Below are 217,378 nucleotides of genomic sequence, written 5' to 3'. Positions count from 1 at the left end.
ATCCAGCCGTGAAGGGTCATGGGCGATGCGCCGATGGCGTCCCACGCCCACCCCATGGCCGCCACCGACACAGCGGCCAGAACCGCCGCGCCGAGCAGCGTCAGGGAAACACGGGCGCGCGTGCCCGGCCCCTTGCGACGAGGGGAAGGGGCGGGGTCAGGGGCGGGACCGGGGGCCGACAGGAGTCAGATCCGATCGATCAGTTCTGGACCCACTGGCCCTGGGCGTTGCGGTACCACTCGCCCCGCGAGAGGCGGGCCCGCAGCAGGGCCTCGAACATGCGCGCGGCGGCCACGTCGGTGGACACGCCGGTTTCGGCGGCGCGGGCGGCGTAGGCCTGACGGCGCGCGTCATTGGTCACGCGCACGGCTTCCTGCAGAGCGGAGTCCGACGAGCCCGAGCGGAAGCCCAGGTAACCATCGGCCTGCTCGCCCACCACGCCCTCGACCTTGGCCTGGTCGATCAGGGATTTCTGGGCGTTGGTCTGGGCCAGGGAGGCGCCGGCCACGCCGAGGGCGGCGACAGCGGCGCCGATCACGAACAGCTTGCGAAAATTCATTTCCGATCTCCGATCAGAACAGGTTGGGATTCTCTTCCAGAAGCTGGCGCAGCTCCTGGTCGAGACGGATACGCACGTCGGCGTCCAGCTTGGCGTAGATCTGAATGGGATCCACCTGAAGCCGGATCGTCGGGGCGCAGGCGGCCACGCCGCCCACAAGGGCCATGGCGCAGACAGCGGCGATTTCGCGTTTCGAGATCATGGGCGGCAGGCTCCACGGTTTGCACGGATGATGTCCATTAGCGCCATCTAGCCTGAACCCGCGCTGAACGGCGAAGTTTCATTCCGCTTCATCGGAATTCTCTTCGGACTCGCCCCGCCGGGCCCGGTTCAGGGACATGAGGTCCGACACCAGCTCGTTCAGGTTCAGGGTGGTGTCCAGGGTCAGGTCGATCTCGGTGCCGGACGGCAGGGGCAGCTCCCGGTTCAGGAAGTCCCGGCTGATCAGCTCGGACAGGGTCAGGCGCAGTTCCTGCCGCTGGGGCGGGTCATGCCGCCCGCGGATGCGGAACAGCACCCCCAGCCGGCCCTCGTCCAGGCTGTTGACCTCGGCGGTGAGGATGTCGAAGGCCAGCTCCTCCATGGCCTGATAGGCCAGGTCCTGGACCACATTCGGCGGCACGTCCTCGCCGCCGCCGCCTGCCTCCAGCCCGCTCAGGGCCTCGCGGGCGACCTCCAGCCGGCCGGGCTGGACTGCATAGAGCGATCCGCCGATCACCCTGAATCCTCTGGCGGCGTCCCAGGTGAAAGGCACCCGCCCGGACACCACGGCGTCAAGCCCGACCTGCTCGCCGAACCCGGCGCCGCTGATCAACTCGCCGATCTGCACGTTCTCGAACACCAGCGTCCCGGCAAAGGGCTGGGTTCGGTCCAGCGGCACGTCGAATGGTTCGATGATCACACGCCCGCCCGCCACGTCCAGATCCGCCCCGGACACCTGGAACGACCCGGCGCCCAGTTCGAACAGCAGGTTCAGGTCCGTGACCGCAGCCAGGGCCTGGAGGCCCTCGGCGGTCAGGCGCTGACCCGGCGCCGTGACCAGCGGCGTCAGGCTGGTGAAGGCCACTTCGCCGTTGAGCCCCGTGACGGGACCGGCCGGGCTGACGAAGTCCAGATCCTGCACCGTCAGCACGCCGCTGCTGGTCGCGCCCTCGGGGGTCCAGTCGAAGCGGCCGACGAAGCCCGCGCCGCCCGTCACCGGCGGATCGATCAGGCCTTCGGTCAGGGGGGTCAAGTCGGCCGGCTGCAGCCCGTTCTCGGCGAACACCAGACCCGATGCGTCGAAGGCCACGCCGCCGGCTTCGGCGCGCCCGTCATGTTTCAGATCCACGCTGCCCAGCCTTTGCGGCCCGGACGACACGTCGAACCGGCCCTGCCAGACATCGGCCGCCAGCGAGGCGCTGCCCGTGGCGTTCAGCGGATAGAAGCGCTGGGGCCGGGTGGTGTCTGCAACCCTTGCGGCTTCCACATCAGCGTCCATCTCGAGCCCCGCAGAGGTCCCGCGCACGGTCAGGGGCCCGGCCATGTCGCTGAATTGCATGGCCAGGAAGGGGACCTCGGCGGCCGCGTCCTGCATCCGGCCCCGCGCCGTCCAGCCGCCGTCCGCCACGGTGACCAGCGGGCCGTCGCCGGCGCACAGGTCGCCGGACAGGCCGCGCGCGTCGTTCTCGCCGAAGGCCAGTTGCGCCGCCGTGATCGACACGCAGCCGTCCGGCCGGAACGTCAGCCGGCCGCCGCCGGACGTCAGCGTGCCCGCCGCCGCTACATCGATGTCGCGGGCGAAGCCGAAATTGAAGCCCGCGGCGCCGTCCAGCCTCGCGGCGAAACCGCCGGGCGTCAGACGCCAGTCGGGGACGGCGACCCGGACGGAGGTCTCCGGCGCCGTTCCGGTCAGGATCAGGGCCCCGCCGCCGGTCTGACCCGGCCGTGCAGCGTAGAGCGGGGTGTCGGGGTGGGCCCCCAGGGTGATCAGGCCGCCGTTCAGGGGGGTGATCCGCGCCGCCTGGCCCAGCACCAGCTCGGTTCCTGTGCTGCCGGTCCTCAGCCGGAACGAGGCCGCCTCCAGACCGAAGCCGCCCAGCGCTCGCTTCAGGGCGGCCAGCTCCGGCGGGTCGTCGGGGCCCGGCGCGCCCAGCAGCGGCCAGCGGCCCCGTTCGGCCCGCAGCCGCCCGGCCGCCTGCACCAGAACGATCCCCTGGCCGGTGACGTCGGCGTCCATGCGCCCGTCGATGCCGGTCAGATTCAGCTCGCCGAACTGCAGGCTGCGCGCCTGGACCGAGGCCGGCGCGGTGATCTCGAAGGCGCTGGCCTGACCGGCCCCGCTGCGACCGCCTGCGGAAACGTCGCCGGACCGGACATCGAGGCCCGCCAGGATCAGGTCGCCCGACTGCATCCGGCCCGCCAGCAGGGTCATGGGGCCGTCCAGCCGCCACCGCAGGGCGCCGTCGCGCCGGCTCACGTCCAGCGCCGTTTCGCTGAACGACACCCGCGCAGTCGTCGCGCTGCCCTGGCCCAGGGTCAGCGCGTCGGCGCCGACCATGCCTTGGCTTTCGCCCGTCAGCTGGAAGGTCTCAAGCCAGCCGTTCACCCGGCCGTTCAGGGCGATGCGCGCGCCGACCGCTGCACCGTTGAAGTCCCCCGACGCCAACCGCCCGGCCGCGAGGCTCGCGGTCAGGTTCAGGGCGCCCTCGCTGCGCCTCGCGTCCAGATCCGGGTAGGGCGCCTCGCCGGTCAGCTCCACGTGGACGGCCTCGCCGGACAGGCCCGGCGCGGTGATGCCTGCGAAGATCGCTGCGACGTCCAGCCGGGTCCGCTCCCCCGTGGTGGTGAGGTCCAGCCGGGCGCCGGACAGATCGATCCGCGTCTCGCCGCTGACCAGCGCCGCGCCGCCCGCTCGCGCGGTCAGGCGCATCAGCCGGCCGTCCTCGATCCGGGCGTCCGCCTGCACGTCCAGCGGCCCATAGTCCGTGCCAAGACGAAGCCGGCCCTGCTCCACCAGAACCAGCGGCCCGCGGGCCTCCGGGCCGGGAGGGCGGCCTCGAAATTCCTCGACCAGCGGATCCAGCGATCCCATGCTGAACACGCCGTCGCGCCAGCTGGCCCTCAGGACCGGCCGGATGAGGCGGATGCGGCTGGGGGTGACGCCCAGCCCTGTGTCGGACCAGGGCATGCCGAGGGCGTAATCCATCTCGACCCGCTCGACGGAGAAATCGGGGTCGGTCGGATCGCCGACGCGGATGCGCGCCGTCAGGGTGTTCAGCTCGAGCCGCTCGATCTCGACCTCGGCCTCGATGCCCCGCTGCTCCAGCCAGCCCACCAACACCTGCCGCGCCGCCTCGCGCCGGGCGGCGTAGAGGGTCAGGACCGCAGCCGCCAGCAAGCCGAGGATCACCAGCAGCACGATCAACAGACGCGCGGGGCCGCGACCGGGTCGGCGACGACGGCGGGCGCCGTCGGGAATGACGGGGGCGGCCGGCTGGCTGTCCTGGGTATCGCTCACGCGCGCTCCATCGTCCTGCATGGCCGCCCCTGAGATAGCCGGAACGCGCGCCCGCGCAAACCGCCCAGCTTGCAAACCGGCGTGTGCCCGCTCTTGCCCCGGGCCTGTGACGGCATTCGGGCGGATCCGCCCCGCTGTACCAGCGACCACAGAAATAACGCGGTTAAAACGCCCCCTGGATGGAGAAACCGTTGGCGGTTAACGATTTGTAACGGGATGCTTCCCATTAAGGGACAGGCGAGCTATAGGGTTCGCCTCGTGCGTTCCGGGTTGACCTATCCCGGTGAGACAGTTTTCAGTGAACAGGCGCCGCAGTAGGGCGCTGCCGAGTGACGGGGACCGATGGCTCAGTTCGATCCACGCCGACAGCCCAGGCGCTTCACGCCGCACCTCTTCACGGCGTCCGCCGCGGTCGCGGTGGCGCTGCTGGCCGGCAAGCTCTATCAACCGGTCACGGCGGCGGAAGTTCCGCCCCTGACGGCCGAGCAGATCGCCGCCCTCGAAATTCAGGCCTTCGCCTCCGCCGGGGCCCCGGCGGGCATGAGCCAGCCCGAAGCCGTCCAGGTCCAGATCCAGCGCGGTGAGACTCTCGAACAGGCCATGCTGCGCACCGGCATCGGCGCTGACGAGGCCCGCGCCATCGTCCGCACCCTCGGCAACGCCTATGACGTGGTGAACATTCGCGCCGGCCAGCGCTTCGAAACCGCCATCTCGCGTCCTCGCGCCGGTCGTGGCGACGCCCGCCTGATCGGCCTGACCGTGCGCACCGGCCCGGCGACCCAGCTGACCGTGTCGCGCAGCTTCGACGGCGCGCTTCGCCTGCGCGAGCTTGAAGAGCAGGTTTCCAACGAAACCACCGTCGCCACCGGCGAGATCCACGGCTCCCTGTCCGCCTCTGCGGGCCGTCTGGGGGCCAACTCGCGCATCGTGGCCCAGGCCGTGCGCCTGTTCTCTCACAAGATCGACTTTTCGCGCGACATCAAGGCGGGCGACAGCTTCACCCTCGTGTTTGACCGCACCGTGACCGAAAGCGGCCGCACCGTGGACACCGGCGAGCTGCTCTTCGCCGAGATCAAGGGCCAGGTGTTCTACCGCTTCCAGCCCCAGGGATCGAACGAGGCCAAATATTTCGACGCCGACGGCAAGAACATCCGCGGCTTCCTGCTGCGCACTCCGGTGGACGGCGCGCGTATCTCGTCCAACTACGGCGTCCGTCGCCACCCCATCTCCGGCTACCAGCGCATGCACCAGGGCATGGATTTCGCGGCCCCCACGGGCACCCCCGTTTTCGCCGCCTCCGACGGCGTGGTGGTCGAGGCCCGTCGCTGGGGCGGCTATGGCAACTGGGTCCGCATCCGCCACAGCAACGGCTGGGAGACCGGCTACGCGCACCTGTCGCGCTTCGGTCGCGGCCTGCGCCCCGGACAGCGGGTCAGCCAGGGCGACGTGATCGCCTACGTGGGATCCACCGGCGCCTCCACGGGCCCGCACCTGCACTATGAAGTCTGGCGCAACGGCGCCCGGGTCAATCCGACCGGCGCACAGATCCCGTCAGGGTCCGAACTGGCCGGCGCCGAACTGGCGGCCTTCCACGCGGAACGTCGTCGCATCGACGCCCTGATCGCCGCCCGCCGCAGCGGCGGCGCCGCGCCGACCCAGCAGGCCGCCGTCGAAGGCCTCCGCCCCGCCCAGGGCTGATCCGCTTCAGCGTTTCCGAAGACTGTCCCGGTCCGGCGCCACGCGCTGCGCGCTTGCGCGGGGCAAGGGCGAGGGTGAGCCGGTGATCAGGCTGGCCACATGGTCCGCCAGCAGCGGCGCCGCCGCAAAGCCGCGTGACCCCAGCCCGCCGAGGATGAACAGGCCATCCTCCAGACGCCCCGCGATCGGCAGACGGTCCCGGGTGGTCGCCCGGATCGCCGCATGGCGCCGTACCCGGGCGGCCGCAACGCGCTGCGCCAGTTCGGGCAGCATCGCCTTGAGGACTTCCAGATTGCGTTGATCGTCTGCATCGCGCAGGGCCTCGTCCGTGTCGTCCCGATCATGGGTGGCGCCGAACAGCACCCCCTGGTCGATGGGCGCCGCATAGCCGCCCCACGCTGCGCCCACGGTCAGACCCGCGACCACTTCCGCCCAGCTGGCCTGTCCCCGGACGGCCTGAAGGCCCGGCGCCCCCAGCGCTGCGGCACCCCAGCCCGCCGTCAGGATGACGGTCTCGGCCTCGGTCAGCGCCCGGCCTGCGTCGTCCAGCACCCGCCAGAGGCCGCGCTCGCGCTCCAGTTTCGCCGCCCGGCTCTCGAACCTGCACGCGCCAGCCAGCCAGGCCGCCAGGATCGCCGGGGGTCGAACCGTCATGGCGCCCTGCATCATCAGTCCGTCCGCCGCCACGGGTTCGCCCACCACTGCGGACGCGTTCTCGGCGTTCACTCGCGTCATGGTCCCCGGCGCCCAGATCGGCTGGTTCGCCACCTTGTCGAACCGTCCGGCGTCGCGCGGTCCGTGCTCCAGTCTCACCACCCCGCGCGAGACGATCGCGTCCTCTATCCGGCCATACAGATGGTCAGCCCGCTCCAGCGCCTGGGCGAAAAGACCGGCCAGATGCTCGTCGCCCGCGTCAAGGCGGGGGGTCGACAGGGCGGCGGGAAAGCCGGACGCCATCGCTCTCCCGTCCGCGATGATCACGGGATCCACGCCCTGGGCGCGCAGGGCGCGCGTCAGACTGGCGCCTGCGATCCCCGCACCGATGATCGCCACCCGTCCACCGCCGTGAGCGAGCGCCGCGCCGGGCAGGACTCCCTCCAGCCGCTCGCGCTTGCGCCCATGGCCGGGCCGCTTGTCCACCTGAAAGCCCCGCTCGGCCAGACCCCGGCGCACCGCCCCGGCCACGGTGAAGGTGCCGAGCCGCGCGCCCGGCGCCGAGCGCGCCGCAACGCCGTCCAGCACGGCGTCTGACCACATGTCCGGGTTCAGGGCGGGGGAGAAGCCGTCGAGAAACCAGGCGTCGGCGGCGCCGCTCCACTGTTCCAGAGCCCAGGCGGCGTCGCCCACGGCCAGATCCAGGGTCGCGCTCCACGCCGGCAGATCGACGCGGTGAAAGCCCGGCGTGGCGGCGGGCCAGCGCTCCAGCAGGGCCCGGGACGCCTCGGCGATCTCCGGCCAGGCGGACAGGGCGCGGGCCGCGTCGTCGCGCGCCACCGGAAAGCCCTCGACGGAAAAGACGTGCAGCCGCCCCGTTGCGCCGCTGTCGCGCCAGAGGTGCAGCAGGGCGGCGATGTTGAGACCGGTGCCGAAGCCCAGTTCCGCCACAGTGAAACGCGCCCGGCCATGCCAGGCGTCCGGCAGGCCGCAGCCGGCCAGGAACACCGCGCGGCTCTCGGCCAGGCCATCTTCAAGGGAGTAGTAGACGTCGCCGAACCGCCGCGACCGGGGCGCGCCGGGCTCGGACCAGTCCATCAAATCAGGGGGATCGTCGACCATGTCCGGCTAGAGCATCGGCAGGGCGCCGCGATCAAGACCGGGCATGGAAAAAGGGGCCGCCCGACGGGCGACCCCTTTCCAATCGCTTTGCTCTTGCGAGCGAAGGATTACTGAGCGGCCGGAGCGGGCTCAGCGGCAGCTTCGGTCGCTTCGCCAGCGGCGGCGGCGGCGTCACCAGCGGCGACGGCGGCGTCTTCAGCAGCGCCTTCGGCGGTGGCGGCGGCGTCGGCGGCGGTGTCGGCGGCGGCGTCGGCTTCCATGGCGGCTTCTTCAGCGGCGGGGGCTTCGGCGGCCGGCTGGCAGGCGGCGACGGACAGGGCGGCGACGCCGGCGGCGGCGACGAGCAGTTGACGGATGGTCATTTGGGATATCCTTCAGAAGGGTGGTGCGGGGTCATGATTCCCGCGCCCTCAGATAACGCGATCGTGAGGTGGCCCGTCAAGCGGATTCTCACAGGTTCGTGATTACCGTCAAGCTTCTGGCGGTCAGACGGCGGTTCCGGCCTCGGACAGGGCTTCTTCCAGCTCGGTGAAAGACGGCTGCGCGTTGGACGGCACGTCGCCGCGACCGATTTCGACCGAGATCTGCGCTGCGTTGCCGTGCAGGTGCGCCACCAGCACCGACTGGATGATCTTGTAGAAGGCGGCGTCGCCGTCGATGATTTCCTTGAGGCGTGTGGCCAGGGGCCCGACCAGGCCATAGGCCAGGAACACGCCCAGGAAGGTGCCCACCAGCGCCCCGCCGATCATGCCGCCCAGAACCTCGGGCGGCTCGGTGATGGAGGCCATGGTCTTGATCACGCCCAGCACGGCCGCGACGATGCCGAGCGCCGGCAGGGCGTCGGCGGTATTCTGCAGGGCGTGGGCGGGCGCGAGGGCCTCGTGGTGGTGCTTCTCCAGCTGCTTGTCCATGGCGTCCTCGACCTGGTGCGGGTCCTCGAGGTTCATGGTCATCATGCGCAGGGTGTCGCAGATGAAGTCGGTGGCGAAATGGTCCTTCAGGATCTTCGGATACTTCTGGAAGATCGTGGACTCGCCCGGCTTCTCGATGTGGCTTTCAAGGGCGATCACGCCCTTGGATTTCATGGTCTTGGTCAGCAGGAACAGCAGGCTCAGAAGGTCGCGATAGTCGCCCTTCTTCCACTTGGGCCCGGCGAACACCTTGCCCAGGCCACCCAGAACACCCTTCAGGGTGGTGGTGGAGTTGGCGATCACCAGGGCGGCCACGGCCGCTCCCCCGATCATCATCATCTCATAGGGCAGCGACTTGAGGATGACGTACATCTTGCCGCCGGCGATGGTGTATCCGCCGAACACCATGGCGAACAGCAGAATGATGCCGATGATCTGAAACATGGAAAGCCAGCCCTTTTCACGCCGTTCTGGCGCGGATTTCAGCGGCACCATGCCGGTTAATGCTTAAGGCCGGGTTTTCATAAAAGTGCGCTATCGCTCGCCGCGCGGCGGCTCGCTGCTTGAGCGCGGGCGCGAGAGCGCCTCGCGCCATTCACGGCGTTTCAGGATAAAGCACCCACGCGCCCTCAAGCCGCGAGCATGGGGCCCCTATCGCCCTCAAGCAGCGAGCGCCCGCGGGGCGAGCGTTAGGGCCCTTAAATATGTATGGCGTGGCCCAGGGCGCGCAGGCTGGCTTCGTGGAAGGCCTCGCCCAGGGTCGGGTGCACGTGGATGACGCCGGCCACGTCCTCCAGCACCGCGCCCATCTCCATCATCTGGGCGAAGCTGTTGGACAGCTCCGACACATGCTGGCCAACCGCCTGGATGCCGAGGATGCGGTGATCGGCCTTCGACGCGATCACCCGCACGAAGCCGCCGTCGTCGCCGGCCTCCAGCGCCAAAGCCCGGCCGATGGCGGAGAAGGGAAAAACCGACTGGATCACGTCGTCGCGGCCCTTCACGTCGTCCGGGCCCAGCCCGGCCGAGACGATCTCCGGCTCGGTGAAGCAGACCGCCGCGATGGTGACCGGATCAAAAACCCGATCATGCCCGGCGATGATCTCTGCCACCACCTCGCCCTGGGCAGAGCCCTTGTGGGCCAGCATGGGTTCGCCGGTCAGGTCGCCCACGGCCCAGACGTTCTTCATGGCGGTGGCGCAGCGCTCATCCGTCTTCACGAACGGCCCGTCCATGGCCAGGCCCATGGTCTCCAGACCCCAGCCCCTGGTGCGCGGGCGGCGGCCCACGGTCACCAGCACCTTGTCCGCCGCGATCTGGATCGGCTTGCCGTCCTTCGTCGTCACCGACAGCTTGCCCTTTTCGAAGCCCCCGGCGCGGGCGCCCAGATGCAGGGTCACGCCGTGGCGCTCCATCCACTTCATCACCGGGTCGGTCAGGGCCTTGTCGTAGAGCGGCAGGATGCGCTCGGCCATCTCCACCACCGTCACCTCGGCGCCGAGCTTGCGGTAGGCGATGCCCAGCTCCAGCCCGATATAGCCCCCGCCGACCACCACCAGCTTTTTCGGCACTTCTGACAGCGACAGCGCCCCGGTGGACGAGATCACGTCGCCGCCGAACGGCAGGAACGGCAGCTCCACCGGCTCGGACCCCGTGGCCAGGATCACATGCTCGGCGGTGATGCGGATCTCGCCGTCATCGGTGGCGACGGTGCAGGTCTTGGCGTCCGAGAACGTGGCCCAGCCGGATATGACCTTGACCTTGGCCTTCTTCAGCAGGGCCGCGACCCCGCCGTTCAGTTTTTTGACGATGCCGTCCTTCCACGCCACCGTCGCCTTCAGGTCGATGGCAGGCTTCGCCGCCGTGATCCCCAGTGTCCCGCCGTCGGCGGCTTTCGCGACCGTCTCGAACTTGCCCGCCGCATGGATGATCGCCTTGGACGGAATGCAGCCCACGTTCAGGCAGGTGCCTCCCAGGCCGTCGCCCCCGTCCACCAGCACGGTGTCCAGCCCCAGCTGCCCGCAGCGAATGCCGGCCACATAGCCGCCGGTCCCGGCGCCGATGATGAGGACTTTGGTTTTGATGTTCTGGGTCATGGGCCGCCTTCTAGCCGGGGCCGCGCGCGGGCGAAACCCGGCCAATTCCCTTGGGATGCCGCTTGGTGTATTTTGAGGGGATGGAAGGCCTTCTGAATCGCATCACGGTCGAAAACGGCACGCGCAGCGGTCGACCCTGCGTGCGCGGCACCCGCATCACGGTGGCCGACGTTCTGGGATGGCTGGCTGCGGGCATGAGCGAGGCTGAAATCCTGTCGGACTACAAGGCGCTGGCGGAAGACGACATCCGCGCCTGCCTGGCCTACGCCGCAGCCGAGGTGGACCACGCCTCCGTCACCGTCGCGGCTTGAGGTTCCTGCTCGACCAGAACCTGCCCATAGGTCTGTGTGCGCTGCTGACCCGTCTGGGACACGAAGCCCTGCACGTGGAGCCGCTGGGCCTCGGCGCCGCGACCGATGCGGCGGTCTGGGCTGAGGCGCGCCGTCGAGAGGCCGTTGTGGTGAGCAAGGACAGCGACTTTCTGGCCTTCGCCGGTTCGGACGGGGGCCTCGTTCGCCTGCGCGTCGGCAACTGCTCGAACCGGGTCCTGTTCGGGATCATCGACCGGGCCTGGCCGGACGTGGTCGAAAAACTGGAGCGCGGCGAACGGATCGTCGAGGTGCGCGCCTAGAGGCCGTCGCCACCGTCCACCAGAACGGTGTCCAGCCCCAGCTGCCCGCAGCGAATGCCTGCGACGTAGCCGCCGGTCCCGGCGCCGATGATGAGGACTTTGGTTTTGATGTTCTGGGTCATTTTTTTCCGCTCATCCCCGCGAACGCGGGGACCCAGTTCTGTCCAGCTTGACGCCGGGGTTTCAGTCTTCTTCAACGGGCGGCGCCCAGTCCTTCGCATCCAACAGATCGCCGAGGCGCAGCCGATCGGTCAGATCATCCCAGGCGGGATTGGCCTTCTCGATCAAGTCCAGCTTCCAGACCCGATTCCATTTCTTGATCCGGCGCTCGCGCCTGAACGCGGCTTCGCGGCTGTCAAACGCCTCGTACCAGACCAGCCGATCCACGCCGTATTTCGCGGTGAAGCCACCGAAGGTCTTGTTCTTGTGCTGGTTCACACGCGTGACCAGGTCGTCGGTCGAGCCGACATAGATCGTCCCGTTTCGCCCACTCGCCACGATGTAGGTGAAGAAGGCCATTCTAGCGCCGCTCATCCCCGCGAACGCGGGAACCCGGTCCTGCCCAGCCTGGCGCTGGAGCTTGAGGAGATCGGTCCAGCAAGACTCTCACGGTTTCATCACCCAAAGCACTGGGTCCCCGCGTTCGCGGGGATGAGCGGAAAGAAAGGAAGTCTACCCCATCCACAGCGTCGCCGGGTGCTCCAGCAGGCCCTTGATGCGCTGGACGAACACGGCCGCGTCGTGGCCGTCGACGATGCGGTGGTCGAAGCTGGAGGATAAATTCATCATCTTGCGCACCACCATCTGGCCGTCGATCACCACCACGCGCTCGGCGATCTTGTTGGGGCCGACGATGGCCACCTCGGGGTGGTTGATGATGGGGGTGTGCACCACCCCGCCCAGGGTCCCCAGCGAGGTGATGGTGATGGTGGAGCCGCTCAGCTCATCCCGTTTGGCCGAGCCGTCCTTGGCCGCGCCCGCCACCCGGGCGATCTCGGTCGCGGTATCCCACGGATCACGCGCCTCGGCGTTGCGGACCACCGGCACCATCAGGCCGTTGGGCGTCTGGGCCGCGATGCCCAGATGGACGGCGGCGTGGCTGGTCAGGATTCCGCCCTCGTCGTCATAGTGGCTGTTGATGGTCGGCTGGTCGCGCAGGGCCACCACGATGGCGCGGGCGATGAAGGGCAGGACGTTCAGCTTGGGCTGATCCTTCCCCTTCGTCGCATTCATGTGCGCCCGCAGCGCCTCCAGCGCCGTGACGTCGATCTCCTCGACGTAGGTGATGTGCGGAATGCGCCGCACGCTGTCGGCCATCTTCTCCGCGATCTTTCGGCGCAGGCCGATGATGCGGGTCTCGGTGGTCCCCTCCGCCGCCGCATAGAGCGAGCCGCCCGAAGACCTCGCCGCCGGGGCCGATCCGCCCGACAGGAAGGCGTCCAGATCGCCATGCTCGATCCGGCCGCCGGCGCCGGAGCCGGGCACGAATTGCAGCTCCACGCCCATGTCGCGGGCGCGCTGACGCACCGCCGGCGAGGCCAGCGGGCGCACGCCCGGGGTCTGGGCCTGACGGGAGACGGCGTCGCGCGCGGGGGCGGGCTGGGGCGCACGCGGTTTGGAGGCGGCCTTCTCCGGCGCGGGCGCCGATTTCGCCGCGCTCGGGGCGGGGGCAGCGACCGGGGCGGCGGGCTCGGACGATCCGCCCTCCCCCGCGAAACTCACCAGCGGCCCGCCGACGGCCAGGGCCTGACCCGGCTCGCCGTGCAGGATCGCGACGGTCCCGGCGACGGGGCTGGTGATCTCGACCGTGGCCTTGTCGGTCATGACCTCGGCCAGGATCTGGTCTTCCTCGACCGCGTCCCCGACCTTCACATGCCAGCCGACCAGCTCGGCCTCGGCGGTGCCTTCGCCCACGTCGGGCAGCTTGAACACGCGGCCGACATTGGCGGGCGGCGCTTCATCCTTCGCAGGCGGCGGAGCGGCGGGTTCCGGCGCCGGGGCTTCCGCCGGCTTCGCGGCGGGCGCAGCGGTGGCGGCCCCGGCGTTGCCCGCGCCCTCCACCTCGAACTCCACCAGCGGCGCCCCCACGGCCAGTTGCTGGCCCGGTTCGCCGTGGGCGGCGGTGACCTTGCCCGCCACCGGGCTGGTCAGCTCCACCGTGGCCTTGTCGGTCATGACGTCGGCGATGACCTGGTCTTCCTCGACCACGTCGCCCACCTTCACGTGCCAGGCCACCAGCTCGGCCTCGGCGGTGCCTTCGCCCACGTCGGGCAGCTTGAAGACATAGCGTCCCATATCAGCGTCCCCCGCTCATGACGGCTTTCAGGGCGTCGGCCACGCGTTGCGGGCCGGGGAAATACTCCCACTCGAAGGCGTGGGGATAGGGCGTGTCCCACCCGGTCACGCGCGCGATGGGGGCCTCCAGATGATAGAAGCACCGCTCCTGCACCAGCGCGCTCAATTCGCCGCCATACCCGCTCGTGCGCGGCGCCTCGTGCACGATGACGCAGCGGCCGGTCTTCTTCACGCTGGCCTCGATGGCCTCGATGTCCAGCGGCACCAGGGTGCGCAGGTCGATCACCTCGGCGTCCACCCCCGCATGCTCGGCGCCCGCCAGCGCCACCCAGACCATGGTGCCATAGGCCAGGATGGTGACGTCCGCGCCTTCGCGCATCACCCGCGCCTTGCCGATAGGCTCCACATATTTGCCCGTGGGGACCTGGGCCAGGTCCTGCGCCTTCCACGGCGACACCGGCTTCTCGTGCCAGCCGTCGAAGGGCCCGTTGTACAGCCGCTTGGGCTCCAGGAAGATTACCGGATCATCGTCCTCGATGGCGGCGATCAGCAGGCCCTTGGCGTCATGGGGATTCGATGGAATCACCACCTTCAGCCCGGCGATGTGGGTGAACAGGCTTTCCGGGCTCTGGCTGTGGGTCTGGCCGCCGAAGATGCCGCCCCCATAGGGCGAACGCACCACGATGGGGGCGGTGAACATGCCCGCCGAGCGGTAGCGCAGCTTGGCCGCTTCCGACACGATCTGGTCGTAGGCCGGATAGATGTAGTCGGCGAACTGGATCTCGACGACCGGGCGCAGGCCGTAGGCGCCCATGCCGATGGCCGCGGCCACGATGCCGCATTCGCTGATGGGGGCGTCGAAACTGCGGGTCATGCCGTGTTTGGACTGTAGCTTGTCGGTGACCCGGAAGACGCCGCCGAAATAGCCGGTGTCCTCGCCGAAGCTGAGCACATTGCCGTCCTCGGCCATCTTCACGTCCAGGGCCGAGTTCAGCGCCTGGATCATGTTCATGGGGACCACGTCGCCTTTCGGGGCGACGGACTTCGGGGCCGCGTCCTGATCGACCATGTCCGGCTCGATGCCGTCGGTGCGGTCAGAGTCGGTGAAGGTGGTGTTGCTCATTAAAATTCACCGCTCATCCCGGCGAAAGCCGGGACCCAGTTCTGTCCAGCTTGACGCCGGTGTTTCAGGACTGCCGAAAGATGATCGATCTGGCCCGCTGCAACACCCAAAGCACGGAATGACGGGGACATGCTCATACGCCAACCTCGCGCCGCTGTTCTGTCAGGCGCCAGTCCTCGGTCGCATAGACCTCCTCGAACATGGTCTTCACGCTGGGCCGCGACTGGCCCAGGGTGCCGATGGCCTCGGCCTCGCGTCCCGCCGCGCGGACCTTTTCGACCGCATCGCGCTCGGCCTCGGCCTGCTGGTCGTCGGACCATTCGCCCAGCTTGATCAGGTGCTGCTTCAGCCGCATCACCGGATCGCCCAGCGGCCATTTCTCATGCTCGTCGCCGGGGCGATAGCGGCCGGGGTCGTCGGAGGTGGAGTGCGGGGCGCCGCGATAGGTGAACAGCTCGATCACCGTGGCGCCCAGATTGGCCCGCGCCCGCTCCTCGGCCCACTGGGTCGCCGCCCACACGGCCAGGAAGTCGTTGCCGTCCACCCGAAGGGCGGGCAGGCCGTAGCCCACGGCCTTGGAGGCGAAGGTGGTCTCCAGCCCGCCGGCGATGCCCTGGAAGGACGAGATGGCCCACTGGTTGTTGACGATGTTCAGGATCACCGGCGCCCGGTAGACGGACGCGAACGTCAGGGCGTTGTGAAAGTCGCCTTCCGCCGTGGCGCCGTCGCCGATCCAGGCGATGGCCAGCCGGTCGTCGCCCTTGTAGGCGCTGGCCATGGCCCAGCCCACCGCCTGCGGATACTGGGTGCCCAGATTGCCCGAGATGGTGAAGAAGCCGTAGTCGCGGCTGGAGTACATGATCGGCAGCTGCCGGCCCTTGATGGGGTCCGAGGCGTTCGAATAAATCTGGTTCATCATGTCGACCAGCGGATAGCCCCGCGCGATCAACAGGCCCTGCTGGCGATAGGTGGGAAAGCCCATGTCCTCGCGCGGCAGCACCATGCCCTGGGCCACCGCGATGGCCTCCTCGCCGGTGCACTTCATGTAGAAGCTGGTCTTGCCCTGACGGTGGGCGCGGTGCATCCGGTCGTCGAAGGCCCGGGTCAGGATCATGGCCCTGAGGCCGTTGCGCAGCGTCTCGGCGTCCAGCTTCGGATCCCACGGCCCCACCGCCTCGCCGTCGTCGTTCAGCACCCGCACCAGCCGGAAGGCGTGGTCGCGCATGTCCAGCGGCGGGGTATCGGTCCCGGGCCGGTCCACCGCGCCGGGCTCGTCCAGCCTCAGATGGCTGAAGTCCGGCGTGTCGCCGGGCCGGCCCGAGGGCTCGGGAATTCGCAGCGACAGCGGTCGTGCGTTCGGCCGCTTGGCCGGGGGCGTCTTGCTCATGGTCCGTCTCAGCGTCTGCGGCCGTTGGCGGGCGGGGCTTCCTCCAGACCGAAATCGGTCAGGTCGGACGATGTCCGACCGGGCTCAGATTTCGGTCCAGCATTATTAGTGGAGCCGCTATGGCTCCACCAAACGCATAGCACGAGGCATCGCTGCACGTCCGCCCAATTTTACCCTTGCACAAGGACGAATTGGGGTAGATTATTGCGTCAAATTGCAATTTGGAGAAACGGCTTGGCCGAAGAACTGGATCCCATCGACGCCCGCATCCTGGATATCCTGCAACAGGATGCCGGATTGCCGGTGGCCGAGGTGGCCGAACGCGTGGGCCTTTCGGCCTCGCCCTGCTGGCGCCGCATCAAGAGACTGGAGGATAGCGGCCTGATCCGCAAGCGTGTCACGCTTCTGGACGCCGATCTGCTGGGCCTGGACTTCGAGGTCTACGCCATCGTCAAGCTCAGCCTGCCCTCGAAAGAAAACCTGCAGATCTTCGAGGAGGCCGTCGCCCACTGGCCCGAGGTGATCCAGTGCGCCACCATCACCGGGCGCGAGGACTATGTGCTGCGCATCATCACCTGCGACATGCACGCCTTTGACCTGTTCCTGCGCGAGAAGCTGCTCAGCCTGGGTCTCGTCTCGGACTGCGAGAGCCATATCGTCACCCGCGGCGTGAAGAACGTCACCGCCCTGCCGCTGGCGCTGGTCACCCCGCACGTATAACGTGAAGCTGTGCCGAACCCGACCGACCTGATCAGCCTCAGCCCAGCCCAGTTCGCGGCTGTGATCGCGCTCTTCTTGCCGGGTTTTGTATCACTTCGCGTTGATCGCTTGCTTCACCCTCGACGTGGAAACGGCGCAGCTGATGATGTGCTCGACATCTTTGGCTATTCCCTGCTTAACGCAGGACTGCTGTCCTGGGCAGGCCTGCTAGCAGCTCAGCGTCTAACAGCGGTTGAGCCCGACTATGTCAGCCTCGGACTCTTGGCGGTTTTGATCTGTGTGGTTGGGCCGGCTCTTTGACCCATTCTGTTTCGCCTCTGCCAAAAATGGGCTGCCAAACGGGGATGGGTCATGAGCCCTCACCGTACAGCATGGGATGATTTCTTCAGTCGCAAGCAGCCGTGCTGGGTTGTGGTTCATCTCAGTGATGGTTCTCTGGTGGGGGGCTACTTCGGCGACCTGTCTGTAGCGTCCGTCGGCGCGGAAGCCGGGCACATCTATCTTGAGGAGCTTTGGCAGTTGGACGCCCAAGGCGTCTTCAAGAATGCCGTGCCAGAATCCAAGGGTGCAATATTCCGGCCCAGCGACTATCTTTGGCTGGAAGTTAGGAAGGACGACTGATGGCTAGAAGCCCCTCTCCCACAGCGCCTAGATCGCTGGAGAAAGGCGGGTGGTCGCCGGTAGCAAGCGGTCCGCGAAACCCACCTGTTGGGCCGTCGGCGATTCCGGTTCGCGTGGTGCCGCCCCCTCCGCCCTCGCCGCCCCCTGCGCGGAACCGCTAAGATGAACGGGATACGGCCATGATCGAGATGGTCATCGACGCACGCAAGAAGGACCTGGGCGGGTTCGAGGTGGGGCGGGTGCTGCCCTTCCACGCGCGGCGCATGGTGGGGCCCTTCGTCTTTCTGGACCAGATGGGGCCGGCCGAGTTCGCGCCGGGCTCGGACGCCATCAATGTGCGCCCGCACCCGCACATCGGCCTGTCGACCCTGACCTATCTGTTCGAGGGCGAGATCATGCACCGGGACAGCCTGGGCTACACCCAGGCCATCCGTCCCGGCGAGGTCAACTGGATGACGGCGGGCAAGGGCATCGTCCATTCCGAGCGCACCGACCCCCTGAAGAAGAGCCAGGGCGGCGCCATGCACGGGATGCAGGCCTGGATCGCCCTGCCCGAAGAGGCGGAGGAGGCCGATCCCGCCTTCTTCCACCACGGCGAGGCCGACCTGCCGGCCTATGAGAACGACGGCCTGTTCGCGCGGCTGGTGGCGGGCGAGGCCTACGGCGCGGCCGCCTCGGTCAAGACCTCCTCGCCCCTCTTCTATGTGCACTGGGAGATGGAGCGGGGCGTGCGCTCCGCCCCGCCGCCGGGCCGCGGCGCGGGCGGCATGAGCGAGCGGGCCGTGTTCGTGGCCCGGGGCTCGATCGAGATCGGCGACCGGGTGCTGCAGGCGGGCCAGATGGCGGTGCTGGAGCCCCACGCCGAGCCCACCATCAAGGCGCTGGAGAAGGCCTCGGTCATGCTGCTGGGCGGCGAGCCGGTGGGCCCGCGCATCATCTGGTGGAACTTCGTCTCCTCCAGCCAGGCCCGCATCGATCAGGCCAAGGCCGACTGGAAGGCCGGACGCATGGCCCTGCCGTCCGAGGACTCGCTGGAGTTCATCCCCCTGCCCGAAGAGCCCGCCGCCCCGAAACCGGAACCGACCCATCCGGTGTGAGCTCTTCCTTCTCCCGATGGGAGAAGGGGGAACCCGCGCACGAAGGCGCATCGCGGCTTCGTTCTGGCGCGGGGGATGAGGGTCGGATGGTCGAAGCAGTGAGACCCAACCCTCACCCTGCGCGCGAAGGACGGATGCTGGCGCATCCGTGCGCGCAGCCCTCTCCCACCGGGAGAGGGAAAATGCGGGACGAACTCTGCCCGTATCCCCGCATTTTTCGAGGCCAATGCATTGGCGGACAAGGCTTCGCGAAAAATCTTCGTCCATTTTTCCGACCGCGTTCGCGGGGGCCGTATGCTTCTCCCATCCCGTCGCACGGGAAGGGCGCTCGGCCGGCGACCTTGCGGCGACGGGCTGTGATCGAGCGGGACTGAGCGGCGGGGCGGATTACTCGCCGGGTCCAGGATGCGGAGCGCTGTCCGCACCTGCCCGTCCGGGGCCAAAACACCGGCTAGCGCCTAAGACGCGTGCCCACCGGGGGCTCTGGAACAACGATCACGCGGGGCGTCAGCCTTCGTCGAAACGGTATTTGTCTATCCTTACACCGGGCGATGGCCCGGCGCCCCGCTCCCTTCCCGCTAACCCGCAACGACGGGCGCTTCAGCCTGCGCGGCGTTCAGGGCCCAACACGCGCTCAGGCAGAGAGCGTCCGCGTCCCGAGCGGTAGCGCCTAAAGAATGCCCCGCGTCCCGAACGATAGCGCACAAAAACGCGCTCAAGCAGCGAGCGTCCGCGACGCGAGCGGTAGCGCACAAATATCCGCTCAAGCAGCGAGCCGCCGCGCGGCGAGCGGTAGCGCACAAAAGTAGCGCGCCACCCCCTAATCCTCTAGGTCCGACCCATGTCCCTTCGTGTCGTCACCTGGAACGTCAACTCCGTGCGTCTGCGGGCCGAACAGGTCGCCCGCTTCGTGGCCGAACAGGCGCCGGACGTGCTGTGCCTGCAGGAGATCAAATGCCTGCCGGACCAGTTTCCGGAGGCCGCCTTCAGGGACATGGGCCTGCCCCACCTGAAGGTCTCGGGCCAGAAGGGCTGGCACGGCGTGGCCATCGCCTCGCGCCATCCGATCGCCGACGCCCCCGACCTGTCCGCCTGCCGCGAAGGCCACGCCCGCTGCGTCTCCGGCGTCATTGAGGGCGTGGAGATCCAGAATTTCTACATCCCGGCGGGCGGCGACATCCCCGACCGGACCCTGAACCCCAAGTTCGATCACAAGCTGGACTTCTACGCCCGTCTGACCCGCCAGTTCGCCGCCCGGGACCCGAAGGCGCCCCTGCTGGTGGCCGGAGACCTGAACATCGCGCCCGGCGAGAACGACGTGTGGAACCACCGCTACATGTCGAGGATCGTCAGCCACACCCCGGTGGAGGTGGAGGCCATGCGGGCGCTTCAGGCCTCCCTGGGCTTCACCGACGTGATCCGCGACGCCCATCCCGAGGACCAGAAATTGGCCAGCTGGTGGAGCTACCGCGCCGCCGACTTCCGCCAGTCCAATCGCGGCCTGCGGCTGGATCACCTGTGGACCTCGCCGGGCCTGACCCCGGCCGTCATTCCCGGTTCCGCCCGCATCCACGAGGATGTCCGCGCCTGGGAACGGCCCAGCGATCACGCCCCTGTATCCCTCGACCTGGCGGTCTGACCACAGAGCGCCAGACATTAACGCGCCCGCAACTCCCGGTGGCGTTCAATGTATCTGAACAAGATCAGGCTGGTCCGGGGAGGGCTGATGCCGGGGCACCGAGCAACGCGCGCACTGACAGCCGCCCTGAGCCGGGGCCTGGGCCTGTGGCACCTGCGCACGCCCCTGAAGATGGTCGTGGCCTTCTCGGTGGTTCTGACCGCCATCGCCGTGATGGGCGTGGTCCTTTTCGCCCACATGCAGTCGGTCAAGCGGTCCGAGGCTGCCGTCGCCGTCGCCCTCGAAACCCTCGCCGCCTCTGCAGCCGCGAGGTTCGACCTGGCGCGACAGGAAAACTCGCTGCGCGGCTACATGCTGACAGGCGAGCCCTACTACCTGCGCCGCATCGAAACCGTGCACCGCCCCAACTATGTGGAGCACGCCGCCGCACTGGCCCGGCTGGCGACCAATGACCCTCCCATGGAGGCGCAGGTCGCAACCCTGAACGCCGCCTACGCGCGCTGGGAGGCCGAGGCCATGACGCCGGCCATGGCGCTGGCGGCGGATCCGGCGCGACGGGCCGAGGCCGTGACCCTCGTGGGCGAGGCTGGCTTGGCGGACAGCCTGATCGCTCCGGCCGAGGATGTTCTCGACGTCATTCGCGATGACGCGCGGCTCGCCCTCCAGACCCACAACGGGGCCAGCAACCGGGCGCTCATCGTGATGGAGATCGCGCTCGTCGCGGGCATCCTGATCGCCGCCCTGATCGCTGCTGGCATGGGCGCCGTTCTGGTGCGGGACATGGGGACGCCCATCTCCGCCCTGACCCGAATCATGCGACGCCTCGCGAACGGGGAGACCGATTTCGTCGCGCCCGGCGTCGGCCGCCGCGACGAAATCGGCGACATGGCCCGGGCGGTGGACACCTTCCGTCGCGCCGCCGTGGTCAAGGCCCGCCTCGAGGCGGAGGCCGAGGAGCATCGCCGCCATACCGAGGCCCTGATGATCGAGGCCCAGGCCGCCAACCGCGCCAAGTCCGAGTTCCTGGCCACCATGACCCATGAGCTGCGCACGCCGCTGAACGGGGTGCTGGGCATGGCCCAGATCATGGCCCACGACGAGCTGTCGCCCGCCCAGCGGCAAAGGCTCGGCACCATCCATGAGTCCGGCGGCGCCCTGCTGCGCATCATCAACGACATCCTCGACATCTCCCGCATCGAAGCCGGGCGCCTGTCGCTGGAGCCTGCGCCCTTCCACATGCAGGAGCTGGCCGACGACCTTGCGGCGCTCTACGCGCCCCTTGCTGCGGACAAGGGACTGGCCTTCGCCATGACGGTCGCTCCAGACGCCGGCGGATGGTTCATGGGCGACGCCGTGCGGCTTCGCCAGGTCATGGGGAACCTGTTCTCCAACGCCCTGAAGTTCACGGAAACGGGTCAGGTCGAGGGCCGCATCGACCGCGAGGACGGCGTCCTGCGCCTCAGCGTCACCGACACCGGTCCGGGCATAGCCGCCAAGGACCGCGGCCGCCTGTTCGACCGCTTCGTGCAGGCAGACGGCTCCAGCACCCGGCGGTACGGCGGGGCCGGATTGGGTCTGGCCATCTGCCGGGACCTGGCCGCGCTCATGGGCGGAACGATGACGGTCGAGAGCGCCCCGGGCGAGGGCTCCACTTTCGCCCTGGAGATCGCTTTGCCCCCCAGCGAGCCCGCGCCACGCGAAGAGGCCGCCAGCCCGTCGCCAGACCGGCCGGTACGCGTCCTGATCGCCGAGGACAATCCCGCCAATCGCCTCGTTCTCTCGACCCTGCTCAGCCAGTTCGCCATCCAGAGCGAGGCGGTGGAAGACGGCGAGGCGGCGGTCGAGGCCTGGGCGTCGGGCGACTGGGACGCCATCCTCATGGACATCCACATGCCGAAAATGGACGGTCTGGCCGCCACCGTCGGCATACGTAAACGGGAACAGGCCGAGGATCGCCCGCGCACTCCGATCATCGCCGTGACGGCCAGCACCCTGGCTCACGAGACCGACGGCTATCTGGCGGCCGGCATGGACGGCTGGGTGCCCAAGCCCGTGGACGCCCGGCGCATGCTGGACACGCTGAAGAACGCGCTGGGAGTCTAGCCCTTAGGGCTGCAGCCGATAGCCGCCGGCGTCGGTGACCAGCAGGCGCGCCTGGCCGGGCTCGGGCTCGATCTTTTGACGCAGGCGGTAGATGTGCGTCTCCAACGTATGGGTGGTGACGCCTGCGTTGTAACCCCACACCTCGGTCAGCAGTTCCTCGCGCGACACCGGCTTGGCCCCGGCGCGGTAGAGGTACTTCAGGATGTTGGTTTCCTTCTCCGTCAGCCGGATCTTCTTGTCCTTGTCGCCCATCAGCATCTTGTTGGCGGGCCGGAACTCGTAGGGGCCGATGGCGAAAACCGCGTCCTCGGACTGTTCGTGGCTGCGCAGATGGGCGCGGATGCGCGCCAGCAGCACCCCGAAGCGGAAGGGCTTGGTGACATAGTCATTGGCCCCGGAGTCCAGACCCAGAATGGCGTCTGAATCGGCGACCGCTCCGGTCAGCATGATGATCGGCGCCTTGACCCCGGCCTTGCGCATCTGACGGCACGCCTCGCGGCCGTCCATGTCGGGCAGGTCCACATCCAGCAGGATCAGGTCCGCGCGGATCTCCTTGCCCATGCGCACGCCGTCCGTCGCCGTGGCGGCCTGGACGGTCTTGAACTCGTCATGCATGTCCAGCTGCTCGGCCAGGGCCTCGCGCAGTTCATTGTCGTCGTCGATGATCAGCAGGGTCTTGGATTGCGCCATACAACAAGAATGGCGAGCGCCGGGCCGATCGCCAAGGCTTGAACGCCGAAATTCGCTCTTCCGGCGGGACTTTGCGACCGATCAGGGGGCGGAGCGGGCGCCGAACAGGCCCGAACCCACGCGAACATGGGTCGCGCCGAAGCGCACGGCCGTCTCATAGTCCCCGCTCATGCCCATGGACAGCACCCCGAGGCCGTTGCGGGTGGCGATTCGCGACAGCAAGGCGAAATGCAGGGCCGGCTCCTCCTCCAGCGGCGGAATGCACATCAGGCCCTGAAGGTCGAAATCGTAGTCGGCGCGGACCTCCTTGATGAAGGCGTCGGCGTCGGGGGGGATGATCCCCGCCTTCTGCGGCTCCTCGCCGGTGTTGATCTGGATCAGGACCTGCGGCCGGATTCCAGCCTTCATGCCGGCTTCAGCCAGCGCCCGCGCCAGCTTTTCCCGGTCCAGGGTCTCGATCACGTCGAACAGGGCAAGGGCCTGGTCCGCCTTGTTGGATTGCAGCGGCCCGATCAGCCGCAGGTGGAGATCGGGCGTAACCGCGCGGCGCTCGGTCCAGCGGCCCTGCGCCTCCTGAACCCGGTTCTCGCCGAAGACGCGCTGGCCGGCGTCAAGTGCGGCCTGGATGGCGGCCTCGGGCTGCTGCTTGGAAACGGCGGTCAGCGTGATATCCGAAGGATCCCGCCCCGCCGCCCGCGCCGCCTTGGCGATGCGGCGGCGCACCGTGTCCAGGGCTGAGGCGACGAGAGAATCCATGGTCCTGTCCGACGAAGCGACCCGGTTGTGGGAGACGGCCAAGGCCTTAAACCGCGGCGCCGCCCGTGTCAGCCCGTCGGCGGCGCGCCTGCCGCCCCTGATCTTCGTCACCGACCCCGACCGCACACCCGGTCCATGGGAGACCGCCGCCCGCCTGGCCGCCGGCTCGGCGGTGATCTATCGCGGCTTCGGCAGGCCGCAGGCGGAGTCGGACGCGCGACGGCTGAGGGGTGTCACCCTGGAGGCGCAAGTGCGTCTGCTGATCGGGCTGGATATCGCGCTGGCCATCGCCGTCGGCGCGGACGGGGTGCACCTGCCCGAGCGCGCCCTTCACCGGGCGGGGGAGGCGCGGGCGGCGGGACTGATGCTGGTCACCGGCGCAGCCCATTCGCCAGAGGCGCTGGACCGGGCTGCGGACATGGGGCTCGACGCCGCCGTGCTGTCGCCGGTGTTTGCGACCGCCAGCCCGTCCGGCGGCGAGGCGCTGGGCGTGGAAGGCTTCGGCGCGTTGGTTTCAGCGGCGCGTTTGCCTGTTCTGGGGCTGGGCGGGATTGATGCGGCAAGCGCGCCAGCGCTCGCCTCCAGCGGGGCGGCCGGGATATGCGCGGTCGACGGGATCGTCAGGGCCTTTGGCCCGTCGTCCGTCTAGAATTTGAAGATGGTCTCCAGCCGCACGCGGGGCTGGGAGCGGCGGTCCGATTCAACTGGTCGCGCCGGATCGGTCTGCGGCTCGGACAGGGAGGCGGCGGCGCCGACGCGAAGGCGCGGGTTGAGGCGGTAGTAGGCGCCGGCCTGAACGTCGCTCCAGTCCGCTTCACGACCGACCGGCTGGCTGAGGTTCAGGTCGAGGCCCCAGCGGCCGTCCTCGTTCCACTGCAGGCCGCGGCGCGGCGTGTCGCGCTCGGACACCAGATCATTGCGGACCGTAGGGGAAGTCTGGACAGCGGCGCGGGCGGAGTCGCGAGTCTGCGCCGAGGCGTCCTGCGCCGTCGCCGTCAGGGCCGCCGCAGCGGCCATCGCAACAATGAGTCCCTGGACCCGCATCACCCGTTTCCGCCCCTTTAGCGGCCTGGACCGTTGTTCGTCCCTCGCCGACCGGTCGGTGTGACCGGTACCGGCATCGTCGATTAGACATGGTCTCACAGCCCGGTCAACGCAATGCGATGGCCCTGACAAGGTTCCGTGACAGGTTCATGCAGGTCTGTGGCTCGCGCAACACGGGAGTTCCCCGACGAGAATGCGAAGGACCGCTTGTCAGCGCGGCGGTTCGCCATGCTATAGACCCTGAGGGCGGTCCGTGGGGGCGCGGCGCCGGTCGTCCGGTCGCATGCGCCCGGCGGTGCGGCAATACATTTGACGGAGTTTCCCATGGCCATCACCCGCGGCGTGTCGATCGCCCTGATCGCCTCCAGCGTCGCCCTGGCGAGCTGCAGCAGCCTGAACCCCCTTTCGCGCGGCGACAGAACGGCCTCGGCCGGGACCGAGCAAGGCATCGGGGTCAACAGTTTCCTGTGGCGCGCCTCGCTCGACACCCTGTCCTTCATGCCGCTGATCACTGCGGACCCGTGGGGCGGCGTGATCAACTATGACTGGCACACCCCGGCCGCGTCGCCGAACGAGCGTTTCAAGGCCACGGTCTTCATCCTCGACACGCGGCTCCGCGCCGACGCCCTGAATGTCACCGTGACCCGCGAGGTCCGCAACGAAGCGGGTCAGTGGATCGCCCAGGCGGTGAATCCCCAGACCGAAACGGATCTGGAGAACGCCATCCTGACGCGGGCGCGCCAGCTGAACCTCGCCCACGCCGGCTGATCGCCGGAGCCAGACTGACCGCATGACGCGATACGATCCCCGGACGGCCGAGCCTCGCCAGCGTGAACGCTGGGAGGCGGCGAAAGCCTTCGTGACCCCGACCGGCGACACCGGGCGGCCGAAATACTATGTGCTGGAGATGTTCCCCTACCCCAGCGGGAACATCCACATGGGCCACGCCCGCAACTATGTGATGGGCGACGTGGTGGCTCGGCACAAGCGGGCCCAGGGCTTCGATGTGCTGCACCCCATGGGCTGGGACGCGTTCGGCATGCCGGCCGAGAACGCGGCCATGGAGCGGGGCGTGCACCCCGGCGACTGGACCTGGTCCAACATCGCCGCCATGCGCGACCAGCTGAAACTTCTGGGCCTGTCGCTGGACTGGAGCCGCGAGTTCGCCACCTGCGATCCGGCCTATTACGGCAAGCAGCAGGCCTGGTTCATCGAACTGCTGAAGCGCGGCCTGGTCTATCGCAAGGAAGGCGTCGTCAACTGGGATCCGGTGGACAACACCGTCCTGGCCAACGAGCAGGTGATCGACGGCCGCGGCTGGCGCTCCGGCGCCGAGGTCGAGAAGAAGAAGCTGACCCAGTGGTTCCTGCGGATCACCGACTACGCCGATGATCTGGTCGAGGGGCTGTCCACCCTCGACCGCTGGCCCGAGAAGGTCCGGCTGATGCAGGCCAACTGGATCGGCCGCTCCACCGGCGCCCGGGTGACCTGGCCCCTGAAGGGCGAGGTTCCCGAAGGCTTCGACAGCGTCGAGGTGTTCACCACCCGGCCCGACACCCTGTATGGCGCGTCCTTCGTGGGTCTGGCGCCCGATCATCCGCTGTCGGCCGCCATCGCCGCACGCAGCCCCGAGGCCTTGGCCTTCATCGCCGACTGCAAGAAGGGCGGCGCCAGCCAGGCCGAGATCGACCAGGCCGAGAAGATCGGCTTCGACACCGGCCTGACCGCCGTCCATCCGCTGGACCCGACACGCACGGTCCCGGTGTGGATCGCCAACTTCATCCTGTCGGAATACGGCACCGGCGCCATCTTCGCCTGCCCGGCCCACGACCAGCGCGATCTGGATTTCGCCCGCAAATACGACCTGCCGGTCATCCCGGTGGTGCGCCCTGACAGCGCCGGCGAGGACTTCCACGTGGCCGACGAGGCCTATGTGGGTCCCGGCCGCATCTTCAACTCGGCCGATCTGGACGGGCTGGACGTGGAATCCGCCAGGACGGCGGCGGTGGCCCGCATCGAGGCGGCCGGCCTCGGCGAAGGCGCCACGGTCTATCGCCTCCGGGACTGGGGCGTGTCGCGCCAGCGCTACTGGGGCTGCCCCATCCCCATCATCCATTGCGAGGCGTGTGGACCGGTCCCGGTCCCGGCTGACCAGCTGCCGGTGGAACTGCCCAGGGACGTGACCTTCGACGTGCCCGGCAACCCGCTGGACCGGCACCCCACCTGGAAGCATGTGGCATGCCCCTCGTGCGGTGCGGACGCTCGCCGCGAGACGGACACCCTGGACACCTTCGTGGACAGCTCGTGGTATTTCGCGCGCTTCACCGATCCCACCGCCGACGCGCCCATCGACAAGGCGGCGGCGGACCGCTGGCTGCCGGTGGACCAGTACATCGGCGGGGTCGAGCACGCGATCCTGCACCTGCTCTACGCCCGCTTCATCACGCGGGCCCTGTCCGATGCGGGCCTGATGAACGTGAAAGAGCCGTTCGCCGGCCTGTTCACCCAAGGGATGGTGGTCCACGAGACCTACAAGGCGGCCGACGGCAAGTGGATCGAGCCGACAGACGTGGAAATCGTCACCGGGGGCGACCGGCGCACAGCCATGCGCCGCTCCACTGGCGAGGCCCTGACCATCGGCGACATCGAGAAGATGTCGAAGTCCAAAAAGAACGTGGTCGCCCCTGAAGAGATTCTGGAGGCCTACGGCGTGGACGCCGGGCGCCTGTTCGTGCTGTCCGACAGCCCGCCCGAGCGTGACGTGCAGTGGACCACCGGTGGTGTCGAGGGCGCCAGCCGCTTCGTGCAGCGGGTCTGGACCGAATTCGACGGCTTCGATCCCGCCAGGGCTGGCGACGCCAGGCTGGACGAGGCCCTGCGCCGCGAGACCCACAAGGCCATCAAGGCGGTCAGCGAGGGGGTCGAGGGCTTCCGCTTCAACGCCGCCATCGCCAAGCTGTACGCCTTCGTGGCCGTCATCCGCGCCCATGCGGAGGCGGGCGGCGAGGCCCGGCGCGAGGCCCTGTCGGCCTTGGCCCGTCTGATCGCGCCCTTCACCCCGCACCTGGCCGAGGAATGCTGGAGCCGCCTGGGCGAGGAGGGCATGGTTCTGGACGCGCCCTGGCCGGCATACGACCCGGCGCTGGCCACGGACGACGAATTGACCCTGCCCATCCAGATCAACGGCAAGCGGCGCGGCGAGGTGGTGATGCCCCGCGGCGCGCCTGAGGATCAGGTGCGCGAGGCGGCTCTGGCGAACCCGGCGGTTCAGGCCTACCTTGCCTCGGTCAGCCAGTCGGTCCGAAAGGTCATCGTGGTGCCCGACCGCATCATCAATCTGGTGGCCGGATGATCCGTCTGGCCCGCATCGGCGCCGCTGTCAGCGCCCTGCTGATGCTGGCCGCCTGCGGTTTCACGCCCCTGTACGCGGAGCCCGGCGTCTCGCCGACCCTGTCGCGCATCTCGGTTTCGGTCCCGGACACCCGGACGGGCTACGAGCTGCGCCAGGCGCTGGAGGATGAGCTGGCGTGGGACCGCGGCCAGACGCCCCTGTGGCGGCTGCAGACCGACGTGGAGCAGCGCCGGGTTGCCCTGGGTCGCCGGGTGGACGACACGGTGTCGCGCTATGAACTGGTGATGATCGTGCGTTACCAGCTGGCGCCCGTCTCCGGCGGGGAAACCATCACCGACGCGGTGACTGCGACGGTCACCTACGCCGCCGCCGACCAGGCCTATGCCGCCATCGCCGCCCAGCGCGACGGCGAACAGCGCGCCGTGGCCGAAGCGGCGCGCCTGATCCGCCTGGACCTGTCACGCGCCCTGGCCGACCTGAACCGGCCATAGGGATCGGCCCCTCCGTCTGAAGAGGACGAGCTCATGTCTCTGAACCGACGCACCCTGCTGACGGCGGCGGCTCTGCTGGCGCCCGGCGCCGCCCTGGCCCGAACCCGGGCCATCACCGTCTACAAGACACCGACGTGCGGTTGTTGCGACGGCTGGGTGGAACACCTCCAGCGCGCGGGCTTTGCAACCACGGTCGAGATTCTTGACGATCTGTCGCCCATTCGCCGTCGCCACGGCCTGCCCGACCGACTGATGTCGTGTCATTCGGGTGTGGCGGACGGCTACATCTTTGAGGGTCACATCCCGGCGGCCGACGTCATCCGCATGCTGAACGAGCGTCCCCGCGCGGTGGGACTGGCCGTGCCCGGCATGCCCCTTGGCTCGCCGGGGATGGAGGTTTCCGGACGGGCGGGGCAACCCTATGAAACCCTGCTGGTGCTCAACGGTGGCGCCACCCGGGTCTTCGCCCGGCACAACCAGGGCTGAGGCGAATGGGCCCGGGCGAGGCGGGGCTGATGCTGGTTCTGCCGCTCGCAGGGGCCGGAGCGGCAGCGGGTTTCGGCGCAGCCATGCTGACGGCGCGCCTGGACGAAAACGGACCGAGGCGCGCCTCGCCCATCCTCATGACCGGACTCGCGGCGCTCGGCGCGGCGGCCGGTGCGTGGTCCCTCTTCGGTCCAGCCCCTATCGTTGTCACCGCCCTGCTGGGCTGGGGCCTACTGCTGATCGCGGCCGTCGACGCCCGGCACTTCTGGCTGCCGGACTGGCTGACCCTGCCGCTGCTGGCGGGCGGGCTGGCGGCGACGGCGCTGTTCGACCGGGCCGCCCTGATCGACCATCTGATCGGCGCAGCGGTCGGGTTTGCCGTGTTGTGGGGGATCGCCGCGCTCTATCGCCGGACGCGCGGACGCGAGGGGCTGGGCGGCGGCGACTTCCGCCTGCTGGCCGCGGCGGGCGCTTGGGTCGGCTGGATGGGCCTGCCCAGCGTGCTGCTGTGGGCCTCGGTGGCTGGATTGAGCCTCGTTCTGGCGCGTCTGGTCCTGCAGCAGCCGGTTTCGGGGGAGGACCGCCTGCCCTTCGGCGTGTTCCTGGCGCTGGGGATCTGGATGACCTGGCTTTACGGGCCGCTGGGCCTGTAGACGGCGAAGCCTTCCAGCGGGATGGGCTCGCCCGAGGCGTCACGCACCGTCACCGCGCTCAGGCGCTCTGCGGCGTCGCCCGCCAGCATCAGGGCGAACGGATTGACCGAAACCCTCAGGTCGCCCAGCGGCATGACGCCCGCCCGCGCCCCGACGACCCGCCCGCCCCAGAACGGTCCCTCCACCCGGTCGGCGGACAGGCCCAGATCGTCGGCGCCCGCCATGCCCAGAACCAGACGCAGCGGCGTCAGCACCGCCAGCATGAGCACCAGCGACGCGGCGAAAACGAGAATCAACGTCAGCCGGCTCACGGGGCCACGGTCCCCTGCGCCTGCAGGGTGGCGTCGGCATTCTCCAGCACGCTGAGGCTGGCGATGGTCAGCCCGGCCCGCTCCAGAGCAGCGATCCAGCCGAACAGCCGGGCGGTTTCAGCCGACTCCACCGCGAAGCTGACGCCCCCGCCCTCAGCGGTCACCTGAACTGCGACGCCCGCGTCGGCCGCGCTATTGGTCAGCAGGCCTTCTATGTCGGCAGGAGTGCGGGCGACGCCGCGGGATGGGTCGATCCCGGCCGCCGCCGAGGCCAGGGCATGGGTCTGGACCGCGGCGTGCAGCCGGTCGGCGGCGCCCGCCTTCCACGCCAGCAGGGGCGCGAGGATCAGGAACCACGCCAGCACCAGCGCCAGCACCCCGCCGAGTACGCCCAGCATCACGTGCTCGCGGGCTGTGCGGCCGTCCCACCAGACCCGGGCGGTCTTCATCTGTTCATTGAAGGCGTTCATGCGGCGGCTCCGATGATCACGTCGCTGACCATGCGGCCGCCCTCCTCAAGGGTGGTCTCGTCGGTCAGGCCGAGGCCCGAGGCGGCGAGGGCGGCGTCCAGCGCCTCCAGATCGCCATAGGCGCCATAGGATACCGTGGCCCTCACCTGGCCGTCGGCATAGACCGACAGGGCGTCCAGCTCGGTCCCCTCCACCTGCTCCACGGCGGCGAACAGGGCGGCGGTGACGCCGGACACCCCGCCGGATGCGGCCGTGGCGTTCAACCGGCGCAGGGCCTCCGCCTCCGGGTCTGCGTCCGGCGCCATATCGGGGAACGCCTGACGCAGCATGGCCGTGCTCTGGCTGTTCAGATCCCGCGCCGCCAGATCGTCCCGCGCCGCCGCCACCCCGAGCAGAAGCAGGGGCGACAGGACCAGCAGGCCGGCCATCACCGCCGCGCGGCGCCAGACCCCCAGACCGTCGTCGGCGGCGCGGGTGCGGCCGATCAGATTGACCGGCGGGTTCAGGGCGGCCTGAACCAGCATGGCCTCGACGTCTTCGGCCCGTTCCACCGGGGTCACGGGCCGTTCGCCCGCGATCAGCGGCGCCAGATCCGGCTCCACCGTCACCGACAGGTCGATGCCCCGCAGGGCGGTCATCGGCCCGAAGCCCACCGAGGTCAGGCCCTCGCCCTGCTGGGGAGGCGCCACGGTCAGATGATCCGGCACGATCACGTCCGGCGTCACGCCGAGGGACTCGGCATAGGCGATCCAGGCGTCCACCAGCGCCGCATTGGCCACGGCCACCAGGCGCCGGCCGTCGGTCTCGCGGCGCGGGCCCAGCGACACGCGCAGACGGTCGGGCGGGGCGGCCAGATCGTCACGCAGGGCCCACAGGGCGGCGGCCCGCCCCTGCGCCTCATTGCGTCCGGGCAGATCCAGCCAGCGGACCATGACGTCGGCCCCGGGCGCCACGGCCACGGTGCGCATGGGGGTCGGCGGGGCGCCGGCGCGGTCGAGCGTCAGCAGGCCGCGCTGCAGCACGTGGCCGTCGCGGTCCACCGCCAGCCAGGGGGAGGGCTGGTCCGCCGACGGCGCCAGCAGGAGAAGTCGGGTCAGGGTCATTCGTCGGTTGTCCATCGGCGCGCCACGGTGCGGACCGCCCCGCCGGGGGCGGCCTCGATCAGGGCGCTCATGACCGCCTCGGCGCCGCCGTGGGCGACCCGGGCGTCGAGGGCGAAGAAGCGGGTGAAGACGCCGGCCTGGTCATAGGCGGCGTTGGAGGGGGTGATGCCCGCCAGGGCCGGCTGGCCCCAGAAGGCGGCGGTGTTGGTCCAGCCGCCGGGCGGCCGCGCCCCGATCACCCGGCGGGCGGCGGTTTCCGAGAGCCGACCATCGGTCATCATGACCAGCAGCACCGCCTGATCCGGCGTCAGGGTGTTCACATTGATGGCGGTGACGCCGGTTACCGGCAGGGCGCAAAGATGGGGCCGCAGGCGGCCGTAGTCCTCGGCCGATACCCCGCGCACGGCGCGCAGTTCGCTGACTTCGGCCAGCAGGGTCCCGCCGGTGCGGTAAGGCGTCGCCTGACCGGCGTAGGCGCCGTCCTCTCCGCCGAGGGGCTCGGACCGGCTGTCGGTATCGATCCAGTCCACCAGCCCGTCGGCCACGGCCCGCGCCCGCGCCTCGGCCACGCCCACCGCGCGGGACAGGGCCAGGAACTGGCGCACCCCGTCGTCGTTGCGGGCCAGCGCCTCACCCTCGCCGGACACGACGCTGTTCAAGTTGAAGCACGCCTGACCATCGCGCACGGTCACGCGGATCGCGCCGCCCTCATCGACCGGAAAGTCGAAGGTGCGGCCGTTCCATTCGGGCTCCAGCGGCGTGCGGCTGCTGTTCTGGTCCATCAACCGCCGCACCTGACTCCGCGCCAGGGTTTCGGCGCCCAGGCCGTACCATTGGGCCTGATCCATGGCCGATGCGTTGGTGGCCCGCCGCACGGAGAAGCGGATGTCGTCCAGCATGACCACGGACAGCGCCGCCATTACCGCCACCAGCAGCAGGACGGTCAGAAGGGCCATGCCCTCACGTTCGCGTCGGGAGGGCTTCATGCGTCGGCCCCCGCCACCATGAACAACTGGCTGACCGGGCCGTAGCCGTCCAGTGTGAGGTCGATGCGCACCGCGTCGGGCAGGGGGCGGTTCCGGGTCGGGCGCCAGCCGGCGATGGGATCGCCGTCGAGGATGGCTGTGACCTGTGCGCTCTCCACATTCTCCAGCAACACCTGCGGCTCGGCCGGGCGGGCCCCGTCCAGGCGCTCGCGCACCCGCCGCTCGAGCCGGCCATCGATCAAGCGGTAGTCGACCCGCTGCATGGAGGCGCGCTGGGCTTCCCCGGGATTGATCCAGCCGCGGCGGGTGACGGCGAACAGGGCCTCGCCGCCCAGCTCGAACGCCGGCTGGGGCGCGCCGTCCGCGCCGCGCACCCGCCGGGGCGCCGCCTGTCCCAGATCGGCCCGCATCAGGGCGCGGGTGCGCTGAAAGGCGGCGGTGCGTTCGCTGGCGTCACGCACGGCCAGGCGGTTGTCGATAGCGAAGGACAGCAGGCCCACCCCCGCCGAGGCGATCATGGCGAAGATGGCCAGGGCGACCAGAACCTCGACCAGGGTGAAGCCCGCGCGCCGGGTCATTGGACGCTCCGGAACACGGCCAGATCGGCGGCGTGCTCGCCGTCGTCGCTGACGGAAACGTCGATGCGCAGGATGCCGGGGTCTTCGGTTGCGGTCACGGTGCGGGTCCAGCGCCAGTCGCGCCCGGCCAGTTGCACCTGCCCGTCCTGGGTTCCCTGTGAGGGCGGATCGCGGGCGATCACGGCCTCCACCGCCACGTTCTCGGCCACCACGGTGCCGAAGGTGCGGGTCTCGGCGCGCACGGCCGAGCGCACCCCTTCGCCCATGAGGTTCAGCAGGGCCAGGGCCGCCAGGCTGAAGACGCCCAGGGCCACCACCATCTCGATCAGGCTGAACCCCGGCCGCTCAGTCATCCACGCGCACCTCGCCGGAGCCGTCCACGGTCACGCTCACCGTCCCATCTCCGCGCGACAGGGCCACGGTGAGTGGCTCGGCCATGCCGGTGGGGTCGAAGGCGGTGCGGGCCGTCTCGCGCGGCAGGGTGACGCGCACGTCCTCGCCCCAGTCGGCGCGGCGGAACATACCGTCTTCCAGCGGCCCCCATTCTCCGCCCGTGAACACCTCGAAGGCGTAGCCGCGTGCATCAGCCGTCACCGCCACCGGACGGCCGGTCAGGATGGCCTCTTCCCTTGCGCGCACCAGCCGTGCGGCGAAGACCTCGGCCTGCTGGCCCACCGGCGGGCGCGGATCGGGCAGGGTCATGACCACGGCCCCCGCGGCCAGACCGATCAGGGCCGTGACCACCATCACCTCGACCAGGGTGAAGCCGGCGCGGCGGAGCCGGTCAGCGCCAGTTGGAGATGTCGGCGTCATTGCCCTCGCCCCCTTCCTGGCCGTCGGCGCCCAGGGAGATGATCTCGAAAGGGCGGTTGTCCCGGCCCGGTTGCCGGTACTGATAGGGGTTGCCCCACGGATCGTCGGGCAGGCGGCGCACATAGCCGCCCTGGCGGTAGCGTTCCGGCCGGGTCAGGCTCGCGGGCGGGCTGACCAGCGCCTGAAGGCCGTCCTCGGTGCGGGGGAAGGTCAGGTTGTCGAGGCGATAGGTCTCAACCGCCTGCTCCAGTACGGCGATGTCGGCCGTGGCCTTCTCGACCATGGCGCGATCCTGGGCGGGCAGGACGTTGATGACCACCACCGTGGCCAGCAACCCGATGATGACCACCACCACCATGACCTCGACCAGGGTGAAGCCCGCGCGTTTGCGGCGGTTGGCGCGGACGCGCGGCGCCCTCAAGCAGCGAGCCGCCGCGCGGCGAGTGATAGGGCCAAGATGCATCATGATACGCTCGCTTATCCGAGGGCCAGGGTGTTGATCTGAAGAATGGGCAGCAGGATGGACAGCACGATCACGGCGACGATCCCGCCCATGACCACGATGATGGCCGGCTCCAGCAGGCTCAGCATCACGGCGGTGAAGGTGGCGAACTCGCGCTCCAGATAGTCGGCGGCGCGTTCCAGCATGGGCTCAAGACGGCCGCTGCTTTCGCCCGAGGCGGTCATGTAGACGAGGATGGGCGGAAACACCTCGGCCCTGCGCATGGCGGCCGACAGCCCGCCGCCCTCGCGCACGGACTCGGCCATGGATTCGGTGGCGGCGCGCAGCACCCGGTTGGAGACGGTCCGGGCGGTGATGGTCAGGCCTTCCAGCACCGGCAGCCCTGCGGCGATCATGGTGGACAGGGTCCGGGCCATGCGCGCGCCGTGCAGGTCGCGCATCAGCCGCCCGATAACCGGCAGCTTCAGCATCAGCCCGTCCACCTTGAGGCGGAAGGCGGGCTGGCGCAGGCCTGCCGCGAACAGCACGCCCCCCACGACCAGAACGATCAGCACCAGCCAGCCCCAGTCGGTGATCAGGCTCGAGATCGCGATCACCACCCGGGTCAGCAGGGGCAGGGTCTGGTTCATGCTGGTGAACTGCTCCACCACGCGCGGCACCACAAAGGCCATCAGGGCGGCGATGACGCCGATGGCCACCACCGCCAGGACGATGGGATAGACCAGCGCCGTGATGACCTTGCCGCGCACCTGTTGTTCGCGCTCCAGCAGATCGGCCATGCGCTCCAGAATCGGACCCAGCGCCCCCGAGCTTTCGCCCGCCGACACCATGGCCCGGTACAGGGGCGGAAAGGCCGGGCCCTGACGGCGCATGGCCTCGGACAGGCGGAAGCCTTCCAGCACCCCGGTGTGAACCCCCATCAGCACCCGGCGCACGGCGGGCCGCTCGCTCTGCAGGGCGATGGTGCGCACCGCCTCCTCAACCGGAGAAACGGCCACCAGGGTGGCCAGCTGGCGCGTGGTCAGGGCCAGGGTCTTGGAGCCCAGCCGTCCACCGCCGGACGTCGTTTCCCGGTTCGGACGGGCGGACGAGACGGACACCTCCAGCGGCATCAGGCGGCGACGATCCAGCACATTGCGCGCGGCGGCCTCATCGGGGGCGCTGACCACCCCTTTCAGGGTCCGGCCCTTCGGGTCCACGGCCACATAGTCGAAGGCGGCCATCAGTCCGGATCCTCGACCGACTGTCGGGTGACGCGGATGGATTCCTCCACCGTGGTCACGCCCTCCAGCACCAGCGTCCGGGCGCGGCCCGACAGGCTGGCCTTCCGGCCCAGAGCCTCGACGGTGATGGCCTCCTCGCCCGCTTCCTCGGCGATCAGGCGGCGCACGGCGTCGGTGACGCGGATGGTCTCATAGATGCCGACCCGGCCCTGATAACCGGTCTGGTTGCAGTGGGCGCAGCCGGCGGCGCGCCAGATGGTCTTGCCTTCCTTGATCCCGGCCAGTTTGGCGGTCGCCTTGTCGGCCGGCTCGGGGCGGCGGCAGTCGGGGCACAGGCGCCGCACCAGCCGCTGGGCCACGATCAGGCGCAGGGTCGAGGCCAGCAGGAACGGCTCGATACCCATGTCGCGCAGGCGCGTCACGGCTCCCGCCGCGTCGTTGGTGTGGACCGTGGACAGCACCAGGTGGCCGGTCAGGGCGGCCTGCACCGCGATCTGGGCGGTCTCCACGTCGCGGATCTCGCCCACCATGACCACGTCCGGGTCCTGACGCAGGATGGCGCGCAGGCCCGCCGCAAAGGTCATGCCGACCTTGGTGTTGACCTGGGTCTGTCCGACCCCGTCGATGGCGTACTCCACCGGGTCCTCGACGGTGAGGATGTTGCGGCTGGCGTCGTTCAGAACGGACAGACCGGCGTACAGGCTGGTGGTCTTGCCCGAGCCGGTTGGGCCGGTGACCAGAATGACGCCGTTGGGCTCGGCCAGCGCCTGGCTGAAGGCTTCCAGCGTAGGCTCGTCCATGCCCAGTTCGGCCAGGCTGAGGCCCGCCTGATCCTTGTCCAGGATGCGCAGCACCACCCGCTCGCCGGCCCGCGACGGTAGGGTCGAGACGCGCACGTCCAGGGTCTTGCCGCCCAGGGCCAGGGGGATACGCCCGTCCTGGGGCACGCGCTTCTCGGCGATGTCCAGCCGCGCCATGACCTTGATGCGCGACACCAGCAGCGGGGTGATGCGGCTGTTCAGGCGCAAAGCCTCGTGCAGCACCCCGTCCACCCGCATGCGGATCAGCAGGGCCTGCTCATAGGGCTCGATGTGGATGTCCGAGGCTCCGGAGCGGACGGCCTCGGCGATCACCCCGTTGATCAGGCGGATCACCGGGGCGTCGTCGGTGACGTCCAGCAGGTCGGCCGCGGCGGGCATGTCGTCGATCAGCCCGTCCAGCCCCGAGGGCATGTCGAACTCGCCCGGCTCTCCGCCCGAGAAGGGATCGTCGGCGTAGATTTCCGACAGGCGCCGGTCAAAGCCCGAGGCGGTCAGCCGCTCGATGCGCAGGGGCCGGCCCAGCGCGCGGCGCGCCTCCACCAGCGCCAGGGGATCCGCGCCGTCCCGCACCCCCACCAGCGCCGTCTCGCCCGCGTCCAGCAGAACCACGCCGTGCCGCTTGGCGAAGGCGTAAGGCAGGGTCGGATTGACCAGGGTGATCATGGATCAGCGCCCGGGCGGCGGCAGCGGCGCGCCTTCCACAGGGCCGGGGATCATGCCGGCGGGCGAGATCACGTCGCCCCCCGACACCGGCGCGGCGGGTCGGTAGCCGCCCATGTAGTCGCGGATCAACATGTCCAGAGACGGCTCCACCGTCGGGTCGCGATCGATCTGGCGGTTGCGCATGTAGTCCCAGCGCTCGGCGCCCACGCGGGCGGCGTCGCCGGGGCTGCGGATGATGGTGGGGCGAATGAAGACCATCAGGTTGGTCTGGCCCCGTTCGCGCCGGGTGGACCGGAACAGGCCGCCGATTACGGGAATATCGCCCAGACCCGGCACGCTCTCGACGGAGAGCAGTTCGTTCTGGTCGAGCAGGCCTCCCAGCACCGCGATCTGGCCGTCGTCCACCAGCACGGTGGTCTCGATCTCGCGCTTGTTCAGGACCAGATCGCTGGCGCCGGCGGTCAGCACGCCGTTGATGCTGGAGACCTCCTGGCGCAGAAACAGGGTGATGGCGCCGCCGGCATTGATCTGGGGTCTCACCTCCAGCTTCACACCGATGTCCTGGCGCTGGGTCGTGCGGAAGGGGTTGGTGTTGTTGGAGCCCAGCACCTCGCCGACCACGACCGGCACTTCCTGCCCCACCAGTATGGTGGCTTCCTCGTTGTCCAGGGTCATCAGCGACGGGGTGGACAGCAGGTTCGAACCCTCGTCGCTGCGCACGGCGTTGATGATGGCGCCGAACAGGCCGTCCGAACCGATGCGGCCGCCGCCCATGCCCAGCACGCCGTTGGCGCCCAGCAGGGAGTTCAGCGCCGCCCCGCGCAGATCCTCCAGCAGCGGGTCGTCCTCATCCAGTTCCCGCTCTCCCGCGATGGCGCCGAGGATGGGAAGAATGTTGGGCGAGGTGTTGGAATAGTTGGTGGCGAGCAGGGGGTTGCCGTCCCGGCCCGCCAGCGCCCATTGCACGCCGAGGGCGCGGGCGGCGTCGTCAGAGACCTCTACGACGATGGCCTCCACCAGCACCTGCTGACGGCGGGTGTCCAGCTGGCGGATGACTTCGGACAGCATGCGCTGGGTTTCAGGGGCGGCGGCAATGACGAGGGCGTTGGCGCCTGGGAAGCGGGCGATGTTGGCGCGGGCGCCGGGGGCGGCGGCGGCGGCTGACGGTTCGCCCTCCGCTGAAGCGGTCTGAACGCCCTCCAGCGGCCGCGAGATCTGGCCGGTCATCTGCTGAAGGACGGGCAACAGCTGGGCGGCGTCGGCATGCTCAAGGAACACCACGCGCACGTCGTCGGCGGACTCTGCGCGGCGGTCCAGGTCGTCCACCAGCGGGCGGATGCGGGCCACGGCGGCCGGGTCGCCGCGCAGGACGATGGAGTTGGAGCTCTCCACCGGCACCACGCTGACGAGGCCGGGCGAGCCGCCGCCGGGGGGCGCCAGAACCTCGTTCACCACCCGGGCGATCTCGCGCGCCGAGGAGTTCCGCAGGGTGATCACTTCATAGGCCGAGCGATCCACGTCGATCTGGCTGATCAGGCCGCGGATGCGGCGCAGGTTGTCGGCAAAGTCGGCCACCACCAGGGTGTTGCCGCGCGGATTGGCCAGCACCTGCCCTTGGGCTCCCACCAGCGGGCGCACCACCTCAGCGGCGGAGGCCGCGTCGATGTTGGCGATCTGGAAGACCTCTGTGGCGAACCGTTCGGCGCCTACGGTGGCGGGACCCTGCGCCGCGCCTTCGGCCGGGGACACGCGATAGGCGCCCGATGCGGTGGGCGACACCACCAGGCCGTTGGCGCGCAGGGTGGACAGGAACACCTCGAACAGTTCGGAACGGCTCAGGGCCCGGTCGCTGGTGACGGTCACCGTGCCGGTGACGCGCGGGTCGACGATGAAGGTGTGGCCGGTCGTGCGGGCGATATCCTGGATGAAGGCGCGGATGTCGGCGCCCTGCACGTTCAGGGTCTGGCGCGGGCTGGATTGCGCAAGGGCCGGCGCAGCGGCGCCCAGCGGGCCCGAGGCGCCGATGACGACGGCGGCCACCATGGCCAGGATGCGGTTGGGGCCAGCGGTCATTGGGCGATCCTCAGGGTGGCGGCGCGGACTTCGCCGTCGCGCTCGTAGCGGATGTGGAGAGACTCGGCGCCCGCCAGTCCGGCGGCGACGCGCGGCAGGCTGGAGACGCTGTCCAGCGCCTGGCCGTTGACGGCCTGAATGACATCGCCGGGTAGCAGGCCCGCCTGCGCGGCCGGCCCAGCGCCGGCCGGAGTGATGATGAACCCGGTGATGCGCTCGTTCACCACGTGGGGCGTCAGGGCGCCGGAGCTCAGCAGTTGCATGGGATCGCCGGCGGCCCGGGCGGCCTGGGTCGGCGGCGCGATGACCTGCTGCCCGGAGGGGGGAGGCGGCGCCGGGGCCGCGCCCGCCGGAGCCTCGCTGAACGCCAGGCGGGTGCGCGAGGCGCCGCGCGCCACCACGGCATGGTCGGTTGTGACGCTTTCCAACCTCAGGCCCGACTCGATCTCCTCCCCGACGGCGACGGAGATCTGACGGCCGTCAGCCAGACCAATGATGGCCGACCCGCCGCCAGCGCCGCCGGCGCGCGTTCCGAACAGACGCAGGGCGCCGTTGTTGGCGGCTGTGGCCTCGGCCAGGCTGGACGGCGCGCCGGTGCGGAAAAAGCCGTCGATGCGGCTCAGGACAGAGGTGTCCGATGCGGCGGATGTTCGGGCCGGCGGGACGCCGAAAGGGCCCGCCGGCGTGACGACCATCCACAGGACGGCGGCGGCGGGAATGGCCAGCAGCCCGGACATAACGACCTCGGTCAGGCCCCGGGCGCCCCCCGGAACGGCGAACGCGGCCCCCATGGGGAGCCGCGCCGCGTTGAGCCTGTCGATCAGTTTGAACACGGACGTTCGCCCCCGGGTCTCTTCAACCGCCTGATTAGCGCGGCGAAGGGGCGCAAAGCCCGCTCGGGTCGATGACGCAATGGCGACAATCGTGTGACGATCACCGGGTTCACGGACGATCCGGCGAGGCAGCGAACCGCCCCGCCGGTCGGGTCAGAAGCTGGTGCTCAGGCTGATCGAGCCGGACGTTCCCAGGTCGTACCGGTTGATGTCCACCCGCTCACCCAGTTCCTGGTACTCCTGGTACTCGGTGCCCAGAAGATTGCGCAGTTCCAGTCCGAAGCGGAAGTCGCGTCCGAAGGCTCCGAAGTCGCGGCGATAGACGAAGTCCAGCATGACGCCCGGCTCCTGGATCAGGTCCGGCTCGCCCGGACGGCCGCGGGCCGACGAGCGTTCCGAGGCGTAGTTGACCAGGATGGTCGCCTGGGAGCCGACGATGTCGTCTTCCCAGCCGAACTGCAGGTTGGCCAGATGCTCGGACTGACCCGTCATCCGCACGCCGTCGACGAAGAAGTTCGTCGCCAGCTGCGGCGTGCCGTTGCCGGACAGGGGGAACACCTCGTCGTCCGCTCCGACCCGCAGCTCGGACTGGACATGGGTGTAGTTCGCCTGGACCAGCCAGCGCTTGCCGTCCCAGAAGGCCCCGGTCATGGGGCTGTCGAAATACTTCTTCACGTCCAGTTCAATGCCCCAGAGCTCGGCGCCGGGAGCGTTGAGATAGGTCTGCTGGGTCACGGAGCCGGTGTCGTTGATGACCGATTCCACCGGACGGTCGATGTCCTTGTAGAACAGGCCGACGGTCACATACTGGTCGCGCTGGAAATACCACTCATAGCGTACATCCAGGTTCAGCAGCTCGCTGTCCGTCAGGAACGGATTGCCGATGAACAGGCGGTCGCTGTCCGGATCCAGATACTGCTGGGGCGCCAGTTCGCGGAACTGGGGACGGCCGATGGTCTGCGAGGCGCCGAAGCGGAACTGCATGTCGTCGGCGAAGTTCCAGGTGAGGGTCGCCGCCGGCAGCCAGTAGTCGTTCTCGAGCTGGGTGGGCTGGAACGGAGACGCGCCGCCGAACAGGTCGCGCGAGACGACAGTCTGTTCGGCTTCCTCGTAGCGCACGCCCACCGAGCCGCTGACCAGCGGCAGGATGTCCGCCTCGACCTGGGCATAGGCCGCGTTGACGGTCAGCTCGGCGTCATAGGCCGCCGCGCCGCCGCCGCCGGTGGTTTCCACCAGACGGATCAGGCCGGGACCCTGGTTGAAGTCGGCGAAGAAGAAGTCGACCCGCTGGCGCTGGAACTCGGGCGTCAGGCCCGAGCCCTGGAACGAGAAGATGCGCTGTTCCGCGTCGCGGGTGTTCTCGTAGGTTTCCGCACCGACCGTGAAGGTCATGTCGCGCAGGTTGGACAGGGCCACGGCGTAGCTCAGATCGATGCCGCCGCTGATCACATCGTCGGTCAGTTCGCTGAAGGACGTGGAGTTGCGCTGCCCTTCATGGAAGGCCACGCCGTCATCGTCGATGGAGTAGCGGATGGTTTTCTCGTAGGGCGCATCCCGGGTCGAGCGGGCCCAGGCGCCGCGCCAGTTCACGCCCAGATCGCCGAAGGTGTGTTCACCGGCCAGCTGGGTGTTCAACAGGGTGCGCACATACCAGGCGGTATAGTCGTCACGAACGAGGTTGTTGCCCGGCGCGTCGAAGTCGAAGCCCTGGCGCGAGCGGGTTTCCTTGGTGGTGCGACGGACATAAAGGTTGGTCCACTGGATCAGGTGATCCCCGGTCTCGAAGCTCAGCCCCAGCAGACCGTCCCAGCCGATGTTGTTGTCGGTGGACATGAAGTCGTACTGGCGGGTGGCCGACAGGGTGTCGACGTCGACGCGGCCTTCGCCCTGCACGCCGCTCTGGGTCCGCCACTCGTTGCTGTAGCCCAGCACGCCGATGATGCCGAAGCGGGCGCCGGAGTCCATGTCGAAGGACCGGCCGGCCGAGATGTCGAAGCCAAAGTCGGGCTGGATGGTGTCTTCCATCTGCAGCAGGTTCAGCGGCGCGTTGACGAAGTCCCAGCCGATGCGCTGGATGTCTTCAGCCGTGAAGTTGGCGCCCTGGACCACGCGGTTGCCCGTGGCGAGGGCCGCGCGCAGTTGGCCGGGCAGGTCGCGGGTGCCGTCGTCGAAGCCGGTGAAGTCCGTGCGCGAGCCGTAATAGATCAGGCCGTCCTGAAGGGTCGTCTCGGTGTTGCCGCCCATGCTGACGCCGAAGTTGAAGAACGGCTGGTCAGGGGTGGCGACGGTGTAAAGATCGATGATGCCGCCGCCGAATTCGCCCGGATAGTTGGGCGAATAGGTCTTCTGCACGGCGACGCTGCGCAGGATGGAGGCCGGGAACAGGTCCAGCGGCACGACCCGCTGCAGCGGCTCGGGGCTGGGCAGGGGCGAGCCGTTGAGGCGAGCGGCGGAATAGCGCTCGCCCAGACCGCGGACGTAGACGAAGCGGTTTTCGGCAACGGTCAGGCCCGCGACACGAACCAGGGCGTCGGCGGCGGTGGAGTCGCCGGTGCGCTGCAGGTCCTCGGCCGTGACGAAGGCCGAGATCTCGGAGGTGGCCCTCATGGGCTCGGGGATGTAGCGGCCCAGCACGACGATCTCTTCGACCGAGGTGACGTCGGGCTGTTCGGTTTCGACGGACTGGGACAGCGCGACGTGCGGCGCGGCCAGGGCCGTTGTGGCGAGCAGAAGCCCGCTCAGGGTGTGGATGATGCGGGTCATGGTCTTCTTGCGCCTTTGAGATGTCGACGAAACGGGAATGAGCGGCGGCCTGTGAAAGGCCGCCGCTCGTCTCCTTGTGCTCGGATCAGCAGACCGAGCCGGTCTCCAGGCCGCAGGTCCAGCCCCGCCACCAGTTGTCGTTGCTGTCGCGGACAGCGCCGATGTAGTCGACGTTCTGCAGGAAGGCGCTGACCGAGTTGACCGGCGTGGCGGTCACACCGTTCTCGTTCGCGCCGTTGACGAAACCGTTCAGCGTCGAGGTTCCGTTGGCCGTGTTGTTCGACCCCGCGTTGAAGATGGCGGCGGCTTCGGCGGCCGTGACGTTGGTGTCGTCGCGGAAGGCGATCGGGCAGCTGAAGTGGACCGAGTTGAAGGTCGGCCCGTTGGCCACCGTGGCGGCGTCGTCGATGTCCAGGCAGGCGGCCGACCCGGTGATGACCGAGTTGTACATCCGCATGGAATGGCCGGTGTTCAGGATGATCGCGTCGCCGCCATTGGGGCGGCCGATGGCGGTCACGTTCGAGATGTACGGGCGGGTGAACAGGGCCTGGTTGCCGGCCGAGGAGGATTCGAACATACGGTCGCCGCCCGCGGACCGTTGACGGATGATCATGAACTGGGCCGAGCCGCGATAGCCGGTGTCGGTGTCGAAGCTGTCGTCATCGTTGCCGGTCAGCACGATGTAACGCAGGTTCACCGTGCCGCCGAACGGCTCGATGCCGTCGTCGGAGGAGTTGTGGACCTGGATGTACTCCATGGTGGTGCCGCTGCCGACGCCGGCCAGGGTGATGCCGTTCAGCTCGTTGCCGGGCAGGATTTCGAAGCCCGGGAACTGAACGCGCACATAACGCAGGCGGCCCGAGTTGTCGGCTACGGTGTTGCCGCCGTAGAAGGCGCTGGTGCCTTCCACCTGGGCCTCACAGGCCAGGTTCGGCGGGGTCACGCCGCCGGGGCAGGCGGCGATGGGCGCGCGGCCCAGGATGACCAGGCCGCCCCACTGTCCGATGGAGTCCGGACCGGACGTGCCTTCGACGTTCTGGCGGCTGGTGAAGATGATCGGCGCCGTGGCGGTGCCCTCGGCGAAGATCTGCGAGCCGCGGTTGACGACGATGAAGTCAGCGCCGCTGGAGCCGAAGATGGTCACGCCCGCCTCGATGGTCAGGGTGCCGTCCTGGGCGCCGGCGATCGGCGCGGCCGGGTTGGCGCCCTGGTCGTCGCCCACGTCCGTACGGCCGCCCAGCGAGTAGATGGTGCCCGTGCGCAGCGGCACCACCAGGTTGCCGACGACCTTCGCGGGGAGCTGGCAGTTGCGCAGGTTATTGATGATGCCGACGTTGTCGAAGCCGGCCGGGCAGTCCGCAGCGGCTCCACCGCCGCCGCCGCCGCCGCCACCGCCGCCGCCACCGCCGCTTCCGCCGCCGCCGAAGCCGCCTTCACCGGGCGAGGCCACTTCGGCCGAGCCGCAGGAGGCCAGGGCGAGCGCAGCAGCGCCGGCCATCAGGATCTTGTAGGTACGTGACATGGGAGTCCCCTCGTTGCGCGAAAAGCAGGACCCGCCGCGCACCATGCCGACGCCCCCGCAACTCGGGAGACGGGATTAGACGCTCTTTGCAATGATCGGATGACAGTAATTTCGCCGTATTTGCTAAACATCCGACGACGGAGCAATATTTATGTTTGTGATATACTTATTGCGGGGTGTATCGACTTGAAAACACCGCGCCATTTCGCCTGTATTCGAGGTCGACTGCGTGACCCGCGGCGATATCGGCGGCCAGTTCCTCCATTCGCTCGGCGCGATCAAAGGGCGTGCCGTTGATGCGCACGATCACATCGCCCGGCCTCAGTCCCGCAGCCGCCAGAACGCCGCCGTCCGTTCCCGGCCTCCACACATAGCCGTCGGCGCCGTTGTCAGAGACCGGCCGCAGAGCCGTGGCGTAGGTGGCGGTCTCGGCCCCGCCCGATCCCGCACCGCTCTGGCCGGCTGCGACCTGTCCCGTTGCGGCCATGGCGGCCGGCGCCGGCCCGGGGCCAGGCGCGGGCGGCGCCGCCGGGAAGTCGAGTCGTGTCCGGGCCCGGCCGTGGGCCAGCACCACATGGTCGGACGCCACCGCAGCCAGGACGACGCCCTCGCTGACGATCTCGCCGACGCGGACGGCCTTGTGAACGCCGTCCGGCCCGGCCACGATCGCACCGGCCTGTGCGCCTGAACGCACGGCGTAGAGGGTGTGCGGCGTCAGGACCGGGCCATCGCCCGAACTCTTGAAAAAGGGATCGTCGCCGGGAGGGGCGTTCACTCCTCGATGCGCGTTGACCGTCAGGGCCGCCGCCTCCGTCCGCCCTTGCGCCGGTCCGTCGAGCGCCCAGACCCAGAGCACGGGCTGCAACGCCAGAAGCGCGGCCAGCACGACCTCGGTCATGGCCTGCGCCCGGCTGGCGGGCCGACGAAACAGGGACGCGGCGAACATGTCCGTCAGCCTAGTCCGGGATCATGACAGTCATGCGTACACGGACGGCCACAGCCCCGGATCGGTGGTCATCATATCAAAAGCTTTGCCCCCGATGCTGCCGCAAGAGTCTTGCCGGTCCTTCATGTCGCTGAACATCCGCCCCTTCATGCCCGCCGACGCCCCCGTCGTCGACGCCCTGCACAGCGCGGTGGACTGGCCCGCGCGCTCTGCTGAGGGCTGGCGCTGGCTAGCCGCCAATCCGGCGCGGCCGGACGACTTTCCCATCGGCTGGCTGGCGGAGGATGAAGCGGGGCGCGCCGCCTTCGTGGGCCAGTTTCCGCAGCGTTTCTGGATCGGGGCTCAGCCCGTCCTGGGTGTCACCGGCTATTCCATCATCGTGCCGCCCGACCTCAGAGGCGCTGCGGGGCCCCTCATCCGCAGGATCATGAACCGGGAGGACGCCGCCCTGTTCTATACCCTCAACGCCAACGCCCTGTCGGCCCCGCTCTACCGGCGGCATGGCCTTGAGCCTTACCCGCAGGCCACCCATGGGCTGAAACTGGCATGGATGATCGACCCGGTCGCCGCGGGCGTGGCTGGCGTCGTGCGGCGCCTGACGCCGCATCTCAGCGGCAGGCCCGGTCCCGAACGTCTGATGAACCGTCGCCTCGGCCGAAGCCCGGCGCTGCGCTTGCCGCCGCAGGTGACGCCGCTCGACCGGTTCGATGAAGACTGGGATCTGTTCTGGTCCCGGCTCAGGTCCGAAGGCCGCGTGCTTGCCGACCGGAGCGCCGAAACCCTGCGCTGGCGGCTGAGCGAGCCGGACGGAACGCTGCCGCCCATCCGGCTGGTCTACCGCCGGGACGGCGCGGTTACGGGTTGGCTGTTAGCCCAGATGGCGAAGATGAGCCGCCTTGAGCCGCCGCTGCTCGACATCATCGACCTGGTCGCCCTGCGGGATGAGCCCGACGCGGCGGCTGTACTGACCAGCGCCCTGATCGCCAATGCGGGGCGACTGGGCGCAGCCAAGGTGCGGCTTCAGGTGGTCTCGCCGGACCTGCTCGAGGCGCTCGGGCCGCTGGTGCGTCGGGCCCGCCGCGAGGGCGGCTGGGGACATGCTCACGCGCGCTTCGACGCCCAACATGCCGCGCGGTTGCGGGCGGGCTGGTCGCCAACGCCGTTCGACGGCGACTACAGCTTCTGCCTGCGACCGGTCCCGAAAGCCTGAACCGGGTCCGGGTCAGGCGCCGGGTCGGGCTTTCAGTTCGTCGCGGATCTCGGCCAGCAGCGCCTCGGTGGGGGTGGGCGCCGGCGGCGTCGCGGGCGTCGGCTCGGCCGCCTGCTTGCGCCGCATGGCGTTGATCCCTTTCACCAGCATGAAGACCGCGAAGGCCACGATCACGAACTGCACGATGGTGTTGATGAAGGCCCCGTACAGGATGGATACTTCCTCGATCGCCTCGGTGGCCGGGTTCTCCGGGACCAGAACCCACTTCAGCTCGGCGAAGTCGACGCCGCCGAACAGAAGGCCGATTGGCGGCATGATCACCCCGTTGACCAGGGCCTGGACGATGCCGTTGAAGGCCGCCCCGATGATGATGCCGACGGCCAGGTCCACCACATTGCCGCGAACGGCGAACTCGCGGAATTCCTTGAAAAGGCCCATGCCTTGCTCCTGCTTGCGACGCGGCCTCAGTCGGGCGTCAGGTCGAGATGTAGAAATTGGTTGAAGTCGGTCGCTTCATAGCCGGCGAAAGCCGCGCCGTGTCGAAACCCGCGACGGCGGTACAGGTTCAACGCCGGTTCGAACGCCTCGCCCGAGCCGGTTTCCAGGCTCACCCGGACGCATCCCGCTTGTCTGGCCTCGGCGATCAGATGTTCCAGCATGGCCCGCGCGGCGCCGCGTCCGAGATGATCCGGATGGGTGCGCATGGACTTGATTTCGCCGACGCCGTCCGCGCTGGTCTTGAGCGCACCCATGGCCAGCAGGGTCTCGCCGTCCCAGAGGACGAACAGCGTGACACCTGCCGTCTGGAGCCCGGACGGATCCAGGGCATGCACGCTGTCAGGCGGCGACCATCGACGCATGGCCTCCAGGTGAAGCCCCAACAGATCAAGCAGCCGGGGATCTTCGAAATCGGCCGGGGCGATGCGCCAGCGGCTGTCCATGGAGATATTCAGGCGTCGCCCGAGGCGTTGAGCCGCTCGCGGAGCTCCTTGCCGCTCTTGAAGAAGGGCACGGACTTGGCGGGCACCTCGACGGTCTCGCCGGTGCGGGGGTTGCGTCCGGCGCGCGCGGGGCGTGACCGCACGGAAAAAGCGCCGAAGCCGCGGAGCTCCACGCGCCCGCCGATGCTCATGGCGCCGATCATGCGGTCCAGCACGATGTTCACCACCCGCTCGACCTCGGCGTGGGTGAGGTGCGTGTTCTCGGCGGCCAGCTTTTCGATGAGCTGCGACTTGATCATCAGTGATCGGCCCCCGCCGTGAGAGTGCGCCAGGCCGCGCCGGCACAGGTCCGGGCGACGTCCAAGAGATGACCTTAGCCACCGTTGGCCCTGCGAATAAAGCCCCACTCGCGATTCAGTCGCGAATTCGTCCTTAATCTTCAAAGGGCGCGAAAAAGGCGGCCGGGTCGCCCCGGCCGCCTGATCCGTCTTCGAAAGGAGGAAACCTACTCCTTGGAACCGGCCTTCTCGCGCAGGGCGGCACCCAGAATGTCGCCCAGCGAAGCGCCGGAGTCCGAGGACCCGAACTGATCGATGGCTTCCTTCTCGTCCTTCATTTCCAGCGCCTTGATCGACACTGAGACGCGGCGGGTGGCCTTGTCCACGGAGGTGATCATGGCGTCGGCGCGGTCACCCACGGCGTAGCGCTCGGGGCGCTGCTCGGCGCGGTCGCGCGACAGGTCAGACTTGCGGATGAAGGCCGAAACCGGGGTGTCGTCCTCGCCGAACTTGACCTCGATGCCGCCGCTCTCGATCGCCGTCACGGTGACGGTGATCTGCTGACCCTTGCGGTAGGTGTCGCCTTCCATGGGGTCGCCGCCCAGCTGCTTGACGCCCAGGGAGACGCGCTCCTTCTCGATGTCCACGTCCAGCACCTTGGCCTTGATGGTCTCGCCCTTGTGGTAGCGCTGGATGGCTTCCTCGCCGGAGACGTTCCAGTCCAGGTCGGACAGGTGCACCATGCCGTCGATGTCGTTGTCCAGACCCACGAACAGGCCGAACTCGGTGGCGTTCTTGACTTCGCCCTCGACGGTCGAGCCGATCGGGTGGGCCTCGACGAAGGCCTCCCACGGGTTGTTCTGGGCTTGCTTCAGGCCCAGCGAGATGCGGCGCTTGGCGCTGTCCACGTCCAGCACGACCACGTCCACTTCCTGCGAGGTGGAGACGATCTTGCCCGGATGGACGTTCTTCTTGGTCCAGGACATTTCCGAGACGTGCACCAGGCCCTCGACGCCGGCTTCCAGCTCCACGAAGGCGCCGTAGTCGGTGATGTTGGTGATGCGGCCCGTCATCTTGGCGCCGGCCGGGTACTTGGCCTCGACGCCTTCCCACGGATCGGCCTGCAGCTGCTTCATGCCGAGGCTGATGCGCTGGGTGTCCGGGTTGATCTTGATGATCTGCACCTTGACCGTGTCGCCGACAGCCAGGACCTGCGACGGGTGGGACACGCGCTTCCAGCTCATGTCGGTGACGTGCAGCAGGCCGTCGATGCCGCCCAGATCCACGAACGCGCCGTAGTCGGTGATGTTCTTGACCACGCCGTCGCGGACTTCGCCCTCGGCCAGCTGGCCGACCAGCTCGGTGCGCTGCTCGGCGCGGGCCTCTTCCAGGATGGCGCGACGCGACACGACGATGTTGCCGCGCGGACGGTCCATCTTGAGGATCGCGAAGGGCTGTTCCTTGCCCATCAGCGGGCCGACGTCGCGCACGGGACGGATGTCCACCTGCGAACCGGGCAGGAACGCCGAGGCGCCGCCCAGATCGACGGTGAAGCCGCCCTTCACGCGGCCGACGATGGCGCCCATGACCGGCTGCTCATCGGCGAACACGCCTTCCAGACGGGTCCATGCCTCCTCGCGGCGGGCCTTGTCGCGGCTGATGACCGCTTCGCCCAGCGCGTTCTCGACGCGCTCCAGATAGACCTCGACGTTGTCGCCCACCTTGGGCAGGGCGGCGCCGTCGCCCTGACCGAACTCGCGCATGGCGATGCGGCCTTCGGTCTTCAGGCCGACATCGACGATGACGATGTCCTTTTCGATGCCGACGACGCGGCCATGGACGACCTGGCCTTCGCCGAGGTCACGGCCGGAAAGCTGTTCGTCCAGAAGGGCGGCGAAATCGTCGCGGGTAGGGGTGAGTGTATCGGTCATAGGGTTGATGTTGTTTCTAACGAGGTTGGCGCGCGAACGGAGTCCGCGCGGCGGTTGAACGGAGATGTCAGGCAGTGGCGATGCGGGCGGCATGAAAACCGGCCTGAACGCCCGCGGCTCGTCGAGGGATGGTGCGTTGGATTTGTCCGCGGGCTTCTAGAACCCGTGCCGGACGCGCGCCGCCTCGACGACGCGGCGGGCCGCATCGAAGGCGGTCTCTATATCCATTTCGGTGGTGTCCAGCAAGGCCGCGTCTTCGGCCATGACCATGGGGGCCGCCCCGCGCCCGGCGTCACGCTCGTCGCGGCGAATGATGTCGGCCAGCATCTCGTCGAAGGCGATGGCCTCGCCGCGCCCGGTCAACTGCAGCCAGCGGCGATGCGCACGCGTCTCCGGCCTTGCTGTCACGAACAGCTTCACCGGCGCGTCCGGCGCGATCACCGTGCCGATATCGCGCCCGTCCAGGACCGCGCCGCCCGCCTGCCGGGCGAAGTCCTGCTGCAACTTCAACAGCGCCGCGCGCACCCCGGGGTGGGACGCCACCCGGCTGGCCGCCTCGCCCGCGCCCCGGCTGGTGAGGGTGATTTCGTCGATCAGGTCCCCCGGCGTGACGGTTTCGGCCGCGCGCGTGGCGGCAACGGCGTCGCCCAGATCGCCGCCCGCCGCCAGAACCTTCAGCCCGGCAGCCCGATACAACAGCCCCGTGTCCAGGTGCGGCAGGCCGTAATGGGCCGCCAGACGCGAGGCGATGGAGCCCTTGCCGGAGGCGGCCGGGCCGTCGACAGCGATGATGAGGGAGCGGATCATCCCGGCTCGATAGAGGCCCCCAGCCCCTGCATCAACTGCACGAACCCCGGAAAGCTCGTGGCGATCATGCCGGGATCATCCACCGCGACGGGCTCTTCGCTGTTCAGCCCCAGCACCAGATGGCTCATGGCGATGCGGTGGTCGTGGGCTGTGCGCACTGTGGCGCCGCCGGCAACGCGAGCGCCTCCCGTGACGATGAAGCCCTCCGGCTCCTCCTCCACCTTGACCCCGCACGCGGCCAGGCCGGTCGCCATGAGCGAAATGCGATCGCTTTCCTTGACCCGCATCTCGCCGACGCCGCGCATCACCGTCGCGCCGACCGCATAGGCGGCGGTGGCGGCCAGGATGGGGTACTCGTCGATCATGGAGGCGGCCCGCTCCGGCGGGACGATGATCCCCTTCAGCGCCGAATGTCGCGCGGTGACGTCGCCGACCTCCTCGCCGCCGGCCATGCGCCGGTTGGCGATGGTCAAATCTGCGCCCATCTCGATCCAGCTCTGGAACAGGCCCGTGCGCAGGGGATTCAGCATCACCCCCTCCACCGTCACAACCGATCCCGGGACGATCAGTCCCGCCGCCAGCGGGAATGCGGCCGAGGACGGATCGCCCGGCACCGCCACATGGGTTCCGGTCAGACGCTGCCCGCCGGAAAGATGCGCCACCCGGCCTTCCCCGGTCTCCGAGACCTCTACGGTCACGCCGAAGGCGCGCAGCATGCGCTCGGTGTGGTCGCGGCTGGGCTCCGGCTCGATGACCGTCGTCTCGCCCGCCGCGTTCAGTCCCGCCAGCAGGATAGCCGACTTGACCTGGGCCGAAGCCACGGCCTGGCGATAGACCATGCCTTTCAGGCCGCCGCCGTGCAGCGTCAGGGGCAGCCGGTCCTCGGTCCCGCCCCAGTTGAAGCGCGCGCCCATGTCCGACAGGGGCGCGGTCACCCGCTTCATGGGGCGCTTTCTCAGCGAGGCGTCGCCGTCGAAGGTGATGGAAAGATCGAACCCGGCCGCCGCGCCCATCAACAGGCGGACCCCGGTGCCGGCGTTGCCGCAGTCGATGACTCCCGACGGTGTCCGGTAGCCGCCACGACCCTCGACCCGCCAGGCGCCGTCGCCCGTCCGCTGGACGACGGCGCCGAACGCCTGGACGGCGCGGGCCGTGGCGAGGATGTCCTCGCCCTCCAGAAGGCCTTCAATCGTGGTTTCGCCATGGGCCAGCCCGCCCAGCATCAGGGCCCGGTGGGACATGGACTTGTCGCCCGGCGCACGCACGGCGCCGGCCAGCGCGCGCGAGCGGCGCGAGGTCAGGATTTCAGAGAATGTCACCCGCGATTCCGTGGGTCGAATTGCAATCAGATGCGCCTGGCGCGGAATCCGCTTTTGACAGCGGCCTCCTGTGGTGGCAAGGGAGCCGCCCGAATTCAAATCGACCAACCGTAAGGCTCGAACCTTGGCCAATCCCGAACTGGGCGCGAAGCAACTCTGCCCCAACTGCCAGGCGAAGTTCTACGACCTGAACCGCCGCCCGGCCCACTGTCCCAAGTGCGACACCGAGTTCGACCCGGAAGAAGCCGTCAAGGCCCGGCGTGGCAAGGGCCGCACGACCTTCGTCGACGAGACCGAAGAAGATCAGGTCAAGGCCAAGCCCGCCGACGCGGACGAGGACGAGGAGGAGGAAGTCACCGCCCCCGAGATCGACCAGGGCGGCGATGAGCCCATCATCACGCCGGATGATGACGACGACGACTCCCCCGACGACGACGCTGGCATCACTGTCAGCGCCGGCGATGACGATGACGACGACGACATCAGTGATGACGACGATTCCGTGCCCTTCCTCGAAGACGAGGATGACGACTCCATCGACGGAGAAATCACCAAGGGCGCCAAGAAGGACGACGACTGAAATCAGGATAAAAAAATAGGCGGCGGAAGGGCTTGATCGCCCCATCGGCCTGACATAGGTTCCGCCGCCTTCGCCGCCCCCATCGATGATGGATGCGGCGGCCGACCGAAAGGTTCGGGGCTATAGCTCAGTTGGTAGAGCGCTTGAATGGCATTCAAGAGGTCAGCGGTTCGACTCCGCTTAGCTCCACCATAAACCCCTCGCCGTAACCCGGCGGGGGGTTTTCCATTTGGGGCCCCGGGAACCTGCTTTCAGGCCTGCCCGTTGGGCGCTCATGAACAGACGCCCCATTGTCCTCACCGCCATCGTCGGCGCCGCCCTGGCCCTGACGGCCTGTGCGAGCCTTCAGCGCGGCCCCGTCGGCAACGCCGCCGTGCCCCCGCCCGCCCGCCCGGTGGAACTGAACCGCTATGCGGGCCTCTGGTACGAGATCGGGCGCTACGAGAACGGGTTTCAACGGGACTGTGAAGGCACGACCGCCACCTACACAGTACGCAATGACGGCCTTGTCGGCGTGCTCAACGCCTGCCGCCAAGGCGGTCTGTCCGGTGAGCTGAAATCCATCGAGGGCCGCGCCAGGGTGGTGGAAGGCAGCGGCAACGCCCGGCTGAAGGTGTCGTTCTTCGGCCCGTTCTATTTCGGCGACTACTGGATTCTGGACCACGCCGACGATTACGCGTGGTCCATCGTGGGCGAGGGGTCGGGTCGCTACCTCTGGCTGCTGAGCCGCACGCCCCAACCCACCGCGGCTGTCCGGGCGCAGATTATGAACCGGGCCCGTGAGCTCGGCTATGACCTGTCGCTGGTTCGGCCCACCCTGCAGCCGTCGTCCTGACGGCGGTCGTTAGTTCATTTTCGCCATGTCGATGACGAAGCGGTAGCGCACGTCGGATTTCTCCATGCGCTCGTAGGCTTCATTGATCTGGTCGGGCGCGATCACCTCGATGTCGCACGCGAGGCCGTGCTCGGCGCAGAAGTCGAGCATCTCCTGGGTCTCGCGGATGCCGCCGATAAGCGACCCGGCCACCGCCCGGCGCCGCCACAGCAGACCCATGGCGTAGACCGGCAGGCCTTCAGTGGTCAGGCCCAGCATGACCATGGTGCCGTCCTTGGCCAGCAACTGGACGTGGCTGGCGATCTCGTGCGTGGCAGAGACGGTGTTGATGATCAGGTCGAAGCTCTCGCCCGCCGCCTGCATCGCCGCCTTGTCCGAGTTGATCAGGAAATGTTTGGCGCCCATGCGCTCGGCGTCGGCCTTCTTGCGGTCCGAGGTCGACAGGACGGTGACCTCCGCCCCCATGGCCGCGGCCTGTTTGACCGCCATATGGCCGAGGCCGCCCAGACCGATCACGGCGACCTTCGAGCCCGGTCCGACCTTCCAGTGGCGCAGGGGCGAATAGGTGGTGATGCCCGCGCACAGCAGGGGCGCGGCCGCGTCCAGCGGGATGCTGTCGGGAATGGTGACGACATAGTTCTGGTCGACCACAATGGCGCTGGAATAGCCGCCCTGGGTGATTTTCTGGCCGACGGCGGCGCCCTTGGGATCGGCCGAGCCATAGGTCTGGGTCATGCCGGGGACGCAATACTGCTCCTCGCCGTCGCGGCAGGGCTGGCACTGGCGGCAGCTGTCGACCATGCAGCCTACGCCGACCCGATCGCCGACCTTGAATCGGGCGACATTATCGCCGACCGCCGTCACCACGCCGGCGATCTCGTGACCCGGCACGATCGGGTAGGTCGTGTTGCCCAGATCGTTCTTCACGATGTGCAGGTCGGAGTGGCAGACGCCCGCGAACTTGATCTCGATAGCCACATCGTCAGGGCCGGGATCGCGCCGGTCGAAGCTGAAGGGCGAGAGCGGGGCGTCGCTCGACGTGGCGGCGAAGGCGCGGGTGGCGATGGGCATGGGTGTCTCCTGACAGATTCAGGTTAGGTGTGGTCTCCTCCGGTAATGCGCAACCGTCACGGGAGCCTTTCGATCAGGGCCATGGCGGCGGCCGGGTTTCTCACCTTCGCCCCGGCGATGAAATAGGCGAACACGTCGCCTGTCTTGCCCCAGCCCTTCACGCGGTCCGCCACGCTGTCCAGCTCCGCCGCGGTCATGCCTGCGGGCTCGTCCTCGCGGCTGGACATGAGGCGGGCATAGCGAAAATCGGCCGTGTCCTGGTCGAGGCGCGGCCACTCCGGCGCCTCATCATCCTCGGCGTAGACGATGGCCGCGCCGTACTTCGCCGCCAGGTCATGGAATTGCGGCACATCGAAACCGGGGTTCCGGACCTCCAGCGCGTGACGCAGGCGCAGGCCGTCCTTCTCCCTGGGCAAAAGCTTCAGAAAGCCCTCGAAATCCTCCGGGTCGAATTTCTTGGTGGCCATGAACTGCCAATTGATCGGACCCAGCTTGTCGCCCAGCTCGGTCAGGCCCTGGGCCAGGAAGCGGTCAAAGCTCTCGCCGCCTTCCGACAGAACCTTGCGATTGGTGCAGTAGCGGCTGGCCTTGACCGAAAAGACGAAACCGTCCGGCGTTTCGTCCCGCCACTTGCGCCAGCTGTCCGGCTTGAAGGTGGAATAGTAGGTGCCGTTGATCTCGATGGAGGTCAGTTTGGAGGCGGCGTATTCCAGCTCCCGCTTCTGGACCAGGCCGTCGGGATAGAACACGCCCCGCCACGGCTCATAGGTCCAGCCGCCGACGCCGATGTGGATGGCTCCGCTCATGACTGGTCCTGCTCCGTATTCCGCCGCATGGCGCGGCCGTTCGGATTATGGCGCAGTCTGTTCGCCCGCGCACCCTTGCGAGGTCACCGCCAGAATGCCCGCCAGCAGGGTCGCGGCGGTGATGGGCTTGGGCACATGGATGTCCGCCCCGGCCTCGCGGGACTGATCCCGATGCTCAGCCATGGCGTTGGCGCTCAGCATGACGATCGGGGTGGGGGCCGAACCCCGCTCGGCCTCCAGCCGCCGGATCTCGCGGGTGGCGGTCAGGCCATCCATGCCCGGCATCTGCATGTCCATGAGCACCACGTCGAAGCGGTCCGTGGCGAAGGCGATCACGGCCTGGGCGCCGTCCTCGGCGATGACCACCTCGGCGGCGTGGGCGCCCAGGATCAGCTGGACCACGCGCTGGTTGGTGGGATGGTCCTCGGCCAGCAGCACGCGCAGGGGCCGGTCCAGCCCGCCGCCGGTAAGGGTCGTGGTGCGTTCACGGGCGTCATAGTCGGCCAGCGATGCGGCCCGGCTCAGGGGGATCTCCACCTCGAACCGGCTGCCCGCGCCCGGGGTGGAGGCGGCGGCGATACGCCCGCCCATCATCTCCACCAGCGAGCGGCAGATGGACAGCCCCAGCCCGGTGCCGCCGAACCGGCGGGTGATGGTAGCGTCGGCCTGGTTGAAGCGGTCGAAGAGCCGCGCGGCGTGATCGGAATCAAAACCCACGCCGGTGTCCTCGACCGTGAACAGCACACGCGTGTCTCCGTCCTGCGGCTCCGCCACGGCGACGCTGACAGTGATCGCGCCCTGATGGGTGAATTTGACGGCGTTGGACAACAGATTGCCCAGCACCTGCCGGATGCGGGTGCTGTCGCCCACAAACATCCCGCGCGCATCCGGTGCACGCCGCACGACGAAATCCAGCCCCTTGTCCTCGGCCCGCAGACGCATGACGTCCAGCGGCGCGGCCAGGGCCTCTTCGAGGTCGAACGGGCGCGCCTCCAGATCCAGCTGCCCGGCCTCGATCTTGGACACGTCGAGGATGTCGGACACCAGCCGTTCCAGGGTCACACCGGACGAGGCGATCAGGGCGACCATCTCGGACTGGTCCGCAGACAGGGGCGTGCGCGACAGGGCGTCGACGATGCCGATGACCCCGTTCAGGGGCGTGCGGATCTCGTGGCTCATATTGGCGAGAAAGTCTGACTTGGCGCGGCTGGCCGCCTCGGCGGCGGCCTTGGCCTCGATCAGGTCGCGCTCGGCGGCGACCTTGTCGGTCACGTCGCGCGCAACGGCATAGATGCGGTCGCCATGCCGCTGGGCGCGCCACTCCAGGGTGACGTAGTGGCCCTGCTTGTGCCGATAGCGGTTGACCTGGCCCAGCACCGGGTCGCCGGGCCGGCGGGTCTCGACCTCGACGATGCTGTGCCGGGTGGCGGCCAGATCGTCGGGATGGATCAGGCGCAGCAAGCCCTGGCCCTCAATCTCGTCGGGACGATAGCCCAGTACAGCCCGCCAGGAGGCGCTGGCCTTGACCACCGTGCCGTCCAGATCGCGCACCACCAGCAGGTCCAGCGACACATCGAAGAAGGTGCCCAGGTCGACCCCGGACGACGCCCCGCCTGCGTCGTTCGGACGAGGGGAAGCTTCGAGCGGCTGGCAGGTCATGGGCGAACTCTCTGGGCGAACTGTGTCCAGCTTGACCATGACCCGTTAAGGGCAGGTTTCGCCCTCAGTACGCCTGTTCCGCATAGACTTGGCCGATGTCGCCGTTCCAGCGGCCATGATAAGCCTCCAGCAGACGCTCGGCCGGGGTGACGCCGCTTTCGGCGATGTCCTCAAGCTCGGCCAGATAGCCGCGCTCGTCCACCATGCCGCCGGAAAAGCGCGCGCGGTTCTTCAGGCCCTGACGCGCGATGGCGACCATGTCCTTCGCCACCTCCTGAACCGTGCGGCCCGCCACCTCGGCCTTAAGCCCAAGACGGGTGACATCGCGGCGCAGGCGCTCGTGATCGGTGATGTCCCAGTCCTTACAGAGGTCCCAGGCCGCCGCCAGAGATGGCGCGTCGTACAGCACTCCCGCCCACAGGGCCGGCAGGGCGCAGATGCGGCTCCATGGCCCGCCGTCGGCGCCGCGCATCTCCAGATACTGTTTCAGCCGCACCTCGGGGAACAGGGTGGTCAGGTGGTCGGTCCAGTCCTTGAGGGTCGGGGCAGCGCCCGGCAGGGCCGGCAACTCGCCCTTCAGGAAGGCCCGGAACGACTGGCCCGAGGCATCCACATACCGGCCGTCGCGCTTGACGAAATACATGGGGGTGTCCAGCGCGTACGCCGCATAGGTCTCGAAGCCGAAGCCGTCGGCGAACACGAAATCCAGCATACCGGTGCGGTCCGGATCGGTGTCGGTCCAGACATTGGCGCGTGCGGACAGGAAGCCGTTAGGCTTGCCCTCGGTGAACGGGCTGTTGGCGAACAGGGCCGTGGCGATGGGCTGCAGCGCCAGCGACGCGCGGAACTTCATCACCATGTCGGCTTCGGACTCGAAGTCCATGTTCGCCTGGATGGTGCAGGTGCGCAGCATCATGTCCAGGCCCAGGCTTCCCACCTTGGGCATGTAGGCGCGCATGATGTCATAGCGGCCCTTGGGCATGACGGGGATGTCGGCGCGGGTCCACAAGGGGTCGAAACCCAGGCCCAGGAATCCCAGACCCAGTTCGTCGGCCACCATCTTGACCTCGACCAGATGCTGGCCGGTCTCCGAACAGATGTCGTGGATGTCCTTCAGCGGCGCGCCCGACAGCTCGAACTGGCCGCCCGGCTCCAGGCTGACCGAGGCGGCATAGCCCTCGGTGTTCTTCTTCTCCAGGGCGATCACATGGCCGCCTTCCTCGACGGGCGCCCAGCCGAAGCGGGTCAGGCCCATCAGCATGGCGCGGATGCCCGACGGCCCCTCATAGTCCGGACGGCCGAAGCCATCCTTCAGGAAGCCGAACTTCTCGTGCTCGGCGCCGATGCGCCACTGGTCCCTGGGCTTCACGCCCTCGGCCAGAAAACCCGCCATGGTCTCAAGCGTCAGCGGCTCGTTCGCGTCGTCGGCCATGGTCGGTCGCCCCTTCGCCGCATCGCGGCCTGTCGCGGCTAGATGGGCGGGCTGAGGCGAATGCTCAAGCCCCTTGTGTCCAGCTGGTCGTGTGCGCGCCCTTCCAGTCGCCCCACGCGGCCTGCCACAGGGTCATGGCGGCTATGGCGGCGGTGTCGGCGCGCAGGACCCGGGGGCCCAGCGACACGGGTGTGGCGAAGGGCAGGGCCAGCAGGCGCTCGCGCTCATCCGGCGAGAACCCGCCCTCGGGCCCGATCAGGATGGACCAGGGCGCGTCCGCGGCGTGGGCCAGGGCCTCAAGGGCCGGCGGGCCGCCCCGTTCGTCGCAGAACATCAGCCGGCGTCCTTCAGGCCAGCCGTCCAGCAGGGCGTCCAGCTTCTTCGGATCGTGGATCTCGGGCACATCCAGACGGCCGGTCTGTTCGGCGGCTTCCTCGGCGATGGTGTCCAGCCGGTCCATGCGCAGCCGCTCGGCATTGGTGTAGCGGGTCAAGGTCAGCCGCACCCGCCGCGCGCCCAGCTCGGCGGCCTTCTCCACCACCGTCTCGACCCGCGCCTTCTTCACCACCGCCAGGATCAGGTCCAGGTCCGGCCCGAAGGTTTGCGGCCGCAGCTGTTCCTCCGCCTTCAGCACGCAGCCCCGCTTGAGCACCTCGGCCACCGTCGCCCGCCATTCGCCGTCGCGGCCGTTGAACACCAGCAGGTCGTCGCCCCCCTTCAGCCGCATCACCTGGGTCAGGTAGCGGGCCTGCTCGAGGGTCAGCGCGACGGCGGCGCCGGGGGACAGGTCTGAGCGGACATGAAGACGGATCATGCCGTGTTCTAGATCGTTATGGGGATACTGTTCCACCGTCCCGGAGATCGCCATGCCCCGATTGCAGCAATGGGCCGCCGAGGGCTGGACCCCAGAGGCGGGTCTGGCCTTCTTCGACAGTCTTGCCGCCGTCCGTCCCGAAGACATGACGGGGGAGTGGCGCGGGACCGAACTGCCCAGCGGCCACCCGCTGGACGGACTGCTGGCGTCCCATGGCTGGTACGGCAAGCGGTTCACCGACCGCGACCGGGTCGATCCGCTGCTGTTCATGGATGCGGGCGCTGTCCGGGCGGTGGATCCGGCCCGGCTGCCCCTCGGCCTGGCCTTGGCCCTCCCGCGCATCGCGCGAACGAGCGCGGCCCAGGGCTTCTTTCGCCTGCTGCTGCCTGTGCTGGCGACCAGTCGACCCGGGGCCCGCGTGCGCTCCATGGAGCACCGGGGCCTGATCTCGGCGGCCATGATCTATGACGACCAGCCTATCATCGATCACTTCCGCCGGGTGGACGACGACCGGCTTCTGGGTCTGATGGACCTGCGGCCGACCCCGGCCCCGTTCTTCTTCCTGCTGACGCGGACTACAGCGTCCGGGCGATCAGCAGCTTCATGATCTCATTGGTCCCGCCGTAGATGCGCTGGACGCGGGCGTCCTTGTACAGCTGGGCGATGGGATATTCGGTCATGTAGCCGTAGCCGCCGTGCAGCTGCAGCATCTCGTCGATGGTCTCGCCCTGGATGTCGGTGACCCAGTATTTGGCCATGGAGGCGGTGGCGGCGTCCAGCTGGCCCTTCAGGTGCAGGCCGATGCAGTGGTTTACGAACACCCGCGCCACGGTCAGCTTGGTCTTGACCTCAGCCAGCTTGAACTGGGTGTTCTGGAAGTCGATGACCCGCTTGCCGAACGCCTTGCGCTCCTTGACGTAGGCGAGGGTCTCTTTCAGCCCGCGCTCGGCCGCCGCGACGCCCTGCACCGCGATGTTCAGGCGCTCCTGGGGCAGCTGCTCCATCAGGTGATAGAAGCCGCGCCCTTCCGCCTCGCCGATGATGTTCTCCACCGGCACCTTCACGTCGTTGAAGAACAGCTCGGAGGTGTCGTTGGCCTCCATGCCGATCTTGTGCAGGTTGCGGCCGCGCTCGAAGCCCTCAAGCCCCTCGGTCTCCACCACCACGAGGCTGATGCCCTTGGCGCCCTCGGCCGGATCGGTCTTGGCCACCACGATGATGAAATTGGCAAGCTGGCCGTTGGTGATGAAGGTCTTGGAGCCGTTCAGGACGTAGTGGTCGCCCTTCCTGATGGCCGTCGTCTTGACGCCCTGCAGGTCCGATCCCGCGCCGGGCTCGGTCATGGCGATGGCGCCCACCAGTTCGCCCGAGGCCAGTTTGGGCAGCCAGCGCCCCTTCTGCTCGTCGGAGCCGTAGTGGGCCACATAGGGGGCGACGATGGCGTTGTGCAGCGAGATGCCGAAATGGTCCGCGCCCTTCCAGCCCAGTTGCTCCATCAGCACCACTTCATGGCGATAGTCGCCGCCCATGCCGCCCCATTCCTCGGGCATGGACAGATTCAGCAGCCCCGCTTCCCCGGCCCGGGTCCACAGGTCGCGCGGCACCGACGAGGCCGCGATCCACTCAGCCATCTTCTCGGGCCCGGCGTGTTCGTCGATCCACTTGCCGACGCTGTCGGAGAAGAGGGTGATCTCCTCTTCGGCCATGAAGTCAGGGGCGGGAATGTTGAGGATGTTCATTCAGCTAATCCGTCATCCTCGGGCTTGTCCCGAGGACCCACGGGTCCGCTGCACGTGCGGTCGGGGGGAGGTGATCGATCGGACCATCGGCAGCCTGTCGTGCGACTGAACAATGGGTCCTCGGGACAAGCCCGAGGATGACGGTTTCAAGAGGATCAGAACGCCTCCGCCGGAAGCGCCATCAGCACGTCCGAGCCGGTCTTGAGCTTCTTCAGGTGCGCCTCGGCGTCGGGCAGGATGCGCTCGACGAAGTAGCGGCCCACGGCCAGCTTGTTGGCGTAGAACGGGTCGCTGTCGCCCGCCTTCTTCTGCGCCGCCACGGCCATCTGGGCCCAGACATAGGCCATCGCGGTCAGTCCGAAGATGTGCAGGTAGTCGGTGGAGGCCGCGCCCGCGTTGTCCGGGTTCTGCATGCCGTTCTGCATCAGCCACATGGTGGCTTCCTGCAGGTTCTTCTTTGCGGCGGCCAGACCATCGATGAAGGGCTTTGTCGCCTCGTCTCCGCCATTCTCGCCCACGAAGGCGTCGATGTCGGCGAACCAGCTCATGACCGCGCGCCCGCCGTTGGCCGGCAGCTTGCGGCCCACCAGATCCAGCGCCTGAATGCCGTTGGCGCCTTCATAGATCATGGTGATGCGCGCATCGCGCAGGGACTGGGACGCCGTGAAGTGTTCGGTGTAGCCCGAGCCTCCGTGCACCTGCATGGCCAGGCTGGCCACATGGAAGCCGCGGTCGGTCAGGAACGCCTTCACCACGGGCGTGATCAGGCCCATGTAGTCCCGGGCCTTGGTGGCGACGGCCTCGTCCTCGGACTCCTGCAGATCGGCCTGCAGGGCGGTCCACAGGATGAAGGCCCGGCCGCCCTCGATATAGGCCTTGGACTCCAGCAGCATGCGCCGCACGTCCGGGTGCACGATGATCGGGTCGGCGGGGCCGTCCGGGTTCTTGGGGCCCGTCAGGCTGCGGCCCTGCAGGCGGTCCTTGGCGAACTCCACTGCGGCCTGAAGGGCGGCGTCGCCGATGGCCTGGCCCTGCAGGCCCGTGCCCAGTCGCGCCTCGTTCATCATCACGAACATGGCGGGCATGCCGCGGTTCTCTTCGCCCACGAGCCAGCCCCTGGCGTTCTCGTAGGCCATCACGCAGGTGGCGTTGCCGTGGATGCCCATCTTGTGCTCGAGCCCGGCGCACTGGACGCCTTCGTTGCGCTCGCCCAGCGAGCCGTCATCATTGACGAACACCTTGGGCACCACGAACAGGCTGATGCCCTTGATGCCGGCAGGCGCGCCCTCGATGCGGGCCAGCACCAGATGGATGATGTTGTCGGTGAAATCGTGCTCGCCCGACGAGATCCAGATCTTCTGGCCCGTGATCGAATAGCTGCCGTCGCCGTTGGGGACGGCCTTGGTGCGGATCAGGCCCAGGTCCGTGCCGCACTGGGGCTCGGTCAGGTTCATGGTGCCGCCCCACTCGCCAGTGGCGAGCTTCGGCAGGTAGCGGTCCTTGAGGACGTCCGAGCCGTTGGCGTGCAGCCCCGCATAGGCGCCTGCCGTCAGGCCCGGGTACATGCTGAACGCCGGGCTCGCCGCCGCCGTCATCTGGCCGACGGCCATGGACACCACGGCAGGCATGCCCTGGCCGCCATACTGGGTATGGGCCTGCAGGGCCGGCCAGCCGGCCTCGACCATCTGCTTGTAGGCTTCCTTCCAGCCGGGCGGGCCCGTGACGACGCCGTCTTTCCATTCACAGCCGTGCTGGTCGCCGGCGCGGTTGATCGGGGCGATCACCTCCTCGGCGAATTTGGCGCCTTCCTCGAGGATCTGGCCCACCAGATCGGAGGACACATCCTCGAAGCCGGGCTGGTTTTCGTAGCGGTCGATCTCCAGCACCTCGTTCAGGATGAACTGGAAATCGCGGACGGGCGCTTTGTAGGCCATGGGTCAGGCTCTCGCTTTGAAGAAATCTTGATCGTCGTCGTGATGGTGATGATTGAGCCGGGCGCGCAGGGCGGACTCATAGTCCTCGGCGCCGGGCAGGAGATCGGGCCGGTGTTCGGACAGCCGCTTCTCCATGGCCTCGCAGGCCCCTTCGGCCACCTTGATGGCCTCGTCCAGATCTTCGCGCTGGCGCTTCAGCGCCTCGACCTGGGCCCGGTGGCGGGGCAGGGCGACCGCCATCTGGTGGACGTTGTGATCCTTGCGGTCATACAGGTCGATCATCTCCTGAATCTCGGCCAGGGTGAAGCCGATGCGGCGGCCGCGCAGGATCAGCTTCAGCCGCGCCCGGTCCTTGGCGTCATAGACCCGCGTCTGGCCCCGGCGAGCCGGGGACAGCATGCCCTTGTCCTCATAGAAACGCAGGGCGCGCGCCGTAGCCCCGAACTCGCGGCAGAGCTGGCGGATCGAATAGGTGCGGTGATCGTCTGCGGACGCCATGTCCCATTCATAACTTGACGTGTGCGTAAAGGGAAGCTTTTTCCGCCGCGACCCCTGTTGTCCAAGCCTTAACCGACGTGCGCGATCCTGCGTCTGGCGGCCATCGGGCCGCGTTCACGGGAGGGGCGTCATGGCGTCCACGATGACTTCCAGCTACCGGCGCGTCCGCGATCATTTCGAGCCGCAGGACATCAGCCCGGAAGACCAGCGCCGCCTGCGCGGCCAGCTGGAGCAGATCGACTACGCCGCCTTCATCTCCAATCGCGAGCTGATCGGGCGCACGCTCGGTCAGACCGACATGGCGGCGTTCCAACGTCTCGCTATTGCGGCCGCGAATGCGCGGGGGGCATGGGTCGCGGAAGCGCTCCGTCTGACCGCTTCGGGTCAGGCCGTCAGCGCCGATCAGGCGGCCCGGCTGGGCGAGATGCGCAAGGTTTTCGAAGAGCTCAGCGAAGCCTACGAGGGGATGCGGCGCATGGTCGAGCGTGGCTATCTGACGCCCCCGACCGCTCAGGGCTGAGACAGGCCGCGCCGGCCGTTTGAAGCATTGCCGTGGGGCTGCTACCCCTCTCGGCCATGGAAACCGGCACGCTGATCACCCTCGCCCTGTATTTCATCCTCATGCTGGGCATCGGGCTGTACGCCTTCAAGCGCTCCACCAGCGACGTGTCCGGTTACATGCTGGGCGGCAGGAAGCTGGGTCCGGCGGTGACATCCCTCTCGGCGGGAGCCTCGGACATGTCCGGCTGGATGTTGCTGGGCCTGCCGGGCGCCATGTTCGTTTCCGGCCTGTCCGCGTCCTGGATCGCCATCGGCCTGTTCATCGGCGCCTTCGCCAACTACCTGCTCGTGGCCCCGCGGCTGCGCGTCTACACAGAGCTGGCCAGTGACGCGATCACCATCCCCGACTACTTCGAGAAGCGGTTCGAGGACCGGTCGCGCCTGCTCAGGGTGATCTCCTCGGTGGTGATCGTGGTGTTCTTCACCCTGTACACCTCATCCGGCCTCGTGGCCGGTGGGAAGCTCTTCGACAGCGCCTTCGGGGTCGACTACGCTTGGGGTCTGTGGGTCACCGCCGGCGTGGTGGTGGCCTATACCCTGTTCGGCGGCTTCATGGCCGTCAGCCTGACCGACTTCGTCCAGGGCTGCATCATGTTCGTGGCCCTGATCCTGGTGCCTGTCGTGGCCCTGACCGACGTGGGCGGGGTGGGCGGCCTGACCGAGACCGTGCGCGGCGTCGACCCGGCCCTGCTCGGGCTTCTCACCGGGACCAGCCTGATCGGGATCATATCCGCCCTGTCCTGGGGGCTGGGCTATTTCGGCCAGCCGCACATCATCGTGCGCTTCATGGCCATCCGCTCGGTCAAGGACATACCCGCAGCCCGCAATATCGGCATGACATGGATGGCCGTGACCATCATCGGCGCCCTGGCCACCGGCCTGACAGGTCTGGCCTACGCCACCAACAACGGCATCGAGGTCACCGATCCCGAGACCATCTTCATCATTCTGTCCGACGTGCTGTTCCACCCGCTGGTGACGGGCTTCCTGCTGGCGGCCATTCTGGCGGCGATCATGAGCACCATCTCGTCCCAGCTGCTGGTGTCTTCCAGCTCCCTGACCGAGGACTTCTACGGCGTCTTCTTCCGCCGCAACGCCAGCCAGAGGGAGCTGGTGACGGTCGGCCGTCTGGCGGTGGTGCTGGTGTCCCTGGTGGCCATCTATCTGGCCTACGATCCGAACAGCAATGTCCTGACTCTGGTGTCCAACGCCTGGGCCGGCTTCGGCGCCGCCTTCGGGCCGCTGGTGATCCTCAGCCTGATGTGGCGCCGCGTCACCCGCAACGGCGCCCTGGCCGGCATGATCGTCGGCGCGGTGACGGTGCTGTTCTGGGTCTTCGCGCCGGTCCTGCCGGGTGGCGAGGCCCTGACCACGGTCATCTACGAGATCGTGCCCGGCTTCATCCTGGCGACCCTGACCACCGTGATCGTCAGCCTGATGGGGCGTCCGCCCGACAGCGTCGTGGCCACTTTCGACCAGGCCAAAGCCGAACTACAGGCCGCCCGCTCATCCGGGTGAGGCGCGGCCCCGTAGCTGGGAGCGACCCCAGCCCTGGAGCCCCCCATGCCCGTCTTCCGCCTGATCGCCGCAGCCGCCCTGATCCTGGCTCTCGCCGGATGCGCCAGCCTCAGCGGCGCCGGCTCCGGCCCCGGCGCGCCTCAGCCGCTGAAGCCCATCGACGCCGAGCGCTTCTATTCCGGCCGCTGGCTGGAAGTGGGCCGCCTGCCCATGGACATCACCGAGGGCTGCGTCGCCGCCGCCACCGCCTATGCGCTGCGCGACGACGGGAAGGTGGATGTGCGTGACACCTGCCGGGTGGACACGCCCGAGGGTCGCGAGCGCGCCATCTCCGGCGTGGGAACCTTTGTCGATCCGGGAACCAACGCCAAACTTCGCGTCCGCTACCTGTGGCTGGTGGTCTGGGAATACTGGGTGCTGGACCGGGCCGACGACTACAGCTGGTTCATCTCCTCGGATCCGTCTTTCGACAAGCTGTTCATCTACACCCGCGAGGTCCCGACCCAGGCGCAACTGGACGCCCTGGTCCGGCGGGCTGGCGAACTGGGCTACGACACGTCGCGACTGGAGTTTCCCGAGCCGCTGCCGAACTGATCGTTAGCTCTTCAGCCGATATCCGGTCCTGAAGATCCAGGCCACAATCGCCAGGCAGATGGCGAAGAAGCAAAGAGTCGCCGCCAGGCTGATGCCGATGTTCACGTCCGAGGTGCCGAAGAAGCTCCAGCGGAACCCTGAGATCAGATAGACCACCGGATTGAACAGGCTGATGGTGCGCCACACGCCGGGCAGCATGTCGATGGAATAGAACGATCCGCCCAGGAAGGTCAGCGGCGTGATCACCAGCATGGGAATGAACTGCAGCTGTTCAAACCCCTGGGCCCAGATGCCGATGATGAAGCCGAACAGGCTGAACGTCACCGCCGTCAGCACCAGAAAGGTGATCATGGTCAGGGGGTGCAGCACCTCGAGCGGCACGAACAGCCGCGCGGTGGCCAGGATGATGACGCCCAGGATGATCGACTTGGTGGCCGCAGCGCCCACATAGGCGATGACGATCTCGATGTAGCTGACCGGCGCTGACAGGATCTCGTAGATGGTGCCGGTGAATTTCGGGAAATAGATGCCGAAGGAGGCATTGAAGATCGACTGGGTGAACAGGCTCAGCATCACCAGCCCGGGCACGATGAAGGCGCCGTAGGGCACGCCGTTCACCTCGGTCATGGCCGAGCCGATGGCGGCGCCGAACACCACGAAATACAGCGAGGTGGTGATCACCGGGGTGACGATGCTCTGCCACACGGTGCGCAGGGCGCGGGCCATCTCGAACCGGTAGATGGCCCAGATTCCATAGCCGTTCATCGCGCGGCCTCCTGTTTGGGCGCATCGCGCGCGCTGTCGTGCACCAGTCCCACGAAGATGTCCTCAAGCGAGCTCTGGCGGGTGTTCAGATCCTTGAAGCCGATGCCCATGTCGCTGAGCTTGCGCAGCAGGCTGGGCACCCCGGTGCGTTCGGCGTTGGCGTCGAAGACGTATTCCAGCTCGGCCCCGTCCGCCTTCAGCGCCAGCGCCCACTCCGACAGCTCCGGCGGGATCGCGGTCATCGGCTCCTGAAGGTTCAGGGTCAGCTGCTTCTTGCCCAGCTTCTTCATCAGGGCGGTCTTCTCCTCGACCAGGATCAGTTCGCCCCTGGAAATGACCCCCACCCGGTCGGCCATTTCTTCGGCCTCCTCGATGTAGTGGGTGGTCAGGATGATGGTCACGCCCTTCTCACGCAGGCCCCGGACCAGGTTCCACATGTCGCGGCGCAGCTCCACGTCCACGCCCGCGGTGGGCTCGTCCAGAAACAGGATTTCCGGCTCATGGCTCAGCGCCTTGGCGATCATCACACGGCGCTTCATGCCGCCCGACAGGGTCATGATCTTGGCGTCCTTCTTGTCCCACAGGCTCAGGTCGCGAAGAATCTGCTCGATCAGGGCCGGGTTCGGCGCCTTGCCGAACAGGCCGCGGCTGAAGGTGACGGTGGCGAGAACCGTCTCGAAGGCGTCGGTGGTCAGCTCCTGGGGCACCAGGCCGATCATGGATCGGGCCTTGCGATAGTCCTTCTGGATGTCGAAGCCGCCGGCGCTCACCGTGCCCGTCGTCGCATTGACGATGCCGCAGACGATGCTGATCAGGGTGGTCTTGCCCGCGCCGTTGGGGCCCAGCAGGGCGAAGATCTCGCCCTTGGCGATCTCCAGATCCACGCGCTTCAGGGCCTGATGACCGCCGGCGTAGGTCTTGGTGAGGCCGGATATGGATACGGCGGACATGAATCCCGGCCCCCTAAGCTGTGCGGTCCCGACAAGATGGCCTTCGATCCACCGATCACAAGGCGCGGCGCGCACAATTTGTCGCAGCCGTCACACGCAGCCGCTAGAAGACCCGACATGACTCGCGCCCTTGCCCTGATCCCGCTGATCCTTCTCGCCGCCGCCTGCCGGTCCCAGCCCGAGGCGCCTGCGCCCGAGGCCCTGGCCCCGGCCGCCCAAGCCTGCGCCGTACCGGACCGCCTGCGCCCCGTGGGGCCGGAGACGCCAGAGCCCGACGAGATCGTCGCGGACGCCGAGGTCGCCTACTACATGCTGGCCGTCGCGTGGGGCCCCTACTGGCAGGAGAACAACCGTGACGGACGCGGCTACGCCCTGACGCCCCAGGACCGGGACGTGGGCTACTTCCTGCACGGCCTGTGGCCCAATGCGGCCGAGGGCGACCATCCGCGCTACTGCTCGGTCACCCCCGCCCGCGCCATGACCGAGGCCGAGGTGCGCGAACATTTCTGCATGATGCCGTCGGAGTCCCTGCTCCAGCACGAATGGGCCGCCCACGGCACCTGCGGCTGGGACGACCCGGACGCCTATTTCGACCAGTCGGCTGAACTCTGGAACGCCCTGACCCTGCCCGAGCCGCCGACGCGCACCACGGCGGGCGCGCTCCGGGAGGCCTGGGTCGAGGCCAACCCCCATCTACGCCGCGACGGCGTCTATCTGGCCACGACCGACGACGGGCGACTGCGCGAGATCCGCCTGTGCTACGACCTGGACTACGCTCCGAGCGCCTGTCCGCGCGGTCTCGGCGCGCCGGATCAGGCCGCCCTGACCGTCCAGCCCCGCTAGGTCGTAAGCCCGTCTTCCAACGGCTGACAGCGCGGCTCGGTTCGACGCGGACGGAAAATCAGCTAAGGCTCGCGGCCCTCGAGCATGATGGCTTCAACCGATCAGGCTCTCGTCACGCGGAGCCGTTCATGACCGCCCTTCTTCGTTCCCTCAGCGCCCGCGTCCTGCTCGCCCTGATCATCGGCCTCGGCATCGGCGCCACGGTTCAGGGTTGGGACATGGTCATCAGCCCGGGCGTGGTGGCCGGGATCGAGGCGGTCGGCGGCCTGTGGCTGAACACCCTGCAGATGACGGTGATTCCGCTGGTCTTTTCGCTGGTGGTCGTCGGCATCGCAGCGGCCTCGGACGCGGCGGCCACGGGCCGGCTGGCGGCGCGCGCCGTGGCCCTGTTCGTCGGGCTGGTGGTCCTGGCGTCGGCCCTGACCCTGATGGTCATCCCGCTGGTGCTGGCGGTGTGGCCGGTAGCGCCCCAGGCCGCCCAGGCCCTGATCACCGGCGCGGGGGGCGCCTCTGCGGAAGGTCTTGAGGCGGCGGCTGAGGGGGCTGGCTTCGCCCAGTGGCTCATGTCGCTGGCCCCGGCGAACCCCGTGCGCGCGGCGGCAGAGAACGCTGTGCTGCCGCTGGTGTTGTTCGCCGCCTTCTTCGGATTCGCCGCCACCCGCCTGCCGCCTGACCAGCGCGTCCTGATCGTCAATGTGTTCGAGGCGGTGGCCCAGATCATGATCATCATCGTGCGCTGGGTGTTGCTGGCCGCGCCCATCGGCGTGTTCGCCCTGGCCCTGGTGCTGGGCCTGCGCAGCGGCTTCGGTTCCGCCCCGGCCCTGATCCACTACATCGTGCTGGTGTCCGGCGCCTGCATCGTCACCGTTCTGGTCAGCTATCCCCTGGCCGCCCTGGGCGGCGGTGTGCCGGTCGCCCGCTTCGCCCGCGCCCTTGTGCCCGTTCAGGCGGTGGCCTTCTCGACCCAGTCGTCGCTGGGCACCCTGCCCGTGATGGTCGAGCGGGCCCAGGACTTCCTCGGTATTCCCGAGCGCGTGGCTGGCCTGGTTCTGCCCCTGGCGGTGGCCATCTTCCGCATCACCAGTCCGGTCGCCAATCTGGCCGTGGCGCTGTTCATCGCCCACGTATTCGGGCTGGAGCCTACGATCGGCCAGATGGCGGCGGCGGGGCTGGTGGCCGTGGCGGTCAGCATCGGCACCGTGGGTTTGCCTGGCCAGGTCTCCTTCTTCACCTCCATGGCGCCCATCTGCCTGGCGCTGGGCGTGCCGCTGGAGCTGCTGCCCCTGTTGCTGGCGGTGGAGGTGATCCCCGACATCTTCCGCACCCTCGGCAACGTCAGCGCCGACATGGCCGTCACGGCGGTTCTGGACGACAGCGACCCCGACGGCGAGCCTGCCTAGTTCTGCAGGTCCGTTGGCAGGGTCTGGGACGACAGAAGCCCTTCGGTGACGTCCCAACGATCGCCCAGCTGGCTTTCCACCCAGGCCTGAACCATGTCCCGGCCCAGGCCGTAGTTGATGACATAGCTGCGGTAGCGCTCGATGAAGGACAAGCGCTGCTCCGCCCGCTCCCGCGCCACCAGCGAATAGGCCTGCAGCTGGTCCAGCGCCCTGTTGCGGTCGATACGCCCCGCCAGATAATCGGCGGCGATGGTGTATTCCGCTCGCTGCAGCCCGCGCATCAGGCCCAGCAGTTCGGCCTGTTGATCGGCCGTAGCGGGATCCAGGCCGGCCAGCGGATAAAGGACCTCCCGCTCGAACCGCACCCGCTCCTCGCCCGGGAAGGCCAGGTCGATGCCGTAGTTGGCGCTGCCCTCGGCGATGAAGGACATAGGGCTGTAAAGCGGATAGACGCTCATCTCCATCCAGCCCTTCTCGTCCACGAAAGTGCGCTCCAGCAGGGCGTTGTAGACATGGTGGCCCGGATAGCCCTCGTGACAGCCCAGATCCACCGCCCGATCGATGTAGATGGGCAGATCGGTGTTGATTTGGATCAGGCTGACCGCGTCTCCCTGGTACCAGTTGTAGCCCGACCACGGCTGGTCGTTGACGAACTCGAGGGTGAAGCGCTCGTTCTCGGGCAGGTCGAAATGGCGGGCGGTGCGGACGCGGCATTCGTCGATGGCCGCCCGCATCACCGCGTCAAGCCTGTCGCGGGGAATGACGTACTGGCCCCGGAATTCGGCGACGCGCTCGTGCAGCGGCGCCTCTCCGGGAATCAGGGCGGCGATCCGCGCCAGGGTGTCGTCATAGGTGGACAGGGCCGGTGTGTCCGGGCGGATGCCGAACAGGCCCTCCGCCTCGTCCGCGAACGCCAGCTCTTCGCCCGCGATCATGCGCAGACGCGTCCCGGCGGCGCGCACATGGGCGATCAGATAGGCCCGGCGCTGAACCTCCTCTTCTGACAGGCCGCGCGTGGAAAGCTGTTCCAGGCGCTGGGTCAGGGCGGCGACGGCGGCGCGGAGTTGTTCCACCGTGCGCGGGTTCGACCGCGCCGTCTCGGCCCATTCCGCGGGGCCGTGGTAGGCGTCCACATAGCCCTCTTCGCGCTCGCCGATTTCCAGGGTCATGATGACATAGTCCTGGGCGATGGCGTTCAGGCTGTCGTCGCTGCGACCGGAACAGGCGGTCAGGCCCAGGGCTCCCGCGAGGCACAGGGCTGCAATGATGCGGGTCCGCCTCATGGCGCGTCTCCTTCCTAGTTTTCCTCAGGCTAGGGCGCGCCTTGCGCCGCGCCAAGTCTCGAGGCCAGTGAACGGCTTGCGATTTGCGGATTGAGCGCCCGCCGCCCATGCTGTAAGCACCGCCCTCGCGAAGGGTCCCGGCCCGCTCACGCACCCGTAGCTCAGCTGGATAGAGTGCTGCCCTCCGAAGGCAGAGGTCACAGGTTCGAATCCTGTCGGGTGCGCCACTTCTCCATTTTATGATCGTCTGGCCAGGCTGGCCGGTCACCGCTTCTGGCAGACCGGGCACCAGAAGGTCGAGCGGCCGCCCTGGACCGTGCGGCGGATGACGCCCGTGCAGTCCGGGGTGCGGCAGGCGTCGCCCTCGCGTCCATAGGCGTCGAAGCTGTGCTGGAAGTAGCCTTGGCCCCCGTCGGCGTTGGCGAAGTCGCGAAGGGTTGAGCCGCCCGCCGTGATGGCGTCGTTCAGCACATCGCGAATATCGCCGGTCAGCCGCTCCAGTCGCAGCCGCGAAACCTTGCCGGCCGCCGTCAGGGGCGAGATCCCGGCCCGGAACAGGGCCTCGCAGACATAGATGTTGCCCAGGCCGGCGACGATGCGCTGGTCCAGCAGGCTGACCTTGATGGACTGTTTCCGGCCCCTGAGGGCGTCAGCCAGATGGACGGCGGAAAAGGCGTTTCCCAGCGGCTCGGGCCCCAGACCTGCAAACCAGGGGTGAACTTCCACCTCATCGGTCGGAATCAGATCCATGAAGCCGAACCGGCGGGCGTCGGCGAAGCCCACGCGGGTGCGTCCGGCCGGCCCGTCAGCGCACAGGCTGACATGTTCGTGCTTGCCGGTGATCGGCGCGGGATCCTCGAACTCGCCCAGCTGACGGCCGTCCAGGGTGAAGCGGCCGGTCATGCCCAGATGCGAGACCCAGGTCTCGCCGGTGGACAGAGGCATGAGCAGATACTTGGCGCGCCGGTCCACCCGTTGCACCGTCGCTCCCTCCAGACGAGCGACGAAGTCGGCCGGAAAGGGAAAACGCAGATCCGGCCGGTTCTGGCGCACATGGGTCAGGCGCGCGCCGGTGAGGATCGGCTCCAGGCCGCGCCGCACCGTCTCGACCTCGGGAAGTTCGGGCATGGGCTGGCATAGCGCGGACCCGCAGCGGCGCCTACATCCCGGTCTCACACACAGGGAGATCAAGATGGACGTGCTCTACAAGGCCCATGCGACGGCCACCGGCGGCGGACGCGAAGACGGTCGCTCGCGCACCGACGACGGCAAGATCGACGTGAAGCTGTCCACGCCGACCGAGATGGGCGGCAAGGGCGGCGAGGGGACCAACCCTGAGCAGCTGTTCGCCACCGGCTACGCCGCCTGCTTCCTCGGCGCCCTGCGGCTGGTCTCCGGCCGCGAGAAGCACCCTGTCGCTGCAGATACGGCGGTTCAGGCGACCGTCGGCTTCGGCAAGAACGACAAGGGCGACGGCTTCAATCTGGACATCGAGATCAAGGTGACCGGACATGGCCTGCCCCCCGAGTTGGCCGATGATATTCTGGAAAAGACCCATCAGGTCTGTCCCTACTCCAACGCCACCCGCGGCAATGTCGACGTTCGAATCGGGCGCGATTGAGGCCTTTTCTCACGAACCCGTGAACCTTTTCGGCTTGGGCGGGTTCTTCAGGCTCCACACCAACGGAGACACTTCCCATGAAGAAGATCGCCATTCTGACGACCGGCGTTTTCGCCGCCTTCGCTCTGGCCGCTTGCCAACCCGCCGACCCGGTCGCCGAAGAACAGGCTGAACTGGTCGAGCAGGAAGCCGACGTGACCGCCGCCCAGCTGGAAGAGCAGGCCGACGCCGCATACGATCAGAACATGGACCAGCGAGGCGACGCCCTGAACGAAGAAGCCGACGCCGTTCAGGACCGGGCCGACGCCCAGGCCGACCAGATTCGCGAGAGCAGCGAAAACAACTAAGCTTTCGGTTGTTTGGATTTCAGAAGGAGCCCCTCGCCTCGGCGAGGGGCTTTTTCTTTGTGGCCGGTGTCGACCCGCTGGACCCGGCGGCGCGGAGTTTCTAGATGAACACCATGGCCCCCTCTCCCCTCGACGCATCGCCCGATCCCATGCTGACGCTGGAGCCGCACCGCAAGGTGACGGTCAGGGAGGCGTTCGGTGTCGATTCCGACATGACGGTCCCGTGCTTCGATACGAAGGACAGTCATGTGCCTGATCTGGACGAGGCCTATCAGTTCGATCCCCAGACCACCCTGGCCATCTGCGCTGGCTTCGCCTTCGACCGCCGGGTGATGGTTCAGGGCTACCACGGCACCGGCAAATCGACCCACATCGAGCAGGTGGCCGCGCGACTGAATTGGCCCATGGTGCGGGTCAATCTGGACGCCCACGTCAGCCGCATCGACCTGATCGGCAAGGACGCCATTGTCCTGAAGGACGGCAAGCAGATCACGGAGTTCCGCGAGGGCATCCTGCCCTGGGCCATTCAGCGTCCCGTCGCCCTGGTGTTCGACGAGTATGACGCCGGGCGTCCCGACGTGATGTTCGTGATCCAGCGGGTGCTGGAGGCACAGGGACGTCTGACCCTCCTGGACCAGAACCGGGTCATTCGCCCCAATCGCTGGTTCCGCCTGTTCGCGACGTCCAACACCGTGGGCTTGGGCGACACGACCGGCCTTTACCACGGTGCGCAGCAGATCAATCAGGCCCAGCTGGACCGCTGGAGCATCGTCACCACGCTGAATTATCTGGACCACGATGTGGAGGCCGAGATCGTGGCCGCCAAGGTGCCCGAGTGGCGCGACGCGGAAGGTCGCCGCAAGATCGCCGCCATGGTCCGCGTGGCCGACATGACCCGAAACGCCTTCATGAACGGTGACATCTCCACGGTCATGAGTCCCCGCACGGTCATCACCTGGGCCCAGAACGCCCTGATCTTCGGGGGCGACGTCGCCCTGTCCTTCCGCCTGACCTTCCTGAACAAGTGCGACGAGCTGGAACGTCCCACCATTGCCGAGTTCTATCAGCGCGCCTTCGGCGAGGACCTGCCCGAGGCGGCCACACGGGTGAAAGTCGGCTGACGCCCAGCGGTTGAGGCCTCATTAAGCTCCGCCGTGTATGGCAAAGCTTGTATGAGTGGTGTGAGTTCGACGTGATCTACAATACTGACTATGTGCGCGCGTACGCTGATCGCTACCGCGACATGTTCCCGGTTCGTCTGGTCACCATCGCCGGCATCGTCATTCTCGCCGTCATCGTTCTGGGCTGGGGGTGGGCGGCCAGTTTCGCGATCGCCCAGTACGGTCTCTATGCGTTGCTCTGGCGGGCGGTTCAGGATGCGCGCCTGCATCCCGAGGCGGCCGGGGCCGGGCGCAGGCTCGGCCTGTGGAGCGAGGCCGTCACCCTTGGCCTCGCCACCCATAACGCCCTGTTCTCCCTGGCCGGGTGGCTGGCGGAACCAGCCCATCTGACCTATGCGCTGCTTCTGCTCATCGGCAGCCTTATGGTCGGGGCTCTCCAGGTCCACGTCAGCCGGCGCAGTTTCGTAGCCGCCGTCCTGCCGCCCGCGACCGCCCTCCTGTATATCACCTTCGCCGAGGCCCCCGGGGATGTGGCGCTTCAGCTGAGCGCGACCCTGTTCATCCTGGGCGTCATCGCCGCCGCCTGGCGCCAGTGGCGCAGCGACCGCGAGGGAGTTGAACTGATGGTCTCGGTTGTGGAGCGCTCGCGGGAACTTCAGGACGCCCTGGCCCAGGCGGAGGCCGATCGTGCGGCGGCCGAGCAGGCCAATCAGGCCAAGTCCCGCTTCCTGGCCATGATCAGCCATGAGGTTCGAACGCCCCTGAACGTCATCATGGGCCTGACGGAGGTGTTGCGCGGCCCCCGTCGTCCCTCATCCGAACCCGCCGTAGCCGCTGTGGTCGATGACATGGCCGACGCCGGCGGCATGCTGCTGCGCCTGCTGAACGGCGCTCTGGACATCTCAAAGATCGAATCGGGCAAGGTCGACCTTCACCTGGCGCCTGTCGACATCGGCGAACGGATGGAAGCGATCGCCCGCGTCTGGCGCGCGCGGGTTGAGGAACTGGGCCTGCGCCTCGAAGTGGAACTCCAGGGCGAGCGGACGAACTTCATCGTTCTGACCGACGAGGGCCGGGTCGAGCAGGTTCTGATCAACTATCTGTCCAACGCGCTGAAACTGACGCCGTCCGGAACGGTCCGCATGCTGGCCCGCGCCCTGCCCGCCCCGGACGGCCGAATCGACCTGGACTTCGAGGTGCACGATCAAGGCCCCGGCGTGCCGGAGGACCAGCGCGACCGCATCTTCCAGCCTTTCGAACAGCTCGCCGCGGGACGCGCGGCCGGCGGTTCGGGCCTTGGGCTGGCCCTGTGCCGAGCCAGCGTCCAGGCCCTGGGCGGCGCACTGGGCGTCCGCCCGGCCCGGCCGCAGGGTGCGGTTTTCTGGTTCCGCTTCACCGCTGAGCAGGCGGCTCTTGCTCCGGTCGTCGCGCCCGAAGCCCCCCGCGCGCCTGACGCCCTGGTCCAGGCGCCCCGCGTTCTGGCCGCAGAGGATCACCCCGCCAATCGTAAGCTGTTGGCCCTGCTGTTCCAGTCCTTTGGCGTCGACCTGGCTTTGGTGGAGAACGGCCGGGAAGCGGTGGAAGCCCTGCGGGCGAACCGCTTCGATCTGGTGCTGATGGATGTGATGATGCCCGTCATGGACGGCGTCGAGGCCTTGACCGTGATCCGCGCCGAGGAGGCCGCCTCCAACCGCCCGCGCACCGCGGTCCACATGTTGACGGCCAACGTATTCGACGAGGATGTGGCGCGTTACCTGAAAGCCGGCGCCGACGGCGTTCTGCGCAAGCCCATCGAAATCGACGCCCTTCAGGCCGTGCTCAACGCCACGACCGCCCAGCGCGCCGACGTCTGACGGAGGCTGACGGCCGGGGAAGCGGCTGCCTAGGCGGCGTCCAGCGCCGTTTTCAGGGTCGCCCGCGTCTGCGCCGGCTTCAGTAGCGGAAAGAAGTGGTTCCCGCCCGCGACCGTCGACACTTCGACGCCCGCAATCTGGCCCGGTGCGATGCTGCAGGTCGAGTTGTGCTCGGCCTTGTGGATAGAAGCCGGCCGGCCCACGCTGCGCAAAACCGGCCAAGGATCGCATCCTTGTGCGGCATAGTTGGACGCCTCCCATCCCGGTGCGCAGGCCAGCTCGACCCCGTCCTCCGCGTCGCGGAACCCGTCAGCAGCATAATCGCACAGAACGGCCTCAGGCCACCCGCTGAAGGCGCCGCGTCCGCGATAGGCGTCCATGGCCGCCGCCCGGCTCTCGAAGCGGTCGCGGCGCCGCAAGGCGTTGGTGGCCAGGGAATAGCGCCGCGCGACGCGGCCGAGCAGCGGCAGGCTCATGGCCAGGGCCGTGGGGCGGGGCAGGATGACCGGATCCAGCATGACGACGCCTCGAACCCTGTCGGGCCTTTCACCGGCCGCCAGCAAGGCGACGACCGCCCCCATGGAATGGCCCGCGAGAACAATGGGCGGACCTTCAAGCGTGTCGATGAGACAGACGATGTCGTCGCGCAGGTCACGCCAGGACCGGCGCCAGCCCGGCGGGGCGGGCAGGGTGCTCCGGCCGTGGCCGCGCAGATCCGGCGCCAGGATGCGCGCCTTGCGGGCCAAAGGTCCCAGGAGGGTTCTGTACGTGCGCGCATTGAACCCGTTGGCATGCACGAAAACCATGTCCGGCGCTCGGGCGCTGTCCCCGATATCCATAACCGACAGGGCGCCGCCCTGCGGGTCCGGAGCGGCCACAGTCCAGTACGCGGGCGATGGCGGCTGCGGGCTCAGGCGTCGGCCGCGGGTCGGCGGCACTCGGGGCACAGCCCATGCCCTTCGATGGCCACCCGCTCTAGGACGTAGCCATGCTCGGCGGCCGGCTCGCCGAGGCCGGCCATGGCGGGCGGACTGACTTCCACCGCCGCGCCGCAACAGTCGCAGATCAGGAACGCCGCCGCATGGGAACGCTCCCCATGGCTGCAGGCCACATAGGCGCTGATGGACGCGATGCGGTGGGCCAGGCCCTGACGTTCCAGGAATTCCAGGGCGCGGTAGACGGTGGGCGGCTTGGCAGCCTGGCCGTCGGCGCCATAGGCCGCGATAAGGTCATAGGCCTTGACCGGCTCGCCGGAAGCCAGCAGCAGTTCCAGCACCCTGCGGCGCGGCTCTGTCATGCGCTCGCCCCGACGGATACAGCGGGCCTCGGCCTCGCCGAGGGCGGTGCGCAGATCGTCCGTGTCGAGACCCGTGTCGTGCCGATGGTGTGCGCATGCTTCGCCCATGTACTTCAGCTAGTGGTTCCCGCCACAATCCGCAATCCGCCCCCTGCGTTGCCGATCACGGCGCCTTGGGTTAAACGCATGCTTCCCTTTCACACCGAGCCTTGACTTCATGTCCGACACACAAGCGACCGATAGCCCGCTCAGCGGCAATGTCCTGTTCTACAGCAAGCCGGAACCGCTCAACGCGGACACTCACGGAAAGCTGGGTGTGAACCAGGCCGAAAAGCCCTATTCCTTCGTGAGCGGCACCAATCTGGTGCCCCTGACAGTGACTGAGTTCGCTCCCGCCGCCCTGTCGTTCCCGGTGGTTTTCCTGGGTCAGCCCAAGTCGCCGGTTGCGGTCATGGGTCTGCGTCAGGACCAGAATCTGTTCGTCACCGAGGGCGGCCAGTATCAGGCTTCGGCCTACCTTCCGGCTTTCGTGCGGCGCTATCCGTTCGTTTTCGCCAACGACGACCAGAACCAGCGCATGGTGCTGTGCATTGATCGGGCCGCGCCGTTCGTCGCCGAAGGTGGAACCGTCCCCCTGTTCGAGGGCGGCAAGCCGTCCGGCTTCACTGAACAGGCCATGAAGTTCTGCAACGACTTCGAGACCGAGCGCCAGCGCACCGTCCGCTTTGTCGAAATGCTGGAGGAACTGGACCTTTTTGAAGTCAAGGAAGCCAACTTCACCCCGCGCAATCCTGACGGGACGCCCGGTCAGGTGCAGCGACTGGCCGAGTACCACGCCGTGTCAGAAGAGAAACTGAAGAAGCTGCCGGCCAAGAAGCTGGCCGAACTGCGTGACAACGGCGCCCTCGGTCAGATTTACGCCCACCTGGTGTCGCTGCTGGGCTGGGACCGTCTTGTGGCCATGACGTTCGAACGCGCCAACACGGCGCCGCCGGCCGCCAACGCCTGATCATCGGTGCTGATTTCCAGAAGGCGGCGGAGTAATCCGCCGCCTTCTGCATGTCCGCCGTGCGGGCCGGGGTCAGCGCCGCATCAGGAGCGTTCGGGTCAGGCAGGAGAAGACGAGACGCCCATCCTCATCGAGCAGATCGTGCTGGGCAATGACGACTCCGCGGGTATCGCCCACCGGATCCTTGCCCATCACCGTCAGCCGTCCACGCAGCAACTCCCCCACAGGCGGATTGCGCGAGAAGCGCAGGGCGTCGACCGCCAGCCCCTTGCTGAGGGCCATGCCGCGTTCGGCGTCGTCGGCCAGCCTGCGCCACAGGGCATAGACCATCGCCTCGGGGGCGCCGTCGCCGGCGGACCAGTGCGGGGCGAACCGCTCAATGAAGCCGTCCAGCGCCTGGCCGTCCACGGCGCAGGCCCCCATGGGAATGACCTGACCGACCTGAATGTCCTCGAAATGCAGGAAATCGGCCGATTCAGTCATGCTCAGGCGGGCTCCTCGGAAACCTTGACCAGCAGCTTGCCGTCATGGTCGCCCGTGAACAAGCGGTTCAACGAGTCGAGCGCCGATTCCAGCCCTTCATCCACATGGACCTTCCACTGGACTTTACCATCGGCCAGCCATGGTCCCATCTCGGCGACCATCTCCCGGGCGCGCGGGGCGTAATCCAGCACAAGGAAGCCCTGGATATTGAGCCGGTGGGTGATGATGCGCGCGAAATTGGGCGAGGGGGGCGGGCGCGTGGCGTTGTACGCGGAGATGAGGCCGCACACCGCCATGCGGCCGTGGACATTCATGCGATTCCAGACCGCGTTCATGATGTCGCCGCCGACATTCTCGAAATTGATGTCGATGCCGTCGGGCGCCAGGCGGTCCAGCGCCTCGCCCACATCCTCGTTCTTGTAGTCGACCGCGCCGTCGAAGCCGAGCTCCTCGGTCAGCCAGCGGCATTTCTCGGGCCCGCCGGCGATCCCGATGACCCGGGCCCCCTTCAATTTGGCGATCTGCCCCGCGATGGAGCCGACGGCGCCAGCAGCGGCGGAAATCACCATGGTCTGACCCGGCTCAGGCCGACACACGTCGGTGACCCCGAAATAGGCGGTCAGCCCGGTCATGCCCAGGACGCTGAGATTGGCCGTCAGCGGCAGGCCAGGCGCGCGATGCACAGGGCGCAGCGCGTCCTCTCGAACGACGGCGTACAGCGCCCAGCCGCCCGACATCGGGGTAACGATATCGCCTTTGTTGAATCGGCCCGATTGGCTCTCCTCGACCACGCCCAGCGTCAGACCACGCATGACTTCCCCCAGCTTTACAGCGGGCAGATAGCCTTCCGCATCGTTCATCCATGTGCGGTTGGTAGGATCCAGGGACAGATAGACGGTGCGGACCAGCACCTCGCCTTCGTTGAGGGCCGGAACAGGGCTTTCAACCAGTTCGAGATCGCTCGGCTGGACCAGGCCCTTGGGGCGCTGACGCAGAATCCATTCACGGTTAGTCAGAGCCATGTTCACCTCCACTGAAGACGTTTTCTTTCAGGACGCACCTTGGCGGCGCGGCGCTCGCCTGTCGATACGCGGGCAAGAAAAAGGGCGGGCCCCTTGAGGGAGCCCGCCCAGTCAGCATCATCGAGAATGAGGCGCGGAGGCGACAGACCGGCTTGCGCCGGTCTCAAGTCGGGGGGGCGTCGCCGCCTCCGCATCATGAAAACACCGGGGCACTGGGCAAGTTCCGCAGGCGACGAAATAATTTCGCCGCTTCGCGCCCGAAGGCTGCGCTTCGGAACAGCCCAGCCAGGCCGACGTTATGGCAGTAACAGAATCACAGCCCTGTACGGGCAAACCGGAGTGAATTTCATGACCCACCAGCCGCCGCATGACCAGGGCCGAGCCCCAGATGGCGACAAGGACCACGGCCAGGTCGTTTCGCCCCAGCGCGCACGTCAGGGACGCTCTGGCGTCCGCATCCTCGTGGTCATGGTTGTCTCGCTGGCGCTGATTGTGCTGCTTTACATGCTTCTGTGGGGCGGAACGCAGGAGCAGATGGGCGATCTGGAGACCCCGGCGGACGAACGGTCGGCCGCGGCGACCTTCGAGGGAGACGCCTCAGGGCCCCCGGCCCCTGTGGACGGCGTGCAACCGACCACGCCGGAGTAGGAACCAAAAAAAGGCCCGGCGAAAGCCGGGCCTTTTTCTTCCTGAGGTCTGAACGGGAAGTCAGGCGACTTCCTTCTGGCGCGCAGGATGGAAGAACAGCGCCTGGCTTATCGCCGCTTTCACCGTCTCAGGCTGGAATGGTTTTGTGATCAGGAATGTCGGTTCCGGCCGTTCCCCGGTCAGAAGACGTTCGGGGAAGGCGGTGATGAAGATCACCGGCACATTGATGCTCTTGAGGATGTCCTTCACCGCATCGATGCCCGAAGAGCCGTCAGCCAGCTGGATGTCTGCCAGAACCAGCCCCGGGCGATGGCGTGACACCGCGTCCACTGCCTCGTCGTGGGTGGTGGCTGTGGCCGAAACCTTATGCCCCAGCTCCCTGACCAGGGATTCGATGTCGGCCGAGATGATGGGTTCGTCTTCGATGATCAGGACATCTGTGGCCAATTCGGCGTCTATCTCACGCTGGGCCTCACCGATCAGACTTTCAATGTCGCTCAGTTCCGCACCCAGAATCTGGGCGGCTTCGGAGGGCGTGAAACCTTCCAGCGCGGTCAGCAGGAATGCCTGGCGAGACTTGGGCGCGATCTTCATCAGTCTCTGAGAGGCATCATCGCCGCTTTCGAGCCCGCTCTTGTCCTCCAGCCTGGCGCCGGTTGCGACCCAGATGGTGTGGAAAACGTGATACAGGGCGACGCGGGGCGTCATGCTAGCCGGCAGCTGCTGCTCGCCGGCCGCCAGGGCCTCAAGCGCAACGCGAACGTAGTTGTCGCCCGTGCTCTGGTCGCCGGTCAGCGCGCGTGCATAGCGGCGGACATAGGGCAGATGAGGCGCGAGTCTCGCCAGAAGGCTCATACTTGAATTTCCCCGACAAAGTGCAGTTCAGTCGGCCCGGTCGTGCCGAGGCCTGATTTGGACCAACGTATCCGTAGCGCAACGGTTCCCGACCGCGATGCAAGCTTGAGCATTAAAACGGCTTCATGCAGGAACTCCCATTGCAGGAAGGCGTTCCCGTCCCGCACTGACACGCTAATGGCGTGCGCATCATCAAGAGTCGGGCGGCAAGCGCTTCATGATCGATCAATCACATCCTCCCCGTCACACTCCGGAACCGCCGGAGGACGGAGACGGCGGGCTGGAGGAGGCGCGCCTGCGCCAGCAAGCCATAGGGGTCAAGCTCCGGCACATGTTCGACCAGGTGGTCAACGAGCCGGTGCCGGACGAATTCCTGGATATTCTTCGCAAGGCCGACCAGAAGGCCGAGGGTGGCTCATGACGGGCGCGCGATCAGCGGCTCCCAAGCCGCCTTCTGCGGACGACGACGCCTTCAAGACACAGCTTGTCGCCCTGATCCCCCATTTGCGCGCCTTCGCACGCACACTGGCCGGCGACCCGACGGCCGCTGATGATCTGGCGCAGGACGCGATGATGAAAGCGTGGGACGCCCGCGCCAGCTATCAGATGGGCACCAACATGAAGGCCTGGACCTTCATGATCCTGCGCAATCAGTTCTATTCGGAAAAGCGCCGGTCATGGCGTCAGTCGCAGCTGGACCAGGAAGCGGCGGAGCGCACTCTGGTGGCGGTGGATGATCCGGAAGCCCCTGTGGCGCTGGATGAACTGCGCCTAGCCTTGGCCAGCTTGCCGGAAGAGCAGCGCGAGGCTCTCGTTCTGGTGGGAGCAGGCGGCTTCGCCTACGAGGAGGCCGCCGAGATCTGCAACTGCGCCGTCGGCACCGTAAAGAGCCGGGTCAGCCGTGCCCGCCGGGCGCTGCAACAGACGCTGGAGCGCGGTGGTTATGCCCGCGACGGCAAGGCCGCCGGCGATGCCATGCGCTCCATTCTCGCCGATGCGGACCGGCTGAGCGCGCAGCGGCAGGGTTAGGGCGTGGTCCGGTTGGGGCGGCGCTCCTCCAGGGCTCAGGGGATTCGATTCCGTCTGGCGGCAGCCATGGCGGTGGCCCTGTTGCCGATCCTGTTGCTAAGCGCGGTTCAGACCCAATCGGCCTTTCAGCGTGAGGCGGAGGACCGGCGGCACGATCTGGTTCTCGCCGCCGAACGTAGCGCCGCCACGGCCAAGGCGAGGGTGGACAGCGCCACTGTCCTGCTGGAAGTGCTGCGTCCGGAGTCGCTGGGCTTGTATTGCGCGCCGCGCTTGCGCGCGCTCGTGGCGGACATAGACGGCTACGAAGCGCTTTACCGGTTCAGCCCGACGGGCCGGGTGGCCTGTGCGTCCACTTCTGTCCAGGGCGACCTTACGGTCAGCGGCGACCCCTGGTTTTCAAGAATTCAGGGCGGTGAGGCCGTGGTCCTCACGCGCGCGCCGGACTGGCTGGCGACCGAACCGTCCTTGCTGGCGGCGGTGCGCTCAGAACGGCCCCTCGGCGCCTTCGACGGCGTTCTGGCGGCGATTATCCCCCTGTCAGCGCTACAGCCGGATCTCAGCGACCGCGCCTTGCCCGAGGGCACCCAGGTGGCCTTGACTGATGCGTCGGGCGCCATTCTCACCGCCACAGACATGGACGCTTTCCTCACGGAGGACGCTGATGGTCTGACCGGGTGGGTGGATCGGGCGCGTCAGGGGGCGGTGGAATTTCGCGCGCGCGACGCGTCTGGCCGTGATCGCCTTTACGCGGGCGCGGCCCTGGCCGGCAGGGATATCTATGTGCTGCTGTCGACGCCGGATCCGGGGCTTCTGTCCTGGGCTCAGCTCAACCCCACCGGTACCTTGCTTCTGCCCCTGGCCGCCTGGCTGATGGCTTTTCTGGCGGTGATGATCTTCACCGAGCGCATCGTCATTCGATGGCTGGATTATCTCGAAAGGGTTGCCTCGATCTACGCCAAGGGCCGGTTCACGGTGCGCCCCGTGCAAGCCGAGAACGCTCCGGCGGAGATTCGGGTTCTGGCGCGCACCCTGGACGAGATGGCCGAAGCTATCGGCGAACGGGACCGTGAGCTCACCAAGTCGCTGGCTGAGAAAGACGCGCTGATGCGCGAAATCCACCACCGGGTGAAGAATAACCTGCAGATCATCTCGTCCCTGCTCAGCATGCAGCAAAGGGTCCTGACCGACCCGACAGCTCGGGCCGCTATCGGCGACACGCGCCAGCGCATATCGGCGTTGGCCCTGATCTACCGCACCCTCTACCAGAGCGAGGATATCCGCGAGGCGGACCTGGCGGACTTCCTCCGCGAACTGACAGGGCAGTTGGTCGCTTCGGAGTCGGGACGAGGTCCGGTGGTTTCCAGCGAGGTTTCGGCGGACTCCCTCGTCATCGACCCGGACCGTCTCGCGCCGCTGGCCTTGTGGGCCGTCGAGGCCATCTCAAATGCCCAGAAGCACGCGTTCGCGGACCGGGGCGGATCTCTCAAGGTGAGATTCCGCGTCAGGGAAGATCGTTGTGTGCTTGAGGTCGAGGACGATGGGCCGGGAGCGGACGCCTCGGCTCTGGCGGACGGCGTGGGCCGCACCCTCATGACCGCCTTCGCCCGACAACTTCGTGGGACGCTCGAGTTCGAGACGCCGGAGCAGGGCGGCATGATTGCGCGGCTGACCTTTCCGAAGCCAGCGCCCCCGCCTTCGTCGCTACACGCATCCTGACGGAACACCCTTGTCACGGGCGCGTTAGCTTGACCGTCACTGTCATGCTCCGGCGCCGCCGGGGCCCTAGGAGCAACACCATGCGCAAGATTTTCGCCATCGCGGCCGCCGCCGCCCTGATGACCGTCGCCGCCTGCAACACCATCTCCGGCGTTGGCCAGGACGCCCAGGCCGCCGGTCAGGCTGTCGAGCAGTGCGCCGAAGGCCAGACCTGCTGATCACGGCTCAAGCCGATTAAGCTCCAGGAAGCCCCGCAGCCTCACGGCTTCGGGGCTTTCGTGTGTCTGGACTGGCTGGGGCCACGCAATCTACGCTGGCGCAGAGTGAGTGCGGATCACACCCGAACGCTTTGCAGACCTTGTGTACCCGGCCGCCGCCTAGCATTTGGTAGGCCGCCCCTATCGCCAGGAGATTCAATATGTCCGATCCCAAGGCCGCCGGTCACGCCCTCATCCGTGAGCACGCCCTGATCGCGGGCGAGGCGATCCCGGTGAAGGGTGAAGGCATCGCCGTGGACGATCCGGCCACCGGCGAGATCATCGGGCATGTGCCGGACCTCGGCGCGGCCGAGACCGAGCGCGCCGTCAAAGCCGCTCACGACGCCTTTCCCGACTGGTCCCGATCGGACCCCCACGCGCGCGCCGCTTTCCTGCGCCGCTGGGCCGCCCTGATCGACGAAAACGCCGAGGGCATCGCGGGTCTGATGTCGCTTGAGAACGGCAAGACCCTGGCCGAGGCCAAGGGCGAGGTCGCCTACGCCAACGGCTTCATCAAATGGTCGGCGGGCGAGGCCGAGCGCATTCTGGGCGAAACCCAGGACACCCCGCTGGGCCATCTGATCGTGACCTTCAAGGAGGCGGTGGGTCCATGCGCCCTGATCACGCCGTGGAACTTCCCGGCCGCCATGCTGACCCGCAAGCTGGGCCCGGCCTTCGCGGCGGGCTGCACGGCGGTGGTCAAGCCGGCCAGCCAGACCCCCTTCACCGCCATCGCCCTGGTCGAACTGGCCTATGAAGCGGGCCTGCCCAAGGGGGCCCTTTCGATCATAACCGGCGACGCGGCGACCATCGGCGGCGTCCTCACGGCTTCGCCCCTGATCCGCAAGCTGTCCTTTACCGGCTCCACCCCCGTGGGCCGCAAGCTGGCCGAGCAGTGCGCCCCGACGCTCAAGCGGGTCTCCATGGAGCTGGGCGGCGCCGCGCCCCTGATCGTGTTCGAGGACGCCGACCTGGACCTGGCCGTGGCCGAGACCATCAAGGGCAAGTTCCGCAACGCCGGCCAGACCTGCGTCTGCCCCAACCGGGTCTATGCGCACGCCTCCATCGCCGAGGCCTATGCCGACCGGCTGGCCGCCGAGGTGGCGAAGCTCAAGGTCGGAAACGCCTTCGAGGCGGAAGTGAAGGTCGGCCCACTGATCGAGGACAAGGCCCTGGACAAGGTGGAGGACCACCTGAAGAAGGTTCAGGCGGCGGGCGGCAAGGTGCTGACCGGAGGCTCGCGCCACGCGCTGGGCGGGCGATTCTTCCAGCCCACCGTGACCCTGGGCGGCGACGACGCCCTGTTCCGCGAGGAAGAGACCTTCGGCCCGCTGGTCCCCGTGTTTTCGTTCGAGGGCGAGGCCGAGGTTCTGCACAAGGCCAACGCCAGCCCCTATGGCCTCGCCTCCTTCGTCTTCACCCGCGATCTGGATCGCGCCATGCGCGTGGCCCGGGGGCTGGAGAACGGCATCGTGGGCGTGAACGCCGCCATGGTCTCGACGCCCGTGGCGCCGTTCGGCGGGGTCAAGCAGTCCGGCTACGGCCGCGAGGGCTCGGTCCACGGCATCGAGGAGTATCTGGACATCAAGGCGGTGACCCTGAACCTGCGCTAGGTCAGACCGGCAAGGCCCCGCGCTTGACCACCGTGCGCATGGACACCGACGAGGACACCCGCGTCACGCCGGGGATGCGAGTCAGCTCCTTGGAGTGGACCCGCTCCAGGTCATCCACATCCCTGACCACCAGACGCAGCAGATAGTCCGAGCCGCCGGTCATCAGGTGGCATTCCACCACCTCGGACACGGTGGCGATGGCGGTCTCGAAGGCGGTCAGGGCGCTTTCGGACTGGGACGACAGGGTCACGGTGACGAACACGCTGATGGGCAAGCCCACGGCCCGCTCATTGATAATGGCGGTGTAGCGGCTGATGACGCCCGCCGCCTCCATGGCCCGCAGACGGCGCAGGCAGGCTGACTCCGACAGGTTCACCGCCCGGGCCAGATCCACATTGCTGATACGCCCGTCGTCCTGCAGGGTGCGCAGCATCTTTCGGTCGGTAGCGTCCAGTTCAACGGCGGAAACGGTCTTCATGGTGACTCCTGACGCAATATTCTGCACGTTTACGCGGACCAGGCGATGAAAAGAAGCAGGAACCTGCCCGACGCCCGGGCGTAGATTGGGCTCAACCCGTCACCGGGACCATGCTCAGGGAGAGATCATCATGCGCGTCGGCGTCCCCAAGGAAATCAAGCCCAACGAACACCGCATCGGCCTGACCCCCACCGCCGTGCGCGAATACGCCGCCCGTGGCCATGAGGTCCTGATCGAGAAGGGCGCCGGTCTGGGCGCCGGTTTCGCCGACGACGCCTATGAGGCCTGCGGCGCGAAGATCGTGCCCGACGCCGTCGCCGTGTTCGATCAGGCCCAGATGATCGTGAAGGTGAAGGAGCCGCAGAAGACTGAATGGCCGCGCCTGAAGCCGGACCAGATCCTGTTCACCTACCTGCACCTGGCGCCCGATCCTGATCAGACCAGGGGCCTGCTGGAGTCCGGCTGCGCCGCCATTGCCTATGAAACCGTGACGGACGCCAAGGGCGGTCTGCCGCTGCTGGCGCCCATGTCCGAGGTAGCCGGCCGCATCGCCGTCTTCTCGGCCGCCGAGACCCTGCTGAAGCACAACGGCGGCATGGGTCTGCTGCTGTGCGGCGTGCCCGGCGTGGCGCCCGCCCGCGTGGTGGTTCTGGGCGGCGGCGTGGTCGGCATGAACTCGGCCCGCATGGCCCTGGGCCTGAACGCCGAGGTGGTGGTGCTGGAGCGTTCCATCCCCCGCATGCGCGAGATCGACGAGGCCACCTCGGGCCGGGTCATCACCCGCTTCTCCTCCCTCACCGCCATCGAGGAAGAGATCCTCAAGGCCGACGTGGTCATCGGCGCGGTGCTGGTGCCCGGCGCCTCCGCGCCCAAGCTGATCAAGCGCGAGCATCTGTCGCGCATGAAGCCCGGCTCGGTGCTGGTGGACGTGGCCATCGACCAGGGCGGGTGTTTCGAGACCAGCCGCCCCACCACCCACGAGGACCCCACCTATGAGGTCGACGGCGTGGTGCACTACTGCGTGGCCAACATGCCGGGCGCCGCCCCGCGCACCTCATCCGAAGCCCTGAACAACGCCACCCTGCCTTTCGGCCTGGCCTTGGCCGATCATGGTCTGGACGCCCTGAAGAAGGATCCGCATCTGGCGCGGGGTCTGAACGTGCTGGGCGGCAAGATCACCTATCCCGCCGTGGCCGAAGCCCTGGGCATGGATTACGTGGACCCCTACGGCGTCTGGGCCTGAACCAGGTCACGAGCCATGAAAAAGGGCCGGAGCAGCGATGCTCCGGCCCTTGTCTTTTCAGCCCTTAGGCGATCAGCCCCGCGCCAGATTCCGCAGCACGAACGGCATGACGCCGCCGGCCTTGAAGTATTCCAGCTCGGTCTGGTTATCGATGCGGCAGCGCACCGGGAAGCGGGCCATCTTGCCGTCCGACGGGCGGAACAGCTCGACCCACAGCTCCTGACGGGGCTTCAGCTTGCCGGTGTTGACGTCCGACAGACCGCGGATGGTCACGATTTCCTCGCCGGTCAGGCCCAGACGGGTCCAGCCGTCCTGTTTGAACTGCAGCGGGACCACGCCCATGCCGATCAGGTTAGAGCGGTGGATGCGCTCATAGCTCTCGGCGATGACCGCGCGCACTCCCAGCAGGTTGGTGCCCTTGGCCGCCCAGTCGCGCGACGAGCCGGTGCCGTATTCCTTGCCGGCGAAAACCACCAGCGGACGACCTTCCGCCTGATAGCGCATGGCCGCGTCATAGATCGACATGGTGTCGCCCGACGGGAAGTGCTTGGTCACCCCGCCCTCGATGTCGGGCGTGATCTTGTTGCGGATGCGGATGTTGGCGAAGGTGCCGCGCATCATGACTTCGTGGTTGCCCCGGCGTGCGCCGTAGCTGTTGAAGTCCAGCGCATCGACGCCGTGCTCGGTCAGGTAGGCGCCCGCGGGCGAGGCCTTCTTGATGGCGCCGGCCGGGCTGATGTGGTCGGTGGTGATGGAGTCGCCGAAGATGCCCAGCACGCGCGCCTCGATGATGTCCTCGACCGGGGTCGGCTCCATCGACAGGCCCTCGAAATAGGGCGGGTTGCGCACATAGGTGGAGGTGTCGTCCCAGGCGTAGGTCTGGCCGCCCTCCACGTCGATCTTCTGCCAGTGCTTGTCGCCCTTGAAGACGTCCTTGTAGCGCTTGGCGAACATCTCGGGCGTGACGCAGGAGCGCTGCAGTTCGGCGATCTCGGCGCCGGTCGGCCACACGTCCTTCAGGAAGACGTCGTTGCCCTTCTTGTCCTGACCCAGCGGCTGGGTGTTCAGGTCGATGCGCATGGAGCCGGCGAGGGCGTAGGCGACCACCAGCGGCGGCGAGGCAAGGTAGTTGGCGCGCACGTCCGGGTTCACCCGGCCTTCGAAGTTGCGGTTGCCCGACAGCACGCTGGTGGCGACCAGATCATTGTCGTTGATGGTCTTCGAGATCGCCGGGTCCAGCGGACCGGAGTTGCCGATGCAGGTGGTGCAGCCATAACCGACCAGATTGAAGCCCAGCGCGTCCAGATCCGTCTGCAGGCCCGCTGCCGTCAGATAGTCGGTGACCACCTGCGAGCCGGGCGCCAGCGAGGTCTTGACCCACGGCTTGACCGTCAGGCCCAGGGCGTGGGCCTTGCGCGCCACCAGACCCGCGGCGATCAGCACCGAGGGGTTGGAGGTGTTGGTGCAGGAGGTAATGGCGGCGATCACGACGTCGCCGTCGCCCAGATCGAATTTCTCGCCTTCGACAGCGACGCGGGGAGCGTCGGTCGGGCGGCTGAAGACCTCGCCCAGCGCCGTTTCGAACGCCGAGGCGGCGATGGTCAGCTCGACCTTGTCCTGCGGGCGCTTGGGCCCGGCCAGCGACGGCACCACGGAGGAGACGTCCAGCTCAAGCACGTCGGTGAAGACGGGGTCTTCGCTGTTCTCGTCGATCCACAGCCCCTGCGCCTTGGCGTAGGCCTCGACCAGCGCCACGCGGGCCTTCTCGCGGCCGGTGGCGGTCAGATAGTCCAGCGTCGCCTGGGACACCGGGAAGAAGCCGCAGGTGGCGCCGTACTCGGGCGCCATGTTGGCGATGGTGGCCTGGTCCTCGATGGTCAGGGCGGTGACGCCAGGGCCGAAGAACTCCACGAACTTGCCGACCACGCCCTTCTTGCGCAGCATCTGGGTGACGGTCAGCACCAGGTCGGTGGCCGTGGCGCCCTCGGGCAGGCGGCCGGTCAGGCGGAAACCGATGACCTCGGGGATCAGCATGGGGATCGGCTGGCCCAGCATGGCCGCCTCGGCCTCGATGCCCCCCACGCCCCAGCCCAGAACGGCCAGGCCGTTGATCATGGTGGTGTGGGAATCGGTGCCGACAACCGTGTCGGGATAGGCCACGGTCTTGCGGCCTTCCTCGGCGGTCCAGACGGTCTGGGCCAGGTTTTCGAGGTTCACCTGGTGGCAGATGCCCGTGCCCGGGGGCACCACGCGGAAATTGTTGAAGGCGGTCGAGCCCCAGCGCAGGAACTTGTAGCGCTCCATGTTGCGCTCGTATTCCCGGTCCACGTTCTGGTCGAACGCCTTGGGCGTGCCGAAGTGGTCCACCATGACCGAGTGGTCGATGACCAGATCCACCGGGTTCAGCGGATTGATCCGGGCGGGATCGGCGCCCAGCGCCGTCATGGCGTCGCGCATGGCCGCCAGATCCACCACCGCCGGAACGCCGGTGAAGTCCTGCATCAGGACGCGGGCGGGGCGGAAGGCGATCTCGTGCTCGACCGCGCCCTTGTTGTCGATCCAGGCGGCCACGGCCTTGAGGTCGTCCTCGGTGACCGAAACGCCGTCTTCATTGCGCAGCAGGTTCTCCAGCAGCACCTTCATGGAACGCGGCAGGCGGGAAATCCCGGCCAGACCGGCTTCCTCGGCGGCGGGAAGGCTGTAATAGGCGTATTTCTTGCGCCCGACGGAAAGGTCCTGACGGGTCTTGAGGCTGTCGTTCGACGGCATGTGGGAGAGTTCCTCTGGTCTACGCCGCCCGACAATCCGGTTGCGCGTTCGCGCTGCAGGCGCTGGGGCGCACAGGTCCCCGGCGCGCGCGGCGAAAGCCTGCTGCGGCGACGCTGGATATAAGCGTTAGCGGCGCGGGCGTCCATGTATCCACGACGAGGACGTGGACATTGCGAACGGGTCGCACATGATTGGCCGCCTAGCCATCGACGATCTGGGGCTGTCGCGGGGCGAGCGGGGGCTGTTTCGAGGCCTGTCCGTCGATCTGAAGGCTGGCGAGGCCCTGGCCCTGACCGGGACCAACGGGGCGGGCAAGACCAGCCTGCTGCGTGCGGTCGCCGGGTTCATCCGCCCTGATGCGGGAGCGGTGCGCTTTCTCGACGAGGCCGAGGACGACATCGAGCCGGAGACCGCCCGGGCCCGCCACATCCATCTGCTGGGTCATCTGGAGGGGCTTAAGGGGGCCCGCACCGCGCGGGACGAACTGGCCTTTCAGACCGCCTGGTGCGGGGGGGCGGGCATTGATGCCGCCGTCGGGGCCCTGGGCCTCGCGGCCCTGCTGGATCTCGAGACCCGCAAGCTATCGGCGGGCCAGCGGCGGCGCCTGTCGCTGGCCAGGCTGATCGCGGCGCCGCGCGCCCTGTGGCTGCTGGACGAGCCTCTGGCGCCGCTGGACGCGCGCTGGCGCGCCGCCGCCACCCGGTTGATGCGGGACCACCTGGCGGGCGGCGGCATGGTGATCGCCGCCGTTCACGATCCGCTGGGCCTGCCCTGCCGGACGCTGGATGTGGGGGCGGCGCCATGAGCGCGGTCCGGGTCCTGTTGAAGCGCGAGCTTTCCCTGGCCTGGGGCGGGGGCGGCGGCCCGCTGCTGGCCTGCGGTTTCTTTCTGGCTCTGACCGCCATCGTGCCGCTGGCGGCGGGCGGCGATCCGCGCGTGCTTCAGCCGGTGGCGGGCGGCATCGCCTGGATCGCCCTGGCCTTGGCCAGCCTGCTGTCGCTGGAGCGCCTGTTCGAGCGGGATTTCGAGGACGGGGCGCTGGACCTGCTGGCGCTGGGGCCCTTGCCGCTTGAGGCGGTGTTCGCCGTCAAGGCTCTGGCCCAATGGCTGGCCATCGGGCTGCCGCTGGCGATCGTTGCGCCGGTGGCGGCGGTCGCGCTGGGCGCCGATCCGGGGCGGGCGCCGCTGATCCTGGGCGCGGCGCTGCTGGGCAGTCTGGGCTTCGCCTTCACCGGGGCGCTGGGCGCCGCTCTGGCGCTGGGCTCGAAGCGGGGCGGCCTGTTGATCGCCGTGGTGGTGCTGCCCCTGTTCATCCCGCCGGTGATCTTCGGCGCGGGCGCGCTGGAACAGGCCCTGACCGGCCTGTCGCCTTGGCCCGCCCTGGCGCTTTTGGCCGCCTACGCTCTCTTCGCCGTCGCGCTCAGCCCCTTTGCCGGGTCGGCGGCCATCCGGAACGCGCAGGGATGAGGCGCTGTGCGGCGCCGCGCCCGCTTGCCCGCGCGGTCCCCCGCGCGTATGCGGCCTGACCATGGTCTTCGGCCTCGCCAATCCTGATCGGTTCATGCGGTTCACGCGGCCCCTCATGCCCGTGGTCTGGGCGCTGGCTGTCGTGCTGCTGCTCGCCGGGACATGGCTGAGCTTCACCGCCCCGGAGGACTATCAGCAGCTGGATACTGTGCGGATCATGTTCGTGCATGTGCCCGCCGCCTGGCTGGGTCTGGCCGCCTATGTGGCGCTGGGGGTCTCGTCCTTCTTCGCCCTGGTGTTCCGCCATTCGCTGGCCGACGCCGCCGCGCGCGCCGCCGCGCTGCCCGGTGCGGTGTTCACGGCCCTGGCGCTGGCCACCGGCTCGCTGTGGGGCAAGCCCATGTGGGGGGCGTGGTGGGTGTGGGACGCGCGCCTGACCTCGGTGGTGGTCCTGTTCCTGTTCTATGTGGCCTACATGGCCCTGCGCGCCGCCATCGACGACGAGGCCAGGGCCGCGCGGGCCGCCGCCGTGCTGGGGCTGGTGGGTCTGGTGAACCTGCCGATCGTGAAATTCTCGGTGGATTGGTGGAACACCCTGCACCAGCCCGCGTCCCTGCTGCGGGCCGAGGGCCCGTCCATGACCGCCGCCCATCTGACGCCGCTGCTGGTCATGGGGCTGGCCTATATGATCCTGTTCACGGCGGTGTGGCTGACCGAAATCCGCACCGAGGTGCGTCGCCGCCGTGTCCTCACCTTGCGCGCCCGCGCGGCTCAGGAGGCCTAGGGATGCTCGACCTCGACATGGGCGCCTACGCCGCCTTCGTCTGGCCCGCCTGGGGCGTCAGCGCCGTGGCCCTGGCGGCCCTTGTGGCGCGGAGCGTCATGGCCGCACGTCGCTGGAAGCGCGATCTGGACCGGCTGGAGGGGACCAAATGAAGCGTTGGCTGGCCGTCGTCCCGCTGATCGTTCTGGTCGCCCTGGCGGTGCTGTTCGTGGGCTGGTCCCTGCGTCGTGACCCCGCCTATCAACCCGACGCCATGGTGGGTCAAGGCGTGCCCGCCCTGACCTTGCCGGTGCTGACCAATGGAGCAGCGGGGCCGGGTCAGGCCGATCTGGCCACCGCCGCAGCCGGCCAGCCCACGGTGGTCAACATCTTCGCCTCCTGGTGCGCGCCGTGCCGCATCGAGCACCCGCAGCTGATGGCGCTGCGCGAGCAGGGGGTGCGGGTCATCGGGGTGGCCTACAAGGACGATCCCGCCGCCACCGCCGCCTTTCTTGAGGAGCTGGGCGACCCCTTCGCCGTGGTGCTGGTGGATGCCGACGGGCGGCTGGGACTGGAGATGGGCTCCTCGGGCGTGCCTGAAACCTTCGCGGTCGATCCGTGGGGCGCCATCACCGCCAAACACTCCGGCCCCCTCGTGGACCAAGGCGATCTGGTCCGCCTGACCGAAGGTCTCGCCCCCGAGCGCTGGTCGCGTTAACCTTTTTTCCAGACGCTCTGTTAACCATCGGGGCATGAGCCCGATTCGTCCCGATCTGCCGTCTCCGCGCCACGCCGCCACCCATCCCGTGGCCACCACGACCGCGCGCGTGGCGCAGGCGGCGTTCTTTCAGCAGGCGCTGGCCGGAGTGAAGGCGGCGCAGGAAGCGCAGCAGACGCAGTCCGCGCCCCGAGCGGAAGCGCCGAGGGCCGCGCCGGCTGCGCGCGAGGCGGACGCTATGGACAGGCCACGCCGTCCCGGGTCGTTCCTCGACATCACCGTCTGATCCGCTTTTCGGGAACGACCTGCGCCGTTCACACGCTCATTCCTGAACAGAAACAGGAATGGAGACGCCCCCATGGCCCAGGCCCGCAAGGCTGACGAACGCTATCTGGACAAGGACGAACGCGAACTGTGCGAGCGCGCTCGCCAGCCCGCCCTTCGCGAAATGAAGCAGGACGACCTGACCGATCTGGCCAAGCGGCTTCGCGAACGGCGCAACCGGGCGCGGGACCTGGCACGCGACCAACGCCGCAGCGCCAGTCGGGGTGGCAAGCCCACGGAAGGCGAAACGGGGTCGGACCGCAAGAAGGCCCTGCTATCGGCAGGCATGAAGCGGGTGAACCGCGAGCTGGACCGCCGCCGGGCGGGCGACCGGGGGAAGGCGGCCACGGCGAATCTGAAGAAGGCGCTGAAGCGCAAGAAGGCCAACCAGTGGTCAGGCCCGGCTTACCGGAATTCCGATGAGGGCCTGAACCCCACACCCAACACCGGGATTGCGCCCTCGGGGGCCCTGGACGCCGAGGGGCAGCGGCCGGTTCTCGAACGATCGCGGAAGGTCCGCTGACGGATTAGGCCGCGCGAACGTCCAGGCCGGGGCCGCCCGCCTTGCGGCGCGCCTTGGTCTTCTGGACCTTTTCAGCGGCCTTTCGGGCTTCTTTCTCGGCCTTGCGGGCCAGCTTTTCGGCGCGCTTGGCGGCCTTGGCTTCATCCGGCCCGGCATCCGCCACAGCGGCCAAATCGGCCAGCAGCTTCATGAAGCTGTCGCGCTTGGCTTTGGGCATTAGCGCAAGAATGCGGCGGTCTGCTGCCTCGACCCGGGCGCGGGCGGTTTCAAGAAGGGCGCGGCCCTCGTTCGACAGGCTGACGGCCTTGGCGCGGCCGTCCAGTACCGAACGCTCGCGGTTGAGCAGGCCCTTGGCCGTCATCCGGGCGACCAGATCGGCCAGGGTGGATCGGTCGATGCCGGTGGCGCGAACCAGATCGGTCTGGGTCAGGCCCTCGTTCCTTGAGGCGATCTCAAGAACCGCAAACTGCCGCTGGGTGGGGCCTTCGGCGCCGACTTCCTCGGCGTAGATGTCCAGCGCCAACTGCAGCGCCCGGTGCATCAGGTGGCTGGGTGATGCATCCAGCGGCCCCGGGCGCGCCTTCTTTCCATCCTTGACCATGCCGGGACCCCGCTTACCGATAATCCGTGCAAGGCACGGTTCATGGCAGGGTTAGCAGCGCCGTGTTTCGGTTTGGCGACAGCTCCGTGAAGGCTTGAGCAGCCTACAGCCCAGTGTCCGGGCTGATCGGCCCCGGCTCCTCGTCCTTGATCATGTGCTTCAGGATCACCGGGATTTGGGACAGACCGAAAATCGAGGCGGCAATCCAGAGAATGCCCCGGAAGCTGGTCCAGACCGCATCCGGGTCCGGCGTGGCCCAGCCGAAGGTGTCCCAGAGAGACAGAACCGCCGCCTCGCTGCGGAACACCTCATTAGCTGCAGCGACAATGAGGAAGTAGGCGCCATACCGGAAAGTCAGGATGCGCCAACCGTGGTCGGTCACCTTGATTGCGTCGCCCAGCAGATATTTGAACGGATATTTCTTCAGCGGCAGCGAACCCAGCAAGATGCTGCCCAGGATCACGTTCTGGATGGTCAGCTTCAGCTTGATGAAAAGGTCGTCGTTGAAGAAAATGGTCAGCACCCCGAACACCAGGGCGAACAGGCCGGTGATCAGGGGCAGCGGGGCAAACCGCTTCTCCACCGCGTAGCCGACCGCCAGGGCGACGGCTGAGGCGATCACCAGCACCCAGGTCGCCTTGACCAGGTCGCGGGTGATGAAATAGGCGCCGATGAAGGCGACCAGCGCGCCGAAATCCACCGCCTGGCGGATCCATTGCGGGCGCTTCTTTTCCGTCGTCTCGGTCGTCATTAATCCTCAAGTCCCACCAGAAGGCGGGAGAACGCCCGCGCGTCGAACGGCTGCAGATCCTCGATGCCCTCGCCCACCCCGATCAGCTTGATGGGGGCGTCGGACGCCTGCGCCACCGGCACGAGAACCCCGCCGCGGGCCGTGCCGTCCAGCTTGGTCATGACGATGCCCGAGACATAGGCCGTGCGGCCGAAGATCTGCTCCTGGGCCAGGGCGTTGCGCCCCACCGTGGCGTCCAGCACCAGCAGGGTCTCGTGTGGGGCGTCCGGATCGATCTTCTTCAGCACCCGGACCACCTTCAGCAGCTCGTCCATCAGCGCCTGCTTGTTCTGCAGACGACCGGCGGTGTCGATCAGGACCACATCGTGGCCCTCGGCCCTGGCGCGGGTGAAGGCGTCGAAGGCCAGACCGGCCGGATCGGCGCCGTCACGACGGCTCTCGAAATCTGCGCCCGCCCGTTCGGCCCAGATGCGCAGCTGATCCCGGGCCGCGGCGCGGAAGGTGTCGCCCGCCACCACCATGACCCTGGCGCCCTTGCCTGTCAGATCGGCGGCGATCTTGCCCAGGGTCGTGGTCTTGCCCGAACCGTTGACGCCCACGAACAGCACCACATAGGGTTTCGGGCCGGAGAGGGGATCGAACACAGCTTCCCGAGGCGCAAGTTCGGCGGTCACCGCCTCGGCCAGGGCTTCCTTGATCTCGCGCTCGTCGGAGGTCTTGCCAAAGCGCAGGGCGCGGAAGCGCTCGGTGATCCGGGCGGCGGCGGCCGGGCCCAGATCGCTCTCGATCAGGTGCTCCTCAAGCCGCTCCAGCGCCGCTTCGTCCAGCGGTTCCTTGACGAAGGATGAGACGACCTGCTCGGTCATCTGTTTGGAGGATCGGGACAGTCCCTGGCTGAGCCGCTGGAACCAGCCCTTTTTCGGCGTGTCGATCATGAGCTCCGTCTAGCGGGAAAGGCCCCGCCCCGTCACCCGCAATCGTCCGCCCGGATTCATAGCGCGGGAAGGCTTGAAGCGTTACATGGACCACGGAACAGGGATCAGGACACCGGATTTGGCCCGACAGCACCCCTTCTTCACCCCCGCCGCCCACGGCTTCGTACGCGTGGCCGCCGCCACGCCGGTGGTCCACACCGCCGATCCTGTGGCCAATGCGGATGAGCACATCGCCCTGATCGTCGAGGCCGGCGAACAGGGCGTGGACCTGCTGGTGTTCCCGGAACTCAGCCTGACCGGCTACGCCATAGACGACCTGTTGTTGCAGGACGCGCTTCTGGTGGAGGTGGAGGCGCAGATTGACCGCGTCGCTTCGGCGACAAAGAAGGCCAATCTGGTCGCCGTCTCAGGGGCCCCCGTCAGGCAGGGTGATCGGCTCTACAACTGCGCCGTTGTGATGGCCAACGGACAGATATGGGGTGTGATTCCCAAGACCTATCTGCCGAACTACAGGGAATATTACGAGAAGCGCTGGTTCTCGCCGGCCGGGCCACAGGACGCCGACAGCAGCATCATCATCGGCGACACGCGCCACGCCTTCGGAACTGACCTGATCTTTCAGGCCGAGAATCGGCCCGGCTTCTCGTTCGGCGTCGAAATCTGTGAGGATTTCTGGGCGCCCTTGCCGCCGTCGACCCGCTCCGCCCTCGCCGGAGCGCGGATCATCCTCAACCTGTCCGCCTCAAATGTGGTGATCGGCAAGGCGGACGAGCGGGCGATGCTGTGCGCCAGCCAATCGTCCCGAGCGGTCTGCGCCTATGTCTTCGCCGCCTCCGGGTGGGGCGAAAGCACGACTGATCTGGCCTGGGACGGTCAGGCCTCGATCCACGAAATGGGGACCTGCCTGGCTTCCGGCGAACGGTTCTCGATGGACTCTCACCTGACCATCGCCGACGTGGACGTGGAACGGATTGGCCTGGAACGACTGCGCACCGGCACGTTCGCCGACTGTGCCCGGCGCGAACTGAGCGCCGACGAATTCCAGCCCCTCGCCTTCTTCGCAGCGGAGCCCGGCTCGCCCGCCGATCTGATCCGGCCGCTGGACCGTTTCCCGTTCGTGCCGGACGATCCGGCGCGGCTGGATCAGGACTGCTACGAGGCCTTCAACATCCAGGTTCAGGGCCTGATGCGGCGCATGAAGGCGACGAACGGCGAGCGCATCGTCATCGGCGTCTCCGGCGGGCTGGATTCAACCCAGGCGCTGCTGGTGGCCTGCCGGGCGTTCGACCGGCTGGAACTGCCGCGCAAGAACATCCTGGCCTTCACCCTGCCCGGCTTCGCCACGTCCGAGGGCACCAAATCCAACGCCTGGGCGCTGATGACCGCGCTGGGCGTCACGGGCGAGGAGATCGACATTCGCCCGGCGGCCGAACAGATGCTGAAGGACATCGGCCATCCCTATTCGGAAGGAAAGCCGGTCCACGACATCACCTTCGAGAATGTGCAGGCGGGGCTGCGCACCGACTACCTGTTCCGCCTGGCCAACCACCACGGCGCCTTCGTGCTCGGCACCGGCGACCTGTCAGAGCTGGCGCTGGGCTGGGCCACCTACGGCGTGGGCGACCACATGAGCCACTACAACGTCAACGGCGGGGTGGCGAAGACCCTGATCCAGCACCTGATCCGCTGGGTGGCTGACAAGGCGGTCGTCGGCGCCGACGCCGCGCCCATCCTGCACGCCATCCTCGACACCGAAATCTCGCCCGAACTGGTGCCCGCCGACGAAAGCGGCGCCATCCAGTCCACCCAGGCGACGGTGGGGCCCTATGCCCTGAATGACTTCTTCCTGTTCTACATCACCCGCTTCGGCCTGAAGCCGTCCAAGGTGGCCTATCTGGCCCATCAGGCGTGGGGCGACCGCACCCACGGCGCCTGGCCCGCCAATCTGCCCGAGGCGGAAAAGATCGAGTACGATCTCGCGACCATCAAGTCGTGGCTGCGCAAATTCCTGATCCGCTTCTTCCAGACCAGCCAGTTCAAGCGCTCGGCCTTGCCCAACGGCCCCAAGGTGGTCACCGGCGGTTCGCTGTCGCCGCGAGGGGACTGGCGAGCGCCGTCGGACGCCACGGCGCGGGTCTGGCTGGACGAACTGGACGCGAACGTCCCGGACTGATCTCAGGCCAGGCTCGCGACGGAGGCGATGAGTTCGTCCACGGCCGCCTCGGTGGTGGCCCAGGAACAGACAAGGCGCACCGACCCGTCGTCGAACCGGTAACAGGCCCAGCCAGCCTCGTTCAGCCGGCGATGGGCGGCGGCGGGCATGCGCACGAACACGGCGTTGGCCTCCACCGGGTGGGCCAGGACGAAGCGGCTGTTGGCTGCTATTCCCTCAGCGAGGCGCCGGGCCATCAGATTGGCGTGCGCCCCGCCAGCTTCCCATGCGCCGCTTTCCAGCAGTCCAAGGAAAGGCGCGGCCTGGAACCGGCCCTTGGCCGCCATTTGCCCGGCCTGTTTCAGTCGATTGTCGAGACGGCGCGCCAGGCTCTTGTCGAACAGGACGATGGCCTCGCTGCACGGCGCCCCCGCCTTGGCGCCGCCGAACACCAGCACATCCACGCCCAGCCGGGCGATCTCGCTCAGGTCGAACCCGCCGGCCGCCGCATTGGCAAGGCGCGCGCCGTCCATGTGTACGCCGTACCCCTTCGCCTTCACGGGCGCGATAAGGTCACGCAGCTCGTCGATCGTATAGACCGTGCCGTATTCCGTGGTCTGGGTCACGGAAAGCGCGGCGGGCGGCTGGCGGTGGCCCACCTCCGGTTCGTCCAGAATGGCGGTCATGGCCTTGGGGTCGATCTTGCCGGAGAAGCCGGGCAGGCCGATCAGACCCACGCCCTGGCCGAAGAAGCCCGGCGCCCCGGTCTCGTCGGTACAGACATGGGCCGCGTGATGGGCCAGTACAGCCTCGAACGGAAAGGTCAGCATGGACAGGGCGATGGCGTTGGCCGCCGTGCCCGAAAAGACGAACCGCACCTCGACGTCGGCGTCCAGACGCTGACGGATCAGGTCCGCCGCCCGCGCCGTGACGTCGTCGGCGCCATAGGCCCGCGCGAACCCCTCGTTGGCCGCCTGGAGTCCCGCCAGGGCTTCCTGAGCCATGCCTGCGGTGTTGTCGGAGCCGAAGTCATAACGCAATGATCAGGCCTCCTTGCGGCGAGAGAGCTTTTGCGGCGGGAGCGGCTCGGCCGCCTTGCCCACATTGCCGCCGAAATATTCGACCGCCTGCGGGAAGGGAATCTCGATCCCGGCTTCGTCCAGCGCTTCCTTGACCGTCTGGAACAGGTCGGCCCGGGTCTGCCACCAGTCGCCCGACAGCACATGGGCGTGCAGGGTGATCTGGACGGCGCTGTCGAGAAGGCCGGTGACGCCAGTCCACGCAGGAGGATCGCCCAGCACCTTGCCATGCGCGGCGGCGGTGGCGCGGATGACCTCGCGCGCCTCGCTCAGATCGGCGCTGTAGGAGACCGTGAAATCGATCTCGATGCGTCGCGTGACCTGGCCTGAAATGTTCTGGATCACCCCGCCCAGCACCTGACTGTTGGGCACCACGATCTTGACGTTGTTGGCGTTGGTCATCTGGGTGGTGAAGAGATCCAGCTTGTTCACCACGCCCGCCATGCCGCCGATGTCCACAACTTCGCCCACGCGGTAGGGGCGAAGGACCAGCAGCACCACGCCCGCGGCTACATTGGACAGGGCGCCTTGCATGGCCAGGCCGATGGCCAGGGATGCCGCACCCAGCACCGCAATGATGGATGTGGTCTGGACCCCGAGGCGCTGGAGCACCGCGACCAGACCGATCACGACCACCGCAACGCGCACCACCTGGACCACGAAGCCCTCGACGGTCCTGTCGTCCTTCAAGCCCCTGACACGGCCAAGCGCCCGACGAACGGTGCGCACGGCCAATTTGGAACCGAACCAGGTGGCGACGATGATCAGCGCCGCGACACTGAGATTCACGGCCACATCGCCGGCCATCTGGGTGGCGCGTGCGACGAGGGCGGCATCAAAAGTCAGGGCGCGGTCGGAGGAAGCCGCGACGGCAGCCATTGTCGTGGTCAGGTCGATCATGGCCCCGGTTTAGCGCGCCCTGACCCGTTTTGAACCCATCCGGCCCGAATTCGCAAAATCAGGCGGCGGCTGCCTCGCCCAGAACGAAGCTCTGAATGTCGCGGACGGCCTCGCGACCATCCCTCGCCTTCGCCATGACTCCCGCCAACGCCTTGAAATCGATCGGCTTGTTCAGATAAGCGTCGGCGCCGGCCGACATGCCCGCTTCGTGATCTTCGGTGCGCGCCGAGGCCGACAGCACCACCACCGGCGTGTCTCGGTTGGGGCTGTCGCCGCCGCGCAGGGCGCGCGTGGCGGTCAGTCCGTCCATGACCGGCATGTTCACGTCCATGACGATCAGATCGAAACGGTCGGTCGACGCGACATCGAGCGCCACGGCTCCGTTCTCCGCCGAGGCCGTCAGATGCCCTGCTGAGGTCATCCATGCTTCGAGGATCATGCGATTGACGGGATGGTCCTCGACGACGAGGACCTTGAGCGATTGGCCATCCTCAACCTCTGCGCCGATGGCCTCTACAGCCTCGGACTTCGACCACTGGGCCACCTCGGCCTCGACCACGAAGGCGAAGGTGGAGCCGTGCCCCACATCTGAGGTCACCTCGATGTCGCCGCCCATGATGTTGGCCAGGCGCCGGCAGATGGTCAGGCCCAGCCCCGTGCCGCCAAACCGGCGGGTGGACGAGCCGTCCAGCTGGGTAAAGGGCTGGAAGAGCCTGCCAAGGTCTTCCGGCGAGATGCCGGGGCCGCTGTCCTTCACGGCAAAGCGAAACCGGGCCCGGTCATGGGCGATACGCTGGCTGTGCACCGTGTAGCGCACCTCCCCCGCGTCGGTGAATTTCACAGCATTGGACAGCAGGTTCTGGATGACCTGACAGACGCGCAAGGGGTCGCCGCGCACCACGGCGGGCGTTTCGCCTGTGAATTCGGACACGAAGGTCAGCCCCTTGGCCTGAGCCTGGGCGGTGAAGGGGCCGGTGACCCGCTCATGCAGATCCTGCAGCGACACGTCCACGACCTCGAAGGTCATCTTCCCCGCCTCGATCTTGGTCATGTCCAGAATGTCGTTGAGCAGGGAGAGGAGGTTGTCGCCCGAGTTGCGGATGATCGACAGATATTCCTTCTGCGTCTGATCCAGACGCGTGGCGCCCATCAGCTGGGCGGCGCCGAGCACGCCGTTCATGGGCGTGCGCAGCTCGTGGGAGATGACGCCGAGGAAGTTGGACTTGGCCTCGCTGGCGGCGTCGGCCTTGTCGCGCGCGGTCTCCAGTTCGCCGATCAGGTGGGCCTGGTGTTCCTGGAACGCCTCGATCTTGCGCTCCTTCATCATGGTGATGATGACCAGCACCAGAATGGCGGAACCCAGAACCGGAAGGACCGCCAGCAGCGTCAGAAAGCCGGGGTCGCCCCACAGGCTGACCAGGATGCCCAATGTCAGAAGACTGTAGGGCGCCGAGATGACCAGGGCCTGGCGCGGAGCCGTGCGCATCTGGGTGAAAACCATCACGTAACCGGCGCACAGGAGGGCCACGCCGAGGGCGGGGCCGTGCGTTCCACCCATGAACCATGCCAGTCCCGGCGCAAGGGACCACGCGAAGGTGGTCAGGAAGGCGACCGTGGTGAAGGTCGCGCTGTAGTCCCGGCGGCCCGTGGCGGCGACCTTCTTCTCCACCCGACCTCTGGTCCAGCCTGCGGTCATGGTGATCAAGAACCACGCCAGTGCCAGGACGGGCCCCACTGCCGTCGCCAGCGCGAGGGCCCAACTGGCGATGATCCAGTAGCGCAGGTTGCCGGTTTCCAGGATGCTCTGCAGCACGGTGGCGGCTTCGCGAGAGCGCCCCGGTGTCTGCGGCGTCCTGGTCGTTGCGCCTTGTGCGCCCTGCGCCGCTTTCACCATATTCAGTCCCCAATCTGAACAGTCTGGCGCGAACGCTAAGGGGGAACACCTAAGAGGGGGTGAACGGAGAATTTTCTATTTCGGCGTGTCTTCTGAAGGGCTCCGCGCACGGATGGAAAGGGCGTGGACAGGGCCGGCCAGTTCCTCAGCCAGAAGGGTGTTGATGATGCGTTGGCGCTCCACGCGCCCCTTGTCTTCGAAAGAAGCGGACACGACCTCGAGATTGAAGTGGCTCTCGCCTCCCGGACGCGCGTCGACGCCGCCCTCGTGGTGATGTCCGGCGTGCCGGGCGCTGTCGTCCTCGATCACCAGGCGCGCCGGAGACAGGGCCAAAGTCAGTTTTTCGCGAATAATCGTCGCAACGGGGCCTTCATTCATCGGTTTTACGCCGGGCTTCCTTGATGACGTCCAATTCGCGCTTACACTTGGATCGATGTCAGCCTCGTTTCAATACAAGCCTCGCTTCAAGGATATGCGGATCAAGCCGCCGCGCCCCGAGGAGGAGGAGGCCGCAGCCGACGTCCTGCGTCTCAAGCCCGGCGAGAAGCCTTGTCAGCATCCCGACTGCAGCAAGGCCGCCACAGCCCGGGCGCCCCGGTCGCGCGAGCGGCTGAACGAGTTCTACGACTTCTGTCAGCCCCACGCCGCTGAATACAACAAGAGCTGGAATTTCTACGCCGGAATGAGCGAGGGCGAAATCCGCGCCCGGTACGAGAACGAACAGATGACCGGCGGTCGTCCCACCTGGGAGATGAAGGCCGGGCGCATGTCGCGCGAGGCCGCCGCCTTCGCCAGCAAGCTCGGCACGGCGAACACCACCGGCGCGGGCCGCTGGTCTGACCCTTTCGCCATGTTCGGCCAGGATCACCAGGGCCGCGCGCCCCAGGGTCCGGAGACCGTGCCGATCGGCCGGCTGGAGCGGCAGGCCCTGGCCGATCTGGATCTGGAACCGGGCGTGGACAAATCCGCTATCCGCGCCCGCTATCACGCGCTGCTCAAGCGCTGCCACCCTGACCACAACGGCGGCGACCGTTCGGCGGAAGAGAAGCTGCAACGGGTGATCCGGGCGTGGAAAACCCTGACCAAGGCGAAGATGGCCTGACAGTTACCGGGCGATCGCGTCCAGACGCGCGACCAGATCGACATAGACCCCGGCGGCCAGGGCCACGGTGGCGGGGTCGACCGCCTCGATCACGTCGCCTTCGGAATGGATCAGCTGGAATACCTCGGGCACGAAGCCTTGGGCCAGGCCGTTGGCCTCTCCGCCGTTGAAGGCGAGCCACATCTGGTGGGCGCCGACGCGGTTCTGAAAGCCGATGGAGACCACCGGAACCTCGGCGGCGATGAAGGCGCGGTCATCGCTGGGCGGATAGACCGGAAAGCCGACGCAGGTCAGGGCCCGCACCGTGCACTCCTCGCGCAGCGCGGTCAGGACGAAGGCCGACCGCTCGCCATTGTTCTCGCCGTACATCAGGGTGTCGCCGAAGGCCGCCACGTCCGAGTTGACCACGGCCGCAACGCGGTCGGTTCCGTTGGCCGCGATCCAGCGCTGCGCGCCGATCAGGCCCAGTTCCTCCTGATCGAAGAAGATCACCCGGACGCGGTGGTTCAGGTCGTGGTCTTTCAGGGCCTTGGCCGCCTCGATCAGGGCGACGGTGGAGGCGGCGTTGTCGACCAGGCCGTCGGCCAGTTCGCCGGACGGCAGGACGACCGAGTCATAATGGGCGGTCAGCAGCAGGTCCCGCTCGCCCTCGCCGAGGGTGATGATGACGTTGGAGCCGGTCATGGGTCCGCCGCGGCCGCCACCTTCGAAGGTCTGGATCTCGAAGTCGAGCCCTGCAGCCTCCAGCTGGTCAGTCAGCACCGCAAGCCGGGCGGCGTTCGAGGGTTGCGCATAGGCCGCCACCGCCTCGCGAAGGGCGGCCTGGTCCTGGCCCAGGGCCGGGGTGGCGAAGGCCAGAAGGGCGCAGGCGGCCGTCAGGGTGCGAAGCATGGCGGTATCCTCGTTGCCCGCCTCGCTTAGCGGATCAGCTCTTTAGCCGCCAGCCGCTGCGGAACACCAGATAGCAGACGACGCCCAGCGCCAGGGTGATGAGCAGGCTGACGACGATCCCAACCGTCAGGTTCCCCTCCGCATGACCGATGAAGCCATAGCGGAAGCCGTCGATGAGATAGAACATCGGGTTGAAGTGGCTGAAGGTGGCGAAGGGCTCGGGCAGGCGCTCCACCAGATAGAAGGTGCCGGACAGGAAGGTCATGGGCATGACCACGAAATTCTGCACCGCGGCGAGGTGGTCGAACTTCTCCGACCAGAGACCCGCCAGCACGCCGAGCAGCCCCATCAGCATGGAGGCCATGACGCCGAAGAACAGGATGGCTGCCAGGTTGGCGACCCCCAGACGGGCGAAGGGCAGAACGCAAAGGGCGGTCACCAGTCCCACCAGAATCCCGCGTGTCGCCGCCCCCAGCGAGAAGCCCATCATCAGTTCGAGAGGGCTCAGCGGCGGGGTCAGGAAATCGGTGGCCGTGCCCATGATCTTGGCCTGGATCAGGCTGGATGAGGCGTTGGCGAAGGCGTTGTTCAGGATCGCCATCATGATCAGGCCCGGCGCCACGAACTCGGCGAAGGCAATGCCCAACAGCGGCGGCCGGCCGCCCTGCAGCGCCACCACGAACACCATCATGTAGAGCAGGGTGGTGACCACGGGCGCCGCGACCGTCTGAGCCCCCACTTTCATGAACCGCCGCACTTCGCGCAGATACAGCGTCCGCACCCCGATCCAGTTGATCCCCGGATAGGCGCGGGGGCTGGGCGGCGTCACGGGCAGTCGGCTCAGGTCGGTCATGAGCCGCCAGATGCGCCTTCCGGCACGGCTTCGCAAGGCGTCCGCCCTTGGCGCATCCAGACGCCATCATGATCAAACGGCATCGTCGGATTGCACCAATTGCACCAATTACACCGTGCACATCAGCAAAACGCCTCACGATTTGGCGGAACATTGATTCAAGATATGGTTTCTGTGGATACGACAGGCGCCAGATGTTGCGTCCCTTAAGGAGTAGTTTACGATCAGTTGTGGTTGAAGGGCGTGCAGGACGCCTTTCGCACAAGATGTTGAATCAGCGACCTTGGAGGGTGGCATGTCTCAGGGCTGGACCGAAGACCGCGTTGGCGCGCTGAAGAAGCTCTGGCTTGAGGGGCAGTCGGCGAGTCAGATCGCCAAGCAGCTAGGCGGCGGGGTTACCCGGAACGCCGTGATCGGCAAGGTGCACCGCCTTGGCCTGTCAGGGCGCGCCGCACCGTCGCAACCGGCTCGCACCACGTTCCGCGCACCGCGTCCCCGCCCCGCGCAACCCTCGGCTCCGCGCCGCATTGAGGCGGCGCAGCCGCGCTCGGCGCCTGTTCCGCCGACCCCGCCCGCGCCCCGCCTGCCGGACATGCCGGGCACGGCCACGGTGCTGACCCTCGGCGCCCACATGTGCAAATGGCCCATCGGCGATCCGACCTCGTCGGACTTCAGCTTCTGCGGCCGTCGCTCCGACGAGGGCGCCACGTACTGCGTGGAGCACGCCAAGCTGGCCTATCAGCCGCAGATCCGGCGCGGTTCGCGGGACGGCGCCACCGAGCTGGCCCGCTCCCTGCGTCGCTACATCTGACCCGGATCAGCCACAGGGCTGTCACGAACGCCCCTTAAGGGGGCCGCCGTCCGCCCCGCCGGTTTCGCCGGCGGGCCTGGGGCGGGGCCGCGATTCTCCGGGTTGGCGCGGCCCCTCACCCAACCCCCGGGCGGATCAGTCCTAGAATTCCCACCAGCTTTCGCCGGGGTCCTGCTCGCCCGGCTCGGCGTATTGCTGGCCCCAAGTCATCATCATCAGCAGGCGGTGGCTGCGGATGGTGTACTGGCCGATCATCGGCGCGACGGCGGCGATGGGGGCCCCGTCCTCGGCCCGGTAGACGAAGCCGGAGAACTCCGCCACGCCGGTACGGTCGCGGCGGCTGTAAAGCGACAGCTCAGGGAAGGAGACCACCCGGTAGTCGGACAGCGGGACGCTCATGGCAGGAACGCCAAGGAGCCGCCGCATCTGCTCCAGCGACAGGGCGCCGGCGCGGATTTCGAACACCACGTCGGCCTGGTCCCGGCTGCGGGCAAGGGCGTAGCCGGCCTCCGACAGGGCGGCTCGGATGGCGCTGATGGCGTAGGGGGACGCCTCGGCCCGGAAATAGGTCTCATCCACGAACACCACAGAGCCGTCCGGGATCGGCAGGGTCAGATTGTCCACCGCTCGATCCGACGCCCGCGCAACGAGAAGCTGTTCGGTTGCCGTCCGCGAAGGATTTGTCTCGCTGGTCGACGCGCAGGCCGCCGTCAGAGCCGCCGCGAGCAGGGCTGAAAGGATCGGCGCTGGGCGGCTGGGGAGGACCGGTCGCGTCATTGAGGACAGACTATCACCAGCTTCCCGTGTTGGACATGGATGTCCAGGGCTCGGCGGGGGCAAGGGGATCGCCGTCCTGCAGCAACTCGATGGAGATGCCGTCCGGCGAACGGACGAAAGCCATGTTGCCGTCGCGCGGGGGGCGATTGATGACGACGCCGCCGTCCATCAGCCGCTGACACGCCGCGTAGATGTCGTCCACCTTGTATGCCAGATGGCCGAAATTGCGGCCGCCCGAATAGACCTCGGGATCCCAGTTGTAGGTCAGCTCCAACTCGGGCGAGCGTTCAGCCGCCGAGCGCGTCTTGTCCTTTGGTGCGGACAGGAAGACGAGGGTGAAGCGACCCTTCTCGTTGTCCATGCGCCGAACCTCTTCGAGACCCAGCAGGTCGCGATAGAATCGCAGCGAGGCGTCCAGATCTTTCACCCGGACCATGGTGTGCAGATACCGCATGTTCAGTGCGCCTCGCCGTGTCGGGCCGCGGGATCCAGATATTCGTTTTCCGTCGCCGGATGGGTGCTGAGGACGAAACGGCGGTCGCAATAGCCGCACTCCACAAAGTCGTCCTCGCCCATATCCATGTAGACCAGGGGATGGCCGAGCGCGCCGCCGCCCCCGTCACAGGCCACTCGCTTGGTGTTCACCACGATCTGTTCGGGCGGGGGAACGGGGATGTCGGGGTGGCGCGGCGGCATAATCAGGCTCATGACCTTGGCGTGGGGAGGAAGGCGGCATACCTACGGCCCACACCATGAGCCGTCAATTTTACGCGAAGCCTAACGACCGGCCCTCCCCTCCATCCCGAACCGAAGCCTTCATGACACAGATTGCCGCCGCCCTGCCCGACAACGCCATCGAGGTGCGCGGACTCGAGAAGACCTACGTCAGAAACCGGAAATCTCCGGCCAAGACGGCCCTGCACGGCGTAGACCTGGTGGTGCCTCGCGGCGCCATTTTCGGCCTGCTGGGTCCCAACGGTGCGGGCAAGTCGACCCTGATCAACATTCTGGCGGGGGTTGTGAAGAAGTCCGGCGGGACCGTCGCCATCTGGGGCCGCGACATCGACGAACGGCCCCGTGACGCCCGCGCGGCTTTGGGCGTGGTGCCGCAGGAGATCGTGGCCGACGTGTTTTTCACGCCCAGGGAGGCGCTGGAAGTCCAGGCCGGCTTCTACGGCGTACCTGCGGACGAAAGGCGCTCGGACGAGCTGCTGGCGGCGCTGGGGCTGTCGGACAAGGCCAACGCCTATGTGCGTGCGCTGTCCGGCGGCATGAAGCGGCGCCTGATGGTGGCCAAGGCCCTGGTGCACAATCCGCCGATCCTGATCCTGGATGAACCGACGGCGGGCGTGGACGTAGAGCTGCGCCGCCAGCTCTGGGAATACGTTCGCAAGATCAACGCCGAGGGCGTGACCATCCTGCTGACCACCCACTATCTGGAGGAAGCCCAGGAGCTGTGCGACACCATCGCCATCGTCAATCGCGGACGCGTGGTGGCGTGCGAGCCGACCGCCCAGCTACTGACGCGGCTCGATACCCGCAATGTGGTGGTGACGCCGCTCGACCCCTCGGCCGAGCCGCCGGTCTTGAAGGGGTTCGAGGTGAAGGTCCGGCCGAAGGGGTCCTTCGCTGTGACCTATCGCACCGGCGAATCCAGTGTCGAACAGGTGCTGGCGGCGGTCAGAACGGCAGGGGTGGCCATCCGTGACATCGCCACAGAGGATCCCGATTTGGAAGATGTCTTCTTGTCCCTGACCTATGGCGATGCGGACCAGCCGGACCCCACCCGCGACTGACCGATCGCTGATCGCCCTGTCCCGATTCCGCACAGCCCCTTGTGACGGAAACGCGACCGTGCTGCTTATGCGCCCAGACGCGCCAGTTCGGGCGCAGGCTTAGGGAGTAAGGCCGTTGAGCACGACGGATGGGGGGGGCGCGCTTTCGGCGCCCCGCAAGACGTTTCTGGGACACCCTCGGGGGTTGGTGATCCTGTTCATGACCGAGATGTGGGAGCGCTTCTCCTACTACGGCATGCGGGCCCTGCTGGTGCTGTACCTGACCCAGCACTTCCTGTTCGGACCGGCCGAGGCGCAGGGCATCTACGCCGCCTACGCCGCGCTGGTCTACCTGATGCCCGTGATCGGCGGTCTGCTGGCCGACAAGTACCTCGGTTCCCGAAAGGCGGTCATCATCGGCGCCGTGTTGCTCGTGGCCGGGCACTTCACCATGGCCTTCGAGGGCACGGGCGGGCGCGAGTACCTGACCGTGAATGACACGGAGTATGTGCTTGAGGTCGAGGGCCGCGACACGGATCGCCAGATCTTCGCCGTCAACGGCGACGAGCGGGTCCAGGTCCGCATCTCGCCCGAGGGCGTGAGCACGATCGGAGCCGAACCCTCGGCCGCCATCGCCACTGGCGGCGCCGCGGCTGCCGTCACCGACGCGGCTCCGGCCCAGGCCGGAGGATTCCCCGCGGTCGTGGCGCCCGGTGACTACACCCTACGCACCGAGCGCGACCTCAGCGCCGAGCCGGTCCTGTTCCTGGCCCTCTCGCTGATCATCGTCGGCGTGGGCTTCCTGAAGGCCAACATCTCCACCGTCGTCGGCGATCTTTATGAAGAGAACGACCCGCGGCGCGACGGCGGCTTCACCATCTTCTACGTGGGCATCAATCTGGGCGCGGTTCTGGCGACCCTGCTGTGTTCATGGCTGGGCATTGCCTACGGCTGGGCCTACGGCTTTGGCTTGGCCGGCATCGGCATGTTGTTCGGCCTCCTGACCTTCATCCTGGGGCAGAGCTGGCTGGAAGGCCGCGGCGCCCCGCCGCAACCGGAGCGGCTGAAACGCCGTAGCCTGTTCGGCATGCCGTTCGAGGCGATCTTCTGGATCGGGGGACTGGTGGCGGTGTTCCCCACCTGGCTGCTCATGCAGCGTCACACCCTGATCGAAATGGCGCTGCCCTGGGCGGCCGGGGTGATCTTCCTGGCGGTTGTCGCCTACACCCTCATCAAGCTGAAGGGCGCCGAGCGCACCCGAATGCTGGTGGCCCAGGTGCTGATCTTCTTCTCGGTCCTGTTCTGGGCCCTGTTCGAACAGGCCGGCTCCTCGCTGACCCTGTTCGCGGACCAGTCCACCCGCATGCCGGGCTGGCTGAATGTCGGCCAGACCCAGTTCTTCAACCCTGGCATCATTGTCGTGCTGGGCCCGGTCATGGCGGCGCTTTGGGTCTGGCTGGCCAGGAAGAACATCGAGCCCTCCACGCCGGTGAAGTTCTCATTCGGCCTTGCGTTTGTGGGGGCCGGCTTCCTGCTGCTGTCGTGGGCGGCCGTGACGCAGGCGGGGATCGATTTCCGCGTGCCGCTGATGTTCCTGTTCCTGACCTATCTGCTGCACACCATCGGCGAGCTGTGTCTGTCGCCTGTGGGCCTGTCGATGATTACCAAGCTGTCTGTCGACCGCGTGGTGGGGTTGATGATGGGCGTTTGGTTCCTGTCCAGTTCCGTGGCCCACATCGCGGCCGGCCAGATCGCCAAGGCCACCGCCACCGACACCGTCGCGGGCATCGTGACGGACCCGTCGCTGGCGCTTCAGACCTATGGCTCCATCTTTGGCACCATCGGCTGGGTCGGCGTGGGGGTGGGCGTGTTCCTCTTCCTGATCTCGCCGATCCTGAAGAAGGGCATGGCCGGCGTTCACTGATCGCCGCTTCGTTCTGAAAAGATCAGGCCCCCGTGGATCGCTCCACGGGGGCCTTTTCTCTTGCGGGCCGCAGGGACGGCCGCGCCCGCCAGAGGTGCGGGCCTAGAACGTCTTCCTCAGCCGGAGGGAGACGAAGGTGCGCGGGTCGATGTCGCGGGTCTCCACATAGGAGATCGGGCGGGGTGCGGCGCGGTCCGCAAAGACCGTGCGCTCCACCACGAATTCGTCCCACACGGTCAGCTGGGCCCGGATGGACAGGGAAGCCGCCGGCTTGTACTCGGCGGCCAGCTCGAAATAGTCCGCACCGCGCCATTCCAGGGTCTGGTCCGGATCATAGGTGGGCTGGCCCAGGCGCGGTATCCACGCCACGTTCCAGTTCAGCCGCCAGGTGGGGATATCCTGCTGGAACGAGATCACCGCCTGTCGCGCGCGCACGCCCGAGATGGGACGCAACTCGCCGGTCGTCGGGTCCGTGACCTCGGTCTTGTTCCAGTCGTTGCGGAAGCCGAACTGGCCGCCGGCGATTCCCAGCCGGTCGGTGGGGATCGTCAGGTTCAGAGACAGCTGATCCAGCGTGCCCTCGCCGATATTGCCGACCGCCGACAGGCCGTCCTCCAGGGGGATCCGGTCGATGGCGTTGACGATCTCGTCGTGGCGGTAGCCGATGGAGACCACGCCGTCGCCCCAGAACCGGCGTTCATAGGTGATCTCGCTGATCCAGCGCTCTTCGGGCTCCAGGTCCGCGTTGCCCCCCAGAACGTTCTCGTCGCTCAACTCGGCGCTGGCGGCGAAGTCGCCGAAGTCCAGCTGGCCGACCTCGCGCTCGAAACGCAGGCGCAACTGGTTGTCGGCCATGGGGGTCCAGGTCAGCAGGGCGCGGGGCTTGGCGAAATAGAAGGACTTCTCCTGATCCGCGTCGCCGGACTGGCTGATGGTGGACGCTTCCAGCCGCAGGCCGCCTTCCAGGGTCAGGTCGGAATTGATCCGCCACGTACCGCGCCCGAACACCTCGCCCCGCGTCTCCTCGACAATCACAGATGCGGAGGGGAGCGGCACGGGAATCCCGCCGTCCGAGAGGGCCTGGGTGGTGTCCAGCCGGTTGTAGGCGACCTCGCCTCCGGTCTCCAGGGTGATGGCCTCCGACCGCTCCCAGCGCACCAGGCTGCGCAGAATGGTTTCGGACGAGTCGCCCACGGACTCGAAGCGCTGTTCGGGCGCGGGGCCGGCGCCCATGTTCTCGTTGTAGGTGGAGACATTGTCGAAGTCGGAGAACTCGTGGATGAACCGGGTCTCGAGGCTCAACCGCTCGCTCAGGGGGCGGGTGTAGACCACGCCCACCTCGCCGAAGGAGCCGTCGTTGTCATAGCGGCTCTCGCGCCAGGTGTCGGGCGAGGTCAGAACAGTGAAGCTGTGCCAGTCCTCCACCCCATATCGCGCGGTCAGGTCGATTTTTCCGCCGAGAAAGGGAGAGGAGAAGTTGCCGCGCAAGGAGTTGGAACCGCCGTAGCCGTCGTTAAGAAAATCCTCGCGCCGCAGCACGGAGCCGTCGGCCGCCCGACGGATGGCGGGGCCGGCGCCGTTGGAATCGCTCATACTCATGCCGTCGGACAGTGTGAAGCCCCAGGTGCGCTCGCCGTCGCGGGCGGTGAACTGGAGCGATCCCCCGTAAAGATCCTGGCCGCCGTCAAACAGGGTGGCGTTGGCCGTCAGCACGGCCTGGCGGCTGCTTTCGCTGGAGGTGATGACGTTCACCACCACCGAGTACCCCTGCATGTCGATGCCCGTGGCGCCGCCGCGGATCAGTTCGACGCGCACCACCTGTGAGGCCAGGGTGCGCCCCAGCACCGAGGATCCCGTGTCATTCTTGGAGGCAGGTCGCGATCCGTTGATCAGCACATTGCCTACGGCGCCCTCGAACCCCCGACTGCCGTCGCCGTCGTTTAGGCGGAAGCCCGGCACCCGGTTGACCATGTCCAGGGCCGTGTTGGGGGTCTGGTCGGCGAAGAAGGCCGGCTCGAACACCAGCACCTGCTGTCCGTTGCTGACCGCCGGCGCGGGCGCAGCCGCAGCCGGATCCTGGGCCAGGGCCGGCGCGGCGGCAGCGGCCAGGGCGAAGACGGATGTGGCCGCCAGAAGCGTGAAACGCATGATATCCTCCCGAAACTCTCGAGAGGAGATGTGCCTGTCCAAGCGATGAACAGACCAGTTACATCGTTGAAATGTAGATTAAATTACCGACACATCATTACGCCGCCGTAATGGTGCGCCTCAGACGGCCGTGCCGCCTACGGTCAATCCGCTGATCTTGAGGCTCGGCTGGCCGATGCCGACAGGGACGCCCTGGCCTGCCTTGCCGCAAGTGCCTACGCCGGGGTCAAAGGCGAAGTCGTCGCCTATCATGGTGATGTTCTGCATCACCGTGGCCCCGTCGCCGATCAGGGTGGCGCCGCGCACCGGAGCGGTGATCCGTCCATCCTCGATCAGGTAGGCCTCGGTGCACTGGAACACGAATTTTCCGTTGGTGATGTCCACCTGGCCGCCGCCGAAATTGACGGCGTAGAGGCCCCGCCGGGTGGAGGCGATCATGTCCTCAAGCTTGTGGGACCCGCCCTCCATGAAGGTGTTGGTCATGCGCGGCATGGGCATGTGGGCGTAGGACTGACGCCGTCCGTTGCCGGTGGCGGTCATGCCAAGCAGGCGCGCCGACATCCGGTCCTGCATCAGCCCGACCATGATGCCGTCCTCGATCAGGACGGTGCGGCCGGTTGGGGTGCCCTCGTCGTCGACGCTGAGCGATCCCCGCCGCCCAGCGATCGCGCCGTCGTCCACCACGGTCACGCCGGGCGCCGCCACGCGCTGACCCATCATGCCGTTGAAGACCGAGCTGCCCTTACGGTGGAAGTCGCCCTCGAAGCCGTGGCCAACCGCCTCGTGCAGCAGCACGCCCGGCCAGCCGGGGCCGAGCACCACATCCATCTCGCCTGCCGGACAGTCCACGGCGTCCAGATTGACCAGGGCCTGACGCAGGGCTTCGTCGGTCTGGGCGCGCCAGCGTTCGGGCGTGATCCAGGCCTCGAAACCGGTCCGGCCGCCCGCACCCGCTCCCGCCGACTCCCGCTTGCCGTCCCGCTCGACAGTGACCGAGACGTTCAGGCGCACCAGAGGCCGCACGTCGCGCAGCAGCCGGCCATCGGCCCGGAGAATCTCGATGTCGCGGCGCTCGCCGGACAGGGAGGCCGAGACCTGGACCACCCGCGGATCGGCGGCGCGGGCGTAGGCGTCGATTTCCTGCAGCAGGGCGATCTTCTCCGCGAAGGCGGGCGAGGCGAGGGGATCATCCTCGCCATAGAGTTTCTGGTTGGTGGCGCGCGGCGCCTCGGCCGTCACGCCGGCATGGCCGCGCTTGGCCAGGGCGGCGCTGTCAGCCGCGCGCCTGAGCGCTGCATCGGAGATTTCATTGGCGTGGCTATAGCCGGCGGTCTCTCCCGCCACGACGCGAAGGCCGAAGCCCTCGCCCGCGTCATAGGACGCACCCTTGAGGCGTCCGTCGTCGAAGACCAGGCTTTCGCTTTCCGTCCGCTCCATGAACAGCTCACCATCGTCGGCCCCGTGCAGGGCCTCGTTCAGGATCAGTCCGGCCTGCTCAGCTCCAACACCGGACTGATCGAGCAAGGAGGGAATGGCGGCGGGGACGGTCATGGGCGGTCCTTCAAGAGCATCTTGAGCCCTAGATAGGACTTCGGACCGCCCCTTGGAACCGTCAGTCCGCCTGGCGGACGCTGCCCGAGCCCACGATCTCGCTGTTCAGTTGTCTCGGGCGGGTGGCCAGGTCCACGTCGCCCGAACCCCGGATAGTGACATCGACCTGCCCGGACGGGGCGGCCTCCACATCGCCCGAGCCGTTGATCTCTATGACCGCGTCGGTGGACGGCAGGCCGTCGAGATCCACGTCGCCCGAACCGTCGATGGTGACGGTCAGGGCCTCGGTGCGGCCGTAGCCTTCGACGCCGCCGCTGCCCGACACGGCCAGGATCAGCGCCGGCTGGTCGTAGTCGCGGATTTCCAGGTCCTGCGAGCCGTTCAGGGTGAAGCGGCTCACTGCCGGGGCGACGATAGTGATGCGCGGCCGGGAATGGCGACCAGTGCGGGCTCCGTCCTCGAGGTCGAACCGACCATCGGCGAAGGTGACGTGGTCGACGACCTCGGCCGGGCCGGCCACGGTGATCGAGGGCTCGTCGCCCTGGGCATAGATCACGCGGGCCGACAGGTCGAAGGCCAGGGCCTCGCCGCCCTCCCAGGCGATCTCGCGAGTGACGATGTCCTCGTCGGAGGAGTCCCAGTGGAAGTCGCTCTGGACAAGATTCCAGCCGTCGCCGGAGATACTCCAGCCGTCGCGGGCGACCTCGCGCCCGCCCAGGGCCGCGGCGCCGCCCAGGCAGACGATGGTCAGCACCAGGCTCGCGGCGGCGATGATGAACAGTGACCGGATCATGCCAGCCCCCTTTCGCTATAGGTGGATTCAGGCTGGATGGCGGGCTTGATCAGGCGGTAGTGTAGCCGCCCGAACCAGACTAGGCCGTTCACCAGCCAGATGGTGACGATGGTCAGAAGGGCCGCGCCGAACACCGAGGCCCCCATCAGGCCCAGACCCAGAAGGACCGCGAACAGTGGACCGCCCGGCGGATCGAAGAAGGGCCCGGCGACGAGGATGCCTCCGCCAGAGATGAACACGGCGATGACCGCGACATAAAGTCCCGCGATGGCGCTGACCACGCCGGTTAGCAGCGGCAGCAGGATCAGGATGTCGATAGCGCCCAGGCCAATCAGGGCCATGACCGCGCCGGCGGCGGAAGATGGATTTCGTTCCTCCTCCCATCGTTTCAGCCCGACCTCGAGCCGAAGCTCGCGCGCCAGCCGACCCGGATCACCCAGGGCGGCGGCGACTTCCGCCTCGCTGCGGCCTTCGGTGGCGCCGTCGGCGAAATGGGTTTCGTAGTCCGCCAGAATCTCCTCCTGGGTCGAGAGCGGCAGTCCAGCCAGCCCCCGGCGCAGGCGAAGCATGAAATCGGCGCGCGTCATGCTGTCTCTCCCGTTTGGTGTTGAGGTTCGACCTCGCGATCCAGAAGTCCGTTCACGGCGCGCACGAAGGCGCCCCACTCGGTCTTCTGCGCGGCCAGGCTGGCGCGCCCGGCGTCGGTGAGGCGATAGTATTTGCGCGATGGCCCGGAAGCGGATTCGACCATGTAGGCCTCCACCAGCCTGTCGGACTGCATCCGGCGCATCAGGGGATAGACCGTGCCCTCGCCCATATCGACCGCCTCGGCCATGCGGCTGGCGATCTCGTAGGCATAGGAGTCTCCCCGCTCCAGGAGGGCCAGCACGCAAAGCGCCAGCACCCCTTTCTTCAACTGTATTTCGATGACTTCAGGCACCTGCGGCCCTCCATGTGATGCGTGGTGATTATCGCAAGGTATCTGGCATCACAAGGTAGCATGCGAAACATGACAGCGATTTAATCCGTCTCCCCGCACCCCTGCGACCCCATGTTGCGCTCCGCATGCTTGGCAAGCGCGAGTCGAGCCGATATGGACCGGGCCTGAACACCGCGATGCCTTCGGGCCCGCGACTCCTTTGCGAACGTCTCGCAAAAGGTTGCTGCAGAACGGATTATGAGGATTTCTCGAATGGGGATGGGCAAGCGGGCCAGGGCGTTCGTCGCCTCAGCGGTTCTCGCCTCAATGGCGCTGTTCACCGCAGCGCCGGGTTGGGCGCAGGAACTGGTGGGTCAGCCGACGCCGGGCGGCATAGGACTTCAGCCGTCGGCGTCACCGCTCAAGGTCGAAGCGACCTTGTTCCATGACGCCATTCTGATGCCGATCATTACGGTCATCTGCCTGCTCGTGCTTGGCCTGCTGCTGTGGATCGTGTTCCGCTACAACAAGCGCCGCAATCCGGTGCCGGCCAAGTGGAGCCACAACACCACGATCGAGATCATCTGGACCGTCGTGCCGGTGCTGATCCTGATCTTCATCGCCCTGTTCTCGTTCCGGCTGCTGTTCGCCTACCACGACATGCCTGAGCCGGACCTGACGGTTAAGGTGACGGGCAACCAGTGGAACTGGACCTACGAGTATCCTGACCACGGTGTCGGCGAGTACGTCTCCAACCAGCTTCCCGAGGACGAGGCCCTCGCCCAGGGCGTTCCGTTCCGTCTGGCGGCCGATGAGCCCATGGTGGTGCCGGTGGGCCAGGTGGTCCAGCTGCTGGTAACGGCTTCCGATGTCATCCACGCCGTGGCCCTGCCGGCCTTCGGCCTGAAAACCGACGCCATTCCCGGCCGGGTCAATGAGACCTGGTTCCGCGCGGACCGCACCGGGGTTTTCTATGGTCAGTGCTCGGAGCTTTGCGGCGTCGATCACGCATTCATGCCGATCCAGATCAATGTGGTGACCCAGGCCGAGTTCGAGGCGTGGGTCGCCGGGCGCGGCGGCTCGATGCCGGGCGTCGAGCCCGCCGGAGAAGCTACCACGGACGCCGCCGCGACCGCAGCCGCACCGGCCACTGCCGCCACCGAAACCGAAGATGCTCCGGCCGCCGACGCGGCCGAAGCGGCCCAGTAAGAGAACGCGAGCCCGACCATCATGGCCACCGCAATCGCTCATCACGATGATCACGACCACAAGCCGGGCTTCTTCGCCCGCTGGTTCCTGTCGACCAATCACAAGGACATCGGCACCCTCTACATCATCTTCGCCATCATGGCGGGCGTGGTGGGCGGTGCGCTGTCGGGCCTGATCCGCTGGGAGCTCGCCGAACCGGGCATCCAGGTCTTCACCGAGGGCTCCCTGGTCCAGTACCTGGGCATCGTCGAGGCGTCCAAACACGGCTACAACGTCACAGTCACGGCTCACGCCCTGATCATGATCTTCTTCATGGTCATGCCCGCCATGATCGGCGGCTTCGGCAACTGGTTCGTGCCCATCATGATCGGCGCGCCCGATATGGCGTTCCCGCGCATGAACAACATCTCGTTCTGGCTGCTCGTTTCGGCGTGGGTGCTGCTCTGCATCTCCCTCTTCGTCGATGGGGGCCCCGGTCGGGGCTTCGGCGGCGGCTGGACCATCTATCCGCCGCTGTCCACGGTGGGTCACACCGGGCCCGCCATGGATCTGGCCATCTTCTCGCTGCACGTGGCGGGCGCCTCGTCGATCCTGGGCGCCATCAACTTCATCACCACCATCTTCAACATGCGCGCGCCCGGCATGACCCTGCACCGCATGCCGCTGTTCGCCTGGTCGGTGCTGATCACCGCGTTCCTGCTTCTTCTGTCGCTGCCGGTTCTGGCGGCGGCCATCACCATGCTGCTGACGGACCGAAACTTCGGCACCGCCTTCTTCGATCCCGCAGGTGGCGGCGACCCGGTGATGTTCCAGCACCTGTTCTGGTTCTTCGGTCACCCCGAGGTTTACATCCTGATCCTGCCGGGCTTCGGCATTATCAGTCACATCGTCTCGACATTCTCGAAGAAGCCGATCTTCGGCTATCTCGCCATGGCCTACGCCATGGTCGCCATCGGCTTCATCGGCTTCGTGGTGTGGGCGCACCATATGTACACCGTGGGCATGCCCATCAACCTGCGCGCCTACTTCGTGGCCGCGACCATGATCATCGCGGTGCCGACAGGCATCAAGATCTTCAGCTGGATCGCCACCATGTGGGGCGGCTCCATCGACTTCAAGACGCCCATGCTGTGGGCCATCGGCTTCATCTTCCTGTTCACCGTCGGCGGCGTGACCGGCGTGGTCCTGTCCAACGCGGGCATCGATTACAGCCTGCACGACACTTACTATGTGGTGGCGCACTTCCACTATGTGCTGTCGCTGGGCGCGGTGTTCGCCATCTTCGCGGGCTTCTACTACTGGTTCGAGAAGATGTGGGGCGTGAAGTACAACGAGTTCCTCGGCGCCACCCACTTCTGGATCATGTTCGTCGGCGTGAACGTGATCTTCTTCCCCCAGCACTTTCTGGGTCTGCAGGGCATGCCGCGCCGCTACATCGACTATCCGGACGCCTACACCCTGTGGAACCACGTCTCGACGGTGGGCTACCTGATCACCCTCGTGGGCATGGTGGTGTTCTTCATCGTCCTGATCGAGGCCGCCGTGCGTCGCCGCAAGGCCGAGGCCAACCCCTGGGGCGAAGGCGCCACGACCCTGGAGTGGACCCTGTCCTCGCCCCCGCCGCACCACCAGTTCAATGAACTGCCCGTGGTCAAGGCGGACGACCATCACTGATCCGGTCCACACCGGACCTCGAACCGAGTAGGATGGGGGGGCCGCCGATCACGCGGCCCCCTTTTCGCATCATGACACAGCCTGCAGCACCCGACCTGACCACCGCCCAGCCTGGGGACTATTTCCAGCTGCTGAAGCCGCGCGTCATGTCGCTGGTGGTGTTCACCGCCATCACCGGCCTCGTCGCCGCGCCGGGCGACATCAATCCGTTCCTGGCCGCCATCGCCGTGCTGTGCATCGCCGTCGGCGCCGGCGCGGCCGGGGCGCTGAACATGGCGCTGGAGGGTGAGACCGACGCCCTGATGCGCCGCACGCGCGGCCGGCCGGTGGCGGCGGGCCGGGTCAACAAGAACGACGCCATGACCTATGGGGTGGTGCTGTCGCTGTTCTCGGTCATGCTGCTGGGCATGGCGGTGAACTGGTTCGCGGCCGGCCTTCTGGCCCTGACCATTGTCTATTACGCGGGCTTCTACACCCTGCTGCTGAAGCGCCGCACGCCCCAGAACATCGTCATTGGCGGTGCGGCCGGAGCCCTGCCTCCCGTCATCGGCTGGGCGGCGGTGACGGGGGACGCGCCGTGGCAAGCCTGGCTGCTGTTTTTGATCATCTTCCTCTGGACCCCGCCGCACAGTTGGGCGCTGGCGCTCTATTCCGCCGGCGACTACGCCCGGGCGGGCATCCCGATGATGCCGGTGGCCCGGGGGGCGAAGTCCACCCGGCTCCAGATCCTCATCTACAGCCTCATCTTTGTGCCGGTGGCCATCGCGCCGGCCCTTTTGGGCATGGCGGGGCTGGCCTATCTGATCGTCTCGGTTCTCGGCGGGCTGTTCTTCATCGCCCTGGCCGTCCGCCTGTGGCGCTCGCGCGCGGGCGACCAGCCCGACAAGGCCGAGGCGGTGGGGCGAGAGGCCGCATTGTATGACGTGCGTGCGGAGGCCAAACCTGCGCGCAACCTGTTCGCCTACTCGATCCTGTATCTGATGGCCCTGTTCGCCGTCCTTCTGGTCGAGAACGCGCCCGTGATCGGAGCTTGCCCCTCATGCAGCTAATGACGCCGGAACAACTGAAGGCGCGCAAGCGCCGCAACCTCGCCATCGCCCTCGGGCTGGTGGCGTTCATGGTGCTGGTGTTCGCCACCACCCTGCTGCGGCTTCAGGCCAACGTGGGAGGCTGAGCGCCATGGCCATGAACAAGAACACCAAGGTCGCTGTGATCTGCGTTGGAGCCCTGTCGCTGATGACCGGGGCCGCCTTCGCCGCCGTGCCGTTGTATCAGCTGTTCTGCCAGGTCACCGGCTTCAACGGCACGGTGATGCGGGCTGATGCGGCGCCGGACCGGGTGCTGGAAGACACCATCCGTGTTCGCTTCGACACCAATGTGCGGGGCCTGCCCTGGGAGTTCGAGGCGGACCAGACGCGCCAGACCGTGCGCATCGGCGACACCGGTATCGCCTATTTCCGGGTCACCAACACATCGGACCGACCCATCAGCGGCACCGCGGCCTACAACGTGGTGCCCGAGCGCGCCGGCCCGTATTTCCAGAAGCTCGAGTGCTTCTGCTTCGACCCCCAGGAAATCCAGCCGGGCCAGACCGTCGAGTTCCCGATCCAGTATTTCGTCGCCCCCGAGATCGCCACGGACCCCGAGGGGCGCGGCGTTCACGACATCACCCTGTCCTACACCTTCTATCCCACTGACCGCTTTGAACAGCGCGCCGCTATTGGCGGACAGGGATAGCGAGGCTATAGCCCCATCAACGACTCCGCGCTGACGCATCCAAGAGACGCATAAATGGCCGACGCCCACGCCGTTCATCACGACTATCACATCCTGCCGCCCAGCCCGTGGCCGCTGGTGGCGTCCGCCGCCACCACGCTCATGATGATCGGGGCGGTCATGTGGATGAAGGGCCTCTTCGGCCTGCCCGCAGGCACCAGCTGGGTGTTCTTCGCTGGCCTGGCCGGCGTCCTGTTCTCCATGTTCGGCTGGTGGGCCGACGTGATCAAGGAAAGCCACGCTGGGGACCACACCCCGGTGGTTTCGCTGGGCCTGCGCTACGGCATGGTGCTGTTCATCGCCTCGGAAGTGATGTTCTTCGCCGGCTTCTTCTGGATGTTCTTCGAGATGACGCTCTTCAACGAGGCGCGCACGCTCATTCCGGAGTTCGGCAACTGGACCGACACCGCCGCGGCCTGGTCCACCTGGCCGCCCGCGGGCATCGAGACCCTGGACGCCTGGCAGCTGCCGTTCCTGAACACCGTGATCCTGCTGCTGTCGGGAACCACCGTGACCTGGGCGCACCATGCCATCGTGGTCGGCGACCGCAAGGCCGCCAAGGTCGGCCTAGGTCTGACCGTGGCGCTCGGCGCGCTGTTCACGGCCGTACAAGTCTATGAATATTACCACATTTTGCACGAGAATCTGTTCTTCAACGAAGAAGCGCTGAACTCGACGCTGTACGGCTCGATCTTCTTCATGGCGACGGGCTTCCACGGCTTCCACGTCCTGATCGGAACCATTTTCCTGACCGTGTGCCTGATCCGCCTGCTGGTGGGCCAGATGACGCCCGAGAAGCACTTCGGGTTCGAGGCGGCGGCCTGGTACTGGCACTTCGTGGACGTGGTGTGGCTGTTCCTGTTCGCCTTCGTCTACGTCATCTACGGCTGATCTTGAGCGACCAGCCCCAGCCTTCAGCGCCCGCCCGGATCGACCCGATCCGGGCGGGTTTGCTTTGCCGGTGTCCCAACTGCGGCAGGGGGCCGCTGTTCGAAGGGTTTCTGAAGGTCCGGCCGACCTGCAGGGTCTGCGGCTACGACCTTGCGTCGGTGGCCACCGGAGACGGCGCCGCCAGCTTCATCATGCAGATCGCCGGAGCCATCGTCGGCTTCTCGGCCCTGTATGTTGAAATCACCTACAGCCCGCCCATGTGGTTGCATCTGATCATCTGGCTTCCGCTGGTGGCGGCCCTGTCGCTGGGACTGATGCGGCCGGGCAAGGGCCTGATGACGGCGCTGCAGATGCGAAACACGGCGCGCGAGGTGCGCAATGACGATTTCTGAACGACCGGGATTCCCCTGGATACTGACCGTGCTGGCGGCGGCGATGCTGGCCGTCCTGATCGGCCTGGGCGTCTGGCAGGTGCAGCGCATGGCCTGGAAGGTCGGCCTGATCGACCAGGCCGAGGCCGCGGCGACGGTGGCGCCCGTTCCGGCCGTCGAAATTCTGAACCAGCCCGGCGGCGAGTTTCGCCGGGTGATCCTGGACTGCCCCGGCTTGAACGCCGCGCCCTTGGTCGAGCTTCAGTCCATCCATGACGGCGATGCGGGCGTGCGCCTGATCTCGGCCTGTCGACCGGCGGGCGTCGAGGCGACCTTTCTGGTGGATCGCGGCTTCGTGGGCGAGGCCATTTCCGCTCGCCCCCCGGTTGATGCGGCCGCCGCTGATCCCGTCCGCATCACGGCCGTGACGCGCGAGGCGCCCGAGCCGAACTGGATGAGCCCACCGCCGCAGGGGGGGCGCTTCTTCGCCCGTGACCATGAGGCCATGGCCGGGGCGCTGGGCCTTGATGGACCGGTGGACTCCCGCATCCTGTTCGCCGAGACCTCGACCAATCCCGAATGGGCGGCGCTGGTCCCGGCGGTTCCGCCCGCCGCCTTCACCAACAACCATCTGGGCTATGCCATCACCTGGTTCGGCCTCGCCGCAGCCCTGATCGTCTTCTACGCCCTGATGCTGCAACGGCGGCTGCGTCCGCTGCCGAGACAAGGCCCGCGCGCGGGCCGGGATATCCCTTGACCCACCTTCACACCCTGCCCAACGGCGTGCGCGTCGTGGCCGACCCCATGCCGGGGCTCAAGACCTTCGCCCTGACCGTGGCGGTGCGCGGCGGCGCCCGCTGGGAAGACGAGCACCGCTCGGGCTGGTCGCACCTGCTTGAGCATCTGGTGTTCAAGGGCGCCGGGGACATGAGCGCCCGCGACATCGTCCAGCGCATCGAGGCCGAAGGCGGCTCCATCAATGCAGCCACCGGCCAGGAGCGCACCAGCTTCGAGGTGCGGGCTCTGGAATCCTCCCTCCCCCTGGCCATGCAGGTGGTCTCCGACATCGTTTTCCGGCCCACGCTCAGCGAGGCCGAGGTGGTCCGCGAAAAGGATGTGGTGGCGCAGGAGATCGCCGAGGCCTTCGACACCCCAGACGACCACGTGTTCGAGATGGCCGGCGAGCAGGCCTTCACCGGCCAGCCGCTGGGCCGTCCCATTCTGGGGTCGGTGGAGAGCATCGGCCGTGCGGATCGTGCGGGCATGGAAGCGTGGCGCGCGGCGCTCTACGCCCCGGGACGCATGGTGGTGGCCGTCTCCGGCGCGGTGGACCCGGCGCGGCTGGCCGACCTGGCCGGGATGTGGTTCGGACAGGCCGGACCCGATGACGGCGAAGAGCCGGCGCCGGCCGCCTTCACCGGGGGGGACGCGGCCCTGACCCGCCGTATCGAGCAGGCCAATCTGGTCTTCGAGATTCCCGGCCTTTCGGCGCACGACGCAGACACTCCGGCGCTGAGGCTGTTTGCCGAGATCCTCGGCGGCGGCATGGCCTCGCGCCTGTTCCAGAGCGCCCGGGAAGACCGGGGTCTGGCCTATGCGATCGACGCCTGGTTCGAGGGCTATGAGGACACGGGCGTTCTGGGCGTTTATGCGGGCGCCGCGCCTGGCCGGTCCGAGGAGTTGGCCCGGGTGGCGGCGACTGAACTGAGATCCCTTGCCATGGACGGGCCCACCGAGGAGGAACTGGCGAGGGCCAAGGCGATCCTCAGCGCGGGGCTGTGGATGGCCGACGAAAGTCCGTCATCACGGGCCGGGCGCAACGCCGCCCAGACCCTGCTGTTTGGCGCGCCGGTTGCTTCGGAGACCCTGACGGCCCGCGTGGCGGCGGTGACGAGGGAGGACATGTGTCGGCTGGGCGCGCGCCTGCTCGCCTCCGGCAAGAGCGCCACCGCCGTGCTGGGCCCGAAGACGGCGGGCAAGGCGGGGCGTGTCTTCGCCGAGACCCTCTACGCCTGACGCCGCGACGGTAAAGGGATATAGACGCTCATGGCCCTTCTGGACTGGATGTCGGAACCGGTCGGCCCCGTGCTGCGGGGTCAGGGGGTGACCCTGCGCGCGCCCCAGCCGTCCGACTACGCGGCTTGGTCGACCCTGCGTGACCTTTCCCGCGCCCATCTTCAGCCGTGGGAGCCCGCCTGGCCCGAGGACGACCTGACCCGGACCGCCTTTCGCCGCCGGCTGGCGATCTATGAGCGCGAGCGCGAGCTGGGAAACGCGTGGCCCTTCTTCATCCTCGATCAGGACGATCGGCTGGCCGGGGGGATCACCCTGTCCAATGTGCGGCGCGGCGTGGCCGAGACCGGGACCGTCGGCTACTGGATCGGGCTGCCGCATGCGGGACGGGGGCTGGCTACGTCCTCCATGCGGGCCTTGACGGCTTATGCTTTCGGCGCGCTCAGGCTGCATCGCCTCGAGGCGGCCTGCGTGCCCTCGAACCATGCCTCGCGTCGGGTGCTGGAAAAGTCCGGTTTCCGGCTTGAGGGCCAAGCCCGGGCTTATTTGAAAATTAACGGGACTTGGGCAGACCATCTCCTGTTCGGCCTTCTTGCAGAAGACGCCGGCGCAGACGGACGCCTGTCGTCCTGACGGAGGGCGGCAAGCCTTGAACAGCCGATCCAGAGCCCTGGCGTGGGACCCCACCACCGCAATCGAGGCGCTCGCCGCCGCCGATGCGGCGCTGTGGGTGTGGACGCCCGCCCTGGACCAGCTCAAGTTCACCGGCTCGACCCGATCACTGGGCCTCGGCCCGCTGGCGCCGGAATGCACCGCTGCGGGGTTCACCGCCCTGGCCATGCCCCAGGACCGGGCGCTGGCCGAACGTATCCTGAAGCCCCAGGATGAGGGCGGCGAGATCGCCGTACGGCTGCGCATGCGCGGCGGCGACCTGTGCATCTGGCGCGGCGTCTGGCTCGAGGACGGGCTGCGCGCCGCCGGGGTGGTGGCGCTTGAAAGCAAATTCACCGGGGCCTCCAGCGACGCCCTGACCGGCCTACTCGACCGTCGCGCCTTCCTGTCGCGGGTGGGCGAAGCCCTGACAGCGCCGGGCGACTACGATCTGGTGGTGGCGGATGTGGATCGTCTGCGCCGCCTGAACGAGGCCTTGGGCCATGAGCGCGCGGATATGGTCCTGTCGGCGCTGGGATCCCGTCTGGCCGCCGCCTTCTCGGGCGAGGCCGCCCCCGCCCGCATCGGCGAGGACGAGTTCGCCATCTTCGTGAGAGCCGAAGACGGCGACGCCTGCGGCCGCGTGCGTCAGGCGCTGGAGCAGCCTCTGCGCGTGGCCGGCTTCGACATCTATCCCACCGTTTCCATCGGCGCGGTGCGCACCGAGGGCGGGCCGGACGCGGCGGACGCAGCCGAACTGCTGCGCCGCGCGGAGCTTGCGGTGGAATCGGCCAAGACGGCCGGCCGGGGCGGCATGGCCGCCTATGGCCGGACGCTGGAGTCCGACAGCCTGTCGCGTCTGGCCCTGGAAAGCGATCTCAGGAACGCCTTTGTGCGGGGCGAGATCGAGCCCTTCTATCAGCCCATCGTCAATCTGGAGACCGGCGCGGTGGCCGGGTTCGAGGCGCTGGCGCGGTGGCGACACCCCCGCCGCGGCCTTGTGCCGCCCGACGAGTTCCTGGGCCTGGCCGACGAGATGGGCCTGATGAACGACCTGGGTCTGATGATGATGCGTCAGGCCGCCGCCCAGCTGGCCGAATGGCTCAAGCGCCATCCGAGCGCGGGCAAGCTGTTCTGCAGCGTCAATCTGTCGACCAACGAACTGGAGCGCGACGCGCTGGTGGACGATGTGCGCCGCATCCGCGCCGAGACCGGGCTGCCCGTCGGCGCCCTGAAGCTGGAGGTCACGGAAAGCGACATCATGCGTGACCCCGAGCGGGCCGCGCAGGTGCTGAAGTCCCTGCGCGAGGCGGGAGCCAGTCTGGCGCTGGACGATTTCGGCACCGGGTTTTCGTCCCTGTCCTATCTGGCGCGCCTGCCCTTCGACACGCTCAAGATCGACCGCTATTTCGTTCTGACCATGGGTCAGGACGAGGGCTCGGCCAAGATCGTCAAGTCGGTGGTGAATCTGGGGCGCGACCTGTCGCTGGAAGTGGTGGCCGAAGGAGTCGAGAACGCCGATCTGGCGCGCCTGCTGCTGGCCTCGGGCTGTCATTACGGCCAGGGCTTCGGCTATGCCCCGGCCTTGCCCGCGCAGGAGGCCGAGGTCTATCTGAACGAGTCGGTGGCGGACGGGTCCGCGCCCATCAAGGCGCGCTCGGCCTGAACAGACGTTAAGGCTGTCGCCATGCTTTCGGCGGAAACATCGGGCAGGTTCGCGTCCTTGACGGGGGGCGTTTCACCGATCCCGTTCGCGGGCTATGAGCAAGACGCAACGGGCTAGAGGGTTACATGGCGGGTCCATCCATCGCACGCGGGGCTCCCGGCTCCGGCGGCAAAGGCGGCGGTCGCACGCTGCTTCAGCGGCTGATCTACTGGTCAGCCGTGCTGGCCGTGTGGGGCCTGATCTTCCTGACGGTGTTCTTCCTGGTGTTCGCCCGGGGCCTGCCCGACACCTCCTCGCTCTACGATGTAGAGCGCCAGCCCTCGATCACTTATCTGGACCGGTCCGGCGCCCTGATCGCGGTGCGCGGCAGCCAGCACGCCCCGCCGGTGGAGCTGGACACCCTGCCGGACTATGTGCCCGCGGCCTTCATCGCCATCGAGGACCGGCGCTTCTATCACCATCCCGGGTTCGACCCCATCGGCATGATGCGCGCGGCCCTGGCCAACATGCGCGCCGGCCGGGTGGTGCAGGGCGGCTCGACCCTGACCCAGCAGCTGGCCAAGAACCTGTTCCTGACGCCCGACCAGAACATCCGCCGCAAGGTGCAGGAGCTGATGCTGGCGGTGTGGCTGGAGATGAAATTCTCCAAGGACGAGATCCTCGCCCTGTACCTGAACCGCGTCTATTTCGGCGCCGGGGCCTACGGCATCGAGGCTGCGTCGCAGCGCTATTTCGACAAGTCGGCCGACGAGCTGACCGTGGGCGAGGCTGCCCTGCTGGCGGGCCTGCTGAAGGCGCCGTCGCGCTACAGCCCGCTGGGCGAGAGCGAGCGGGCCGCGGGTCGGGCCACGGTGGTGCTGAACCAGATGGAGGAGACCGGCGTCATCACCGCCGAGCAGCGCAACGCGGCGGTGCTCGAGCCGGTACGGGTGTCGCGCACCCTGGCCACCCAGCACGCCCAGTATTTCGTGGACTGGCTGGACAAGGACATCCGCCGCCTGGTGGGTGAGCCCACCGAGGACATGATCGTCGAGACAACGCTGGACCTCACCCTCCAGACCGCAGCCGAGCGTTCCGTGCGCCGCATCCTGGAGCGTGACGGGTCGCGCGGCGTGGAGCAGGCGGCGTTGGTGGCCGTGGACGGCGACGGCCGGGTGCGGGCCATGATCGGCGGCGCTTCCTATGCCGACAGCCAGTTCAACCGGGCGGTGGACGCGCGCCGCCAGGCCGGGTCGGCCTGGAAGCCGTTCGTCTATCTGGCGGCGCTGGAGGCGGGCTACACGCCGGACACGCCCGTGGTCGATCAGCCCATCACCATCGGCAACTGGTCGCCGCGCAACTATTCCGGCAACTTTATCGGCCCGACCACCCTGTCCAATGCGGTGGCCCAGTCCACAAATACGATCGCCGCCGGGCTGGCGGATCAGGTGGGACGCGACAGTGTCGCCCGCGCCGCGCGCCGCCTCGGCATCACCTCCCGGGTGGGACTGGAACCGGCCATGGCCCTGGGCGCCGTGGAAGTCAGCCCGCTGGAGATGGCCCAGGCCTACGCCGCGTTCTCCAACGGCGGACGCCGGGCGGAAGCCCACGGCATCACCCGCATCCGCACGCCCCAGGGCCGCGTGATCTATCAGCGTCAGGCCGAGGATCGCCGCGCCGACCAGGTGATCCAGAATCCCTCGCTCTACTACCTGAACCAGATGCTGCGGGGGGTCATCACCTCCGGCACGGCGCGGTCGGTGGCCATCTCTGGCCGCGATCTGGCGGGCAAGACGGGCACCACCTCGGACTACAAGGACGCCTGGTTCGCGGGCTATACCGGCGGCTTCACGGCCGTGGTGTGGGTGGGCCGGGACGACAACACCGCCATGCGCGGCGTTACGGGCGGCTCATCGCCCGCCGCCATCTGGCGCGGGTTCATGGAGGCGGCCCTGCCCCGCCTGAACGTTCAGTCGATCCCCAATGGTCCAGCCTTGCCGGAAGGCTGGGTCGCGCCCCTGGCGCCCGGCGCCGATCCGGTGGGAGACCTGCTCGGCGGTCTGGGCAATCTGTTCGAGGACGAGGTTCTGCCGCCGTCCGCGGGCGATCCGCTGGCCGGGGCGCCGGCCAACCCGCGGCCGGTTCAGCCCGCGCCGGAACGACCCAGCGTGCGGCCGCCCGAGCCGATCCAGACCGAGTCTCCGGCCCAGAACCCCGAGCCGGACCGCGAGGCGGAGCGCCGCCCGGATCCGCTGTTCTTCTGATCCCATAAAGAAGCGCCCGGCCTTTGCAGGCCGGGCGCAAACAGTTTCGTCTCTCTCTCACGCCGCCACCGGGAGGGGATGGTGTCCGGGACGGTCAGGACAGCCGCCGCCGTCCTGTGTCTCAAAAACCACTCCTCCGGAAAAAAGTCAACCGCAAAGCGAACAGGCTTTGGCGTGACCCGAAAAGCACGGCGTGGTTAAGGCCCGCCCTAGTTGCGGCCCGGACGGCGGGTGGGGTCGCGCAGGGTGAACAGGCTGTTGGGCAGGCTGTTGACGGCCTCGAAGGACGACAACTGGGTGCGGGTGCGCTGGCCCTGGGGGTCGATCACTGTCCATTCCATGAGGCGCACCGGGTTGCCGGCGAAGGCCAGGATGACCTGACCCTCGTTGGGGCGGCGGGCGTCGCGGGCGACCACGGCGAAAGCGCCGGAGTCCATGCGGGTGACGCGGTCGATGCGCACGCCTTCCTCGATGCGGACGTTGCGGCCCAGGAACACCGACAGGGGCGTTGCAGACAGGGGCGCCTGGCGGAACACCTCGAGGCGCGGGTCGTAGCGCATCAGATTGTTGCCGTCGGCCACCACCAGCAGGCCTTCGGGATTGCTGTACTCGAAGCGCATCTTGCCGGGACGCTGCAGATAATAGCGCCCTTCCGCCCGGCGGCCGCCGGGGCCGGTCTCCACGAAGCTGCCGCGTGCGGCGCTGACGCCCTGGAACCAGGACGAGACGCGCCCGACCGTCTCGCGATCGGCGGCGGAGAGGTTGCTCTGGGCGAAGGCGGGCAGGCCGGCCATGACGGCGGCGCCCAGGGTGAGCGAGCCGGTGGCGAAGGCGCGGCGTGAGAGATTCATGGTCAGGCTCCCGTTCGGGATTGTTGAGACGATCCTTGTGACGCGACGGCGCGGCAAGGGTGTGACGCCAGCCTGACCATATTCCGGCGCTTCGATGAAGCGGCGTTCAGCGAAACGGTCAGGATCGGTTCATCCGGCGGATATCAGCGCGCGAGGCGGCGGGGCGTTCCCGAAGCATCGGGGTGCGGGTTTCAGATTTCGTCGCCGAAAAAACAGTGTCCGAATTGTCCGAATTGTCTGAATTGTTGAAATCGCCTCCCGGGACCTGACCAAGAGCGCAGTCTACGGCGCCGGAGAGGGCGGGGGTGAAAACAGAGGGAAACGCCTCTGCGTTCAGACCTGGGGCTCCATGACCACGGGGAGGGCCGTGTCGCCGCGCTGCAGCGTCCCGCGCCACTGGGCGCCGTCGCGCTCAAGGCTGAGGCGGGCCGGGCCGTCGGGGTCGTCCACATCGATGGTCAGGGTCTCGCCCGAGCGCACCACCAGCGACAGGGCGCCCAGCCGGCGGCTGGTCAGGGCCGCGTCCGGGGCCGCGGGCTCGCGCCAGGCGCCTTCCACCAGGGCGCCGTCGCCCCGATCCATCATCAGAAGCTCAAGCACCGGCGCGCCTCCCGAAGTGACGCGCCAGCGCCCGTCCAGCGGCCCCATGATGGCGTTGGCGCGCAGGGCGGCGGAGGTCACGCCCTGCTGATAAACCACCTCGGCGTCGGTCGGCGTGGTCTCGTAGGTTCCGTCATAGGCCTCCAGCACGGCGGGCGCTTCCAGCACGCGGCGGGTGATCATATAGGCGTCCCCCTGCGCCCCCGGGGTATCCCATGACGGCTCGTAGGGCCGCACCGGCGGGCCGGAATACAGCTCCAGCGAGGTGGGCGAGGCCTCCACATAGGCGATCGGCCCGTCCTGGGCGGCGGTCATGGCGAGGGTCAGGGCGATCCAGATCATTGGGAAAGGGTAGCGACATGAGGCCGCAGCGCAAGATCGGGCTGTGCAGCAAGGGAATCCCGCCTGTTGAGCGAACCGTGAAGCCTGCCGCGTTGACACCCCCCCGCGCGGGTCCGTAAAGCCTTCCGCACTGCATCATTGCTGATTTTACAATAGTTTGAGAACGATTCGCATGTCGACCGCCTCAGACGCCGACGACGACCAGACCGGCCGTTTCGTGCGCCAGCCCAACGGCCGTATCCGGCCCCTGTCCCCCCACCTTCAGATCTGGCGCTGGCACATCACCATGCTGTCCTCGATCCTGTTCCGGGTGACCATCGGGGCGGCCAGCTTCGGCGCGATCCTGATCATCGGCTGGCTGGGGGCCCTGGCCTTCGGGCCCGAGGCCTTCGCCGGGGTGATGAGCTTCATGGGTTCGCCTCTGGGGCTGCTGATCGGCTTCGGCCTGACGCTAGTGATGTTCTCCTTCATCCTGAACGGCGGCCGCCATCTGGTGCAGGACACCGGCGGAGCGCTGGAGATCGGCCCGGCCAATCTGCTGTCGCACATCTCGGTGTGGGGCCCCGTGGTCCTGACGGTGCTGTTCTGGGCCGTGCTGTTCGCCACCGGGAGGGTTTCGCTGTGAGCGGCTACGCCCAGTACAAGAACCGCGTGAAGATCTCCGAGCGTCACGGCGCGCGCGAGTGGGTGGTGGAGCGGGTCTCCCTGCTGCTGCTCATGCCGCTGGGCGTGTGGGCGGCCTCCAGCGCCTTCACCCTGGCCGGGGCCGATTACGACACCGCCGCGGCGTGGTTCGCCAGCACCCTCAACGCCGTGCTGCTCGGCGTCACGGCGGTGGTGCTGCTGGGCTACATCAGCCTGGCGTGGAAGGTGATCATCGAGGATTACATCCATCGCCCCGGCAACAAGGCGCTGCTGATCGGCCTGTCGAACCTGATCTTCCTGGTGCTGGCCGCGGTCAGCGTCTTCTTCATCACGCGGCTGGCGCTGGGTTCGGCGCCGCTGCCTGCCGGTTTCGGGGCCTGAACGCCACATGGCTGCTTATGAATTCGTCGATCACGAATACGACGTCGTCGTCGTCGGCGCCGGCGGCTCCGGCCTCCGCGCCGCGCTGGGCGCCGCCCAGCAGGGCCTGAAGGTCGCCTGCGTCACCAAGGTGTTCCCGACCCGCTCCCACACCGTGGCCGCCCAGGGCGGCATCTCGGCCTCGCTGGGGAATATGGGCGAGGACGACTGGAAGTGGCACATGTACGACACCGTCAAGGGGTCGGACTGGCTGGGCGACCAGGACGCCATTGAGTATCTGGTGCGCGAGGCGCCCAAGGCGGTCTACGAGCTGGAACACTGGGGCGTGCCCTTCAGCCGCACCGAGGACGGCCGCATCTATCAGCGCGCCTTCGGCGGCATGACCCGCAATTTCGGCGAGGGCCCGGTGCAGCGCACCTGCGCCGCCGCCGACCGCACCGGCCACGCCATCCTGCACACCCTGTACGGCCAGTCAGTGCGCCGCGAGGTGAAGTTCTTCGTCGAATATTTCGCGCTGGACCTGATCATGCAGGACGGGGCCTGCACCGGGGTGACGGCCTGGCAGCTGGACAACGGCCAGCTGCACCGCTTCCGCGCCAAGCTGGTGATCCTGGCCACCGGCGGCTACGGCCGCGCCTATTTCTCGGCCACCAGCGCCCACACCTGCACCGGCGACGGCAACGCCATGGTGCTGCGCGCCGGCCTGCCGCTGCAGGACATGGAGTTCGTGCAGTTCCACCCCACCGGCATCTACGGCGCCGGCTGCCTGATCACCGAGGGCGCGCGGGGCGAGGGCGGCTATCTGACCAACTCCGAGGGCGAGCGGTTCATGGAACGCTACGCCCCCTCGGCCAAGGATCTGGCCAGCCGCGACGTGGTCAGCCGGTCCATGACCATCGAGATCCGCGAAGGCCGCGGCGTCGGTCCGAACAAGGACCACATCTTCCTGCATCTGGATCACCTGGATCCCAAGACCCTGCACGCGCGCCTGCCGGGCATTTCCGAAAGCGCCAAGATCTTCGCAGGCGTGGACGTGACCAAGGCTCCGATCCCGGTGCTGCCGACCGTGCACTACAACATGGGCGGCATCCCCACGAACTATCACGGCGAGGTGCTGACCAAGGTGGGTGACAACGCCGACACCGTGGTGCCCGGCCTGATGGCCGTGGGCGAGGCGGCCTGCGTCTCGGTGCACGGCGCCAACCGTCTGGGCTCCAACAGCCTGACCGATCTGGTGGTGTTCGGCCGCGCCGCCGGCCTGCGCGCCGGCGAGGTTGTGGACAAGGCTGCGCCGGTCCCCGCCGCGCCCGCCGGCGCCACCGACGCCCACCTGGCCCGGCTGGACCGCTTCCGTCAAGCGTCGGGCGGCACCCCCACGGCCCAGCTGCGCAACGACATGCAGCGGGCCATGCAGTCCGACGCGGCGGTGTTCCGCACCGGCAAGACCCTGGACGAGGGCGTGGCCAAGCTGCGCGCCATCCACGCGGCGGGCGCCGACATCAAGACCACAGATCGCGGCATGATCTGGAACACTGATCTGGTCGAGACCCTGGAATACGACAACCTGATCGATCAGGCGCTGGTCACCATCGAGAGCGCGGCCAACCGCAAGGAAAGCCGCGGCGCCCACGCCCGCGAGGACTATCCCGACCGCGACGACGTGGAATGGATGAAGCACACCCTGGCGTGGAAGCGTCCGGGGCAGGACGTGGCGATCGATTACCGACCGGTTCACGAGTACACGATGTCCAGCGAGATCGACTACATCAAGCCCAAGGCGAGGGTTTACTAAGCATGGTCCAGCTCACCCTTCCGCGCGGCTCAAAGCCTGTCACCGGCAAGGTCCACAAGGCCCCCGAGGGCGCGACCAACGTCAAGACCTACAAGGTCTACCGGTATGACCCCGAGGTGGACTCCGATCCGCGCTGGGACGTGTTCGAGGTCTCGGCCGACGATCACGGCCCGATGCTGCTGGACGCCCTGATCCACATCAAGAACACCATCGATCCGACCCTGGCGTTCCGCAAATCGTGCCGTGAAGGCATCTGCGGCTCGTGCTCCATGGCCATCGACGGACGCAACGCCCTGGCCTGCACCAAGGGCTGGGAGGAATGCGGCTCCTCGACCATCTCCATCGCGCCCCTGCCCCACCAGCCGGTGGTCAAGGATCTGGTGACGGACCTGAGCCTGTTCTACGCCCAGTACGACTCGATCCAGCCCTATCTGCAGTCCGACGAAGCGGACCCGACCACCGAGCGGCTGCAGTCGCCGGAGGACCGTGAGAAGCTGGACGGGCTGTACGAGTGCATCCTGTGCGCCTGCTGCTCGACCTCGTGCCCCAGCTACTGGTGGAACCAGAAGGATTATCTGGGGCCGGCGGCCCTGCTGCAGTCCTACCGCTGGATCGCCGACAGCCGCGACGACGCCACGCAGAAGCGGCTGGACGACCTGGAAGACCCCTTCAAGCTCTACCGCTGCCACACCATCATGAACTGCACCCAGGTGTGCCCCAAGGGCCTGAACCCGGCCAAGGCCATCGCCGAGACCAAGAAGCTGATGGTGTCGCGGGAGCGGAACAAGGCGAAGGCTTCGGCCTGAAGCGCGCTCGATGGCGAAAATCACCTACATCGAGCATGACGGGACCGAGCACGCGGTCGACGTGAAGACCGGCCTGTCCGTCATGGAAGGGGCCATCCGCAACAATGTGCCGGGCATCGACGCGGACTGCGGCGGGGCCTGCGCCTGCGCCACCTGCCACGTCTATGTCGACCCCGACTGGCAGGCGGAGACGGGCCGCCCGTCGGCCATGGAGGAGTCCATGCTGGATTTCGCCGAGGCGGTGGAGCCCAACTCGCGCCTGTCGTGCCAGATCCGGGTCAGCGACGATCTGGACGGCCTGATCGTGCGCCTGCCCGAAAACCAGCACTGACCATGACCGATCCCCGCCTGATCCCGGCGGTGGAGCGGCTGATCGAGGCCGCCGAACGGCCGGGCCACGTCCCGCTGATCGGGATTTCGGGCGCGCAGGGGTCGGGCAAGACCACCCTGGCCCGGGCCGCGGCGCAGGCGCAGGGCTGCGCCCACCTGTCGCTGGACGATGTCTATCTGACGCGGGCGGAGCGGGAGCGGATGGCCCGCGAGATCCATCCCCTGTTCGCCACGCGCGGGCCGCCGGGGACCCACGATCTGGCGTTGATGGCCTCGACCATCGCGGCCCTGCGCGTCGCCGGACCGGACCAGACCACGGCCCTGCCCGTGTTCGACAAGCTGGCCGATGACCGGGCGCCCCGGTCACAGTGGCGTGGCTTCAAGGGCCGGCCGCGCGCCATTCTGGTAGACGGCTGGCTCATCGGCGCGACGCCGCAGGACGCGGACGGCCTCGCAGCGCCGGTCAACGCCCTCGAGCGAACCAGAGACGCCGACAGCGTCTGGCGGCGTGCGGCCAACGCCCGTCTGACCGAGGCGCAGGCCGTGCTGAACACCGGCTTCGACGCGGTCCTGTTTCTGAAAGCCCCGGGCTTTGAGGTGGTGCTGGACTGGCGCTGTGAACAGGAAGCCGGGCTGCGCGGGGTTGACCCTTCGGCGCTCGCGAAGGAGGACCGGGCGGACATGGCCCGCTTCATCGCCCATTTCGAACGCATCACCGGCCACATGCTGGCGGGCGGGGTGCGGGCCGCTACGGTGGTTCGCCTGGACCGGGCCCGGCGTGTCATGGGCGTGGACACCAACGGCGGACCGGAGCGTTAGGACCCCATGCTGTTTCGCAAGACGGATGATCGGCGGTCAGAGCCCCGGCGGCTGAGCAACGCCCGGGGCCTGGTGGTGGCGCCGGGGCTCGAACTGGGCTGCGCCATCGTGGATGAATCCCCCGGCGGCCTGCGGTTCCGACTGCAGCGCGATGTGCCGCTGCCCGAGGTGGTGGTGGTGGTGAACGTCGCCGAAGGGGTCGCCCGCGAGGGCCGCGTCGCCTGGAAGAAGGGCCACGAGGCCGGTCTCAAGGTCACCCATACCTCCCGCGTGAGCGGCCTGGTGCCCCAGCGCTTCGCCGCCGCGCGCGACGCCTGGCTGCGCGCGGGCGGCCGCTGACCGGACAGGGAATGGGAAAGGTGGTGCCGCCTGCGTGACTCGAACACGCGACCCTCGCATTACGAATGCGATGCTCTACCGGCTGAGCTAAGGCGGCCCGGTGCGCGGGGCAGTATGGCCGCGCGCGAGGACGGCTCTTTATACGGGCGGGCGCGGCTTGCCAAGAAGGGACAGCAGGGCGGCTTCGTCGGGGTGGTCGGCGGCTGCGGCGGCGAAGGCGGGCGAACCCTTCAGCGGAGCGGCGGCGGCGGGGGAAATGCAGAAGACGGGAACGGCGCCGACGGGGGGGATCAGGCCTTCGGTCAGGTCGGCGAGACGCCGGGCGGCGCGGGGCGAGTGAATCAGGACGCCGTCCAGCTTGCCGGCCTTTAACGCGGCCAAACCCCGCCCGCCGGGCGCGGCGACGGCGGCGTAGAGCACGGCGGTGCGGGTCTGCACACCCGCAGCCTTGAGGGCTCCGGGCAGGTCGCCGGCGGGCTCGCGGGCGCCCGCGATCAAAACGGCGCCATCCACCGGCTGGGCGGTGATCAGGGCGGCCAGGGCCGTGACGTCGCCGGAGGCGGAGCGGACGTGGCGAAATCCGGCCTCGCGGGCGGCCCCGGCGGTGGCGTCGCCCACGGTGAAGACCGGGAGGGCCCGTTCGAGGGCGGCGAAGGCGGCGACCCCGTTGCGGCTGGTGAAGGCGATGGCGCCGACGCCGGACAGGTCGATGCGGGGCTTGAGGCGGCGAACGGACAGCAGGGGCGAGACCAGCGGGTGATGCCCCATGGCGGTCAGGCGCGCGGCGGTGGCCTCGGCGCCGGGACGGGCGCGGGTGACCCACAGGCGCAGCGGCGCGTGGGCGGACCGGTCCATCAGGCGGGCAGTTCCTGATCGCCCGCCTCGGCGTGGACCGCCTCACCGATGCGCATGCCCAGGGCGTGGGCGGTCTCGGTGGCCGGGGCCTCGATCTCGCCCGAGCGACGCCAGCGGGCCGAGCCGTCGGGGCTGAGGATCTCGGCGGTCAGGGACAGGCGGTCGTTCTCGATGACGGCATAGGCGCCCACCGCGGTGCGACAGGAGCCCTCCAGCGCCAGCATGGCGCCGCGCTCGGCGGTCACGGCCACGGCGGTGGGGCGGTGGTTGAGGGCGGCGGCCCAGGGGGCGAGGGCGTCCGCGGAGCGGGTCTGGATGGCCAGGGCGCCCTGGCCCGGCGCGGGTACGAAGCGCTCCACGTCCAGACAGGCCGTGATGACCTCGGCCCGGCCCAGACGGTTGAGGCCCGAGGCGGCCAGCAGGATGGCGTCGAAATCCCCCGCCGCGAGGCGGTTCAGGCGGGTGTCCACATTGCCGCGCAGCATCTCGATGCGCAGGTCCGGGCGGGCGGCCAGAAGCTGGGCCTGACGGCGCAGGCTGGCGGTGCCCACCAGCGCCCCGTGGGGCAGGTCCTCGAGGCCGGTGTGATTGACGCTGACGAAGGCGTCGCGGGCGTCCTCGCGCTCGGGAATGGCGGCCAGCACCAAGCCCGGCGGCATGTCGGCGGGCACGTCCTTGAGCGAATGGACGGCCAGATCGATGCGGCCGTCGATCAGGGCCTGCTCGATCTCCTTGGTGAACAGGGCCTTGCCGCCCACGTCCATCAGGCGGCGGTCCTGGATGCGGTCGCCGGTGGTGACGATGGGGACCAGGATCACCGCGTCCTCGACGCTGTCCTCGGCGGCGCCGAGCGCGCGGGCCACAGCGCGCTGCATCATGCCGGACTGGGCCATGGCCAGGGTCGAGCGGCGGGTGCCGAGGCGAAGGGGCGTGGACAAGGCGGGCGGGCTTCCTGTTGCGCGAGAGGGGGCGGGGGGCTACCTCGACCCGATGAGCATGGGCGCGGACTATAGCAGCGAGGCGGCGGCGGCAACGGCGGCCCCGAAGACGTCGCAGCCGCGCGTGCTGACCGTACTGGGGCTGGAGACCAGCTGCGACGAGACCGCGGCCTCGGTGGTGCGCCAGATGCCGGACGGCACAGTGCACGTGCTGTCCTCGGTGGTGCACAGCCAGATCGCGGAGCACGCCCCCTTCGGCGGGGTCGTGCCCGAGATTGCCGCCCGCAGCCATGTGGAGGCCATCGCGGGCACGGCCCGCCGGGCGATTGAGGAGTCCGGCGTCGATTTCAACGGGCTGGACGCGGTGGCCGCCACCGCCGGGCCGGGTCTGGTGGGCGGGGTCATGGTGGGCCTCAGCTTCGGCAAGGCCGTGGCCCTGGCGCGCGGTATTCCCCTGATCGCGGTGAACCATCTGGAGGGACACGCGGTGTCGGCCCGTCTGGCGGCGCCGGCGCCCTATCCGTTCCTGCTGCTGCTGGTGTCGGGCGGTCACTGCCAGCTGATGGAGGTTCGCGGCATCGGCGACATGACCCGGCTGGGCGCCACCATCGACGACGCGGCGGGGGAGGCCTTCGACAAGATCGCCAAGACTTTAGGTCTGGGCTATCCGGGAGGTCCGGCGCTGGAAAAACTGGCGGCGTCCGGCGACGGGGCGCGGTTCGAGCTGCCCCGGGCCCTGCTGGGGCGGAAGGGCTGCGACTTCTCGTTCTCGGGCCTGAAGACGGCGGCGGCCAGGCTGGCGGCGACCTGCGAGACGGATCAGGACCGGGCCGATCTGGCCGATGCGGTGCAAAAGGCCATCGCGCGCCAGCTGACCGAACGGTCGACGCGGGCCATGGACGACTATGCGACGCGCCACGACCACCGCCTGCTGGTCGTGGCGGGCGGGGTGGCGGCCAACCGCACAGTGCGGGCCGAACTGGAACGAGCGGCGACCGCGCGCGGCTTTGAGTTTCTGGCCCCGCCGCTGGCCTACTGCACCGACAACGCCGCCATGATCGCCCTGGCCGGGGCGGAACGACTGGCGCTGGGACTGGTTTCGGACATCGACGTGGCGGCCCGCCCCCGGTGGCCGCTGGACGAGGCGACGGCCCTGGCCGATCCGCTCTACAAGACAGGCCGCAAAGGCGCGAAGGCGTAAGGGAGAAGCCATGGGAGAGTTCCGCACGACGGGAGTGATCGGCGCAGGCGCGTGGGGCACCGCCCTGGCCCAGGTCTGCGCGCGGGCCGGGCTGAAAACCACGCTGCAGGCCCGCGAGGCCGAGGTGGTGGAGAGCATTCGCGACCGGCGCAGTAATGAGCTGTTCCTGCCCGGCGTCACCCTGGAGGAGGGCGTCACCGCCACCGCCGACATGGCGGACCTGAAGGGCTGCGACCTGATCCTAGCGGTCCCGCCGGCCCAGCATCTGCGCGGCACCCTCGAGGCGTTCCGGGACCAGACCGGCGGGGGCGCGCCGGTGGTGCTGTGCTCCAAGGGCATCGAGCGCGGCTCGCTGAAGCTGATGACCGAGGTGCTGGCCGAGGTGCTGCCCGACACGCCGTCGGCCGTCCTGTCAGGCCCCAGTTTCGCGGGCGAGGTGGCGCGCGGCCTGCCCACCGCCGTGACCCTCGCCTGCGAGGACGAGGCGCTGGGCAAGGCCATCGCGGCGGCCATCGCCACCCCGACCTTCCGACCCTATCTGGCCGATGATCTGGTGGGCGCCGAGATCGGCGGGGCCATCAAGAATGTGCTGGCCATCGCTTGCGGCATCGTCGAGGGGCGCGAACTGGGCCGCAGCGCCCACGCCGCCGTGATCACCCGGGGCTTCGCCGAGATCACCCGCATCGCCGAGGCGCTGGGGGGGCGGCCCGAGACCGTGCGCGGCCTGTGCGGTCTGGGTGATCTGGTGCTGACCTGCTCCAGCCCCCAGTCGCGCAACATGAGTCTGGGGCTGGCCCTGGGCCGGGGCCAGACGGTGGAGGAGGCCCTGGCCGGCAAGCGCTCGGTGGCCGAGGGCTATGAGAGCGCCCCGGCGGTGCGCGACCTGTGCGAGAAACTGGCGGTGGACGCCCCCATCTGCACCGCCACAGCCGAGGTGCTGGCGGGACGCTGGAGCGTGGATCAGGCCATCGAGGATCTGCTCACCCGCCCGATCCGGGTCGAGGCCGAGTAGTGGCCGAGCCCGAGGCGCCGCCCGCCGGGCGCAAGCGGGTGTGGAAGACTCCGCCCGGGGTGACCCTGTGCGCGGAAACCGACATCGCCGATCCCGGCTCGCGCGCCTTCGTGCTCCAGATCGGCGAGGCCTTTTTCCACGGCTTTGTGGTGCGCAAGGACGATCAGGTGGCCGGCTGGGTGGACCGCTGTCCCCATCAGGGCTTTCCGCTGGCGCTGGAGCTGGATCGCTATCTGACCCGCGACGGGGACCTGATCCTGTGCGGCTGGCACGGGGCGGTGTTCCAGCCCCTGACCGGCGAATGCGTGGGCGGCCCCTGCGCCGGGGGCCGGCTGACGCCCTGGCCGGTGGAGGCGTCGGGCGGCGTCATCCGCACGGCCTGAGCGGAAGCTGGTTCAGCGCAGCCCGTCCTCGATGGCGTCGATGTCGTCGTCGGACAGGCCGAAGTGGTGGCCGATCTCGTGGATCAGGACGTGGGCGATGATCTCCGACAGGCCCACGTCGCCGCGTTCGCACCATTCGTCCAGAATGGGACGGCGGTAGAGATAGATCCGCGAGGGCTGGGGCGACGGGTCGGACACGCTGCGCTGGGACAGGTCCACGCCGTGGTAGAGGCCGGTCAGCTCGAACGGGTTCTCCATGCCCAGCTCGGACAGGGTTTCCGCGTCGGCGAAGTCGAGGATGCGGAGCTCCACGTCCCCGGCGAAGGCGCGAAACGCGTCGGGGAGGCCGGCGAACGCGGTCTCGGCCAGGCGCGCGAAGTCGTCGAGGGAGGGGGCGGTCTGGGCGGTCCAGGGGTCTGCGGCGTCGGTCATGGCCCTGATATCGGGCGTGCGGGCCGCCGAGGCAACGCAGCGGTCCGCACCGTGATGGATTTCGCCCGTTACGGGTTATGGTGAACGCCGAATCGGCGGGTGAGGACCATGGCTGAGGCCGACATCGCTTTTGTGGCCGCCGCCGGGGCGGCGGGGCTGGCCCTGTCGGTCAGCGCCTGGGCCTGGCGGCTGAGAAACCGCATGCTGACGCGCGCGGCGGCGGCCGACGTGCGCCAGATCGCGCTGGAATCCAGTCTGGCGGATCGTGATGCGGGTCTGGGCGCCTTTGGCGAGGTGTATCTGGGCCTGACTTCTGACGAAGGGGGCGGCGCCTCGCACCTGCAAGGCGAGTCCGCCGACATGGATCGGGTTCGCGCCGTGCTGTTCGGCGATGCCGAGGCCGGCGACCCGGTGGCCGCGCTGGCGGCCACATCGCCGGAGAACGCCGACCGGCTGGAGCGGCTTCGTCTGCAAGGCGCGCCTTGCGACTTTCTGGCCCGGACGCCGCGCGGCGTGCTTCGGGTTCAGGGCCGGGCCTCCGCAGGCGCCGCATGGCTGAAACTGTCGGGCGAGGCGCCGCAGATCCAGGATGCCGGGGGCGCTGCCGAACCCCTGACCGAACTGTCGCCCGTGCCGGCCTGGCGCGTGGACGGAACCGGGCGGCTGGTCTGGGCCAACCGCGCCTGGCTGGACGAGGTGAAGGCCGAGAGCGTAAGCGACGCGGTGGAGCGGGGCATCGGCTTTGACCGGGGCGCCGACGCCTTGATCGCAGAAGCCGCGCGGCTGGGCATGCGTCAGGAAGGGTTCCGCTGGACCTCCGGCGGCGGGCGGCGCCGCGCCTGGCGCATCATCGCTGAACCGCTGGGGCAGACCGAGAGCGGCGAGGCCCTGGGCGCCGCCGCCTTCTCCCTGGACGTGACCGAGGCCGAGGAGACCCGCGACACCCTGCGCCGCCACGTGGAGGGTCATGATGAGACCCTGAACCATCTGGCCGACGCCGTGGCCATCTTCGGCCCGTCCAAGCGGCTGGCCTATCACAACACCGCCTTCCAGCAGCTGTTCGGCATCGACCCGGCGTGGCTGGACGATCGGCCGACGCACGCGGAGTTGCTGGACCGGCTGCGCCAGCGCCGCCAGTTGCCGGAGCGGGATGACTATCCGGCGTGGAAGGCGCACGAGCTGGAGTTCTACGGCGCCACCGAGGCCGCGCCTGACGACAGCTGGTCCCTGCCGGACGGACGGACACTGCGGGTGGTCCGCCAGCCGCACCCGCTGGGCGGGGTGCTGCTGCTGTTCTCGGACATCACCGGCGAGCTGGACCTGCGCAGCCGCTACAACGCCCAGATCCAGGTGCAGCGCGCGACCCTGGACAAGCTGAACGACGCGGTGGCGGTGTTCGGCTCTGACGGACGCCTGCGGCTGCACAACGAGGCGTTCGAGCGGTTCTGGAGCCTGACCCCGGAGCACCTGTCCGAGGCCGCCGACTTCGATTCCCTCGCCGAACTGTGCAAGCGCACGGCGCCGGACCCGGCCTTGTGGCTGGGGCTGAAGGCGCGGGTGGCGGATCCGGATCCGGAGAGCCGCGTGGCGGTGTCGGGCGAGACCCGCACCCGGGACGGCCGGCTGGCCGCCTGGCAGACCCGGCCCCTGCCGGACGGCGCGACGCTGGTCGCCTTCGCCGACGTCACCGCACGCCGCGAGCTGGAACAGGCCCTGGGCGAACGCGAGGCGGCCCTGAAGGAAAGCCAGGAGCTGAAGCGGCAGTTCGTGGGCAGCGTGTCCTATGAGCTGCGCACGCCCCTGACCACCATCGTCGGCTATTCGGAGCTGCTGGAGGCCCAGGCGGCGCTGGACGAGCGGGCGCGCCAGCATGCCGGCGCCATCCGCGTGGCCGCCAGCCAGCTGGCCCGCTCCATCGACGACGTGCTGGACATGGCCCAGATCGACGCGGGCGAGATGGACCTGAGTCTCGGCGACGTGCAGGTGCGCGACGTGCTGGAGCAGTGCGCCGAACGGGTGCGGGCGCGGGTCGAGGGCCGCGGCGGGGTGATCGAGGTGGTCTGTCCGGACAGGATCGGCGCGGTGCGGGCGGATCAGAAGCGGCTGGTCCAGGCGCTGGATCATCTGCTGGACAACGCCGCCCGCTCCATCGGCGAGGGCGGCCAGGTGACGCTGGAAGCCGCGCGCGGCGTCGGCGAGACGCGGTTCCGGGTCACCGACACGGGCCACGGCATCCCCTATCATCTGCAGGCCCATGTGTTTGACCGCTACATCCAGCGCGAGCGCGGCGGACCGGGAGTGGCCCTGGCCCTGGTCAAGGCGCTGATCGAACTGCATGGCGGCTGGGCCGAGCTGGAGAGCGAGCCAGGCAGGGGCGCCAGCTTCATCCTGCACCTGCCGAACGATATCCAACCGGCGGCCGCCCATCCGGAACTGAGCCTCGAACGTCAGGAAGGCCGGGCATGACCAAACGGCTCAAGACGGCGCTGATCTATGATTTCGACGGCACTCTGGCGCGCGGCAACATGCAGGAGGTCAGCTTCATCCCCTCGGTGGGCATGGATATCGGCGACTTCTGGGCCGAGGCCCAGAGCCTGACCGAGCGCGCCGACGGTGACGGCATCCTGATGTACATGCAGCTGATGCTGGCCCGGGCCCGCGAGAACGGCCAGCCCATCACCCGGCAGGTGCTGCGCGAGCATGGCCACGACGTGAAGCTGTTCGACGGCCTGAAGACGGACCTGACTGGCCCCGGCTGGTTCGAGCGTATCGACGCCTTCGGGGCGCGCTATGGTCTGGACATCGAGCACTACATCGTCTCGGCCGGGCTGGAGGAGATGATCGACGGGTGCCCGATCCGCGACGCCTTCCGCCACGTGTTCGCGTCGAAATTCGTCTATGACGACCATGGGGTGGCCATCTGGCCGGCGGTGGGGGTCAACTACACCACGAAGACCCAGTACCTGTTCCGCATCAACAAGGGCGTGCTGAACCACTACGAACACGAGCGGATCAACAAATTCATCCCCGACGACGAGCGGCCGATCCCGTTCGATCGCATGATCTTCCTGGGCGACGGCGACACCGACGTGCCCACCATGAAGATGATGCACACCAAGGGCGGCTTCTCCATCGCCGTCTATGACCCCCGCAATTCGGAGCGGGATCAGGCCAAGATCTATTCGCTGATCTCCGAGGACCGGGTGAATTTCGTGGCCGCCGCAGACTATCGCGAAGCCTCGCCGCTGGACCTGATCGTCAAGGGGCTGATCGGGCGCATCGCGGTCAACGCCGGGACCATGCCCGCGGATCAGTAGGCCCTGCGGCGCCGGTTCCGGTTGCACCTGTCGGCGGGATCGTTAGGGTTCGGGCTGAAACCGCAACACCCGTGGAGACTGAACGCCCGTGCGATTGCTGTCGGCTGTCCTGACCGGTCTGTTCCTGTGGATGTCGGCCCTGCCGGCGGGCGCGCAGGTGCAGCGTACGGAGCGCATCGCCGCCGAGCTGGTCGCCATGAGCCAGTGGGCGGCGCCGGGATCCACCACCGTGGTGGCCGTGCGGCAGGACATCGAGCCGGGCTGGCATACCTACTGGCGCAATCCGGGGGATTCCGGCGGGCCCACAGAGCTCACATGGCGGCTTCCTGCAGGCGTTGAGGCGGGCGGCATCGTCTGGCCCCTGCCCGAGCGTCAGCGGCTGCAGAGCCTGATGAACTACGGCTATTCGGACCAGGTGTATCTGCCGGTCCCCATCGAGATCCCGGCCGATGCGACGCCGGGCTCGGTCCTGTCGCTGTCGGTGGACGCCCTGTTCATGGTGTGCAGCGACGAGATGTGCGTGCCGGACGAGCTGACCCTGAGGCTGGATCTGCGCGTGGACGACGGAGAGGCCCCGCTGGACCGGGCGCACGGCGCAGCCATTGCCCGCATCCTCGAGACCGCGCCCCGGCCCGGCGGCCTGACCGCGCGCGTGACGCGTCAGGGCGAGACCGTGCTGCTCAGCGTCACGGGCGAGGCCCTGACGGGCGACCTGTCCGACGTCTATTTCTTTCCCTTCGAGGGCGGAGTCGTCGATCATCCCGCAGACCAGCCGGGCGAGCGGGGGGCCGAAGGCCTGTCGCTGACCCTGACGGCGGGCCGGGCGATCCTGACCGGCGGCCTGACGGGGCCGATGGCGGGGGTGCTGTCCACGTCGCAGGGCGCGTGGGAGATCACCGCCGAGGTGGGCGAGCCGCTGGCGGGGACCACCGGCCAGGGCGCCCTGGCCGAGGCCGCGGCGCCGACCGGCGTGGGCGTGTTCCTGCAGGCGGCGCTGTTCGCCCTGATTGGCGGGCTGATCCTGAACCTGATGCCATGCGTGTTCCCGATCCTGGCCATGAAGGCGGCGGCCCTGTCGGCCTCGGCGCATGAACCGGGCGAGGCGCGGCGCGACGGGCTGGCGTTCCTGGCGGGGGTGCTGACCACCTTCCTGATCCTCGCCGTGGCGCTGATCGCCTTGCGGGCGGCCGGGCAGGCGGTGGGCTGGGGCTTCCAGCTGCAATCGCCCGGCGTGATCGCGGGGTTGGCCCTGCTGATGCTGGCGGTGGGCCTGAACCTGTCGGGCGTGTTCAACGTGGGCATGGCGGCGCAGGGGCTGGCCGAGGGCGGGGCGGGCGGACGCCTGTCGCGTCTGCCGGGCGGCGTGGGGGCCTTCTTCACCGGCGTGCTGGCGGTGGTGGTGGCGGCTCCGTGCACCGCGCCCTTCATGGCCTTTGCGCTCGGAGCCGCGCTGATCATGCCCGCGCCGATGGCCGTGGCGGTGTTCCTGATGCTGGGGCTGGGTCTGGCCCTGCCCTATGTGGCGGTGAGCCTGTCGCCGGGCCTGCTGAAGCGGTTTCCGCGCCCCGGTCCATGGATGGACCGGCTCAAGGGCGTGCTGGCCTTTCCCATGTACGGCGCGGCCCTGTGGCTGGTGTGGGTGTTCGCTCGTCAGGCCGGGGGCGAGCCCCTGGCCCTGTTGATGGCGGGCGCCCTGATGCTGGCCCTGGGCCTGTTCCTGTGGGGTTGGCGCCAGACGGCCCGGGCCGAGGGGCGCGGCGGGGTGGTCAGCACCGTGGCCGCCGCCCTGTCCATGGTCGCGGCCATGGGACTGGCGGGCGGCGGCGCCTCGCTGGCCCGCGCGCCCGAGGCTGGCGCGAGCGGAGGCGGGGTCCTGTCCTCAAGCCCGTGGTCGCCCGAGGCGGTTCAGGCCGCGCAGGCAGATGGACAGGTGGTGTTCGTGAACTTCACCGCCGACTGGTGCGTCACCTGCAAGGTCAATGAGCGCGCCGCCCTGGCGTCGGACCGGGTGCGCAGCGCCGTCGAGACCACGGGCGCGGTCTATATGGTCGCCGACTGGACCCTGCGGGACGACGCCATCGCCCGGGAGCTGGAGCGGCACGGCCGTTCGGGCGTTCCGCTGTATCTGATCTATTCGCTCGGTTCGGACACGCCACGCATCCTGCCCCAGCTTCTGACCCCCGGCCTCGTGGCCGAGGCCCTGAACGACGCCGCCTGATTTCTTTCGACCACCCAAGGAGCCCATCCCATGAAGATCCGCATCCTGGCCATGGCCGCCGCGTCCGCCCTCGTTCTGGCGGCCTGCAATCAACCGGCCGAGGCGCCAGCCGACGCGACAGAAACCACTGCGACCGCCGAGGCCGCCGGCCAGATGGCCCCGGACTTCACCCTGGTGAACGCCGAGGGTGAACAGGTCAGCCTGTCTGACTTCCGCGGCCGGGTGGTGGTTCTGGAATGGACCAATGAGGACTGCCCCTATGTGCGCAAGCACTACACCGGGCCGATGCAGCAGCTTCAGGAGGATGCGGTCGGCGACGGCGTGGTCTGGCTGACCATCATCTCTTCGGCCCCCGGCACCCAGGGCTATGTCGAGGGCGAGCAGGCGGCCGGCTGGCGCGCGGAATACGACGCGAACTTCACTCATCTGCTGGCCGACCCGACCGGCGAGACGGGCCGGGCCTATGGCGCGGTCACCACGCCGGACATGCGCGTGATCGACGAGGACGGCCGCGTCATCTTCACCGGGGGCATCGATGACCGGCCCAGCGCTGACGTGGCGACACTGGACGGCGCGACCAACTATGTTCGCGCGGCGCTGGACGACCACGCGGCGGGCCGACCCGTGGCGACGCCCTTCGCCCAGCCCTATGGCTGCTCAATCAAGTATGCCGACGAGCTCGAAGAAACCGCCTAGGCTGATCAGGACGCCGGTTGCGGCGGGGCGAGGATGACAGCGGCGTTGTCGTCCAGCAGGTGCGACAGTTCGCTGAGCGCCACGCCCCGCTCGCGCTCGTCAGACGCGTTCTGAACCGCATCCAGACGGCCTGGCATGTCCTCGGATATGCCGCGCAGGATGCATTTCAGGTCGCCGTCCACATTGCGTTCGCGCAGGGTGACGTGACCCTGCATGTCCAGCGCGGCCAGGGCCTCTGCGTCGGCGCGGAAACCGGCGAAGGCGCCGGCGTTGAAGCCGGTCTGGATCCAGCCGTCGACGATCCCCTTCAGGGCCTGCGAGCGGGACACGATATCCAGGAACAGGGGCTCGCCCGCCACCGGTGTCTCGGCCGAGGGCACGGAGGTGGACGTGGCCGCCAGTGCGGGATCGGTCAGCATCAGGGCGGCGGCGATCATCAGTCCACAGGACATGGCAGGCTCCTTCGTCGGCGATTCAGTGGAATCGCCGGTTGCTCCGGCTTACGCCTGCCCCGTAAATGATGTGTTGACCCTGTTCGACCGCGCCCGATCGCGAAGGAGCCCGCCATGGATCTCGACGCCGCCTGGACCGCCTTTGACTCCGTCGCCGCCCGGGATCGGGGCGTGCGCATCGTCGACCAGTTTACAGCCGATCCGGACCGCCTGTCGCGCCTGACGGTGGAGGCCGCCGGCCTGACCATCGACCTGTCCAAGCAGAGCTGGACCCGCGAAGGGTTTGATGCCGCGCTGGGCCTGGCGCACGGCGCGGAGATCGAGGCGGCGCGGGCGCGGCTGTTCGGCGGTGAAGCGGTCAATTTCACCGAGGGGCGCGCCGTGCTGCACGCCGCCCTGCGGGCCCGTCCCGGCGGCGATTACCGCGCCCTGGGCGAGCCGGTGTCGGGTGAGGTCGAGGCGGTGCGCAAGGCCATGGGCGATTACGCCGACGCTGTGCGTTCCGGCAAGGAGACGGGCGCCACGGGCAAGCGGTTCAAGGCCCTTGTCCATGTGGGCATCGGCGGCTCCGATCTGGGCCCCCGGCTCGTCTGGGACGCCCTGTCGTCCCGCGCGCCGGACATCGAGGTCCGCTTCGTAGCCAATATCGACCGGGCCGAGATGGACCAGACCCTGACCGGGCTCGATCCGGAAACGACCCTGGTCATCGTTGCGTCCAAGACCTTCACCACCCAGGAGACCCTGGCCAACGCCGAGCTGGCCCGCCAGTGGCTGGCGGCCGCCCTGCCCGCCGAGGGCCTCGACCGGCACTTCATCGGCGTCACGGCCGCGCCGCAACTGGCCGAACGGTTCGGCTGCGGGCGGACCTTCGCGTTCCGGGACTGGGTCGGCGGACGCTATTCCCTGTGGTCAGCGGTTGGACTGTCGTGCGCCATCGGCCTTGGGCCGGATCTGTTCCAGCGCATGCTGGACGGGGCGGCGGACATGGACGCCCACTTCCGCGACGCGCCGCTGGAGCGGAACGCGCCGGTGCTGATGGCCGCCGCCGAAATCTGGAACGTCAACGGACTGGGGCGCGGCGCCCGCACCGTGGCGCCCTACGCCCACCGCCTGCGCCGTCTGGCCGCCTTCCTGCAGCAACTGGAAATGGAGTCCAACGGCAAGCGCATCCGCGACGACGGCTCGCCTGTTCCGCGCCAGACCTGTCCGGTGGTGTTCGGCGAGCCCGGCACCAACGGCCAGCACGCCTTCTTCCAGCAGCTGCATCAGGGGCCGGAGACGGTGCCCGCCGACTTCGTGGTGGTCGCCCGCGACGAGGAGAACCGGCCCCAGCCCGCCCTGTGGGCCAACGCCCTGGCGCAGGCCGAGGCGCTGATGATGGGCAAGTCGCTGAAGGCGGCGCGGGACGAGCTGATCGCCGCCGGCCACACGCCCGCCGAGGCCGATCGGCTGGCGCCGCACAAGACCTTCCCGGGCAACCGGCCGTCCACCGCCATCCTGATGGAGCGCCTGACCCCCGAGACCCTGGGCGCCCTGCTGGCCCTGTATGAGCACAAGGTGTTCGTGGAGGGGATCATCTGGCGCATCAACAGCTTCGACCAATGGGGCGTGGAGCTGGGCAAGGCCATGGCCCGCACCATCCTGGGCGAGGTGGAAAGCGGTCAGGCCCGTCCCCACGACCCCTCGACCACGACGCTGATCCGGCGGTTGTCGGCCAACTAAACGCTTCGAGATGCGGCCGCAGAGCCGCCATCACTCCGGTTGCGGCGAAAATTCTCTGAGCCCAAACCCTTGACCCGCATGGGTTTGGGGCCTATCTCCCGGCTGCATTAGCACTCGGGCATGGCGGCTGCTAACAGGCGCCGCCCGGGCAAGAACTCGATCCTTTAAGGAGATCATACAGATGGCGTTTCGTCCTCTCGGCGATCGCGTGCTGGTCAAGCGCGTGGAAGAAGAATCCAAGACCAAGGGCGGGATCATCATCCCCGACACGGCCAAGGAAAAGCCCCAGGAAGGCGAAGTCGTCTCCGTCGGCCCCGGCGCCCGTGACGACAGCGGCAAGGTCAACGCCCTGGAACTGAAGGCCGGCGACCGCATCCTGTTCGGCAAGTGGTCCGGCACGGAAGTGAAGATCGACGGCGACGACCTGATCATCATGAAGGAATCCGACGTCCTGGGCGTGCTGTCCTAAGCACCCGCGTCGACGACCTTCTTAAACGAAAACAATAGATAGGAGCTGCCGATCATGGCCGCCAAGATCGTACATTTCAACACCGACGCGCGCGACAAGATGCTGCGCGGCGTCAACGTCCTCGCCAATGCCGTGAAGGTCACCCTGGGGCCCAAGGGCCGCAACGTGGTGATCCAGAAGTCCTTCGGCGCCCCGCGCTCGACCAAGGACGGCGTTTCGGTGGCCAAGGAAATCGAGCTGGAAGACGCCTTCGAGAACATGGGCGCCCAGATGATCCGCGAAGTCGCTTCGAAGACGAACGACAAGGCGGGTGACGGCACCACCACCGCCACGGTCCTGGCCCAGTCCATCGTTCAGGAAGGCCTGAAGTCGGTTGCGGCCGGCATGAACCCGATGGATCTGAAGCGCGGCATCGACAAGGCGGTCACCGCCGTCCTCGCCGAGATCAAGGCCAACGCCAAGAAGGTTTCGGCCAACTCGGAAATCGCCCAGGTCGGCACCATCTCGGCCAACGGCGACGTGGAAGTGGGCGAGATGATCGCCCGGGCCATGGACAAGGTCGGCAACGAAGGCGTCATCACGGTTGAAGAAGCCAAGACCGCCGAGACCGAGCTGGACGTCGTGGAAGGCATGCAGTTCGACCGCGGCTACCTGTCGCCCTACTTCATCACCAACGCCGACAAGATGGAGGCCGATCTCGAGGAGCCCCTGATCCTGCTCCACGAGAAGAAGCTGTCCTCGCTGCAGGCCATGCTGCCGATTCTGGAAGCCGTGGTGCAGTCGGGTCGTCCGCTGGTCATCATCGCCGAGGACATCGAGGGCGAGGCCCTGGCCACCCTGGTGGTCAACAAGCTGCGCGGCGGCCTGCGGGTCGCGGCCGTCAAGGCGCCGGGCTTCGGTGATCGCCGCAAGGCCATGCTGGAGGACATCGCCGTCCTGACCGGCGGCCAGGTGATCTCGGAAGATCTGGGCATCAAGCTGGAAAACGTCACCCTGGACATGCTGGGCAAGGCCAAGAAGGTCACCATCACCAAGGACGACACCACCATCGTTGACGGCGTCGGCGAGAAGGACGCGATCGAGGGCCGCATTGCCCAGATCAAGCGCCAGATCGAGGACACCACCTCGGACTACGACAAGGAGAAGCTGCAGGAACGTCTGGCCAAGCTGGCCGGCGGCGTCGCCGTGATCCGCGTCGGCGGCTCGACCGAGGTCGAGGTCAAGGAGAAGAAGGACCGCGTCGACGACGCCCTCAACGCCACGCGTGCGGCCGTTGAAGAAGGCATCGTCCCCGGCGGCGGTATTGCGCTGCTGAAGGCGACCAAGGCGCTCGAGGGCCTGAAGGGCGACAACGCCGATCAGACCGCGGGCATCGCCATCATCCGCCGCGCCATCCAGGCCCCGATCCGGCAGATCGCCGAGAATGCGGGCGTCGAAGGCTCCATCGTGGTCGGCAAGGTGCTGGAGAACAAGGACGCCTCGTTCGGCTTCAACGCCCAGACCGAGGAGTACGGCGACCTGGTGAAGATGGGCGTGATCGACCCCGCCAAGGTGGTCCGCACCGCCCTGCAGGACGCCGCCTCCGTGGCCGGCATCCTGATCACCACCGAAGCCGCCGTGGCTGACGCTCCCAAGAAGTCCTCGGGCGGCACCCCGGACATGGGCGGCGGCATGGGCGGCATGGGCGGCATGGACTTTTAAGTCCTTCCGTCTCAAACGACCGAAGATGAAGGGCGGGGCCGCAAGGCTCCGCCCTTTTTCGTGGGCTCTCCCCGCTTGCCCCTCATGCGCGCCCGCCGTAAGTCGGGGCATGGCGAAAACTCCCCTGATCTGTCCGTCGATCCTGGCCAGCGATTTCGCGAAGCTGGGGCAGGAAGTGGCGGCCATCGAGGCCGCGGGCGCCGACTGGGTGCATGTGGATGTGATGGACGGCCATTTCGTGCCGAACCTGACCATCGGCCCGGCGGTGGTGAAGGCGCTGCGGCCCCATTCGACCCTGCCGTTCGACGTGCACCTGATGGTGGCGCCGGTGGACCCGTGGCTGGAGGCCTACCGCGAGGCGGGCGCCGACATCCTGAGCGTCCATCCCGAGAGCGGGCCGCACCTGCACCGGACCCTGGGCACAATCCGGGGTCTTGGGGCCAAGGCGGGCATCGTGTTCAACCCGGCCACGCCCCTGGGCATCCTCGAGGAGGTGGTGGATCTGGTGGATCTGGTGCTGATCATGTCGGTCAATCCGGGCTTCGGCGGCCAGAAATTCATCGACACCGCCCTGACCAAGATCGGGCGCGCCCGCGCCATTCTGGACCGGGCCGGCAGCCCCGCGCACCTGCAGGTGGACGGCGGGGTGGTGGCGGCCAATGCCGGAGCCTGCGTCGCCGCCGGGGCCGATGCGCTGGTGGCCGGGTCCTCGGTGTTCAAGGGCGGGCCCGACTCCTACGCCGACAACATAAAGGCTTTGAAGGCCGCCGCGTGAAACTGCCCAGCGCCCCCTTCGCCGATCCCTCGCGCCCGCCCGCGCCCGCACCGGTCAAGGCTGCGCCCAGCCCCGGCGGCTGGAGCCTGGCCCCGGCTGTCGCCGGACGCCTGCTGACCCGCCAGTCGTTCATTGAGCTTTACGGCCTGCCCGGCTATCACCAGACCCTGAAGTGGCCCCGCGCCGAAGGCTTCGCCGCCACGCCGCGAGACTTCCGGCCCAGCGACGCCGAGATCGGCCGCGCGCTGCTGGCCGGACGGATGATGCTGTCCGGCGTGTCCCTGGATCTGAGAAGTCCCGAGGACCCCTGGAACCGGCCCAGCCCCAGCCGGTCGTTCGCCGTCGCCCTGCACGAATTCGCCTGGCTGCCGTCGCTGATGCTGGCCGGCGAGAAGGGGGCGCGCGAAGCCGTGCGCCTGACCCTGGGCTGGCACGCGGTGTTCTCGCACTGGTCGCCGTTCTCGTGGGCGCCCGACATTCTGGCCCGGCGGGTGTTCAACCTGGCCTGCGCGGCGCGGCGCATGGCGGCGGTGGCCAATGAGGCCGACCGAGCCCTGCTGGCCGACATTCTGGCCCGGCAGGCGAGACAACTGCTTCGCCCGCCCGGGGGGCTGGCCGAGAACGCGCTTCAGCGCACCGCGGCGGCCGTTGCGGGATGCGCCCTGGGCGGCAAGGCGGGCGCCTCGCTGCGCCGACGCGCCCTGAACAAGCTGGCTCCGGCGCTCAAGCACACGGTGCGCGAGGACGGCGCCCACGCCAGCCGTTCGCCGCAGGCGGGGCTTGAACTTCTTCTCGACCTGCTGACCCTGGATGACGTCCTGCTGCAGTTGGCCGAGACGCCGCCGCCGGAGCTGGCCCTGGCCATCGGGCGGCTGACCATGGGGCTGCGCACCCTGACCCTGCCCGACGGGCGGCTGGCCGCGTTTCAGGGGAGCGGGGCGCTGGACACGGCCCTGGTCGCCGCCGCCCGCGCCCATGACGAGGACGATCCCGGCCCGGTGGAGGGTGTCGGCCCCGGCGGCTACGCCCGGGTGCATACGCCGCTGCTGACCCTGATCGCCGACGCGGCCCCGCCCGCCACGGGTCCGTGGAGCGGCTCCGCCTGCGCCCAGACCGGGGCCATGGAGATCATCTGCGGGCGCGACCGCATCGTCACCAACTGCGGCTGGACCCCGCGCGCCCATGAGCGTCAGGCCATGCGTCTGACCCCGGCCGGGTCGACCCTGTGTCTGGGGGACGGGGCCATGGCCCAGCCCCTGACCGGGTGGAAGGCGGACCTTCTGGGCACGCGTCTGGTGGGGCCCGCGATCCATGTGGACGCCCAGCACCGCGCCGCCGAGGGCGCTGTGTGGCTGGAGATCGAGCACGACGGCTGGGTCCCGCGCTATGGCCTGAAGCACCAGCGGCGGCTGTATCTGGACCAGCGGCTGGACGAGCTTAGGGCCGAAGAGCGGCTGTACCCGTCCGACGGGCAAAAGGACGCGGCCCGGCCATTGGCCGCTCCTTATGCGGTGCGCTTCCATCTGGAGCCGGGGGTTCAGGCGTCGCTGGCGCGGGACAAACGCAGCATCCTGCTGCGCGGGGCCTCGGGCCGGGGCTGGTGGTTCAGGAGCGACGCGCCGGACGTGGACATCGAGCCCTCGGTGCATGTGGCGGACGGCCTGACGCGGCGCTCGCTGCAGCTGGTGCTGCGGGGCTCGGCCCGCACCGACGCCGAGACCAGGATCCGCTGGAAGATGAGCCCGGCCGGGGCCAGCGGCGAGACGGGATAAGCGCGCCGAAGGTGGCGAAACCGGGCGGCGCGTGTTAACGGCGCGCCGTTCCCGCCTCCCCCGCCCCAAGCCTGCCAGAACGGATCCCCATGCCCGCCGCGCCCGACTTTCCGCCTGCCCCCGACGCCGTCAAACCCGTCCGGGCTCTGATCTCCCTGTCCGACAAGTCCGGGCTTGAGGATGTGGCCCGCGCCCTGGCCGATCTGGGGGTGGAGCTGGTGTCCACGGGCGGCACCCGGGCGGCCATCGAGAAGGCCGGCCTGCCGGTGAAGGACGTGGCCGATCTGACCGGCTTCCCCGAGATGATGGACGGACGGGTCAAGACGCTGCACCCGGTGGTTCACGGAGGCCTGCTGGGCGTGCGCGACGCGCCCGAACACGCCAGGGCCATGGCCGAGCACGGCATCGGCCCCATCGATCTGGTGTGGATCGATCTGTACCCGTTCGAGGCGACCATCGCAGGCGGGGGCGACTTCGCCTCGGCCGTGGAGAACATCGACATCGGCGGGCCGGCCATGATCCGGTCCTCGGCCAAGAACCACGGCTATGTGGCGGTCTGCGTGGACCGGGAGTCCATCGACGAGGCCGTGGCGGCCCTGAAGGCGGACGGGTCCACCAGCCTGGCCCTGCGCAAGCGGCTGGCGGCCCGGGCGTTCGCGCGCACGGCGACCTATGACGCGGCGGTCTCCGGCTGGTTCGCCGGGCAGGTGGACGACGCCGCCCCCGCCCGCAAGACCATCGCCGGCGCCCTGGCCCAGACCCTGCGCTACGGCGAGAACCCGCACCAGGCAGGCGCCTTCTACCGCACTTCCGAGACCCGCCCGGGCGTGGCCAACGCCCGCCAGCTGCAGGGCAAGGAACTGGGCTACAACAACATCGCCGACGCGGACGCGGCCTATGAGCTGGTCGCCGAGTTCGATGAGCCCGCCTGTGTCATCGTCAAGCACGCCAACCCTTGTGGCGTGGCCGTGGGCAAGGACCTGTCGGAAGCCTACGCCCGGGCGCTGGAGTGCGACGCGGTGTCGGCCTTCGGCGGGGTGGTGGCGGTCAACCGGCCCCTGACGGAAGCCGACGCCAAGCTGATCACCGATATCTTCACCGAGGTGGTGATCGCGCCGGGCGCCGACGAGGCGGCGAAGGCGGTGTTCGCGGCCAAGAAGAACCTGCGGCTGCTGATCACCGACGGCCTGCCCGATCCCCTGCAGCCGGGACAGGTGTTCCGCTCGGTGGCCGGGGGCCTGCTGGTGCAGTCGCGCGACCTGGCCCGCATCACCCCTGCCGACCTGAAGATTGTGACGAAGCGCCAGCCTACCGACGCGGAGGTGCGCGACATGCTGTTCGCCTTCACCGTGGCCAAGCACGTGAAGTCCAACGCCATCGTCTATGCGAAGGCGGGCCAGACGGCGGGCATCGGCGCGGGTCAGATGAACCGGCGCGACTCCGCCCGCATCGCCGCCATTCGGGCGAAGGAAGCGGGCGAATCCAAGGGGTTAGCCCACTCGCTGGCGCAGGGCTCGGCCTGTGCGTCGGAAGCCTTCTTCCCGTTCGCGGACGGCCTGCTGGAGGCCGTGGCGGCGGGCGCCACCGCGGTGATCCAGCCGGGCGGCTCGATCCGCGACGAGGAGGTCATCGCCGCCGCCGACGACAAGGGCGTGGCCATGGCCTTCACCGGGGTGCGGGTGTTCCGGCACTAGGAGGCTTCAGACTCCGGGCCCGAAAAAACAGTGTCCGAATTGTCCGAATTGTCCGAAATGTTGAAATCGCCCTCCCGCGTCATGTCCACGGGCGACCATTGTAGGGGCGCCGGGAGGCGTGAGACCAAATAGATGCGAACGCATCCGCGTTTGGGAACCTCTGGACCCCCGGGACAAGCCCGGGGGTGACGGACCAGGGTGGTGGCGGGAAAGCGTCCGCGCCAGCAACAGGAGCCTCCATGGACACGACCGCCGAACGCTGGGCGATGCTGGAGCCGCACACGCGGCATGTGGGGCCCGACGACGACCGGGCGCGGCCGGCGGTGCTGCTGTTCCACGGTTGCGGGGGCTTGAGGGATCACCTGCCCCTGTACGCCGAGGCGGCGAAGGCGGCAGGCATCCGGGCCTTCATCATCGACAGCTTCGGGGCCCGTGGATGGAGCCGGGCCTTCGCCCTGGCCACCGTCTGCACCGGGGTGCGGCTGCGCGGCTGGGCGCGGGCGGGCGATGTGACAGCGGCGATATGGGGCCTGTCCCAACGGCCCGACGTGGATGGGACGCGGCTGGCCGTGGCGGGCTGGAGCCACGGGGGCTGGGCCATCATGGAGGCCCTGAGCGCGCCGTGCGAAATGGCGGGCGAGATGCTGCTGCGTGATCCGGCGGCGGCGGACCTGTCGGGGGTCAGGGCGGTCTTTCTGGCCTATCCCTATGTGGGCGTGGCGGCGACGGGACGGTTCCGGGCCTGGCGGCACTGCCCGAAGACTTTAGCCATCATCGCCGCGCGCGATCACCTGACCACGGTGCGCAACGCCGAGCGGGTGCTGGACGTGGCCTGCGGGGAGGTGGAGATCGAGCGCTGGACCGTGGACGGCACCCACGCCTTCGACGAACCCACCGGCGCCGGCCCCATGCGCCACGACGAGGCCCTGACCGCCGAGGCGCTGAAGCGGTTCGCGAGGTTTCTGGGGGAGGCGCTCGAGCTTAACGGGCCAGTCCCGCCTGAAAGCGGCGGTTAGCCTCCTAGCGTGTGATGCCGGTCACAAGGGGTAGGCGGCGGCGCTGCATGCAGTCTTGAATATACTGCTTCATCCGTACGATCGCCGCCAAGCGCAGGACCCGTCATGAAGGCCAGAGGGATTTCCACGTTCTGGACGGGGTGGTGGAGTGCGAATGCATAAAACAAGCCTGGAGCGTCAAATCGGTACACGGAGACGGACATGTCACGGCGCACTAACGCCCCGGCATCCGGGGAAGGGGCGCCGGGTATGTATCCCGGCAGAATGACGTAAGAGCCTCGGCTGCTCTCAATATGGATTCCATCGCTGTCCTCGCGCACAATCTGCTCGCCTTCGCTGACTTCGAAGTATCCGGCAGGCAGGCACACAAGCAGCGGGCCCGTGCTCGCATCGCCACTCGCCCGCGCGCTTGTATCCCCGTTCTGAGACGCAAACGTAGTGACGGCAGGCTGCTCATAGACCGAGGTAGCGGCGGCGGCGAACAACGACGAGGACACCAGAAACGCCAGCATCGTCAAACCCCAACTAGACCGGTTGAAAGGACACGCCGGCGAGATGGCGTACGCATTTCATTGTTCTACTGCGCTTGGGCGGCCCTGTCCCGTGCGAATTTTTGAGCCTCATCCGGACGCAGCGTCAGCACCCGGACGCCGCTTTTGGTCACAGCGACGGTGTGCTCGAACTGGGCGGAGAGCTTGCCGTCGGCGGTGACCACGGTCCAGCCGTCATCCTCGGTGCGAACGGCCGCGCGGCCCTGATTCAGCATGGGCTCGATGGTGAAGGTCATGCCCTCCTTCAGGGTCAGGCCGGTTCCGGGTTTTCCGAAATGCAGCACCTGGGGCGTCTCGTGCATCTCGCGGCCGATGCCGTGGCCGCAGTACTCCCGCACCACCGAATAGCCGGCCCGCTTCGCGTGCCGCTCAATGGCGTGGCCGATGTCGCCGAGCCGGGCGCCGGGGCGGACGGCGGCGATGCCTTTCCACAAGGCCTCGTAGGTGGTCCGCACGAGGCGGCGGGCGGGGGCGGAGACGGCGCCGATCAGATATGTCTTGCTGGAATCGGCGATGAAGCCGTTCTTCTCCAGCGTGATGTCCAGATTGATGATGTCGCCGTCGCCGAGGACCTCGTCGGCGGACGGCACGCCGTGGCAGACCACGGCGTTGCGCGAACTGTTGAGCACGAAGCCGTAGCCGTACTGGCCCTTGCTCGCGGGACGGGCCTGCAACTGATCCACGATGAAGGTTTCCACCCGGTCGTTGACCTCAAGGGTGCTCATGCCCGCCAGGGGCAAGCCGTCCAGATGGGTGAACACGGAGGCCAGCAGGCGGCCGGATTCGGCCATCAGCTCCACCTCGGGCGGGGTCTTCGTCATGCGGCGGTCAGGTCCGGGCTGTCGACGCCCGCCGCCTTCAGCTCGCGGGCCACCAGCTCCTGAAAGGTGAGACCGGGGTGCAGCTCGCACAGCATGCCCAGCCTGATCCAGAACGCCGCCTGTCCGTTGATCGAGCGGCACGACGCCCGGCTGGCCCGGCGCAGCTGTTCGTGCAGCTCCTCCTCGATGTTGACGATGCCCATGGGACGCTCCGGTAGTATACGAAATGGATATGTATCGTATACGGGCGGGCGGCGTGCAGCAAGTAGACGCGATACCCCTACGGGGAGCTCAACTCGGGGATTAAATCCCGGAGCGTCGCCCCGGGAGTCCAGAGTGCCGCCGTCCATCCGCGAGCCTGTGCGGCCTCGACGTTCCTCTGGTTGTCATCGATGAAGGCGATGGCCTCGGGCGGAAGGCCGGTGCGCTGTTCGACAGCCAGATAGAAATCAGGCGACGGCTTCGAAGCGCCGAGTTGCGCGGCGTAGTGCATGTCATCGAAATGATTGCGAAGTCGCAGGGTGTTCCAGAGATAGGCCGCCCGCTCGTGCTCCTGCACGGTGGCGAGATGAAGCGGCACGCCGGACGCCCTGACGGCCGCGAGTTGGGCCAGCAGCCCCTGATCAAGGTGAGCGTCCCCCTCGAACCAGTAGTTGATCATCCGGTCACAGCTGACTCGAGGGGCGATTTCCCCAAGCGCGTCCGTCAGGCGGTCGCGAAGGGGAGCCCGGCCGTGGATGATGTCGTCCCAGTGGCGCTGGAAAAACACGGTCTGGAGCGCCGCGCGCGGCACACCCAGCTCCTGCTCAATGTGGGCTGACCAACCCAGGGGATGGGGATGGCGCACCACGACGCCGTCGACATCCACCATCAATGCGACCGGTTTCATCAGAAATTTGCTCATGGAGGATGAGGGACAGTGTGCCTCATCCTCGCGCTTCCGCAACGCCCCGTCCGCCCCCACCTTAAATCCGCTCCGTTTCGTGCTATAGGGGCGACTTCCCTTGAACGCATGGACCTTGCCCGTGGGCGTGACCCTCGATCTTTCGCGTGTTTCCGGCGCGGCCGTCGCCGCCCCCGTCAATCTGTCCGGATTGACGCGCGCGGGGCTGCGTCAGGCCCTGATCGACGCCGACATCTGCCCGCCGGAGAAGGCGAAGATGCGCGCCAGTCAGGTGTGGGGCTGGATCCACCACTACGGCGTCACCGACTTCGCGGCCATGAGCAATATCGCGAAGGACACCCAGGCGAAGCTGGCCGAGGCCTTCACCCTTGCCCGCCCCGAGATCGTCGAGCGTCAGGTGTCGAAGGACGGCACCCGCAAATGGCTGATCCGCACCGCCCCGGGCATCGAGATCGAGACGGTCTACATCCCTGATGTGGGCCGCGCCGGGGCCCTGTGCGTCTCGTCGCAGGTCGGCTGCACCCTGAACTGCACCTTCTGCCACACCGGCACCCAGAAGCTGGTGCGCAACCTGACCGCCGCCGAGATCGTGGCCCAGGTGCAGGTGGCGCGCGACGATCTGGACGAGTGGCCGTCGCCCAAGGAAGACCGCCGCCTGTCCAACATCGTGTTCATGGGCATGGGCGAGCCGCTCTACAATCTCGACCACGTCGCCGACGCGATCGACATCATCTCGGACAACGAGGGCATCGCCCTGTCGCGGCGCCGGATCACGGTCTCCACCTCCGGCGTCGTGCCGCAGCTGGAGCCGCTTGGCACACGGACCCAGGCCATGCTGGCGATCAGCCTGCACGCCACCAACGACGCCCTGCGCGACGTGCTGGTGCCGCTGAACAAGAAGTACAATCTCGAGCAGCTGATGGCCGGCATCCGGGCCTATCCGGGCATCTCCAACGCCCGTCGGGTGACCTTCGAATACGTCATGCTGAAGGGCGTCAACGACAGCCCCGAAGAGGCCTGGGCGCTGGTCAGGCTGATCCAGGGCATTCCGGCCAAGGTCAATCTGATCCCGTTCAATCCGTGGCCGGGGACCGATTACGAGTGCTCGGACTGGAAGACCATCGAGCGCTTCGCGGCGATCCTGAACAAGGCCGGCTACGCCAGCCCCATCCGCACCCCGCGGGGGCGCGATATCCTGGCCGCCTGCGGCCAGCTGAAGTCCGAGAGCGAGAAGCTGCGCGCCAGCGCGCGGCGCGCGGCGCCGGCGTCCGAAGCGGCGGCCTGAACCGGGCGCCGGACAACCCGTCGGCGAATTCCTCGCGGTGTGTCCCGCACGCGCTTGCGGATTGGGGCGAGATTCGGGCAAGGCTTTCGACACCCTTCGCCCCTATATGAAGTCCATGGATCCCCAGTCGATCGTTCCCAGCCTGTCCAGCCCCGAGGTCCAGGCCTTCGCGGCCGGCTTTCCCATCGCGTTGATGCATGCGGCGGTGACCCTCCTCCTGCTGTTCGCCGGGACCACGGTCTATGCGCTGCTGACTCCGTGGAAGGAGATCGCCCTGATCCGCGAGGGCAACGCCGCCGCCGCCGTCGCCCTGGGCGGGGTGCTGATCGGTCTGGCGATCCCGCTGTCGGTGTCGCTGTCGGTGTCCACCTCGGTGCGCGACATCGTCATCTGGGGCGTGGCCACCATCGTCATGCAGCTGCTGGCGTTCCGCGTGGTGGACATGGTCCTGACCGGCCTGCCCCAGCGCATCCAGGACGGCGAGGTGCCGGCGGCGGTGCTGCTGGTCGCCGCCAAGATCGCCACGGCCCTGATCCTGGCCGCGGCCCTGACCGGCTGACGGAGGTCCGAACCACACCGTGCGCTTTCCCAGGGTTCCAGACTGGCTGATCTACGGGATCGTGGTGCTGGCCCTGCTGATGGTCGCCACCACCCGCCGCGAGCGTGTCTACAATCCGCCCGCCCCGCCGCCGCCCGACGAGGCCGAGGGCGCCCTGCTGGGGCCGGTGACGCCGTTCGATCCGACGGTGATGGTGGAGACCCCGCCCAATTTCCAGCCCGCCATGGGCACGGCCTTCGCCATTTCATCGCAGGGACGCTGGCTGACCGCCCGCCATGTGGTGGAGGGCTGTCGCCGGCCGGCGCTGATCATCGGCGGCGGCCGCGCGGTGGCGGCCGACGTGCGCCTGGCGCCGCGCGCAGACGTGGCCCTGCTGATCACCGACGGCGGCCCCACGGCCATGCCCCTGGCGGTGGAGGCGCCCCTGCATCAGGGCCAGCGGGCCTTCCATCCCGGCTATCCCCAGGGGGTTCCGGGCGAGGTGACCTCGCGCCTGCTGGGCCGGGAAACCCTGCGCATTTCAGGACGCGGCGCGCGGGACGAGCCGGTGCTGGCCTGGGCCGAGGTGGGGCGCACCGACGGCCTGGCGGGCACCCTGTCAGGGCTGTCCGGCGCCCCGGCCATGGATCGGCAGGGGCGGGTGATCGGGGTGACCATCGCCGAGGCGCCGCGCCGGGGCAGAATCTACACCACATCGCCCGACACCCTGGGGCCGGTGCTGCGCGGCACGGTGCGGGCGGGAGAACAGGCCATGGGCGAGCCGGTGACCATCGACAACTATTACCGCGTCGCCGACCGCCTGCGCCGCGATCTGCGCGTGGCCCAGGTGGTGTGCCTGGAGTGACGGCGGTTCAGGCCCGGTCGGGCTTGCGGTAGCGCGCCAGCACCGCGTCCGTGTGCTCGCCCAGGGCGGGCGGGGGGCGGTCGCTGACAAGGGGCGCGCCGTCCATGCGGATGGGGCTGGCCACCGTGCGGAGGGGAGCGTTGAGGTCGGGGCGGGTCTGTTCGACCGTCAGGCCGCGTGCGATGGCCTGGGGCTCGGCGAACACCTGATCCACCGTATTGACCGGACCGCAGGGCACGCCCGCCGCCTCCAGCCGCTGCATCAGCGCGGCCATGGTCAGGGGTTCGGTCAGGGCTGACAGGATGGGGCCCAGCTGGTCGCGCTCAGCCACCCGTCCGGCGTTGGCGGCGAAGCGCGCGTCGGTCCCCAGATCCGGCTGGCCCAAGGCCTGGCACAGGGCGCGGAACTGGCCGTCGTTACCCACGGCGATCACGACCATGCCGTCGCTGCAGGGGAAGGGCTGGTAGGGCGACAGATTGGGGTGGGCGTTGCCCATGCGGGTCGGCGCCTTGCCCGACACGAAGTAATTGGTGGCCTGATTGGCCAGCATGGCCGCCTGGACGTCGAACAGGGCGATGTCGATGTGGCGGCCTTCGCCCGTCTCGCGCGCCGCGTACAGGGCGGCGAGAATGGCGTTGGAGGCGTACAGGCCGGTGAACAGGTCGGCCACCGCGACGCCGACCTTCATGGGCTCGGCCCCGGGCGCGCCGTCCGGCTGGCCGGTGACCGACATGAGCCCGCCCATGGCCTGGATCATGTAGTCATAGCCCGCCTGACGGGCGCGGGGACCGGTCTGGCCGAAGCCGGTGATGGAGCAGTAGACCAGCTTCGGATTGACCGCCTTCAGGCTATCGAAGTCCAGGCCGTACTTGTTCAGGCCGCCGGTCTTGAAATTCTCGACCAGCACATCGGCGTCGGCGGCCATGCGGCGGATGAGGTCCGCGCCTTCGGGGCTGGCGATGTCCAGGGCCACCGACTGCTTGCCCCGGTTGGCGCACAGGAAATAGGCGGCGTCGCCCGGCGAGCCGTCGGTGCGGGTGGTGAAGGGCGGGCCCCAGTGGCGGGTGTCGTCGCCCGCGCCCGGCCGCTCGATCTTGATCACCTCGGCGCCCAGATCGGCCAGAAGCTGGGTGGCCCAGGGTCCGGCCAGCACGCGGGACAGGTCCAGCACGCGGACGCCGGCGAGGGGGGGTGAGGGGGCAGGGGCGTATCCGGTCATGACCCCGCTCTAGCCTGCAGCCGCGGCGTCGGGAAGGAAATCAGTCGTTGCCCAGTCGCCCGCCGCCACCCCGAATCTCGCAGGCGTAGTCGGTGTTGGGCCGTCCGGTGTGGGCGCCAGCCAGAGGCGTAAGGATGCCGCCGCGCTCCTGGCAGGTCGCATTCAGGGCGTCATAGGCCTGTTGATAGGTCTCTCCGCCGCCGGTGGAGGCGCAAGCGGCAAGCGTGGCCGCCAATGTGACGGCAAGGGTCGGAAGGACACGCATGGGGGGCTCCATTTCGCAAGCTGCCGGGCATCCTAGCATATCGGCCTAGCGGGTGCGGAACTGAAGTTCCGCGAGACGGGCGTACAGGCCCTTTTGCGCCATAAGCTCGGCGTGGGTTCCTTCCTCCACGACCTGGCCCTCGTCCATCACCACGATCCTGTCGGCGCGCAGAACCGTCGCCAGACGGTGGGCGATGACCAGGGTGGTGCGCGCTTCCATGGCCTCGTCGAGGGCGGCCTGGACGAGGCGCTCGTTCTCGGCGTCCAGGGCGCTGGTGGCTTCGTCGAGCAGGAGGATCGGCGCATCGCGCACCAGGGCGCGGGCGATGGCCAGCCGCTGGCGCTGCCCGCCCGACAGGGACCGGCCGCGCTCGCCCAGCGGCGTGTCGAAGCCCTCCGGCAAGGCGTCCAGGAAAGTCAGGGCCTGGGCCCGCCGGGCTGCGTCGCGGGCCTCTTCCAGCGTCACATCCTCGCGTCCGAAGCGGATGTTTTCCAGCGCCGATCCCGAAAACAGGGGCGCTTCCTGGGACACCCAAGCGAAGCGCTCGCGCACCGCCTCGGGATCGGCGTCGCGCACGTCCACCCCGTCCAGCCGCACCTGACCTGACTGGGGATCATAGAAGCGCAGCAGAAGGCGGAACACCGTGGACTTGCCCGCCCCGGAAGGACCCACCAGGGCTACGGTCTCTCCGGGTCGCACGGTCAGGTCAAAGCCCTTCAGCGCCGGCAGGTCCGGCCGTCCCGGATAGGCGAAAGAGACTTCAGACATGGCCACCTCGCCACGGGGCGGCGAGGGCAGAGGGCCGGGGTTCGGCGGGGCGGCGATGGAGGGCTCGGCCTTCATCAGTTCGTCGATGCGGGCCATGGCTCCGGCCGCTTTCTGCACGTCGCCCCAGCTCTCGCCCAGGGCGCCGACGGCCCCGGCGGCGAAAACGGACAGCAGCACGAACTGCAGCAGGGCGCCCGGCGTCATGACGCCCGCCACCACGTCGCGCGCGCCGAGCCACAGAACCAGACTGACGCCGCCGAACATGACCACGATCACCAGCGCCGTCATCCAGGCTCGGGCGTTCATGCGCCGCAGGGAGGCGGCGAAGGCGGCCTCCACCGCGCCGTCGAAGCGCGACCGCGCCGAGGGTTCACGGCCGAACGCCTGGACGGTCTCGATGGCGTCGACGCTTTCGCCTGCGAAGCCCACGGCCCCGGCGAACCGGTCCTGGGACTCCACCGTCAGGGTCCGCACCTTGCGGCCGAACAGGAACAGCGGGCCGATCAGCAACGGCGTGATCAGCATCACCATGCCGGTCAGCTTGGGGCTGACGATCAGCAGCAGGATGGTGGCCCCGATCAGGGTCAGCACGTTCCTGAGCGCGTAGGAGATCGAGGTGGTGAGCAGGGCGTCCACCAGCTGGATGTCGGTGGTCAGGCGCGACAGCACCTCGCCGGTGCGCATGTGGGTGAAGAAGGCGGGGTCCAGCCGCAGGATGCGGCCGAACAGGGCCTGGCGCAGATCGGCGATCATGCGCTCGCCGGTCTTGGTGACGTAGAAATAGCGCAGGGCCGTGGCCAGCCCCAGGCCCACCGCATTGGCCCCAAGAACAAGGAACCAGACGTCCAGGTCCGCCCCGCCCTCGGCGAAGCCGTTGTCGATGGCGCCGCGCGCGGTGATGGTCAGGCCCAGCGAGGCTGCGGTGGACATGGCCAGCCAGAAGGCGGCGATGAGGGCGCTGCCCTTGTGGCGGGCGAGGAAGGGGAGAAGCCGCCCCAGGGGGCGGACGTCGCGCCGGCGCTCACGCCGCTCGGCGGCCTCGGTCATGGACTCCGCGAGGATCGCGCCCGGATTGGGACGGTCGAGGTCGGCGCGGGATGGCGGCGGGGTGGCGGTCATGGCTGCGGCTCTTGCCTCATAAGGCCCATGGGTGTAAACGCCGCCCCTCTCCCGCCGGGACTTCCGGCGGGTTTCCATTTTTGCGCGCGGACGGTCGGTATCGTCCCGACCCAGTCACGGGGCGCTAATCAGGACACGCCGGACCGATGAAAAAGGACATCCATCCCGACTATCACCTCATCACCGTGGTGATGACGGACGGGACCACCTACCAGACGCGCTCGACCTACGGCAAGGAAGGCGCGACCCTGAACCTGGACATCGATCCGTCCACCCACCCGGCCTGGACCGGCGGCAACCAGACGCTGCTGGACCGCGGCGGCCGCGTGTCGCGCTTCACCAACAAGTACGGCGGCTTCCTCAAGAAGTAAGGCGCGGCCTTCGGGCCACAGCCGCGACCAACAAGGGCGCCGGTCGAATGACCGGCGCTTTTTGTTTGCCCGGAACGCCGGTAAGGTTGGCGTGTTGAAAAATGGGGCGTCCCGCGAGGCGACGCTGGCAAGGCTGGACGTCACATGCGTATGAATCGACGGGAATTGACGCTGGGGGTCGCGGCGGCCGCCCTGGCCACAACGGCCCAAGCCCAGACGCCCTATTCCGCCATGCCGGGCGCCCCGGCGCAGCCGCCCCAGGATCCGGCGGCCCGCGCCTTTTACGACAGCTTCAACGGTCAGCTGACCCGAGCGCCCGCTGCGCTGCAGCCGGAGTTGCGCCGACTTTATGAAATGGCCGGCTGGCGCCCGATCTGGACCACCCAGCGGGTCCGTGTCCTTGGTCAGGTCGCCGAGCGTTCGGAGCGTCACGGCCTGTCAGGGGCGGACCATTTCGATTTCGCCGGGCTGGCCTCTGATCCGGCCAGCGCCGACATCCGTACTTCGATCGCTGCGCTCGGCTATGCGCGCGTGCTCGCCGAGGGAGCCGTGCGCCCCGAGACGGTCGAGAATCTGTGGGAGATGCAAAAGAACCGGGTCGATCTGGCCGGCGGCCTGCACGAGGCGGTGACGCGGGACCGGCTGCTGGACTGGTTCGAGGGGCTGGCCCCCACCGACATCGGCTACACCAATCTGTCGGCGGGTTATGTGCGCTATCGCCGCCTGATCCGCGAAACCGGCGGCTGGCCGGCGTTCACGCAAGGCGGCACCATCGAACCGGGAACGTCGGACCGACGCATCGCCGCCCTGCGCGCCCGCCTGGTGGCCGAGGGCGACCTGGAGGCCCGCGCGGACCGCGCCGTGGCCCTGAACGGGGACGTCTATGGCCCCGATCTGGTCGAGGCGGTGCGCGGCTTCCAGCTCCGTCACGGCCTGGGGGTGGATGGCCGCATCGGTCCGGCCACCCAGCGGTCCCTGTCCGCCTCGGCCGAGGATCGCGCCCGCCAGATCGCCCTGAACCTGGAGCGCCGCCGCTGGCTGAAGCGCGAACTGTCGCCCGAGCGCATCGAGGTCAACACCGCCGCAGCCATCATGGTCTACTGGAAGGACAACCGCCCGGTTCACTCCAACCGGGTGGTGGTGGGCACCGCCGCCAACCAGACGCCCAGTCTGGAGAAGCCCTTCGCCTCCGTCGTGGCCAATCCGCCCTGGTATGTGCCGGCCTCCATTGCGCGCAACGAGATCCTGCCGCGCGGCGCCGCTTATCTGGCGTCCCAGAACATGTACATCGCCCCGGCGGGCAATGTGGTCCAGCGGGCGGGGCCCAACGCCGCCCTCGGCTATGTGAAGTTCGAACTGCGTGACAGCCACGCCATCTTCCTCCACGACACCCCGTCCAAGGCCGCCTTCGACAGCGCCTTCCGGCACCGCAGCCACGGCTGCGTGCGGGTCCACAACGCCGTGGATTTCGCGCGGCTGCTGCTGTCCCCGGACCCGTCGCGGCTGAACCAGTTCGACACGGCCCTGGACAGCCGCCGCACCCAGCGCGTGGAGACGGGCCGCGAGATCAGCGTCCGTCTGCTCTACTGGACCGCCTTCGTGGACGGGCAGGGGCGGGTGGCGTTCCGCGAGGATGTCTATGATCGGGACGCGCGCCTGGCCGAGGCCCTGGGCATCAATCTCAGCCTGCCTCAGCCGGTGGACGCGGCGCGTACAACCGAGGACGATGTCGGTCCCTGATCAGGGACCGACCCTTCAGGCCGTGAAGGCGGCGGCCAGACGATCGATCTGGGACTGCACCGGATTGGGCGCGGCGGCGCCGCCGCCGTCGCCATACATGCGCTGGTCCAGATACAGGACCCGGTCGTAAAGCTTTTCGGACCTGACCAGATACTCCACCAGGGCAATGGGCAGCTCGGCGTGGCTGGGCGCGGACTCGATCCTGCGTTCGGCCAGACGATAGCGGGCCTCGCCCGCCGCTTCAGCCGCCATGTCGCCCTCGCGCACGGCGCGCTGCACCAGCAGCCATGAGGCCACCTGCATCAGCCGGGTGGTCAGCTTCATGCTCTCGGCTGCGTAGGCCAGGGCCGCAGAGCGCGACAACAGCTTGGATTCCCGCCGTCCGTCGCCGTCCAGATAGGCCGCGGTGTCCTCCACCAGCTCCATGCCTTCCTGGAACGTCCGGTCGAACAACTCGGAGCGGGAGAAATCGCCCAGTCCGGAGCCAGAGGCGGCGTCGCTCCTGGCGCTTTCGGCGATCAACTCAGACATGCACTCTTCCCGGCTGGCGCCCGATTCCCGCGCCCATGCTGGCGCCCTCTGGCCCCTGTTTGCAACCCGCGTGCCACACGGGCCCAATAACACTCAACAATTTCAGGATTTGAAGTTGAACAAGGCGTCGGCGGCGCTCTTGCGGGACTGCTTCTCGTGGCGGGCCCGTTCGCAACGCGCGATCTCGACCTGCAGTCCCGCGATGCGTTCGTCCAGTTCCTCGACCGAGTACAGGTCCAGGTCCTCGCGTCCCAGGGCGGTCACGGCCGCGCCGCGGGCCGGCCGGGGGTCCAGTTCCTCGAACGTCATCACCGTCTCCTCGCCTTTGCGCGCGCCCCCCGAACCCCTATGAAAGCGCCGTGACGCCAGCGATTGCAAGGGCCGGACATGCGCGTGATCGAGATCAGAGGCGGCAAGGGCGACGCCCGGGCCCTGACGCCGGGCGAGCGGCCGGTCCCCGAAGTCGGGCGGGGCCAGGTGCTGATCCGGGTGCGAGCGGCCGGTATCAACCGGCCGGACATCCTGCAGCGCAAGGGCCTTTACCCGCCGCCCGAGGGGGCCTCGGACATCCTGGGCCTGGAAGTGGCCGGCGAGATCGAGGTGGTCGGGGCGGGCGTGACCCGGTGGCGCCCCGGGGACCGGGTCTGCGCCCTTCTGGGCGGCGGCGGCTATGCCGACTACGCGGCGGTCGATGCGCGCCACGCCCTGCCCATTCCCGACGGACTCGATTTCGTCCAGGCGGCCGCCCTGCCGGAAACCGCCTTCACCGTCTTCACCAATGTCTTTGAGGACGGACGCCTGACGGAGGGGGAGACCCTTCTGGTTCACGGCGCCACCTCCGGCATCGGGGTCATGGCGATCCAGTCGGCGCGGGCGGCGGGCGCCCGGGTCATCGCCACCTCGCGCGGCGCGGACAAGGCTCAGGCGGCCCGGGATATGGGCGCCGATGTCTCCATCAACGCTGCGGACGGGCGGTTTCTGGATGCCGTGCGCGAGGCGGGCGGGGCGGACGTGGTGCTGGACATGGTCGGCGCCGCCTACGCGGAACAGAACCTTCAGGCGCTGAAGCCCGGGGGGCGCTGGGTGGTGATCGCCTTCCAGTCTGGCAATCTGGTTGAGGTGGATCTGGCGCGCCTGATGCGCGGGCGATTGACCCTGACGGGGTCCACGCTCAGGGCCCGGGACGCTGACGAAAAGGCGCGTCTGGCCGTGGCCGTCGAGGCCCGCTTCTGGCCCTGGGTCGCGGACGGGCGCATCCGCCCCGTGGTGGACAAGGTGTTCCCGCTGGAGGAGGCCGCCGCCGCGCACGCGCATCTGGAGTCCGGCGCGCACACGGGCAAGGTGGTCCTCAGCATGGCGTGAGGCCGTCTAGTTGAGAACGCGCCGCGCGTCCGGAACGTCCAGCGAGAACGGGGGGATGGTCACGTCGAAGCTGACCCCCGCCTCGTCCACCATGCGGTAGGCGCCCTGCATGGAGCCCGACGACGTGGCCAGGGGACAGCCCGAGGCGTAGGCGTAGGTGTCGCCCGGCCCGAGCACGGGCTGTTCGCCGACCACCCCGGATCCGCGCACCTCCTCGACATGGCCCATGGCGTCGGTGATGATCCAGTGGCGGGCCAGAAGCTGGACCTCCGCCTCGCCGCGATTCTCGATCTCGATATGGTACGCCCAGATCCAGCGCCCTTCATCGGGCTCGGATTCGCCGTCCAGATACATGGGCGTGACCCGGACCCGGATGCCCCGTGTTTCGGCTTCGTAGGAACCCTTGCGTTTCATGCCGCCACCCTTACGGACCCATGCACAGGGTGCAACCGCGACCATGCGCCTTTCCCTCTTGTCCCCCCGGAATCTGTGTAAGGTTCGGCTATGACCTTCGATTTCTCCCGCCCCGGAATTCTGCCCTGCCAGGCCATCGAGGCCCTCATCGCCGAAGGCGCAGTGACCTCGGCCACCCCGTTTGACGCCGACCAGGTGCAGCCGGCCAGCCTGGACCTGCGGCTGGGCGGGCGTGTCTGGCGGGTGCGGGCTTCGTTCCTGCCGGGCGACCGGCGGGTGGAGGAGCGCCTCAGGGACGTGGCCATGCACCAGATCGACCTGGAGGGCGGGGCCGTTCTGGAGAAGGGCTGCGTCTATATCGCCGAGCTTCAGGAGCGGTTGAAACTGCCGCCCGGCCTGCTGGCCCGGGCCAATCCCAAGAGCTCCTCGGGGCGGGTGGACGTGTTCGTGCGCCTGCTGACCGACCGGGGGCTCGCCTTCGACGATGTGGCCGAGGGCTATGACGGGCCGCTGTATCTGGAGATCGCGCCGCAGACCTTCTCGGTTCTGGTGCGCCCCGGCACGCGGCTGAACCAGCTGCGCCTGAAGGCGGGCGAGCCGCCGCGGCTGGAGACCCGCAGCGTGGGCGTGGAGCTGAGCGAGGGGATCATCGGCTTCCGGGGCCGCCGCCATGCCGGGATCATCGACCTGGACCGGGAGGACGGTCACGACCCCCGCGATTTCTGGGAGCCGCTGGAGGCGCGCAGCCGCAATGGCCGCCCCGGCGAGCTGCTGCTGGACCCGGGCGAGTTCTACATCCTGGCCTCCATGGAACCCGTGGAGATCCCGGTCGACCAGGCCGCCGAAATGACCCCCATCGACCCGTCCGTGGGGGAGTTCCGGGTCCACTACGCCGGCTTCTTCGATCCCGGCTTCGGCACCGACGAGGCCCACGGCGCCGGATCGCGCGGGGTGCTGGAGGTGCGTACCCACGACACCCCGTTCCTGCTGGAGCACGGCCAGACGGTGGCGCGGCTGGTCTACGAGCCCCTGACCGAACGGCCATCGCGGCTCTACGGCGAGGGCGGGTCGCATTACCAGCGTCAGGGCCTGAAACTGTCCAAGCATTTCAGGGTCTGGCCCAGCGCCTGACTTTAGTCAGGACAAGGTCGTTTGATTTTCTGTCAATGACGCTTGACATACCTTCGCGCCGAGAGGTAAAGGTCGCTTGTCACATTGACAAGGACCATTGCCATGACCGCCTCGCCCCGCCCCCGCCGCAAGATGAGCAGCACAGGACGCTTCTGGCTTCTGATGGGCGTCTGCATGCTGCTTGGCGGTCTCACCGGGGGCGTCTACGCCTGGCTTGAGCATACCGGCGACCTCCCGGGGCCTGTCTTGAGCGCCCTGATCCTGTTCGTCATCTTCGGCGTGCTGGTCGCCGGCACCGTGTGGTGGTGGATCCATGCAGACGAGGCCGTGCGCGAGGCGCACAAGTGGGCCTGGTACTGGGGCGGATCCATCGGCATGTGCGTCGGGATCGGCGCCCTGATGCTGGCGGAAGCCTACGGCGGCGACGCCCCGGTCCCCGCCGACTCCACCTACAGCTCGCTGCTGATCGCCGGCGCCAGTCTGGTGCTGCTGCCGATGATGATCGGCTACGGCGTGGCCTGGTTCGCCTGGTGGATATCCAAGAGGGTCTGATCATGAACAATCGCCTCAAGGTGCTGCGCGCCGAGCGCGACTGGAGCCAGGCCGACCTGGCCGACCAGCTCGGCGTCTCCCGCCAGACCGTCAACGCGCTGGAGACGGGCCGCTACGACCCGTCCCTGCCCCTCGCCTTCAAGATCGCCAGGACCTTCGATCTGGCCATCGAAGACATCTTTTCAGAGTGAAGGAGGAAACCATGACCGTTCTTCAGAAATCCGCCGACACCCGATTCAAACTGCTCAAACTGACCGGCTTCGCCCTCATGGGCGGGATCCTCGGCTTCGGCTTCGCCTCGCTGATGATCGAGTATGTGGGTCTGCCGTCGCCCGATGATGTGCGCTGGAGCGACGCCGTGGCCATGATCGTGGCCTTGATGCTGGCTGCGGGCGGCGTGTCCGTCCTGGCGGCGTCACGCAACGGCCGCGCCCTGGCCGCCGCCACATCGGCCGATGCGCCGGCCGGCCCCACGGAGGTGCGCGACATGCGTCTTCAGGGGGCGGTCCTGATCCTGTCGGGCCTGCTGCTGGCGGCGCCCCTGGCGGCGGCGCTGGCGGGCAATCCCGCGCCGGTGCTGACCCTGATCGCCATCGCTGTGGTGTTCGCGGGGCACACGGCGATGAACCTGAGCCTGTGGCGTCGCGGCGACGAGATGGTCCGCCGGGTCATTCTGGAAGCCGGCGGCCTGGCCTTCTGGATCGGCCAGGCCGCCCTGTTCGGCTGGGCCGTGGCCGAGCGGCTTGGCGTCGCGCCGGCCCTGACGGCCTGGGATATCCTGGTCGTCGTGATGGGCCTGTACCTGGTCTGCTCCATGACCGTGGGCCTGCGCCGGGGCCTCAGCTGACATCCTTTCCCCCTGACTATCCGTTCACCGACTTCTCAAAAAGGAAACTGACCATGACCATCATCAACCGCATCAAGCACGTCGGAAGCCTGGCCGCACGCCTGGCCACCGGAACCGCCCTGGGCGTCGGTCTGTTCGCCGCCGTCGCCGGCGCCCCGACCTTCGCCGTGGCCCAGGAAGCCGCGCCGTCCCCGGGGCCCGCCATGTGGGTCGTCTCGGATGCGGACTCCACCATCTATCTGTTCGGCACGGTGCACCTGCTGAAGCCCGACACCCAGTGGCGCACGCCGGAGTTGGAAGCCGCCCTCGCCGAGGCGACCGAGCTTTGGCTGGAAGTGCCCAATGCGGACGATCAGGCCGCGGCCATGCCCTTGATCCAGCAGTATGGCTTGAACATGGGAGGGGCGCCTCTCTCCAGCCTGCTGACCGACGAGGAGAACGCCCAGCTGGCCGCCGCGTCCGCCGCCATCGGTGTGCCGATCGAAGCCACCGAAGTCATGCAGCCCTGGCTGGTCGGCCTTCAGGTCTCCGTCGCCGCCGTTGTTCGGGCCGGCTACGATCCGGCCTCGGGGGTCGATACCCGTCTGAAAGCATCGGCTGACGAGGCCGGGACGCCCGTGCGAGGCCTCGAGACCCTGGAACAGCAGGTCCGCTTCTTCCATGATCTGCCGCAGGAGGTTCAGCTGCAGTTCCTGCGCCAGTCCCTGGCCGCCTGGGAAGAAGCAGAAGAGATGCTGGACGCCATGGTCGCGCTGTGGGCCGCCGGCGACGTGGAAGGCTTCGAGACCCTCGTGATCGACGAGATGCAGGCCGAGTGGGGCCAGCTCTATGACGTCCTGCTGGTCCAGCGCAACGCCGACTGGGCCAATCAGATCGAGGCCATGCTGGAAGGGTCGGGCACGATCTTCATCGCCGTGGGCGCCGCCCACCTGGCGGGCGACGACAGCGTCCAGGCCATGCTGGAGGATCGCGGCGTCACCGTCACGCGCCGCTGAACCTGAAGCGCTGAAAAGGAAAAGGCCCGGCGAAAGCCGGGCCTTTTTCACAGGGGGCTGGAGCGGGCAGCGGGAATCGAACCCGCACGAGCAGCTTGGGAAGCTGCCAGGCTACCACTACATCATGCCCGCGGCGGCCGATGGCTGTTCTAGGCCACGCGGGGGCGCAATCCAAGCGGCAGGCGCGGGCTCAGCCGTAGAGATCGCCCAGATAGACCCGGCGGACGTCCGGGTCGCTGATGATCTGGCCCGGCGTGCCCTCGAACAACACCTCGCCCCCATGGATGATCGAGGCGCGGTCGATGATGTCCAGGGTCTCGCGCACGTTGTGGTCGGTGATCAGCACGCCGATGCCGCGATCGGCCAGATAGCGGATCACCTGACGGATGTCGGCGATGGCCAGGGGATCGATGCCGGCGAAGGGCTCGTCCAGCAGCATGAACGACGGCTTTCCGGCCAGGGCGCGGGCGATCTCCACCCGGCGGCGCTCGCCGCCCGACAGGGCCGTGGCCGGCGCCTCGCGCAGGTGGTCGATGTGCAGTTCTTCCAGAAGGCGGCTGACTTCCTCGGTGGCGGCCCTGTCGTCCTTGATCGTCAGTTCGACTACGGCGCGCACGTTCTGCTCCACCGTCATGCCGCGGAAGATGGAGGCCTCCTGCGCCAGATAGCCCAGACCCATGCGGGCGCGCTGGTACATGGGCTGGCGGGTGATGTCCTCGCCGTCCAGCCAGATGGCCCCGGAATCGGCCGGGATCAGGCCGGTGATCATGTAGAAGCAGGTGGTCTTGCCGGCCCCGTTGGGGCCCAGCAGCCCGGCCACCTCGCCCCGGTTCACGTGCAGCGAGACGTTGCGGACCACCTGACGCTTGCCGAAGGAGCGGGCGATATTCTCGATGCTCAGCCCATTGCGGCGCAGCGCTTCCGACGGCGCCGGGGCGGTGTCGGCGGCAGCCGGAGTCGGCGCAGCCTTCGCCGGGCCGACTCCGGGCGTCGGCCGGGGCGGACGGTTCAGGGCTGAGAGTTCCTTGCGCGCCAAGAGCCGCTCAGTTCCGGTCGGGATAGAAGACGCCCTGCACCCGGCGTCCGGCGTTTCCGGTCGGCGCGCCTTCCATGCGCGCACGGCCGGTGCCGATGTTGATGCTGAGGCTGGATCCCGTCAGCACGTTTTCGCCCTGTCGCAGGATCACGTCCCCGGTCACCGTCAGGGTGTCCGTGGCCGCGACGTAGACGGCGCGGTCGCCGCGCGCGACCTGCTCGGGCGTGACGAAGAACACCTCGCCGATGGCCTCGATTCGCTGAGCGGCCCCGAAGCCGCCCCCGCTCGTATCATGGTGGACGCGAATTTCGCCGGCGCGCAGGCGGTTCTCACCTTGCGAGGCTTCGGCGCGCCCCCGCCAGATCTGCATGCCCTCGGCCTGGATCAGCTCGAAGTCGTCGGCCCCGACCATGAAGGGCTCGCCGCTGGACGAAATCTGCGTCCACGCCGCCGTGGCCAGGCTCATCGCCGCCAGGGCGCCGGCCGCCAGTCCGATTGTCATGCGCCGCATGATCGTGGTTCCTTATCCCGCCTGGCGGGTGTTGATCGTGGCCCGCACCTTATCATCGCCTGAGCCGCTGAACACGACCCGCCCGCCCTGTTCATAGATGGCATAGGACGTCGCGTTGATTGTTCCAAGGGCGCCGGACCCTTCGATGCCCTTGTCGCCGGTAACGACGCCGGTGCGGGTGTCCACTACCGCCTCGGGCGTGACGAAGCGGAAGCCCACGCCGCCGTCCTCGATGATCACCTGGTTGCGCAGGATCAGGGTGCGGGACGGCTCGTCATACAGGCCCTGTCCGGCCGACAGTTCACTGGTCTTGCCGGCTTCCAGCGTCAGCCGCATGACCGGCGCGTCCAGCCGGAACATACCGGTGTCCGGATCGCGCACCGCCTGGGCCGCGCCGATGATGAAGGAACGGCCCTGATCGTCCTGACCATGGAACATGGGGTTGGACAGGCGCACCTCGCGGGCCTCGACCCTGCTGCGCTCGACCCCGGCGATGATCGTTCGGCCGCCGACCCAAAGGGCGGTGCCGCCCGCCAGCACGACGATGGCGATGGGCAGGACGCGACGGAACAGCATGACCCGGCGCGAGCGCGCGCGCCACTTTCGGCCCGCCAGCACGACCCGGCGCTCGTCCGCCGCTTTCAGGTCATCGCTGGGGGCAGGATCGGTCATGATCAGGTGTGAGCGAAGATGTCGGCGTCTTCCCAGCCTTGCAGATCAAGCCGGGCGCGGATGGGCAGGAAGTCGAAACAGGCCTGGGCCAGCGCGGTGCGGCCCTCGCGCGCCAGCATGACGTCCAGCCGCTCGCGCACCACATGCAGGTACAGGACGTCGGAGGCCGCATAGGCCAGTTGTTCGGGGCTCAGAACCTCAGCGCCCCAGTCGGACGACTGCTGGGCCTTGGACAGCTCCACCCCCGCCAGTTCACGCACCACGTCCTTGAGGCCGTGACGGTCGGTGTAGGTGCGCGCCAGCCTGGAGGCGATCTTGGTGCAGTAGACCGGGCCGGTCTCGATCCCCAGGTGGTTCTCGAACATGGCGATGTCGAAGCGACCGAAGTGAAACAGCTTGAGGACATTGCCGTCCGCCAGCACCCGCTTCAGGTTGGGGCAGTCGTAGGCCGGACGGTTCAGCCGCACCACATGGGCGTCGCCGTCGCCGGACGACAGCTGGACCACGCACAGGTCATCGCGGTTGTGGCGCAGGCCCATGGTCTCGGAATCCACCGCCACCACGGGACCCAGGTCCAGATCGCCGGGCAGGTCGCCTTCGTGCAGGTGAACGGTCATGAGGGCCTCGTGCAGAATCCGATGGGCGTTGGCCGGATCATCATAGACGAACGGCGCCGCGTCCCAAGACACGGCGCCGCCGAAAAATATGGTGCCCAGGAGAGGACTCGAACCTCCACGACCTTTCGATCACTGGCACCTGAAGCCAGCGCGTCTACCAATTCCGCCACCTGGGCCCGAAGGTTTCCCCTCGGAAGGCGCGGACCCTTAAGGCAGGGAAAACGTGCGGTCAATGGCGCTTCTGATCATATTGCGCCTGACGGGCCCCGCGCGCGTTGCGGGCGCCGGTGGCTTGGTCTATCCCCGGCGCGCCGGACGCGATCAATTCCGGCCAGAGAGCGTCGGCCCGGAGCATTTGTCATGACCGCATCGTCCAGACTCGTCACCGTCTTCGGCGGCTCGGGATTCATCGGCGGACAGGCCGTGCGCGAATTGGCGCGGCGGGGCTGGCGCATCCGCGTGGCCGTGAGAACGCCCAACACCGCCCATGACCTGCGCCCGCTGGGCGACGTCGGCCAGATCCAGCTGATGCGTTGCGACGTGACCCGCCAGGCCGATGTGGAAGCCGCCCTGCGCGGCGCCGACGCGGTGGTCAATATGGTGGGCACCTTCAACACCCGCCGCTTTCAGGCCATGCACGTGGACGCGGCCCGCTACATCGCCGAGGGCTGCAAGGCCAACGGGATCACGCGGCTGGTGCAGGTCTCGGCCAATGGCGCAGAGGCGGACTCCCCGGCGGCATACGGCCGCTCCAAGGCCGAGGCCGAGGCGATCATGCGCCAGCATGTGCCCGGCGCCGTGATCCTGCGCCCGTCGGTGGTGTTCGGGGCCGAAGATGATTTCCTCAACCGCTTCGCCGCCATGGCGTCCATGTCGCCCGCCCTGCCGCTGATCGGCGGGGGCGAGACGCGGTTCCAGCCTGTCTATGTGGGCGACGTGGCCGAGGCCATCGCCCGCGCCGTCAGCGAGCCGGGCATGGAAGGCCAGACCTTCACCCTGGGCGGCCCGGCGGTCTACACCTTCCGGCAGATCCTGGAGCTGATCCTGCGCGAGACCTATCGCGAGCGGGTCCTGATCCCCGTGCCCTTCTTCGCGGCGCGGCCGCTGGGCGGCGTGCTTCAGCTGGCGGAGCTGTTCGGCCTGCCCGCGCCCCTGACGCGGGATCAGGTGCTGATGCTGGAAAGCGACAATGTGGTCCCCGAAGGGACGCCGGGCCTCGCCGCCCTGGGCATCGCCCCCACGGGCCTTGAGGCCATCGCCCCGTCGTATCTGTGGCTGTATCGCCGGGGCGGCCAGTTCGCGGAACCCGCCGCAGCCTGAATCGAACCCGCCGTCTGTCCGACCGGAACGGACCGGGCTCCGCCGATGAAGTCGCCAACAGTGTAACCTTGACGTTACGTTTTTTGTGCCCCATGATGTAACCCGTGAGTGACACGGGAGGGCGTCATGACAACGAAGGCTTCACCGCGAAACGGCTGGCGCGGCGCGGCGCGGCCCGCCGCAGAGATCGTGGCCGCCTTTGCGGGTCTGTTCATCGCCTCGGCAGCCCTGGGCGTCCTGGTCACGCCCCATGCGGCCGAATGGCTCCGCACGCCCCTGCTGGCCCTGGCCATGTGGGGCGCTGTGCTCGTCGGGGCGTTCCTGCTCAGATTGCGCCGCTCATCATATCGCCAGCTCGGCCTGGCGCGGCCCGCCAGCTGGCCGCGCACCCTTGTGCTGGCGGTCCTTGCGGCGGTCGTGGCCAATTTCGGCGCCCTGGCGCTGGGCATGGTGATCCGGGCCACGACCGCCTGGCCGCCGCTGGACCTGACCTATATTCGCCTCTCCATTGAAGGCAACGCCGCCGCCTATCTGGTCTGGATGATCCTGGTGGTGTGGGGCAGCGCAGCGGTGGGCGAGGAGCTTTTCGCCCGCGGCTTCGTGATGGACCGACTGACGGCGCTGTTCGGCGGGGGCCGCGTTGCGCTCGGCGCAGCTATCCTCGCCCAGGCGCTCCTGTTCGGCCTTCTGCACGCCATACAGGGCCCCACCGGCGTCGTGATCACAGCCTTTGTGGGGGTGGTCCTCGCCATCACCTACTATGCGTCGGGGCGTAATCTGTGGGCGCCGATCATCGCCCACGGCCTGATGGATACCTACGGCCTGACCTTGATCTTCCTCGGCCTGCCCCTGCCGGGCCACCTGAATTGATCGCCGCCGCCCTGATCAGCATCCTGCCGGAAGGAGATCCGACATGCCGCCCCTGAATAACCCCGCCCGCACAAGACGGCGGCTGATGCTCAGCCTCGCCCTGGGCCTCGCCATGATCATGCCCAGCGCGATCCTGCTGCAGACGGGCGCCTTGGGCGGCGATCACACGACGACCCTGCTGATCATCCTTGTGGCGGGGTTGCTGCTGGCCGCGCCAGGCAGCATAGGCCTGACGGTCCTGCAAATCCGGGCGCTGCGCGATCCATCCATGAATCAGGAACTCAACGACGAACTCTCGACCCGCAACAGTGTCCGGGCCATGGCGGTGGGTTATGTGGCGATGGCGGCGGCGGCCGGCTATGCGCTGCCGCTCAGCGTTTTCATCGACATGCCCCTCGCGCCGGTCCTCACGGGCGTGCTGCTGTCGGGTGTCCTGACCCATGTTCTGAGCTTCGCGATCTTCGAGCGTCAGGGCGACGATGGCTGAAGGCGAACTCGGCAATCGACTGAAGGCGCATCGGAGCGACGCCGGTCTGACCCAGGCGGAGCTCGCCGCCCTGGTCGGGGTGTCCCGAAAAACCATCAACACCGTTGAGAACGAGGTTTTCACACCCTCGACCACCCTGGCCTTGAAGCTGTCCCGCGCCCTCAAAACCCCGGTTGAAACCCTGTTCTTTCTCAGGGGATGAACCGGTCGCGGCGTGACGGCTAGAGCATGGCCGGGATGACCCGGTCCGGCGGGCGGTGCCCGTTGGCGTAGGTCATGATGTTCTGGATCACGCGCTCGCCCATTTCCCGGCGCGTTTCCAGGGTGGCGGAGCCGAGGTGCGGCAACAACACCACGTCCGGATGGCCCACCAGACCGGGGTGCACCCGGGGCTCATGCTCGAACACGTCCAGGCCCACCCCGGCGATGGCCTTCTCGCGCACCGCGTCGGCCAGGGCCGCCTCGTCGATCAGTTCGCCGCGCGCGGTGTTGACCAGGATGACATGGGGCTGAAGCTTCGCCAGGCGTTCCGCCGACATCAGGTGATGGGTCTCCTTCGTCGCCGGGCAGTTCAGGGAGATCAGGTCCATGCGCCCCAGCATCTGGTCCAGGTCGTCCCAGTAGGTGGCGCCCAGCTCCGCCTCGATGGCGGCGCTGACCGGCTTTCTGTTGTGGTAGTGGACCTGCAGGCCGAAAGCCCTGGCCCGGCGGGCCAGGGCCTGGCCGATGCGGCCCATGCCGACGATGCCCAGCCGCTTGCCCCAGAGCTTGCGCCCGTTCATCCAGGTCGGCGTCCAGCCGGTGAAGCGGCCCTCGGCCATCACCTGCGCGCCCTCCACCACCCGGCGCGACACCGCCAGGATCAGGGTCATGGCGAGATCGGCGGTGTCCTCGGTCAGGACGCCGGGGGTGTTGGTGACGATCATGCCCCGCGCCACCGCCGCCTCCACGTCGATATGATCCACGCCCGCGCCGAAATTGGCGATCATCTTCAGTTGCTCGCCCGCGCCGGCGATCAGCTCCGCGTCGATGCGGTCGGTGATGGTGGGCGCCAGCACGTCCGCCCGCTGCATGGCGGCCTCCAGCGCGGCCCGGTCCATGGGCGCGTCGGTCAGGTTCAGCTCGGCGTCGAACAGCTCGCGCATGCGGGTCTCGACGGCGTCGGGCAGCCGTCTGGTTAGCACGACCTTAAGATTGCTGGCGGACATAGACGCTTTCAGGCTGTGACGACGGCGCACCGCGCCGGACGCCGAGGAATGGCCGAGGGAACGGGACGTGTCCAGCAAAGCGTCGGGAAGGATCAAAAGCCTGCGCGCGGTTCTGCTGGCCGCAGGCATGGCGCTGGGGCTGGGCGCCGGCGCCCAGATGCCGGACGGGCGGCCCACGCCGTCGGGCTTCGACGTGCCGCGCTGGGTGTCCATCAAATCTTCGCCCGCGCGGGCTCGCCGGGGCCCCGGCCTGGATCACCGCATCCTTTGGGAATACCGCGCCGCGGGCCTGCCGGTGCAGGTGGTCGCCGAGACCCGGGACTGGCGCAAGATCTGCGATCCCGAAGGCAATGTGGCCTGGGTCCACCGCACCATCACCTCGGGCCGCCGCACCGTCTTCAACCGCACCGAGGCCCCGCTGGACCTGCGCCGCAGGCCCGATGCCGATGCCCGGGTGCGCGCGCGACTGGCGGCGCGGGCCGTGATCACCCTGGACCGATGCGAGGACGGCTGGTGCCGGCTGCAGTCCGGCCGGCTGCGTGGCTGGGCGCCGCAGGAGGCCCTGTTCGGGGTCCAGACGCAGGCGCAATGCGCCGCCTCGAGCCCGGCGGGACGCGCCGCCGGGCGCTGATCTTCGACCGACTGAAGGTTGAGCCCCGCCTCTGCGTCGTGTAACCGCCCGATCACAAGACATGTCGCCCGAACGGCGCGACAGCCATGGACGGAGCTGCCCCGTGACCCAATCGCCCTTCCCCTCGTCCTTCGACCACGCCGGCCTTCTGGCCAGCGGCCGGGGCGAGCTGTTCGGGCCGGGCAACGCCCAGCTGCCGGCCCCGCCCATGCTGATGTTCGACCGCATCAACACCGTCACCATGGACGGCGGCGATCACGGCAAGGGCTATATCGAGGCCGAGCTCGACATCCATCCGGACCTCTGGTTCTTCCAGTGCCACTTCATCGGCGATCCCGTCATGCCCGGCTGTCTGGGCCTGGACGCCATGTGGCAGTTGGTGGGCTTCTTCCTGGGCTGGACCGGCGCGCCGGGTCGGGGCCGGGCGCTGGGCGTGGGCGAGGTGAAATTCACCGGCCAGGTGACGCCTGACATCAAGCGTGTGGTGTACAAGGTGCATCTGAAGCGGGTCATCAACCGGCGTCTGGTCATGGGCATCGCTGACGGCGTGCTGGAAGCCGACGGCGTGCCTATCTATACGGCCAACGACATGCGCGTGGGCCTGTTCGGCGCCCAGGCGCCGGCGACGCCGGAAACCGCCGGCTGAGTTGCGGATTAGGCTTTCAACGACCGGAAACCGGCGACAAGGGTGAGGATGAATATGCGGCGTGTGGTGATCACGGGTCTTGGGATCGTCTCCTCCATCGGCAAGGACGCCGCGGAGGTCACCAGATCCTTGCGCGAGGCCCGCTCGGGCGTCGTGGCCGCGCCTGAATACGCCGAGCTGGGTTTCCGCTCGCAGGTCCATGCCCCGCCGAAGATCGAGGACTGGGCCGGTCTGGTGGATCGCCGCGCCGCCCGTTTCCTGGCGCCCGGCACCGCCTGGGCCCACATCGCCTTCGAACAGGCCCTGGCCGACTGCGGCATGACCGCGGAGGAAATCCGCCACGAGCGCATCGGCCTGATCGTCGGCGACGGCGGCCCGTCCACCCGCACCATCGTCGAGGCAGCTGAGACCACGAAGACGCGCGGCCCCAAGCGCATCGGCCCGTTCGCCGTGCCCAAGGCCATGTCCTCGGGCCCGTCGGCCGTTCTCGCCACCTGGTTTCAGATCAAGGGCATCAACTATTCCATCTCCTCGGCCTGCGCGACGTCGGTGCACTGCATCGGCGCGGCCGCCGAACAGATCGCCTGGGGCAAGCAGGACGTGGTCTTCGCCGGAGGCTGCGAGGAGATCGACTGGACCCTGTCGAACCTGTTCGACGCCATGGGCGCCATGTCCTCCAGGTTCAACGACACCCCCTCGGTGGCCAGCCGCGCCTATGACAAGGACCGCGACGGCTTCGTCATCGCCGGCGGCGCCGGCATCGTGGTGGTCGAGGAATACGAGCGGGCCAAGGCGCGGGGCGCCAAGATCTACGCCGAGATCGTGGGCTATGCGGCCAACTCCGACGGCTTCGACATGGTCGCGCCGTCGGGCGAAGGCGCCGAGCGCTGCATGAAGCTGGCGCTGGAGCAGGCCGGGAACCGCAAGATCGACTATCTGAACCCGCACGGCACCTCGACCCCGGTGGGCGACGCGCGCGAGACCGACGCCATCCGCAACGTCTTCGGGGCCGACAAGGCGCCGATGATCTCGTCCACCAAGTCCCTGACCGGCCACAGTCTGGGCGCGGCGGGCGCGCAGGAGGCGATCTACTGCCTGCTGATGATGCAGGACGGCTTCGCCGCCGAGAGCGCGCACATCGAAAACCTCGACCCGGACTTCGCCGACCTGCCCATCCTGCGCGAGCGCAAGGACGGCGAACTGACCACCGTCATGTCCAACTCGTTCGGCTTCGGCGGCACCAACGGCTGCATCATCCTGTCGAAGGTCTGACGCTTCCCCCTCGCGCCGGCCCCTGCTAACCCTCCGGCTCGAATTTCGAAGGAGCACGATCATGGCCGCTGAATCCGCCTGGACCATGCCCAAGGGCGACCTCATGAAGGGCAAGAAGGGCCTGATCATGGGGGTGGCCAATTCCAACTCCATCGCCTGGGGCATCGCCTCGCAGCTGGCGGCGCAGGGCGCCGAGCTGGCCTTTACCTATCTGGGCGAAGGGCTGGAGCGCCGGGTGCGGCCGCTGGCCGAGAGCGTCGGGGCGAAACTGCTGATCCCCGCCGACGTCACCGACGACGCCTCCATGGACGCTGCGTTCGAGCAGCTGGAGAAGGAATTCGGGACCATCGATTTCGTGGTCCACTCGGTGGCCTTCGCCAACAAGGATGAGCTGAAGGGCTCGTTCGTGGAGAACACCAGCCGCGAGAGCTTCCTGCTGGCCATGAACATCTCGGCCTTCAGCTTCGTGGACGTGGCCAAGCGGGCGTCGAAGCTGATGCCCAACGGCGGGGCCATGATCACCATGACCTACCTGGGCTCCGAGCGCGCCATCCCGAACTACAACACCATGGGCGTGGCCAAGGCGGCGCTGGAGGCCGCGACCCGCTATATCGCGCGCGACCTGGGGCCCAGGGGCATCCGGGTCAACGCCATCTCGGCGGGCGCCATGCGCACCCTGTCGCTGGCTGGAATCTCCGGCGGCCGGGGCATGATCGCCCAGGGCCGGGCCATGAGCGCCATGAAGGAAGACACCTCCATGGAGGGCGTGGCCGGCTGCGCCCTGTGGCTGTGCTCGGACCTGGGTCTGTCGACCACCGGCGAGGTGGTCCATGTGGACGCCGGCTTCCACATGATGGGTCTGGCCGCAGACGAGGAAGGCTGACGCCTTCGGGCGGCCCGCGCCATGTTCACCGCCACGGTCCTGACCATGTTTCCCGAGGCTTTCCCCGGGCCGCTCGGCGTGTCGCTGATCGGCACGGCGTGGCGTGAGCGAAACCTGTGGTCGCTCGAAACAGTAGACATTCGCGACTTTTCGACAGATAAGCGCGGCTTCCTGGACGACACCCCTGCGGGTGGCGGTCCCGGACAGGTTCTCAAGGCGGACGTGGTGGCCAGGGCGCTCGACAGCGTGACAGGGCCGCGGCGGCCGCTTTTGTACATGAGCGCACGGGGCCGGCCCCTGACCCAGGCGCGTGTGAAGGACTGGGCTGCAGCGGACGGGATCACCGTCCTGTGCGGCCGGTTCGAGGGGGTGGACCAGCGGGTGCTCGACGCCCGGGGGTTCGAGGAGGTCTCGGTCGGAGACGCGGTTCTCGCCGGTGGCGAGGCGGCGGCGATGGTCGTGATCGAGGCGTGCGTAAGACTGATCCCCGGAGTGCTGGGCCAGGCCGAAAGCCTGAGTTCGGAGAGCTTCGAGGACGGGCTTCTGGAGCATCCGCAGTACACGCGACCGCGGACGTTTGAGGGGCTCGACATCCCCGAGGTCCTGCTATCGGGCGACCATGCAAAGGTCGCCAGATGGCGTCAGGACCAGAGGGAAACCACCACGCGGGAGCGGCGCCCGGATCTCTGGGAGCGGCATCTCGCCAAATCACAGCTAAAGGGCGCAAAAGCCCGAGGAGAAGAGACATGAATATCGTTCAGCAGCTCGCTGCCGAAGAAAAGGCCCGCGTCCTCGAAGGTCGCGAGATTCCGGATTTCCGCCCCGGCGACACCCTGCGCGTCAACGTGCGGATCAAGGAAGGCGAGCGCGAGCGCGTGCAGGCTTTCGAGGGCGTGTGCATCGCCCGCGCCGGAACCGGCGTCAACGAGACCTTCACCGTGCGCAAGATCTCCTTCGGCGAAGGCGTGGAGCGCAAGTTCCCGATCCTGTCGCCGAACATCGAATCCATCGAGGTGAAGCGTCGGGGCGTCGTGCGGCGCGCCAAGCTCTATTACCTGCGCGATCGTCGCGGCAAGTCGGCCCGGATCGCCGAGCGCCAGACCGTCCGCAAGGAAAAGGTCGTGGCCGTTCCGGAAACCGGAACCGCCGAGAAGCCCGGCGACGACTCCTGATCCTTCCTGCCCTCTCGGCATGAAGAAGGCCCCGGTCCTCGCGGACCGGGGCCTTCTTCGTTTCAGACGGTGATCAGTTGCGCGCCTGCATGGCGTGCTTGATGTCACGCATCTGGTCGTGGCCTTCCCGCACCGAGCCGTAGGCGCGATTGATGGTGTCACGGGTGGTGGCCGACAGATCGGTGTCCTCGATGGCCTTCTCGTACCTGGCCTTGATGTGATCCTCGCCATTCTCGACGGAGTTCACCACGGCCTGCTCGTCCTTGAGGATGGCGTGCTTGACGTCGAGGAAGGCGCGGTGGGCCTTGGCCAGGATCGTGCCGTCGTCCTCGGGCTCGCCGCCCAGCTGGCGCACGGTTCCCTGGAGATCAGCCGCCACCTTCTGGCGCTCGAAGCTGCGTTGCTCGAACAGGGCGCGGAAGCCGGCATTCTCGGTTTCCTTGGCCGCCTCGCGGTAGCCGTCGGCGCTGTCGAGGGTGGTTTCGATCAGGCCGTTCAGAACCTTGATGTCGTGATCGTTGGGGGTGCTCATGGCGTCCTCCTTGAGTGTGGATGGTGAGCCTGAACAACCGCCACGGGGGCGAAATGGTTGCGACCGACCTGAACGCCAGACCGGTCGCTCTTACGCTGCCAGGTCGATCAGGGGCGTCCGCCGCCGCCCGCAATCCAGGCGTCCACATTGGCCTCCAGCACGTTCAGGGGCACCGCGCCGTCGCCCAGAACCACCGCATGGAAATCGCGGATGTCGAAGTCGTCGCCCAGCGCCGACTCGGCCCGGCGACGCAGCTCCAGAATCCTGATCTGGCCGATCTTGTAGCTGACCGCCTGGCCCGGATTGGTGATGTAGCGCTCCACCTCCTTGACGATGTCCAGTTCGGACAGCAGCGAGTTCTGCTGGAAGTAACCGATGGCGTCCTCGCGGCTCCAGCGCATGGCGTGCAGGCCGGTGTCGGTCACCAAGCGGACCGCCCGCCACAGCTCCAGCGACAGTCGGCCAAAGTCCGAATAGGGATCCTGATAGAAACCCATCTCGCCGCCCAGCCATTCGGAATACAGGCCCCAGCCCTCCGAATAGACCCCGTAGCCGCCGAAGCGGCGGAAGCTGGGCACGCCCTCCAGCTCCTGGGCCGCCGCGATCTGGAAGTGGTGGCCCGGCGCGCCCTCGTGATAGCTGATGCCCTCGATCTGGGGCCGCAGCACCTGGGTCATGTCGGCCAGGTTGACGTAGTAGATTCCCGGCCGCGATCCGTCGGGGGCGGGGCGGTTGTAGAAGGCCACAGACGCCGTCGCCTGACGCCATTCCTCCACCGCCCGCACCTCAAGCTCGGCTTCGGGCAGGGTGTGGAAGAAGCGCGGGGCCACTTCCATGGCGTTGGCCACGTGCTGGCGCGCCTCGGCCAGATAGGCCTCGCGACCCTCGGCGGTGTTGGGAAACTGGAACCGGGCGTCCGTCTTGATGAGGGCGAAGAAGTCCTGCAGCGAGCCGTCGAAGCCCACGGCCGCCTTGATCACCTCCATCTCGCCCTGGATGCGGGCCACCTCGTCGAGGCCGATCTGGTGGATTTCCTGCGGCGTCAGGTCGGTGGTGGTGGAGGCCGCCACCCGCTGGGCGTAATAGGCCTCGCCCTCCGGCAGGCGCCACACCCCCTCATTGCTGTCGGCCTGCGCCTGCAGCGTCTCCAGGGTGCCGATGACCTGCTGATAGCCCCGCAGCCACGGGCCGGTCAGGGCGGCGCGGGCGTCAGCCAGCAGTTGCGCCTTGTCCTCGTCCGACGCGTCCAGCGCCGCCACCTTGCGCTGGAAGTCGGCCCACACCGGGTTGTCCCCGGCGTCGTCAAAGGGCGCGCCGGAAATGACGTTGCGGGCGTCGTTGATGGTGGGCTCGAACACGAAGACGGGCGAGACGATCCCCCTCTCCGCGGCGCCCAGCACGTTGGCGGAGATTTCGCCCATGACCCGCTCGGCCTCGGTCAGGCGGGCGATGTAGGCGCGGGCGTCCTCCACCGAGTCCACCCGGTGGCTGTTGATCATGAATACCGGCAGCGAACCGGTGGGGTTGCCGTTGGCGGCGAAGGTGAAGCCGTGATGGCGGAAGGGGAAGGCGGCGCGCTGCTGTTCGACGCTGTGTTCGAACAGGCGCCAGCTCAGCTGGTTCTGATGGTTCAGGGCGTCGTAGTCGAATTCGGCCTGCATGCGGGCCAGATGCCGCTCGGACATCTCCATGCGGCGCACCGCTGCGGCGTCGGTGTAGTCGTTCAGCCGGTCATAGTCGCGCTTGATGCCCAGCGCCGTCATCTGCTGCGGGCTCAGGGCGATCTGCTCCTGGAACGACTCCTCGAAGAAGGCCAGCAGACGTTCATCCTCCGACTGGGCCGGCGCCTGGGCGGCGGCGGGCTGGGCCTGTTGCGCCACGACCGGCGAGGCGGCGGCGAAGGCGGTCATGACGGCGGTGGTGAGCAGAAGACGACGCATGGGCGTTTCCCTGAAAGCCTGATTTTTTTGATGCGCTCACCGTATGGGCCGCGTCCGGCCGGAGCAAGCGCGCTTGAGGCTGGAGGCCAGCCGGGGGATAGAGGCGCATGACCCAGCCCACCGACATGACCTACGCCCGCTACCTGACCCTGGATCAGGTGCTGGGCGCGCAGAACCCCCTGTCCGACGAACACGACGAGATGCTGTTCGTGATCATCCACCAGGCCAAGGAGTTGTGGCTCAAGCAGATCCTGCACGAGCTCGGCTACGCCCAGACCCTGGTGCGGGCCGGCGATCTGACCCCGGCCTACAAGAGCATGGCCCGCGTCTCGCGCATCCAGAGCGTCCTGACCCAGACCTGGGACATCCTGGCCACCATGACGCCAGCGGACTATCTGCGCTTCCGCGATTCCCTTGGCACGTCCTCGGGCTTCCAGAGCGACCAGTTTCGCCGCATCGAGGCCATGCTCGGCCTGAAGGACGACCGCTTCCTGCGCTACCACGAGGACCGACCCCAGGCCCACGCGGCGCTGAAGTCGGCCATCGAGTCGCCCAGCCTCTACGACGACGCCCTGGCGCAGATGGCCAGGGCGGGCCTGCCCGTGCCGGACGCGGTGCTGAACCGCGACGTCAGCCGGCCCTACGAGCCTCACCCGGAGGTCGAGGCCGCCTGGCTGGAGGTTTACCGCGACACCACCCGCTGGTGGGAGCTGTATCAGCTGGCCGAGAAGCTGGTGGACCTGGACGACGCCCTGATCACCTGGCGGCACAAGCACGTCATCACGGTGGAGCGCATCATCGGGCGGCGGCCCGGCACCGGCGGCACCGAGGGCGTGGCCTATCTGGCGAAAACGCTGGAGAAACGCTGCTTCCCCGAACTCTGGTCCCTGCGCACGAAACTGTAGGCGCGCCCGACCGTTGCGGTCCCGGCAACGAAAAGGACTCGCCATGACCCGCCTCTGGATCTCCGCCTCCGCGATCGGGGCGCTGCTGCTGGCGGCCTGCAGCGGCGAAGACCCTCCCGCGGCTCAACCCCCTGTGCGCGGGCCCGACAGCGCCATTGCGGCCGAGCAGCCGTTTCATGGCGCGGGCTGGTCACTGGTCGCGTCCGGTGAAGGCGTGGCCCTGAGGCTCGCGGCAGACGGCGAGGTGATCGCCGGCGTGGCCTGCATGCGGGGCCCGGCCAGACTGCAGGTGGAAAGCGACCGCTTCCAGCCCATCATGAGCGAGGACCGTTTCACCGTCGGCGCGGGCGACGAAGCCTATGCGCTGGCCGCCGATCTTGCGGCGGAACGCGAACGGGGCGTGGAGGCGTCCGGCGAGATTTCCGTCGACCTGCTGGATCGTCTGGAGGCCGGCGGCGCGATCGCCTTCAACTACGGCGCCCAGAGCCTTGGGCCGTTTCCGGCTGTGCCCGAGGCGTATCGCGATGCGTTCGTGGCTGTTTGCCGCGAGATCGCAGGCTAGAACCGTCCGATGGCGTAGAAGCGGTCGGCGCGCTGGGCCTTCAGGGCGTCCGGCGACAGGGCCATCAGCGCCTTCAGCTCTTCCTCGACCACATCGCCGACCGTCTTGATGGCGACCTCCGGATCGGCGTGGGCGCCGCCCAGGGGTTCGGGGATCAGGCGGTCCACGATCTTCAGCTCGATCAGGTCCGGCCCGGTGATCTTCATGGCCGCCGCGGCGTCCTTGGCCCGCGCGCCGTCCCGCCACAGGATGGAGGCGGCGCCCTCGGGCGAGATTACCGAATAGATGGAGTGCTCCAGCATCAGCACCCGGTTGGCGGCGGCCAGCGCAATGGCGCCGCCCGATCCGCCCTCGCCGGTCACCGTGGCGATCATGGGGGTGGCCAGGGTCAGGCCCCGTTCGGTCGAGCGCGCAATGGCCTCCGCCTGACCGCGCTCCTCGGCGCCCAGCCCCGGATAGGCCCCGGCGGTGTCGACGAAGGTCAGCACCGGCAGGCCGAACTGCTCGGCCATGTCCATCAGGCGCACCGCCTTGCGATAGCCCTCGGGTCGCGCCATGCCGAAATTGTGGGTCAGGCGGGAGGCGGTGTCGTGGCCCTTCTCGTGGCCCATGACCACGCAGGCCTGGCCCCGGAAGCGGCCGAGACCGCCGATGATGGCCTGGTCGTCGCCGAATTTTCGGTCGCCGTGCAACTCGGTGAAGTCGGTGAACAGGCCCGCCAGATAATCGCCCAGGTGCGGGCGCTGGGGATGGCGCGCCACCTGCGTCTTCCGCCACGGATCAAGCTCGGCGTAGGTCTTTCTGCGGAGCTGTTCCGCCTTTTTCCGCAGCCCGGCCACCTCGGTCTCGAACGACCCGGCGGATTCGGACAGCAGGCTCAGCTCCTCGATCTTGGCCTCGAGATCGGCGATCGGCTTTTCAAAATCGAGGTAGTGACGGGCGGCCATGGATGTCCGGTGGGCGGCTGATCGGGAAGCGGCGGAACCTAGAGCCGTCAACGCGCGCGGGCAAGCACGGGTTCAGAAGGCCTTGGGCAAGCCAGCCTGCCTGAGAATGCTGTTCGCCGTATGGCGGCTCTTTGACCGGGGAACCAGCAGGGCGTGGGTCTGATCGGGGTGGCGCCACTTCTCATGGCTGCCCTTGCCGCCAGGAACGGGCCCCCCATCCGGCCTCACGGAGCAGACGGCTCAGTTCTGGGTAGAAGTCCTTCGGCATTTCGGCGCTCCGATCAGGGAGCCATCATCTACCGGCCATGCCGGGCGACAACGCACACTCAGGCGGCGACGACGTCAAAGCCGCCTTCCGCCTCGAAGCGGATCGGCACGGACCCTTGTACCCCCATGTTCTCGGACAGCAATTCGGGCGCGAAATGACGGGCCAAAGACTCAAACTCGGACAGGGTCGCGGTCTCGAGCACGAGGCCCGGAATGTTGGACTCGCTGCACCAGACGCCTGCCGCTGCGTCCCAGATCGCCTTGACGTAGAAGGACTGGGCCATGGCGGAAATATGCGCGCCTAATCTCCCTTCGCCAAGGGGTGCTTCGAGTTCATCACCTGGGTCAGGCGGTCGGTGGCCACGTGGGTGTAGATCTGGGTGGTGGCGATGTCGGCGTGGCCCAGCAGGGTCTGGACGATGCGCAGGTCGGCGCCGCCTTCCAGCAGATGGGTGGCGAAGGCGTGGCGCAGCACATGGGGGCTGACCCGCGCCGGGTCGATGCCGGCGTCCATGGCCGCCCGGTCCAGCAGCTGGGCGAAGCGGCGCGGGGTCAGATGGCCGCTCTTGCCGCTCGACGGAAACAGCCACGAACTGTCGACGCGCGCCTTGTCCGCGTCGCGCAAAACCAGCCACGCCTTCACCGCCGTGCGGGCGGCGTCGTTCAGGGGGGCCAGCCGCTCCTTGCCGCCCTTGCCGCGCACAATCAGATGCGTGGGATCGCGCCGGACGGCCTGGACCTTCAGGCCCAGCAGCTCCGACACCCGCAGGCCCGAGGCGTAGGCCAGCTCCATCAGGCAGATCAGGCGCACCCCCGCCGCGCCCTCCCGCGCCGAGGCGACGGTGATCAGGCGCTCGATCTCGTCGCGGCTCAGGGTCCTGGGCAGGGGGCGGCCCTGTCTGGGGGCGTCCAGGCGGCGGGACGGATCGTCCGCGCGCCAGCCCTCGGCCAGGGCGAAGCGGTAGAATTGGCGCACGGCGGAGCGACGCCGGGCCTGGGTGGCGGGCGACAGGCCGCGCCGCGACAGGTCCGCGAACCAGCCCTCGATGGCGGTCTCGTCGGCGGCCATCAGCCCGCCCGAGGCCGCGCCCTCGGCGTCGTTGAGGTCGCGGGCGTAAGCCGACAGGGTGTGGGGCGAGGCGTCCCGCTCCACACCCATCATCTCCAGAAAGGCCTCGATCTGCGGCGAGGAGGGCGAAACCGTCACGAAAGCCTCATCGACGGTTGGCGGCGAACAGCGGGTCGTGCAAGGGTTTCATCGATCATGACCGCCGTCCTCTCCGCTTCGGAACTGAAACGCCTGAACACGCGCACCATAGCCCTGGTCGGGCTGATGGGGGTGGGAAAATCCACCGTGGGCCGACGGCTGGCGGCGCGGCTGGGCATGAAATTCTGCGACGCCGACGACGAGATCGAGGAAGCGGCGGGCATGAGCGTGTCCGACATCTTCGCCACCCTGGGCGAGGCGGCGTTCCGCGACGGAGAGGCCCGGATCATGCGGCGCCTGCTGGAAGGCCGGCCCGTCGTGCTGGCCACCGGCGGCGGAGCCATGCTGAACGCCGACACCCGCGCGCACCTGAAGCGCAACGCCGTCACCGTCTGGCTGAAGGCGGAGCTGGGCATCGTGGCCCGGCGCGTGGCCAAGCGGGACACCCGGCCCCTGCTGCGCGGCAAGGATCCGGCCGAGATTCTCAAGACTCTGGCCGAGGCGCGCTATCCCATATACGCCGAGGCTGATCTCGTGGTGGAAACGGGCGGCGGCGCCCACGCCGAGGCGGTGGAGGCGATCATCAAGGCCCTGACGGACCACCAGGCGGAGACCGGCGCATGACGGCGGTGACGGTTTCGGGCGCCGGCTTCGCGCCCTATGACGTGCTGGTGGACTCCGGCCTGCTGGCCGACGCGTCGGCCGGCCCCGCGCGCATCGCCGCCCTGCTGAAGCAGCCCCGCGTCCTGATCGTGTCGGACGAGACGGTGGCGAGCCTGCACGCCCCGGCCCTTATCGCCGGGCTGAAGACGCACGGCGTCAACGCCGAACTGGCCACGGTTCCGGCGGGCGAGGCGTCCAAGTCGTTCGCGCATCTGGAGCAGGTGCTGGACCGCTGCACCGGGGCGGGGCTGGACCGCAAGGACATGATCGTGGCCCTGGGCGGCGGCGTGGTGGGCGACCTGGCCGGGCTGGCGGCGGCGCTCTACATGCGCGGGATCGACTTCATCCAGGTTCCAACGACCCTTCTGGCCCAGGTAGATTCCTCGGTGGGCGGCAAGACCGCCATCGACACCCCGCGCGGCAAGAATCTGGTGGGCGCCTTCCACCAGCCGCGTCTGGTGCTGGCCGATATCGATGTGCTGAAGACCCTGCCGGAGCGGCAACTTCGCTCGGGATGGGCCGAGGTGCTAAAACACGGCCTGATCTGCGACGCCGGGTTCTTCGACTGGCTGGGCGGAGCGGGCGCGGCGGGCGCCTCGGGCGATCCGGCCGCCCTGACCGAGGCGGTGGTGCGCTCGGTGCGGATCAAGGCGGCCGTGGTGGGCGAGGACGAAAAAGAGGCGGGTCGCCGCGCCCTGCTGAATCTGGGCCACACCTTCGGCCACGCGCTGGAGACGGCGCTGGGCTATGACGAGGTCCTGACCCACGGCGAGGCCGTAGCCTTGGGCTGCTGCATGGCGTTCCGGTTCTCGGCGCGGCTGGGCCTGTGCGACGAGCGCGACGCGCGGCGGGTCGAGGCCGTCACCGCCGCGGCGGGCCTGCCCGCCCGACTGGAGCAGGCGGGAGCCTTCGAGGCGGACCGCCTGATCGCCCTGATGGCCGGCGACAAGAAGGCCGAGGGCGGCGCCCTGACCTTCATTCTGGCCCGCGGCATAGGTCGGGCCGAGGTGGTCAAGGGCGTCGATCCGGCCGAGGTGCGCGCTTTCCTGATTGCCGAGGGCGCAACCTGAACCCCGCCTGCCCCCTGTGCGACGCGGCCAATGCGCCGTCCTTCGCCGACATCGGGGGCCTGCGCTATTTTCGCTGCGAAACCTGCGACCTGACGTTCCTCGATCCGGCGCAGCGTCCGTCTCCGGCGGACGAGCGCGCCGAATACGCCCTGCACCGGAACGACCCGGACGACCTCCGTTACCGCGCCTTCCTGCAGCAGGCGCTGGACCCGTTGCTGCCGCGCCTCAAAGCCGGGGCACAAGGGCTGGATTTCGGCTGCGGGCCGGGCCCGACCCTGTCGCTCATGCTGGCGGAGGCGGGACATCCCACAGCAGACTACGACCCGAATTTCCGGCCGGACCCCGCCGTCCTGACGCGGACCTGGGACTTCATCACCTGCACCGAGGTGGTCGAGCATCTGCACGAGCCCGGCGAGGTGTTCGCGCGACTGGACGCCATGCTCCAGCCCGGCGGCTTCCTGTCGCTCATGACCGAGCGCCTGACGCCGGAGCGGGACTTCGCCGGTTGGCGCTACCGCCGCCAGCCCAGCCATGTGGTGTTCTATTCGGACCAGACCATGGACTGGATCGCGCGGCGGTTCGGCTGGCGATCAAGCCTGCACGGCCCTCTGGTCGCCCTGTTCGAGAAGCCTCTCTAGTCCACGGCCCGGCAGGTGGTAGGCTCAAGGTTCTCGGCGGTCCAGGTGGCCATGGCCCCTTCGCCACGCAATTCATAACCGCTGGCGGTGTACCAGATGCCGTCGCTCGCCCGTTGCTGGCGCAGGTCCACGGCCTTGCCGCTGACCTGACGCACCGTGGCCATCTGGCGGGCATTGTCGAAGTCCACGCTGAGCCGTTCGCCGTTGTTGCACAGATAAACGGCGCGCACGGTGCGGGTCAGGATGCGTTCCTGAATCTCGGCGCCGGTGCGTCGCCGCGCGGTCTGGGCCTCAAGCGCGCGTTCCTGCACCTCTTCGCTGTCGGTGGGGGCTTCGCGGGGCTCGGGGCCACAGGCGGCCAGCGCCATGACGGACAGTGCGAGGGGAAAGATCAGGCGAGCGCGCACAGGGGCGACCTTTGCTGTTTCGGGCCGAACCTCAACGCGGCTCGGAGGACGCCTGTTCCGCCGCCGTGCGTCTCGGCTTGCGGCGCGGGGCGAAGAAACCCTTCAGAAGCGCGCTCGCCTCACCGGCCAGAACGCCGCCTTCGACCGCGGGGCGGGAATGGCAGGTGGCCTGGTCGAAGAATTTCGGGCCGTGGATCACCGCCCCGCCCTTGGGGTCGTCGGCGGCCCAGACCACCCGGCCGATGCGGGCGTGGCTGATGGCGCCGGCGCACATGGCGCAAGGCTCCAGCGTCACATAGAGGGTCAGGTCGGTCAGGCGATAGTTCTGCAGGCTTTCGGCCGCCTCGCGGATGGCGCGCACCTCGGCGTGGGCAGTGGGATCGTGCAGGGCGACGGGGCGGTTGGCGCCGGTTCCGATCACCTTGCCGGTGGTCTCATCGACGACAATTGCGCCCACGGGGACCTCTCCGGCCTCCGCTGCGGCTTGCGCTAGATCGAGCGCCGTGCGCATGAACCGCTCATCATGGTCCGCCATTTCAAAGACACCGACAAGACGCCCCGACCGGGCCAGGCCGAAAAGCGTTTCGGCGGCCCCGGCGGCAAGAAGAGCCCCCCTCATAGCGGGAAAAGGGACGACTCCAAGTCCTCGTTCTCGAAAGGACCGGGTCGACCGGGCGGCAAGCCGGGCGGCAAGGACGACCGGGACGCGCCCAAGGCGCCCCTGCGTCAGGAGCGCATCGCCAAGGTCATGGCCCGCGCCGGCATCGCCTCGCGCCGCGAGGTGGAGCGCCTGATCGGACTGGGCAAGGTGGCGGTCAATGGCCGGATCCTCGACACGCCCGCCACCCTCGTCACCCGCGACGACGTCATCACCGTGGACGGCAAGCCCATCGGCACCATCGCTGCCACCCGGGTCTGGCGCTACAACAAGCCGGTGGGTCTTCTGACCACCCACAACGATCCCGCCGGCCGGCCGACCGTGTTCGACGCCATGCCCGCAGGCCTGCCGCGGGTGATCTCGGTGGGGCGGCTGGACATCAACACCGAAGGCCTGCTGCTGCTGACCAACGACGGGGAGCTGGCCCGGGCGCTGGAGCTGCCCACGTCGTCCCTCGTCCGCCAGTACCGGGCCCGCGCCCGGGGCCGCGTGACCCAGGATCAGCTGGACAAGCTGAAGGACGGCGTCACCGTCGACGGCGAGCGCTACGGCCCGATCGAGGCGACCCTGGACAAGGTCAAGGAAAAGGCCGCCGACACCGACAGCCGGGCCCCGGCCAATCTGTGGATCAGCGTCTCCATCACCGAGGGCAAGAACCGCGAGGTCCGGAAGGTGCTGGAATCCGTCGGCCTGACGGTGAACCGGCTGATCCGGCTGGCCTATGGCCCGTTCCAGCTGGGCACGCTGGACACCGGGCACGTGGAGGAGGTCGGCCCCCGCGTGATCCGCGAGATGCTGGCCCAGTACATCCGCCCCGAGAACCTGCCCCAGGGCAATACGGTCGAGACCCCGGCGCCGGTCCCCGGCCGCCGCCCGTCGGGATCGGTGGTGCGCGGCAAGTCCGGCTCGCCCATGTCGGACCCGTCGCGCAAACCCAGCCGCACCCGCGCCGCCGAAGCGGCGGTCGAGGAGGCCGAGAAGCGTCCCGCCAAAAAGGAAGGCTGGGCCAAGGCCAAGCCGCGCAGCAGTCCCGGCGGCGACCGGCCCAAGCGTCCGTTCAAGCCCCGCGAGGAGCGGGCGGACGGCGAACGGCCCCGCCGCGACTTCAAGCCCCGTGACGACCGCGCCCCCCGCACCGCGGGCGACCGGCCCAAGCGCGACTTCAAGCCCCGCGACGCCGGCAAGCCCCGCGACGCCGGCGCGGACCGTCCGCGCGGCGCCAAGCCCGGCGCAAAACCGGGCGGACGTCCCTTCGCCCCGCGCTCTGGCGGTGACCGTCCCGGCGGCGACCGTCCGTCCGGGGGCGGCAAGCCCCGCGGTCCCGGCGGCCCGCGCGGACGCTCGTAAGTCTCCATGAGGATCGTCGCCGGACAGTTTCGGGGCCGGGCCATCGTCGCGCCGGAAGGGCAGGGCACGCGTCCCACCTCGGACCGCGCCCGTCAGGCCGTGTTCAATGTGATCGAGCATGCCTCGTGGGGTCGTAGTCTCGACGGCGCGCGGGTGATCGACCTGTTCGCCGGCTCGGGCGCCCTGGGGTTCGAGGCCCTGTCGCGCGGCGCGGCCTTCGCCCTGTTCGTGGAGACCGACGACGGGGCGCGCGGCGCCATCCGCGACAACATGGAGGCGTTCGGCCTGTTCGGGGTCTGCCGCGTCCACCGCCGCAGCGCCACGGATCTGGGCGTGCGCCCCGGCTCGGCCGGCGAGGCTTTCGACATCGCCTTCCTCGATCCGCCCTATGGTCAGGGCCTCGGCGAACAGGCGCTGGCCCGCCTGCTCGAGGGAAGCTGGCTGGGACCGGGCGCCCTCGTCATCCTCGAGCGTGGATCGGACGAGCCGGAGATCGACACCCCCGGCTACGAGCGCCTCGACGCCCGCGACTATGGCGCGGCGCGTGTGCTGTTCCTGAGAGTCGCGGGCGGCGCATAACCGGGCTAGGCTCGCGCCATGATCAACCGCCGCACCCTCATGACCGCCGCCGGGGCCGTGGCCCTCGCGCCCGCTTCCGCCCATGCCCAGCGGGGTCCGCACTGGGCCGCGCGTGCATCGATGCCGTGGGCGATTCAGGAAATCTACGCCGCCGCCTGGGGCGAACGGATCATCACGGCGGGCGGTCTGGCCATGACGCCTGACGGCTTCCACGTCAGCGACCGCACCGCAGTCTACGACAGACGCGAGGATGTGTGGGCGGAAGGCCCGCGCCTGCCCGAGGCGCGCCACCACCCCATGATCGTGGTCGCGGACGGCAAGCCCTGGGCGCTGGGCGGCTATCGCCGCAGCGACCAGGGCGACTGGACCTCCACCACCGACATCTGGGTGCTGGACGGGGACTGGACGGCCGCCGGGACCATGCCCGCGCCCCAGGCCGAGACCGTGGGGGTCGAGCACGACGGGCGGATACACCTGATCGGCGGCCGCGCGCCGCACGGCGCCGACAATGGCGGCTGGACCGATCAGGGCGACATCGCCGTGCACCGGGTGTTCGACCCCCGCGCGGCACGCTGGGAGGACGCTGCGCCCCTGCCCATGGCGCGGAACAGCGCCGCGGCCTGTGTGCTGGACGGCGCCATCTGGGTGGCGGGCGGGCGCACGGTCACGGGCGGCGGCACAGGCCGTCTGGATCGCTATGATCCGGTCGCGGATCGTTGGGACACCCTTGCGCCGATCCCGCCCTCGCCCGGTACGGGGCGGCAGGCAGGCGGCGGCCTGGCCATGGGCGCACTGGGCGGACGGCTGATTGCGTTCGGCGGGGAATGGTTCGGCGCAGACAACACCGCCCGCGAGGGCGGGGTGTTCGCCGAGACCTGGATCTATGATCCCGCGCAGGATGGCTGGTTCGAGGGGCCGCCCATGCGCACCCCCCGCCATGGTCTGGCGGCGGCGACCATCGGGCCGGAGATCTACGCCATCGGCGGCGGCGCGGTGGTCGGCGGCGGCCAGGCCAGCGCCGTGGTCGAGGCGTTCTCCATCTGACCGGCGCGAACCTGTCCGGCCTTGTTCGCGGCCACGCTTGGCGCTGAGCGGCGGCGGGGCTTCAATGGCGGCCTCAGTGAAAGGCCCTCCCATGCGTACTGTCCTCGCCCTCCTCCTGACCGCCGCCGCGACTCCGGCGATGGCCCTGTGTCCCGCCGACGCCGGTTTCCTGACCGTGAACCGCCCGCTGGAGACCGCCCGCGCCGCTGTGGGCGACGGGCGCCTGACCATCCTCGCCATGGGCTCGTCCAGCATCGAGGGCGTGGGGGCCTCGACGCCTGACCTGGGCTTTGTCCCGCTGCTCGAGCGCGGACTGGAAGCGCGACTGCCGGGGGTCGAGGTCACGGTCGTCAACCGCGGCGTCGGCGGGGAGAACGCAGGCGAGACGGCTGCCCGGTTCCCCGCCGAAATCGAGGCGACACAGCCGGATCTGATCCTGTGGCAGCTGGGCGCCAATGACGTGCTGCAGGACCGGACCGAGGACGTCTTCCTGATCGACTTTCGCGCCGGTCAGGAGCTGCTGTCCGGCAGAGGGGCGGACGTGATCGTGATCGACTCCCAGCGGGTTCCCGAGGACCGCGACCTGGACTTCATCCGGGGCCGCAATCCGGCGCTCGGCGCCTTTTCCGCCCTCACGGCGCTGGAGGCCGGGCGGGTCGGCTACGGGGTGTTCAACCGGTTCGAGACCATGACCGGCTGGACCGATCTGGACGACGGCGGCGTCGGGCCGGACGGGCTGCACCTGAACGACGCGGGCTATGCCTGCTGGGCCGAATTGACCGCCGAAAGCCTCGCTGGCGCCTTGCGTTGACCCCTTGATGTAAACGTTTACCCTGAACCCCGGAAACGCTCACGGACAAGAAAAACAATGGCGAATGTCACCCTCGAAGGGGTCAGGAAGAACTTCGGCGCCGCGGAGGTGATCCGGGGCGTGGACCTCACCATCGAGGACGGCGAGTTCGTGGTCTTCGTCGGCCCGTCGGGCTGCGGCAAGTCCACGCTCCTGCGGCTGATCGCGGGTCTGGAGGACCTCACCGGCGGCGACGTCCTGATCGGCGACCGCAATGTCAGCGGCGAGGCGCCGGCGGACCGCGGCATCGCCATGGTGTTTCAGTCCTACGCCCTCTATCCGCACATGACCGTGCGTCAGAACATGGGCTTCGGCCTCAAGCTGGCGAAGACCGACAAGGCCGAGGTGGACCGCCGGGTGAATGCGGCGGCCGAGGTGCTGAACATCACCGACCTGCTGGACCGCAAGCCCAAGCAACTGTCCGGCGGCCAGCGCCAGCGTGTCGCCATCGGCCGGGCCATCGTGCGCGAGCCCCAGGTCTTCCTGTTTGACGAACCCCTGTCCAACCTGGACGCGGCCCTGCGCGTGCGTATGCGCTACGAGTTCGCCCGCCTGCACGGCGAACTGAAGACCACCATGATCTATGTCACCCACGATCAGGTGGAGGCCATGACCCTGGCCGACCGCATCGTGGTGCTGTCGGCCGGACGTATCGAGCAGGTGGGCGCGCCCATGGCCCTGTACGAACACCCCGACAATCTGTTCGTGGCCGGCTTCATCGGCAGCCCGCGCATGAACTTCCTGACAGCCGAGGTGGTGGAGGCGTCCGCCGGCGGGGCCGTCGTCCGCACCGCCGGGGGCGATACGCTGAGCGTCGCTGTGGACGCCGGGCGCGCCACACCGGGCGAGGCCGTCACCCTGGGCGTGCGGCCCGAGCACCTGACCCTGACGGGCGGCGACAACGCCCTGACCGCCCGGGCCGATTTCGTCGAGACCCTCGGCCACGCCACCTACGCCTATCTGGCCCATGACGCGGCCGCAGACGGCGTCACCTGCCAGCTCCCGGGCGACGTGCGGCCCAGGGCGGGCGAGGCCCTGACCGTCCATGTGCCCCGCACCCAGGCCCATCTGTTCGACGCGGACGGCCGGGCGTTTCGCCGCACAGACTGAGCCCGGACCCTCGACACCGGTGTCACCCGACCTTTAGGCTTCCCCGAAAGACGACAGGGAAACGCCGCCATGACCATCAGCATCAGCCGACGAAGCCTCGCCGCGGGCCTCGCCGTCACCGGTCTGGCCGCCTGCGCGCCGATCGCCGCCCGCGCGGGCGGCGTCAGCGAAAGCCGGTTCGGCCAGATGCCCGACGGACGGCCGGTGAAGGCCTTCGACCTCATGGGGGCAAACGGCATGACGGCGCGGATCATCGAATACGGAGCCATCGTCGTCTCCCTGACCGCGCCCGACCGGAACGGCGTCATGGGCGACGTGGTGCTGGGTCTGGACACCCTCGAGGACTACATCGAACGCAACCGCAATTTCGGCACCATTGTCGGCCGCTACGCCGGACGCATCGCGGGGGGGCGGTTCCAGCTGGACGGACGGACGGTCCAGCTGGACACCGGCGGCGGAGCCCATTCCTCCCACGGCGGGCCGGACGGGTTCGCCAGACGCCTGTGGCGGGGCGAAGCGATCCATGACGATCTGGGGCCGGGCGTGCGCCTGACCCTGATCAGCCCGGACGGCGACCAGGGGTTTCCCGGCGAACTGACCACCGAGGTGATCTATCGCCTGACGCCGGGCGGCGCCCTGCGCATCGACATGACGGCGACAACGACCCGGCCCACGGTCATCAACCTGACCCACCATGGCTACTTCAACCTGACCGGCGACGGCTCGCGCCCGATCCTGGGCCATGAGCTGATGATGGCGGCCGACGCTTTCACCCCCTTCGACGCCGACAAGGTGGTGACGGGCGAGATCCGGCCCGTGGCGGGCACGCCCTTCGACTTCCGCCAGGCCAAACCCATCGGCCGGGACATCGACGCGGACGAGGAGCAGATCCGCATCGGCAACGGCTATGACCACAATTTCGTGGTGCGGGGCGCGCCGGGCGACTTCCGGCCGGCGTCATGGGCGCGTGATCCGTCCAGCGGCAGGGTCATGGAACTGCACACCACCGCGCCCGGGGTGCAATTCTTCACCGCCAACGGCATCCGCGACTGGCCCGCCAAGGGCGGGGTCGTCTATCAGCCGCGCACCGGCTTCTGCCTGGAGCCCCAGCACTATCAGGACAGCCCCAACCGGCCGGAGTTTCCCTCCACCGTCCTGCGTCCGGGGGAAACCTATCGCCAGCGGCATGAGTATCGGTTCAGCGTCGCGGACTGACGGCCCTTGCATGACGGGACCATTGGTTCTTTAAGCGCGGCCATCTCCCCGACTGTCTGGAACTGCCGCCATGTCCGCTGATCACGCGCCCAAGAAAGTCGTCCTCGCCTATTCCGGCGGCCTGGACACCTCCATCATCCTGAAGTGGCTGCAGACCGAATACGGCGCGGAGGTCATCACCTTCACCGCCGACCTGGGCCAGGGCGAGGAGCTGGCGCCGGCGCGCGAGAAGGCGCTGAAGATGGGCATCAAGCCCGAGAACATCTTCATCGACGACCTGCGCGAGGAGTTCGTGCGGGACTACGTCTTCCCCATGTTCCGGGCCAACGCGGTCTATGAGGGCCAGTACCTGCTGGGCACCTCCATCGCCCGGCCGCTGATCGCCAGGCGCCAGATCGAGATCGCCCGCCAGATGGGCGCCGACGCCGTCTGTCACGGCGCCACCGGCAAGGGCAACGACCAGGTCCGCTTCGAGCTGGGCTACTACGCCCTTGAGCCCGACATCCGCGTCATCGCCCCCTGGCGCGAGTGGGGGTTCAAGTCCCGCGAGGCCCTGCTGGAGTTCGCCGAGAAGCACCAGATCCCCATCGCCAAGGACAAGCGCGGCGAGGCCCCGTTCAGCGTCGACGCCAACCTTCTGCACTCCTCGTCCGAGGGCAAGGTGCTGGAGGATCCAGCGGTCGAGGCGCCCGAGTTCGTGCACCAGCGCACCCTGTCGCCCGAGGACGCCCCGGATGCGCCCACCGTCATCACCATCGGCTTCGAGAAGGGTGATGCGGTCTCGATCAATGGCGAGGCCATGAGCCCGGCGACCCTGCTGACCACCCTGAACCAGTACGGCCACGACAACGGCATCGGCCGGCTGGACCTGGTCGAGAACCGCTTTGTCGGCATGAAGTCGCGCGGGGTCTATGAGACGCCGGGCGGCGCGATCCTGCTGGCCGCGCACCGGGGCATCGAGTCCATCACCCTGGACGGCGGCGCCATGCACCTGAAGGACGAGCTGGCGGTCAAATACGCCCACCTGATCTACAACGGTTTCTGGTTCTCGCCCGAGCGCGAGATGCTCCAGGCCGCCATCGATCACAGCCAGACCAGGGTGTCCGGCACGGTGCGGGTCAAGCTGTACAAGGGCAACGCCACGGTCATCGGCCGCGAAAGCTCCAACAGCCTGTATGATCAGGAGCTGGTCACCTTCGAGGACGGGGCCGTGGCCTATGACCAGAAGGACGCGGCCGGCTTCATCAAGCTGAACGCCTTGCGCCTGCGCGTGCTGGCCAAGCGCGAAAACCGCGACCGGGACTGATCGGTCTTGGAGCCCGGCCGCCGGTGAGGCATTCTGACGGCCGATCCCGTTTCCGGAGCTCCGTCATGCTGACCCGCGTCCTTCCGGCCGCTGCCGCCGCACTCGTTCTGGCGGGCGCCGCCCACGCCCGGGACACCGCATCGCAAGCCGCGCCTGCGACACAGGAGGCCGCGCCCCTGGACGAAACCGCCCTTGAAGCCCGGGCGGGGCGGTTCGAGGCCCAGGTCGACCAGATGACCCTGGAGCTGCAGGCGGCGGGCGAGGCCGGCGGCGGCGACCGCACGGCCACCATGGCGTCGGTCGATGAAATCCTGGCGCGATACCAGCCCGAGTTCGAAGGCTTCGCCCGGGACTTCGACGCCTTCTTCGCGGCCCGGATCGCCGCCTCGGACGATGAGCAGGCGCGGGCCGAACTGACCGCCGCGCGCGACGCCGCCATTCCCGTGATCCTCGCCATTCCCGCGCAGATCCGGGCGGGCATCGAGGCCCAATTCGCCGCCGTCCCGCCGTCGGGCCGGGTCGAGGCGGAGTAGGGGGCTTCCCCGGACCTTACCGCGTTGTCACTTGCCCAAACGCGGTTTCGGGCGAACTCTGGACCGGTCGGACAGGGAGACCGCCATGCGCCGCTTCATCGCCATCGCCGCTGCTGCGGCTTTCGCCATCGCCGCTCCCGCCTTCGCCCAGGACGGTGAAACCCGCTCCATGGCCGGCGTCATCCCCGGATACGAACCCAGCGCCTTCGAGCAGGGTCTCGGGGACATGGAATCCCGCATGGCCGTCTTCGGCGCCAAGGTCGAGGCTTTGGGCGAGGACAACTCCCTGACCGAGGCGGAGCGCGAAACCCGCATGGCCGCGCTCTGGGCCGACTACGGCCCCGACGTGGTGGCGTTCACGGCGTCGGCGGCCGAAATGGGCCTCAACACCGCCGGAACCATGATCCAGACCATGAACATCGGGGCCATGGTCGAGGCCGCCCTGTCCCAGGCCGATGTGGCGGGGGCCATGGCTTCGGTGGAGGTTCAGGCCGCCCTGGCGGAGGCATTCGCCGAGATCGCTGCCGCCCACGCCGAGGCGCGCGCGGCAGCGTCTGCGGACACCGGTCACGACCACCCCTGATCAAGCTTGACGGTTGATCTGGTCAGGCGCAAACGGCGCCCATGAACGCCCTGCCCGTCGATCCACATCTCTACCTGGCGTTCCTGGCGGTGATGGCGGTCATGGCCGTGACGCCGGGCCCCGCCAACGTATTCGCCGTGGCCACCGGGATGCAGAAGGGTCGCGCAGCGGTCTTCATGGCCGTAGCGGGCATGAACGTCGCCACCCTTGTCTGGTTCTCCGCCGCCGCCCTGGGCCTGGGCGCGCTGGTCAAGGCGTTTCCCGAGGCGTTCCGCGTGCTGGCCATCGGCGGCGCCCTCTATGTGGCCTGGCTGGGGATCAAGGCGATCCGGGGCGCCTTCCGTACCGCCGCCGAGCCCTCCGAGATTCCCGTCCGGAAGGGCCGCAGCGCCTTCGTCGACGGCTTCACCGTCCAGATCGCCAACCCCAAGGCCATCCTGTTCTTCACGGCCGTCCTGCCGCCCTTCCTGGATGTGGACCGCTCGGCCGCCCCGCAGCTGGCCCTGTTCGCCTGCGCCACCATCGGCATGGATGTGATCACTATGACCGCCTACGGCATGGGCGGGGCGGCCTTGAAAGCGCGGATGACCGACCCCAGATTTCAGCGTAACTTCGGCGTCATCGTCGGCGGCCTGCTTCTCCTGGCCTCGGTCCTTATTCTTTTGAGATTATAAGGACTTCCGGATCGGCGGAACGGAGCTGTTCATCCACCGTTCAGCGAGCGGGGGATATAATCGGGCTAAATGGGAGAGAGTTTCATGAGACGCGTCATCCTGGCTTCGGTCGCCGCCTTGGCCCTCACGGCCTGCGCCACCGCGACCCCGTACCAAGCCGCCAGCCCTCAGGCCCGCGGCGGCTATTCCGAAATGCAGATCGAGCAAAACCGATTCCGCGTCGGTTTCGCCGGCAATTCCGTGACTTCGCGCGAAACGGTGGAGATGTATCTGCTGTATCGCGCCGCCGAACTGACCGCCCAGAACGGTTTTGAGTGGTTCCAGACCGTGGATCGCGTCACCGATCGCGACACCCGCTATGTGGCGTCGCCGGATCCCTGGTTCAGCTCGCACTACGGCCCCTACTGGGGTCCGTCGTGGCGCTTCTATCACCGCGGCTACTGGAGCCCCTGGGGATCCAGCTGGGGCCGTGACATGGACGTTCGGGAAATCACCCGCTTCGAGGCCAACACCGAGATCCTGATGGGTCGCGGAGCCAAGCCGAACGATCCCAACGCCTTTGACGCCCGTGAGGTGCTTCAGAACGTGGGTCCGCGCGTCGTGCGCCCGTCCATGAACTGAGCCACGCCGGTCTCAGAACAGCCTGAGTGACTTCATCCGCCGCTTGTTGACATGGTCAGCAGGCGGCGGTGTCGTTTCATCCGGGTATTCTCCCTTGAAATAGAATCGTTGCCACGCCTCCCTGGCGGCATCGGGATCGCCTGCGGCCAGGCGGTGATTGAAGCTGGTGCGCTCGCGGTTCCAGGCGTCGAACTGGCCCTTCATGGCGGGATTGCCGTCCAGCGTCTTCATGACCGGCTGGAACTGCTCCATCTTCTTGTGCTCGACGATGGTGATGAAGCAGAAGGGCTCGCCCTTGGCGAACTTGACCCGGCCGGGTCGCGTGAAGATCCAGTTCATGGTGAAGGGGAATGGCAGCCAGTCGGTCTCGATCAGGCCGGTCAGGGCCTGAATGCCGTCCTTGACGTGATTGGGGGCGCCCGACGCCACCACCGCCCAGCCGGGCGGCGTGCGAAACAGATAGTTGGGATGCATGGTCACCACCCCGCGCGAAAAGTGCGAGACCACGAAATGGGCGAAGTCGGGGTGCGGCCGGTCCGGGGTCAGGGTGATGTCCGTCTGCGACGGCCCGCCGTTCCACTCGGCGGTGAAGCCCATGGGGCACAGGATCTCCCAGCCTGTGGTGTTGGCCATGCTCAAGGGCAGGCAGCGATAGGGGTGCCGCGCGGCGAAGGCGTCCATCCAGTCCCGCGATGGCCGTCCCGGCACGATCTCGGGCGGGCGGGCCGTCATGGGGTAGCATTCCAGTTCCAAGGCGGGGCTCCGGCGGTCTAGTCTGAAGGTGGCGCGACCCTATCCCCGCCGCACCCGACGCCTCAAGCTCACAATGACCCCATGACCGATCCCGCCCAGCCCGCCTTCGACCGCGACCGCCTCGAGGCCTGGTTCACGGAACAGGGGCTGGCCGCCCAGACCCACGATCACCCGCCCGTGTTCCGGGTGGAGGAGGGGCTGGAGATCAAGGCCGCCATGCCGGGCGCCCACACCAAGAACCTGTTCCTCAAGGACAGGAAGCAACGCCTGTGGCTGATCTCGGCGCGCCAGGACACAGTGATCGATCTGAAGACCGCCCACCGTCTGATCGGCGCCGACCGGCTGTCCTTCGGCAATGAGGCGCTGATGGTGGAGACTCTGGGCGTGCGCCCTGGCTCGGTGACGGCCTTCGGCCTGATCAACGACACGGACCGCCGCGTGACCTTCGTGCTGGACCAGCGTCTGGCGCAGGCCGACATCGTCAATTTTCACCCCCTGACCAACACCGCCACCACCGCCATGGCCCAGGCCGACTTCCGTCGCTTTCTGGGCCTGGTCGATCACCCGCCCCTGATCGTGGATTTCAGCGCGTCCGCCTGATTGCACTTCACGCCGGGGGCGACCATCTGGGTCTGAACGCGTTAGACTGCCTGACCAAACTTGCCGGAAACGACACTGATGACCTTCGCCGACCCGTTCGCCGCCAACACCCCCGATCCCGTCAAGGACGGCTCCGACGCCGAATTCATGACCGATGTGGTCGAGGCGTCGAAAGTTCAGCCCGTGATCGTCGACTTCTGGGCGCCCTGGTGCGGCCCCTGCCGGACCCTGACCCCCGCCATCGAAAAGGCCGTGCGCGCCGCCAGGGGCAAGGTGAAGCTGGTCAAGATCGACGTGGACACCAACCCCGCCTTCGCCGGGCAGTTGCGCGTGCAGTCCATTCCCACGGTCTACGCCTTCAAGGACGGCCAGCCGATCGACGGCTTCCAGGGCGCCATCCCCGAAAGCCAGATCACCGCCTTCATCGAGCGCCTGACGGGCGAATCCTCCGGTGCGTCCGACCTGGACCAGATCCTGTCCATGGGCGAGGAATCGCTGGGCCTGAACGATCTGGGCGGCGCGGCCCAGGCCTTCGCCCAGGCGCTGCAGCTGGACCCGAAGAATGAAAAGGCCATCGCCGGCATGGCCCGGGTCTATCTGGCCGACGGCGACGCGGATCAGGCGCGCCAGACCATCGCCATGGCGCCCGATCCCTCGAAGGAGCCCACGGTCAACAGCGTGCGAGCCCAGCTGTCGCTGGGCGCCGGCGCGCCCGTCGCCTTGACCTCGGAGCAGGAAGCCAGGGTCGCCGCCGACCCGAACGACCATCAGGCCCGCTTCGATCTGGCCCTGGCCCAGGCCGCCGCCGGCCAGCTCGAGCCGGCGGTGGATCACCTGCTCAAGATCGTCGCCGCCGACCGCGACTGGAACGAGCAGGCGGCGCGCAAACAGCTGCTGACCATCTTCGAGGCGGCCGGTTCCAACTCCGAGATCGCCCGCGACGGTCGTCGCCGTCTGTCCTCCATCCTGTTCGCCTGATCGATGGCCCACAGCTACATCAAGATTGCGGACCTGCCCCAGGTGATCCCGGTGTTCCCGCTGGCGGGGGCCATCGTCCTGCCGCGCGGCCAGCTGCCCCTGAACATCTTCGAGCCGCGCTATCTGAACATGATCGACGACGCCATGGCCGGCGACCGAATGCTCGGCATGATCCAGCCGTCGGGCGGACCCGACGCCCTGCCGGCCCTGTCGCCGGTGGGCTGCGCCGGACGCATCACCAGCTTCGCCGAGACCACCGACGGCCGTTATCTGATCACCCTCACCGGCGTGGCCCGGTTCCGGGTGCTGGCCGAACTGCCGGTCCAGACGCCCTATCGTCAGGCCCGCGCCGACTTTGCCCCGTTCGCCCTCGACCTGACGGCGCCGGACGAGGCCGAGGCGTTCGACCGCGACGACCTGCTCTCGGCGCTTCAGGGCTATCTGAACCCGCGCGGGCTGGACATCGACTGGGACGCGGCGCGCGACGCCCCGCCCGAAGCCCTGGTCAACAGCCTGTCCATGGCTCTGCCGTTCGAGGCCCCCGAGAAACAGGCCCTGATCGAGGCCCTGACCCTGGGCGACCGCTTCGCCTGCCTGACGGCCCTCCTGCGCATCGACGCCGCCGAACCCGGTGACGACGAACCACCCACCATGCAATAGTCGACATCGTCCGTGCTTCCTCGAAGCAGGCACGCTCATGCGAACACCCACGGCTCCAGCGCCCTCAAGCAGCGAGCGTCCGCGACGCGAGCGATAGGGCAGAAAGGGAAGAAACCCCCTCAAGCAGCGAGCGTCCGCGACGCGAGCGTTAGGGCACTAAAGAATGACCGAGCATTTCAACACCCCGACCACCGTCGATCCCCGCCTGCTGGAAGTGCTGGTGTGCCCGGTCACGCGCGGTCGACTGACCTATGACCGGGCGGCCGGCGAGCTGATTAGCAAGGGCGCAAAACTGGCTTTCCCTATCCGCGACGGCGTGCCGATCATGCTGGCCGAAGAAGCCCGCGCGCTGGACTAGATTAATCCGCGGCATGGGGGGTCTTAGACCGCCTCGCCGCGCAGCAGCCTCGGCAGATCCCCGGCCCCGCCGCCCGCCTCTGTCATGAAGGCCCGACGCAGGGGGGCGATGCGGTTGACCGCCGCCATGCCCACGCCGCGCGCCAGACGCGTCAGCGGATCATCGTTTGAGAACAGCCGCACGAAACCGTCGAACCCGGCCGCGAGGGCCGCATTGTCGAACCGGCGCCAGCGGGCGTAGCGCTCCAGCACCCCCAGCGATCCGATGTCCTCGCCCAGCCGGGCGGCCTCGGCCATCACCTCGACCAGGGCGGCCACGTCCTTCAGCCCCATGTTCAGCCCCTGGCCCGCCACCGGGTGCACCCCGTGGGCCGCATCGCCGATCAAGGCCGCGCGCGGGGCCACGATGCGCTCGGCCAGCGACAGCGACAGGGGATAGACGAAGCGCGGCCCCTCCACCGTGACTTCGCCCAGAAACTCGCCGAAACGCCGGTTCAGATGGCTCAGGAACGCCTCGTCCGAGGCGTCGCGCAGGGCTTCGCCCCGGCGCGTGGTCTCGGTCCACACCAGACTGGCGCGGCTGTCGGTCAGGGGCAGGATGGCGAACGGGCCGGACGGCAGGAAATATTCATGGGCCACATTGCCATGGTCGCGCTCCATGCGGACCGTGGCCACCACCCCGCTCTGGCCGTAGGTCCAGCCGGTGGTCCCGATCCCGGCCGCCTCGCGCACCACCGACCTGCGCCCCTCGGCCCCGACGATCACCGGGGCGCTCAGGGTGCGGCCGTCCTTCAGCACCGCGTGGGCCGCGAATTCCTCCAGCCGCACCACCTCCACGGCGGCGGGCGCCAGCACCGGCACCCCGGCCGCGCGCACCGCCCCGGCCAGGGCCGCGCGGATATGGCGGTTCTCGATCATGTAGCCCAGCGGCTCGCCGCCCGTGCGTTCGCCGATCTCGTCGGCGTCAAAGCGCAGGAAGGCGGGCAGGGCCCGGTGCGAGGCTGCGCCCGGGCGGGTTCCGTCGGTCACCAGAATGCGGTCCATGCGGCAGGCGTGCGGCTCCAGCGCCGCGCCCACACCCAGCGCCTTCAGCATGCGGAAGCTGGACCAGGCCACCGCCGTCGAGCGCCCGTCAAAGCTGGGCGCCAGTTGCTCGTCGAACGGGAACGGGTCCACCAGCACCGGCTTCAGCCCGGCGCTGGCGGCGGCCAGCGCAAAGGTCGCCCCGGCCATGCCCGCGCCGGCGACGATGACGTCGAGATCGGTAAGGTCGTCCTGGCTCATGCAACCCTTGTCGCGCCCCCCTGCGGCCGCGTCCAGAGGCGGCGCCGTCGCAGGGGCTGGTAAACGCGGGCTTAACCCTGAAGGGCCGATGATCGGCGCAGTTGTCTGTAGCCCTACCGGAGCCCGCCCATGTCCGCGGCCCTCGCCATCGGAACCCGCGTTTATGACGGCGCCCGCATCCTGTGGGGCGCGCCCATCGCCGTGCGTTTCCGGGGCGGCTTCCTGGCCATTGCGGCGACCCTGCTGCTGGCCTCGCTGGTGTCGTGGAATCCGGCCGACCCCAGCCTGAACGCGGCCGCCTCTGTCGCCCCCACCAACTGGATGGGGTCCAACGGGGCGGTGTTCGCCGACCTGCTCTATCAGTCGCTGGGCGTGGCCGCCTGGCCCGCCGTCCTGTTGATGCTGGCCTTCGGCCTGTCGGCGGCCCTGGGCGAGGTGGTGCAGACCCGCCTGCGCCCGACCCCGCTCAAGGCCCTGGCCGCCGTGCTGGGTGTGCTGCTGCTGGCCGGCGCCCTGGCGGCCCTGGTCATTCCGGCCATCTGGCCGCTGGCGGCGGGCCTCGGCGGCCTGTGGGGCGACGCCCTGCTGTGGGCGCCGACGAGCCTGTTCGGCTTTGCGGGCATCCCTTTCGCCGCCCCCTTTGCGGGCGTCCTGCTGGCGATCGCGGCCGTGACGCTTCTGGCCTGGACCCTGGGCCTGCGCTGGCGCGACCTGACCGAGGTCCGCGTCGCCCGTCCCGTGCCAAAGGGGGTCCGCAAGGCCCGCGCGGCCCCGAAGGCCGCCGCCCCGAACGCCGCGAATGTGCGCCCCCGCGCCGTGGCGCCCGAGCCCGAGATCGACGACGACCCGGCCGAGCCCTCGCCCCCGTGGGAAGAACCCACGCCCGCCCCGCGCGCGCCCAAGGTGGCGGGCGTCAAGGCGCCGCGCCCGTCGGGCCGCGAGCAGAACGAGATGCAGGGCGCCTTCGAGTTCGCCCGCACCGAGGGCTTCGAGCTGCCCCCGCTGGGCTTCCTGTCCAAGCCCAAGACCCGCGTCGCCGCTGTCGACGAGGAGTCCCTGAAGCAGAACGCCCAGATGCTGGAGAGCGTGCTGGCCGAGTTCGGGGTCAAGGGCGTCATCGACCAGATCCGCCCCGGCCCGGTGGTCACCCTCTATGAACTGGCGCCGGCTCCCGGGGTGAAGCACGCCCGGGTGGTGGGTCTGTCCGATGACATCGCCCGCTCCATGTCCGCCCGCGCCTGTCGCGTCAGCGTGGTCCAGGGCCGCAACGCCATCGGCATCGAACTGCCCAACGCCAAGCGCGAGACCGTCTATCTGCGCGACCTGCTGGCCTCCACCGAATACGCCAAGCCCGGGCACCTGCTGCCGCTGGCCCTTGGGGAGACCATCGGCGGCGAGCCCTATGTGGCCGATCTGGCGCGCATGCCCCACCTGCTGATCGCGGGCACCACCGGCTCGGGCAAGTCGGTGGGGGTCAACGCCATGATCCTGTCGATCCTGTACCGGCTGTCGCCCGAACAGTGCCGCTTCATCATGATCGACCCCAAGATGCTGGAGCTCAGCGTCTATGACGGCATCCCGCACCTGCTGACCCCGGTGGTCACCGACCCCAAGAAGGCGGTCGTGGCCCTGAAGTGGACCGTGCGCGAGATGGAGGACCGCTATCGGCGCATGTCCAAACTCGGCGTGCGCAACATCGCCAGCTACAATGAACGGGCCCGCGAGGCCCTGGCCAAGGGCGAGCATTTCGAGCGCACGGTCCAGACCGGCTTCGATGATCAGGGCCGCCCGGTCTATGAATCCGAGAAGATCCGTCCCGAGCACATGCCCTATCTGGTGGTGGTCATGGACGAGATGGCCGACCTGATGCTGGTGGCGGGCAAGGACGTGGAGGGCGCGGTCCAGCGCCTGGCCCAGATGGCCCGCGCCGCCGGCATCCACCTGATCATGGCCACCCAGCGCCCGTCGGTGGACGTGATCACCGGCACCATCAAGGCCAATTTCCCCACCCGGATCAGCTTCCAGGTCACCTCCAAGATCGACAGCCGCACCATCCTGGGCGAACAGGGCGGCGAACAGCTGCTGGGTCAGGGCGACATGCTCTACATGGCCGGCGGCGGCCGCATCACCCGCCTGCACGGCCCCTTCGTGACCGATCAGGAAGTGGAGCAGGTGGCCCAGCACCTGCGCGAACAGGCCGAGCCGGAGTATCTGGACCTGATCACCGAGGGCGGCGACGAGGACGAGAGCTCGGGCGAGTTCGGCGGCAACAGCAGTTCCGGCGATGACCTCTACGACCGCGCGGTGGCCGTGGTCACCCGCGACCGCAAGGCGTCCACCTCCTACATCCAGCGCCGTCTGCAGATCGGCTACAACCGCGCCGCCTCCCTGATCGAGAAGATGGAGCAGGAAGGCGTGGTCAGCCCCGCCAACCACGCCGGCAAGCGCGACATCCTGGCCGGGCCGCCTCCTGTATAGTTAGGGCGCTAAGCTCGGCCCGCGGGGCCTCGCTGCTTGAGCGAATTTTGGGCGCTAACGCTCGCGTCGCGGACGCTCGCTGCTTGAGCGCGAACTCCGCTTCTCCTCCCCATCCATGGGGAGGGGGACCGCCCCGGCGACTCAGCCGGGGTGGTGGAGGGGGCGGCCGGGTGTGTGCCGGACGAACTCGACAGAAACCCATGCCGCCGATTTCAGACAATTCAGACCCCGTTTTTTCCGCCCCGGCGTCTGAAACCACGACGCCCGGATGCTATTGAGACCCTATGATCGACATTCACGGCCAGTGCCCCGCCCGCTTCTCCGGCGTGAAAGACGCCTTCGCCGCCAATTTCACCGAGGCCCCCGAGGGGCTCGACGAACTGGCCGCCCGCTTCTCCGTCTGCATCGGCGGGGAGACGGTCATCGATTTGTGGGCTGGCCACGCCGACGCCGCGAAAACCACGCCCTTCACCGACCGGTCGCTGGTCCCGGTCTTCTCCACCGGCAAGGTGGTCATGAGCCTGATGATCGCCACCCTCGTGGAGCGGGGTCTGACCACCTACGACACGCCGGTGGCCGGGATCTGGCCCGCCTTCGGCCAGGCGGGCAAGGACAAGATCACCCTGGGCCAGCTGATGAGCCATCAGGCGGGGCTGGCGGGCTTCGATGAGACCGTCGACCCGTCGGTCTGGTTCGAGCCCGGGGCGGTGCTGGACCGATTGGCCGCCCAGGAGCCCCTCTGGGAACCGGGCACGGCGTCCGGCTACCACCCCATCACCATCGGCTATCTGGCGGGCGAGGTGTTCCGGCGGCTGGACGGGCGGAGCATGGGCGCGGCGTTGCGCGAGGACTTCGCCCGGCCCTTCGATCTCGACCTGTGGATCGGCCTGCCCGAGGACCAGCACGATCGCGTGGCCCAGCTGAGGAAGCCCTCGGCCGCCCCCGATCTGGGGACCATCGACGCCGTCAAGAAGGCCGCCTTCCTGGACCGGGGCTCGGCCCCCGGCGGGCGCGGCTCGACCGAGTGGCGCAAGATGGAGATCCCGTCGGCCAACATGCACGCCCGCGCCGACGCCCTGGCCCGCCTGATGGGCGTGCTGGCCAACGGCGGAAAACTGGACGGCAAGATCATCCTGTCCCCGGAGACCCTGGCCGAGGCCACCCGCGAACGGATCCACGGCCCCGACCGCGTCCTGCCCTTCACCATCCGCTGGGCGGCGGGCTGGATGCGCAACGAGGGCCTCGACATCTTCGGCCCCGATCCGAAGACCCTGGGCCACTGCGGGTGGGGCGGCTCGTGCGCCATGGCGGACGCGACCACCAACCTCTCGGCGGCCTATGTCATGACCCGCCAGTCGCCGCACCTGATCGGCGATCCGCGCGCCCTGCGCCTGTTCGAGGCGCTGTACGCGGCTCTTTAAGCCGGCCCGGCGGCGTCCTTCAGGGCCCGGCGCGCGGCGTGCGCCCGGTGCATGGCCGCGGCCAGGAACACCGCCGCCCCGCCCCAGATGAAGGCGAAGCTGACCAGCCGGGTCAGGTTGAACGGCTCGCCCTGCGACACCCCGATGATGAAGCTGAGGGTCGGGGCGATGAACTGGATGAAGCCGATGGTCGACAGGGGCATGCGCCGCGCGGCCCACGAAAACAGCACCAGCGGCGCCACCGTCATGGGTCCGGCCAGGAACAGCCAGAAGGCGGCGACCGGGCTGTCGGTGAAATGCCCCAGCCCCTGATGGTTCAGCCAGATCAGCCAGGCCAGTCCGAACGGGGCCATGATCAGGCACTCCACCAGCAGCCCGGTCTGGGCGTCCGCCTGCACCCGCTTCCTGATCACCCCGTAGGCCGCGAACGACACGGCCAGGGCCAGCGACACATAGGGCAGGCCGCCGATGGCCACCCCCTGCAGCACCACCCCCATGGCCGCCAGCGCAATGGCTGCATAGCCCAGCCGGCTGATCCGCTCGCGGAACAGCCAGGCCCCCAGCGCCATGTTGAACAGGGGATTGAGATAGTAGCCGAGGCTGGTCTCCAGCGTCCGCCCGTTGTTCACGGCCCAGACGAAGATGAACCAGTTGACCGCGATCAGGGCGGTGGACAGGGTCAGCCACATGAGCGTGCGCGGATTGCGCAGCACCCGGCGCACCTGATCCGACTGTCCCGCCAGCCACACCAGTCCCGCCGCGAGCAGCACGCCCCACACGGCCCGGTGGCCCATGATCTCGCCCGCGTCCGCGCCGATGCGGCCCATGGGCTGATAGACCAGCGGGGACAGGCCCCACAGCACATAACAGGCGACCCCGGCGATCAGGGCCGCGCGGGCGGAGTCATCGCCGCCCGCCGGTTGGCCGGTCATGGCGAGGTCCTTATCCCACGGTCAGGGTGCGGTATCCGCTGGCGGTCTTCAGCATGCCCTGTTCGTCCAGCAACTGGGCGATCTGCACGGCGTTCAGGGCCGCGCCCTTGCGCAGGTTGTCCGACACCACCCACAGGCTCAGGCCGTGCTCGACCGTGTGGTCCTTGCGGATGCGCGAGACGAACACCGCGTGCTCCCCGGCGGCGTCCACCGGGGTGATGTAGCCGTCGTCCTCGTGCTTATCGATCACCATGATCCCGGGCGCGTCGCGCAGGATGGCCCGGGCCTCCTCCACCGCGATGGGGCGCTCGAACTCCAGCGTTACGGCCTCGGAGTGGCCCACGAACACCGGCACCCGCACGCAGGTGACGGTCAGCTTGATGTCGGGGTCCAGCATCTTGTGGGTCTCATCCCACATCTTGGCTTCCTCGTCGGTGTAGCCGTCGTCGCGGAACTCGCCGATGAAGGGCAGTACGTTGAACGCGATCTGCTTGGGGAACTTCTTCGGCGTGGCGTCGCCCAGGCCGTAGATGGCCTTGGTCTGGTTCCAAAGCTCGTCCATGCCCTCCTTGCCCGCGCCGGACACGGACTGATAGGTCGACACCACCGCGCGCTTGATCTTCGCCGCGTCATGCAGGGGCTTCAGCGCCACCACCAGCTGGGCGGTGGAGCAGTTGGGGTTGGCCACGATGTTCTTCTTCGTCGCCAGCTTGATGTGGTCCGGGTTCACCTCGGGCACCACCAGCGGCACGTCCGGGTCCTTGCGGAAGGCCGAGGAGTTGTCGATCACGATGGGGCCGGCCTTGCCGATCTTCTCGGACCATTCCCGCGACACCGCGCCGCCCGCCGACATCAGCACCAGATCCACCGTGGAGAAATCGAACTGCTCGATGTCCTGGCAGCGGACGGTCTTCTCGCCGAAGGCGACCTCGATCCCCTTGGATTTGCGCGAGGCCAGGGCGTGCAGTTCATCCACCGGGAAGTTCAGCTCTTCCAGGATGGACAGCATTTCCCGGCCCACATTGCCGGTGGCGCCAACGATGGCGACGCGATAGCCCATGATCTCGGTCCTGTCTCGAAGGGGGAGGTCTGCGCGCGGACGCGCATGCCCATTGCATTTAGTCCTTCGCACCCGCGAAGCAATCGCTTTGCAGCCCCGATTTGAGCCTTTAAGCGCATTTCCATGCCTTCCCTGACCCGCGCCGCCTATGACCGCCGCCTCCAGTCCGGCGCGCTGACCGCTGACCCCGCCCAGGAAACCGCCATCGCGGCCCTCAGCCGGCTGGAGCGCGATCTGGACAAGGGAGGGCGGCTGTTCCGCAAGCCGCCCCGGGTCAAGGGGCTGTATCTCTGGGGGCCGCCGGGCCGGGGCAAGTCCCTGCTGATGGACCTGTTCTACGCCGAGGCGCCGGAGCCCAGAAAGACCCGCGCCCACTTCCACGCCTTCATGGCCCGGGTCCATGACCTGATCCGCCAGTGGCGCGAGGGCGACGCGGCCCAGCGCAAGGCGGTCTTCGGCCAATGGAAAGGCGACGACCCCATCGCCCCCACCGCCGCACTGATCGCCTCGGAGGCGCGCCTGCTGTGCTTCGACGAGCTGCAGGTCACCGACATCGCCGACGCCATGATCCTGGGCCGGCTGTTCGAGGCCCTGTTCGAGCACCGGGTGGTGCTGGCCATCACCTCCAACCGGGCGCCCGACGACCTGTACCTCAACGGCATCAACCGCCCGCTGTTCGAGCCCTTCATCCACATGATCCAGGATCGCTGCGCGGTGGTGCAGATGGCCGGCGGGCGCGACTGGCGGCTGGACCGGATGAAGGCCCACCGGGCCTGGCTGTCGCCGCTGGATGACGAGGCCCGCGCCGAGTTCGACGGCTTCTGGGACGAATTGAAGGGCGATGAGCCCGAGGAGCCCGCCCATCTGTCGGTGGCGGGCCGCGACGTGGTGATCGAGCGCACCGCAGGCGGGCTGGCGCGCGCGACCTTCGCCGAGCTGTGCGCCCGGCCGCTGGGCGCGTCCGACTATCTGGCCATGGCCAGGCGGTTCCACACCCTGTTTCTGGACGGCGTGCCGGTGCTGGGCCCGGACAGCGCGCAGGAGGCGCGTCGCCTCGTCACCCTGATCGACGCCCTCTACGAGGCCCGCACCCGGCTGGTGGTGCTGGCCGAAGCGGCGCCCGAGGCCCTGTATCCCGAGGGCGTCGGCGCCTTCGAGTTCGAGCGCACCGTCTCGCGCCTGAACCAGATGTCCGGCGCCGACTGGCTGGAGCAGGCCGACGCCGCCTGACGGCCCCTTTTCCCCGGCGCGACGACAAGGCTAGAGTACCGCCAGCATCGGGAGGTTTCATGCGCATGTTCCATCTGGCCGCCGTCGGGGCGGCCCTGTCTCTGGGTCTGTCTCTGGCCGTATCCGCCGGCGCCGCCTCGGCCCAGGTGACCCCGCAGGCCGTGTCCGGCTGGTTGTCCAGCCGGAACCTGACGCCTGAGCTGGTCATCGAGGGCGAGGACCCCTTCATCCGCGTGCCGGACGGAGCCCTGACCTGGCTGCTGTTCTTCTACGGCTGCGAGGCCGACGGTTGCGACAGCCTTCAGTTCGGCGCCGGTTTCACCAACCCCGACATTACCAGCGACACCGTCAACAGCTGGAACCGCGACCGGCGCTTCCTCAAGGCCTATTTCGAGGCCGGCGCCGAAGGCTCGGCCATCGTCCAGTACGACGTGATCCCGACCCAGGGCGCGCCCATGGACCATCTGGGCGACCACGTGGACCTCTGGCGCAGCTTCCTGAACGCCTTCGCCGTCCACGTGGGTTATCTGGACCCGCCTGCGGGCGCCTCTCAGTAGATCAGGTCGTCCGGTCCGGCCCGCTCGCCGGCGCCGCGCCGGACGTTGGCCGCCAGCGCCAGCCCAAAGGTCAGGACGCCCACCCGGCCCATGAACATCAGGGTGATGATCGCCGCCTTGCCCGCATCCGTCAGGCCGCCGGTGACGCCGGTGGACAGCCCCACGGTGCCGATGGCCGAGATCGCCTCGAACGCCAGCGCTTCCAGCGGGGCGTCCTCCACCCAGACCAGCCCGAACACCGCCACGAACAGCACCAGCACGTAGAACGAGATCGACGCCGCCGCCAACTGGATGCGCTCCGGCGGCACAGCATGGCCCAGCACCCGGACCTGGGTCCGGCCCCGGAGGGTGGCGAACACCAGCGCGACGAGGGTCGCCAGGGTAGTGGATTTCAGCCCGCCGCCGGTGCCGGCCGGCGACGCCCCGAACATCATCAGCAGATACATCACCATCACCGAGCCCACCGCAAGCGGCCCCATGGGCACGGTGTTGAAGCCGACGGTGGTGGTGGCGGTCATGGCCTGGAAGAAGGCGGCCAGGGCGCGCTCGTCGCCGGGCAGGGCGGTGATGCTGGGCTCCAGCACGTACAGCAGCACGGCGCCGAAGACCGAGAACGCAAGCGTCGTCACGAGGATGACCCGGCTGACGAAACCCAGCGCCCGCCGCCGCCCGCGAACATTCTCCCAGACGTCGGCGAAGACCAGAAAGCCGATGGCCCCCAGATAGGCCAGCGCCGCCACAACCAGATTGACCGCCGTGTCGGCGCGGAAGTCCTCGAGGCTGTTGGCGAACAGGCTGAACCCGGCGGTGCAGAAGGCCGACACGCTGTGAAAGATTCCGGCCCAAAGGGCGTTCTCCACGCCCGCCCGCGCGAACAGGATCCAGAGCAGCACCGCGCCGGCCGCCTCCACGCACAGCACGAACGCGCCGATCTCGCGCAGGAACCGCCGCAGGTCGAAATCGGCGGGCAGGCCGAAGGCGCCGATGGCGGCGTGCTGCTGGGCCAGGCTCAGCTTTCGCTTCAGCGCCAGGGCCGCGATGGAGCCCAGCGTCATATAGCCCAGACCCCCCGCCTGGATCAGGGCCAGGATCACGATCTCGCCGAACAGGTTGAAGGCCCCGCCCGGATCAATAGACACCAGTCCTGTGGTCGATACCGCCGAGACGGCGATGAACAGGCTGTCGATCAGCCTGACCGGCTCACTCTGGGCCAGCGGCAGGGACAACAGCGCCCAGCCCGCCAGCATGTAGACGCCATAGCCGAGGAACAGCAGTCGCGGCGTGCTGAGAGACCCCAGCCAAAGCCGCAAACCCCGAAGCGCACGTGTCATGAAGGATGTCTCCGGACCTCATGTCCGAAAGGGCGCACCACGCGCCGGAAAGCAGAAGGGGCGGCCGAGGCCGCCCCTTTTTCAGTGTCTCAGGCCAGGGAGCCGTCGATGTCCTGGCAGGCCTTGATCAGGCCCTTCACCGAGTCGACCGAGGTCCTGAACATGGCCTTTTCCTCATCGTTGGTGTCGAACTTGATGATCTTTTCCACCCCGTTCGCGCCGATCAGGGCGGGCACGCCCACATACATGTCCGAGACGCCGTACTCGCCCGACAGCCAGGCGGCGATCGGCAGGACGCGCTTCTGGTCCTTCAGATAGGACCGGGCCATGGCGATGGCGCTCTCGGCCGGGGCGTAGAAGGCCGAGCCGGTCTTCAGCAGGGCCACGATCTCGCCGCCGCCCTTGCGGGTGCGCTCGACGATGGCGTCCAGCTCGGCCTGGGTCATGAA

Annotated in this window: 231 protein-coding genes, 5 tRNA genes and 1 pseudogene (1 of these 237 cut by a window edge); 127 read left to right on the top strand and 110 right to left on the bottom strand. The window is 68.4% G+C overall.

Annotation, left to right across the window (positions count from 1 at the left end):
• The 4 genes from ACK4SE_RS06750 to ACK4SE_RS06735 form a co-directional block, all read right to left on the bottom strand.
• A protein-coding gene (locus ACK4SE_RS06750; protein WP_409690272.1) for a hypothetical protein crosses the window boundary here: on the bottom strand, positions 1–56 show its beginning. Its footprint begins 130 nt before the window's first position; 56 of the gene's 186 nt are visible here — the first part of the coding sequence; it begins with the start codon at positions 54–56; the stop codon falls past the left edge of the window.
• 143 nt (positions 57–199) lie between these two features.
• Positions 200–559: a DUF1318 domain-containing protein gene (locus ACK4SE_RS06745; protein ID WP_409690269.1), complete on the bottom strand. Its 360-nt coding sequence runs from the start codon at positions 557–559 to the stop codon at positions 200–202.
• A 13-nt stretch (positions 560–572) separates the two neighbouring features.
• Complete coding sequence (locus tag ACK4SE_RS06740; protein WP_409690266.1) at positions 573–761, bottom strand: YnbE family lipoprotein; 189 nt, start codon at positions 759–761, stop codon at positions 573–575.
• Positions 762–839: 78 nt separating this feature from the next.
• A complete protein-coding gene (locus tag ACK4SE_RS06735; protein ID WP_409690263.1) occupies positions 840–4,058 on the bottom strand; it encodes a YdbH domain-containing protein in 3,219 nt (1,072 codons plus the stop codon).
• A 342-nt stretch (positions 4,059–4,400) separates the two neighbouring features.
• Here ACK4SE_RS06735 and ACK4SE_RS06730 point away from each other — a divergent pair, with 342 nt between their 5' ends.
• The gene (locus tag ACK4SE_RS06730) at positions 4,401–5,756 is read left to right on the top strand and encodes a peptidoglycan DD-metalloendopeptidase family protein (protein ID WP_409690261.1); all 1,356 of its coding nucleotides are present in this window, start codon (positions 4,401–4,403) and stop codon (positions 5,754–5,756) included.
• A 6-nt stretch (positions 5,757–5,762) separates the two neighbouring features.
• Here ACK4SE_RS06730 and mnmD read toward each other — a convergent pair whose 3' ends face one another.
• The 4 genes from mnmD to lpdA form a co-directional block, all read right to left on the bottom strand.
• Positions 5,763–7,532, bottom strand: a complete 1,770-nt coding sequence (mnmD, locus tag ACK4SE_RS06725; protein WP_409690259.1) for a tRNA (5-methylaminomethyl-2-thiouridine)(34)-methyltransferase MnmD — start codon at positions 7,530–7,532, stop codon at positions 5,763–5,765.
• Positions 7,533–7,639: 107 nt separating this feature from the next.
• Positions 7,640–7,894 (bottom strand): hypothetical protein, encoded by a 255-nt coding sequence (locus ACK4SE_RS06720; RefSeq protein WP_409690257.1) that lies wholly within the window; start codon positions 7,892–7,894, stop codon positions 7,640–7,642.
• A 123-nt stretch (positions 7,895–8,017) separates the two neighbouring features.
• On the bottom strand, positions 8,018–8,887 hold the full coding sequence (gene motA / locus ACK4SE_RS06715) for a flagellar motor stator protein MotA (protein WP_409690256.1): 870 nt from the start codon (positions 8,885–8,887) through the stop codon (positions 8,018–8,020).
• A 254-nt stretch (positions 8,888–9,141) separates the two neighbouring features.
• A complete protein-coding gene (lpdA, locus tag ACK4SE_RS06710) occupies positions 9,142–10,539 on the bottom strand; it encodes a dihydrolipoyl dehydrogenase (RefSeq protein WP_409690254.1) in 1,398 nt (465 codons plus the stop codon).
• An 80-nt stretch (positions 10,540–10,619) separates the two neighbouring features.
• Between lpdA and ACK4SE_RS06705 the strand changes: the two genes are divergently transcribed.
• Entirely contained in the window at positions 10,620–10,850 is a 231-nt protein-coding gene (locus tag ACK4SE_RS06705; protein ID WP_409690252.1) for a DUF433 domain-containing protein, read from the top strand.
• Entirely contained in the window at positions 10,847–11,170 is a 324-nt protein-coding gene (locus tag ACK4SE_RS06700; protein ID WP_409690249.1) for a DUF5615 family PIN-like protein, read from the top strand. Before ACK4SE_RS06705 ends, ACK4SE_RS06700 begins: the two co-directional genes overlap by 4 nt.
• Here ACK4SE_RS06700 and ACK4SE_RS06695 read toward each other — a convergent pair.
• The 5 genes from ACK4SE_RS06695 to ACK4SE_RS06675 form a co-directional block, all read right to left on the bottom strand.
• Positions 11,167–11,292 carry an FAD-binding protein gene (locus ACK4SE_RS06695; RefSeq protein WP_409690248.1) on the bottom strand — a complete coding sequence of 42 codons (126 nt, stop codon included), beginning with the start codon at positions 11,290–11,292 and terminating at the stop codon, positions 11,167–11,169. The genes ACK4SE_RS06700 and ACK4SE_RS06695 overlap by 4 nt on opposite strands.
• A 61-nt stretch (positions 11,293–11,353) precedes the next feature.
• Positions 11,354–11,689, bottom strand: coding sequence for a GIY-YIG nuclease family protein (locus ACK4SE_RS06690; RefSeq protein ID WP_409690246.1), 336 nt, complete (start codon positions 11,687–11,689; stop codon positions 11,354–11,356).
• A 153-nt stretch (positions 11,690–11,842) separates the two neighbouring features.
• Positions 11,843–13,465 (bottom strand): 2-oxo acid dehydrogenase subunit E2, encoded by a 1,623-nt coding sequence (locus ACK4SE_RS06685; RefSeq protein ID WP_409690244.1) that lies wholly within the window; start codon positions 13,463–13,465, stop codon positions 11,843–11,845.
• 1 nt (position 13,466) lies between these two features.
• Positions 13,467–14,534, bottom strand: coding sequence for an alpha-ketoacid dehydrogenase subunit beta (locus ACK4SE_RS06680; protein WP_409690314.1), 1,068 nt, complete (start codon positions 14,532–14,534; stop codon positions 13,467–13,469).
• A gap of 187 nt (positions 14,535–14,721) precedes the next feature.
• A complete protein-coding gene (locus ACK4SE_RS06675) occupies positions 14,722–15,975 on the bottom strand; it encodes a thiamine pyrophosphate-dependent enzyme (protein ID WP_409690242.1) in 1,254 nt (417 codons plus the stop codon).
• 234 nt (positions 15,976–16,209) lie between these two features.
• Here ACK4SE_RS06675 and ACK4SE_RS06670 point away from each other — a divergent pair, with 234 nt between their 5' ends.
• From ACK4SE_RS06670 to ACK4SE_RS06650, 5 genes are all read left to right on the top strand, one after another.
• On the top strand, positions 16,210–16,695 hold the full coding sequence (locus tag ACK4SE_RS06670; protein ID WP_409690241.1) for an Lrp/AsnC family transcriptional regulator: 486 nt from the start codon (positions 16,210–16,212) through the stop codon (positions 16,693–16,695).
• A 351-nt stretch (positions 16,696–17,046) separates the two neighbouring features.
• Entirely contained in the window at positions 17,047–17,316 is a 270-nt protein-coding gene (locus tag ACK4SE_RS06665; protein ID WP_409690238.1) for a DUF6338 family protein, read from the top strand.
• A 179-nt stretch (positions 17,317–17,495) separates the two neighbouring features.
• Complete coding sequence (locus ACK4SE_RS06660; protein WP_409690235.1) at positions 17,496–18,413, top strand: pirin family protein; 918 nt, start codon at positions 17,496–17,498, stop codon at positions 18,411–18,413.
• A gap of 841 nt (positions 18,414–19,254) precedes the next feature.
• Complete coding sequence (locus tag ACK4SE_RS06655) at positions 19,255–20,052, top strand: exodeoxyribonuclease III (protein ID WP_409690232.1); 798 nt, start codon at positions 19,255–19,257, stop codon at positions 20,050–20,052.
• Between the two features lie 87 nt (positions 20,053–20,139).
• Positions 20,140–22,155, top strand: coding sequence for an ATP-binding protein (locus tag ACK4SE_RS06650; protein WP_409690229.1), 2,016 nt, complete (start codon positions 20,140–20,142; stop codon positions 22,153–22,155).
• Positions 22,156–22,158: 3 nt separating this feature from the next.
• On the opposite strand, the gene ACK4SE_RS06645 is transcribed toward ACK4SE_RS06650, so the two are convergent.
• Both ACK4SE_RS06645 and ACK4SE_RS06640 read right to left on the bottom strand, forming a co-directional pair.
• Entirely contained in the window at positions 22,159–22,845 is a 687-nt protein-coding gene (locus tag ACK4SE_RS06645) for a response regulator transcription factor (protein ID WP_409690226.1), read from the bottom strand.
• An 81-nt stretch (positions 22,846–22,926) separates the two neighbouring features.
• Entirely contained in the window at positions 22,927–23,601 is a 675-nt protein-coding gene (locus ACK4SE_RS06640; protein WP_409690224.1) for a YggS family pyridoxal phosphate-dependent enzyme, read from the bottom strand.
• Here ACK4SE_RS06640 and ACK4SE_RS06635 point away from each other — a divergent pair.
• Entirely contained in the window at positions 23,600–24,250 is a 651-nt protein-coding gene (locus ACK4SE_RS06635) for a thiamine phosphate synthase (protein WP_409690222.1), read from the top strand. The genes ACK4SE_RS06640 and ACK4SE_RS06635 overlap by 2 nt on opposite strands.
• Here ACK4SE_RS06635 and ACK4SE_RS06630 read toward each other — a convergent pair.
• Positions 24,247–24,618, bottom strand: coding sequence for an NtrZ family periplasmic regulatory protein (locus ACK4SE_RS06630; RefSeq protein ID WP_409690219.1), 372 nt, complete (start codon positions 24,616–24,618; stop codon positions 24,247–24,249). The genes ACK4SE_RS06635 and ACK4SE_RS06630 overlap by 4 nt on opposite strands.
• 351 nt (positions 24,619–24,969) lie before the next feature.
• Here ACK4SE_RS06630 and ACK4SE_RS06625 point away from each other — a divergent pair, with 351 nt between their 5' ends.
• From ACK4SE_RS06625 to ACK4SE_RS06605, 5 genes are read left to right on the top strand one after another with little or no spacing between them, the layout of a single operon-like run.
• The gene (locus ACK4SE_RS06625; RefSeq protein ID WP_409690216.1) at positions 24,970–25,413 is read left to right on the top strand and encodes a DUF3576 domain-containing protein; all 444 of its coding nucleotides are present in this window, start codon (positions 24,970–24,972) and stop codon (positions 25,411–25,413) included.
• Positions 25,414–25,435: 22 nt separating this feature from the next.
• Entirely contained in the window at positions 25,436–27,997 is a 2,562-nt protein-coding gene (gene leuS, locus ACK4SE_RS06620; protein WP_409690213.1) for a leucine--tRNA ligase, read from the top strand.
• Positions 27,994–28,488 (top strand): LPS assembly lipoprotein LptE, encoded by a 495-nt coding sequence (gene lptE, locus ACK4SE_RS06615; RefSeq protein WP_409690210.1) that lies wholly within the window; start codon positions 27,994–27,996, stop codon positions 28,486–28,488. Before leuS ends, lptE begins: the two co-directional genes overlap by 4 nt.
• Positions 28,489–28,521: 33 nt before the next feature.
• Entirely contained in the window at positions 28,522–28,974 is a 453-nt protein-coding gene (locus tag ACK4SE_RS06610; RefSeq protein ID WP_409690208.1) for a DUF411 domain-containing protein, read from the top strand.
• A gap of 29 nt (positions 28,975–29,003) precedes the next feature.
• Positions 29,004–29,627: a prepilin peptidase gene (locus ACK4SE_RS06605; RefSeq protein ID WP_409690205.1), complete on the top strand. Its 624-nt coding sequence runs from the start codon at positions 29,004–29,006 to the stop codon at positions 29,625–29,627.
• Here ACK4SE_RS06605 and ACK4SE_RS06600 read toward each other — a convergent pair.
• The 15 genes from ACK4SE_RS06600 to ACK4SE_RS06530 all read right to left on the bottom strand — a co-directional run bounded on the left by ACK4SE_RS06600 (position 29,606) and on the right by ACK4SE_RS06530 (position 45,195).
• The gene (locus ACK4SE_RS06600) at positions 29,606–29,938 is read right to left on the bottom strand and encodes a hypothetical protein (protein WP_409690202.1); all 333 of its coding nucleotides are present in this window, start codon (positions 29,936–29,938) and stop codon (positions 29,606–29,608) included. The two genes, ACK4SE_RS06605 and ACK4SE_RS06600, sit on opposite strands and share 22 nt — an antisense overlap.
• A complete protein-coding gene (gspM, locus tag ACK4SE_RS06595) occupies positions 29,935–30,408 on the bottom strand; it encodes a type II secretion system protein GspM (protein WP_409690199.1) in 474 nt (157 codons plus the stop codon). The genes ACK4SE_RS06600 and gspM overlap by 4 nt, the downstream gene beginning before the upstream one ends.
• Entirely contained in the window at positions 30,405–31,511 is a 1,107-nt protein-coding gene (gene gspL / locus ACK4SE_RS06590; RefSeq protein WP_409690196.1) for a type II secretion system protein GspL, read from the bottom strand. The genes gspM and gspL overlap by 4 nt, the downstream gene beginning before the upstream one ends.
• The gene (gspK, locus tag ACK4SE_RS06585; protein WP_409690194.1) at positions 31,508–32,467 is read right to left on the bottom strand and encodes a type II secretion system minor pseudopilin GspK; all 960 of its coding nucleotides are present in this window, start codon (positions 32,465–32,467) and stop codon (positions 31,508–31,510) included. The genes gspL and gspK overlap by 4 nt, the downstream gene beginning before the upstream one ends.
• A 26-nt stretch (positions 32,468–32,493) precedes the next feature.
• On the bottom strand, positions 32,494–33,075 hold the full coding sequence (gene gspJ / locus ACK4SE_RS06580) for a type II secretion system minor pseudopilin GspJ (protein WP_409690191.1): 582 nt from the start codon (positions 33,073–33,075) through the stop codon (positions 32,494–32,496).
• Positions 33,072–33,428, bottom strand: coding sequence for a type II secretion system minor pseudopilin GspI (gene gspI / locus ACK4SE_RS06575; protein WP_409690189.1), 357 nt, complete (start codon positions 33,426–33,428; stop codon positions 33,072–33,074). Before gspI ends, gspJ begins: the two co-directional genes overlap by 4 nt.
• The gene (locus ACK4SE_RS06570; protein WP_409690187.1) at positions 33,421–33,888 is read right to left on the bottom strand and encodes a GspH/FimT family pseudopilin; all 468 of its coding nucleotides are present in this window, start codon (positions 33,886–33,888) and stop codon (positions 33,421–33,423) included. The genes gspI and ACK4SE_RS06570 overlap by 8 nt, the downstream gene beginning before the upstream one ends.
• Positions 33,860–34,309 carry a type II secretion system major pseudopilin GspG gene (gene gspG / locus ACK4SE_RS06565; protein ID WP_409690185.1) on the bottom strand — a complete coding sequence of 150 codons (450 nt, stop codon included), beginning with the start codon at positions 34,307–34,309 and terminating at the stop codon, positions 33,860–33,862. The genes ACK4SE_RS06570 and gspG overlap by 29 nt, the downstream gene beginning before the upstream one ends.
• A gap of 56 nt (positions 34,310–34,365) precedes the next feature.
• A complete protein-coding gene (gene gspF, locus ACK4SE_RS06560; RefSeq protein ID WP_409690182.1) occupies positions 34,366–35,574 on the bottom strand; it encodes a type II secretion system inner membrane protein GspF in 1,209 nt (402 codons plus the stop codon).
• The gene (gene gspE, locus ACK4SE_RS06555; protein WP_409690179.1) at positions 35,574–37,058 is read right to left on the bottom strand and encodes a type II secretion system ATPase GspE; all 1,485 of its coding nucleotides are present in this window, start codon (positions 37,056–37,058) and stop codon (positions 35,574–35,576) included. The genes gspF and gspE overlap by 1 nt, the downstream gene beginning before the upstream one ends.
• Positions 37,059–37,061: 3 nt before the next feature.
• Positions 37,062–39,131 carry a type II secretion system secretin GspD gene (gspD, locus tag ACK4SE_RS06550; protein WP_409690176.1) on the bottom strand — a complete coding sequence of 690 codons (2,070 nt, stop codon included), beginning with the start codon at positions 39,129–39,131 and terminating at the stop codon, positions 37,062–37,064.
• Positions 39,128–39,964, bottom strand: coding sequence for a type II secretion system protein N (locus ACK4SE_RS06545; RefSeq protein ID WP_409690174.1), 837 nt, complete (start codon positions 39,962–39,964; stop codon positions 39,128–39,130). Before ACK4SE_RS06545 ends, gspD begins: the two co-directional genes overlap by 4 nt.
• A gap of 153 nt (positions 39,965–40,117) precedes the next feature.
• A complete protein-coding gene (locus ACK4SE_RS06540) occupies positions 40,118–42,727 on the bottom strand; it encodes a TonB-dependent receptor domain-containing protein (protein WP_409690171.1) in 2,610 nt (869 codons plus the stop codon).
• An 85-nt stretch (positions 42,728–42,812) separates the two neighbouring features.
• Positions 42,813–44,249: a hypothetical protein gene (locus tag ACK4SE_RS06535; RefSeq protein WP_409690169.1), complete on the bottom strand. Its 1,437-nt coding sequence runs from the start codon at positions 44,247–44,249 to the stop codon at positions 42,813–42,815.
• A 166-nt stretch (positions 44,250–44,415) separates the two neighbouring features.
• Positions 44,416–45,195 carry a PDZ domain-containing protein gene (locus tag ACK4SE_RS06530; RefSeq protein WP_409690166.1) on the bottom strand — a complete coding sequence of 260 codons (780 nt, stop codon included), beginning with the start codon at positions 45,193–45,195 and terminating at the stop codon, positions 44,416–44,418.
• Between the two features lie 124 nt (positions 45,196–45,319).
• On the opposite strand from ACK4SE_RS06530, the gene ACK4SE_RS06525 reads away from it, so the two are divergent.
• On the top strand, positions 45,320–46,405 hold the full coding sequence (locus ACK4SE_RS06525; protein WP_409690164.1) for an N-acetyltransferase: 1,086 nt from the start codon (positions 45,320–45,322) through the stop codon (positions 46,403–46,405).
• 12 nt (positions 46,406–46,417) lie between these two features.
• On the opposite strand, the gene mscL is transcribed toward ACK4SE_RS06525, so the two are convergent.
• From mscL to aroA, 6 genes are all read right to left on the bottom strand, one after another.
• Positions 46,418–46,843 (bottom strand): large-conductance mechanosensitive channel protein MscL, encoded by a 426-nt coding sequence (mscL, locus tag ACK4SE_RS06520; RefSeq protein ID WP_409690161.1) that lies wholly within the window; start codon positions 46,841–46,843, stop codon positions 46,418–46,420.
• Between the two features lie 26 nt (positions 46,844–46,869).
• Positions 46,870–47,346, bottom strand: a complete 477-nt coding sequence (locus tag ACK4SE_RS06515; RefSeq protein WP_409690159.1) for a GNAT family N-acetyltransferase — start codon at positions 47,344–47,346, stop codon at positions 46,870–46,872.
• 8 nt (positions 47,347–47,354) lie between these two features.
• Positions 47,355–47,645 (bottom strand): integration host factor subunit beta, encoded by a 291-nt coding sequence (locus tag ACK4SE_RS06510; RefSeq protein WP_409690156.1) that lies wholly within the window; start codon positions 47,643–47,645, stop codon positions 47,355–47,357.
• 206 nt (positions 47,646–47,851) lie between these two features.
• Complete coding sequence (rpsA, locus tag ACK4SE_RS06505) at positions 47,852–49,555, bottom strand: 30S ribosomal protein S1 (RefSeq protein WP_409690153.1); 1,704 nt, start codon at positions 49,553–49,555, stop codon at positions 47,852–47,854.
• A gap of 156 nt (positions 49,556–49,711) precedes the next feature.
• Complete coding sequence (gene cmk, locus ACK4SE_RS06500) at positions 49,712–50,362, bottom strand: (d)CMP kinase (RefSeq protein WP_409690150.1); 651 nt, start codon at positions 50,360–50,362, stop codon at positions 49,712–49,714.
• Positions 50,359–51,681, bottom strand: coding sequence for a 3-phosphoshikimate 1-carboxyvinyltransferase (aroA, locus tag ACK4SE_RS06495; protein ID WP_409690147.1), 1,323 nt, complete (start codon positions 51,679–51,681; stop codon positions 50,359–50,361). Before aroA ends, cmk begins: the two co-directional genes overlap by 4 nt.
• 124 nt (positions 51,682–51,805) lie before the next feature.
• On the opposite strand from aroA, the gene ACK4SE_RS06490 reads away from it, so the two are divergent.
• The 3 genes from ACK4SE_RS06490 to ACK4SE_RS06480 all read left to right on the top strand — a co-directional run bounded on the left by ACK4SE_RS06490 (position 51,806) and on the right by ACK4SE_RS06480 (position 53,096).
• Positions 51,806–52,261: a TIGR02300 family protein gene (locus ACK4SE_RS06490; protein ID WP_409690144.1), complete on the top strand. Its 456-nt coding sequence runs from the start codon at positions 51,806–51,808 to the stop codon at positions 52,259–52,261.
• Positions 52,262–52,377: 116 nt separating this feature from the next.
• Positions 52,378–52,453 (top strand) — tRNA-Ala (locus ACK4SE_RS06485).
• Positions 52,454–52,535: 82 nt separating this feature from the next.
• Positions 52,536–53,096 carry a lipocalin family protein gene (locus tag ACK4SE_RS06480; RefSeq protein ID WP_409690142.1) on the top strand — a complete coding sequence of 187 codons (561 nt, stop codon included), beginning with the start codon at positions 52,536–52,538 and terminating at the stop codon, positions 53,094–53,096.
• A 9-nt stretch (positions 53,097–53,105) separates the two neighbouring features.
• Here the strand turns inward: ACK4SE_RS06480 and ACK4SE_RS06475 are convergent, their stop codons facing one another.
• From ACK4SE_RS06475 to ACK4SE_RS06455, 5 genes are all read right to left on the bottom strand, one after another.
• Entirely contained in the window at positions 53,106–54,167 is a 1,062-nt protein-coding gene (locus tag ACK4SE_RS06475) for an NAD(P)-dependent alcohol dehydrogenase (RefSeq protein WP_409690140.1), read from the bottom strand.
• A 56-nt stretch (positions 54,168–54,223) separates the two neighbouring features.
• Positions 54,224–54,973 carry a DUF72 domain-containing protein gene (locus ACK4SE_RS06470; RefSeq protein ID WP_409690137.1) on the bottom strand — a complete coding sequence of 250 codons (750 nt, stop codon included), beginning with the start codon at positions 54,971–54,973 and terminating at the stop codon, positions 54,224–54,226.
• Between the two features lie 45 nt (positions 54,974–55,018).
• On the bottom strand, positions 55,019–56,632 hold the full coding sequence (locus tag ACK4SE_RS06465) for an ATP-binding protein (protein ID WP_409690135.1): 1,614 nt from the start codon (positions 56,630–56,632) through the stop codon (positions 55,019–55,021).
• A gap of 64 nt (positions 56,633–56,696) precedes the next feature.
• Complete coding sequence (locus tag ACK4SE_RS06460) at positions 56,697–58,064, bottom strand: glutamate--cysteine ligase (RefSeq protein ID WP_409690133.1); 1,368 nt, start codon at positions 58,062–58,064, stop codon at positions 56,697–56,699.
• Between the two features lie 64 nt (positions 58,065–58,128).
• The gene (locus tag ACK4SE_RS06455) at positions 58,129–58,878 is read right to left on the bottom strand and encodes a 16S rRNA (uracil(1498)-N(3))-methyltransferase (protein ID WP_409690131.1); all 750 of its coding nucleotides are present in this window, start codon (positions 58,876–58,878) and stop codon (positions 58,129–58,131) included.
• Between the two features lie 52 nt (positions 58,879–58,930).
• Between ACK4SE_RS06455 and ACK4SE_RS06450 the strand changes: the two genes are divergently transcribed.
• On the top strand, positions 58,931–59,485 hold the full coding sequence (locus tag ACK4SE_RS06450) for a DUF4334 domain-containing protein (RefSeq protein ID WP_409690128.1): 555 nt from the start codon (positions 58,931–58,933) through the stop codon (positions 59,483–59,485).
• Here the strand turns inward: ACK4SE_RS06450 and ACK4SE_RS06445 are convergent.
• The 3 genes from ACK4SE_RS06445 to ACK4SE_RS06435 form a co-directional block, all read right to left on the bottom strand.
• Positions 59,454–60,617 carry an acyl-CoA dehydrogenase family protein gene (locus tag ACK4SE_RS06445; RefSeq protein WP_409690125.1) on the bottom strand — a complete coding sequence of 388 codons (1,164 nt, stop codon included), beginning with the start codon at positions 60,615–60,617 and terminating at the stop codon, positions 59,454–59,456. The genes ACK4SE_RS06450 and ACK4SE_RS06445 overlap by 32 nt on opposite strands.
• 155 nt (positions 60,618–60,772) lie before the next feature.
• Positions 60,773–62,551 carry an acyl-CoA dehydrogenase C-terminal domain-containing protein gene (locus ACK4SE_RS06440; RefSeq protein WP_409690123.1) on the bottom strand — a complete coding sequence of 593 codons (1,779 nt, stop codon included), beginning with the start codon at positions 62,549–62,551 and terminating at the stop codon, positions 60,773–60,775.
• A 3-nt stretch (positions 62,552–62,554) separates the two neighbouring features.
• Positions 62,555–63,049 carry a MerR family transcriptional regulator gene (locus ACK4SE_RS06435; RefSeq protein ID WP_409690121.1) on the bottom strand — a complete coding sequence of 165 codons (495 nt, stop codon included), beginning with the start codon at positions 63,047–63,049 and terminating at the stop codon, positions 62,555–62,557.
• Positions 63,050–63,179: 130 nt separating this feature from the next.
• Between ACK4SE_RS06435 and ACK4SE_RS06430 the strand changes: the two genes are divergently transcribed.
• The 3 genes from ACK4SE_RS06430 to ACK4SE_RS06420 are packed head-to-tail and all read left to right on the top strand — an operon-like array spanning position 63,180 to position 65,722.
• Positions 63,180–63,569: a hypothetical protein gene (locus ACK4SE_RS06430; RefSeq protein ID WP_409690119.1), complete on the top strand. Its 390-nt coding sequence runs from the start codon at positions 63,180–63,182 to the stop codon at positions 63,567–63,569.
• 32 nt (positions 63,570–63,601) lie between these two features.
• A complete protein-coding gene (gene putP / locus ACK4SE_RS06425) occupies positions 63,602–65,128 on the top strand; it encodes a sodium/proline symporter PutP (protein ID WP_409690116.1) in 1,527 nt (508 codons plus the stop codon).
• Between the two features lie 45 nt (positions 65,129–65,173).
• Positions 65,174–65,722, top strand: a complete 549-nt coding sequence (locus tag ACK4SE_RS06420; protein ID WP_409690113.1) for a lipocalin family protein — start codon at positions 65,174–65,176, stop codon at positions 65,720–65,722.
• Between the two features lie 3 nt (positions 65,723–65,725).
• Here the strand turns inward: ACK4SE_RS06420 and ACK4SE_RS06415 are convergent, their stop codons facing one another.
• Together ACK4SE_RS06415 and ACK4SE_RS06410 are read right to left on the bottom strand one after the other, a co-directional pair.
• Positions 65,726–66,487, bottom strand: a complete 762-nt coding sequence (locus tag ACK4SE_RS06415) for an ABC transporter permease (RefSeq protein WP_409690110.1) — start codon at positions 66,485–66,487, stop codon at positions 65,726–65,728.
• Positions 66,484–67,437 (bottom strand): ABC transporter ATP-binding protein, encoded by a 954-nt coding sequence (locus ACK4SE_RS06410; protein ID WP_409690108.1) that lies wholly within the window; start codon positions 67,435–67,437, stop codon positions 66,484–66,486. The genes ACK4SE_RS06415 and ACK4SE_RS06410 overlap by 4 nt, the downstream gene beginning before the upstream one ends.
• 117 nt (positions 67,438–67,554) lie before the next feature.
• On the opposite strand from ACK4SE_RS06410, the gene ACK4SE_RS06405 reads away from it, so the two are divergent.
• Positions 67,555–68,280 carry a ribonuclease T2 family protein gene (locus ACK4SE_RS06405; RefSeq protein ID WP_409690105.1) on the top strand — a complete coding sequence of 242 codons (726 nt, stop codon included), beginning with the start codon at positions 67,555–67,557 and terminating at the stop codon, positions 68,278–68,280.
• 128 nt (positions 68,281–68,408) lie between these two features.
• On the top strand, positions 68,409–69,680 hold the full coding sequence (locus ACK4SE_RS06400) for a dicarboxylate/amino acid:cation symporter (RefSeq protein ID WP_409690102.1): 1,272 nt from the start codon (positions 68,409–68,411) through the stop codon (positions 69,678–69,680).
• Here the strand turns inward: ACK4SE_RS06400 and ACK4SE_RS06395 are convergent.
• Positions 69,677–70,963, bottom strand: a complete 1,287-nt coding sequence (locus ACK4SE_RS06395; RefSeq protein ID WP_409690100.1) for a hypothetical protein — start codon at positions 70,961–70,963, stop codon at positions 69,677–69,679. The two genes, ACK4SE_RS06400 and ACK4SE_RS06395, sit on opposite strands and share 4 nt — an antisense overlap.
• Before the next feature lie 150 nt (positions 70,964–71,113).
• Between ACK4SE_RS06395 and ACK4SE_RS06390 the strand changes: the two genes are divergently transcribed.
• Positions 71,114–71,190: transfer RNA gene (locus tag ACK4SE_RS06390), tRNA-Arg, on the top strand.
• Between the two features lie 37 nt (positions 71,191–71,227).
• On the opposite strand, the gene mutM is transcribed toward ACK4SE_RS06390, so the two are convergent.
• Positions 71,228–72,091: a bifunctional DNA-formamidopyrimidine glycosylase/DNA-(apurinic or apyrimidinic site) lyase gene (gene mutM, locus ACK4SE_RS06385; protein ID WP_409690097.1), complete on the bottom strand. Its 864-nt coding sequence runs from the start codon at positions 72,089–72,091 to the stop codon at positions 71,228–71,230.
• A 64-nt stretch (positions 72,092–72,155) separates the two neighbouring features.
• On the opposite strand from mutM, the gene ACK4SE_RS06380 reads away from it, so the two are divergent.
• The 4 genes from ACK4SE_RS06380 (at position 72,156) to ACK4SE_RS06365 (ending at position 75,905) form a co-directional block, all read left to right on the top strand.
• Positions 72,156–72,584 carry an organic hydroperoxide resistance protein gene (locus ACK4SE_RS06380; RefSeq protein ID WP_409690094.1) on the top strand — a complete coding sequence of 143 codons (429 nt, stop codon included), beginning with the start codon at positions 72,156–72,158 and terminating at the stop codon, positions 72,582–72,584.
• A 77-nt stretch (positions 72,585–72,661) separates the two neighbouring features.
• Positions 72,662–72,931, top strand: a complete 270-nt coding sequence (locus ACK4SE_RS06375; protein ID WP_409690091.1) for a hypothetical protein — start codon at positions 72,662–72,664, stop codon at positions 72,929–72,931.
• Positions 72,932–73,044: 113 nt separating this feature from the next.
• Positions 73,045–74,052 (top strand): cobaltochelatase subunit CobS, encoded by a 1,008-nt coding sequence (gene cobS / locus ACK4SE_RS06370; protein ID WP_409690311.1) that lies wholly within the window; start codon positions 73,045–73,047, stop codon positions 74,050–74,052.
• Positions 74,053–74,123: 71 nt separating this feature from the next.
• Positions 74,124–75,905 (top strand): response regulator, encoded by a 1,782-nt coding sequence (locus ACK4SE_RS06365; protein ID WP_409690088.1) that lies wholly within the window; start codon positions 74,124–74,126, stop codon positions 75,903–75,905.
• Between the two features lie 29 nt (positions 75,906–75,934).
• On the opposite strand, the gene ACK4SE_RS06360 is transcribed toward ACK4SE_RS06365, so the two are convergent.
• Positions 75,935–76,711, bottom strand: a complete 777-nt coding sequence (locus tag ACK4SE_RS06360; RefSeq protein ID WP_409690085.1) for an alpha/beta fold hydrolase — start codon at positions 76,709–76,711, stop codon at positions 75,935–75,937.
• A gap of 104 nt (positions 76,712–76,815) precedes the next feature.
• Entirely contained in the window at positions 76,816–77,310 is a 495-nt protein-coding gene (locus tag ACK4SE_RS06355) for a Fur family transcriptional regulator (protein ID WP_409690082.1), read from the bottom strand.
• Positions 77,311–77,419: 109 nt separating this feature from the next.
• On the opposite strand from ACK4SE_RS06355, the gene ACK4SE_RS06350 reads away from it, so the two are divergent.
• The gene (locus ACK4SE_RS06350; RefSeq protein WP_409690079.1) at positions 77,420–78,211 is read left to right on the top strand and encodes a SapC family protein; all 792 of its coding nucleotides are present in this window, start codon (positions 77,420–77,422) and stop codon (positions 78,209–78,211) included.
• A 72-nt stretch (positions 78,212–78,283) separates the two neighbouring features.
• Here ACK4SE_RS06350 and ACK4SE_RS06345 read toward each other — a convergent pair whose 3' ends face one another.
• Positions 78,284–78,694: an acyl dehydratase gene (locus ACK4SE_RS06345; protein WP_409690076.1), complete on the bottom strand. Its 411-nt coding sequence runs from the start codon at positions 78,692–78,694 to the stop codon at positions 78,284–78,286.
• A gap of 2 nt (positions 78,695–78,696) precedes the next feature.
• Positions 78,697–79,716 carry an NADP-dependent oxidoreductase gene (locus ACK4SE_RS06340; protein WP_409690073.1) on the bottom strand — a complete coding sequence of 340 codons (1,020 nt, stop codon included), beginning with the start codon at positions 79,714–79,716 and terminating at the stop codon, positions 78,697–78,699.
• Positions 79,717–80,064: 348 nt separating this feature from the next.
• Between ACK4SE_RS06340 and ACK4SE_RS06335 the strand changes: the two genes are divergently transcribed.
• On the top strand, positions 80,065–80,364 hold the full coding sequence (locus ACK4SE_RS06335; RefSeq protein ID WP_409690070.1) for a hypothetical protein: 300 nt from the start codon (positions 80,065–80,067) through the stop codon (positions 80,362–80,364).
• 60 nt (positions 80,365–80,424) lie between these two features.
• On the opposite strand, the gene ACK4SE_RS06330 is transcribed toward ACK4SE_RS06335, so the two are convergent.
• Entirely contained in the window at positions 80,425–81,219 is a 795-nt protein-coding gene (locus ACK4SE_RS06330; protein WP_409690068.1) for a response regulator, read from the bottom strand.
• 217 nt (positions 81,220–81,436) lie between these two features.
• Here ACK4SE_RS06330 and ACK4SE_RS06325 point away from each other — a divergent pair, with 217 nt between their 5' ends.
• From ACK4SE_RS06325 to ACK4SE_RS06305, 5 genes are all read left to right on the top strand, one after another.
• Entirely contained in the window at positions 81,437–81,640 is a 204-nt protein-coding gene (locus ACK4SE_RS06325; protein ID WP_409690065.1) for a NepR family anti-sigma factor, read from the top strand.
• Positions 81,637–82,248, top strand: coding sequence for a sigma-70 family RNA polymerase sigma factor (locus ACK4SE_RS06320; RefSeq protein ID WP_409690062.1), 612 nt, complete (start codon positions 81,637–81,639; stop codon positions 82,246–82,248). The genes ACK4SE_RS06325 and ACK4SE_RS06320 overlap by 4 nt, the downstream gene beginning before the upstream one ends.
• A 66-nt stretch (positions 82,249–82,314) precedes the next feature.
• On the top strand, positions 82,315–83,964 hold the full coding sequence (locus ACK4SE_RS06315) for a sensor histidine kinase (protein WP_409690059.1): 1,650 nt from the start codon (positions 82,315–82,317) through the stop codon (positions 83,962–83,964).
• A gap of 80 nt (positions 83,965–84,044) precedes the next feature.
• A complete protein-coding gene (locus tag ACK4SE_RS06310; protein ID WP_409690056.1) occupies positions 84,045–84,182 on the top strand; it encodes an entericidin A/B family lipoprotein in 138 nt (45 codons plus the stop codon).
• A 200-nt stretch (positions 84,183–84,382) separates the two neighbouring features.
• Positions 84,383–85,834: an NAD-dependent succinate-semialdehyde dehydrogenase gene (locus ACK4SE_RS06305; protein WP_409690053.1), complete on the top strand. Its 1,452-nt coding sequence runs from the start codon at positions 84,383–84,385 to the stop codon at positions 85,832–85,834.
• 1 nt (position 85,835) lies between these two features.
• On the opposite strand, the gene ACK4SE_RS06300 is transcribed toward ACK4SE_RS06305, so the two are convergent.
• On the bottom strand, positions 85,836–86,312 hold the full coding sequence (locus tag ACK4SE_RS06300) for an Lrp/AsnC family transcriptional regulator (RefSeq protein WP_409690050.1): 477 nt from the start codon (positions 86,310–86,312) through the stop codon (positions 85,836–85,838).
• 130 nt (positions 86,313–86,442) lie between these two features.
• Here ACK4SE_RS06300 and ald point away from each other — a divergent pair, with 130 nt between their 5' ends.
• Positions 86,443–87,555: an alanine dehydrogenase gene (ald, locus tag ACK4SE_RS06295; RefSeq protein WP_409690047.1), complete on the top strand. Its 1,113-nt coding sequence runs from the start codon at positions 86,443–86,445 to the stop codon at positions 87,553–87,555.
• 72 nt (positions 87,556–87,627) lie between these two features.
• Here ald and acnA read toward each other — a convergent pair whose 3' ends face one another.
• Positions 87,628–90,324 (bottom strand): aconitate hydratase AcnA, encoded by a 2,697-nt coding sequence (gene acnA, locus ACK4SE_RS06290; protein ID WP_409690044.1) that lies wholly within the window; start codon positions 90,322–90,324, stop codon positions 87,628–87,630.
• A 187-nt stretch (positions 90,325–90,511) separates the two neighbouring features.
• On the opposite strand from acnA, the gene ccmA reads away from it, so the two are divergent.
• From ccmA to ACK4SE_RS06255, 7 genes are all read left to right on the top strand, one after another.
• Entirely contained in the window at positions 90,512–91,129 is a 618-nt protein-coding gene (ccmA, locus tag ACK4SE_RS06285) for a heme ABC exporter ATP-binding protein CcmA (RefSeq protein ID WP_409690041.1), read from the top strand.
• Positions 91,126–91,791: a heme exporter protein CcmB gene (ccmB, locus tag ACK4SE_RS06280; protein WP_409690039.1), complete on the top strand. Its 666-nt coding sequence runs from the start codon at positions 91,126–91,128 to the stop codon at positions 91,789–91,791. The genes ccmA and ccmB overlap by 4 nt, the downstream gene beginning before the upstream one ends.
• A gap of 61 nt (positions 91,792–91,852) precedes the next feature.
• Complete coding sequence (ccmC, locus tag ACK4SE_RS06275; protein ID WP_409690037.1) at positions 91,853–92,575, top strand: heme ABC transporter permease CcmC; 723 nt, start codon at positions 91,853–91,855, stop codon at positions 92,573–92,575.
• Between the two features lie 2 nt (positions 92,576–92,577).
• Entirely contained in the window at positions 92,578–92,727 is a 150-nt protein-coding gene (gene ccmD, locus ACK4SE_RS06270) for a heme exporter protein CcmD (RefSeq protein WP_409690034.1), read from the top strand.
• Complete coding sequence (locus ACK4SE_RS06265; RefSeq protein WP_409690031.1) at positions 92,724–93,272, top strand: DsbE family thiol:disulfide interchange protein; 549 nt, start codon at positions 92,724–92,726, stop codon at positions 93,270–93,272. Before ccmD ends, ACK4SE_RS06265 begins: the two co-directional genes overlap by 4 nt.
• A 34-nt stretch (positions 93,273–93,306) precedes the next feature.
• On the top strand, positions 93,307–93,558 hold the full coding sequence (locus tag ACK4SE_RS06260; protein ID WP_409690029.1) for a hypothetical protein: 252 nt from the start codon (positions 93,307–93,309) through the stop codon (positions 93,556–93,558).
• Positions 93,559–93,630: 72 nt separating this feature from the next.
• Positions 93,631–94,119 (top strand): hypothetical protein, encoded by a 489-nt coding sequence (locus ACK4SE_RS06255; protein WP_409690026.1) that lies wholly within the window; start codon positions 93,631–93,633, stop codon positions 94,117–94,119.
• 4 nt (positions 94,120–94,123) lie between these two features.
• On the opposite strand, the gene ACK4SE_RS06250 is transcribed toward ACK4SE_RS06255, so the two are convergent.
• The 3 genes from ACK4SE_RS06250 to ftsY all read right to left on the bottom strand — a co-directional run bounded on the left by ACK4SE_RS06250 (position 94,124) and on the right by ftsY (position 96,406).
• On the bottom strand, positions 94,124–94,720 hold the full coding sequence (locus tag ACK4SE_RS06250; protein ID WP_409690024.1) for a MarR family winged helix-turn-helix transcriptional regulator: 597 nt from the start codon (positions 94,718–94,720) through the stop codon (positions 94,124–94,126).
• A 103-nt stretch (positions 94,721–94,823) separates the two neighbouring features.
• Positions 94,824–95,471 carry an inner membrane-spanning protein YciB gene (locus ACK4SE_RS06245; RefSeq protein WP_409690021.1) on the bottom strand — a complete coding sequence of 216 codons (648 nt, stop codon included), beginning with the start codon at positions 95,469–95,471 and terminating at the stop codon, positions 94,824–94,826.
• On the bottom strand, positions 95,471–96,406 hold the full coding sequence (gene ftsY, locus ACK4SE_RS06240; RefSeq protein ID WP_409690018.1) for a signal recognition particle-docking protein FtsY: 936 nt from the start codon (positions 96,404–96,406) through the stop codon (positions 95,471–95,473). The genes ACK4SE_RS06245 and ftsY overlap by 1 nt, the downstream gene beginning before the upstream one ends.
• A 118-nt stretch (positions 96,407–96,524) precedes the next feature.
• On the opposite strand from ftsY, the gene ACK4SE_RS06235 reads away from it, so the two are divergent.
• Positions 96,525–98,579: an NAD(+) synthase gene (locus tag ACK4SE_RS06235; RefSeq protein ID WP_409690016.1), complete on the top strand. Its 2,055-nt coding sequence runs from the start codon at positions 96,525–96,527 to the stop codon at positions 98,577–98,579.
• Positions 98,580–98,581: 2 nt separating this feature from the next.
• On the opposite strand, the gene ACK4SE_RS06230 is transcribed toward ACK4SE_RS06235, so the two are convergent.
• The 4 genes from ACK4SE_RS06230 to ACK4SE_RS06215 all read right to left on the bottom strand — a co-directional run bounded on the left by ACK4SE_RS06230 (position 98,582) and on the right by ACK4SE_RS06215 (position 102,809).
• The gene (locus ACK4SE_RS06230; protein ID WP_409690013.1) at positions 98,582–99,598 is read right to left on the bottom strand and encodes a threonine aldolase family protein; all 1,017 of its coding nucleotides are present in this window, start codon (positions 99,596–99,598) and stop codon (positions 98,582–98,584) included.
• Positions 99,599–99,601: 3 nt separating this feature from the next.
• A complete protein-coding gene (locus ACK4SE_RS06225; protein ID WP_409690011.1) occupies positions 99,602–100,537 on the bottom strand; it encodes a mechanosensitive ion channel family protein in 936 nt (311 codons plus the stop codon).
• Between the two features lie 58 nt (positions 100,538–100,595).
• The gene (locus ACK4SE_RS06220) at positions 100,596–102,350 is read right to left on the bottom strand and encodes an ATP-binding protein (RefSeq protein WP_409690009.1); all 1,755 of its coding nucleotides are present in this window, start codon (positions 102,348–102,350) and stop codon (positions 100,596–100,598) included.
• A 156-nt stretch (positions 102,351–102,506) separates the two neighbouring features.
• Positions 102,507–102,809 (bottom strand): BolA family protein, encoded by a 303-nt coding sequence (locus tag ACK4SE_RS06215; protein ID WP_409690007.1) that lies wholly within the window; start codon positions 102,807–102,809, stop codon positions 102,507–102,509.
• Between the two features lie 55 nt (positions 102,810–102,864).
• Here ACK4SE_RS06215 and ACK4SE_RS06210 point away from each other — a divergent pair, with 55 nt between their 5' ends.
• Positions 102,865–103,533, top strand: a complete 669-nt coding sequence (locus ACK4SE_RS06210) for a J domain-containing protein (protein ID WP_409690005.1) — start codon at positions 102,865–102,867, stop codon at positions 103,531–103,533.
• 3 nt (positions 103,534–103,536) lie between these two features.
• Here ACK4SE_RS06210 and ACK4SE_RS06205 read toward each other — a convergent pair whose 3' ends face one another.
• Entirely contained in the window at positions 103,537–104,424 is an 888-nt protein-coding gene (locus tag ACK4SE_RS06205; protein WP_409690003.1) for a M28 family metallopeptidase, read from the bottom strand.
• Positions 104,425–104,458: 34 nt separating this feature from the next.
• On the bottom strand, positions 104,459–105,277 hold the full coding sequence (locus ACK4SE_RS06200; RefSeq protein ID WP_409690000.1) for an ABC transporter permease: 819 nt from the start codon (positions 105,275–105,277) through the stop codon (positions 104,459–104,461).
• A 295-nt stretch (positions 105,278–105,572) separates the two neighbouring features.
• Between ACK4SE_RS06200 and ACK4SE_RS06195 the strand changes: the two genes are divergently transcribed.
• Complete coding sequence (locus ACK4SE_RS06195) at positions 105,573–106,088, top strand: GcrA family cell cycle regulator (protein WP_409689998.1); 516 nt, start codon at positions 105,573–105,575, stop codon at positions 106,086–106,088.
• A 141-nt stretch (positions 106,089–106,229) separates the two neighbouring features.
• Here the strand turns inward: ACK4SE_RS06195 and ACK4SE_RS06190 are convergent, their stop codons facing one another.
• From ACK4SE_RS06190 to ACK4SE_RS06180, 3 genes are all read right to left on the bottom strand, one after another.
• Positions 106,230–106,802, bottom strand: coding sequence for a DUF6655 family protein (locus tag ACK4SE_RS06190; protein ID WP_409690308.1), 573 nt, complete (start codon positions 106,800–106,802; stop codon positions 106,230–106,232).
• Positions 106,803–106,878: 76 nt separating this feature from the next.
• The gene (locus ACK4SE_RS06185) at positions 106,879–107,319 is read right to left on the bottom strand and encodes a VOC family protein (RefSeq protein WP_409689995.1); all 441 of its coding nucleotides are present in this window, start codon (positions 107,317–107,319) and stop codon (positions 106,879–106,881) included.
• Between the two features lie 2 nt (positions 107,320–107,321).
• Positions 107,322–107,561 (bottom strand): zinc-finger domain-containing protein, encoded by a 240-nt coding sequence (locus tag ACK4SE_RS06180; protein WP_409689993.1) that lies wholly within the window; start codon positions 107,559–107,561, stop codon positions 107,322–107,324.
• Between the two features lie 122 nt (positions 107,562–107,683).
• On the opposite strand from ACK4SE_RS06180, the gene ACK4SE_RS06175 reads away from it, so the two are divergent.
• Positions 107,684–108,661, top strand: coding sequence for an ABC transporter ATP-binding protein (locus ACK4SE_RS06175; RefSeq protein WP_409689990.1), 978 nt, complete (start codon positions 107,684–107,686; stop codon positions 108,659–108,661).
• 199 nt (positions 108,662–108,860) lie between these two features.
• On the top strand, positions 108,861–110,564 hold the full coding sequence (locus ACK4SE_RS06170) for a peptide MFS transporter (protein ID WP_409689987.1): 1,704 nt from the start codon (positions 108,861–108,863) through the stop codon (positions 110,562–110,564).
• A gap of 102 nt (positions 110,565–110,666) precedes the next feature.
• Here ACK4SE_RS06170 and ACK4SE_RS06165 read toward each other — a convergent pair whose 3' ends face one another.
• The 5 genes from ACK4SE_RS06165 to ACK4SE_RS06145 all read right to left on the bottom strand — a co-directional run bounded on the left by ACK4SE_RS06165 (position 110,667) and on the right by ACK4SE_RS06145 (position 115,996).
• Complete coding sequence (locus ACK4SE_RS06165) at positions 110,667–112,712, bottom strand: TonB-dependent receptor domain-containing protein (protein WP_409689985.1); 2,046 nt, start codon at positions 112,710–112,712, stop codon at positions 110,667–110,669.
• Positions 112,713–112,832: 120 nt separating this feature from the next.
• Positions 112,833–114,263 (bottom strand): metalloprotease TldD, encoded by a 1,431-nt coding sequence (gene tldD / locus ACK4SE_RS06160; protein WP_409689982.1) that lies wholly within the window; start codon positions 114,261–114,263, stop codon positions 112,833–112,835.
• A gap of 61 nt (positions 114,264–114,324) precedes the next feature.
• On the bottom strand, positions 114,325–115,056 hold the full coding sequence (locus tag ACK4SE_RS06155; RefSeq protein WP_409689979.1) for a GIN domain-containing protein: 732 nt from the start codon (positions 115,054–115,056) through the stop codon (positions 114,325–114,327).
• A complete protein-coding gene (locus ACK4SE_RS06150; RefSeq protein WP_409689977.1) occupies positions 115,053–115,643 on the bottom strand; it encodes a DUF1700 domain-containing protein in 591 nt (196 codons plus the stop codon). Before ACK4SE_RS06150 ends, ACK4SE_RS06155 begins: the two co-directional genes overlap by 4 nt.
• Complete coding sequence (locus ACK4SE_RS06145; RefSeq protein ID WP_409689974.1) at positions 115,640–115,996, bottom strand: PadR family transcriptional regulator; 357 nt, start codon at positions 115,994–115,996, stop codon at positions 115,640–115,642. Before ACK4SE_RS06145 ends, ACK4SE_RS06150 begins: the two co-directional genes overlap by 4 nt.
• 252 nt (positions 115,997–116,248) lie before the next feature.
• Here ACK4SE_RS06145 and coxB point away from each other — a divergent pair, with 252 nt between their 5' ends.
• From coxB to ACK4SE_RS06085, 12 genes are all read left to right on the top strand, one after another.
• Positions 116,249–117,184 (top strand): cytochrome c oxidase subunit II, encoded by a 936-nt coding sequence (gene coxB, locus ACK4SE_RS06140; protein WP_409689971.1) that lies wholly within the window; start codon positions 116,249–116,251, stop codon positions 117,182–117,184.
• Positions 117,185–117,205: 21 nt separating this feature from the next.
• Positions 117,206–118,858, top strand: a complete 1,653-nt coding sequence (gene ctaD / locus ACK4SE_RS06135) for a cytochrome c oxidase subunit I (protein ID WP_409689969.1) — start codon at positions 117,206–117,208, stop codon at positions 118,856–118,858.
• 71 nt (positions 118,859–118,929) lie between these two features.
• Complete coding sequence (gene cyoE / locus ACK4SE_RS06130; RefSeq protein ID WP_409689967.1) at positions 118,930–119,907, top strand: heme o synthase; 978 nt, start codon at positions 118,930–118,932, stop codon at positions 119,905–119,907.
• Positions 119,898–120,032, top strand: coding sequence for a hypothetical protein (locus ACK4SE_RS06125; protein WP_409689964.1), 135 nt, complete (start codon positions 119,898–119,900; stop codon positions 120,030–120,032). Before cyoE ends, ACK4SE_RS06125 begins: the two co-directional genes overlap by 10 nt.
• A gap of 5 nt (positions 120,033–120,037) precedes the next feature.
• On the top strand, positions 120,038–120,595 hold the full coding sequence (locus ACK4SE_RS06120) for a cytochrome c oxidase assembly protein (protein ID WP_409689961.1): 558 nt from the start codon (positions 120,038–120,040) through the stop codon (positions 120,593–120,595).
• Between the two features lie 54 nt (positions 120,596–120,649).
• On the top strand, positions 120,650–121,525 hold the full coding sequence (locus ACK4SE_RS06115; RefSeq protein WP_409689959.1) for a cytochrome c oxidase subunit 3: 876 nt from the start codon (positions 120,650–120,652) through the stop codon (positions 121,523–121,525).
• Positions 121,526–121,527: 2 nt separating this feature from the next.
• Positions 121,528–121,917, top strand: coding sequence for a DUF983 domain-containing protein (locus ACK4SE_RS06110; RefSeq protein ID WP_409689956.1), 390 nt, complete (start codon positions 121,528–121,530; stop codon positions 121,915–121,917).
• A complete protein-coding gene (locus tag ACK4SE_RS06105) occupies positions 121,904–122,653 on the top strand; it encodes an SURF1 family protein (protein ID WP_409689954.1) in 750 nt (249 codons plus the stop codon). Before ACK4SE_RS06110 ends, ACK4SE_RS06105 begins: the two co-directional genes overlap by 14 nt.
• 47 nt (positions 122,654–122,700) lie before the next feature.
• Positions 122,701–123,912 (top strand): M16 family metallopeptidase, encoded by a 1,212-nt coding sequence (locus ACK4SE_RS06100; protein WP_409690305.1) that lies wholly within the window; start codon positions 122,701–122,703, stop codon positions 123,910–123,912.
• 30 nt (positions 123,913–123,942) lie between these two features.
• A complete protein-coding gene (locus ACK4SE_RS06095; protein WP_409689952.1) occupies positions 123,943–124,542 on the top strand; it encodes a GNAT family N-acetyltransferase in 600 nt (199 codons plus the stop codon).
• A gap of 16 nt (positions 124,543–124,558) precedes the next feature.
• Positions 124,559–126,226 carry a putative bifunctional diguanylate cyclase/phosphodiesterase gene (locus ACK4SE_RS06090; RefSeq protein WP_409689949.1) on the top strand — a complete coding sequence of 556 codons (1,668 nt, stop codon included), beginning with the start codon at positions 124,559–124,561 and terminating at the stop codon, positions 126,224–126,226.
• 125 nt (positions 126,227–126,351) lie between these two features.
• A complete protein-coding gene (locus ACK4SE_RS06085) occupies positions 126,352–128,469 on the top strand; it encodes a PBP1A family penicillin-binding protein (protein WP_409689947.1) in 2,118 nt (705 codons plus the stop codon).
• A gap of 209 nt (positions 128,470–128,678) precedes the next feature.
• Here the strand turns inward: ACK4SE_RS06085 and ACK4SE_RS06080 are convergent, their stop codons facing one another.
• Both ACK4SE_RS06080 and ACK4SE_RS06075 read right to left on the bottom strand, forming a co-directional pair.
• Positions 128,679–129,320 carry a LolA family protein gene (locus tag ACK4SE_RS06080; RefSeq protein WP_409689944.1) on the bottom strand — a complete coding sequence of 214 codons (642 nt, stop codon included), beginning with the start codon at positions 129,318–129,320 and terminating at the stop codon, positions 128,679–128,681.
• A 333-nt stretch (positions 129,321–129,653) separates the two neighbouring features.
• Entirely contained in the window at positions 129,654–130,262 is a 609-nt protein-coding gene (locus ACK4SE_RS06075) for a hypothetical protein (RefSeq protein WP_409689941.1), read from the bottom strand.
• 172 nt (positions 130,263–130,434) lie between these two features.
• Between ACK4SE_RS06075 and sdhC the strand changes: the two genes are divergently transcribed.
• The 7 genes from sdhC to ACK4SE_RS06040 are packed head-to-tail and all read left to right on the top strand — an operon-like array spanning position 130,435 to position 135,374.
• Positions 130,435–130,887, top strand: coding sequence for a succinate dehydrogenase, cytochrome b556 subunit (gene sdhC, locus ACK4SE_RS06070; protein ID WP_409689939.1), 453 nt, complete (start codon positions 130,435–130,437; stop codon positions 130,885–130,887).
• A complete protein-coding gene (gene sdhD / locus ACK4SE_RS06065; protein ID WP_409689937.1) occupies positions 130,884–131,288 on the top strand; it encodes a succinate dehydrogenase, hydrophobic membrane anchor protein in 405 nt (134 codons plus the stop codon). The genes sdhC and sdhD overlap by 4 nt, the downstream gene beginning before the upstream one ends.
• A gap of 7 nt (positions 131,289–131,295) precedes the next feature.
• On the top strand, positions 131,296–133,080 hold the full coding sequence (sdhA, locus tag ACK4SE_RS06060; RefSeq protein ID WP_409689934.1) for a succinate dehydrogenase flavoprotein subunit: 1,785 nt from the start codon (positions 131,296–131,298) through the stop codon (positions 133,078–133,080).
• Between the two features lie 2 nt (positions 133,081–133,082).
• The gene (locus ACK4SE_RS06055; protein ID WP_409689932.1) at positions 133,083–133,886 is read left to right on the top strand and encodes a succinate dehydrogenase iron-sulfur subunit; all 804 of its coding nucleotides are present in this window, start codon (positions 133,083–133,085) and stop codon (positions 133,884–133,886) included.
• Positions 133,887–133,896: 10 nt separating this feature from the next.
• Complete coding sequence (locus ACK4SE_RS06050; protein ID WP_409689929.1) at positions 133,897–134,217, top strand: 2Fe-2S iron-sulfur cluster-binding protein; 321 nt, start codon at positions 133,897–133,899, stop codon at positions 134,215–134,217.
• A 2-nt stretch (positions 134,218–134,219) separates the two neighbouring features.
• Positions 134,220–135,035: a kinase gene (locus ACK4SE_RS06045; protein ID WP_409689926.1), complete on the top strand. Its 816-nt coding sequence runs from the start codon at positions 134,220–134,222 to the stop codon at positions 135,033–135,035.
• Between the two features lie 6 nt (positions 135,036–135,041).
• Complete coding sequence (locus ACK4SE_RS06040; RefSeq protein ID WP_409689923.1) at positions 135,042–135,374, top strand: PilZ domain-containing protein; 333 nt, start codon at positions 135,042–135,044, stop codon at positions 135,372–135,374.
• Between the two features lie 21 nt (positions 135,375–135,395).
• Here the strand turns inward: ACK4SE_RS06040 and ACK4SE_RS06035 are convergent.
• The 3 genes from ACK4SE_RS06035 to hemC form a co-directional block, all read right to left on the bottom strand.
• Positions 135,396–135,471 (bottom strand) — tRNA-Thr (locus tag ACK4SE_RS06035).
• A 41-nt stretch (positions 135,472–135,512) separates the two neighbouring features.
• Positions 135,513–136,229, bottom strand: coding sequence for a uroporphyrinogen-III synthase (locus ACK4SE_RS06030; RefSeq protein WP_409689920.1), 717 nt, complete (start codon positions 136,227–136,229; stop codon positions 135,513–135,515).
• On the bottom strand, positions 136,229–137,167 hold the full coding sequence (gene hemC, locus ACK4SE_RS06025) for a hydroxymethylbilane synthase (RefSeq protein WP_409689917.1): 939 nt from the start codon (positions 137,165–137,167) through the stop codon (positions 136,229–136,231). The genes ACK4SE_RS06030 and hemC overlap by 1 nt, the downstream gene beginning before the upstream one ends.
• A 58-nt stretch (positions 137,168–137,225) precedes the next feature.
• Here hemC and tsaD point away from each other — a divergent pair, with 58 nt between their 5' ends.
• The 3 genes from tsaD to ACK4SE_RS06010 are packed head-to-tail and all read left to right on the top strand — an operon-like array spanning position 137,226 to position 139,763.
• Positions 137,226–138,368, top strand: a complete 1,143-nt coding sequence (gene tsaD, locus ACK4SE_RS06020) for a tRNA (adenosine(37)-N6)-threonylcarbamoyltransferase complex transferase subunit TsaD (RefSeq protein WP_409689914.1) — start codon at positions 137,226–137,228, stop codon at positions 138,366–138,368.
• 10 nt (positions 138,369–138,378) lie between these two features.
• A complete protein-coding gene (locus ACK4SE_RS06015; RefSeq protein ID WP_409689911.1) occupies positions 138,379–139,380 on the top strand; it encodes an NAD(P)H-dependent glycerol-3-phosphate dehydrogenase in 1,002 nt (333 codons plus the stop codon).
• Complete coding sequence (locus tag ACK4SE_RS06010) at positions 139,380–139,763, top strand: Rieske (2Fe-2S) protein (RefSeq protein ID WP_409689908.1); 384 nt, start codon at positions 139,380–139,382, stop codon at positions 139,761–139,763. Before ACK4SE_RS06015 ends, ACK4SE_RS06010 begins: the two co-directional genes overlap by 1 nt.
• Positions 139,764–139,775: 12 nt before the next feature.
• Here the strand turns inward: ACK4SE_RS06010 and ACK4SE_RS06005 are convergent, their stop codons facing one another.
• The gene (locus ACK4SE_RS06005) at positions 139,776–140,195 is read right to left on the bottom strand and encodes a metallopeptidase family protein (protein ID WP_409689905.1); all 420 of its coding nucleotides are present in this window, start codon (positions 140,193–140,195) and stop codon (positions 139,776–139,778) included.
• A gap of 108 nt (positions 140,196–140,303) precedes the next feature.
• Between ACK4SE_RS06005 and ACK4SE_RS06000 the strand changes: the two genes are divergently transcribed.
• From ACK4SE_RS06000 to ACK4SE_RS05985, 4 genes are all read left to right on the top strand, one after another.
• Complete coding sequence (locus tag ACK4SE_RS06000; protein ID WP_409689903.1) at positions 140,304–142,661, top strand: ATP-binding protein; 2,358 nt, start codon at positions 140,304–140,306, stop codon at positions 142,659–142,661.
• On the top strand, positions 142,658–143,512 hold the full coding sequence (locus ACK4SE_RS05995; RefSeq protein WP_409689900.1) for an HAD family hydrolase: 855 nt from the start codon (positions 142,658–142,660) through the stop codon (positions 143,510–143,512). Before ACK4SE_RS06000 ends, ACK4SE_RS05995 begins: the two co-directional genes overlap by 4 nt.
• Positions 143,513–143,600: 88 nt before the next feature.
• Positions 143,601–145,730 carry a protein-disulfide reductase DsbD family protein gene (locus ACK4SE_RS05990; RefSeq protein ID WP_409689897.1) on the top strand — a complete coding sequence of 710 codons (2,130 nt, stop codon included), beginning with the start codon at positions 143,601–143,603 and terminating at the stop codon, positions 145,728–145,730.
• A gap of 30 nt (positions 145,731–145,760) precedes the next feature.
• A complete protein-coding gene (locus ACK4SE_RS05985) occupies positions 145,761–146,426 on the top strand; it encodes a thioredoxin family protein (RefSeq protein ID WP_409689894.1) in 666 nt (221 codons plus the stop codon).
• Positions 146,427–146,431: 5 nt separating this feature from the next.
• On the opposite strand, the gene ACK4SE_RS05980 is transcribed toward ACK4SE_RS05985, so the two are convergent.
• Positions 146,432–146,878, bottom strand: coding sequence for a hypothetical protein (locus ACK4SE_RS05980; RefSeq protein WP_409689892.1), 447 nt, complete (start codon positions 146,876–146,878; stop codon positions 146,432–146,434).
• Between the two features lie 114 nt (positions 146,879–146,992).
• Here ACK4SE_RS05980 and pgi point away from each other — a divergent pair, with 114 nt between their 5' ends.
• The 7 genes from pgi (at position 146,993) to ACK4SE_RS05945 (ending at position 156,027) form a co-directional block, all read left to right on the top strand.
• On the top strand, positions 146,993–148,600 hold the full coding sequence (pgi, locus tag ACK4SE_RS05975) for a glucose-6-phosphate isomerase (RefSeq protein ID WP_409689889.1): 1,608 nt from the start codon (positions 146,993–146,995) through the stop codon (positions 148,598–148,600).
• A gap of 181 nt (positions 148,601–148,781) precedes the next feature.
• Complete coding sequence (gene groES, locus ACK4SE_RS05970; protein WP_021698725.1) at positions 148,782–149,069, top strand: co-chaperone GroES; 288 nt, start codon at positions 148,782–148,784, stop codon at positions 149,067–149,069.
• Between the two features lie 54 nt (positions 149,070–149,123).
• Complete coding sequence (groL, locus tag ACK4SE_RS05965; RefSeq protein WP_409689886.1) at positions 149,124–150,770, top strand: chaperonin GroEL; 1,647 nt, start codon at positions 149,124–149,126, stop codon at positions 150,768–150,770.
• 109 nt (positions 150,771–150,879) lie between these two features.
• Positions 150,880–151,545, top strand: coding sequence for a ribulose-phosphate 3-epimerase (gene rpe, locus ACK4SE_RS05960; protein WP_409689883.1), 666 nt, complete (start codon positions 150,880–150,882; stop codon positions 151,543–151,545).
• Positions 151,542–153,317, top strand: coding sequence for a heparinase II/III family protein (locus ACK4SE_RS05955; protein ID WP_409689880.1), 1,776 nt, complete (start codon positions 151,542–151,544; stop codon positions 153,315–153,317). The genes rpe and ACK4SE_RS05955 overlap by 4 nt, the downstream gene beginning before the upstream one ends.
• 89 nt (positions 153,318–153,406) lie before the next feature.
• A complete protein-coding gene (gene purH, locus ACK4SE_RS05950; protein WP_409689878.1) occupies positions 153,407–155,011 on the top strand; it encodes a bifunctional phosphoribosylaminoimidazolecarboxamide formyltransferase/IMP cyclohydrolase in 1,605 nt (534 codons plus the stop codon).
• Between the two features lie 239 nt (positions 155,012–155,250).
• Positions 155,251–156,027 (top strand): dienelactone hydrolase family protein, encoded by a 777-nt coding sequence (locus ACK4SE_RS05945; protein ID WP_409689875.1) that lies wholly within the window; start codon positions 155,251–155,253, stop codon positions 156,025–156,027.
• Between the two features lie 577 nt (positions 156,028–156,604).
• On the opposite strand, the gene map is transcribed toward ACK4SE_RS05945, so the two are convergent.
• The 3 genes from map to ACK4SE_RS05930 form a co-directional block, all read right to left on the bottom strand.
• Entirely contained in the window at positions 156,605–157,399 is a 795-nt protein-coding gene (map, locus tag ACK4SE_RS05940; protein ID WP_409689872.1) for a type I methionyl aminopeptidase, read from the bottom strand.
• Positions 157,396–157,602 (bottom strand): ParD-like family protein, encoded by a 207-nt coding sequence (locus ACK4SE_RS05935; RefSeq protein WP_409689869.1) that lies wholly within the window; start codon positions 157,600–157,602, stop codon positions 157,396–157,398. The genes map and ACK4SE_RS05935 overlap by 4 nt, the downstream gene beginning before the upstream one ends.
• A 77-nt stretch (positions 157,603–157,679) precedes the next feature.
• Positions 157,680–158,303 carry an HAD family hydrolase gene (locus ACK4SE_RS05930; RefSeq protein WP_409689867.1) on the bottom strand — a complete coding sequence of 208 codons (624 nt, stop codon included), beginning with the start codon at positions 158,301–158,303 and terminating at the stop codon, positions 157,680–157,682.
• 121 nt (positions 158,304–158,424) lie between these two features.
• On the opposite strand from ACK4SE_RS05930, the gene rlmN reads away from it, so the two are divergent.
• From rlmN to ACK4SE_RS05915, 3 genes are all read left to right on the top strand, one after another.
• Positions 158,425–159,588, top strand: a complete 1,164-nt coding sequence (gene rlmN / locus ACK4SE_RS05925; RefSeq protein ID WP_409690302.1) for a 23S rRNA (adenine(2503)-C(2))-methyltransferase RlmN — start codon at positions 158,425–158,427, stop codon at positions 159,586–159,588.
• Positions 159,589–159,703: 115 nt separating this feature from the next.
• Entirely contained in the window at positions 159,704–160,147 is a 444-nt protein-coding gene (locus tag ACK4SE_RS05920) for a DUF350 domain-containing protein (protein WP_409689864.1), read from the top strand.
• Between the two features lie 19 nt (positions 160,148–160,166).
• A complete protein-coding gene (locus ACK4SE_RS05915; RefSeq protein ID WP_409689861.1) occupies positions 160,167–160,991 on the top strand; it encodes a serine protease in 825 nt (274 codons plus the stop codon).
• Positions 160,992–160,998: 7 nt separating this feature from the next.
• Here ACK4SE_RS05915 and ACK4SE_RS05910 read toward each other — a convergent pair whose 3' ends face one another.
• The 3 genes from ACK4SE_RS05910 to ACK4SE_RS05900 are packed head-to-tail and all read right to left on the bottom strand — an operon-like array spanning position 160,999 to position 164,362.
• On the bottom strand, positions 160,999–162,210 hold the full coding sequence (locus tag ACK4SE_RS05910) for a CaiB/BaiF CoA transferase family protein (RefSeq protein WP_409689858.1): 1,212 nt from the start codon (positions 162,208–162,210) through the stop codon (positions 160,999–161,001).
• 40 nt (positions 162,211–162,250) lie between these two features.
• A complete protein-coding gene (locus tag ACK4SE_RS05905) occupies positions 162,251–162,475 on the bottom strand; it encodes a hypothetical protein (RefSeq protein WP_409689855.1) in 225 nt (74 codons plus the stop codon).
• Positions 162,476–162,520: 45 nt separating this feature from the next.
• A complete protein-coding gene (locus ACK4SE_RS05900) occupies positions 162,521–164,362 on the bottom strand; it encodes an ABC transporter transmembrane domain-containing protein (protein WP_409689853.1) in 1,842 nt (613 codons plus the stop codon).
• Positions 164,363–164,508: 146 nt separating this feature from the next.
• Between ACK4SE_RS05900 and rpmE the strand changes: the two genes are divergently transcribed.
• Both rpmE and ACK4SE_RS05890 read left to right on the top strand, forming a co-directional pair.
• On the top strand, positions 164,509–164,733 hold the full coding sequence (rpmE, locus tag ACK4SE_RS05895; protein ID WP_409689850.1) for a 50S ribosomal protein L31: 225 nt from the start codon (positions 164,509–164,511) through the stop codon (positions 164,731–164,733).
• Between the two features lie 144 nt (positions 164,734–164,877).
• A complete protein-coding gene (locus ACK4SE_RS05890; protein WP_409689847.1) occupies positions 164,878–166,473 on the top strand; it encodes a murein L,D-transpeptidase in 1,596 nt (531 codons plus the stop codon).
• 15 nt (positions 166,474–166,488) lie between these two features.
• Here the strand turns inward: ACK4SE_RS05890 and ACK4SE_RS05885 are convergent, their stop codons facing one another.
• Positions 166,489–167,004, bottom strand: a complete 516-nt coding sequence (locus tag ACK4SE_RS05885) for a DUF1465 family protein (protein WP_409689844.1) — start codon at positions 167,002–167,004, stop codon at positions 166,489–166,491.
• 102 nt (positions 167,005–167,106) lie between these two features.
• Positions 167,107–167,313, bottom strand: coding sequence for a DUF1192 domain-containing protein (locus ACK4SE_RS05880; RefSeq protein ID WP_409689842.1), 207 nt, complete (start codon positions 167,311–167,313; stop codon positions 167,107–167,109).
• A gap of 78 nt (positions 167,314–167,391) precedes the next feature.
• Between ACK4SE_RS05880 and ACK4SE_RS05875 the strand changes: the two genes are divergently transcribed.
• Positions 167,392–168,366, top strand: coding sequence for an NAD(P)H-quinone oxidoreductase (locus tag ACK4SE_RS05875; RefSeq protein WP_409689839.1), 975 nt, complete (start codon positions 167,392–167,394; stop codon positions 168,364–168,366).
• Positions 168,367–168,372: 6 nt separating this feature from the next.
• Here ACK4SE_RS05875 and apaG read toward each other — a convergent pair whose 3' ends face one another.
• Complete coding sequence (gene apaG / locus ACK4SE_RS05870; protein ID WP_409689836.1) at positions 168,373–168,780, bottom strand: Co2+/Mg2+ efflux protein ApaG; 408 nt, start codon at positions 168,778–168,780, stop codon at positions 168,373–168,375.
• 90 nt (positions 168,781–168,870) lie between these two features.
• Between apaG and ACK4SE_RS05865 the strand changes: the two genes are divergently transcribed.
• The 5 genes from ACK4SE_RS05865 (at position 168,871) to ACK4SE_RS05845 (ending at position 172,305) form a co-directional block, all read left to right on the top strand.
• Positions 168,871–169,911 (top strand): 2'-deoxycytidine 5'-triphosphate deaminase, encoded by a 1,041-nt coding sequence (locus ACK4SE_RS05865; RefSeq protein ID WP_409689833.1) that lies wholly within the window; start codon positions 168,871–168,873, stop codon positions 169,909–169,911.
• A gap of 102 nt (positions 169,912–170,013) precedes the next feature.
• Complete coding sequence (locus ACK4SE_RS05860; protein WP_409689831.1) at positions 170,014–170,463, top strand: hypothetical protein; 450 nt, start codon at positions 170,014–170,016, stop codon at positions 170,461–170,463.
• A 2-nt stretch (positions 170,464–170,465) separates the two neighbouring features.
• Entirely contained in the window at positions 170,466–170,654 is a 189-nt protein-coding gene (locus tag ACK4SE_RS05855; RefSeq protein WP_409689828.1) for a helix-turn-helix transcriptional regulator, read from the top strand.
• An 11-nt stretch (positions 170,655–170,665) separates the two neighbouring features.
• Positions 170,666–171,310, top strand: a complete 645-nt coding sequence (locus ACK4SE_RS05850) for a hypothetical protein (RefSeq protein ID WP_409689825.1) — start codon at positions 170,666–170,668, stop codon at positions 171,308–171,310.
• Between the two features lie 53 nt (positions 171,311–171,363).
• Complete coding sequence (locus tag ACK4SE_RS05845) at positions 171,364–172,305, top strand: TraB/GumN family protein (RefSeq protein WP_409689822.1); 942 nt, start codon at positions 171,364–171,366, stop codon at positions 172,303–172,305.
• 58 nt (positions 172,306–172,363) lie between these two features.
• Here the strand turns inward: ACK4SE_RS05845 and ACK4SE_RS05840 are convergent.
• The 6 genes from ACK4SE_RS05840 to ACK4SE_RS05815 all read right to left on the bottom strand — a co-directional run bounded on the left by ACK4SE_RS05840 (position 172,364) and on the right by ACK4SE_RS05815 (position 175,317).
• Positions 172,364–172,437: transfer RNA gene (locus tag ACK4SE_RS05840), tRNA-Gly, on the bottom strand.
• Between the two features lie 58 nt (positions 172,438–172,495).
• Positions 172,496–173,221, bottom strand: a complete 726-nt coding sequence (gene lptB, locus ACK4SE_RS05835; protein WP_409690298.1) for an LPS export ABC transporter ATP-binding protein — start codon at positions 173,219–173,221, stop codon at positions 172,496–172,498.
• Positions 173,222–173,348: 127 nt separating this feature from the next.
• Positions 173,349–173,852, bottom strand: coding sequence for an LptA/OstA family protein (locus ACK4SE_RS05830; protein ID WP_409689819.1), 504 nt, complete (start codon positions 173,850–173,852; stop codon positions 173,349–173,351).
• 12 nt (positions 173,853–173,864) lie between these two features.
• A complete protein-coding gene (gene lptC / locus ACK4SE_RS05825) occupies positions 173,865–174,524 on the bottom strand; it encodes an LPS export ABC transporter periplasmic protein LptC (RefSeq protein WP_409689817.1) in 660 nt (219 codons plus the stop codon).
• Positions 174,525–174,526: 2 nt separating this feature from the next.
• Complete coding sequence (locus ACK4SE_RS05820) at positions 174,527–175,141, bottom strand: ribonuclease D (protein WP_409690296.1); 615 nt, start codon at positions 175,139–175,141, stop codon at positions 174,527–174,529.
• 89 nt (positions 175,142–175,230) lie between these two features.
• A tRNA-Leu gene (locus ACK4SE_RS05815) sits at positions 175,231–175,317 on the bottom strand.
• A gap of 184 nt (positions 175,318–175,501) precedes the next feature.
• Between ACK4SE_RS05815 and ACK4SE_RS05810 the strand changes: the two genes are divergently transcribed.
• The 4 genes from ACK4SE_RS05810 (at position 175,502) to ACK4SE_RS05795 (ending at position 178,020) form a co-directional block, all read left to right on the top strand.
• Entirely contained in the window at positions 175,502–176,461 is a 960-nt protein-coding gene (locus ACK4SE_RS05810) for a complex I NDUFA9 subunit family protein (protein ID WP_409689814.1), read from the top strand.
• Between the two features lie 126 nt (positions 176,462–176,587).
• Positions 176,588–177,331, top strand: a complete 744-nt coding sequence (locus tag ACK4SE_RS05805; RefSeq protein WP_409689811.1) for a CPBP family intramembrane glutamic endopeptidase — start codon at positions 176,588–176,590, stop codon at positions 177,329–177,331.
• Between the two features lie 43 nt (positions 177,332–177,374).
• Entirely contained in the window at positions 177,375–177,818 is a 444-nt protein-coding gene (locus ACK4SE_RS05800) for a hypothetical protein (RefSeq protein WP_409689808.1), read from the top strand.
• A complete protein-coding gene (locus ACK4SE_RS05795; protein WP_409689806.1) occupies positions 177,811–178,020 on the top strand; it encodes a helix-turn-helix transcriptional regulator in 210 nt (69 codons plus the stop codon). The genes ACK4SE_RS05800 and ACK4SE_RS05795 overlap by 8 nt, the downstream gene beginning before the upstream one ends.
• Positions 178,021–178,039: 19 nt before the next feature.
• Here ACK4SE_RS05795 and ACK4SE_RS05790 read toward each other — a convergent pair whose 3' ends face one another.
• Positions 178,040–179,026, bottom strand: coding sequence for a 2-hydroxyacid dehydrogenase (locus ACK4SE_RS05790; protein WP_409689803.1), 987 nt, complete (start codon positions 179,024–179,026; stop codon positions 178,040–178,042).
• 67 nt (positions 179,027–179,093) lie between these two features.
• On the opposite strand from ACK4SE_RS05790, the gene ACK4SE_RS05785 reads away from it, so the two are divergent.
• The 6 genes from ACK4SE_RS05785 (at position 179,094) to rplS (ending at position 183,630) form a co-directional block, all read left to right on the top strand.
• Positions 179,094–179,657 (top strand): SH3 domain-containing protein, encoded by a 564-nt coding sequence (locus ACK4SE_RS05785; RefSeq protein WP_409689800.1) that lies wholly within the window; start codon positions 179,094–179,096, stop codon positions 179,655–179,657.
• A 103-nt stretch (positions 179,658–179,760) separates the two neighbouring features.
• Positions 179,761–180,303, top strand: coding sequence for a 3-hydroxyacyl-[acyl-carrier-protein] dehydratase FabA (gene fabA, locus ACK4SE_RS05780; RefSeq protein WP_409689797.1), 543 nt, complete (start codon positions 179,761–179,763; stop codon positions 180,301–180,303).
• A 54-nt stretch (positions 180,304–180,357) separates the two neighbouring features.
• Entirely contained in the window at positions 180,358–181,575 is a 1,218-nt protein-coding gene (gene fabB / locus ACK4SE_RS05775; RefSeq protein WP_409689795.1) for a beta-ketoacyl-ACP synthase I, read from the top strand.
• 61 nt (positions 181,576–181,636) lie between these two features.
• Entirely contained in the window at positions 181,637–182,458 is an 822-nt protein-coding gene (locus tag ACK4SE_RS05770; protein WP_409689792.1) for an enoyl-ACP reductase, read from the top strand.
• 21 nt (positions 182,459–182,479) lie between these two features.
• On the top strand, positions 182,480–183,208 hold the full coding sequence (trmD, locus tag ACK4SE_RS05765) for a tRNA (guanosine(37)-N1)-methyltransferase TrmD (protein WP_409689789.1): 729 nt from the start codon (positions 182,480–182,482) through the stop codon (positions 183,206–183,208).
• Positions 183,205–183,630, top strand: a complete 426-nt coding sequence (rplS, locus tag ACK4SE_RS05760; protein ID WP_021697322.1) for a 50S ribosomal protein L19 — start codon at positions 183,205–183,207, stop codon at positions 183,628–183,630. Before trmD ends, rplS begins: the two co-directional genes overlap by 4 nt.
• Positions 183,631–183,703: 73 nt before the next feature.
• Here the strand turns inward: rplS and ACK4SE_RS05755 are convergent, their stop codons facing one another.
• Positions 183,704–184,162: a PA2169 family four-helix-bundle protein gene (locus tag ACK4SE_RS05755; RefSeq protein ID WP_409689785.1), complete on the bottom strand. Its 459-nt coding sequence runs from the start codon at positions 184,160–184,162 to the stop codon at positions 183,704–183,706.
• A gap of 107 nt (positions 184,163–184,269) precedes the next feature.
• A complete protein-coding gene (locus tag ACK4SE_RS05750) occupies positions 184,270–186,102 on the bottom strand; it encodes a DUF885 domain-containing protein (RefSeq protein WP_409689782.1) in 1,833 nt (610 codons plus the stop codon).
• A 107-nt stretch (positions 186,103–186,209) separates the two neighbouring features.
• Here ACK4SE_RS05750 and ACK4SE_RS05745 point away from each other — a divergent pair, with 107 nt between their 5' ends.
• Positions 186,210–187,007 carry a tryptophan 2,3-dioxygenase gene (locus ACK4SE_RS05745; RefSeq protein WP_409689779.1) on the top strand — a complete coding sequence of 266 codons (798 nt, stop codon included), beginning with the start codon at positions 186,210–186,212 and terminating at the stop codon, positions 187,005–187,007.
• Between the two features lie 43 nt (positions 187,008–187,050).
• On the top strand, positions 187,051–187,569 hold the full coding sequence (locus ACK4SE_RS05740) for a hypothetical protein (RefSeq protein WP_409689777.1): 519 nt from the start codon (positions 187,051–187,053) through the stop codon (positions 187,567–187,569).
• Here ACK4SE_RS05740 and ACK4SE_RS05735 read toward each other — a convergent pair.
• The 4 genes from ACK4SE_RS05735 to ACK4SE_RS05720 all read right to left on the bottom strand — a co-directional run bounded on the left by ACK4SE_RS05735 (position 187,566) and on the right by ACK4SE_RS05720 (position 189,990).
• A complete protein-coding gene (locus tag ACK4SE_RS05735) occupies positions 187,566–188,516 on the bottom strand; it encodes an acetyl-CoA carboxylase carboxyltransferase subunit alpha (protein ID WP_409689774.1) in 951 nt (316 codons plus the stop codon). The two genes, ACK4SE_RS05740 and ACK4SE_RS05735, sit on opposite strands and share 4 nt — an antisense overlap.
• A 72-nt stretch (positions 188,517–188,588) precedes the next feature.
• Positions 188,589–188,744: a type II toxin-antitoxin system HicA family toxin gene (locus tag ACK4SE_RS05730; RefSeq protein WP_409689771.1), complete on the bottom strand. Its 156-nt coding sequence runs from the start codon at positions 188,742–188,744 to the stop codon at positions 188,589–188,591.
• A gap of 98 nt (positions 188,745–188,842) precedes the next feature.
• The gene (locus tag ACK4SE_RS05725) at positions 188,843–189,067 is read right to left on the bottom strand and encodes a DUF1902 domain-containing protein (protein WP_409689769.1); all 225 of its coding nucleotides are present in this window, start codon (positions 189,065–189,067) and stop codon (positions 188,843–188,845) included.
• A 17-nt stretch (positions 189,068–189,084) separates the two neighbouring features.
• Positions 189,085–189,990: a site-specific tyrosine recombinase XerD gene (locus ACK4SE_RS05720; RefSeq protein ID WP_409689766.1), complete on the bottom strand. Its 906-nt coding sequence runs from the start codon at positions 189,988–189,990 to the stop codon at positions 189,085–189,087.
• 57 nt (positions 189,991–190,047) lie between these two features.
• On the opposite strand from ACK4SE_RS05720, the gene ACK4SE_RS05715 reads away from it, so the two are divergent.
• Genes ACK4SE_RS05715 through ACK4SE_RS05705 form a run of 3 tightly spaced genes read left to right on the top strand, consistent with a single transcriptional unit; the run spans position 190,048 to position 192,361 of the window.
• A complete protein-coding gene (locus tag ACK4SE_RS05715; RefSeq protein WP_409689764.1) occupies positions 190,048–190,614 on the top strand; it encodes a shikimate kinase in 567 nt (188 codons plus the stop codon).
• The gene (gene aroB, locus ACK4SE_RS05710) at positions 190,611–191,723 is read left to right on the top strand and encodes a 3-dehydroquinate synthase (protein ID WP_409689761.1); all 1,113 of its coding nucleotides are present in this window, start codon (positions 190,611–190,613) and stop codon (positions 191,721–191,723) included. Before ACK4SE_RS05715 ends, aroB begins: the two co-directional genes overlap by 4 nt.
• Positions 191,720–192,361: a class I SAM-dependent methyltransferase gene (locus ACK4SE_RS05705; protein WP_409690293.1), complete on the top strand. Its 642-nt coding sequence runs from the start codon at positions 191,720–191,722 to the stop codon at positions 192,359–192,361. The genes aroB and ACK4SE_RS05705 overlap by 4 nt, the downstream gene beginning before the upstream one ends.
• On the opposite strand, the gene ACK4SE_RS05700 is transcribed toward ACK4SE_RS05705, so the two are convergent.
• Both ACK4SE_RS05700 and tadA read right to left on the bottom strand, forming a co-directional pair.
• Positions 192,358–192,768: an MliC family protein gene (locus ACK4SE_RS05700; protein ID WP_409689758.1), complete on the bottom strand. Its 411-nt coding sequence runs from the start codon at positions 192,766–192,768 to the stop codon at positions 192,358–192,360. The genes ACK4SE_RS05705 and ACK4SE_RS05700 overlap by 4 nt on opposite strands.
• 31 nt (positions 192,769–192,799) lie before the next feature.
• The gene (gene tadA / locus ACK4SE_RS05695) at positions 192,800–193,279 is read right to left on the bottom strand and encodes a tRNA adenosine(34) deaminase TadA (RefSeq protein ID WP_409690290.1); all 480 of its coding nucleotides are present in this window, start codon (positions 193,277–193,279) and stop codon (positions 192,800–192,802) included.
• Positions 193,280–193,291: 12 nt separating this feature from the next.
• Between tadA and ACK4SE_RS05690 the strand changes: the two genes are divergently transcribed.
• The 11 genes from ACK4SE_RS05690 (at position 193,292) to ACK4SE_RS05640 (ending at position 203,288) form a co-directional block, all read left to right on the top strand.
• Positions 193,292–194,773: a pseudouridine synthase gene (locus ACK4SE_RS05690; RefSeq protein WP_409689756.1), complete on the top strand. Its 1,482-nt coding sequence runs from the start codon at positions 193,292–193,294 to the stop codon at positions 194,771–194,773.
• 6 nt (positions 194,774–194,779) lie between these two features.
• Positions 194,780–195,352, top strand: a complete 573-nt coding sequence (gene rsmD, locus ACK4SE_RS05685) for a 16S rRNA (guanine(966)-N(2))-methyltransferase RsmD (protein WP_409689753.1) — start codon at positions 194,780–194,782, stop codon at positions 195,350–195,352.
• An 18-nt stretch (positions 195,353–195,370) separates the two neighbouring features.
• Positions 195,371–196,396, top strand: coding sequence for a Kelch repeat-containing protein (locus tag ACK4SE_RS05680; RefSeq protein ID WP_409689750.1), 1,026 nt, complete (start codon positions 195,371–195,373; stop codon positions 196,394–196,396).
• A gap of 91 nt (positions 196,397–196,487) precedes the next feature.
• A complete protein-coding gene (locus ACK4SE_RS05675; protein WP_409689748.1) occupies positions 196,488–197,207 on the top strand; it encodes an SGNH/GDSL hydrolase family protein in 720 nt (239 codons plus the stop codon).
• Positions 197,208–197,264: 57 nt separating this feature from the next.
• Positions 197,265–198,356 (top strand): ABC transporter ATP-binding protein, encoded by a 1,092-nt coding sequence (locus ACK4SE_RS05670; protein ID WP_409689745.1) that lies wholly within the window; start codon positions 197,265–197,267, stop codon positions 198,354–198,356.
• A 69-nt stretch (positions 198,357–198,425) separates the two neighbouring features.
• Positions 198,426–199,571: an aldose epimerase family protein gene (locus ACK4SE_RS05665; RefSeq protein ID WP_409689742.1), complete on the top strand. Its 1,146-nt coding sequence runs from the start codon at positions 198,426–198,428 to the stop codon at positions 199,569–199,571.
• 70 nt (positions 199,572–199,641) lie between these two features.
• Positions 199,642–200,877: an argininosuccinate synthase gene (locus ACK4SE_RS05660; RefSeq protein WP_409689740.1), complete on the top strand. Its 1,236-nt coding sequence runs from the start codon at positions 199,642–199,644 to the stop codon at positions 200,875–200,877.
• Positions 200,878–200,942: 65 nt separating this feature from the next.
• Complete coding sequence (locus ACK4SE_RS05655) at positions 200,943–201,410, top strand: hypothetical protein (RefSeq protein ID WP_409689738.1); 468 nt, start codon at positions 200,943–200,945, stop codon at positions 201,408–201,410.
• An 85-nt stretch (positions 201,411–201,495) separates the two neighbouring features.
• Positions 201,496–201,993: a hypothetical protein gene (locus ACK4SE_RS05650; protein WP_409689735.1), complete on the top strand. Its 498-nt coding sequence runs from the start codon at positions 201,496–201,498 to the stop codon at positions 201,991–201,993.
• 41 nt (positions 201,994–202,034) lie between these two features.
• Positions 202,035–202,667, top strand: coding sequence for a LysE family translocator (locus ACK4SE_RS05645; protein WP_409689732.1), 633 nt, complete (start codon positions 202,035–202,037; stop codon positions 202,665–202,667).
• Between the two features lie 84 nt (positions 202,668–202,751).
• Positions 202,752–203,288, top strand: a complete 537-nt coding sequence (locus ACK4SE_RS05640) for a CC0125/CC1285 family lipoprotein (RefSeq protein WP_409689729.1) — start codon at positions 202,752–202,754, stop codon at positions 203,286–203,288.
• Between the two features lie 12 nt (positions 203,289–203,300).
• Here the strand turns inward: ACK4SE_RS05640 and ACK4SE_RS05635 are convergent, their stop codons facing one another.
• Positions 203,301–204,041 carry a DUF6065 family protein gene (locus tag ACK4SE_RS05635; protein WP_409689726.1) on the bottom strand — a complete coding sequence of 247 codons (741 nt, stop codon included), beginning with the start codon at positions 204,039–204,041 and terminating at the stop codon, positions 203,301–203,303.
• Positions 204,042–204,122: 81 nt separating this feature from the next.
• Here ACK4SE_RS05635 and ACK4SE_RS05630 point away from each other — a divergent pair, with 81 nt between their 5' ends.
• The 4 genes from ACK4SE_RS05630 (at position 204,123) to ACK4SE_RS05615 (ending at position 206,637) form a co-directional block, all read left to right on the top strand.
• Positions 204,123–204,641 (top strand): prolyl-tRNA synthetase associated domain-containing protein, encoded by a 519-nt coding sequence (locus ACK4SE_RS05630; RefSeq protein WP_409689724.1) that lies wholly within the window; start codon positions 204,123–204,125, stop codon positions 204,639–204,641.
• Positions 204,642–204,719: 78 nt separating this feature from the next.
• Positions 204,720–205,619 (top strand): thioredoxin, encoded by a 900-nt coding sequence (trxA, locus tag ACK4SE_RS05625; protein WP_409689721.1) that lies wholly within the window; start codon positions 204,720–204,722, stop codon positions 205,617–205,619.
• A gap of 3 nt (positions 205,620–205,622) precedes the next feature.
• Positions 205,623–206,279, top strand: a complete 657-nt coding sequence (locus tag ACK4SE_RS05620; protein ID WP_409689718.1) for an LON peptidase substrate-binding domain-containing protein — start codon at positions 205,623–205,625, stop codon at positions 206,277–206,279.
• A gap of 163 nt (positions 206,280–206,442) precedes the next feature.
• Positions 206,443–206,637: a Trm112 family protein gene (locus ACK4SE_RS05615; protein ID WP_409689715.1), complete on the top strand. Its 195-nt coding sequence runs from the start codon at positions 206,443–206,445 to the stop codon at positions 206,635–206,637.
• Positions 206,638–206,660: 23 nt separating this feature from the next.
• Here the strand turns inward: ACK4SE_RS05615 and ACK4SE_RS05610 are convergent, their stop codons facing one another.
• Positions 206,661–207,920: a UbiH/UbiF/VisC/COQ6 family ubiquinone biosynthesis hydroxylase gene (locus tag ACK4SE_RS05610; RefSeq protein ID WP_409689712.1), complete on the bottom strand. Its 1,260-nt coding sequence runs from the start codon at positions 207,918–207,920 to the stop codon at positions 206,661–206,663.
• Between the two features lie 129 nt (positions 207,921–208,049).
• Here ACK4SE_RS05610 and ACK4SE_RS05605 point away from each other — a divergent pair, with 129 nt between their 5' ends.
• A complete protein-coding gene (locus ACK4SE_RS05605) occupies positions 208,050–210,398 on the top strand; it encodes a DNA translocase FtsK 4TM domain-containing protein (protein WP_409689709.1) in 2,349 nt (782 codons plus the stop codon).
• Positions 210,399–210,682: 284 nt separating this feature from the next.
• Positions 210,683–211,819 (top strand): serine hydrolase domain-containing protein, encoded by a 1,137-nt coding sequence (locus ACK4SE_RS05600; RefSeq protein WP_409689706.1) that lies wholly within the window; start codon positions 210,683–210,685, stop codon positions 211,817–211,819.
• Here ACK4SE_RS05600 and rarD read toward each other — a convergent pair.
• The gene (rarD, locus tag ACK4SE_RS05595; RefSeq protein WP_409689703.1) at positions 211,816–212,751 is read right to left on the bottom strand and encodes an EamA family transporter RarD; all 936 of its coding nucleotides are present in this window, start codon (positions 212,749–212,751) and stop codon (positions 211,816–211,818) included. The two genes, ACK4SE_RS05600 and rarD, sit on opposite strands and share 4 nt — an antisense overlap.
• 10 nt (positions 212,752–212,761) lie before the next feature.
• The gene (locus ACK4SE_RS05590; protein WP_409689700.1) at positions 212,762–213,811 is read right to left on the bottom strand and encodes an aspartate-semialdehyde dehydrogenase; all 1,050 of its coding nucleotides are present in this window, start codon (positions 213,809–213,811) and stop codon (positions 212,762–212,764) included.
• A gap of 123 nt (positions 213,812–213,934) precedes the next feature.
• On the opposite strand from ACK4SE_RS05590, the gene zapE reads away from it, so the two are divergent.
• Positions 213,935–215,041: a cell division protein ZapE gene (zapE, locus tag ACK4SE_RS05585; protein ID WP_409689697.1), complete on the top strand. Its 1,107-nt coding sequence runs from the start codon at positions 213,935–213,937 to the stop codon at positions 215,039–215,041.
• A gap of 59 nt (positions 215,042–215,100) precedes the next feature.
• A complete protein-coding gene (locus tag ACK4SE_RS05580; RefSeq protein WP_409689694.1) occupies positions 215,101–215,598 on the top strand; it encodes a YbjN domain-containing protein in 498 nt (165 codons plus the stop codon).
• On the opposite strand, the gene ACK4SE_RS05575 is transcribed toward ACK4SE_RS05580, so the two are convergent.
• A complete protein-coding gene (locus ACK4SE_RS05575) occupies positions 215,592–216,929 on the bottom strand; it encodes a TrkH family potassium uptake protein (RefSeq protein ID WP_409689691.1) in 1,338 nt (445 codons plus the stop codon). The genes ACK4SE_RS05580 and ACK4SE_RS05575 overlap by 7 nt on opposite strands.
• An 89-nt stretch (positions 216,930–217,018) precedes the next feature.
• A pseudogene (locus ACK4SE_RS05570) lies at positions 217,019–217,378 on the bottom strand (malate dehydrogenase); the annotation flags it as partial.

Source organism: Brevundimonas sp. (genome assembly GCF_046293315.1).
GTDB lineage: Bacteria > Pseudomonadota > Alphaproteobacteria > Caulobacterales > Caulobacteraceae > Brevundimonas.
Note: the sequence above shows the minus strand (reverse complement) of the source record. Positions and strands in the feature narration are given on the sequence as shown.

Excerpts from the sequence above, each read along its gene's own strand:
- ACK4SE_RS06475 (WP_409690140.1), bottom strand. The coding sequence starts at position 54,167 with ATGCCCATCGCCACCCGCGCCTTCGCCGCCACGTCGAGCGACGCCCCG.
- ACK4SE_RS06305 (WP_409690053.1), top strand. The coding sequence starts at position 84,383 with ATGTCCGATCCCAAGGCCGCCGGTCACGCCCTCATCCGTGAGCACGCC.
- ACK4SE_RS06430 (WP_409690119.1), top strand. The coding sequence starts at position 63,180 with ATGGCGTCCACGATGACTTCCAGCTACCGGCGCGTCCGCGATCATTTC.
- ACK4SE_RS06105 (WP_409689954.1), top strand. The coding sequence starts at position 121,904 with ATGACGATTTCTGAACGACCGGGATTCCCCTGGATACTGACCGTGCTG.
- ACK4SE_RS05985 (WP_409689894.1), top strand. The coding sequence starts at position 145,761 with ATGAAGATCCGCATCCTGGCCATGGCCGCCGCGTCCGCCCTCGTTCTG.
- ACK4SE_RS06470 (WP_409690137.1), bottom strand. The coding sequence starts at position 54,973 with ATGAGCGGAGCCATCCACATCGGCGTCGGCGGCTGGACCTATGAGCCG.
- ACK4SE_RS06445 (WP_409690125.1), bottom strand. The coding sequence starts at position 60,617 with ATGAACATCCTCAACATTCCCGCCCCTGACTTCATGGCCGAAGAGGAG.
- rpe (WP_409689883.1), top strand. The coding sequence starts at position 150,880 with ATGGCGAAAACTCCCCTGATCTGTCCGTCGATCCTGGCCAGCGATTTC.
- ftsY (WP_409690018.1), bottom strand. The coding sequence starts at position 96,406 with ATGATCGACACGCCGAAAAAGGGCTGGTTCCAGCGGCTCAGCCAGGGA.
- ACK4SE_RS06375 (WP_409690091.1), top strand. The coding sequence starts at position 72,662 with ATGAAGAAGATCGCCATTCTGACGACCGGCGTTTTCGCCGCCTTCGCT.
- ACK4SE_RS06640 (WP_409690224.1), bottom strand. The coding sequence starts at position 23,601 with ATGGATTCTCTCGTCGCCTCAGCCCTGGACACGGTGCGCCGCCGCATC.
- ACK4SE_RS06225 (WP_409690011.1), bottom strand. The coding sequence starts at position 100,537 with ATGATCGACCTGACCACGACAATGGCTGCCGTCGCGGCTTCCTCCGAC.
- ACK4SE_RS06360 (WP_409690085.1), bottom strand. The coding sequence starts at position 76,711 with ATGGTTTTCGTGCATGCCAACGGGTTCAATGCGCGCACGTACAGAACC.
- rpmE (WP_409689850.1), top strand. The coding sequence starts at position 164,509 with ATGAAAAAGGACATCCATCCCGACTATCACCTCATCACCGTGGTGATG.
- ACK4SE_RS06155 (WP_409689979.1), bottom strand. The coding sequence starts at position 115,056 with ATGATCCGGTCACTGTTCATCATCGCCGCCGCGAGCCTGGTGCTGACC.
- ACK4SE_RS06315 (WP_409690059.1), top strand. The coding sequence starts at position 82,315 with ATGGCGGTGGCCCTGTTGCCGATCCTGTTGCTAAGCGCGGTTCAGACC.
- sdhC (WP_409689939.1), top strand. The coding sequence starts at position 130,435 with ATGTCGACCGCCTCAGACGCCGACGACGACCAGACCGGCCGTTTCGTG.
- ACK4SE_RS06320 (WP_409690062.1), top strand. The coding sequence starts at position 81,637 with ATGACGGGCGCGCGATCAGCGGCTCCCAAGCCGCCTTCTGCGGACGAC.
- ACK4SE_RS06610 (WP_409690208.1), top strand. The coding sequence starts at position 28,522 with ATGTCTCTGAACCGACGCACCCTGCTGACGGCGGCGGCTCTGCTGGCG.
- ACK4SE_RS05680 (WP_409689750.1), top strand. The coding sequence starts at position 195,371 with ATGATCAACCGCCGCACCCTCATGACCGCCGCCGGGGCCGTGGCCCTC.
- ACK4SE_RS06250 (WP_409690024.1), bottom strand. The coding sequence starts at position 94,720 with ATGGTCAAGGATGGAAAGAAGGCGCGCCCGGGGCCGCTGGATGCATCA.
- ACK4SE_RS05755 (WP_409689785.1), bottom strand. The coding sequence starts at position 184,162 with ATGAGCACCCCCAACGATCACGACATCAAGGTTCTGAACGGCCTGATC.
- ACK4SE_RS06245 (WP_409690021.1), bottom strand. The coding sequence starts at position 95,471 with ATGACGACCGAGACGACGGAAAAGAAGCGCCCGCAATGGATCCGCCAG.
- ACK4SE_RS06740 (WP_409690266.1), bottom strand. The coding sequence starts at position 761 with ATGATCTCGAAACGCGAAATCGCCGCTGTCTGCGCCATGGCCCTTGTG.
- ACK4SE_RS05750 (WP_409689782.1), bottom strand. The coding sequence starts at position 186,102 with ATGCGTCGTCTTCTGCTCACCACCGCCGTCATGACCGCCTTCGCCGCC.
- ACK4SE_RS05945 (WP_409689875.1), top strand. The coding sequence starts at position 155,251 with ATGGACACGACCGCCGAACGCTGGGCGATGCTGGAGCCGCACACGCGG.
- fabB (WP_409689795.1), top strand. The coding sequence starts at position 180,358 with ATGCGGCGTGTGGTGATCACGGGTCTTGGGATCGTCTCCTCCATCGGC.
- ACK4SE_RS05860 (WP_409689831.1), top strand. The coding sequence starts at position 170,014 with ATGACCGCCTCGCCCCGCCCCCGCCGCAAGATGAGCAGCACAGGACGC.
- ACK4SE_RS06195 (WP_409689998.1), top strand. The coding sequence starts at position 105,573 with ATGTCTCAGGGCTGGACCGAAGACCGCGTTGGCGCGCTGAAGAAGCTC.
- leuS (WP_409690213.1), top strand. The coding sequence starts at position 25,436 with ATGACGCGATACGATCCCCGGACGGCCGAGCCTCGCCAGCGTGAACGC.
- ACK4SE_RS06215 (WP_409690007.1), bottom strand. The coding sequence starts at position 102,809 with ATGAATGAAGGCCCCGTTGCGACGATTATTCGCGAAAAACTGACTTTG.
- coxB (WP_409689971.1), top strand. The coding sequence starts at position 116,249 with ATGGGGATGGGCAAGCGGGCCAGGGCGTTCGTCGCCTCAGCGGTTCTC.
- ACK4SE_RS05615 (WP_409689715.1), top strand. The coding sequence starts at position 206,443 with ATGACCGAGCATTTCAACACCCCGACCACCGTCGATCCCCGCCTGCTG.
- tadA (WP_409690290.1), bottom strand. The coding sequence starts at position 193,279 with ATGCGCACGGCGCTCGATCTAGCGCAAGCCGCAGCGGAGGCCGGAGAG.
- ACK4SE_RS06015 (WP_409689911.1), top strand. The coding sequence starts at position 138,379 with ATGGGAGAGTTCCGCACGACGGGAGTGATCGGCGCAGGCGCGTGGGGC.
- ACK4SE_RS05885 (WP_409689844.1), bottom strand. The coding sequence starts at position 167,004 with ATGTCTGAGTTGATCGCCGAAAGCGCCAGGAGCGACGCCGCCTCTGGC.
- ACK4SE_RS05650 (WP_409689735.1), top strand. The coding sequence starts at position 201,496 with ATGCGCCGCTTCATCGCCATCGCCGCTGCTGCGGCTTTCGCCATCGCC.
- ACK4SE_RS05930 (WP_409689867.1), bottom strand. The coding sequence starts at position 158,303 with ATGAGCAAATTTCTGATGAAACCGGTCGCATTGATGGTGGATGTCGAC.
- ACK4SE_RS06645 (WP_409690226.1), bottom strand. The coding sequence starts at position 22,845 with ATGGCGCAATCCAAGACCCTGCTGATCATCGACGACGACAATGAACTG.
- ACK4SE_RS06635 (WP_409690222.1), top strand. The coding sequence starts at position 23,600 with ATGGTCCTGTCCGACGAAGCGACCCGGTTGTGGGAGACGGCCAAGGCC.
- ACK4SE_RS05995 (WP_409689900.1), top strand. The coding sequence starts at position 142,658 with ATGACCAAACGGCTCAAGACGGCGCTGATCTATGATTTCGACGGCACT.
- ACK4SE_RS05770 (WP_409689792.1), top strand. The coding sequence starts at position 181,637 with ATGGCCGCTGAATCCGCCTGGACCATGCCCAAGGGCGACCTCATGAAG.
- ACK4SE_RS05820 (WP_409690296.1), bottom strand. The coding sequence starts at position 175,141 with ATGACCGTTCACCTGCACGAAGGCGACCTGCCCGGCGATCTGGACCTG.
- ACK4SE_RS06440 (WP_409690123.1), bottom strand. The coding sequence starts at position 62,551 with ATGGCCTACAAAGCGCCCGTCCGCGATTTCCAGTTCATCCTGAACGAG.
- ACK4SE_RS05745 (WP_409689779.1), top strand. The coding sequence starts at position 186,210 with ATGACCCAGCCCACCGACATGACCTACGCCCGCTACCTGACCCTGGAT.
- ACK4SE_RS06570 (WP_409690187.1), bottom strand. The coding sequence starts at position 33,888 with ATGACGCCGACATCTCCAACTGGCGCTGACCGGCTCCGCCGCGCCGGC.
- ACK4SE_RS06175 (WP_409689990.1), top strand. The coding sequence starts at position 107,684 with ATGACACAGATTGCCGCCGCCCTGCCCGACAACGCCATCGAGGTGCGC.
- ACK4SE_RS06255 (WP_409690026.1), top strand. The coding sequence starts at position 93,631 with ATGGCCCAGGCCCGCAAGGCTGACGAACGCTATCTGGACAAGGACGAA.
- gspM (WP_409690199.1), bottom strand. The coding sequence starts at position 30,408 with ATGAACGCCTTCAATGAACAGATGAAGACCGCCCGGGTCTGGTGGGAC.
- mnmD (WP_409690259.1), bottom strand. The coding sequence starts at position 7,532 with ATGGTCGACGATCCCCCTGATTTGATGGACTGGTCCGAGCCCGGCGCG.
- lpdA (WP_409690254.1), bottom strand. The coding sequence starts at position 10,539 with ATGACCCAGAACATCAAAACCAAAGTCCTCATCATCGGCGCCGGGACC.
- ACK4SE_RS05790 (WP_409689803.1), bottom strand. The coding sequence starts at position 179,026 with ATGTCCGCCAGCAATCTTAAGGTCGTGCTAACCAGACGGCTGCCCGAC.
- ACK4SE_RS06605 (WP_409690205.1), top strand. The coding sequence starts at position 29,004 with ATGCTGGTTCTGCCGCTCGCAGGGGCCGGAGCGGCAGCGGGTTTCGGC.
- ACK4SE_RS05935 (WP_409689869.1), bottom strand. The coding sequence starts at position 157,602 with ATGGGCATCGTCAACATCGAGGAGGAGCTGCACGAACAGCTGCGCCGG.
- ACK4SE_RS06095 (WP_409689952.1), top strand. The coding sequence starts at position 123,943 with ATGGCCCTTCTGGACTGGATGTCGGAACCGGTCGGCCCCGTGCTGCGG.
- gspJ (WP_409690191.1), bottom strand. The coding sequence starts at position 33,075 with ATGACCCGGCGCGCGGGCTTCACCCTGGTCGAGGTTCTGGTCGCCCTG.
- mscL (WP_409690161.1), bottom strand. The coding sequence starts at position 46,843 with ATGGGCCTTTTCAAGGAATTCCGCGAGTTCGCCGTTCGCGGCAATGTG.
- gspI (WP_409690189.1), bottom strand. The coding sequence starts at position 33,428 with ATGACTGAGCGGCCGGGGTTCAGCCTGATCGAGATGGTGGTGGCCCTG.
- ACK4SE_RS05605 (WP_409689709.1), top strand. The coding sequence starts at position 208,050 with ATGTCCGCGGCCCTCGCCATCGGAACCCGCGTTTATGACGGCGCCCGC.
- ACK4SE_RS05610 (WP_409689712.1), bottom strand. The coding sequence starts at position 207,920 with ATGAGCCAGGACGACCTTACCGATCTCGACGTCATCGTCGCCGGCGCG.
- ACK4SE_RS05670 (WP_409689745.1), top strand. The coding sequence starts at position 197,265 with ATGGCGAATGTCACCCTCGAAGGGGTCAGGAAGAACTTCGGCGCCGCG.
- ACK4SE_RS06260 (WP_409690029.1), top strand. The coding sequence starts at position 93,307 with ATGAGCCCGATTCGTCCCGATCTGCCGTCTCCGCGCCACGCCGCCACC.
- ACK4SE_RS05875 (WP_409689839.1), top strand. The coding sequence starts at position 167,392 with ATGCGCGTGATCGAGATCAGAGGCGGCAAGGGCGACGCCCGGGCCCTG.
- ACK4SE_RS05665 (WP_409689742.1), top strand. The coding sequence starts at position 198,426 with ATGACCATCAGCATCAGCCGACGAAGCCTCGCCGCGGGCCTCGCCGTC.
- gspL (WP_409690196.1), bottom strand. The coding sequence starts at position 31,511 with ATGACCCTGACCCGACTTCTCCTGCTGGCGCCGTCGGCGGACCAGCCC.
- ACK4SE_RS06685 (WP_409690244.1), bottom strand. The coding sequence starts at position 13,465 with ATGGGACGCTATGTCTTCAAGCTGCCCGACGTGGGCGAAGGCACCGCC.
- ACK4SE_RS06185 (WP_409689995.1), bottom strand. The coding sequence starts at position 107,319 with ATGCGGTATCTGCACACCATGGTCCGGGTGAAAGATCTGGACGCCTCG.
- ACK4SE_RS06030 (WP_409689920.1), bottom strand. The coding sequence starts at position 136,229 with ATGGACCGGTCCGCCCACGCGCCGCTGCGCCTGTGGGTCACCCGCGCC.
- ccmC (WP_409690037.1), top strand. The coding sequence starts at position 91,853 with ATGGTCTTCGGCCTCGCCAATCCTGATCGGTTCATGCGGTTCACGCGG.
- ACK4SE_RS06080 (WP_409689944.1), bottom strand. The coding sequence starts at position 129,320 with ATGAATCTCTCACGCCGCGCCTTCGCCACCGGCTCGCTCACCCTGGGC.
- ACK4SE_RS06150 (WP_409689977.1), bottom strand. The coding sequence starts at position 115,643 with ATGACGCGCGCCGATTTCATGCTTCGCCTGCGCCGGGGGCTGGCTGGA.
- cmk (WP_409690150.1), bottom strand. The coding sequence starts at position 50,362 with ATGATCCGCTCCCTCATCATCGCTGTCGACGGCCCGGCCGCCTCCGGC.
- tldD (WP_409689982.1), bottom strand. The coding sequence starts at position 114,263 with ATGACCGTCCCCGCCGCCATTCCCTCCTTGCTCGATCAGTCCGGTGTT.
- ACK4SE_RS05795 (WP_409689806.1), top strand. The coding sequence starts at position 177,811 with ATGGCTGAAGGCGAACTCGGCAATCGACTGAAGGCGCATCGGAGCGAC.
- rarD (WP_409689703.1), bottom strand. The coding sequence starts at position 212,751 with ATGACCGGCCAACCGGCGGGCGGCGATGACTCCGCCCGCGCGGCCCTG.
- ACK4SE_RS06165 (WP_409689985.1), bottom strand. The coding sequence starts at position 112,712 with ATGCGTTTCACGCTTCTGGCGGCCACATCCGTCTTCGCCCTGGCCGCT.
- ACK4SE_RS06355 (WP_409690082.1), bottom strand. The coding sequence starts at position 77,310 with ATGGGCGAAGCATGCGCACACCATCGGCACGACACGGGTCTCGACACG.
- rsmD (WP_409689753.1), top strand. The coding sequence starts at position 194,780 with ATGAGGATCGTCGCCGGACAGTTTCGGGGCCGGGCCATCGTCGCGCCG.
- ACK4SE_RS05630 (WP_409689724.1), top strand. The coding sequence starts at position 204,123 with ATGACCGATCCCGCCCAGCCCGCCTTCGACCGCGACCGCCTCGAGGCC.
- ACK4SE_RS06695 (WP_409690248.1), bottom strand. The coding sequence starts at position 11,292 with ATGACCCAGAACATCAAAACCAAAGTCCTCATCATCGGCGCCGGGACC.
- ACK4SE_RS05880 (WP_409689842.1), bottom strand. The coding sequence starts at position 167,313 with ATGACGTTCGAGGAACTGGACCCCCGGCCGGCCCGCGGCGCGGCCGTG.
- ACK4SE_RS05600 (WP_409689706.1), top strand. The coding sequence starts at position 210,683 with ATGATCGACATTCACGGCCAGTGCCCCGCCCGCTTCTCCGGCGTGAAA.
- ACK4SE_RS06510 (WP_409690156.1), bottom strand. The coding sequence starts at position 47,645 with ATGATCAAGTCGCAGCTCATCGAAAAGCTGGCCGCCGAGAACACGCAC.
- apaG (WP_409689836.1), bottom strand. The coding sequence starts at position 168,780 with ATGAAACGCAAGGGTTCCTACGAAGCCGAAACACGGGGCATCCGGGTC.
- purH (WP_409689878.1), top strand. The coding sequence starts at position 153,407 with ATGCCCGCCGCGCCCGACTTTCCGCCTGCCCCCGACGCCGTCAAACCC.
- ccmD (WP_409690034.1), top strand. The coding sequence starts at position 92,578 with ATGCTCGACCTCGACATGGGCGCCTACGCCGCCTTCGTCTGGCCCGCC.
- ACK4SE_RS05810 (WP_409689814.1), top strand. The coding sequence starts at position 175,502 with ATGACCGCATCGTCCAGACTCGTCACCGTCTTCGGCGGCTCGGGATTC.
- ACK4SE_RS06415 (WP_409690110.1), bottom strand. The coding sequence starts at position 66,487 with ATGAACGGCTATGGAATCTGGGCCATCTACCGGTTCGAGATGGCCCGC.
- ACK4SE_RS06125 (WP_409689964.1), top strand. The coding sequence starts at position 119,898 with ATGCAGCTAATGACGCCGGAACAACTGAAGGCGCGCAAGCGCCGCAAC.
- ACK4SE_RS05660 (WP_409689740.1), top strand. The coding sequence starts at position 199,642 with ATGTCCGCTGATCACGCGCCCAAGAAAGTCGTCCTCGCCTATTCCGGC.
- ACK4SE_RS06050 (WP_409689929.1), top strand. The coding sequence starts at position 133,897 with ATGGCGAAAATCACCTACATCGAGCATGACGGGACCGAGCACGCGGTC.
- ACK4SE_RS05805 (WP_409689811.1), top strand. The coding sequence starts at position 176,588 with ATGACAACGAAGGCTTCACCGCGAAACGGCTGGCGCGGCGCGGCGCGG.
- gspE (WP_409690179.1), bottom strand. The coding sequence starts at position 37,058 with ATGATCACCCTGGTCAATCCGACCCTGCCTTACGCCTTCGCCAAGCGG.
- lptE (WP_409690210.1), top strand. The coding sequence starts at position 27,994 with ATGATCCGTCTGGCCCGCATCGGCGCCGCTGTCAGCGCCCTGCTGATG.
- ACK4SE_RS06310 (WP_409690056.1), top strand. The coding sequence starts at position 84,045 with ATGCGCAAGATTTTCGCCATCGCGGCCGCCGCCGCCCTGATGACCGTC.
- ACK4SE_RS06055 (WP_409689932.1), top strand. The coding sequence starts at position 133,083 with ATGGTCCAGCTCACCCTTCCGCGCGGCTCAAAGCCTGTCACCGGCAAG.
- ACK4SE_RS05845 (WP_409689822.1), top strand. The coding sequence starts at position 171,364 with ATGACCATCATCAACCGCATCAAGCACGTCGGAAGCCTGGCCGCACGC.
- ccmA (WP_409690041.1), top strand. The coding sequence starts at position 90,512 with ATGATTGGCCGCCTAGCCATCGACGATCTGGGGCTGTCGCGGGGCGAG.
- ACK4SE_RS06665 (WP_409690238.1), top strand. The coding sequence starts at position 17,047 with ATGAGCCCTCACCGTACAGCATGGGATGATTTCTTCAGTCGCAAGCAG.
- rpsA (WP_409690153.1), bottom strand. The coding sequence starts at position 49,555 with ATGACCGATACACTCACCCCTACCCGCGACGATTTCGCCGCCCTTCTG.
- trxA (WP_409689721.1), top strand. The coding sequence starts at position 204,720 with ATGACCTTCGCCGACCCGTTCGCCGCCAACACCCCCGATCCCGTCAAG.
- acnA (WP_409690044.1), bottom strand. The coding sequence starts at position 90,324 with ATGCCGTCGAACGACAGCCTCAAGACCCGTCAGGACCTTTCCGTCGGG.
- trmD (WP_409689789.1), top strand. The coding sequence starts at position 182,480 with ATGTTCACCGCCACGGTCCTGACCATGTTTCCCGAGGCTTTCCCCGGG.
- map (WP_409689872.1), bottom strand. The coding sequence starts at position 157,399 with ATGACGAAGACCCCGCCCGAGGTGGAGCTGATGGCCGAATCCGGCCGC.
- ACK4SE_RS06540 (WP_409690171.1), bottom strand. The coding sequence starts at position 42,727 with ATGACCCGCATCATCCACACCCTGAGCGGGCTTCTGCTCGCCACAACG.
- cyoE (WP_409689967.1), top strand. The coding sequence starts at position 118,930 with ATGACACAGCCTGCAGCACCCGACCTGACCACCGCCCAGCCTGGGGAC.
- ACK4SE_RS06745 (WP_409690269.1), bottom strand. The coding sequence starts at position 559 with ATGAATTTTCGCAAGCTGTTCGTGATCGGCGCCGCTGTCGCCGCCCTC.
- ACK4SE_RS05575 (WP_409689691.1), bottom strand. The coding sequence starts at position 216,929 with ATGACACGTGCGCTTCGGGGTTTGCGGCTTTGGCTGGGGTCTCTCAGC.
- ACK4SE_RS05715 (WP_409689764.1), top strand. The coding sequence starts at position 190,048 with ATGACCGCCGTCCTCTCCGCTTCGGAACTGAAACGCCTGAACACGCGC.
- ACK4SE_RS06450 (WP_409690128.1), top strand. The coding sequence starts at position 58,931 with ATGCCCCGATTGCAGCAATGGGCCGCCGAGGGCTGGACCCCAGAGGCG.
- ACK4SE_RS06480 (WP_409690142.1), top strand. The coding sequence starts at position 52,536 with ATGAACAGACGCCCCATTGTCCTCACCGCCATCGTCGGCGCCGCCCTG.
- ACK4SE_RS06630 (WP_409690219.1), bottom strand. The coding sequence starts at position 24,618 with ATGGCCGCTGCGGCGGCCCTGACGGCGACGGCGCAGGACGCCTCGGCG.
- groL (WP_409689886.1), top strand. The coding sequence starts at position 149,124 with ATGGCCGCCAAGATCGTACATTTCAACACCGACGCGCGCGACAAGATG.
- ACK4SE_RS06115 (WP_409689959.1), top strand. The coding sequence starts at position 120,650 with ATGGCCGACGCCCACGCCGTTCATCACGACTATCACATCCTGCCGCCC.
- ACK4SE_RS06420 (WP_409690113.1), top strand. The coding sequence starts at position 65,174 with ATGCCCGTCTTCCGCCTGATCGCCGCAGCCGCCCTGATCCTGGCTCTC.
- ACK4SE_RS06660 (WP_409690235.1), top strand. The coding sequence starts at position 17,496 with ATGATCGAGATGGTCATCGACGCACGCAAGAAGGACCTGGGCGGGTTC.
- ACK4SE_RS05865 (WP_409689833.1), top strand. The coding sequence starts at position 168,871 with ATGACCTTCGATTTCTCCCGCCCCGGAATTCTGCCCTGCCAGGCCATC.
- ACK4SE_RS06625 (WP_409690216.1), top strand. The coding sequence starts at position 24,970 with ATGGCCATCACCCGCGGCGTGTCGATCGCCCTGATCGCCTCCAGCGTC.
- ACK4SE_RS06680 (WP_409690314.1), bottom strand. The coding sequence starts at position 14,534 with ATGGTCGATCAGGACGCGGCCCCGAAGTCCGTCGCCCCGAAAGGCGAC.
- ACK4SE_RS06720 (WP_409690257.1), bottom strand. The coding sequence starts at position 7,894 with ATGACCATCCGTCAACTGCTCGTCGCCGCCGCCGGCGTCGCCGCCCTG.
- ACK4SE_RS05690 (WP_409689756.1), top strand. The coding sequence starts at position 193,292 with ATGGTCCGCCATTTCAAAGACACCGACAAGACGCCCCGACCGGGCCAG.
- ACK4SE_RS06675 (WP_409690242.1), bottom strand. The coding sequence starts at position 15,975 with ATGAGCAAGACGCCCCCGGCCAAGCGGCCGAACGCACGACCGCTGTCG.
- ACK4SE_RS06435 (WP_409690121.1), bottom strand. The coding sequence starts at position 63,049 with ATGGCGTCCGCAGACGATCACCGCACCTATTCGATCCGCCAGCTCTGC.
- ACK4SE_RS06465 (WP_409690135.1), bottom strand. The coding sequence starts at position 56,632 with ATGACCTGCCAGCCGCTCGAAGCTTCCCCTCGTCCGAACGACGCAGGC.
- ACK4SE_RS05850 (WP_409689825.1), top strand. The coding sequence starts at position 170,666 with ATGACCGTTCTTCAGAAATCCGCCGACACCCGATTCAAACTGCTCAAA.
- ACK4SE_RS05800 (WP_409689808.1), top strand. The coding sequence starts at position 177,375 with ATGCCGCCCCTGAATAACCCCGCCCGCACAAGACGGCGGCTGATGCTC.
- ACK4SE_RS06380 (WP_409690094.1), top strand. The coding sequence starts at position 72,156 with ATGGACGTGCTCTACAAGGCCCATGCGACGGCCACCGGCGGCGGACGC.
- gspK (WP_409690194.1), bottom strand. The coding sequence starts at position 32,467 with ATGGCCCTTCTGACCGTCCTGCTGCTGGTGGCGGTAATGGCGGCGCTG.
- zapE (WP_409689697.1), top strand. The coding sequence starts at position 213,935 with ATGCCTTCCCTGACCCGCGCCGCCTATGACCGCCGCCTCCAGTCCGGC.
- ACK4SE_RS06085 (WP_409689947.1), top strand. The coding sequence starts at position 126,352 with ATGGCGGGTCCATCCATCGCACGCGGGGCTCCCGGCTCCGGCGGCAAA.
- ACK4SE_RS05675 (WP_409689748.1), top strand. The coding sequence starts at position 196,488 with ATGCGTACTGTCCTCGCCCTCCTCCTGACCGCCGCCGCGACTCCGGCG.
- mutM (WP_409690097.1), bottom strand. The coding sequence starts at position 72,091 with ATGCCCGAACTTCCCGAGGTCGAGACGGTGCGGCGCGGCCTGGAGCCG.
- ACK4SE_RS06340 (WP_409690073.1), bottom strand. The coding sequence starts at position 79,716 with ATGGCTCTGACTAACCGTGAATGGATTCTGCGTCAGCGCCCCAAGGGC.
- aroB (WP_409689761.1), top strand. The coding sequence starts at position 190,611 with ATGACGGCGGTGACGGTTTCGGGCGCCGGCTTCGCGCCCTATGACGTG.
- ACK4SE_RS06265 (WP_409690031.1), top strand. The coding sequence starts at position 92,724 with ATGAAGCGTTGGCTGGCCGTCGTCCCGCTGATCGTTCTGGTCGCCCTG.
- ACK4SE_RS05905 (WP_409689855.1), bottom strand. The coding sequence starts at position 162,475 with ATGCGTGTCCTTCCGACCCTTGCCGTCACATTGGCGGCCACGCTTGCC.
- ACK4SE_RS06120 (WP_409689961.1), top strand. The coding sequence starts at position 120,038 with ATGGCCATGAACAAGAACACCAAGGTCGCTGTGATCTGCGTTGGAGCC.
- ACK4SE_RS06730 (WP_409690261.1), top strand. The coding sequence starts at position 4,401 with ATGGCTCAGTTCGATCCACGCCGACAGCCCAGGCGCTTCACGCCGCAC.
- ACK4SE_RS06210 (WP_409690005.1), top strand. The coding sequence starts at position 102,865 with ATGTCAGCCTCGTTTCAATACAAGCCTCGCTTCAAGGATATGCGGATC.
- ACK4SE_RS06455 (WP_409690131.1), bottom strand. The coding sequence starts at position 58,878 with ATGATCCGTCTTCATGTCCGCTCAGACCTGTCCCCCGGCGCCGCCGTC.
- ACK4SE_RS06170 (WP_409689987.1), top strand. The coding sequence starts at position 108,861 with ATGACCGAGATGTGGGAGCGCTTCTCCTACTACGGCATGCGGGCCCTG.
- ACK4SE_RS06205 (WP_409690003.1), bottom strand. The coding sequence starts at position 104,424 with ATGCTTCGCACCCTGACGGCCGCCTGCGCCCTTCTGGCCTTCGCCACC.
- ACK4SE_RS06000 (WP_409689903.1), top strand. The coding sequence starts at position 140,304 with ATGGCTGAGGCCGACATCGCTTTTGTGGCCGCCGCCGGGGCGGCGGGG.
- ACK4SE_RS05920 (WP_409689864.1), top strand. The coding sequence starts at position 159,704 with ATGGATCCCCAGTCGATCGTTCCCAGCCTGTCCAGCCCCGAGGTCCAG.
- ACK4SE_RS06400 (WP_409690102.1), top strand. The coding sequence starts at position 68,409 with ATGACCGCCCTTCTTCGTTCCCTCAGCGCCCGCGTCCTGCTCGCCCTG.
- ACK4SE_RS05900 (WP_409689853.1), bottom strand. The coding sequence starts at position 164,362 with ATGACCGCCACCCCGCCGCCATCCCGCGCCGACCTCGACCGTCCCAAT.
- cobS (WP_409690311.1), top strand. The coding sequence starts at position 73,045 with ATGGCCCCCTCTCCCCTCGACGCATCGCCCGATCCCATGCTGACGCTG.
- ACK4SE_RS06535 (WP_409690169.1), bottom strand. The coding sequence starts at position 44,249 with ATGTCACGTACCTACAAGATCCTGATGGCCGGCGCTGCTGCGCTCGCC.
- sdhA (WP_409689934.1), top strand. The coding sequence starts at position 131,296 with ATGGCTGCTTATGAATTCGTCGATCACGAATACGACGTCGTCGTCGTC.
- ACK4SE_RS05640 (WP_409689729.1), top strand. The coding sequence starts at position 202,752 with ATGAGACGCGTCATCCTGGCTTCGGTCGCCGCCTTGGCCCTCACGGCC.
- ACK4SE_RS06180 (WP_409689993.1), bottom strand. The coding sequence starts at position 107,561 with ATGCCGCCGCGCCACCCCGACATCCCCGTTCCCCCGCCCGAACAGATC.
- ACK4SE_RS06005 (WP_409689905.1), bottom strand. The coding sequence starts at position 140,195 with ATGACCGACGCCGCAGACCCCTGGACCGCCCAGACCGCCCCCTCCCTC.
- ACK4SE_RS05830 (WP_409689819.1), bottom strand. The coding sequence starts at position 173,852 with ATGCGGCGCATGACAATCGGACTGGCGGCCGGCGCCCTGGCGGCGATG.
- ACK4SE_RS05740 (WP_409689777.1), top strand. The coding sequence starts at position 187,051 with ATGACCCGCCTCTGGATCTCCGCCTCCGCGATCGGGGCGCTGCTGCTG.
- ACK4SE_RS06300 (WP_409690050.1), bottom strand. The coding sequence starts at position 86,312 with ATGAAGACCGTTTCCGCCGTTGAACTGGACGCTACCGACCGAAAGATG.
- ACK4SE_RS06040 (WP_409689923.1), top strand. The coding sequence starts at position 135,042 with ATGCTGTTTCGCAAGACGGATGATCGGCGGTCAGAGCCCCGGCGGCTG.
- ACK4SE_RS05580 (WP_409689694.1), top strand. The coding sequence starts at position 215,101 with ATGCGCATGTTCCATCTGGCCGCCGTCGGGGCGGCCCTGTCTCTGGGT.
- ctaD (WP_409689969.1), top strand. The coding sequence starts at position 117,206 with ATGGCCACCGCAATCGCTCATCACGATGATCACGACCACAAGCCGGGC.
- gspF (WP_409690182.1), bottom strand. The coding sequence starts at position 35,574 with ATGGCCGCCTTCGACTATGTGGCCGTGGACCCGAAGGGCCGGACCCTG.
- ACK4SE_RS06395 (WP_409690100.1), bottom strand. The coding sequence starts at position 70,963 with ATGAGGCGGACCCGCATCATTGCAGCCCTGTGCCTCGCGGGAGCCCTG.
- tsaD (WP_409689914.1), top strand. The coding sequence starts at position 137,226 with ATGGGCGCGGACTATAGCAGCGAGGCGGCGGCGGCAACGGCGGCCCCG.
- ACK4SE_RS06345 (WP_409690076.1), bottom strand. The coding sequence starts at position 78,694 with ATGACTGAATCGGCCGATTTCCTGCATTTCGAGGACATTCAGGTCGGT.
- ACK4SE_RS06200 (WP_409690000.1), bottom strand. The coding sequence starts at position 105,277 with ATGACCGACCTGAGCCGACTGCCCGTGACGCCGCCCAGCCCCCGCGCC.
- ACK4SE_RS05980 (WP_409689892.1), bottom strand. The coding sequence starts at position 146,878 with ATGTCCTGTGGACTGATGATCGCCGCCGCCCTGATGCTGACCGATCCC.
- ACK4SE_RS06100 (WP_409690305.1), top strand. The coding sequence starts at position 122,701 with ATGCCGGGGCTCAAGACCTTCGCCCTGACCGTGGCGGTGCGCGGCGGC.
- ACK4SE_RS06325 (WP_409690065.1), top strand. The coding sequence starts at position 81,437 with ATGATCGATCAATCACATCCTCCCCGTCACACTCCGGAACCGCCGGAG.
- ACK4SE_RS06525 (WP_409690164.1), top strand. The coding sequence starts at position 45,320 with ATGTCGCTGAACATCCGCCCCTTCATGCCCGCCGACGCCCCCGTCGTC.
- ACK4SE_RS05890 (WP_409689847.1), top strand. The coding sequence starts at position 164,878 with ATGCGTATGAATCGACGGGAATTGACGCTGGGGGTCGCGGCGGCCGCC.
- ACK4SE_RS05735 (WP_409689774.1), bottom strand. The coding sequence starts at position 188,516 with ATGGCCGCCCGTCACTACCTCGATTTTGAAAAGCCGATCGCCGATCTC.
- ACK4SE_RS06655 (WP_409690232.1), top strand. The coding sequence starts at position 19,255 with ATGTCCCTTCGTGTCGTCACCTGGAACGTCAACTCCGTGCGTCTGCGG.
- ACK4SE_RS06350 (WP_409690079.1), top strand. The coding sequence starts at position 77,420 with ATGTCCGACACACAAGCGACCGATAGCCCGCTCAGCGGCAATGTCCTG.
- ACK4SE_RS05910 (WP_409689858.1), bottom strand. The coding sequence starts at position 162,210 with ATGACCGGATACGCCCCTGCCCCCTCACCCCCCCTCGCCGGCGTCCGC.
- groES (WP_021698725.1), top strand. The coding sequence starts at position 148,782 with ATGGCGTTTCGTCCTCTCGGCGATCGCGTGCTGGTCAAGCGCGTGGAA.
- ACK4SE_RS06460 (WP_409690133.1), bottom strand. The coding sequence starts at position 58,064 with ATGGCCGACGACGCGAACGAGCCGCTGACGCTTGAGACCATGGCGGGT.
- ACK4SE_RS06515 (WP_409690159.1), bottom strand. The coding sequence starts at position 47,346 with ATGGACAGCCGCTGGCGCATCGCCCCGGCCGATTTCGAAGATCCCCGG.
- ACK4SE_RS06530 (WP_409690166.1), bottom strand. The coding sequence starts at position 45,195 with ATGTTCGCCGCGTCCCTGTTTCGTCGGCCCGCCAGCCGGGCGCAGGCC.
- ACK4SE_RS05590 (WP_409689700.1), bottom strand. The coding sequence starts at position 213,811 with ATGGGCTATCGCGTCGCCATCGTTGGCGCCACCGGCAATGTGGGCCGG.
- ACK4SE_RS06330 (WP_409690068.1), bottom strand. The coding sequence starts at position 81,219 with ATGAGCCTTCTGGCGAGACTCGCGCCTCATCTGCCCTATGTCCGCCGC.
- ACK4SE_RS06335 (WP_409690070.1), top strand. The coding sequence starts at position 80,065 with ATGACCCACCAGCCGCCGCATGACCAGGGCCGAGCCCCAGATGGCGAC.
- ACK4SE_RS06410 (WP_409690108.1), bottom strand. The coding sequence starts at position 67,437 with ATGTCCGCCGTATCCATATCCGGCCTCACCAAGACCTACGCCGGCGGT.
- ald (WP_409690047.1), top strand. The coding sequence starts at position 86,443 with ATGCGCGTCGGCGTCCCCAAGGAAATCAAGCCCAACGAACACCGCATC.
- lptC (WP_409689817.1), bottom strand. The coding sequence starts at position 174,524 with ATGACCGATCCTGCCCCCAGCGATGACCTGAAAGCGGCGGACGAGCGC.
- ACK4SE_RS05620 (WP_409689718.1), top strand. The coding sequence starts at position 205,623 with ATGGCCCACAGCTACATCAAGATTGCGGACCTGCCCCAGGTGATCCCG.
- ACK4SE_RS05645 (WP_409689732.1), top strand. The coding sequence starts at position 202,035 with ATGAACGCCCTGCCCGTCGATCCACATCTCTACCTGGCGTTCCTGGCG.
- ccmB (WP_409690039.1), top strand. The coding sequence starts at position 91,126 with ATGAGCGCGGTCCGGGTCCTGTTGAAGCGCGAGCTTTCCCTGGCCTGG.
- motA (WP_409690256.1), bottom strand. The coding sequence starts at position 8,887 with ATGTTTCAGATCATCGGCATCATTCTGCTGTTCGCCATGGTGTTCGGC.
- ACK4SE_RS06045 (WP_409689926.1), top strand. The coding sequence starts at position 134,220 with ATGACCGATCCCCGCCTGATCCCGGCGGTGGAGCGGCTGATCGAGGCC.
- ACK4SE_RS06650 (WP_409690229.1), top strand. The coding sequence starts at position 20,140 with ATGCCGGGGCACCGAGCAACGCGCGCACTGACAGCCGCCCTGAGCCGG.
- ACK4SE_RS06705 (WP_409690252.1), top strand. The coding sequence starts at position 10,620 with ATGGAAGGCCTTCTGAATCGCATCACGGTCGAAAACGGCACGCGCAGC.
- pgi (WP_409689889.1), top strand. The coding sequence starts at position 146,993 with ATGGATCTCGACGCCGCCTGGACCGCCTTTGACTCCGTCGCCGCCCGG.
- ACK4SE_RS06075 (WP_409689941.1), bottom strand. The coding sequence starts at position 130,262 with ATGATCTGGATCGCCCTGACCCTCGCCATGACCGCCGCCCAGGACGGG.
- gspD (WP_409690176.1), bottom strand. The coding sequence starts at position 39,131 with ATGACCGCTGGCCCCAACCGCATCCTGGCCATGGTGGCCGCCGTCGTC.
- rplS (WP_021697322.1), top strand. The coding sequence starts at position 183,205 with ATGAATATCGTTCAGCAGCTCGCTGCCGAAGAAAAGGCCCGCGTCCTC.
- ACK4SE_RS05655 (WP_409689738.1), top strand. The coding sequence starts at position 200,943 with ATGCTGACCCGCGTCCTTCCGGCCGCTGCCGCCGCACTCGTTCTGGCG.
- ACK4SE_RS05725 (WP_409689769.1), bottom strand. The coding sequence starts at position 189,067 with ATGGCCCAGTCCTTCTACGTCAAGGCGATCTGGGACGCAGCGGCAGGC.
- ACK4SE_RS06690 (WP_409690246.1), bottom strand. The coding sequence starts at position 11,689 with ATGGCCTTCTTCACCTACATCGTGGCGAGTGGGCGAAACGGGACGATC.
- ACK4SE_RS06405 (WP_409690105.1), top strand. The coding sequence starts at position 67,555 with ATGACTCGCGCCCTTGCCCTGATCCCGCTGATCCTTCTCGCCGCCGCC.
- ACK4SE_RS05855 (WP_409689828.1), top strand. The coding sequence starts at position 170,466 with ATGAACAATCGCCTCAAGGTGCTGCGCGCCGAGCGCGACTGGAGCCAG.